Source organism: Apilactobacillus zhangqiuensis (genome assembly GCF_019656215.1).
Classification (GTDB): domain Bacteria; phylum Bacillota; class Bacilli; order Lactobacillales; family Lactobacillaceae; genus Apilactobacillus; species Apilactobacillus zhangqiuensis.
Window position 1 is genome coordinate 1 of sequence record NZ_BPLK01000003.1, and the last position, 230,686, is coordinate 230,686.

Below are 230,686 nucleotides of genomic sequence, written 5' to 3' on the forward strand. Positions count from 1 at the left end.
TATGACCCGTTGGTCAAGTGGTTTAAGACACTGCCCTTTCACGGCAGTAACATGGGTTCGAATCCCGTACGGGTCATTATATTTGGAGGATTAGCTCAGTTGGGAGAGCATCTGCCTTACAAGCAGGAGGTCACAGGTTCGAGCCCTGTATCCTCCATTCCAAATATATTGGACTGGTTCGTTGGTCTAGTTGGTTTAGGACGCCTGCCTGTCACGCAGGAGGTCACGAGTTCGAGTCTCGTACGAACCGTTGTTGTCATTGACAACATAATTGAATATTTATCTATAGCAAAACATAAATGGTATGGCTCGGTAGCTCAGTTGGTAGAGCAACGGATTGAAGCTCCGTGTGTCGGCAGTTCGATTCTGTCCCGCGCCATTTATGGAGGGGTAGCGAAGTCTGGCTAAACGCGGCGGACTGTAAATCCGCTCCTTCGGGTTCGGTGGTTCGAATCCACTCCCCTCCACCATAGGGATATAGTATAATGGTAGTACAACGGTCTCCAAAACCGTTGGTGCGGGTTCAACTCCTGCTATCCCTGTTAATGTTGCTATGGCGGTAGTGGTGAAGTGGTTAACACATCGGATTGTGGTTCCGACACGCGTGGGTTCGATTCCCACCTACCGCCCTTTTTAATTGGGCTATAGCCAAGTGGTAAGGCACTGGACTTTGACTCCATTATGCGCTGGTTCGAATCCAGCTAGCCCAGTTGAATTCGAACTAAAATGGCGGTATAGCCAAGTGGTAAGGCAGAGGTCTGCAAAACCTTTATCATCGGTTCAAATCCGATTACCGCCTTTGGCTTCATTTTAATATTATGCCGGAGTGGCGGAATTGGCAGACGCGCTGGACTCAAAATCCAGTGATCGCAAGATCGTGTGGGTTCGAACCCCACCTCCGGTACTAATCAAAAAAGACTATCCGAAAGGGTAGTCTTTTTTGTATTTGTGATTACTTTAAAAAATATTAAAGTTATGATATTATTTTAAGAGTTATAAGCGTATTCCCGATAGGATTCACCTTGATAGTGAAGATGCCTTGTAACCAAATTAATAGGGGGAATCATTAAAATGCAAGAAAGACATTTATTTACATCAGAATCTGTTTCAGAAGGACATCCAGATAAAATTGCTGATCAAATCAGTGATGCTATCTTGGACGAAATGCTAAAGCAAGATCCCGATTCCAGAGTTGCTTGTGAATGTTCAGTAACTACTGGTTTGGTATTAGTTTTTGGTGAAATTACCACCAAAGCATACGTTAACATTCAAAAAATTGTTAGAGAAACTATCAAAGAAATTGGTTATGACAATGACCAATATGGCTTCGATGGTAATACTTGTGCAGTATTAGTCGCCATTGATGAACAATCACCTGATATTGCTCAAGGTGTTGATGATTCTCTAGAAACTCGTGACAGTAGTGAAGATGATCTAGATAAGATTGGGGCAGGTGACCAAGGTCTAATGTTTGGTTATGCGGTGGATGAAACACCTGAACTTATGCCACTACCAATTTCTCTAAGTCATAAACTAATGAGAAAAATTGCCGATCTAAGAAAAGATGGCACAATTCCATACTTAAGACCTGATGCTAAGGCCGAAGTAACTGTTGAATATGATGACAACAACAAGCCAGTTGCTGTTGAAACTGTTGTTTTAAGTACTCAACATGATCCAGATATTACTTTAGAACAAATTAGAAAAGATGTTATCGAACAAGTAATTAAGGCTGTTATTCCAGCTGAATTACTAAATGACAACACTAAATTCTTCATTAATCCTACTGGACGTTTCGTAATTGGTGGACCACAAGGGGACGCTGGTTTAACTGGTAGAAAGATTATTGTTGATACTTATGGTGGAGCTGCTCACCACGGTGGTGGTGCATTCTCTGGTAAGGATGCTACTAAGGTAGATAGATCAGCTAGTTATGCTGCAAGATACATTGCTAAGAATATCGTTGCTGCTAAGTTGGCTACTCGTATCGAAGTCCAAGTTGCATATGCTATTGGTGTTGCAAAACCTGTTTCAATTTCTGTAAATACTTTTGGTACTGCTACTGTTTCAGAAAATGACCTAATTAAAGCAATTAGAGAAATTTTTGATTTAAGACCAGCTGGTATCATTAAGATGCTTGACCTAAAACGTCCTATTTACAAAAAAACAGCCGCTTATGGTCACTTCGGTAGAACTGATATTGATTTACCTTGGGAACACACTGATAAGGTTGAAGAACTACAAAATTTCTTTAAATAATATATCTTAAAACGATAAAGACGATTTATTTGTAGAAAAGTACTTATAAATCGTTTTTATTTTGATGGAGGAACAATGAGTATTAATACGCAAAAGAACAATGTTTTATTAGTTACCATATCATTGTTTATCGCTACATTTATGAGTGCTGTTGAAGGAACAATTGTATCAACTGCGATGCCCACAATTGTAGGGGATTTACATGGTGTTTCAATTATGAACTGGGTGTTTTCAGTTTATTTACTTACCAATGCGATATCGACACCAATCTATGGGAAATTATCAGATCAATTTGGTAGAAAGAAGATTTTTATTTTTGGAATTGGGATTTTCCTAATTGGATCCATTTTTTCTGGAATGTCTAATTCAATGACTACACTAATCATTTGGCGCGCAATTCAAGGGGTTGGTGCTGGTGTGATTATGCCACTATCCTATACGATTGTTGCGGATATTTATTCAGATGAGAACAGGGGTAAAATTTTAGGATTAAATGGTGCTATTTGGGGAATTGCATCAATCCTTGCACCATTAATTGGTGGATTCATAGTTGATAGACTTAGTTGGCATTGGATTTTCTTCTTAAACGTACCATTGGGAATTCTTGCCATGATTATTTTTATGGTTAGTTTCCATGAAAAACACGTGTTTGTTAAACAATCTATCGATTACCTTGGAATGGTATATCTATCATTATTGTTATTATCATTGATGTACATCATTCAATTGATTAGTGATCTATCTGATAATTTACAACCAATTTCATACTGTATTTTCTTCTCAATATTATTATTGATATTATTTGTAAGAAAAGAACATTGTGCTGAAAACCCAATTATTCCGATGAAGTTATTGAAGAACAGAACCTTCGTTATTCAAAACATCATTGCATTTCTAATCAGTGGATTTTTGATGGGATTAGAAGTTTATCTTCCAGTTTGGACACAAGGTATCTTTGGATATCCCGCAACGCTTTCTGGATTAGCAATTACACCAACCTCAATTCTTTGGATCTTTGGTGCATTCGTTTCAGGATGGTTGTTATCTAGAATGAAGGCATTTTACGCTACAATTTTTGGTTTGTTCTTCATTTTAATTGCTGCTATTTGGGTGTTCTTACTTCCATTTACAGTTTCATTTGGCTGGTTCTTCGTAATTGCGGCAATTTGTGGAATTGGTTTTGGAATTACCATTACCAATGGAACAGTGATTTCACAAAATAGTGTTGAAAAATCAGATGTTGGTGTTGCTACTTCATTTAATACACTTTGTAGAATTTTTGGTCAAACATTGATTGTGGCCGTTTTAGGTATCGTGATGAATAGACAATTAACAATTGGAATTCTCCATACCGATGGCGCTAAAATGGATATGATTAATAAAATTGTTAATGTCAAAACTGCTCATTTAGTTCCTGATAAGTTAATGGAACCATTAAGACATGTAATTTACGATTCATTACATCAAGTATTTTGGATCTGCCTACTTATCGTTATTTTTGCGATAATTGTAAATTTATATGATCGTATTTTAGCTAAAAAGTAAAATAAAAAATTCCAACTATAATTAGTTGGAATTTTTTTGTATTGCCAATAGGATTGGTGGGCAATGAACTTGATTAATAAATTGATATTGCATAACAGAAAATGTTTTTTGATTTAAGCTTTGAGCATATTCAATGACGGCATCCTTTTCTTGTGGACCACCGGTGTGTCCGTAATATAGAACTAAGACGACAATTCCATTAATTTCAAGTTTATCTAGACATGCCTTAATTGCTACAAGGGTGGTATCTGGTCTGGTGATAATGCTTTTATCGCTACCAGGTAAATATCCTAGGTTAAAGATAGCGGCATTAATTGATTCGTCTACTAATTGATTAATGTTTTCGTGACCGGTATTAAATAGGGTGACGTTACTACTTAAATTTTTTTCATCTAATCTTTGTTTTGTGTATTCAATTGCTTCTTTCTGAACATCGAAGCCATAGACTTTTCCGTTTTCACCAACTAATTGTGATAAAAACGCAGTATCATTTCCTTTTCCAACAGTGGCATCAATGACTGTATCGCCATTTTGCACCAGTTGAGATAATAGGGTATGGCTATATCTAACGGATGGTTGAATTTTCATTATTGAACGCTCCTTAACTAATAACTATCAATAATTCTAACACATTTATTAATTGTCCTTGATTTTAATTCTTTAGACTGGTATATTTAAAATAATTAAATTACCGAATAGAAATTGTTGATACGAGGTAGTAGATTGACATTGCTTTTCAGAAACTAAATGGCTGCTGTGAATTTAGACCAATGTTAATTGAACTAGTCGTAGAGATCTTGACTGAATCTAAGTAGGTTAAGACGTTTTCCGCGTTAAGGACTTGAGATGTATCTATATTTTTATAGATAAACTTAGGTGGTACCGCGGAATTTTCGTCCTATAGGCTTTATAGCTTATAGGACTTTTTTTATTCGATAACTGATTAAAGGAGGAATTTTTATGGCTTATAATCACAAAGATGTTGAAAAGAAATGGCAAAAATATTGGGAAACTAATGAAACTTTTAAAACAACAAATGATGAAAACAAAGAAAATTACTATGCTCTAGATATGTTCCCATATCCTTCTGGTCAAGGACTTCACGTAGGACATCCTGAAGGATACACTGCAACAGATATCATGGCTAGATTTAAGAGAATGCAAGGAAAGAACGTATTACATCCAATTGGATTTGATGCATTCGGTTTACCTGCAGAACAATACGCATTAAAGACAGGTAACCATCCTGGTTCATTCACTCAAAAGAACATCGAACACTTTAGAGAACAAATTAAGTCATTAGGTTTCTCATATGACTGGGACAGAGAAGTTGATACTACTGATCCTAAGTACTACAAGTGGACTCAATGGATTTTCGAACAATTATACAAAAAAGGTTTAGCTTACGAAGATGAAATCGAAGTTAACTGGGCTCCAGACTTTATGGGTGGAACCGTTGTTGCTAACGAAGAAGTTATCGATGGTAAGACTGAACGTGGTGGATACCCTGTATACCGTGTTCCAATGAAGCAATGGGTATTGAAGATTACAGCATATGCCGATCGTTTAATTGATGACTTAGACGACTTGGACTGGCCAGAAAGCATTAAAGAAATGCAAAGAAACTGGATTGGTCGTTCAAAGGGTGCAAGTGTATTCTTTGGTGTTAAGGACCATGATGAAAAGATTGAAGTTTTCACAACTAGACCAGATACATTATTCGGTGCTGGCTACATTGTTTTAGCACCTGATCATGATTTAGTGGACAAGATTGCTACTGATGACAAAAAAGAAGCAATTGAAGCATACCGTAAGGAAGTTGCTACTAAGTCTGATTTAGAACGTACTGATTTAAACAAAGATAAGTCTGGTGTATTCACTGGTGCTTATGGAATTAACCCAGTTAATGGTGAACAAATTCCAATTTGGATTGGTGACTACGTTCTTTCATCATACGGAACTGGTGCTATTATGGCTGTTCCAGCACATGATGACCGTGATTATGAATTTGCCAAGAAATTTGATCTTCCTATCAAACCAGTTATCGAAGGTGGCGACATCAAAAAAGAAGCATACACTGGTGATGGTGTTCACATTAACTCAGACTTCTTAGATGGTATGAACAAGAAAGATGCCATTGATGCTATCGTTAAGTGGTTAGAAGATAACAATGCTGGTCATGCAAAGACTAACTACCGTTTGAGAGACTGGATCTTCTCACGTCAAAGATACTGGGGTGAACCAATTCCAGTTATTCATTGGGAAGACGGTGAAACTGGTTTAGTACCAGAAGACGAACTTCCATTGGTATTACCTGAAACTGATAACATCGAACCATCAGGTACTGGTGAATCACCATTAGCTAACATTGACGAATGGGTAAATGTTGTTGATGAAAATGGTCGTAAGGGTAAACGTGAAACTAACACTATGCCACAATGGGCAGGTAGTTCATGGTACTACTTAAGATACATCGATCCACACAATGATAAGATGATTGCTGATCCTGAACTATTAAAGAAATGGCTACCAGTTGACCTATACATTGGTGGTGCAGAACATGCTGTTCTTCACTTACTATATGCTCGTTTCTGGCACAAAGTTCTTTACGATTTAGGTGTTGTTCCAACTAAGGAACCATTCCACAAGCTAGTTAACCAAGGAATGATTTTAGGAACTAACCACGAAAAGATGTCAAAATCAAAGGGTAACGTTGTTAACCCTGATGATATCGTTGAAGAATACGGTGCTGATACATTGAGACTATACGAAATGTTTATGGGACCATTGACTGAATCAAAACCATGGAGTACTGAAGGTATTAATGGTGCGAACAGATGGGTCAACCGTGTTTGGAGATTAATGATTGATGACGAAGATAAACTTCGTGACAGAATCACTACTGTAAACGATCATAAATTAGATAAAATTTACAACCAAACTGTTAAGAAAGTAACTGATGATTACGAAAACCTTCGTTTCAACGTTGCTATTTCAAGCATGATGGTATTTGTAAACGAATGCTACAAGCAAGATAGTTTATTCCTAGATTACATGGAAGGATTCGTGAAGTTAGTCTCACCAATCATTCCACATATGGCTGAAGAACTATGGAGTAAGTTTGGTCATGATGAAAGCATTACTTATGCTAAATGGCCAGAATACGATGAAAGCAAGCTAGTTGATGACGAAGTACAAATCGTAGTTCAAGTTAACGGTAAGGTAAGAGCTCACATTAAGGTTGCCGCTGATGCATCTAAGGATGCTACTCAAGAAGCAGCTATGAGTGACGACAAGATTAAGGCAGATATTGAAGGAAAGACAGTTAGAAAGGTAATTGTTGTTCCTGGTAAGATTGTAAATATCGTTGCTAACTAAATAAAAAGAGTGATAATTTAACGATTATCACTCTTTTTTTGTGCCTTAAAGTGTTATGATATTGATTACGAGTAAAATATTGATTAAAATGAACAAGTTAGAGAAATTTGAAAGTGGGAATGCGATATGCATGAACAAGATAAAAATATGAAAGATAATTTAGCTCAAGATAAGATGATAGAGGGATCCGCATGGATGACTGCGGGAAGCATCTTATCAAGAATATTAGGAGCAGTATACATAATTCCTTGGAGTATAATGCTTGGGACATTGTATTTACAAGCAAACGCGTTATACGTTCAAGGATATAACGTTTATAGTTTAATATTAATTATTTCTATTGCGGGAATTCCATCTGCGATTGCAAAACAGGTTGCTCATTATAATGCCTTAAATGAGTATGGAGTCAGCGTCAGGTTATACAAACGAGGATTATTATTATCATTAATCACTGGAATTGTCTGTGCGTTGATTTTATATATCGGTGCTCCAGCATTCGATAATGGAAATCCTGATTTAATACCAGTTATGAGATCATTGTCATGGGCAGTATTAATTATTCCAACAATGAGTTTGACACGTGGATACTTCCAAGGATTCCAAGATATGGCACCTTCAGCTATTTCACAATTTGCTGAACAATTATTCCGTGTTATTTATATGCTGGTAGCCGTATTCTTCATCATCAAGATAATGAAGGGTAATTGGGTTACTGCGGTTTCTCAATCAACATTTGCCGCCTTCATTGGTTCAGTCGCTGGATTATTGGTTTTGGGATGGTACTACTTAAAGCGTCGTCGTTACTACCGTTCATTGGTTAAGAACAGTAATAATAAAATTCACGTGAATGCCAATAAATTATATGTGGAAATTATTCAACAAGCTGTTCCATTTGTTATTTTAGGTGCTGGAATTTCAATCTTCCAATTAATTGACCAATTTACATTCTTCAAGATTATGCATGTTGCAACTAATGACTCTAATCAAGTTCTAAATCAGTTATATGCAATCTTTGCTGGTAATGCTAACAAACTAATTATGATTACCATCTCGCTTGCTTCAGCAATGGCAATCACAGTTGTTCCATTATTATCAGAAGCTTACACCAAGGGTGATAAGAAAGAAATCAGCCACCAAATATCAAGTGGTTTTGTACTATTTTCATTCGTAATGATTCCAGCAGCACTAGGGATGACTGCAGTGGCAGGTCCATTAAACCGTCTATTCTATGGTACTGGAAATGGTGATTTATCAGCTAATGTTTTAGCATTTTCATCAATTATTTCAATCTTCTTCGGACTATTTACGGTAGTTACTGCAATGATGCAAGGAATTTCTCAAAACAAGGTTGCTGTTAGATTTTTTGTTTATGGAATTATTGCTAAAGTTGTATCACAATTCCCAATGGTATTCTTCTTCAAGGAATTCGGTCCGCTAATTTCTTCTGCAATTGGATTTATGGTCGTAAATGGATTGATTATTAGTTCATTGGATCGTCAATTCAAGATTAGAAGTGATAAGATGCTAACTCAAATTAATAGTATTGTACTTTTCTCACTTGTGACATATTTGGTTGCATTGGCAGCTGTATATGCCGGTAATATGTTTGTTGGTCTTGTTGGCAATCCATTCACCCGTGTTGGCAGCTTTATCGTAGTTTCAATTGCAACAGTATTGGGTGGAGTAGTATACGTTTACCTAGCACTAAAGAGTAGAATTGCTGATACCGTCATTGGTAGCAAGGCTGCTTCAATTAGAAACAAGTTGAATATTAAATAATAACTGAAAGCATGGGTAGTGATGATGAAAAATAAGGATATATTTACGCAGCCATTAGTAGCGATGCTATTAGCGATTACTAGTGGTGGTATTGATGCTTATACTTTTATCGAACAAGGCGGGGTGTTTGCTGGATTACAAACTGGAAATTCTATCTTGTTCGGAATTAGCTTAGCCGACCATGATTTTGCTCAATCTTTAAAGTACATCTTTTCAATTGCTTTTTTCGTATTAGGTATCTTAATCATAAAGGTAATGCAAAGAAAGATGAATTCAATCAATACTAGAAAAGTGACAATTATGTTTTACGAAATTGCAATCGTCTTGATTGTTGTTTTGTTAGTAAAGAGTGGGGCACATGTTTTAATCGTTGGATTACTATCCTTAGTATCAGCGGCTCAATTGCAAGAATTTAAGTTGTTAAAGGGAAATCCCTTTAATCCACTAATGATGACCGGAAACATTAGTAAAATAGCTAATAATGCCTATCTAGCATTAGTTGACCATGATAAAAAAGCGAAATCGTTATTGATTGATACAATCATGGTGATTACAAGCTTTATTCTAGGAACTTTTATCATGGGGTTCATTGATCATTATCTACATGCTTATGCGGTATTAGTAATCATTATGCCGTTATTAATGGTAATAATAATTAATTTTTTAAATCGTAAATAAAAAGACAGAATCAATTATGATTCTGTCTTTTTTTCATTTTCTTTCATGAATTCAGGAATATGTTCAATAATTTGAGTAGGAAGGACTACGTATTGTTTTTCGGCTAATTTATCTGCAATAGCACTATGAGCATACACGGCAGATAAAACAGCATCAGTAGTATTTTCGAACTGAGATACAAATCCAGTAATCATTCCAGCAAGAGTATCACCCATTCCCCCGGTCGCTTGGGCAGGAGTACCACCCGGGTTAACCCAAATGTCATCGTTATGATATACCTTGGTGTGATGTGATTTAACAACTACAGTCGCATTTAAATCTTTTACGGCTTTTTGATTATTTTCATCGGATTGGTCACTAATTTTAATCCCAGAAAGTCTTTGCCATTCCATTTGATGTGGCGTGAAAATGAGCTCTGCATCAGGAAGTGAAAGGTTGTGATTAGCAATCAATGTAATTGCCGATCCATCAATAATTAATTTTTGAGATGAATCAATGTTATTAAAGACAGTTTTTAAAATGGTAAGGCTATTTTCATCGGTGCCTAGGCCAGGACCAATTAGGACAACATCGAAACCATTAAGCATGGACTTAACACTGTCTAGGTCATTAAAGTCTACAAACATTGCTTCTGGAATATGGGTGTGAAGACTAGAAAGATTGACTGAATCAGTAAAAGTAGTTGTTAATCCCGCTCCAGAATAGACGCAGGCCTTAGAAGCCATAATAATAGCACCGCCAAAGTTATTAGTACCACCAATGATACCAACACGACCAAAGGTGCCTTTATGGCTATTATTTGGGCGTTTTATGATTGTGTTGTTAACGATGTCAGTTGAAATATATGTCATTTTAATTCCTCCCAAAGCTTTTGTCTTCAGTATAGCACTAAAAAATTAGGACTTCATTGATGTGTTTTAATTAGATTATGCTAAAATATATGGAAAGGTAAAGGAGGATTTCAAAATGATTAATTGGGATGAATTAGCTCAAGACTACAAAGAAGATTACCTAAAGGATTTAGCTGACTTAATTTCTATCGATAGTGAAAGAAATGATAACGAGGCTACTGATGAATTTCCTTTAGGACCTGGTCCAGCTAAAGCATTAGTAAAGTACTTAGAAATTGGTAAACGAGACGGTTTCACTGTTAAAAACCTAGATAACCTAGTTGGTTACATAGAATACGGTAGTGGAGATAAGACATTTGCTATTTTAGCCCATGCTGATGTTATGCCTGCCGGTGAAGGATGGGACAGCAATCCATTTGAAATGATGATCAAAGACGGTAAAGTAATTGGTCGTGGTGCCTCCGACGATAAGGGACCTGGTTTGGCTGCATACTATGGTCTAAAGATGATGAAGGATCAAGGAATTGAACCTAACTGTAAGATTCGATTCATTATTGGTACAGATGAAGAAAGTAATTGGACTGGAATGAAGCATTACTTCAAGTTAGAACCAGAACCAGATTTTGGTTTCTCTCCAGATGCTCAATTCCCAGTCATTAATGGTGAAAAAGGAAACACAACATTTGAAACTACATTTGGTACTAACCAAGAAGATTCAGCTGATTACTACCTAGCAAACTTCGATGCAGGACTAAGAGAAAACATGGTTCCAAGAGATGCGTTTGCTGAAATTAAGACTGCATTTAAAGATCAAATGGCAGAAGAATTTTCAACATTTATGCAAGATCGTAAATTAGATGGTGGTTCTGAAATTACCGAAGATGGAATTAAATTACATCTAATTGGTAAATCAGCTCACGGAATGGAACCAAGAAATGGTGTTAACGGTGGAACATTCTTAGCAAACTTCTTGCGTGGATATGATTTCTCTGGTGATGCAAAGAACTTTATTAAATTTGTTGCTGAATTCCTACATGGTGACTCACGTGCGAACAGAATTGGTGCTAACTACACTGACGAAATCATGGGTGATTTAACAATGAACATTGGTATTTTAAAGTTCAATCCAACTGATGGTGGTTTTGTAAATACTAACTTTAGATATCCTAAGGGGATTAGTGTTGAAACAATTGGTGATCACTTAAGCCAAGCTGCAAAAGTAATGGATGGAAATGTTAAGAATACAGACGACATGGTTCCACATTATGTTGATCCAAAAGACCCAATCGTAAACAAACTAATCAATGTTTACCGTGAACGTACCGGTAAGACTGAAGCTCAACCTCAAGTAGTTGGTGGAGGAACTTACGGTCGTATGATGAAGAGAGGGGTAGCATTTGGTGCTGAATTCCCTTGGACTGTAAACACAATGCACCAAGCTAACGAATATCAAGTCGTTGATGACTTATTATTAGCAATGGCGATTTATGGTCAATCAATTTTCGAATTAGGTACATTAGAAGATAACTAAATACAAAAAATCCCAAATCAAAATGATTTGGGATTTTTATTATCTGATTTTTTTAAGTTCTTCATCAATCATGTTTAAGACAATGTCGACGTTAGTGTCTTCTGATAGGTCGTATTTTTGAAGGTCAATCTTCATTTTTGGACTCTTATCGTATTCTTCATACCATTGTTTGTATGCTGACCACATGTGATAGTAGTATTCTTTTAACTTAGGATCGTTATCGAATTGTTCATAGTCACGGCCGCGCATCTTAATTCTGTGTAGAATGGTTTCAAAATCGGTTTCAGCATATACCATTAGGTCTGGAGCTTTTTTAGGAAGTTGATCTAATTCGCCCATCATCTTGTCCAATAATTCTAGGTAAATTTTCAATTCCATGTCTGAAATATTACCTTCAGCATTATTTTGTTTTGTGAAAAGGGCATCTTCATAGATTGATCTATCTAAAATGTTGTTGTCATCTGATAGAGCTTTCTTAATCATTGAAAAACGCTTGTTTAAAAAGTAAATTTGTAATAAGAATCCATATTGTTCCGGATTGTTATAGTACAAAGGCAAAACAGGATTTTCGCCAACTGGTTCATAGAAGGCTTTAGTGCCTAAATGTTTTGCAATTTTACCGGTCAAGGTTGTTTTACCAACACCAATCATCCCTGCTGTAATTATCACCATATTAACTCCTCATTTTTTGAAATAGTAATAATATTTTATCATATTTTAAAACCGAACTTAATATCAAAAAGAAAAACCCAGGTGTAAAAATACCTGGGTTTGTTGTTATTTGTTATTTTTTTGTTCTGAAAGTAAGTCACGGATTTCACCCAATAGGATGTCGGTCTTGGTATCCTTAGGAGTAGTATCGCGTTTTGAAACTTTGTTGTAAGTTCTTACAATCAAGAATACAACGAAGGCAACAATCAAGAAGTTAATAACATCGTTGATGAAACTACCGACTCTGAAGTGAGCTGAACCCACTGAGAAGACGATTGATGATAGGTTCATTTGACCCATGAAAATACCGATTAAAGGATTAATCAAGTTTGAAGTAAATGACTTAACAATGGTTGTGAATGCTGAACCAATGATTACACCAACAGCTAGATCTAAGACATTACCTTTAGAGATAAATGCTTTGAATTCTTTAAACAAATTGCAAACCTCCTTTCACTATGTAACTGTATTTAATACTAACATAAAAATTTATAAAGAATTGCTTAAATCAGTATACTTAAGATATTTTTAGTAATATTATGAAACTGAGTAAGGGGTGATACGAATGAATTATAGAAAAACAATTATTGCAACGCTAAGTGCATCTGTTTTATTGGGGACTGCGTTTAGTTTTAACGTGGATAGTCAAGCTAAGAAAACAGTACATAAGGTTAAAATTCATAAGAAGGCAAAAGCAAAGTCTAGTTCAGCTACCTCTAATTTTGCGATTGTTCTTAAAACAAGAAGTAATAGTAAGTTAGAAAGTTATGTTTTGACTAAGCACAAGAAGTTTTTATCTACCAAGCAGTTTGCCAATCGATATGGGCAAACTAACAAAACTGTTGCTGCAATTCAAAAGTATTTTAAAAAGTATCATATTAAGACTATCAAGTATGCCGGCAACCTGGTATTAAGAGGTTATGGTAGCAAGGCCAACATTCAAAAAGCCCTAAAATATAAACAACTTAGGGTTAAAGTGAATGGAAAGTTTGTCTACCGTCCAAATCATGAACCAAAGATGAGAGGTAAGCTTCAAAAGCACGTCAACGGCTACTTAGGTTTAAGTAATTATGATCACGTAAATAGTAATTCTGCTAAGAAAACCAGAAGTAAGGCAATGAAACGTAGTCCTAAGGATTTCGTTAAGCGTTACGGAGTATCTTCATTAAAGCAAGCCAAACGTGGTAACAAGCATAGTATTGGTATCATCTCATTTGGTGGATTTAAGAATTCCGATATCACTAGATTTTGGAAGAAGGTAGATGTTCCTTCAAGTATTAAACGTGTTCACGTTTACAAGGATGACTATGCATCAATTAAGTCACAAAGTGATGAAACTACGATGGATATCCAACAAGCTGGTGCGATTGCACCAAAATCCAACATTAACGTTTATATTTCTCAACCAACTATCTCTGGAATGGTAGAAAGTTTTGCTAGAGCCATCAGTGCTAATAAGTCTGACAGTTTATCACTAAGTTGGGGAATTAGCGAAGCTGAATTACAACAAATGATGAACGAAGGATTCATTCCAAAGAGCTATAACTCAATTATGAATAGCTTGTTATTACAAGGTGCGGCTCAAGGAATTAGTATCTTTAATTCAACTGGTGACAATGGTGCTTATGATGGTATTGAAGGTGGGGTAACTGGATTAACTGTTGAATCTCCAGCATCTTCACCATTCATTACAGCAGTTGGAGCCACCAGTGTGCCAATCAACTATACTGTCAACGGTCATAATGTAAAAATTGATAAGGAACGTGCATGGTCCAATGATTTCTTATATCCATACTTTAACAAGTTGAAACTATACAACAGTGATCAAAACAGCTTCTTAAGCACTTATTTTGTTGGAACTGGTGGAGGATTCAGTAAGTTTAACCAAACGCCTGCTTATCAACAAAATGTAAGTGGCGTAAATAGCTATAACGCTGTTCAATATTGGGATATGGATAGTGGCTACGCTAAACAATACGCAAAGCCATCCAAAACGTCTGGTACTGCAACAGGTAGAAACTTACCTGACATCGTAGCTAATGGTGATCCACAGACAGGATACACTGTTTTGTATAACAACCATTGGTTTACAGATGGTGGAACAAGTATTGTTGCTCCGCAAGTAGCAGCCGTAAATGCTTTGTTTGCTACTAGAGCAAATCATCGTTTCGGTCTATGGAATCCACAACTATATGCGTTCGCAAATAGTGTTAATTCGCCATTTAATACGCTAGATGCAGATAAAGATAACAGCAACTTATACTACACTGGCCAACCTGGTAAAAAGTATAACCAAGCAACCGGTTTAGGAACTGTTAACTACAAAAAGTTATATCAATTAATGAAATAAAAAAATCCATCCTAATTTGATTAGGATGGATTTTTTATTTGTTAGTCTAGTGGTTCGTTGATTCGTTCAAGCATTTCCTTAGCAATTAGGGCGTGCTTTGAATATTTCTTTAGTTGATGGGTAGTAATCTTGGAAGCGGTCATTTTTTCAAACGCTGCACTGTAATCGATTGCGACAGTATCAGCTGGAATCTTAATTGGATCTAAGATGCGCTTTTTGAAAGAATCACAAGAATCTTGATAAGCTTTTTGTAATCTTTCAACAGTTTCATCATAGCTGTGGGAGATTAAAGACTTTGCGAAACGAAAATCTTTACGACTGTATTTGTTGCAAATGAACATTACTAAACCAATCATTTTATCTTTTTTTTCTTCTGCCATAATTTCATCTTCTTTCGATTAGATATCGTGCCTATACTCTCATTATAGTATTAAAAAAATATTTTTCTCAAGAAAACAGATTAACTTTATAAATTCTTAATTATTAAACAAGATACATGCATTCAATACTTATAACCACTATAATTGTTACTATAAAGTGAATTCAGGAGGATTGAAATGCCAAATCAAGATTATATCGAGGTTCATAATGCTTTTCAAAACAACTTAAAGCACTTAGATATTAATATCAAGAAACACGCGATTACTGTCTTTACAGGACTATCTGGTGCTGGGAAATCATCGCTTGTTTTTGATACTATCGCCGCAAACTCTAGAAGAGAGCTGAACGAAACATTTCCTAGTTTCACACAACAATACTTACCTAAGTATGGAGCGCCACACGTTGGTAGAATCGATAATCTACCTGTGGCAATTGTGATTCAACAAAAGAAAGTTGGAAAGAACCCAAGATCAACACTTGCTACATACACTGGAATTTATTCATTGTTAAGACTACTATTCTCTAGAATTGGTAAGCCTTGGGTTGGATATTCTGATACATTTTCATTTAACCTACCACAAGGGATGTGTGATAAATGTCAGGGATTAGGATATATTGATCACATTAATCCGGATAAGGTAATTGATTATGATAAGTCATTAAATGAAGGGGCAATTACATTCGTAAGTTTTGGTCCTGGTACATGGCGCTGGAAGCGTTATGCATACACAGGATTATTTGATAACGATAAAAAGATTAAGGACTACTCCGAAAAAGAATTAAATGATTTACTATACGCTCCACAACATCATTTAACTGATGCACCAAAGGAATGGAAGAAGTCCATCTTATATGAAGGTGTGATTCCAAGAATTAAGCGTTCCATTATTGAAAGTAAGGAAGGAGAACACCACAAGGAAGCCATTCAAGAAATCGTTACTAGAACAGCTTGTGATAAGTGTCATGGTACTAAGTTAAGACCAGAAGTACTTACTTGTAAGATTAATGGTTATAACATTGCCGATGTCTTACAAATGGATTTAAACCACGTCATTGAGTTTTTAGATTCAATTGATGAAAAGTTAACCGTTGATTTATTGAGAGAACTAACTACCAAGATTCAATCATTAATCGATTTAGGGTTAGGATACTTAACATTAGATAGAAGTACTGACACATTGTCTGGTGGGGAAACACAAAGAATTAAGATTGCTAAGTACATGAACAGTTCACTATCAGATATGGTTTATATTCTAGATGAACCAAGTGTGGGATTGCATCCGGCTGATATCAAACTAATTAGTCATGCTTTGAAAAAATTAAAGGATAAGGGCAATACGGTTCTAGTTGTTGAACACAACCCAGAATTAATTCCAATCGCTGACTACGTCGTTGAAATCGGTCCTAAACCGGGTAAAGATGGTGGAAAGATTATGTTTAACGGAAAGTATTCCGATTTACTTAAGAGTGACACCATCACCGGCAAATTATTGCAAGAACCTTTATTATTTAAGCAAGCTAAGAAGTTTAGTGACACATTAGATTTGAAAGATGTTAACATTCATAATCTAAAACACGCTAACGTATCAATTCCACTTAATGCTCAAACCGTTATTTCAGGGGTTGCCGGTTCTGGTAAAAGTTCATTAATCCAAGCAGTTAAGGATAAACTAAAGACTGGATACATTGATTTAACCCAAGATGCCGTTGGTGTCAACATTAGATCAACACCTGCCACTTACCTAAATATTTTGGACGATATTAGAAAGTTGTTTGGGGATGCTAACAGGGTTTCAAGACAATTATTCAGTTATAACGGTAAGGGTAAATGTCCACTATGTAAAGGTCGTGGGGTTCAAATCACCAATATGGCCTTCATGGATCCAGTTGTTCAAACCTGTGAAAAATGTCATGGTAAGAGATATAGCGATGAAGCTTTACAATACAAACTAAATGGTTTGGATATTGCTGAAGTCTTGAACCTATCAATCAAAGAAGCAATTAAGTTCTTTGCTGAAGTTGCCGAAATTCACGATAAGTTGGTTAACATGCAAAGGGTTGGTTTAGATTACCTTTCATTAGGTCAATCACTTGATACTCTTTCAGGTGGGGAAGTTCAAAGACTAAAACTTGCACTACAACTTAATAAGACTGGAACAGTATACTTACTAGATGAACCAACCGCTGGTTTACACATGAAAGATGTATCAATAATGACTAATTTATTCGATGAATTAGTTGAAAAGGGTAATACCTTAATCATTGTTGAACATAATCTTTCAGTAATTAGTAAATCAGATTGGATGATCGACGTGGGTCCTAAGGCTGGTCGTTACGGTGGTGAAATCCTTTATTCAGGAACACCAAACGATTCTTTAGATGATGCTAAATCAGTTACCGGAAAAGCAATGAAAGAATACAATAATGCTCGAAAATAAAAGACGCGCTTAAGCGTCTTTTTGTTTTATATAAATTTATAGCGCTTTTTAGACGATTTCACTGGACAGAATAGTAGATATGATTATACTTAATAATATTAGTTTGTGTACTATATAAATTTGTATCGATGATTAAATTGCTATTTTTATGGCCTAAAATCTAAATATTTTGTTACAATAAAATAAGTACGATTAAAAAGTAACTAAAAATTATTAATACATTAAAAAAACAAAGGGGAATAAAACTTATGTGTGGATTTTGTGGATATGTAAATCATAAAGATGTGCCTAACGACACCATTGAAAAGATGGCTAATCGAATTAAGCATCGTGGCCCTGACGATGAAAAGTATTTCCAAGACGATAAGGTATCAATGGGATTCCGTCGTCTATCAATTATTGACTTAGCTCACGGTGGCCAACCACTATACAGTAAAGATAAGAAGAAAGTATTAACCTTTAACGGTGAAATTTACAACTACCAAGAAATTAGAGATGAATTAATTTCAGAAGGTTGGGAATTTGAAACTGACGTTGACTCAGAAGTTCTAATTCGTGGTTACGAAGCATGGGGTCCAAAACTATTGGACAAACTTCGTGGTATGTACGCATTTGTTATTTACGACAGTGCTAACAACGAAATCTTTGGTGCTCGTGATCATTTCGGAATCAAGCCTCTATACTACTACGACGATGGCGATGCATTTATGTACGGTTCTGAATTAAAAGCATTCTTATCAAACCCTGCATTCAAGAAGGAATTAAACCTAAAGCTTCTACCAATTCACTTAAGTTTTGAATTTATTCCATCAGCAGAAACAATGTTCAAGAACGTTTACAAAGTAATGCCTGGTACTTACTTCATTCACCACATCGATGAAAAGAAGACTGAAACACACAGATATTACAAGTTCAACTACGATCACATTGACGAATCACAAACTGTTGAAGAAGACGCTAAGAAGATTGAAGCAATTGTTAAGGACTCAGTTAAGGCCCACATGATTGCCGACGTTGAAGTTGGTAGTTTCTTATCAAGTGGTGTTGACTCAAGTTATGTTTTAAATGAAGCTTCAAAATTAAAGCCTATCAAGTCATTCTCACTTGGATTCAACGATTCTAAGTTCAGTGAATTGTCATGGTCAACTGACTTTGCTCAACAAATCGGTCAAAAGAACACACCAATTAAGATTACTGGTGATGACTACTTTGATTTCTTACCAACTATGATGTACTACATGGATGAACCACTATCAAATCCATCAGCTATCCAATTATTCTACTTAGCTCAAGGTACTAGTAAAGAAGTTAAGGTTGCTTTATCTGGTGAAGGTGCCGATGAATTCTTCGGTGGTTACAATACTTACCTAGAAGCAATTCCTTTTGAAAGATACCAAAAATACGTTCCTGGCTTCATCCGTAGCGCACTAGCTAAGATTGCTACTAAGATGCCTCGTTTCCACGGACGTCGTTTCCTAATTCGTGGTGCTCAACCATTGAGTGAAAGATACTACCGTGTTAACTACGTATACAACTACGATGACAGAAACAAGTTATTAAAAGATCCATCATTGAACGTTGATTCAGGTGCATACTCAAAATACATTTTTGACGAAGTGGCTGACAAAGACGAAATGACTCAAATGCAATACTTTGATATCAATGCATGGTTACCATTTGATATTCTACAAAAGGCTGACCGTATGAGTATGGCTAACTCTCTTGAAGTTAGAACTCCATTGGTTGATAAGAAGGTTGCTGAATTTGCTGCAACTATGCCAATTAAGACTCGTATCAACAAAGAAGGAACTAAGATTTCACTTCGTAAAGCAGCTGAACGTGCATTACCTGATAAGGTTGCTATGAAGGAAAAACTTGGTTTCCCATCACCAATTGCATCATGGATCAGAGAACCTAAGTTCCATGAAAGAATTGTGAGAGCATTTACTTCTGATGTTGCTGAAAAATTCTTTAACACTGATGAATTGTTAAGAATTCTAAAGGAACATGATGAAGGTAAATCAAGCATGCAAAAGATTATGACACCATACCTATTCATTCTATGGTATGAAGTATACTTCCCAGAAGATACTAATGCTGATACTATTAACAAGGTACAACTACAAGCATAATTTTTAAATCTTGATATAAGGAAGTAAAAACAATGGCTCTTGGAATTGATGAAATAAAAACAATATTAACTGAACATGGACTAATACAAGAAATTGTATCAGGTGAGGATGTTTCATTTGATGAAGTAACTTACGATTCCAGAAATGTTAAACCAAATACATTATTCTTTTGTAAGGGTAACTTCAAACCAGAATACTTAGCTATGGCTAAGAAGATGGGTGCGACCGGTTACGTTTCAGAACAAAAGTATGATGAAGGTAATGGCTTAACTCAAATCATTGTGAATAACGTGCAAAAGGCAATGTCTCTAGTAGGCGCTGCCTTTTACTGCTATCCTCAAAATGATTTGTTTGTTATTGCTTATACCGGGACTAAGGGGAAGACCACTTCTTCTTATTTTGCTAAAAGTATTTTAGATAATACCAATAACAACAAAACAGCATTAATTTCTACAATTGATACTGTTGTTGGAAACGAACCATCACAACGTTTCAAGTCACACTTAACAACTCCTGAATCATTGGATATCTTTAACTACATGAGACAAGCGGTTGATAACGGAATGACTAGTTTAGTAATGGAAGTTTCATCACAAGCATACAAAAAGTTAAGAGTCTACGGACTTCATTTTGATGTGGGAATTTTCTTAAATATTTCGCCGGATCATATTGGTCCAAACGAGCATCCAACATTTGCTGATTACTTACATTGCAAAGAACAACTAATGGTTAATTCCACACATTGTATTATTGATGCAGATACTGACTACATGTTAGATGTTTTTGAAGCAGCAAAGGCAACTACTGATCCAGATAAGATTTATTTATTCAGTAGAGATAAAAAAGAATTTAACGATGTTCAAATTGATTTCAATTTCTCAAGCATTTCTGACACAATTGATAGCAATGAAATTAGGGTAGTCGCTAATAGTAATAAGGCCAAAGCCATGAATGTCGAAGATGACTATAAGATTGGCGTTGTTGGTGATTACAACGAAGCCAATGCGATGTCTGCAATTATCTCCTCAGCATTGGATAATGCTAGTGCTTCTGATGCTAAAAAGGGATTGAAGGATGTATTTGTTCCAGGAAGAATGGAATCATACAAATCTAAGAACAACGGAACAATTTACGTTGATTATGCTCACAACTATGCCAGCATGCATGCACTATTAGGATTCTTAAAGAGTAATAATCCGGATGGAAAAGTAATCGTGGTGGTTGGAAGTCCTGGTAATAAGGGGTTAGATCGTAGAGAAGGTTTTGGAAAAGCACTAACTGAAAGTGCAGATATTGCTTTCTTAACATCTGATGACCCTGCATTTGAAGATCCAAAGGACATTATTAATGAAATAGATTCCTATATTAATCATGATAAAGTTGATGTTCATATTGAACTAGATAGAAAAATGGCTATCAAAAAGGCTATTCATGCCGGTGATAATAATGCTATGATAGTAGTTGCTGGTAAGGGAAGAGATCCTTACCAAAAAATCAACGGCGTAGATACTCCATACGAAACAGATCCCGTCGTGGTACAAAATGTTTTGAGAGGGATAGATAATGAGTAATTTAGAATCTAATTTTACAGTTGTTCTATTAGGTAGTGATTTCAATGCTTATGGAATGGCTCGTTCATTATATGAAAAATACAGAAAACCCGTGAAGGCATACGCTGAACAAGCACTTGCACCTACACGTTTTACAAAAATTGTCGATTTAACTTTGATTGATGGATTCAGTGAAGATCCAAAATGGATTGAAGCTATGAAGGAATTAAAGAAGGAATATGCATCACATAAAGAACCAGTTATTTTAGTTGGTTGTGGTGATGGCTATGCTGAATTAATTTCAAAACATAAGGATGAACTAGAAGACGTATTCGTTTGTCCATACGTTGACTATGACCTAATCAAAAAGTTAAACAGTAAGGAAAATTTCTATAACTTATGTGAAGAATATGATTTGCCATATCCAAAGACAAAGATTATTTCTAAGAGTGACTTTGAAAGTGACGAAAAGATTGAACAACCATTTGGTTATCCAGTCGCATTGAAACCAACCAACAGTGTTGAATGGTTAGATGTTCACTTCGAAGGAAGAAAGAAAGCATTTATTATCGAATCACAAGATGAATTCGAAGATGTAATTGAAAAGATTTATACCAACGGATATACTTCTGACTTAATTCTTCAAGACTTTATCCCAGGTGACGACAGCAATATGCGTACTTTAAATGCATACGTTGACAAGAACCACAAGGTCAAGATGATGTGTCTAGGCCATCCACTATTGGAGGATCCATCACCAGCAGCCATTGGTAACTACGTAGCAATTCTTCCTGAATACAACGAAAAACTATATTCAATGGTTCAAGGTTTCTTAGAAAAAATTAACTATGTTGGTTACGCTAACTTTGATATGAAATATGATACTCGAGACAACACTTTCAAATTATTTGAAATTAATTTGAGACAAGGTAGAAGTAGTTTCTTCGTTAGTTTAAACGGCTACAACTTAGCTGATTGGGTAGTTAGAGATTATGCTTTTGATGATTTAGCAGATAAGGAAACTGTTTATGCTAATGAAAACAAAGATAATCGCTACCTATGGTTAGGTGTTGGCGAAAGAGTCTTCAAGAAATATGCTAAAGACAACGCAGACAAAGAATTTGCACTTCAATTAATTAAGAAGGGTCAATACGGTACTACTTTCTGGTATAACCGTGACAAGAGCTTTAAGCGTTGGTTATTAGACGTTTGGATTAAGCATAACTACGCTAAGAACTTTAAACGTTACTTTAGTGAAAAATAGGGATGATAAAATGAGACATTTCTTTTCAATTATTGGTGGAATGGGAACAGAAGCTACCGAGAGTTATATTCATTTATTGAATAAACGTACACCAGCTAGTAATGATCAGGAATATTTAAATTATATCCTTGTAAATCATGCAACTGTTCCAGATAGAACCAATTACATTTTAGACAATACTAAACCAAACCCATTGATTCCGTTAAAGGAAGATATCAAGCAACAATCACAATTGAATCCTGAGTTCTTTGTGATTCCATGTAATACGGCTCATTTCTTCTTTGATGAATTACAATCAGCAACTAACGTGCCAATTTTGCATATGCCAAAAGAAGCAGTTGCTGAAATTAGTAATGTGTATCCTAATGCTAAAAGAATTGGTTTAATTGCTACCAAGGGAACCATCTTTGATGGTATTTACGATACTGAAGTGCAAAATGCTGGTTATGAAATCATTAAACCAACTGAGCATATTCAAGAAGAAACAATGGATTTGATATATAAATATGTCAAAGAACAAAATAAAGTTAATAAAGAACTATATCATCATATATTGGATGAAATGAAAAAAGAGATGAATTGTGATGTCATCATTTTGGGTTGCACAGAATTATCTGTGGCTGAAGAACGTGCTTCAGATCATAATTACCCAGTGATTGATGCTCAATCAGTCTTAGTTGATCGTTCTATTGAATTAGCTTTAAAGAACAGAGAAAAAGACATCGAATAATTCGATGTCTTTTTTATATTACATTATATATAGTGATGACAATCAAAGTAATGATAACTACAATTAGACCGATCACATTGAAATTAATAAGGTGATTTTGTTGTTTGTTTGTATAGTTTAATTCTGTTAGTCCACCAAGTAGGATGGCTAATACATCAGCAAATATTGCGGTGTAGAAACGATGATCCGAAACTCGAATGGTGATAACGATTTGTGTAATCAGTATTAATATATATATTATTCGACTGGCAATTAACCACTGGATAACTCTTTTAACTGATACCCTGGTGATACCAATGATGGTAACTGCTATATAAATAAATAACATTATTAGTGTTAAGCTAGCCCACATAATATCTCCTCCTAGAAAGTATTTTATCATAAATAACCATAATAAAACTTGAATTAAATTATTAGAGTGATAGAATAACTACAATGCTAAAGGAGGTATGTTTTATGACAAGAAAAATTGGTATTATCGGAGACGGTAGTGTGGGTGCCGCAGTCGCACACCATATTGTTGTTTCTGGAATTGCAGATGATTTAGTAATAATTGATCACAATGAAGCAAAAGTAGAAGCTGATGCTTTAGACTTTAGGGATGCAATGTCTAACATTAAGAACCATACAAATATTGAAGTTAATAACTATGACAGCTTAGCTGATGCAGATGTTATTATTTCAGCAGTGGGCCACATTGAATTAATTAGAGAAAATAAGGATAAAAATGACCGTTTTGCCGAATTAAATGCTAACGTTAAGGAAGTTAAAGAGGTGGCAAAACACATTAAAGATTCTGGTTTTCATGGAATCATTATCGTAATTACTAATCCAAATGATGTCATTACTTCCTTATATCAACGTGAAACTGGCTTTGCAAAAGAACGAGTTATCGGAACTGGTACATTACTTGATTCAGCAAGAATGAAGAGAGCAGTTGCAGCAAAGCTTAACATTGATCCACGTTCAGTAATTGGATATAACCTTGGTGAACATGGTAATTCTCAATTTACTGCATGGTCAACAGTCCAAGTATTTGATAAGAGTATTTTTGATTACGCAAAAAAGTATAATATTGACTTAGATGAAATCGATAACGATGCTCGTGTCGGTGGATTTACAGTCTTCAAAGGAAAGGGATACACTAATTTCGCTATTTCAGCTTCAGCTGTTAAGTTAGCTGAAATTGTTTTACAAGATGCTAAAACAGAATTAGCAGTGTCCAACTACCGCGAAGAATACGGTACATACCTATCTTATCCAGCCATTATTGGACGAAATGGAATTGAAAAACAAATCGATTTAGATCTTCCTGAAAAGGAACAAAAACAACTTCAAGCTTCAGCAGATTATATTAATCAAAAAACTCGCGAAATCAGCGATTAATCAGTAATTAGGAGAGATTAATATTTTCTAAAAAAATACCTTGATATTAATAACGCGTTTTGATATTATCAATACCGCGTTATTTTTTATTAAGGAGGCAAAAAGATGGCTGAACCAAAAGAATTACAAATTGGCGACCACGTTTCTGCACCTAGATTCGGTTATTTAAAACATGACTTTGCTGGAACAATTGAAAAAGTATACGAAAATTCAGTAATGGTCTTTATCGACGAACACCATGAAGAAGATGGCATCGTCGTTAATGAATATAATAAGCGTGCGGTTGTTAGCAAGAAAGTTGCTAAACCATCAAAGAAAAAAACAGCTTAACAAACTTACCAAAAATTGTAACGTGTGATATAATATTTTTGTATCTGCGGGTATAGTTTAGTGGTAAAATATGAGCTTCCCAAGCTCAGGTCGCGGGTCCGATTCCCGTTACCCGCTTTGTCGCATAAACCGACAGATACTGTTCTATAATAAAAGACTAGTAGACATATTCCAATAACAAGCGACATCGGATTTGGTGAGAGCCGATGATTAGGGTATGTTGAATTCGCACTTTTTAGAATTATGATTAATTAAATAATAAAGCGGATATTTTATATCAAATAGAGTGGTACCGCGGGTTATTCCGTCTCTTACAATTATTAATATTGTAAGAGACTTTTTATATATTTATGGAGGTTTTGGATAATGGAAAACAAAGAATTAGTTGCTAATGCTCTTTCAAAAGCATTAGATAACGAACTATCTGTAGAAGACATTCTACCAAAAATTGAAAGACCTAAAGATTCAAAAATGGGTGATTTAGCTTTCCCTACATTTATTTTAGCTAAAAAGTTTAGAAAGGCACCTCAACAAATTGCTGCTGATGTAGTAGAAAAGGTTGATCAAAGTTCATTTGACCATGTTGAAGCTGCTGGACCATACGTTAACTTCTTCCTAGATAAGTCTAACTTCAGTGAAGATGTATTATCTGCTGTTTTAGGCCAAAAGGAAAACTACGGTCAAAACGAAGATGGTAAGGGTGGTAACGTAACCATCGATATGTCTTCACCAAACATTGCAAAGCCAATTTCAATGGGTCACTTAAGATCTACTGTTATTGGTAATTCTGTTGCCGAAATCTTGCGTAAAAATGGATACAACCCTATTAAGGATAACCACTTGGGTGACTGGGGAACTCAATTTGGTAAATTAATCACAGCATACTTAATGTGGGGTAATGAAGAAGATGTTAAAAAAGATCCTATCAATAACTTAGTTAAATACTATGTTAAGTTCCACAAGATTGATAAGGAACAACCTGAACTAGATGATGTTGCTAGAGATTGGTTCAGAAAGCTAGAAAATGGTGATGAACAAGCAACTAAACTATGGAAATGGTTCAGAGAAGTATCACTTGAAGCCTTTGGGGAAATCTATGACAAGTTAGGTATTACTTTTGATACTTACAATGGTGAAGCATTCTACAACGATAAGCTACAAGACGTTGTTGACTCACTACAAGAAAAAGGATTATTAAGCAAGTCACAAGGTGCTACAATCGTTGATCTTCAAAAATACGATTTAAACCCTGCTTTAATCTTAAAGAGTGATGGTGCTTCACTATACATCACTAGAGATATTGCTACTGCAATCTACCGTGACCAAACTTACCATCCAGCTATGAACCTATACGTTGTTGGTTCAGAACAAACTTACTACTTCAAACAATTGAAGGCTGTATTAATGGAAATGGGTGTTCCTTCAGCTAAGAATCTACACCACATTCCATTCGGTTTAATTACTGTAAATGGTAAGAAACTATCAACTCGTTCAGGTCGTATCATCCTATTGGACGAAGTGTTGAACGAATCAATTGCAATTGCTAAGAAACAAATTGCAGAAAAGAACCCAGATCTTCCTAACAAGGAAGAAGTTGCAAAAGAAGTCGGTGTTGGTGCCATCGTCTTTGGTGACTTGAAGAATGAAAAGATTAACAACATTGACTTTAACCTAGAAGATCAATTACGTTTTGAAGGGGAAACTGGACCATACGTACAATACGCTCGTGCACGTGCTGAAAGTATCCTACGTAAAGCCGGTGACATTGACTTCTCAAACGTTGACAAGAAGCTTAATGATGCAGAATCATGGAATGTTATTAAGTTACTAAATGACTTCCCAGCAAGAGTTAAGATGGCTTGTGATGAATTTGAACCTTCAGTTATTGCCAAATACTCATTAAGACTTGCTAAGTCATTTAACAAGTACTACGCTCACACTAAGATTTTAGATGATGATGAACAAAAAGATGCTCGTTTAGCATTAGTTAAATCAGTATCAATCGTTCTAAAGGAATCACTAAGACTACTTGGTGTTAAGGCTCCAGACGCAATGTAATTAAAGAAAACAGATTTAACAATTAGTTAAATCTGTTTTTATTTTACCAATTAGAGTTGATTTGGGTTAAAATAGTATTAATATCATCTCAGTGAAGGAGTAATCATACTAGATGAAAAATGATAAAAAACCAAAAAGTGCTTTTAAAAAGATTTGGCACCGATATCAACTAACTCGTTGGATTATCGTGACGTTTTTATTACTGTTTTTTGTAATGAGTGCTTATTGCACATTTGTTGCTAAGACTACGCATGTTCAAGACTTGCAGTCATCTTTGGAACAATCTACCGTTATTTACGATGGCAATAATAAAAAGGCCGGTAAAATCTATTCTCAAAAAGGAACATACGTCGGATTTAAGGATATATCATCAAATATTCCCAATGCGATTTTGTCAACTGAAGATAGAAACTTCTACAAAGAACACGGTTTTTCCGTTAAAGGATTTGGTCGTGCCATGCTATTAATGGTCAAGAACAAGATCATGCATCGTGACTATATTAGTGGTGGTGGGAGTACACTAACTCAACAATTGGTGAAGAATGCTTATTTGACTCAACAACAAACGTTTAGTCGTAAATTGAAAGAATTATTCTTATCCATTCAGGTTGAAAATGTATATAGCAAAAACGAAATTTTAACCATGTACATGAACAATTCTTATTTTGGTAATGGGGTTTATGGTGTTGAAGATGCATCAAGACGTTACTTTGGAATGAATGCTAAGGATTTACCTGTTCAAGATGCTGCTGTACTTGCAGGAATGTTGACGAATCCAAGTGCATACAATCCTGTAGATCATCCTAAATTAGCATTGGATAGAAGAAATGTCGTTCTACAATTGATGGCTGACAACAATAAGATTAGTCAATCAGAAGCAAATAAGCTAAAGAAGACATCAATCCAAGTAAAGAATACCTACCAGTACAAAAGTGGTTATAAATACCCATATTATTTTGATGCAGTAATTGATGAAGCGATTAATAAATATGGATTATCCGAATCAGATATTATGAATAGAGGATACAAGATTTATACAACGTTAAATCAAGATCAACAAAATAGTATGCAAGATGATTTTGCTAATGATAGCAACTTCCCAAGTAACGCTTCTGATGGTACTAAGGTTCAAGCCGCATCGATTGCGTTAAACCCAGCAACTGGTGGAGTAACAGCTGTGGTTGGTGGACGTGGTCAACACGTTTTCCGTGGGTACAACCGTGCTACACAGATTAAACGTCAACCAGGTTCAACCATTAAGCCATTAGCCGTTTATACTCCAGCATTGGAAAGCGGTTATAACTATAATGACACGCTTCAAAATAAGAAAACGTCATATGGTTCTAATAAGTACACACCAGAAAACTATAACAATGTATATACAGGAACAGTTCCTATGTACACTGCATTAGCACAAAGTATGAACGCACCAGCAGTTTGGTTGCTTCATAAGATTGGTGTGGACAAGGGATATGAATCTGTTAAATCGTTTGGGCTACCCGTGCAAAAGAAGGATAAGAACTTGGCTTTAGCTTTAGGTGGTTTGTCATCAGGTGTATCACCTCAACAAATGGCAGGTGCTTACACCGCATTTGCAAATGAAGGTAACATGACAACACCTCATTACATTAGAAAGATTGTTGATTCCTCTGGAAATGTAATTGTTAACAATGAATCAGTAACTTCTAAGAAGGTAATGTCAAAGGATGTTGCTAACCAAATGACTAGCATGATGTTAGGTGTCTTTGATAACGGTACTGGAGCCTCCGCTAAACCAAGTGGATATTCAATCGCCGGAAAAACTGGTAGTACTGAAGCCGATAATACAGGTGATTCAGATGCTACGAGAGATAAATGGATTATTGGTTACACCCCTAAAGTTGTTGTTGCAACCTGGGAAGGTTTTGATAATACCAATGCTGGTCATCACTTGGAAAACCTAAGTGGTACTGGAGTAGGTCCATTATTCAAGACAGAACTTCAACAAATCCTACCAACTACAGGAAATAATGACTTTAGTGTTAAGGATGCTGCATATATGGATTCCCAAGAAAAGAAGTCTTCAAGTAGTTCTTCTGATTCTGGTTTATGGGATAGCCTTTCTGATGGAGCCCACAAGGTATCTAAGAGCCTTGGTAAGGGTTGGGACAATTTAAAGAAAAACGCAAGTAATTGGTGGAATGATGCCAAGAAATTTGTTGGAGACTAAATTGACCAATTAATATAAAACGTCGTATCATTGTTATTAAGTGATACGACGTTTTTTAGTTAAAGGAGTAGTTAAATTGAAATTTATTCATGCCGCTGATTTACATTTGGAAAGCCCGTTCAAAGGGTTGAAAAATGACGAAACTCCAAATGGATTATGGAAACAAATATATGAATCTACCTTTAAATCATTTGAAAGAATTGTAAATGATGCCATTGAATATGATGTTGATTTCGTATTATTGGCCGGTGACTTGTTTGATCGAGATAATCAAACACCCAAAACCTATGATTTTTTTCAATCACAAATGCAAAAACTAGATGAAAACAATATTGATGTATATATGATTTATGGAAATCATGACTACTTTGATATGCAAAAGGAATCCGTATCTTTTCCGAAGAACGTTCATGTTTTTGGTAATGATGTTGAAACTAAAACATTTACTTTAGATGGTAAAAAAATTGCTATTACCGGTTTTAGTTACGCTAATAAATGGATTACCGATAAGAAGATAGACGAATATCCTGTTAAAAGTGATGTAGATGTGCAAATAGGGATGCTACACGGTGGTTTGGAGCAAACGGGGGATCATTATGCTCCATTTTCATTAGAAGACCTTATAGGTAAGAAATATGACTACTGGGCATTAGGCCATATTCACAAACGCCAACAATTAAATGAAAATCCATTAGTTTTTTACTCAGGTAATATTCAAGGAAGACATAAGAATGAACCAGGTGATAAAGGATACTTATTGGTTGATGATTCTACTGGAAAGTTGGAAGCAACTTTTCATGCGACATCTTCAATTGATTGGTTAACAATTGATATGAATATGGACTTCGTCGACGTTGAAAGTGCTAAAAATCATATTTTACAAGTTCTTATCGGGAATAAGTATGAAAATATGCAATTGATTAGTCTAAATATCATTTTGAATAGTCCAATTTCTGACGGACAAAGACAAGATTTAGAATATCGAGTTACAAATGCATTGAGTAAGGACTATGAACAGTTAAATGCCTGGATTTATGAAATTAACGTTCGATTAAGTGATAATCAAAAAATGTCATCAATTGACCAAGATATTTGGGATGAGGCACAAGCTAAAGTGTTCTCAGAAGGTGAAATTATTTCAGTTTCTAAGTCATTACGTAAGTATGATTTTATTGCGCAACATTTGGATGATTCTAAAGATGCATTAATGGAACAAACCAAAATGAAATTATTAGGTGGAAAGGAGGATTCTGATGAAGATTAATAAGTTAGAAGTACTGGGCTATGGAAAGTGGCATGATGTAACCTTTGACTTTAATGACGACAATCTCCAAATTATTTTTGGTAATAATGAAGCTGGAAAAACAACTTTACTTAGTTTGATTGAAGGCATTTTATTCGGATACGTTGATGGGCGTGGTAGTTCTTATGAACAATATATTCCAAGAGATACCAAGTCTTATGGTGGAAAACTAACAATTACCACTGATGATAATCGTCATTTTATTCTAACCAGGATTGCAGGAACACACGGTGGGGAACTTTCCATTTATGATGTTGATAATGATATGCAAACCGCAAATGATATTTTGGATAAGATTGTGGGACCAATCGATCGTGATACATTTGAACAATTATTTTATTTTGGTGATTTAGATATCAAGCAAATCTCTAAGTTAAGTAAGAATGAATTAGTGAGTCGAATTCAAAAGGTTGGTTTTGTCGGTAGTGATCAATGGTTAGAGTTACGCGATAAGTTTGATAAGGAAGCCAAAGACTTATACGCGCCAACCGGACGTAAGCCACCTTTGAACAAAAAACTTAAAGAGTACGACGTTTTATTAGATCGAATCGCCGAAAGCAAGAATAGTTTAAAAGATTATAATCAATTGATTAGTCAAAAGAATGCTTTAGAAGCAGCCATTAATCAATCTAAACAAAAGGCAAACGATTTAGAAAAGAAAGTTACAGAGCTAAATCACTTCAAACAGCTTTGGCCAGTTTACCAGCAGTTATCATCATTAAAACAAAATAACTTTGAATTTAAAGACGGTTTTTCCGATAACGACGTTAAAGAGTTTAACGAATTAACTAACCAGTTATTCCTAATCAATCAACAAATTGATAGTATTGAAAAATCAATTAATCAATTAAATGATTCCATGAATGATGACGCTGATTTGCAAAGTTTTAATAATCATAAAAATGAAATTGATAAATTGGTTCAATCATTCTCTAAAGTTAACGAACAAATTAATCAATTAAGCGTTAACCAATCAATGATTAATGAAATCAATCGTCAGGATAGACAGCAAGTAATTGCTAATAGGGATGATATTTCCGCCGTTGGAGACATTAGACAACAAATTGAGATGCTTCAATCCACTAAGACAAAATCATCTAGTGGTATTTCCATTATTGGTATTATTGGTCTAATTGTGGGAATTGCATTACTTACAGTACTACCGGGTGTAATGAAGGTATTAGGAATTATTGTATTACTGCTCAGTGGAATTTATACCGGATCCGTTAAGTTTAAGAAAAACGAAGATAGTAATTCTAATCAAAAACGGGACGAATTAAATAACCAATTATTATATTATGGTAATAAATACTCCTTTAATGCTGAAAACGTGGATGATTGGCTATCTGAACAAAAGTACTTAGCTCGTAAGACTCAGGATAATAATCAAAAGGCCAAGTATGAAGATGAAATGAATCAATTAAACGAAGGTCTAAAATCATACTTTGCTGAATGGCAACGAGTATTTAGCGGCCTTAACGTTAATGATTCGTTTGATAATCAACTTTCCCAAATTCGTACTCATTTAAATAAAATGAATGAGGAAAATGCAATTAACTTACGTAACAACAATCAATTACAAAATTACTTGCAACAAAAGTCAGCATTAATTGATAAACAAATTCAGTATAAGAAGGAATACGCTGAATTCTTGGAAACAAGAAAAGTTGATAATGGTGATGAATTCAAAGAGGTTGTTGAAGAACAAAGAAAGCACTCAATCAAAGAGGCACAATTACAAAACGTTAAGAATCAAATCACAGAAGATGACGTTAAAGCTCTGAGTGCATTTAAAGACCTTGAAGAACTAAGTAGCAAGTTAAACGATTTTAATGCAGAAATGACTACTGAAAAGCAATCATTGCTAAATAATTCTCAACACCTAGAGAGTTTAAATATTCAGTTAAAACATGTAATTGCGGACGGGACTTATAATGAATTAGTTCAAAAGCAAAGAAATCTAGAAGCAGAAATCAATGACATGGTTGATCAATGGATGAGTATGAAATTAGCTAATTCATGGATTGATGAATCGTTGAATATTGCAACTGCAGATAGAATTCCATTGTTTGAATCAAAAGCAAAAGAATTCTTTGCTATTTTGACTGATAACAGATACACAGGAATTACATACTATAAAAGTAAGCTAAAGGTGACGAGGGATGATAAGGTTCAATTTGATGCTGGGGAATTATCCAGAGGAACAATTGAACAACTATACCTTGCACTAATCTTGTCATTATCTGTTGTTTTTGGTAGAGACTACCGTTTACCTTTAATTATTGATGATGGATTAACAGAGTTTGACCAACAAAGAACTGGCAATGCAATTAAACTATTAGAACGTATTAGTGAAACAATGCAGGTGATTTACGTTACTTGTGATTCTGATATTTTGAAATTAGTTGAAGATAAAGCGATATTAAATTTAAACGAGCAATAAAAAAAGACTCCGGAAAAATCCGGAGTCTTTTTTTAATTATTATTTACTGCTTGATGAGTCAGTTAAGTATGATGATAGGATGTTTTGTAAGTCCTTATCCTTAATTTCAACTCCACCATTCTTAAGAACCTTAGTTACAACGCTCTTTAGAGTAGTGCTATCGCTCATCTTAGAAGTAGCGATTTGATCCTTTAAATCATTGATGTGGTCACTGTATGAACCCTTCTTAGGGTGGTTAACCATTTGGATGATTTGGTATCCGTATTGAGTCTTAACAGGTGTCTTAGTGTATTCACCGTTTGATAGCTTGTAAGCGGCTTTTCTAAATGCTGAATCGATGCTTGAATCAGTGTTATCAAATGGAGTTAAACGTCCTGAATTGTTCTTGTTTGAAGTGTCTTTTGAGTACTTCTTAGCAAGATCTGAGAAGTTCTTACCATCCTTAAGTTCTGAAATAACCTTTTCAGCAGTCTTCTTGTCAGATACTAAAATTTCGTTAACAGTAACCTTTGGTTCGTAAGTCTTAAATTGTTTCTTTAGGTCAGCATTTGAGTATGAAATGTTTGCTCTAACAGCTGCCTTTAGAAGTAGGTTAGATTTTAGTTGGTTCTTGAAACTGGTAGTAGTTAAACCTTGTTGTTCAAGTAAAGTTTCAAATTCTGAACCATATTGACTCTTGTATTGGTTGTATTGAGCGTTAACTTCTGATGAAGAAACCTTGTTACCATATTCCTTGTTCAATACCTTGTCTAAAATCATTTGTTGTAGAACTTGTTTACCGTTTGAAGTGTTCTTCATGCTACTGTAGTATTCGCTTTGGGTAATCTTACCACCATTAGTAACGGCAACAGTCTTATCACCACAGGCAACTAATGAAACACTTAGTAGTGCACCGGCAAGTCCAACTAGAACTTTTTTATTCATAATGTAATACACATCCATTTCTTTATTTTGTCTATCATTTACTGATAGTTTTACGTTAACACATAGTAAATTTTATCACAAAAAAACTTAAGAAATTTTTAAATTTATTTAGTGATGTTATTAATTCTTTGGTTAATTAAGTCTACGTGTGGATTAATTTTAAATTGATATTCATCAATGTCTCTTTGCATAGCTTCAATGGTAGGCTGTGACTTGCTAACTTCGTCTTGCAATTTGGAGATGTTAGCAGTTAATTTTTTCTTTTGATCTAAAACGTTAGAAACACCGTTAACTTTATCCTTAGTAGATGAATAAACGCTATTGGCAAATTCCTTTGGATCACGTTTAGTCACGTACAAGTAAGTAGCCAAACCAGCTGCAGACAATCCTAGTAGCTTTAGCATTGATTTAATCATGCTTATTCCTCCAATGAATTAATAATATTTGCTTTAATTTGTTCAAAAGCTTCTTCATTGTACTTATCTGAGTTGTCTTGAAAGCTCATAGAAAAGCCATCGTTTTCACTATATCTTGGAATAAGGTGGAAATGTGAATGGAACACAGATTGGTAAGCCAATTCACCGTTGTTGTTTACGATATTCATTCCTAGAATGTCAGGGGCTGATTTCTGAATAGCTCTTGCAATCTTTGGAATTCTTGAAAATACTTGTTCAGCAAGTTTTTCGTCATATTCGTAGATATTGGCAACATGTTTCTTTGGGACAACCAAAGTGTGACCAGGTGTAGCTTGTGAAATATCTAAGAAAGCTTTCACATATTCATCTTCGTAAATAGTGTAGCTTGGGATTTCACCATTAATTATTTTGCAGAATACACAATCACTCATATTATTCTTCCTTTCTTTGATATTACTGTGATTATATACATATTAACATAAATTAAGCTTAAAGGAACTTGTGATATAATTGAGTTTAATAAATTTCATAGGGGTGATATTCCGTGTCATTACAAGTGGATAATTTAGTGGGTGGATACTCACGAATTCCAGTCCTAAAGGATGTATCATTTGATGTAAAAGACGGTGAACTAGTCGGTTTAATCGGTTTAAATGGTGCAGGGAAGTCAACCACAATCAATCATATCATTGGATTGTTAAAACCTTTTTCAGGATCAATTAAGATTAATGAAATCGCAATGCAAGATGATATTGAAAAATATAAGAAACAAATTGCCTACATTCCGGAATTTCCGGTTTTATACAAAGAATTAACGTTGAGAGAACACATTGAAACTACCATTAAGGCTTATGATTTAGATGAACAAGCTGCTTGGGAAGATGCCAATAGAATGTTAAAGATGTTTAGATTAGAAAACAAACTAGAATGGTTCCCGGTTAATTTTTCAAAGGGAATGCGTCAAAAAGTAATGATTTTGTGTGCATTTATCACAAATGCCAAGCTATTCGTTATTGATGAACCTTTCTTAGGGTTAGATCCTGTTGCGGTAAACGATTTGCTTAATTTAATTGAAGAGCAAAAGAAAAAGGGTAGCAGTATTTTAATGTCTACTCACGTTTTGGATACAGCAGAAAGATTTTGTGATCGCTTTGTTTTGATTCACAATGGGCAAATCAGAACAGAAGGAAACATTCAAAAACTACAAGAAGAATTTGGTAGTAAAGATAGTTCTTTAAATGATATTTATTTGACTCTTGCAAAGGAAGAAAATAATGAATAGCCTATTTAATCAGCGTTTGCAATCCCATTTTACGCAAATGTCTAAGTATTTAAGATATGTATTTAATGATTTCTTTGTGATAGCATTAATGTTTATCATCGGTGGAATTGGATATCAATACGCGATGTTTATTAAACATCTTAGAGCAGGCCAATGGTGGGAAAAAATCGTTTTAGTCCTACTGTTATTAGTAATCATTCAATTGAATAGTCTAGTCACCTTTGTTAAAAGAGCTGATTTCGTCTTTTGGTTACCGAAAGAAAAAGAATTTTTTGCTTTTCAACGAAGTGGATTAAGATATTCAACATCTTTAGCGGTGATTGTTCAAATTGTTTCTTGGTTTGTGATGATTCCATTTATTGAAAAAGCGATGATTACTACTAGTCTCGCTTTAGTTGTGATGTTTTTATTAGTCATGATAATTTTAAAGATGGTGGTTTTGAACTTTCAAATGGTTGATAATTACCATCATGAAGATAATCTCTTTAGCGCCAAACTATGCTATCGATTGATCATGCCACTAATTGCCATCTTAATAACAATCTATGCTAACGCCTATATTGGTGTTGCTATTAGCATATTACTGTTAGTTCTATCACATGTGATGGTTGCGAAATTGCAAAAACAAAGCATTAATTGGCAAATAGTTATCGAAAAGACGGAAAGCCATGAAAACAGTTTGAATCGTTTCTTCAATATGTTTACCGATGTTGAGAACATGCAAGGGGCAGTTAAGAGACGTAGCTATCTTGATTCATTATTCAAGATATTTAACAATGATGTTTACTCGGTTTTATATTCAAGAGGAATCGTTAGAGATAAAGAAATTAGCGGGCTATTAACGCGAGTTTCTATTCTAGGAGCAATTATTATTGGAGCAGTCAAACTTGAATGGATGGTCATTTTAATTGCAGTCCTATTTATGTATTTAATTGTTTTTCAACTTATTCCATACTTCACTAATTTTGAAGACAATGTATTTACTTCTTTATATCCAATTAGTTTTGAACAACAAATAAAATCATTCACCAATGTAATTGGCAAGATAATGATTTTAGTGATTATCGTCTTGATGATTGGATCAATTTTTATGTTTAATTTAATAGCATCTCTAATACTATTTTTGATTTTAGTGATTGAATGGATATTATTGATTAAAATTTATGTACCAAAGAAAATAAGAAAAGCCAGTTCAAATTATTGATGTTGCTTGACGTAGCTATTAAAAAGCCAGTAAAATAGGTTACAGAATAAAATTAGAACATTTGGCAGATTTAATTAGTCAAAACCTTGGTTTTGGCTATTTTTTATGAGGAGGATAATTCGTGAGAGTTAGAAATAAGCCATGGGCAGACGGTTACATCAAGGATAACCAAAAATACATTGTTACTGATCCTGAAAATTGGATTGGTAAATGGTCACAACGTTTCGAAAAGAAACAACCAATTCATATTGAAATTGGAACAGGGAAGGGTCAATTCATTGTTGAAATGGCTAAGAAACATCCTGAAGTTAACTTTTTAGGAATTGAAATTCAAAAAACAGTTATTGCGATTGCTTTGAAAAAGGTAGTTGAAGCTGATTTACCAAACTTACAATTGGTTCATACCGATGGTGCAGGTGTCGATACTTTCTTCGGTAAGCATGAAATTGACACTGTTTATTTAAACTTTTCAGATCCATGGCCAAAGAAGCGTCATGCAAAGAGAAGACTTACATCACCAACTTTCTTAGACAGTTACAAGGCAATCCTAAAAGAAGATGCACCTGTTGTTTTCAAGACAGACAATCGTGGCTTATTTGAATATTCAGTAGTTACTTTCAATAATTACGGAATGTACTTCGACTTATTATCACTTGATTTACACAATAGTGAATACATTGAAGATAATGTTGAAACTGAATATGAACACAAGTTTAGTAGTAAGGGTCCAATCTACAAGATTGTTGCTTACTTCAATAAAAAAGAAGACTAAATTAATAGTCTTCTCGTAGGTCGTTAATCCATTTGAATTGATAGTTAGAATTAATTTCAAAGTATCGTTCAATTATTTCATCGTTTTCTAAGACGTTGATAGCGCCAACGTAATCTTTATTGTTATTCTTTTTCATAACCCAGCTACCGTAAACTTTGCTCTTGTTTAGAGTATTTTTTGCATGAGTTATTTGTAGGTTAATTTTTTTAATATGTTTTTCTTGCTTAATCTTCTTAGCAACTAAAACACTAGTGCCGATAACTCCAATGGCAAGGGTTGAAACGATTGCATTTCTAGACTTAATGATATATCACATCCTTTTTGTATAGGATACATTATATTACATTCAAATTTATAATCAAACTGCATCGAAAATAACAAGAAATAAGTTATAATAAAGAAAAAATAATTGGAGTGAATAAACATGGAACAATTACCAACAATGAACTTAGATGAATTAAAGAAGACCGTTAGCGATGGCAAGTACATGCTATTCTTCTCAGCTGACTGGTGTCCTGATTGCTCATTTATTAAGCCAGCAATGCCAGAAATTGAAGCAGAATACCCTGATTACAAATTTATTGCAGTTGATCGTGACCAAAACATTGATTTAGCTGCTGATTTAGCAATCTTTGGTATTCCAAGCTTCGTTGCATTTGAAAACGGTGAAGAAATTGGCCGTTATGTAAATAAAGATAGAAAAACAAAGAAACAAGTAGAAGAATTTATCGATTCTCTATAATAATTAATATGTGGAAGGTAAGATTTAATGTTAATTGCAAGTTATAACCCAAAACAAACTGGTGACATCTTAGTTGTCATCTTGGATGAAGACGCGAAAGAACAAAAGGTAGAACAAATTGGTAATATTGTAAGAATTTCTGATTCAGAAAATGATCACGTTACTGGTTTTAACTTCACTGATGCTTCTGAAGTACTACCTCGTCTAAAGGACGTAAACGGTGAAGTTACCTTAACTCAAGAAGATTTAGATGCCCTAAACAAGTCATTATCTGATAATGAAATTAAGGACACTATTGAATTGGATACTGATCCAAAGTTTGTTGTGGGATATGTAAAATCTGTTAAAGAACATCCTAAGTCTGACCACCTAAAGATTACTGAAACTGAAATTAATGATGGAAAGACTCTACAAATCGTTAGTGGTTCTCCAAACATGCAAGAAGACATTAAGGTTGTTGTTGCTAAAGTTGGTGCAATGATGCCTGATGGTCTAATTATTTGGCCTGGTGAGTTAAAGGGTGAAGAAAGTAACGGAATGATTTGTTCAGGTCGTGAACTATTGATTCCAAACGCACCACAAAGACCAGGTGCTTTGATTTTACCTAATGATTATCAAGAAGTTGGGGAAGCTTTTGATTTTGATAAGGCTGACACATTATTTTCAAAATAAGCAAAAATAGGAGATTTATCTCCTTTATACATAAATTTTTAGATTAAGGATGACGCTTGAATGGAACACTATGACGGACCTGCTTTTTACCGTAAATATAACGTTTTAGGTAAAAACAACGAATTAAAACATAATAATAAGTCTAATAAAAGTGAATCCCGAACTAATAGAGATACAACTGTAAGACAAAATAATAATTCTGATGATTATCTTTTACTTAATAGAGATAATCCAATTGCTAAGAGGGCTGCCGCTTTTAAACCTAGTCATAATTCAACCAGCGGCTCAAAGGTTCAATTCTACCAAAACGAAACTTCAAGTAAATTCAGAAAGATTATGAATCAACTTGATCGACATGATGAAGAATTGATTGGAATGACTAGCGATGTTACTGGTGCTATTGATTTGGATAGAGAAGATTTTGCTACTTCTGACGACGAATCAATTGCTACTAGCCAAGCTGATGCAGTTGATAAGCAATCAATCAAAGAATTTAACGACATAGAGTCAGAGCCATATTCAACTCCTTACATTGATAGAAGTAAGGCAGCTGAAAGTGAGGCTGATGCACAAGGTCCAACCGTATCTGACAGTGAAACAGTTTCTGTAGAGGATACCGTTGCTGATTCGATTCAAAGTTCAAGTGATGAAGTACAACAAAGCGCTGAACAAAGTAGTTCATCTAACCAGTCTTCATTTGATAAGTTTATGGGGATGGTGAATCACGACGTTGATAAACAATCAGAACCAGAAGATGAAGATGATGACTATGTTGGTGAAGAATCGAATGAAGACAGTTACTCAACCTTAGATAATGGTGAATTGTCCTCACAAGCTGATTTGAAAGATTCTTCATCAGTAGATGATAATTACGGTCAATACACTACTTCTGAAAATATAGAAGATAGTTTAGATTCAGATGATGCGGAAGAAACCGCAACAGAAACAGAATCTGATGTAGACAATAAGGATGAAGAAAATGTTGACGAACCAAATCATGAAAAGAGAAATATTGAAAATCATGGTTTAGGACATTCATTAGCATCCATTTTGAACCAAGAACAAAATGTGCAAAAGGATTTGTCTATCTTTAACAATCGTCCATCTGTACAATCTGATAACGATGATGATTCAACTGATTCCGACGATTATGAAGAGGTATATCATCATGACGAAAGCGTTTCAGCTGACTATGACGATAAGGAATACCAATTTCCCTCTATGGATTTATTGGAACCATCTGATGAATTTGAAGATGGTTCAATGGATGACTGGATTGAAAATCAAGCTGAAATTTTGGATGAAACACTTAGTGCATTTAACGTCGATGCTAATGTTGTTGATTGGACAAATGGTCCTACTGTTACACAGTTCCAAATCAAACTTCAACTAGGTGTTAAAGTAAGTAAAATTACTAATTTAACCGATGACTTGAAGTTAGCATTAGCTGCTAAGGACATTAGAATTGAAGCACCAATTCCTGGAAAAACAACAGTGGGAATTGAAATTCCTAATCCAAAACCACGACCAGTTAGACTATCTGAAGTCTTAGATACACCACAGTTTGAAAAGACAGATAAACCACTTACTGTGGCTTTAGGTGTTGATTTGACAGGTAAGCCACAAATGACTGATTTGAGTAAGATGCCTCATGGTTTAATCGCTGGGGCGACTGGTTCTGGGAAGAGTGTCTTCTTAAACAGTTTATTAATTTCACTTCTATACAAAGCAACACCAGCTCAATTGAAGATGATTTTAATTGATCCTAAGGCCGTTGAAATGGCTCCTTATGATAAGTTGCCACATTTACTTTCACCGGTTATTTCAGATCCGAAGCAAGCATCAGCTGCTTTGAAGTGGTCTGTTAAGGAAATGGATGAAAGATATGAAAAGCTTGCTGCTGCGGGAGCAAGAAACATTGAGCAATTCAATCAAATGGCTGAAAAAACTGGTGAATACACCAAGAAGATGCCATACATCTTGATTGTAATTGATGAGTTGGCTGACTTGATGATGGTAGCTTCTAACGAAGTGCAAGATTATATCGTTAGAATCACCCAAAAGGCCAGAGCTGCAGGGATTCATTTGATTGTTGCAACTCAAAGACCTAGTGTGGATATTATTACTGGTACAATCAAAAATAATATTCCAACCCGTGTTGCCTTCATGGTATCCAGTCAAGTCGATTCAAGAACAATCATTGATACAGCCGGTGCCGAACGATTACTTGGAAAAGGTGATATGTTGTACTTAGGAAATGGGGCAAGTCAATCCGCTCGTTTACAAGGTACATTTGTCACTAACGATGAAATCGAAAGAGTAACCGGTGAAGTAAGAAAACAAGGCGAACCTAAGTACGCTTTCCAACCAGATTCATTATTGAAGAGTGTTAACCAGGTTGAACAACAAGATGAATTGATGCCAGATGTTTTGGAATATATTTCCAATGAAGAGACTGTATCTACATCAAAACTACAAAGAGTCTTCTCAATTGGATATAATCGAGCTGCTAGTTTGATCGACGAATTGGAGAAGCATAATTATGTATCAGGTCAACATGGCTCCAAACCAAGAGATGTATATTTGACTGAAAGTGATTACAAAAAGTTAAATATTTAAAAAAAGGGCGCCATATCAGCTCAAATCTGATATTATAAGATTAATGAGAGATAAAAGGAGCATTTAATTATGGATGCAAAGAAGATATATCACTTTGTCGGTGTTAAAGGTACAGGAATGTCGGCAATGGCAAGAATCCTTAAAGATAGAGGATACGAAGTACAAGGTTCAGACATTGATAAATACACATTTACTCAAGTTGGTCTAGAACAAGCGGGAATCAAAGTACTCCCTTTTAACGTAGATAATATTAAAGAAGGTTTGACTGTAATTGCAGGAAATTCATTTACAGATGATCAACCCGAAATTAGAAAAGCAAGAGAAATGGGACTACCAGTATTTAGATACCATGAATTCTTAGGTGAAATGATTAAAGGTCACACTAGTATTGGTGTTTGTGGTGCCCATGGTAAGACAAGTACAACTGGTTTACTAGCTCACGTATTATCAGGAATTGCACCCACTGATTATTTAATCGGTGATGGTACTGGTAAAGGTGTGCCAAATGCTAGATTTTTCGCTTACGAAGCTGATGAATACCGTCGTCACTTCTTAGCAACTAGTCCAGATTACGCAATTATGACTAACATTGATTTTGATCACCCTGATTACTACACAGGTATCGAAGATGTTAAGAGTGCATTCCAAACTTTCGCTAACCAAACAAAGAAAGGTATCTTTGCTTGGGGAGATGACGAAAACTTAAGAGACATTAAAGCTGATGTTCCAATCTACTACTACGGTACTAGAGAAGACGATGACTTTAGAGCTGTTAACGTAGTTAAGAGTACTTCAGGTTCGGAATTTGATGTTGAATACAAGGGTGAAAAACTTGGTCATTTCCAAATTCACTTATATGGTGAACACAACGTGTTAAACGCATTAGCAGTTATTGCTGTTTCATACTTCGAACACGACAACTTGGATGAAGTTCAACGCGAACTTGAGACTTTCAAGGGAGTTAAGAGACGTTTTGCTCAAAGAAAAGTTGCTGATATGACAATTATTGATGACTATGCTCACCACCCATCTGAAATCGATGCAACTATTGATGCTGCAAGACAAGAATATCCAAATAAGAAGATTATTGCGGTATTCCAACCACACACATTTAGTCGTACAATCGCCTACTTAGATGATTTTGCTAAGAGTCTAAACAAGGCTGACGACGTATACATTACTAAGATTTACAGTTCACCACGCGAAAAGTCTGGTAAGATTTCAAGTGCTGATTTAGCCAATAAAATCACCAAAAATGGTGGTTTAATTGAGGCTGAAAACATGTCTCCATTATTGGAATATCATGATGCTGTTGTCGTATTCATGGGTGCTGGAGATATTCAAAAGTACGAAAGAATTTACGAAAACTTGTTGAATGATGTAACAAATAACATGAATTAAAGACTTGTAGTTTCTTGCGATTCTGGTAGAATACTTCTAACACATCGTAAACAAGGAGGTTTATGGATAATATGAATAACTATGATCAAGCTGGACGTCGTTTAGTAAACGATGCTTTCGGTATGAATAAATTTTTAACCAAAACATATGGATGGATGACCCTTTCAGTATTAATTTCTGGAATTGTTGCTTACCTAATGGGTGGAATGTACCATGTTAGTTTTAGTTACGGTGCAACTATCGTAGGTTTCATTCTATGGTTTGTGTTAGCTTTTGCTACTCAATCTGTGGCAATGCGTAGTGCGTTTGCTGGATTTATTATGTTGGTAATCTTCTCAGCGTTAACTGGGGGACTATTCTCATACATCTTTATGGCATACAGCTCAACTGCGATTGCTGAAGCATTCTTCACAACTACCATTGATTTTGCTCTTATGGCATTCATTGGTCTTACTACAAAGAAGAGCTTAGATAGAATTGGTACTCAAGCAATGGCTGCGCTTATTGCGTTGATTATTGTAAGTATCATCAACATCTTCCTACACAACCCATTATTTGACCTATTCATTTCATTTATTGCTGTTATTATCTTTACAGCATTTACTGCTTATGACAGTCAAAAGATTAAGGAAGCATATAACGAATATGGTTCAGAAGTATCAGAAAATGGTTTAGCCATTAATGGTGCAATGATTTTATACATGGACTTTATTAACCTATTCCTAAGCTTATTAAGTATTTTTGGGATTGGCGATAACAACAGATAATAAAAAAGATGGTGTTTATACAACACCATCTTTTTTATTTTTTATATAATATACTATGCGTGCATGTTAAAATTAAATTATCGAAGAAAACGGTAAGGAGAATTATATGTCTGATAAGAGATTATTATTAATCGATGGAAATAGTATTACTTATAAAGCCTTCTTTGCTTTAATTAAATTAGTAGATCGTTTTACTAATAACGAAGGGGTACATACTAACGCAATTTATGGTTTCAATAACATGTTAAATATCATGTTAGACAAAGTGAAACCAACTCACGTTCTGGTAGCCTTTGATGCTGGAAAAACTACATTTAGAACAGAAATGTACGCTGATTATAAGGCTGGTAGAGACAAGACTCCTGAAGAATTAGTTGAACAATTCGACTATGTAAAAGAACTACTAAAAAATCGCGGAATTAAATATTACCAATTAAACAATTACGAAGCAGATGACATTATTGGTACGCTTTCAAAACAAGCAGATGGTTTAGGATTCGATACAACGATTGTTACTGGAGATAATGATTTAACTCAATTATGTTCAGACAAGACAACTGTATCAATCTCTAACCGTGGGGTATCTGGTGTTGTCAGATATGACACAGATTACGTTAAGGAAACGATGGGAATTACTCCTGAACAAATCATTGATTGGAAGGCTTTAAAAGGTGATTCATCCGATAATTATTCTGGGGTTACTGGTGTCGGTGATAAGACATCCCTAAAGTTGGTTAAACAATTCGGTAGCATTGAAAATCTATATGATCACATCGATGAAGTTTCAGGTAAGAAACTAAAGGAACACTTAGTTGAGGATAAAGATGAAGCCTTCTTAGCTAAGAAGTTAGCTAGAATTAATCGTGAAGCCCCAATTGAAATTTCTGTTGATGATACGAAATACCAAGGAGATCATATTGATGATTTAATTGCTTTCTATCGTCAAATGAATTTTAGAAAGTTTCTTAGCGAAATGAACACTACTCAAAATGCTAATATGAAGGATATTGAGTATGTTGAAATTAACGATGATACTTTGTCTGAAATTGCTAAACAAGATAGCGATAAGGTCACATTTTACCTTGGTATGGATGGCGATAACTATCATGATGCGCCATTCATTGGTTTCGCTTTAAAAGCAGGCGACAAGATTTATGTATCAAGTGATGTTGACTACCTAAAGAATGATCAAATTAAACAAATTATTGAAAGTAATGATATTAAAAAAGACGTTTTTGATGCGAAGAGAACTTACGTAGGTTTAAATCGTTTGGGCATTACATTGAATAACGTTGATTTTGATTTATTACTATCGTCATACCTATTGGATACTAATGACAATAGCAACGATTTGGGTAAGGTTGCTAATCGACATGATTATTTTGATGTTCAATCAAATGATGACGTTTATGGTAAGGGTGCTAAACGTGAAATCCCTGAAGGCGATAAGCTATTTAACCATTTCGCTAGAAAGTTAAATGCCATCGATGCTTTAAGAGACAAATTATTTGATGGGCTAAAAGAAAATAACCAATGGGACCTATATACCGATGTTGAATTACCATTAACTTTTGTGTTAGCCAGAATGGAAATTGCTGGTGTGGTAGTGGATAAGGATGTTCTAAACGAAATGCAAAGTAAACTTTCAGAACGTTTAGAAGAAATTAAACAAACTATTTATAACGATGCTGGCGAAGAATTCAATATTGCATCCCCTAAACAACTGGGTGTAATTCTATTTGAGAAATTACAACTACCTGTTATTAAGAAGACTAAGACTGGTTACTCAACTGCTGTGGGTGTATTAGAACAACTAGCACCTGATTATCCAATCGTTGAAGCTATTCTTGAATATCGTCAATTATCAAAGATTCTATCGACTTACGTTGAAGGATTATTATCCGATATTCATGGCGATGGGAAGGTTCATACTAGATACCTTCAAACACTTACTCAAACAGGAAGACTATCTTCTGTAGATCCTAATCTACAAAACATTCCTGTTAGAACTGAAGAAGGAAGAAAAATCAGACAGGCCTTCGTGCCAAGTCATGACAACTACCAAATCTTCTCATCCGATTATTCTCAAATTGAACTAAGAGTGCTTGCTTCAATCTCTGGTGATAAGAATATGCAAGATGAATTCATTCACAACGATGATATTCATGCTTCAACCGCCAGAAGAATATTCGGTTTGAAGGATAATAGTGAAGTTACCCCTGAACTTCGTCGTCAAGCAAAGGCGGTTAACTTTGGAATTGTCTATGGAATTTCCGATTTCGGTTTGGCTAAGAATACCGGAATTAGTCGTAAGGATGCTAAAGAATTTATTGAAAAGTACTTTGCTGAATATCCTGGCGTAAAAAAATACATGGATGATAGCGTTAAAAGTGCTAAGGAAAACGGCTATGTTGAAACCATTCTTCACCGTAGACGTTACCTACCAGACATTAATTCCAAGAACTTTAACCTAAGATCATTTGCAGAAAGAACAGCAATGAATTCCCCAATTCAAGGAAGTGCAGCTGACATCATTAAGATTGCAATGATTAAGATGGAAAATGAATTAAACAAACGTGGCATGAAAACCAAGATGTTACTACAAGTGCATGATGAATTGATTTTTGAAGCACCTGATGAAGAAATTGATGTATTAAGCGAATTAGTACCAAAGGTAATGGACTCAGCAGTTGAATTAAACGTTCCTCTAAATGTTAAGAGTCATTATGGAAAGAATTGGTACAGTTTGAAATAAATTAAGTGAGGTTTAATGATATGCCTGAATTACCTGAAGTAGAAACTGTTAGAAGAGGTCTTACTAACTTAGTGGAAAGTGCTAAGGTTAAGACAATTGATGTATTATATCCAAAAATGATTAATGTTAGTGCAAAGGAATTCAAGGATACTCTAGAAGGCCACACTATTAATCGTATTGATCGTCGAGGTAAATACCTATTATTCAGATTTGATAACAATATGACCTTGGTATCACATCTAAGAATGGAAGGTAAGTATGATGTGGAACCTGATGGAACTGAACCAACTAAGCATACTCATATTATTTTCCATATGGATGACGACCGTGAACTAAGATACAAAGATAGTCGTAAGTTCGGTCGAATGTATTTAGTTAAAAATGGTGATGAAAAGACTCTTTCCGGTTTAGGTACAATTGGTCCTGAACCGACAGACGAAACTCTAACTTTTGATTACATGAAATCAATCATGAACAAGGCTAGAGGAAAGATTAAGCCATTTTTACTAAACCAAAGTAATATTGCTGGATTAGGTAATATTTACTGTGATGAAGTTTTATGGTTGACCAAGATTCACCCTGAAACTCAAACTAACTTAATTACCGATGAAGAAATTGAAGAATTAAGAAAGAACATTATTGCAGAAATAAAAATGGCAATTAAGGGACATGGAACTACTGTTCACTCTTATTCAAATGCATATGGAGAAGCTGGATCATTCCAAAACCATCTACATGTATACGGTCGAAAAGGTGAACCTTGTGAACGTTGCGATACCTTATTAGAAAAGATTAAGGTTGCTCAACGCGGAACAACTTTCTGTCCTAACTGCCAAAGAAAAGTGGTTGAATAACATGACGAGAGTAATCGGATTGACTGGTGGCATTGCTACTGGAAAATCAACTGTATCAGAATATTTAACGAGCGTTGGATATGAAATCATTGATGCCGATAAAATTACTCACCAAGTTCAATCAAAGGGCAGCAAGGGTCTAGAGGCTATTGCTGCCTTTTTTGGTAAAGATATTATCAAAGAAGATGGTGAGTTGAATCGACAAAAGTTAGGTTCAATTGTCTTTAATGACAAATCTAAATTAATTGAACTAACCAGAATTATTGATCCATTCATTCGAAATGAAGTGATTAGAAGAATCAATGAGACTAAAAATGATGTAGTTATCCTAGATGCACCAACTCTATTCGAAAATGGATATCACTTCATGTGTGATGACATCATCAGTGTTGTTTGTGATTTTGACGAACAGGAGAAGCGTTTGATAGAACGTGATTCTTTATCGAAAGAAGATGCCGATGCCAGAATTAATAGCCAATGGCCATTGAAAATCAAGGCAGAATTGTCTACTTATGTCATTGATAGTAATGGAAGCATTATGCAAACACGCAATCAAGTGGTAAAATTGTTTAATAACATAGATTAATTGAGGTGAAACATATGCAATGTCCTCATTGCCATAAAAACTCTTCGAGAGTAGTCGATAGTCGTCCTGCCGAAAATGGCCAAGTAATTAGACGTCGTCGTGAATGTGAAAATTGTAATTACAGATATACAACATTTGAAAGAATTGAACAAACACCATTATTAGTTATTAAGAACAACGGAAATCGTGAAGAATTTGATCACGAAAAAATACTTCGTGGAATTATTCGTTCTGCTGAAAAGCGTCCAGTGCCAATGGATGCAATGACATCTATTGCAGATAAGGTTGAAAATCGTATTCGTTCTTTGGGCGAAAACGAAGTATCAAGTCAACTAATTGGTGAATATGTGATGAAAGAACTAGTGAATGTGGATGAAATTGCTTATATTCGATTCGCTAGTGTTTATCGTCAATTTAAAGATATGACGGTCTTTTATAATGAATTAAAAGAGGTATTAGATAAGGACCAAAAAAATAAGAATTAGTGGGGAATTAATATGACAGATCAATGGCGAGAGGTAAATCCTCTATCCAAGTTTATATTGTTAGCAGATGATGATTTATCCGACTTACAAAGAACTTCTTTGGATGTTTTATATCAACCAATCATTGGTGTCTTGCCATATGCTTTGATTAACAATTTTTGGCGTATGAGTCATGAAAAAAAGACACATCAAGCACATAGTCATTTTGAAACCTTGTCTTATTTAAGTGTCGATATGAAGTCATTTTATGAGGCCCGCTTGAGATTAGAAGCGGCCGGATTGATGAAAACGTACATCAAGACCAATTCAAACGATGAAAAACAATACGTCTATCGTTTAGTTAGTCCACTATCTGTTAATGATTTTTTTATGGATGATTTACTAAGTGTCTCACTATTACAAGTCATTGGTGAGGATAGATATGTTGACTTATACAATGAATTTATCAGACCAGGATTTGATTTATCTGAATATAAAGATGTATCTAAGAACTTCCTTCAAGTGTTTAATATTCGTGATAGTGAAGTTACAAATACGCCTAAGGCGGTTGCAAAAGTTAAGGATAGTATTAAGGAAAATCATGACGATGTTTCCTCCGGTCCGGTTATTGAAAAAAGCAATGACTTCGACTTTAATTTGCTATTGGATATGTTGAACCAGTCATATGTAAATACTACTGATGTTAAAAAGAACATTAATCTGATTAATTCTGAACATCAGCTATATGGTATTGATGAAATAGAAATGGCCAAATTGATTGAAAAGGCAACAAACGTTACCAACAACGTTTTTGATCCAAACAACTTCAAGATTTTGGTATCTAGACAGTTCCAATCTAATACCGCAAATGTATCCCATCAGACTAAACAGGTGAATAATTCTACTGAAGCTAATGTTAATGATTTGAATGCGCAAGAAAGGCAATTGATTAAATCTGCAAGTGAATATGCGCCAATTGAATTTTTGAACTATTTAAAGACTGCCAAAGGTGGATACGTTCACAGTAACGAGGAACGCATGATTTCTGATTTAGTAGCTAGACAAATATTAAAGCCAGAAGTAATCAACATGATTGTTTATCATATCTTAATTGATCAAGAAAAGTCCGGTTTAAACAAGAACCTCTTTGAAGCAATTGCAGACAATTGGTCACAAAATAATGTTACCGATGCAAGTAGGGCAGTTACCTTTATTAAGGACAGACAAAAAGAGCTAAATAAACCTAGAAAACCTCGTTTCAATAATAATCGTAAGATGACGGTTAAAGAAACACTTCCTGATTGGGCAAAAGACAACGAAAAACCAAAGGAATATGGTAAGGTTAACGAAGATAAGAAAAAAGAATTAGAAGCTAGAATTCAAAAGCTTCGTAACAGTAGAAAAGAGGGTAGAGAATGAAAAACTTAAGTGATGAATTTGCAAAAACTTTGAGTAAACCTAAGTACAACGAACGCTACCAACAATCAGTCAATGCCGTTTTAAATAATGATGATGTTAAGTCATTTTTGAACAAGCACAAGGATGAACTAGAAGATGACGTTGTTAAACGTTCTATGTCTAAGTTATATGAATTCGTACAAGAAAATAACAAGCTAAAAAATAATCAACCAACAACGATTCCTGGATATACGCCAGTATTAGTCGTTAATAAGGGGTTGATTGATATTTCATATGTTCCTACACAAAAAACAAAGGATAATATGAAAAAGGCTAAAGTACTTAAACGAATTCATGCGGTTGCAATGCCTAAGAACATTAAGAACGTTACATTGGATCAATTTGATTTAAGCGAAAATGACTATCGTATGAATGCGATGGGATTAGTTACCGATTTTATTGAGGAATACACAAATGCTCCAAAAAAGTGGCATCAAGGAATGTATTTATACGGTGAATTCGGTGTCGGAAAAACATTTCTAATGGCTGCAATGGCCAATGAACTAGCCAAGAATGGATTTGAAGTAACATTAGTTCATTTCCCAAGTTTCGCAGTTGAAATGAAGAGTGCCATCTCAAGTAATTTAGTTGCTGATAAGCTAGATGCAATTAAGAAGACACCAATTCTAATCTTGGATGATATCGGTGCTGATTCAATGTCATCTTGGGTAAGGGATGACATTTTGGGAGTTATTCTTGAATACAGAATGCAAAACTCACTAAGCACATTCTTTACTTCAAACTTCTCAATGCAACAATTTGAAGAAGAACACTTAGCTGTTAACAATAAGGGTGACCTAGAACCACTAAAAGCTAAACGAATTATGCAACGCGTTCACTACTTAGCAAAAGAAGTAGGGATGTTTGGTCAAAATCGTCGTCCACAATAATTAATGCTTGACAATTTTAGCGTGACTGTCGATAATAAAGACAGTTGATAAAAGACATGATTTTAAATCTCGACTTACAGGGAGAGGATACGTTTGCTGGAAGTATCTTCATGTTCAGATTTGAAGTTACCACTTTTATTTTAAATCAGAGGAAAATTCTGAATCGGGTTGTTTCGTTATAGACTATTATGAGGCCTATTTGTTAGTGCAAATAGGTAGAATTCGGGTGGAACCACGTTATTAACGTCCCTAGTGTCTATTTATTTAGATGCTAGGGACTTTTTTGTTTCTATTCGAAAATTACACAAGGGAGTGCTCTATTATGGCAAAGATTTCATTTGAATTTCCTGACGGTAGCGTAAAAGAATTCGATCAGGGAGTAACTACTGAAGATATCGCTAAATCAATTTCTATTAGTTTGGCTAAGAAATCAGTAGCTGGTAAGATTGACGGAAAAATGGTTGAAATCGATTTACCACTTGAAAAAGGTGGCAAGATTGAAATCGTTACAAAAGATACAGAAGATGGTCTAAAGGTATTACGCCAAACAGCTTCACAATTACTAAAAGCTGCCCTTGCTGACCAATTTAACAACATTCAATTTGGTGAAAGTACTTCTGACGAAGATGGTTTCTTCGTTGATACTGACAAGCGTGATTCACAAGTTAGTGCTGATGAACTACCACAAGTTGAAGAACGCATTAACAAAATGGTTTCAGACAACGTAAAAATTGAAAGAAAAGTATTATCTCTAGAAGATGCTTTAAAGCAAGTTGATGGAGATCCATACCAAGCTAAGCTAGTTAATGAATTAGCTGAAGATGGTAAAGTTGTGTTCTACCAAATCGGTGACTACTTAGGTTTAGGTGAAGGTGTTGTATTACCAGAAGCTAAGGCTGTTAAGGAATACAAATTACTTTCAGTTGCCGGTGCATACTGGGAAGGTAAATCATCAAACCCAATGCTACAAAGAATCTTCGCCACAGCATTCTTCAAGAAAGCTGATTTAGAAGACGACTTAAAGAGAAGACAAGAAGCTAAAGAAAGAGACCACAGAGTTATCGGAAACAAGCTAGACTTATTCTTCGTTGACCCTAAGGTTGGTGCTGGTTTAGCTTACTGGATGCCAAATGGTGCTACTATCCGTCGTGTTGTTGAAAGATACATCATTGATAAGGAATTAGCTAACGGTTACCAACACGTTATCACGCCAGTTCTAATGAACTTAGATGCATACAAGACATCTGGTCATTGGCAACACTACCGTGAAGACATGTTCCCACCAATGGACATGGGTGATGGTGAAGAACTAGAATTACGTCCTATGAACTGTCCTAGCCACATCCAAATCTTTAAGCACCACATCCGTTCATACCGTGAACTACCAATGAGAATTGCTGAACTAGGTATGATGCACAGATACGAAAAATCAGGTGCTTTATCAGGTCTACAACGTGTTCGTGAAATGACTCTAAATGATGGTCACACATTCTTAAGATTAGACCAAATCCAAGACGAATTTAAGAAGGTTCTTGGTTTGATGGTTGAAGTATACAAAGACTTCGATATTAAGAATTACCACTTCAGATTAAGTTACAGAGATCCTAAGAACACTGAAAAGTACTTCGATGATGAAGAAATGTGGAGCAAGTCACAATCAATGCTTAAGGGTGCCATGGATGATCTTGGCCTAGACTACGTTGAAGCCGAAGGTGAAGCAGCGTTCTATGGTCCTAAGCTTGATGTTCAAACTTACACTGCAATGGGTAATGAAGAAACACTATCAACTATTCAATTAGACTTCATGCTACCTGAAAGATTTGATCTACACTACGTTGGTGAAGATGGTGAAGAACACCGTCCAGTTATGATGCACCGTGGTTTAGTTTCAACTATGGAAAGATTTATTGCTTACCTAATTGAAGTATACAAGGGTGCATTCCCAACTTGGTTAGCTCCAAAGCAAGTTAAAGTTATTCCTGTAAGTATGGAAAAATACGGTGACTACGCTAAGGAAGTTAACAGCAAGTTAGCTGCGTTAGGTATCCGTACAAGTGTTGATGACAGAAACGAAAAGATGGGTTACTTAATTCGTGATGCTCAAACTAACAAGATTCCATACACAATCGTTGTTGGTGAAAGCGAAATGAACTCTAACCAAGTTTCTGTACGTAAGTACGGTGAACAAGATAGTGAAAGTCTAAGTCTTGATGACTTCATAAAAGAAATTCAAGAAGACATTAGTAACTACTCAAGAGAAAAATAATAAATGTTGTTGACAAGTATCACTCATGTGGTATTATATAAGTAACGAAAAAGCAGAAGCATCCCGCTTCTCGCCTGAGTGATCGAAAAAGATGGCTAGGCATGATATCGGATTAACCTTTGATTTAATGTTCAAAGGACCAAAAGCGGGTGCTCGATTGTGGGTATCCGCTTTTTTCTGCTTTTTAATATACTTGGAGGTGAATTACCATAGCAAACGATATGATGGTTAATGATGGAATTCGAGCTCGCGAAGTTCGTTTAATTGGTGCTGATGGTGATCAATTAGGTATTAAGTCAAAGGACGAAGCAATGCAAATTGCTGAAGCTGCTGGATTAGATCTTGTAGTTGTTGCTCCTAAGGCTAAGCCAATGGTTGCTAAAGTTATTGATTACGGAAAATACCGTTTCGAACAACAAAAGAAAGCTCGTCTATCTCGTAAGAAGCAAAAGGTAGTTAGTGTTAAGGAAATTAGATTAAGTCCAACTATTGATACTAATGATTTTAATACTAAGTTGAAGAGAGCTAAGACATTCATCTCAAAAGGTGAAAAAGTTCGAGTTTCAATTCGCTTTAAGGGACGTGCCATCACACATAAGGAAATTGGTCGTGATGTTTTAAACAGAATGGCAGATTCTACATCAGATGTTGCTAGCGTTACTCAACGAGCAAAAATGGATGGAAGAAGTATGTTCCTAATGCTCGCACCTAAGTCAAGCGATAAAAAATAGATAGTATTGTTATAATACTTAAGTTAAATTAAGGGAGGATTTTTTCAATGCCAAAGACTAAATCAAATCGTGCAATTGCAAAGCGTTTCAAGAAAACTGCTAAAGGTGGTTTAAAGAGTGCTAACGCATTCACAAGTCACCGTTTCCACGGTAAGACAAAGAAACAACGTCGTAACCTACGTGGTACAAGCATGGTAAACGATACATTAGCAAACAAATACACAAAGATGTTTTAATTAATACTTTTAAGTAAGACATAATTTAGGAGGAGTTAAATATGCCAAGAGTTAAGGGTGGAACAGTTACTCATGCACGTCGTAAGCGTGTTTTAAAAGAAGCTAAAGGTTACCGTGAAGGTAAGCACAGTCTATTCAAGACTGCTAAAGATCAAGTTATGAAGTCACGCGAATACGCATTCCGTGATCGTCGAGCAAACAAAGGAAACTTCAGAAGATTATGGATTGCTCGTATCAATGCTGCTGCTCGTATGAACGGCTTAAGCTACAGCAAGTTAATGCACGGTTTGAAACTTTCAAACATTGAAATGAACCGTAAGATGCTAGCTGACTTAGCAGTTAACGATGAAAAAGCATTTGCTTCATTAGCAGAAACTGCAAAGAAAGCTATTAAATAGTCTATAAAAACTTTCACCACTTAAGGTAAGTAGGTGGGAGTTTTTTTCTTATTATGGGCACTGGTATTTCTGGTGCTCATATAATACATAATATTATTGAGGAGAATTAAAATGATTTCTAAGTTTAAACCAACATGGATGATTCCAGTCGTATATAATATTTCACCATCAAAACTAAAAGACATGGGGATTAAAGCTGTTTTTAGTGATCTAGACAACACTTTGATTCCTTGGAATAATCCTGATGGGACTCCTCAATTAAGAGAATGGATATCTGAACTCAAGAAAAGCAATATTGAATTGATTGTTATTTCAAATAATAAACATAGCCGAGTTCAAAGAGCTCTTAGAAGTTTAAAATTAAACTTTATTCCACGCTCCTTAAAGCCACTTCCAAGAGGAATTAATAAGGCTTTAAGAGATTACCATTTGAATAATAAAGAAGTAATTATGTGTGGAGATCAATTATTAACCGATGTTTGGGCTTCTAATAATGCCAAAGTTAGAAGTGTGTTGGTTAAACCATTAATTGAATCCGATGCTTGGAATACCAAACCTAATCGCTTCTTAGAAAAATTAATATGGAAAAAATTAAGAAAGAAATATGATGATTTAAATTGGCAGGAGGATATAAATGACAGAAATTAATCAATTACAAGACGAAGAAATCAGATGTATTGGTTGTGGTGCTTTAATTCAAACCACAGATCCTGATGAACTAGGATACACTCCTAATTCTGCACTTGAAAAGGGAAAAGAAAGTGGCGAAATTTATTGCCAACGTTGTTTTAGACTACGTCACTACAATGAAATTTCACCGGTTAGTTTAACTGATGACGATTTCTTAAAACTATTGAACCAAATCAGAGATGCTAACGCGCTAATCGTATACTTGGTTGATGTTTTTGACTTTAATGGAAGCTTAATTCCTGGATTACACCGTTTCGTTGGTGATAACCCAATTATGTTAGTTGGTAACAAGTCTGACTTACTACCAAACTCACTAAAGCGTTCTAAGCTAAAGGATTGGATCAGACAACGAGCAAATGAAGCTGGAATTAGACCAATTGATGTTGAACTGGTTTCTGCTAGAACCAATGAATCAGTTGATGACTTATTGAAGAATATTGATAAGTACAGAAATGACCGCGATGTTTACGTTGTAGGTGTTACTAACGTTGGTAAATCCACATTGATTAACCAAATCATCAGACAAAACACTGGAATTAAGGAATTAATTACTACTTCAAGATTCCCAGGTACAACTTTGGATAGAATCTCTATCGACTTAGAAGACGGTCATGAATTAGTAGATACTCCAGGGATTATTCATAAGGAACAAATGGCTCATTACTTAAACGGTAAGGACCTAAAGATTGTTCAACCACAAAAACCAATCAAACCAAAGGTATATCAATTGAACCCAGAACAAACACTATTCTTCGGTGGTGTAGCACGTTTTGATTATGTTCAAGGCGATAAGAAACATGGTTTTACTGTTTATGTTGAAAACAACTTACTAATTCACCGTACTAAGTTAGCAAATGCTGACAGCTTCTATGACAAGCATTTTGGTGAATTATTAACTCCACCAAGCAGTGAATCAATTGATGATTTTCCTGAATTGGTTCGTTTCGAATTCAAGACTGATCAAAAGAGCGATTTAGTATTCGAAGGACTTGGATGGATCACCGTTCCAGCAGGTGTGGTAGTAGCCGGATGGGCCCCTAAGGGTGTTGACGTATTAGTTAGAAGAGCAATGATATAAAAAGCGAGGTACAAAATTGAAATTACGTGGAAAACAAAAAAGATATTTAAGATCACAAGCTAACAGAATGAAACCTTTATTTTCAGTTGGAAAGAATGGTTTAAATGAAACTTGGCTAGAACAAGTATTGGATGCATTACACAGACGCGAATTAATTAAGGTAAACATTCAACAAAATTCTGATTTAGAAGTAAGTGATGTTCAAGAATACATTGAAGCAAACAGTGATATCAATGTTGTTCAAACAATCGGGAAAACATTACTATTATTCTTACCTGCAAGTAAGGAAAAATTCCAAATTTACTCTGTAGAAGTTAGAAATATTTAGAGGAGTTCTTATCGATGCATAGTGAAAAGGTGCAAACTTTACCCAAGTTAAAATCTTTAAACAAACGCAAAAAAATCGGAATTATTGGTGGAACCTTTAATCCGATTCATAATGGTCATTTATTCATTGCAGACCAAGTAAGGAGTCAGTTAGGACTAGAGAAGGTTTACTTTATGCCTGACTGCATTCCTCCTCACGTTGATCACAAGGATGCAATTGACGCTGATGACCGCGTTAACATGGTTAATTTAGCAATTAATGACAATGATAAGTTTGACATTGAAATGTTGGAAATCATCAATCGTGGTAAAAGTTACACTTATAACACTATGGTAGAATTAAAGAGAAGACATCCCGACTATGAATACTACTTTATTATTGGTGGTGACATGGTTGAATACCTCCCTAAATGGTATCGAGTAGATGATTTATTCAAATTGACCCATTTTGTTGGTGTTAGAAGGGAAAATTATCCAATGTCGACAAATTATCCTGTGATATGGGTAGATGTTGCTAAGCTGGATATATCTTCAACTTTAATTCGCAAACTAGTGTCTAACCATCAATCAATTCGATACTTGGTTCCAGACGCAGTTTTAAAATATATAAAGGAGCATAATCTTTATGAATAATGTTGAATTAACATATACAAATAAGTACATCCCTTTATCTAGAGAAGAACTAATCGAAAAATTAAAGAAGGCTTTAACCCAATCAAGATTTGAACACGTTTTACGCGTTGAACAAATGGCGATTGAACTAGCAAAGAAAAACGATGTAGATGTTGAAAAAGCAAGCGTTGCCGGACTTTGCCATGACTATGCTAAGCAAAGACCAGATGACAATTTCATTGAATTAATCAAGAAATATCGTTTGGATGATATTTTATTGCAATACGGTAATGCTATTTGGCATGGTGAAGTTGGTTACTTGCTGGTTCAAAATGAACTAGGTGTTACTGACATCGACATTTTAAATTCAATTAAGCATCACACTACTGGTGCAAAGTACATGTCAAAGTTAGAACAAATTGTATACATGGCTGACTATATCGAAATGGGACGTGATTTCCCAGGTGTAGAAGAAGCACGAGATATCACATTTAACAATCTAGCTGACGGGGTGGCATATCAAACTAAGCACACGCTACAATTTTTAATTAGCTCAAATAAACCCGTTTATCCTAAGACCATTGATACCTATAACGAATGGGTAAATGGATCAAACATCAAATAACGAGGAGATTTCAAATGAATAGTAAAGAAAAATTAGAAGTAATTGTTAAAGCAGCGGACAGCAAGAGAGCTCACAACATTGTTGCTTTAAACGTACACGAAGTTAGTTTAATGGCTGACTACTTCGTAATTATGGATGCTGCATCAAACAGACAAGTTAAGTCTATTGCTGACGAAGTAGCTGACCAAGCTGAAGAGGCTGGTATCAGTGTTAAAGAAGTAGAAGGTAAAGATACTGCTAAGTGGATTCTATTGGACTTAGGTGACGTTATTGTTCACGTATTCCAAGAAGATGAAAGAGAATACTACAACCTAGAAAAACTATGGTCAGATGCTGATTCAGTAGACGTTTCAGAATGGGTTAAGGACTAGTCAAATGATTTATCAAGAATTCGCAAAATTCTATGATGAATTGTTTGATGAAACAATGTATGATCAATGGCTTTCTTTTGTGAAAGCGAATGTATCAAAAAATGATTCAATTATGGACATGGCTTGTGGAACCGGACGCTTATTAGCGCTTCTTGCCTCGCAAAACTATAATGCTTGTGGTATGGATTTGTCTGAAGATATGCTTACATTAGCCGAAGAACATTTAAGAGATATCAAACCAGACATGCCGCTAATACAAGGTGACATGACTGAAATGGAAGGAATTCCTAACTTTGATGTGATTACCTGTTTCGATGATTCATTATGTTATTTACCAGATCAAAACCTATTACAAACTGCTTTTGAAAAAGTACATGAACATTTAAATGATAATGGACAATTCTTATTTGATGTAATTACGCCATATCAAACAGATGTAGTATATCCGGGATACATGTATAATTACCATGATGATAGTAACGCCTTTATGTGGCAGTCATACTTAGGTGATGAAGATCACTCGGTAGAACATGACTTAGTATTTTTCAGGTATAATGAGTCAATCAATGCATACGATCAGTTTAGTGAAATTCATTTGGAAAGAACTTATAAAGTTGATACGTACATTGATTTATTAAAGAATGCAGGATTCAAAGATATCAAGGTTAGTGCTAACTTTGGTAAAGACGAGATCACTGATACTACAACCAGATGGTTCTTTGTATGTAAGAAGGGATGATTCGATGAAGGCTGTTGGTATAATTGCTGAATATAATCCGTTTCATAATGGGCATAAGTACCAAATTGAGCAGGCAAGACAAGCAACTAATGCCGATATAGTCATCGTTATCATGTCTGGAAATTGGGTACAAAGAGGGCAACCCGCAATAGTAGATAAATGGACTAGGGCACAAATGGCACTGGCAAATGGTGCGGATATGGTAATTGAGTTACCTGTACAATGTGTTGTCCAGCCGGCTGACATCTTCGCTAAACACGCAGTGAATATTTTAGCTAGTCTTAAGTGTGAGTGGTTATCATTTGGTAGTGAACATCCAGATATTAATTTTAATCAGTTAGCAAATCTAGATTTAAAGCAAATTAAAATAGATCAGAATTACACTAAGAGCTATGCTGAGTTAATTAGGGATGCTTTAATTGATTCAACCGGTGAAGATGTCAGTGCCCCAAACGACGTATTGGCATTAAACTATGCAATCGCAAACCTAAAAAACAGTCATCAAATGAAATTAGTCCCTATCAAGAGAAATGGAGCTAACCATCACGACCATGATTTAAACAATAATGGGACGATTGCAAGTGCATCATCAATTAGAGCTGCTATTATGGATGAAAGTAATCAACTATCTCAGTATCTTCCTAATAACACTGATGTTGATGTTTTAAAGAATCATGTTAATTGGGAAGATTTCTGGCCATTATTAAGATATAAGATTGAAACATCAAGTATTGATGAGTTAAATCACATCTATCAAATGACAGAAGGTCTAGAATACCGATTAAAGAAGTATATCTATGATGCACGGTCATTTGATGAATTCATACGTTTAGTTAAGTCTAAGCGCTACACATACGCGAGACTTCAACGTTTATTCGTATATACGCTTCTAAATTGGCGTAAAAGCGATGATCTAAGCCAAGAATACGTAAGAATATTAGGCTTTAATAAAAGCGGTAGAGCGTATTTGAATGACATTAAGAAGAAAATAGAAATACCCGTAATTACTAAGATTAATAAGGAGTTATCTGAAGCTCAATTAAATTTTGATGTAGTATCTGGAAGGGTTTATGAAAATATAAATCATTTTCCACAAGATGCCGGAAAAATTCCATTAATTTATTAATTTTTAGGCCAGGTATCAAGGATATGACCTTGACAAAATAACTTCTTAATATGTATAATTAACGCTGTTGCATTAGGAGGAATAGACATGAAATGGTTCTTAAAGGAACTATCCGAATACAAAAACAAGCCACTTTCAGTATCAGAAGATATGAACTTATCTGATGATATTATGAGCAGGTATAGCAAATATGTTATTTCTGCTGATGACGATATTCACGTTGATGCTAACGTTTTCTCTGAAAACGGTGATGCAATCGTGACTGCTCGTGTAACAGGTAAGATTGTGGTTCCTTCATCAAGATCATTAACTCCAGTTGAGTTACCATTGGATTTCTCAATTAATGAAGTTTATGTTGAAACTAACTTACGTTTGAAAGAACGTGAAGATGAAGGTGAAATTGCTTTCCTAGTAGATGACGAAGGCGAAATTGATTTTGATAAGTCAGTTGCCGATAACATCATCTTACAAATTCCAATGCACATTTTGTCTCCTGAAGAAATCGAAACTGGTAAGATGCCAGAAGGAAATGACTGGGAAGTTATTTCTGAAGATGATTTAGCTGAACAAGAGGCAAATGATAAAAAAGTAGATCCACGTCTTGCTAAGTTAAAGGATTTCTTTAACGATAGTGATAATTAAGCAAGACTTAAAATTTTTCACTAGTGGATATTTTAATATAAAGGGGGTTTTTGCATTGGCTGTACCAGCAAGAAGAACTTCAAAAGCTAAGAAGGGTATGCGTCGTGGTCACATTAAGTTGGCTAACCCAGGTTTGAGTGCTTGCCCAAACTGTGGTGAATTACGTAAACCTCACATTGTATGTCCTAGTTGTGGATACTATGATGGTAAACAAGTTGTTAATGAAAACAACTAATTAATTAAAAAAGCTACCAGAACACCATGGGTTCTGGTAGCTTTTTTTATCTAAGTATAATTATTTTATTTATTAAGCCATTTATATTAAACTGAAGAAGAGCTAATGGTTCGTTTTCTAATTTAAAATAGTAAATTAGTGAAAAAATTTAAGATTTTAATAATAATATTCGGATTAAGCTCTTCTATTATGAGAAAAAACGTGATAAAATGTACAAAGTAAGTTAAGATTTTCTAAAATAAATGGAGAGGTGTAATTTAATGAGCCGTATTTTGATAATTGAAGATGAAAAAAGCTTAGCTAGATTTGTAGAGTTAGAGTTGAAGCATGAAGGTTACGAAACCGAAGTAGCCTTAGATGGTCGTGAAGGACTAGAAGAAGCACTTAACAATGACTATGATGTTATTCTTTTAGATCTTATGTTACCAAAGCTTAATGGTATGGAAGTTGCTAGAAGACTTCGTGAAAAGAAGACAACTCCAATCATTATGATGACTGCAAGAGACTCTGTTATTGATAGAGTTTCAGGATTCGATCATGGTGCAGATGACTACATCGTTAAGCCATTTGCTATTGAAGAACTATTAGCTCGTGTTAGAGCATTACTTCGCCGTATTGATATCGAAGGTGACGAAAACGCTGAAGATCAAAAGGTTGTTTACTTTAAGGACATTACTGTCGAAAAAGAAAGCAGAATCGTAAAACGTGGAGACGATATTATCGACTTAACTAAGCGTGAATACGAATTACTACTTACTTTAATGGAAAACGTAAACGTTGTATTAGCCAGAGACGTTCTTTTAACTAAGGTTTGGGGATATGATTCAAGTGCTGAAACAAACGTTGTAGATGTTTACATCCGTTACCTAAGAAACAAAATTGATAGACCTGATCAAAAGAGCTACATCCAAACTGTTAGAGGAACCGGTTACGTGATGAGATCATGATTTCCAACCATGATGATAAAGTTTCAAAGACAGTAAGCAGCAATAGAAGATGGTTTTCTCTTAAATGGAAATGGTCAATTGGATCAGCAATTATAATTTTTGTAATCCTATCAATTTTTTCTTTTTTGATTTACAATCGTTTTTCTGATGTGCTATTACACCAGGAGAACTCACGTACTATTGAATCGGATGTAACAATATCAAATCGATTAAGAACAATTAATCGATCATTGGATGAAAAGTCAGTTAGTACTGCTTTAAATCCAAACAGTGGTTTTAGGGACGGCAACCCTAATAATGGAATGTCAACAGACGTTTATTCTGATTCTATTTATACTAACTTATTTAGTAAAGATATCGTGGTTAGTGTATACAATAAGAATTCAGACCAAATCTTCTCATCGAAGAAGTCGCCAAAAAAGATTTACAATTTCAAACCGGTAGATAGCCGTAAAACGGTTATTACCAAGAACTCAGGTAAGACAATCTTAGTTTTAGATTCACCAATTTATTCTGCCAAAACGCATGAATTAATCGGATATCTAAGAGTAGTTGATTCAATGTCTGACTATAATTTGTATATAAACAAATTAGCCGGAATTTTATTTGTAATTTTAATTATTGGTATCTTCTTCTCTGCTGCATTGTCGTACTTTCTATCATCATACATGCTTCGTCCGATTAAGATTATCTCTAACACCATTCATAGTGTTAAAGAATCACCTGAAACGGACAGTCGTGTGCCTAAGTTAACTCAAAACGATGAGTTGACTGACCTAGGGGACTTATTTAACGACATGATTGATACAATGCAAAGATACATTGATCAACAACAACAATTCGTTGAAGATGTTTCCCATGAATTAAGAACTCCAGTCGCTGTAATTCAGGGACACCTAGATATGCTTTCTCGTTGGGGAAAGGATGACCCTGAAGTCCTAGATGAATCAATTAAATCTTCAATCTACGAGATTAATCGTATGAAGAGTTTGGTTCAAGAAATGTTAGATCTTTCTCGTGCTGAACAAGTTGAAATAAACTATGGAAACAAGACTACGGACGTTCAAGATGTTGTTCATCAACAATATAATGATTTCCAAATGATTCACCCTGATTACAAGTTCATTTTAGATGATGATATTGGGGAAGAAACAATCATTCAAATCTACCGTAATCACTTAGAACAAATCTTGATTATCTTGTTAGATAATGCTGTTAAGTATTCTAAACAAAGAAAGGAAATTCATATTTCACTTTCTCGCAAATATCGTTACGTTGATATTGCGGTTCAAGATTTTGGTGAAGGGCTAAGTCAAGAAAGCATTGATAAAATCTTTAACCGATTCTATCGTGTTGATAAGGCAAGAAGCCGTAACCAAGGTGGTAATGGTTTAGGACTATCAATCGCCAAGCGTTTGGTAGAAGCCTACAACGGTAAGATTAATGTTGAAAGTTCATCGGGATATGGATCAATCTTTACGATTTCCTTCCCAATCCTTTCAAAGGATAAGATTGAACACTTAAAACAATTGGATATGAATGCTAAGCAATAATGCTAAAAAAAGAGATGCCGTTAAGCATCTCTTTTTTTATGTCTATTTATTGTTTTGATGTTTGTATACCAAACCAAATGGAACTAAGTTTTCGTTGCCTTCTTTTATACGCTTAATGTTACTTCTGTGTTTAATAAAAATAAAGATTGTAAGAATAATACCAATAACACCAAGTACATAATCATGATCCAATAAAATCAAAATTGTGATTAAAGGAAATGAAATCATACTTGCTACACTAACCATACTAGTTAGGTAAGTAAATGAAATTTCAAAGATAAAAGCACATAAGAATAAGATTGGATGAATTGCTAATAGCATTCCTGCACTAGTAGCAACGGCCTTACCACCCTTAAATTTAGCAAAGATTGATAATGTATGTCCCAATACAGCGAATAAACCAAATACGATTGGTGATACGTTAGAGATATGGAAGAATGTTGGTAGCAATGTTGCAATGGTACCTTTTAGAATATCTAAAACCATAACAACAGCACCGGCAGTCTTACCTAGTTCTCTAAATGTATTGGTGGTTCCCATATTTCCAGAACCTAGTTTAGTAATATCTTTATTGAAAAAGACCTTACCAATCCAGATTCCATTAGGAATTGCCCCTAGTAAGTAGGCGACAATTAATAAAATTGTGATTTTCAAAAATGGTTCCTCCCCAAAATTAACTATCTATTAATTTTACCATTTTTAAGCATTATGACAACATCTTCTCAATATGGGAGCGCCAATATTCCCTTTTAAAAGCGTTTTAAATAAGGTAATATATTATATTGTATGAAAGGGAGTGCGTTACGATGGCTAAGAAGTCAGAAAATTATAATGATGACTCCATCCAGGTCCTAAAGGGTCTGGAGGCAGTTAGAAAGCGCCCTGGTATGTATATCGGTTCTACTGATAGCAAGGGTCTTCATCATTTGGTATACGAAATTGTAGATAATGCAGTCGATGAAGCATTAGCAGGATATGGTGATGAAATTGACGTCACTATCCATAACGATAATAGTATAACTGTGGTGGATCACGGACGTGGGATGCCAGTGGGAATGCATTCATCAGGTAAGCCAACTCCCGAAGTTATCTTAACAGTGCTACATGCCGGTGGTAAGTTCACCGAAAATGGTGGCTACAAGACTTCAGGGGGACTACACGGGGTTGGATCAAGTGTTGTTAATGCACTTTCAACTCACTTAAGCGTGACAATTGTCAGAGATGGCTACAAATATGAAGAAGATTTTGAAAATGGTGGTCAACCAATTGGAACTTTGAAAAAAATTGGTAAGACAAGTGAACACAGTGGAACAACTGTAACATTTAAACCAGATTCAGCAATCTTTACTACCACAATTTATAATTATGAAATACTAAAACAACGTTTAAGAGAATCCGCCTTCTTGTTAAACGGAATTAAAATTACTTTAACTGACGAACGTGAAGGTCAAGAACGAAGCGATGAGTTCTATTTCAAAGATGGAATTAAGGAATTCGTTCAATACTTAAACGAAGACAAACACACATTGGGTAACATTATGTACTTTGACGGATCAAAGGATGGCGTTGAAGTAGAAGTGGCAGCACAATACAACGATGGTTATACAGAAAATACATTATCATTCGTTAATAACGTTCGTACCAAAGATGGTGGTACTCATGAATCAGGATTTAGAAGTGCATGGACTAAATCATTTAATGACTTTGCTAGAAGAGTGAAGTTACTTAAGGATAAAGAAAAAAACTTAGATGGTAGCGATGTTCGTGAAGGACTATCAGCAATCATCTCTATTAAAGTGCCAGAAGAAATGCTTCAATTCGAAGGGCAAACTAAGGAAAAGTTAGGAAGCCCAGAAGTGCGTTCTATCGTCGATAACATCGTTTCTGAACAATTGGGTTACTACCTAATGGAAAACGGTGAATTCGCCCATGAATTGGTTCATAAGTCTCTTCGTGCGCGTAAGGCAAGAGAAGCAGCACGTAAGGCAAGGGATGAAAGTAGAAACGGTAAGAAAAAACATAAGAAGGAACGTCTATTATCTGGTAAGTTAACACCAGCTCAATCTAAAGATGTTTCAAAGAATGAATTGTTCCTAGTCGAAGGGGATTCTGCCGGTGGTTCTGCTAAGCAAGGTCGTGATAGAAAACACCAAGCAATCTTGCCACTTAGAGGTAAGGTATTGAATACCGAAAGAGCTAAGCTAGCCGATATTCTTAAAAATGAAGAAATTAGTACCATGATCTACACAATTGGTGCCGGAGTGGGTCCAGAATTTAGCATTTCTGACGCAAACTACGATAAGGTTATTATCATGACCGATGCCGATGATGATGGTGCTCACATTCAAATTCTACTATTAACATTCTTCTATAAATACATGCGTCCAATGGTTGAACAAGGTCGTGTCTACATTGCACTACCTCCTTTATACAAGATTCAACAAAAGGCCGGTAAGAAGAATCATGTTGATTATGCATGGACTAATGACGAATTAACCGAAAAATTAAAAGAATTTGGTCAACACCCAGCTCTACAAAGATTTAAGGGTCTAGGTGAAATGAATGCTGATCAATTATGGGAAACTACTATGGATCCTGAAAATAGAACATTAATTCAAGTTCAAATCGATGATGCTGCTTTAGCTGAAAAGCGTGTTACTACATTAATGGGTGACAAGGTTGAACCAAGACGTGAATGGATTGAAGAAAACGTTAAATTCACACTTGAAGAAGACGGCAGTATCTTAGATACCACCAAAGAAACAGAAAACGAGTAGATAGGAGGAACTATAGTGGTTAATCATTCAGTTATTGAAAAACTAACGCTTGAACAAATCATGAGTGAAAGATTTAGTCGTTATTCTAAGTCAATCATTCAAGAAAGAGCGTTACCAGACGTTCGTGACGGATTAAAGCCAGTTCAACGTCGTATTCTATACGCCATGAATAAAGACGGAAATACTTATGACAAGGGATTTAGAAAGTCAGCTAAGTCCGTTGGTAATGTTATGGGTAACTTCCATCCCCATGGAGATAGTTCAATCTATGAAGCATTAGTACGTATGAGTCAAGAATGGAAGATTAGAGAACCATTAATCGAAATGCACGGTAACAATGGTTCAATGGATGGAGATCCAGCTGCGGCTATGCGTTATACAGAAGCACGTCTAAGTAAGATTGCTTCTGAAATGCTAAGAGATATTGATAAGGATACTGTTGATTGGGTGCCTAATTTTGATGACACTGAAAATGAACCAACAGTATTACCATCACGTTTCCCTAATCTATTAGTTAATGGTGCGACAGGGATTTCATCTGGTTATGCTACCGAAATTCCTCCTCACAACCTATCTGAAGTATTAGATGCTTTGATTTACCTACAAAAGCATGCGGATGCTACTTTGGATGACTTAATGCAATTCATTAAGGGACCAGATTTCCCAACTGGTGGAATTGTGCAAGGACTAGATGGTATTAAGAAGGCTTACGAAACTGGTCGTGGTAAGATTGTTATCCGTTCTAAGACAGACGTTGAAGAACTACGTGGTAACAAGACACTTATTCGTGTTAGTGAATTACCATACGAAGTTAATAAGCTACAACTAGTTAAGCAAATCGATGAAATCAGAATTAACAAGAAGATTGATGGAATTGCTGAAGTAAGGGATGAAAGTGATAGAAACGGTTTATCAATTGCCATCGAATTAAAACGTGACGTTGATGCTACCGGTATTCTTAATTACCTATTTAAGAATACTGATTTACAAATCAACTATCACTTTAACGTCGTAGCAATTAATAAGATGCGTCCTGAACGTTTATCATTAAAAGAAATTCTAGAATCATACTTAGATTACCAACGATTGATTGTTGCTAAACGTACTAAGTACGACTTAGATAAGGCAATGGCTAGACAACACATTGTAGATGGTCTAATCAAAGCCTTATCAATTCTTGACCAAGTTATTAAGACTATTCGAGCAAGTGATAATAGAAAAGATGCATGTAATAATTTAATCTCTGAATTCGACTTTTCTGAAAAACAAGCAGATGCGATTGTTAAGTTACAACTATACCGTTTAACTAATACCGATGTGGTTGAACTACAAGCTGAAAAAGATAAGTTAAGTGCAGATATCCTAGAATACAACACCATCTTAAATGACAAGAATGAACTAAATAAGGTATTAACCAAAGAGTTCAAAGACATCAAGAAAGCTTATGGTAATGATCGTCTTACTAAGATTGAAGCAGAAGTTGAAGAACTTAAGATTAGTAAGACCATTACAGTTCCAGAAGAAGACGTTGTTGTCCTAGTCAGTCATGATGGATACCTAAAGCGTAGTAGTGTTCGTTCATATAAAGCTTCTGAAGTTGAAGAAAATGGTCTAAAGGAAGACGATTATCCAATATTCCTAGAACAAATGACCACACTACAACATCTATTCATGTTTACTAATAAAGGTAATCTAATTTATCGTCCAGTACACGAAATTACAGATGCTCGTTGGAAGGAAACCGGTGAACATATTTCTCAAACAATTGGTTTAGCCGATGACGAAGAAATTATGAAGGTAATGTCATTTAAGACATTGAAGGAAACCGGTAAGTTTGTTATCTCTACTAGCGACGGATACATTAAGCAAACCGAGTTTGATAAGTTAACTCCTGGTAGAAACTACCGTTCAAGACCTGCTGTATTTGAAAAATTAAAAGATGATAGTGCGAATGTAGTTAATGTTGATTACCTATCAGATGCGAATGCTAATCCAAATGTCTTTATTGCATCTAATGTTGGACTAGCTACTTGTTTTGAATTAGATGAAGTGTCATATTCTGGTGCAAGATCTACCGGTGTTCGTTCTATGGACATTAGGGATGACGAACATGTTGTTGATGTTCAATTAGTAGAACAAGACGATAAGGTAGGGATGATTACTCAACGTGGATTCTACAAGAATATGAAGGTAGACGAAGTACCGCTTGCTAGTCGTGCAAGGAGAGGAGTACAAGTTCTAAAATCATTGAAGAAGAATCCTCATGAATTGGTTGATTTTGTTAAACTAGAAAAGGCAACTGACAGCTTTAACCCAATTAGAGTATTTACTAATAGACGTCGTGTCCATGATATTATGCCAAGCGACCATCCTGTAAATGATCGTCAATCAAACGGTTCAGCTGTGATGGATGTGGATGCTGAAGGTACGCCAACCAGTATGGCTGTGTTACATCCAGAGGTTGTGGCAAATATCAAATAATTTATACTTCAATAGAAATTTATTATTATTATCATAAAATATATTGTTATTTTATGATGAATAGGTTATTATATTTTAATGAACTATTAATAGATAATAATATGTAATAAATGTATAGGGGTATAAGCATGAAAAAGACTAAACAAGAAAACATTTTCTCATCTAAAACACTTTCATACTTTTTGCAATTAGCAGAAACTATGAACTACACTCAGGCTGCGCAAATTTTGGGAATTACGCAACCTGCTTTAACCCAACAAATTAAAAAACTAGAAAAGACAGTTGGCGCACCGTTATTTTACTCAATTGGTAAAAAGCTAAAGTTATCATCTGCCGGTAACATTATGCTTAAGTCAACTAAGGACATTTATGAGATTCTAAACCAAACTGCTGATGAAATTGAACAATCAAACAGCGCATCAACTGGTGACATTAACATTGGTGTTCTATCATCAATCCAAGTTAAGGTTTTTGAAAAATTCATTTCCCAACTTTACCAAAAGAATCCTGAACTAAAAGTTAACCTAAGAATGTTAACTCGTAAGGAAATCTGGGAAAGTTTGGAAAACAACCGTATTGATTTAGCAATTATGTACTTACCAGATTCATCAATTAAGAACTGGAAGCCATATGAAGCTCAAAAGATTATGAGCGATGACTTAATGTACATTCACCACAACGAAAAATTAGCTGGTAAGGATAAGATTAAGTTTAAGGACACATTGGATCGTCCATGGGTTACTTACCCAGAAGACTACTTCTTAGATTCAATCCTAAAGACTGAATACAAGGATCAACTTCTAGACAATCCTAAGAGTGGTGCTTGCTTCTCAACTCCAGACCAAATTTTACGTTTTGCTGTTAATACAGGATTAAATACTGCTCTTCCAAGCTCATTTATGATTGACAAAGATACCAAAACATTGGAAGATAATAATACATGGGTTGCCCGCTTAAATCCAAATATCAATTTTGATTTAGCATTCGTTTACAGATCTAACAAGAAGATGATTCCTCGTGTTGGTTCATTCTTAGACGAATTCGATGCCTTCTTAGATGAAGAAGATTATCTATCAAGATTAAAGGACAACTACTAAAAATACGAAGGAAGTTTTATTATGGCTAAAGAATTAGTTTTCGGACATCAAAGTCCAGATACTGATGCAATTTGTGCAGCTATCGAATATGCATATTTACAAAATAAACTAGGATACGACGTTGAAGCCGTTGCCCTAGGTACTCCAAACGAAGAAACTAAATTTGTTTTAGATTACTTCGGTCAAGAAGCACCTCGTGTAATTACTGAAGCTTCATCAGAAGTAGACTCAGTTATGCTAGTCGATCATAATGAACCTCAACAAAGTGTTTCAGATATTGATAAATTAACAGTTACTCACGTAGTTGATCACCACAGAATTGCAGATTTCAACACTGAAAAGCCTGTGTTCTACCGTGCTGAACCAGTTGGTTGTGTAAGTACTGTATTATTTGAAATGTTCAATGAAAAGAACGTTGAAATTCCTGAAAAATTAGCTGGTCTAATGCTTTCAGCAATCATTTCAGATACTTTATTACTAAAATCACCAACAACTACTGATGTTGATAAAAATGCTGTTGCAGAATTAGCTAAGATTGCTAAGGTTGATGCTGAAGAATACGGTATCAAGATGCTAAAAGCTGGTACTAACGTTGATGCTAGATCTGACAAAGATTTAATCGACGGTGACGCTAAGTCATTCACTATGGGTGGTAAGGCTGTACGTATCGACCAAATCAACACTGTTGATTTAAACGACGTTTTAAAACGTAAAGAAGACTTATTAAAGGCAATGGAAGAAGAAGCTAAGGCTGAAGGCTACGACTTATTCTTAGTAATTGCTACTAACGTATTAGACAGTAATTCTGAAGCCATCATTTATGGTGAACCAAAGGATGCTGTAGAAAAAGCATTTAACCAAAAAGTTTCAGAAGATACAATTGCACTTCCTGGTGTGGTATCAAGAAAGAAACAAGTTGTTCCTCAATTAACTGATGTTTTAGTCTAATACTAGGACGTATTTAAAGGACACATCCTAATGGGTGTGTTCTTTCTTTATATAAAATATAAAAATCTGACAGCGTTGCTTCCGGAATACGGCTGTCTCAAATAAAAACAATAGGAGATCTTCAAAATGGTAAAGGTATTTAGAAATTTAGCTACTTCAAAGACAATGGATTTATTAGGAATCGCAATTATTTTCTTATCTGCGTTTCTTTCCGGTTATTTATTCGAAACATTAAACGATGTGACTCACTGGGGTCATTGGGCAATTTTTATTCCATTTGGATTAATTAGTGCTTTTGATGCCTGCATGTCAATTATGTCTACTAGACTAGTGGGTCGTTTTAGTAATCTGGGTAATTGGATTGGTGTTCCAGAAATTATCTTAGGATGTGCAATTGATTACTTATTGGGAAATCATGGTGCAATCCTAACTTATCCAATTAGTTTCATTATCCAAATTTGGGCAATTAGAACGTGGACTAATTCCGATAAGTTTAAGAAGTCCGATTTCATGAATACCAGAAAGGGACTATTGGTATTTGTATTATTGTCACTACTATCATTAGCATTTAGCTTTGGTATTAATTACATTGGATATGGTAGTTTAAATTCATCAGATGCCGTTTTATATATATTAACCAGTTTTGTTTTCGGAATTTCATTGATTGCAAATATCATGAATGCAATGAAGATATCTACACAATGGAAATTCTGGCTACTATACGACTTTATTCAGTTAGCAAAGGCAATTAGTCAATTCAACTTTGCAAACGTTGGTAAGTACATCTATTACATTTTAATGGCGCTTGCTGGTAATGCATATTGGAAGGATTAATTAATATATTTTTCTGTGCTAATAATTTGCATTATTTTTTATAATCGTTATCATTATAGTTATATCGTGTACGATATATCTCCGCCAGATATATCACATCAAGCAAAAGGAGCTGTTACTATTATGAAAAAATACAGTGAAGAAGAATTAAGAAGTAGATTAACTGACGAACAATACGAAGTTACTCAAAATGCCGGTACAGAAATGCCATTCTCCAATGAATATGATAATTTCTTTGAAGATGGTTTATATGTTGATATCGTATCAGGTGAACCTTTATTCACTTCAAAAGATAAATACAACTCTGGATGTGGTTGGCCTGCATTTACAAAGCCAATTGAACAAAGTAGCATTAAGAGTAATTTAGATACATCACATGGTATGGTTAGAAACGAAGTAAGAAGTAGCGAAGCTAACTCACATTTAGGTCACGTCTTCCCAGATGGTCCTAAAGACAAGGGTGGATTAAGATATTGCATTAACTCAGCATCATTAAGATTTATCCCAGTTGATAAGTTAGAAGAAGAAGGCTACGGCCAATACGCTGCAGAATTTAAATAGGAAGGGAGATTTGTTTTTATGAGTAAAGATACAGCTATTTTCGCAGGAGGTTGTTTCTGGTGTATGGTAGAACCATTTGATCAACAACCAGGAATTGAAAGTGTTATTTCCGGTTACACAGGAGGACACGTTGCAAATCCAACATACGAACAAGTATGTAGCCACACTACCGGTCATACTGAAGCTGTTGAAATTACATTTGATCCTGAAGTAATTTCATACAAGGACTTAGTCGAAATTTACTGGAGACAAACCGACCCAACTGATGCTTCTGGTCAATTCCAAGACAGAGGTGACAGCTATCGTCCTGTTATCTTCGTTAACAGTGAAGAACAAAGAAAAATTGCTGAAGAATCAAAGAAGCAATTAGCTGAAAGTGGCATGTTTGATGAACCAATCGTTACATCAATTGAAGATGCCAAACCATTCTATCCAGCTGAAGATTACCATCAAGATTTCTACAAGAAGAACCCATTAAGAGCTCAAATTGAAGAATTAGGTGGCCGTCAACAATTTAAGGATACAAAGTGGGCTAAGTAATTAAACAAACTAAAAAGGTTCCTAGCTAATGCTAGGAACCTTTTTTTAGTATCTATGTCTGAAATAATGACGTTTAGAATGATATTGTCTATCTTGATATGTCTTTTTGTATTCTTTTCGATATTTTCTTTCGTAATGTTTCTTAACTGCGTGATGAACAACTCCAGCAGCAACAGCATCACGTACATAGTGGTGCTTTTTATAATTACTGTGACGATTGTTATTAAAAGTTGGTGCATTTTCCGGAGTTGGAACTTTGATATCATTATTTATCTTGGATCTACCGGTGGAATAATCGAACTCTACGCCAGGTTGAACATTGAAAATGTAGACATTAAAGTTTAGCTTTCCGTCTGTTGAAATAGCTTGCATGTGAACACCACGAGCCATTAATTCATTTCCTCTAAAGATAGGGGTAACTTGGAAGATAACCTTCTTGTCTTTTCTAAGAGCTTCTCTTACTTGTGATTCGTAAATTGTTTGTAGTTTTTGATTGCTGAATGCAGTTTGGGTAAATAAGTTCTTTAAGTTATTTTGATCACCAGATTGTACTGATGGTTCGTATTTACCATTAACGCTGATTCCTTTGGATAAACTGTACGCAATTTCATGGCCACGATTAATGATGGCGTCATTGTTAATAAATTTCTGGTGCCATCCGGTTGGTTGAACCACTTGTCTTGTTCTTAAACTATCATTTGCAATATTACGTTTTTCTAAATATGCTGTATTTCCTTCGGAAGTTCTATTTAATGAATCAAGGTTTGTATATTCAACATGATTATATTTCCAATCAGATGCTTTTAGGTTTGAAGCATCATTATTTACCGTCATAATTGCAGATGTATTATTTTGGTAATTAAGTGACGCTAAATCACTTGTATCTGTATTTGGTAAGTTTGTAGTAACATCAGATGATTTACTGCTTTTGGCAGAATTATTATCGTTACTATTATTCGCACAGCCACTCAAGACTAATGAAAGTCCAATTGTTAAAGTGGCCATTAGTTTAGTATATTTCAATGAATTTTCCTCCTAATAAATCTATGTATGATAAAATAGTTGTCTAATGTTAAATACGTAAGGAATGTTACTTTTGGCGCTAAGAAAAACGCATATTGCTTCAGCAGAAGCAATTATGATGGGATATGCCATTTCTACAAATCAACCATTACCAATTATTGTAGCAGAGGCAATTGGAGTATGGATTGGTAGCCAACTTCCTGATATTGATCAAAGACAAACTAGAGTTAATAGGAAAACCGGGGTAGAAACAACGATGCTGACTTTATGGGGCCATAGGACATGGTCTCACAGCATTTGGGTACCAGCTTTCTTATTTATTTTAGCACGCTATAGCGCAAATAGCCCAATCCTTAACGGAATAAGTGTCAATGGATATAAAATAATGGGATACTTTTATTTCACGTTGGTATTGGGATACTTTTTGCATGAGTTATTAGACTCTTTTTCAATTGAGGGAATAAGATGGTTATACCCATTAGGAAATCATAAAATCATTCGTAAGAAGGGCATGTTTAGATATAAAGTTCATAGTATGAAAGAAATCATGATTAGATATGTCTCTGTTATTTTGATAATAATTGAATTGATTTTTTACTTGTATAAAAACATAAAATAAAGGGGTGCATCTTGGATGCATCCCTTTATTTGTTTTCTCTTAATTGATCAACGAATTCTTTACTTGGGGTCACAAAGATGGTCTTTTGACCTTCGTAAATAACGAAACCAGGTTTAGATCCGTTGGGCTTTCTAATTTTTTTAACTTGAACATAGTCAACTGGAACAGTTGCTGAATCCCTTGCCTTAGAGAAGTAAGCAGTAAGCATCGCAGCAGTTTCAATTGTTTCGTCATCTGGATTAAAGTCCTTAATGATAACATGAGAACCATGAATTTTTTGTGTATGCAACCATGTATCTCTTTTATCGGCATCTTTCATTGTTAACTTATCATTTTGAAGGTTGTTTTTACCTACAAGAATATGAACACCTTTGTCAGTTACAAACTCTTCTGGTTTGCTAATTTTAGTATTCTTGTTTTTATTCTTGGTATTACGGTTATTGTGGTGCTTTAAATAGCCTTCATTTTTTAGTTCAACTTTGATGTCATCTAAATCAGATGGATTAGCGATTTCAATCTGTGAAAGAATGTTTTCAAAGTAATCAATTTCATCATTTGTTTTCTTTAGTTGTTCAGTTACAAACGAAACGGCATTCTTTTCCTTTTGATAGCGTTTGAAGTACTTTTGTGCATTCTCAGAAGGAGTTAATTGATTGGAAATAGTAATATCAATTTCATTTCCATTGTCATAGAAATTAGGAAGGGCAATCTTAGTCATTCCTTTTTGAATTTTGTATAAGTACGTGGTTAGGATTTCACCCTTAATACGATATTCATCTGCATACTTAGTGTTCTCTAAAGTCTTTTCTAGTTTTTTCTTTTTGTTTTTATTCTTTTTTAGTTCACTTTTAGCAACTTTTATTAATTGGCCACCTTGTTCGCGAACACGATCCAATCTAGCTTTTGTTTCATAAAAGTTATCCAGTAATTCGCCCAATGTATCGTATTGAACGTTATTATCTTCAAATGGATAGACGTTAAAGCTATTACTCTTACCATGTTCGATCATAGTAGGAACAGGTTCGGTAAAGTGATTAAAGAAGTTATTAAACTTGTCCCTAGTGGTTCCATCTTGATGTAATGCTTGAGCAAGATATAAGGAGGTATCTTTGCCCAATCCTTGAATTCTCTTGCGTAGTTCAGAAGATAGCACTTCTTGGTTTGGAAACTTCTTGATTAAATCTTCAATCTCTTGATAGTTGATCCCCTCATCGAATGGATTTACCATATCCTGGTTTGGTGGGGTGATGTAAGTATCACCAGGTAAGATAGTTCTATATCTATTCTTATCTGCACCAATTCTTTTAATTGCATCGATAATTCTCATATCATCTTGTGTATCTACTAAGATGATATTACTGTGTCTAGCCATAATTTCTACGACCAAACGCATTTCCTTTAAATCACCAATTTCGTTTCTAGTTGTGAAATGAAAAATCATCACACGGTCGTTATCGATTTGTGATACTTTCTTTAAAACTGATCCACTAAGATGTTTTCTTAATGTCATCGTGAAAGTAGTAGGAGTGTGCGGATTAACGTATGGGATTCTTGAAACTTGCACACGCGCATAGTTAGGGTTGGCTGAAATTAAAATCGGATAGTTTTCATGATTTGAACGAACTGTTAAAACAATTTCGTTATCGTATGGTTGATTAATTTTGGATACTCGACCACCTGAAACTAATTGATTCAATTCACCAGTCATTGCATGAGTAAATGATCCATCAAATGACATTATCTCATCTCTCTTTCGTACAAAGTATTATATTCTAGTATAACTGATATACAAGCAAATTAGCAAAAATAACAGAGTTCTCATGATATAAATGTGTTTTAATGTTATAATTTTATTTATAAATAATCGTATGCATTATGTAAAAAGGATGAAAGATAATGAAAATTGCAATCGTAACAGATAGTACTTCTTATTTATCAAAAGAAGAACAAGAAAAATATGGAATTCATATTGTTCATATGCCTGTAATGATTGATGGTAAAAGCTATGAAGAAGGCAGCAACATCTCAACAGATGAATTCTATGAAAAACTAAAAAACTCACAATCATTCCCAAGTACATCACAACCACCAATGGGTGAATTGATTAACATGTATGATTCATTAGCAGATGAAGGTTACGACACTGTAATCAGTATTCATTTAGCAAGCACTATTTCAGGTTTTTACAATTCATTGTCAGCACTTGCACCAACAATTGAAAACATTAAGGTGATTCCTTACAATTCAAAGATTACCGTGAAATTAATGGGTAACTTAGCAATTGAAGCTGCAAAGAAGGTGCAATTGGGGGCTAACGTTGACGAAATTATTGAACATTTAGATCGCGTTAGAGAAACAATTGATGAAGTATTCGTTGTTGACGATTTACAAAACCTTGTTAGAGGTGGAAGATTATCAAATGCTTCAGCATTTCTTGGAAGCTTACTTAAGATAAAGCCATTACTAACTTTTGATAAAAAGACTAATGAAATCGTTGCTTTTGAAAAGGTTAGATCACGCAAAAAGGCACTTAAACGTACTGAAGAAATTTTTAAAGAAGCTGCATCTAAGGTTGATTATCCATTAAAAGCAATTGTTATTAATGGTAATGATTCAGAAGCAGGACATGAATGGAAAGAAAATATTCAACAATTATATCCAGATATGAGCATTGAAGAAAGTTACTTTGGACCAGTTATTGGAACTCATCTAGGTAACAAATCTCTTGCTTTAGCTTGGATGATTGATACAGACAAAAAGGACTAGTTTTTTCTAGTTCTTTTTTATTATTAAAAAACAATTAGAAAATACATTGCTTTTTCTAATTTTTAGTTTTATACTCATAACAACTTATAAAGATATGAGGTGTTGTTTATGAAATACGGAATTATAGGAGCTGGAGCAATGGGATACAGGTATGGTGTTTTGTTGCAAGAAAATGCTGGAGTGGAAGTAGACTTCATCGAAACCTGGGAACCTAATGTTGAAAAGGTAAAAGAGCAAGGTGGGGTTTACGTTTCACGTGACCACGAGAATAAACATTTAGTGCCGATTAATATCTATTATCCTGAAGATTATAAAGAACATCCTGATGTTTGGATTTTCTTCAAGAAACAAATGCAATTGGAAGAAGAACTAAAAAGAGATAGTGCCGCTGGAATCTTCCATGACGATCAATATGCCTTTGCAGCAATGAATGGTATGGGGCATTTTGAGAAAATTGAAAAGTACTTCGAAAAAGATAAAATTGTTTGTGGTACCGCAATGATTGCAACTGTTTTGAATGGACCTGGTGATGTTGACTTCATGGGACCTGTAAACGGTGAATCAATGCATTTAGCACCATACAATGATAAAGAACCTGACGAAACAGTTAAGGCTCTATATAATGACTTGAAAGACGCGAAATTAGGACCAATCATGGCTAATAATTGGATTAACATGTGTATGACAAAAGTTGTATTTAACGCTGTTGTTAATACCCTTTGTACAATGTTTGAAGTTCAAATGGGTCAATTTATTCAATATCCAAAAGCTCCTGAAATGGCCAGACAATTATTTAATGAATCATTTGATGCTTGTGAAAGAGCTGGAATCTATATGGATCAAAACAGAGATGAACAAGTTCAAACAGTTATCGATAACTGTCATCAACTAAAATTCCATTATCCATCAATGTATCAAGACTTCTCAAAAGGTAGGGAAACAGAAGTTGATTACATCAACGGATATATTGCTAAACTAGGGAGGGAAAATGACTATGTTTGTCGCACCCACGAATTTGTTGTAAATCAAGTTCACTTAGTTGAACAAATGAGGCAATTCAAATAATTAAGCTCTGGATATAATTGTTTTGTAATCATAAAAATGATAGTATAAAGTTGTAACAAAAAATTTGGGAGTAGGTAGTTATGCGTAAAGTGCAGATGGAACGGAATGTGAACATCTGACGAAAACTTAGGTTGCGATGTAACTACCGCATTCGCCACAACTTTTTTATAATATCAACTTTTTATAATTATATGAGTGGCAGCTCCAATAGGAGATGTCTTTTGATGAATGTTTCAACTATATTCAGGGTTCCACGTATTAGCGTTAGGGACGCCGCTACAATTGCCATTTTAATGGCAATGACTTATGTGTTAGGAAGAGTCGGTATACATACACCAATCGTTGTATTTACTTTCTCATTTTTAGCTACTGCTGTATTGGCTTCAATGTATGGACCAATTATTGCAGGGATCGTAGGTGGGGTATATGACGTAGTCGTTACTATCCTTAGCGGTCAAATGTATTTGCCTGGATTTACTGTATCAGCTGTTCTATCAGCTTTCATTTTTGGTGTATTCTTATACAAAAATGAAAAGTTCAGCCCATGGAAAGTTATTTTAGCTCAATTAATCATTACTTTATTAGTAAATACTTTCTTGAATACTTTATGGTTATCAATGTCTACATTGACAGCTGGATACAGTTTCAAAGCCTTTTTAATTACTAGATTGGTTAAACAAGTTATAGTAACACCAATTCAAATGGTATTATTAGTAATTGTATTAGGTAATCCAATTATGCAAAAGTTGATAAAATCTCGTTGGCAATAATTTAGATTTGGAGTGTAATTATGAGTAGTATCTATGATTACCAGTTAACTGAAATGAATGGTCAAACAATTAATTTCAGTGATTTAAAGGGTAAGGTTATCTTAATAGTTAATACAGCTAGCAAGTGTGGTATTGCTGGACAATTAAAAGATTTACAATACTTATATGATAAGTACAAAGATCAAGGATTTGTCTTAGTTGGTGTTCCATCTAATCAATTCCATATGGAATTAAAGAATGATGAAAAAACCAGCGAATACTGTCAATTACATTATGGGGTTACATTCCCAATGGCTAAACAAGCAAAGGTAAATGGTAAAGATGAATTACCATTATTTACATACTTGAAGTCAGCTTCTGGTAAGGGTCGTATTAAATTTAATTACACAAAATTTTTAATTAATAAAAATGGTGAATTTGTAAAACGATACTCACCATTAAAGAATCCACGTAAGTTTGAACAAGATATTATCAATGAATTAGATCAATAATAAAAAGCATCCGTTGCGGATGCTTTTTATTTTATAAAGGGGGTTAAGAAGTGTTTTCTGCATTAAAGACGATTGAGTCACTAAAGAATTTATATGGATTTTTAGTGGCATCGGCAATAGCTTGGTTATTATCATTAATCGCGAAAGCATTATATTTATGGGTTATAACAACAGCTGCAGTAATGATTATAGTTATAGCAATTTTATTCATTAGGAATTATATCCGCGTATTAAAAAATAAATACTAAACATGCTACGAGCATCCTAGATTGGATGCTTTTTTTGTTATAACTAAATATATTATTGGTGGGGAAATGCAGAGAACACTTCTCGATTTACTTAAAATTATCTACTTTACATAATATATATTATGCGAAGTAGACTATAAAAGAAGAAGTAACAATGATTTTCATTTTTGCATTTATTATTAAACTTAATTTTATTTATATATTCTCGTAATATGTTTATGATATGATTTGTATAAATTATTTGGAGGTTTTTTATATGATTACCTTTAGTGATCTTTCTAGTAATGATGATTTAAATTATTGGTCAGATCTATATTCAAGTTCTTTTCCAGCTAATCAGCAAATTAACGTTAATGATTTAACTAATATTGCTGATTCTAACAAATCCGTTAAAATGCTGCTAATTCAGTTAGACTCTAAAAATGTTGGTATCATTTATCTTGTTGATTTTGACGAGCAAGCATTCATATTATATCTTGCTATTGATTCTAATATGCGTGGTAACGGTTTAGGAAAATTAACCATAAATGCCTTGAAATCAAGATTTATGGATGGTTTTATTCTTGAATCCGAGTCGATCTTGATTGATTCTGATAATCCTAAACAAAGAAATGCTAGATATCGTTTCTATACCAATAACGGTATGATTGATACTGATTTGGCAAGCAAGGATTCTGATGACGAATTCCACCTACTTACTTCAAATAAGGATGCTGGTGTTGATTTATACAAGAAAGCCAATAAAATCCTTGGATTAGATGTAGATGTAATTAAATACAATAAATAGTAAAAAATAGGACGCTCTCTGCTGCACGTTTAAACGTTTATATGTATAGTTATACATTTGCGTGCAATGTGAGACGTCCTAAATACATAGGATATTTTTTGCTAAGACTTATAAAGTTGGTTTTTAAGTTTCATGTGATAGAATGCATTCATACTTAAAATTAAGGAGAAGCAAAATGAATGTTTTAAAGTTAAAAAGATCTGCATATTTAATTATTGGGATAATAGTTATATTAATTGCTCTAGGAATTAGAAATACCATTGATAACGGAAAATTCTATCAATTTACAAATAACAATGCTGGATTACTTGTGAAAGCTGATGAACATAAAAAAGTAATTTGGAAAATGGTAAATCAAGATTCTGACGTTACATATCTTTACTTTAATAAAAATAATCAAGTTTTAATTGCTGAAGATAAATCTGATCTAAATGGAATCTATAAGAATCCAAACAATTACAGTGATGACATTGGAACATTTAAAAATAACGGTGGCGAAATTACTTTTAATATTAAATACGATGAAGAACAAGTTAACATTAAAATCTATAACTTGAAGAAGGTCAACGATAGTAAATTTGTTGCTGTTAGTGAAACTAATTCAGGAAGTACTTCATTTAAAAAGAATATTACAATTACAAAAAATGGATTTATTAAATAAAAAGAAGGGGATAGATATCCCCTTCTTTTTTGTATATTCCCCCTATTTCACTAAGAGAAATAAAAAAGCATTCCATTGGAATTGGAATGCTTTTTCTTTAATCGTTATCAGAAGAAAGTTTACCAACTTGTTTGAAGGTAACTTTTCCCTTTCCGTTATCTTTACCAGAAATGTTGTTTCCATCCACTTGTAAATCAGTAAATTTCTTGTCGTCTTCTGAATGTTGTTCCATTGTTACAGTATTGCCATCTGCCTTGTAGTCCTCAGTATCATCAGTACTGAATTCTTCTGGATCGTTGGATGCGTAGTATGTACCATCTGTCTTAAATACGACATAAGTAACATCAAAATCATCATCGGCAGAATCTGATACTTTCCAAACTGTATTCTTTGAAGCATCCTTTTTAATTACGCTTTCAGCACTTGGACCAGAACTAAATGGATTACCACTAGACATAGTGTTTTTAATGCCCAAAATAACGATAATTGCAATTACTACAATTGCTGCCCAAAAAACTTTGGGACGATCTTGTTTAAACTGTTTAATTTTATTCATGATAACCTTCCCATTTTAGTTTAGTCAGTTACTTTTCTAGTTGTTTCCTTTAATGTTATTGCATAACCTGATTTGGTTTGGCCTTGCTCGCTTACACTTAGATTTGCTTGAATGTTGTTATTGTCATCAAGTTTTAAATCTGAGAATGTAGCACTGAAGTCATTACCATCTTCATCAGTTAAATGCATTACAAGTCTATCATTACTTAAACTATATTCGGCGATATTATCACTATATTTAGATGAATCACGATAGGCATAAATATCACTAATAGGATCGTTATCCCCTTTTTCAGTAGTGTAAATCACCTTGTCTTTACTCAAGAAATAAAAGTATTCAGTTTGATCATTTAGTGTGGCTTTCCATACTCTTTTGTCTTGTGTAGATTGGTTAATAACTGAAACTGGAGTTGGACCAGTAAGACTACCTGTAAAAATAACATTTTTAACACCAATAATTACTGTAACAGAAACTACCGCAACGATTACCCAAAAAATATTGCGATGAGCCTGCTTAAAAGCGCTAATTGCTGACATTAAATATCCCCCTTGAATTAAAAATATATTTCATATGAAACTAATAAAATTATAACATAGAATTAAGAATTATTAAGAAAATATAAAGTTTTTAGTAATTTGTTATACTTATCCTAAATAAAAAGAAGATATTTACACATTTCTGTTTATACCGTATGTATAAATTTATACTATTCATTACTTTAACTTATGCTATACTAAAATAAGATTAATTTTATTTTTTAGGGAGATTTTTTATGAATTCTATTAAAAATTTTAAAGCCAAGAATCCTAAGGCTTTTTGGGCAATTATAGTTGTTGTTGTCGGACTTGTTGTAGTTGGTTTCGTTAACAATAACAATAACGGTACACCTTTTAGTTTCAGTAAAACACCACAAAAGATGATTCAAGACGCCGGAACTGACAAAGTTTGGAAAATGTCTTTTGCTGGACATGCCGAATATCTAAAATTTGGTGACAATAACAAGGCTTATGCAGGAGAAGATAAGGATGACGTATCAAGCATAAGTAATGATAACTACAAATATTTGAGCAATAATGAAGTAAAGATTACTGGATTTAGCGCAGATGACGGTTACGTTATTGATCTTAAAGATTTAAAAGTTGAAAACAACGAAATTAAAGGATCAATGGACTATTCATACAATGGTGATCATAAAGGTATGGACGTTACATTAACACAAGAAGACTAGAAAAATATTATTAAGAAGAAAGCATACGCAGATGCTTTCTTTTTTGTACTTTATGTATAAATACATTTAATCTATGATATACTAATAAGTGAATAATTTTAATTTTAAGGAGTTTCTTATGAATTTTATCAAGAATTTTAAAGCCAAAAGCCCTAAAGCATTTTGGACAATTATCGTTGTCGTTGTAGCACTTGTGGTAGTTGGATTCGCTAACAATAACAACAATGGTTCACCTATTAGTTTTAGTAAAACACCACAAAAAATGATTGAAGATGGTGGAACAGATAAGGTATGGAAACTTACTGCTAATAGTGCACCTAATGACCCATTGTATATTCAATTTGGTGCAGACAATAAACTATACGGTGGCGATTCTAAAGATAACATTTCTACTAGTGATCCTGCTAAATACACATTTAAAGATAATGACAATTTAGATATTGATGCACCTGGTGCATTCAATATGGATTTAAAAAATTTAAAAATTGAGAATAATAAAATTAAGGGAATTGCTACAGATAAGAAAGAAAGTATTGAAATGACCTTAACACCTGTAAATTAATAAATAAGATTAAATAAAAAAGCATTCCAGATGGAATGCTTTTTTATTTGTCATCAACTAATCTAAATTTGATTTTAGCCCCTACTTCTTGGGAACTATTAGCATGATCAACTTTGACATTTAATTGTTTGAATGGGAATGTTGCTTGCATATGAGTAACTCTATTAGACATATCAGGCATATTCTTCATTAGTTCATTAATATCCAATCTCTTGGTGTAGAAACGAACAAGTGCCCTCACCCAATTAATTCCAGTTGCTCTGCTTAGGAAAATAGTTTCAGTCAAACGTAATGGTCTGATACCGACATATTCAGATTCACCCTTTTTGTTTTGATTGAACAAGATTTGAACTAATCCAATCCAATTAGAGCTTTGAATATGTTCTTTAGATTCATTAATATCTCTTTGTAATGCTTCGTCGTCTAGAACATAAGGAGTTTCGTATGCCGTTACATAGTCTAAATCACTCTTATTATTACTAATTAGCTTTTCTGTTGAGATAAAGTAACTTTCATCTTGGGTAACAAAGAAGTTTAATGCATAAGTAACGTCCTTAGGTAAGACAACCCCTGTTTCTTGATCAGGTGGCAATACTTGAACGTTCAAATCAGTATATTTCTTTAATTGTTTTAATAAGAAATGTCTGTTTCCTGGAATGAATACTCTAACTGGTTTTTCTAATTCAATGATATTTAAAATGGCACCTAGCTGAATTGGTTCGATGTATTGCTTATCACTAATTTGTGGACTAAGTGATAATGCATTAGGATTATTATTCATAACAATCGTCTTGTAACCAATTCTGTGTAACTGAATTAACATTTCAGCAGTGTAATAATCAGCACCTGTATTAGGACCTAGTTTATTACCACCACGACCAATAACTAACGCTGTCTTTTCTGATTCTTGAGTAGATTCATTTTCAATTTCATAACTACTGTAAAATGAACGAATGTTTTGATCAAATTCACCAGCTGATGGTTCAATTGCTTTATAGGTTGGATATTCTCCTGCGGCATGATATAACTCACGCACCTTTTCAATTGGTTGATGCCAAGTTTCAGCCATCATTCCATCACCGAAACCATGATCATGAGCAACCTCAATGGTGCTTAATTTCATTGGTTCCTTGATAATTAATTCTTCGACGTCCAGTAGTTCCTTTAATTTGTAGAAATAGAATTGATTAATTTTTGTTAATTCTTCTAATTCATCAACTTGATAGCCACGTCTTAGCGCTTCAATTAGTACTAGTAAACGGTCAGACTTAGGATGAATCAATTGACTAATTAATTCATCACTACTGATTTCATACATACTTGGCAAGACATCGCGTGGTGAGAACTGTGAACTACGCAAAGCCTTTAGCATTGCTTCTTCAACGGTTCTCCCAACACCAATAGTTGAACCAACGGATTTCATAGTTGTATTTAGATGTTGGTTAGCTTCTGGAACATTATCAAATGGCCAAACCGGCATCTTTATTACAACGTGATCCAGTGTAGGTTCCATAATTGGTGTTAAACGATGATAGTTAGCATGTAATTGAATTTCGGGTAAAGAATTACCAAGTAAAAGATTGGTACATACGTAAACCAATGGGTATCCAGTGGATCTAGCAGCTAGTGCGGAACTACTGTTAATCATTGGGTTAATTTTAGTAATGTAGTAGTTACTACCGTCATCAGGATCTAAAGCGAATTGGATATGACATAGACCAACAATGTTTAGTAAATCCATCATTTTAAATGTGGCAGTTCTCAAACTTTGATATTCAATATCATTAAGTGTTTGAACTGGTGAAATTACGATTGAATCTCCGGAATGGACACCGACAGCATCGATATTCTCCAAGCCACTAATTAAAATTTTAGTGTTAGTTTGATCTCTAACGGCAACTGTTTCAATTTGCTTGTATCCAACGATGCTCTTTTCAATGATACATACGCTATCGTCCTCAAATTCGTCTTCTAACATGTCTGAAAGTTCTTCTGCATTATTACAGATGATTCTTTCAGTGCTTTCCCTACGATTAACTTTTTTAATGTTAACTGGGAAACCAATTTCTCTAACAACTTCAAAGGCTTCAGATTCACTTCTAACGATTTTAGAAGGAACGGCTGGTTCATCAATGCTGTTAATAGCAATCTTCATCTTGTCAGGATTATTGATAACCTTTAAAGACTCTTTAGAGATTCCTAAAACACGAACTCCTAAATCTGCTAGAATTCCTTGGTTTAATAGTTCCTGTGTAACGTGGATTGCTCTTAATCCCCCTGCAATTGGAAGAATTGCGTCAGGAGACTCTTTCTTAATTACATCAAGAACATTTTTTAAATTAATTTCTTTAATAAAGACATTAGCCGGTTGGACTTCCGAAAGAGTAAGTGAAAAAGGATTATTATCAATCACTAAAACTTGAACGCCATTTTTCTTTAGAGCTGTCATCATTTGAAATGCAGCGGCATCAAGCTCAGTTTCACTTCCAATTTTAGAAGGTCCACCACCTAAAATTAATACCTTCTTGATTTTATTATCTATCATTAGTTATCTCCTTTGTGAGCTAACGTTTTCTAGAAATTCTTCGAACAAGTCAGCACTATCCTGTGGACCAGGTCCACCATCAGGTGAGAATTGAACGGAAAAAGCAGGATAATCACGGTGTCTGATACCCTGAACAGTTCCATTAACCAAATCAACATATGTAATCAATAGTTGATCATGGATGATTGATTTAGGATCAACAGCATATCCTTCGCTTTGTGATGCATAGATGATTTGGTTGGTAATAATTTGTCTGATGGGATGATTACTACCATGGTGTTCACCATCTAATTTGTAAACGTTAGCGTCATTAGCCAAGGCAAACAATTCGTGACCTAGTCCCATCGCAAACATAGGAATTTCTTTTTGTACTTCTCTAATCATTTGTAGCACGGAATCGGGTAAATCCCTTGGAGAACCAGGTCCGGTTGATAGAACAACTCCATCCGGATCTAAATCAAAGATTTCCTGACTACTTGTATCAAATGGCATCACAATAACATTGCAATCAAGGTCAGCTAGCTTACGTAAAATACCATACTTAAGGCCGAAATCGATTAGAACGATATTATATCCATCACCAGTGTTTGGAAATGGAGCTTTAGTTGAAACTTGATTTACCTGTTGATTAGTAAGCACAGTCGCATGAAGTTGATCAAAAGCATGTTCATCATCAACATCGACGATACTTGCTTTCATGGTTTGCTTGCGATTTAATCGACGAGTTAATTCTCTGGTATCAATGCCTGCAATACCGGGGATGTTGTGTTGCTTTAAAAATAGATCTAAGTTTAAGTTTCCTAATCTATTGGTAGAAATGTTGGAGTATTCCTTAACGACTACTCCTTTAGAATTCGTCACGATGGCTTCAAAACTTTTATGATTAATCCCTGTATTACCAATAGATGGTTGTGTAAACACAATGATTTGATTATGGTAAATTTGATTTGTTATAACTTCTTGATAGCCTAACATATTAGAATTTACAATAATTTCTCCAGTTGTGGTTGCTTTAGCCCCGAAGGCCTTACCTTTATATGAAGTTCCATCTTCTAATATTAAATATCTAGTGGTCATAACAACAATCTCCTTAAATATTTTATTTAAGAGTTACTTTTCATCAATTTCAACAGAATCTTGATCATCGATTTCGTCAACTTGAACGTTGATGATTTCTTGTTTTGATGTTGGAATGTTCTTACCAACAAAGTCGGCTCTAATAGGTAATTCACGATGTCCACGGTCAACTAAAACCGCTAATCTGATGTTCTTGGGACGACCTAATTCAGCGATTGCTGATAAGGCAGCGTTAATGGTTCTACCTGTAAATAGGACATCATCAACTAAGATAATGTTCTTGTCTTTCAATGAAACAGCTTCGTCAGAAAGAACGGCAGGTTCATTGTCTGTATGTTTAATGTCATCACGATATTTTGTAACGTCGATTCCAACTACTGGAACTTCTTTATTTTCAAGTTTTTGTAAACGGTTAGCAATACGTTTAGCAAGGTAAATACCACGAGTCTTAATACCGACTAATACTAAGTTATTTACCCCTTTGTTCTTTTCAATAATTTCGTAAGTAATACGAGTTAACGCTCTTTGCATGGCCATTTTATCAACAACGACTTTGCTCATGATAAATCCTCCTATTTTTGATTGTACTTATTTCTTAATTTAGTAATTGTTTGTTCAAAAATTTCTGGTAATGGTGTTTCAAAAATCATCTCTTCATTCGTCTTTGGATGAACAAATCCTAATTTCTCAGCATGTAAGAATTGGCCATTACCCTTTAATGTATTCTTTGGTCCATATAGAGGATCTCCAGCAAGTGGATGTCCAATGTACTTCATATGCACTCTAATTTGATGAGTACGACCGGTTTCTAATACACATGATACAAGTGTATATTCACCGCCAAATCGTTCTAACACCTTGAAATGAGTAACGGCATTTTTACCATCATCTACAATCGCCTGTTTTTTACGATCTTTTTTAGACCTACCAATTGGTGCATTAATAACACCGCTATTTTCCTTAATATTTCCGTGTACCAAAGCAATATATTCACGAATGTTTGACTTATCTTTTAATTGTTTAGATAAAGATTCGTGAGCGTAATTGTTTTTAGCAACCATCAATAAACCGGATGTATCCTTATCAATTCTGTGTACGATTCCTGGTCGATAGGTACCATTAATTGTTGAAAGTGGAGAATGATAAAGTAATGCATTCACTAATGTATGATCAGGATGTCCTGGAGATGGATGGACGACCATTCCTTGTGGTTTATTTACGACAATTACGTCATCATCCTCGTACACAATGTCTAAATCGATGTTTTCAGGTTCGACATTCATGGTCTCTGGTTCAGGAATGGATACCTGAATTACTTCACCATCTTTAACATCATATTTTGCCTTTTTCTTTTGCCCATCTACTAGGACTAATCCATCTTCAATCAAACTCTTGGCTCTAGAACGACTCAAGTCATCAACGTTTTCAGTTAATGACTTATCAAGACGAACATTACCTTTTGTGACTGTGTAAGTTACTGTATCTTTAATCTAAATCACCATCTCTTAAAATTGCAAAAAATAACAAGATGATTCCTAATGTAATGCAGATATCTGCAAAATTAAACACTGGGAAATTAATAAAATCAACTTGGAACATATCAACTACATATCCTTGTAAGAAACGGTTAATGAAGTTTCCTAAAATTCCAGCTAATAAGATTGTTGTACTTGTTAAATAAAGCTTTCTACCCTTTAATTTTATCATAAAATAGACAATCGCTACGACTGCTACAAGCGTAATGATAGAGAACAACCATTGTTGTCCTTCTAAGATGCTCCATGCAGCACCACTGTTATGCAAATTAGTAATTGATAATACTCCAGGGATGATTGTTGTACTAGTTGTTTCTGAAATGTTCGCAGAAATCCAAATCTTTATTACTTGATCAATTCCAACAAGAGCACAAAGGCTAATTAATATATATACAATTGGCATTGAAAAACTCCTTTAGAATAGTCCTGTAATCTTACCATCATTATCAATATCCATGTCTAAAGCTGCAGGATGTGATGGTAAACCAGGCATTGTTAGAATCTTACCAGTTAAGACAACAATGAAACCAGCACCTAATTTAGGTTGGATGTCAGAAACGTTAATTGAAAAGTCAGTTGGTGCACCAAGTTCTTTTGCATTGTCAGTAAATGAGTATTGAGTCTTGGCAACACAGATTGGTAATTTGTCCCAACCATTTTTAACTAGTTTCTTTAATTGTGTCTTAGCTTTATTACTTAAAATAACACCATTTCCACCATAGATTTTTGTAACGATGGCATTTAATTTATCCATAAATTCATCATCGTTACTGTATAGTGGCTTGAATTCTTGGTCATTGTCGCAAGCGTCTACTAATTCTTCTGCTAAATCAATTGCACCTGCTCCACCATTTTCCCAAACAGTTGTGTTGAAAGGCTTTACACCTTGCTCTTTGATGTAATCGTTTAGTGCGTCAATTTCTTTTTCAGTATCACTAGTAAATTCGTTTACAGCAACGACAACCGGCTTATTGTATTGCTTCATGTTAGCAATATGTCTACCTAAGTTTTTAGCACCCTTTAATAATGCATCAACATTTTCTTGATTTAAATCATTCTTGTTGACCCCACCGTTAAGTTTCAATGCCCTAACTGTAGCCACGATTACGATTGCATCTGGGCGTTTGCCTAACTTGTCAGATGTGATATCTAGGAACTTTTCTCCACCTAAATCCGCACCAAAACCAGCTTCGGTGATTGCGTAATCAGCGTGTTGAATTGCTGCCTTAGTGGCTAAAATACTGTTACATCCGTGAGCAATGTTAGCGAAAGGTCCACCATGAATGAATGCGGGAGTGTGTTCTAGGGTTTGCACTAGGTTTGGTTTAATTGCATCCTTTAATAGTAAAGCCAATGCACCAGTAACTCCTAAGTCACTTACAGTAATTGGTTGTCTGTCATAGTTGTAGCCAATTAGGATTTTACCCAATTTTTCTTTTAAGTCGTTTAGGTCTTCACTTAAACACAATACTGCCATGATTTCACTTGCGACAGTAATATCAAAACCGTCTTCACGAGGTACGCCTGATGTGCGTCCTCCCAATCCGACGATGACGTTTCTTAATTCTCGGTCGTTGATGTCAACGACTCTCTTCCATGTGATTGTTCTAGGATCAATGTTTAATTTGTTACCATGATGAATGTGGTTATCAATTAATGCTGATAATGTATCATGTGCTTCTGTAATAGCTGGAAAATCACCAGTGAAGAATAGGTTAATATCTTCCATTGGTGCTACTTGAGCATATCCACCACCAGTAGCTCCACCTTTAATTCCCATAACAGGTCCAAGTGATGGTTCTCTTAAAGCAATAGCTACTGATTTATTAATTCTGTGGAATGCATCACCCAAACCAATTGTTAGAGTGGTCTTTCCTTCTCCAGCAGCAGTTGGATTAATAGATGTAACTAAAATCAGTTTACCGTTTTTTGAACCAGCGAATGGTAAGTTGATTTTTGCTTTGTATTTACCATAAGGATCCATTTGATCATCACTTATATTTAAACTTGAAGCAATTTCGCTAATGTTTTTTAAAGCAGCTGATTGTGAAATTTCAATATCTGTTTTCATGGTAAGAACATCTCCTAGATTTATGTAATTTATTTTTTAAGCAAGTTGCTTAGCTCAATTATTGAATTGACAGGTAATAGCATGCGATAGTGCTTGTTGTTAATTTCAATATCAGCTGTACGCTTAGTGAAACTAACGTTATCAATATCTTTAATATCTGCTTCCAACCATTTTGGATTCATTAGCTTACTTACTGTTATTTTATCATCTTCGATAGTAATTCTTCTAAAAAGAATTTGAAAAATAGTAAATAAGAAGAATACTAAAAAGAAAAAGATTGTAATCCATTGAATCACTGTTACTTCAAGCCAGAAAATAATACCAATAAATAGAAGTGCAAAAGTCCATGCCCAAGTAATTACGGTATATAAAGGCTCTGGCTGGTATAAAAATGTTCGTTTTTGGGTTATCATTAAGTAAAACCTTCCTTTGGAGAATTAGATTATGTTTAAATTATACACTGATGCGGCTACTATGCACAATTCTGGTGACAGTTCTTGTGGAATTTTAATTGTGCATGATAGTGAACAATACCAACAAAAACTTAAATTAACTTCAAAAAACAATCATGAAGCGGAGTTTGAAGCATGTTTACTCGGTTTTAAGGCCATTTCGTCATTAACTAATAAAGACTCAATTATTGTTTATTATACGGATAGTAAAATTGTTCGTGAGAGCTTAGAAAAACAATACGCAAAACACTATCAAGAATATGTTGATCAAATTATCGAAGAACAAGCTAAATACAGCATGGTAATCAATAATTGGATTCCAGATACAAAAAATGAAGGTGCCCATAATCTTGCGACACAGGCCCTTCACTTATTTTACTAATTTAATATAATTTTCAATTGGTTTGCGATATTCATCAATATCATAATCGACTTTATCAGCAATCATTTCTGCTAAAATTTTACCTACTAAAGGTCCGGTTGTTAAACCAGATGATCCTAGTCCACTTCCGACTAGGATTTTTTCATATCCGGGGATGCGACCAAAGAATGGAGCAAAATCGGATGTGTATGCTCTGGTTCCAATCTTAACTCTAATTAGGTTTTCCGCATTTATCTGACTAGACATGCTGTGAGCACTGTTTAAAAGATCATCGATAACATCTGCATCAGCTGACAAATCAAAACCCTTATCATCTTCATGACTAGCTCCCACAATTAAACGTCCATTGCCTAATGGGATGAAATCAGATTCTCCCTCAGGCATTACAACCGGCATATCCACGTTAGCACCAAGAATTTGAGTGGTAGATAATTCGATTAATTGTCCCTTTTGTGGTCTAACATCAACATCCAAAGGAAGTTCTTTTAAAATATCCTTTGTCCAGGCACCAGTCGCTAGGATAATGTCATCAAATTGCATTTCTTGACCATCAAATTCAATATTACCTTCTTTATTGATAGATATTGTTTGATTAATTACCGTCAAATTTTTGCGTTTTGCTATTTTAGTTAAGTGACTAGAGTATTTATCACCATTTAATCTAGCACCACCCGAAACGAATACACCAGGATATGAGCTATCGATAATTGGAACGAATCTCATTACCTCATCAACGGTCAGTTCTTTGATTTCTCCGATAGTATCGGTTTCTTCTTTGCGTTCTTCAGCTAATTGATAAAGTTCCTTTAGCTTTGTGGCATCATCTCTAGTAATGATGGTTCCACATTGATTATAAATGCTTTCAGGCATCTCAGATTGCTTTGAAATTTGTTTTAACAATGTTGCTCCGTCACGAGCTAAGTTATACCATTTCTTGTTTCTTCTTTTTGATAACCATGGAGAAATAATTCCGGCAGCAGCTTTAGTTGCCTGACCATTACCATCATCAAACATGGTTACATCGAAATCATTACCAGAATCTAGTTGGCTTAGGAAGTAAGCAGCTGTTGATCCAACGATTCCACCACCGATAATTGCTATTTTCTTGGTCAATATATACACCCTTTATTTTCTAATCTTTTTACCCCAGAACTGGAAATAATCGGTTCTCAAGTAACCGTTATATAGTTTACGAGTCTTAGTTGGGGCTTGTCCGTAGAACTTATCAAATTCTAAATCAGAAGTTAGGAAGTACTTAGACCAACTAGTCATTGGCTTAAATACTCGGCCTAAACCTTTATATAACTTACGAACTTCTTTTTTGTAGCTTAGACGTTCACCATATGGTGGGTTAGATACAACTACACCATTGATTTTATCAGTCTTAAAGTCTAGCACAGATAATTGTTTAAACTTGATGTCATGTAGTAATCCCACTTCTTGAGCGTTAACTTTAGCAATATCAATCATGTTTCCATCAACATCAGATGCCATGATGTCTAATTCTTTATCGTAGTCTGCTTTTTCATCAGCTTTATTTCTAACGTCTTCGACAATTTTTTCATCAACCCAATCCCACTTCTCGCATGAGAATTCACGGTTGAATCCAGGTGCAATATTTCTAGCAATCATTGCAGCTTCGATTGGAATAGTTCCTGAACCACACATTGGATCTAAGAAAGGCATGTCTGGGTACCAACTAGTAAGCATAATTAAGGCAGCAGCCATGTTTTCCTTGATTGGTGCAGGACCTTTTGCAACACGATATCCACGTTTAAATAAACTTTCACCCGTTGTGTCTAAAGTTACCATAACATGATCTTTGTTAATTCTAGTTTCTAGCTTGTAAAGTTGACCAGTTTCTGGAAGTCTTGTACGACGATGGTATGTTTCATTTAACTTGTTAACTACAGCTTTTTTAGCGATTGCTTGAACGTCCGGAACACTGTGTAAAGCAGAGTTGTGTGAACGACCATTCATCGGAAATTGGGCATCCATTGGTAACAATTCGTCCCAAGGAAGTGCTTTAACATTTTGGAACAAGTCTTCGAATGTTTTGGCTTCAAATTCACCTACGATGATTTCAACACGGTCGGCAGTTCTTAACCAAAGGTTAGTATTGATGATATCTTCAATTGTTCCTTCAAATCTAACTCTTCCGTTTTCAACTTGTGCTTCATAACCTAAGTCACGAAGTTCTCTACCAACTAAAGCTTCAATTCCGGCGGCACATGTGGCCATTAATTTAAAAGTTTTCATTTAATTCATCCTTTTTATGAATTATTTATTTTCAATAAAAAAAGGGAGGAAGAAAACTTCCACCCTTTTCCTGAATGGTGTACATTCCTGTAAGCCATGTTTTGTGCTTTATATTTAAGTCAGGCCTTTAAATATAAAGTAGTAATCATCTATCTGAGAAATAAATTTCTCCCCCACACTTGGTTCAATTTCCGTGTGTGAAGCTCCCCTACCAAAGTTTGGGTTTCCCGCTCGCGGGGTTTACCGCGTTCCACCAGTATCGTTTCCGATCCTGTATCGTCACTGTGGCACTTTCAGAAGTACTAGAGCATAGCAGAACCTTAGCTCGTTTCTTCGCCATTACTACAAATTGTAGTCCCCCGGCTTATTTTTTCACCGAGCACGAACACTACAAGCATCGCAGCTTGTGCGAGAGTGGACTTTCCTCAGCCAACATAAGTTGACCGCGATTACTCAGAACATACACCAGTTATTAACGATTAATATCTGTCGATGCTACTTGGTCCTTCAGTAGAACCAAATACACGTTGTTCTAGGTTAGATACACGCTTTAAAAGTTCATTTTCAATGCGTGATCCGCCTAAATTGTCATGATTTGATGGTGCTGAATTTGAATCATTGAAATAACCAGATGGAGAAACGCTTGGTCCTGGTGTAACAGTACCAGCAGATTGCTTCAATCTTTGTACTTCCATTCTTAATTGATTGTTTTCATTTTCTAGACTATTGATTCGGTTATCGAATGCTTGGTAGTCTTTAATTATACCGTCCAAGAAAGTATCAACTTCATTTGGATCGTACCCTCTCATCTTTTGAGAAAAACTCTTTTCCAAGATGTCCTTAGGGGTAAATTGTATATTGTTCATTATTCACACCTCATATCATAAATAATCACGAACAAGTACTATTATACCAAAAACTTAAACATTTTCAATTTATTCATCAAAATTATTTAAATTATTTTGGTATTCGTTCGCGGCTTCTTGTAACTCTTCAAAATCAATTAAATGATAATCATAGTCATGTAATTCTGAAAATCTTTTAATCTGCTCATAATCATATTGTGTTTTACCAGGATTGTCAACATCATAGATTAGTAGAGCTCGATCGGTGTGGTTAAGCATAAAATCTTGGTATGCTCTTAATTGCATTGGCGATTTATATGGATCATTAGAAACGCTAGCAGAGAAGTCCACTTTATTAATGCTTTGTGATAATTTTATTTGATTTTGCTCGTTCCATTGATTACCAAACTCCTTAAATGGTAGCATCATAGAAATTTGAAATTCATCTGGATATTCCTCTTTTATCTGATCAGCAACTTCAACAGTCCACTGCTCAACACCCATCTGACCACCAGTTATTATCCAATCAACCCCATCTTCGATTGATTGTTTCAAGTTATTTTCGATTACGTTTTTAATTACTAGTTCTTTTGGATCCTTATCACCAAATACACCTAGTTCATAACTTCTGTATCCAGTCACCCAAAGTCTTGAGATATTAACACCTCCTACCTTATTATTAACTTTTCAATACTAATGGTATAATATCATTAATAAACTTACAGTAATAATTTATTATTTTTGAAAGGTGGTACACATGGCTATACGTTATCCAAATGGTAAAGCTTATAATACCGGCTTGGATAAAAAACATTCGTCCCCCAAGAGTAAATACGTAAAACCAACATTATATGGTGGTCGTGGAATGACTCTTGAAGAAGAATTAAATCGAAGCAATGAGTATTATTTAAGTAAAGATATTGCCGTAATACACAAAAAACCAACCCCTATTCAAATCGTTAAAGTTGATTACCCCAAAAGAAGTGCTGCTACAATCAAAGAAGCATATTTCCGTAAAGCATCTACTACCGATTATAATGGTGTATATAAGGGAAGATACATAGACTTTGATGCAAAGGAAACGAAAAATAAGACTTCGTTTCCCCTATCAAACTTCCATGAACATCAAGTAGAACACATGCGAAAATGCGTTAATAATGGTGGAATTTGTTTCGCAATTATCAAGTTTGTAGTACTAGATGAAGTTTATTTATTCAAAGCATCTGACCTCTTTTATTTCTGGGATAAACAAAATAATGGTGGAAAAAAATCCATAAAAAAGGATATAATTGAGGAACTTGGTTATAAAATTAATTATTCATTAAATCCCACGATACCTTATTTGGATGCCGTGGATGAATTAATATAGACCGTAAAGGAGAATAATAATGTCTCAAAATAATCCTAATTTGGGCAGTCGTGTCCAAAGAAACCAAAAGCAACATAAATCATCTAAGCACGCTACATGGATTAAAAAAGTCATTGTAGGTGGTTTAGGATTTATTTCATTGCTAATCGTACTTGGAAGCATCGTTTTTGCAATTTATGCTTCAAGCGCACCTGAAATTAGTTATCAATCCTTATCTAGTGATAACTCAACCAAGATTTATGATAAGTCTGGTCATGTTATTTCACGTTTAGGTGTCCAAGATCGAGATTATATTAAATCTGATAAGATTCCTAGCCAATTAAAGAATGCGATTGTTTCTATCGAAGATCGTCGTTTCTACAAGCATCATGGTGTTGACCCAATCAGAATCCTAGGAGCTTCATTATCCAATGTAACTTCTGGTTCTTTAAACCTTCAAGGTGGTTCTACTCTAACTCAACAATTAGTTAAGTTGTCAGTATTCTCAACTGCCGCTTCTGATAGAACCTTCAAACGAAAGGCTCAAGAAGCTTGGTTAGCACTAAAGATTGAACGCACATATTCAAAACAACAAATTCTAGAATTCTACATTAATAAGGTATACATGGGTAACAATGTATACGGTATGCAAACAGCTTCAGAATATTACTACGGTAAATCATTAAGTAAACTTTCAATTGGTCAAACTGCTTTATTAGCTGGTATGCCACAATCACCAAGTTACTACAACCCATATGTATATCCTCAATATGCAAAAGATAGAAGAAACGAAGTATTGAATGCGATGGCTTCTTACGGTGCAATCACCAAGAAACAAGCTGAAGAAGCTAAGAAGACAAGTATCAAGACTGGTTTAGTTAAGAGTCACAAGGATAATTCATTGGATTCTGTTAAAGAAAAATATGTTGATGCATATCTAAAACAAGTTATTCAAGAACTTAAGGCCAAGGGTTACAACACTCAATCCGGTTTGAAGGTTTACACTAACTTAGATTTATCAGCACAAAAGAAGCTTTACAATTTAGCAAACAATGATGCCTCCGTTGGATTCCCTAACAACACCATGCAAGTTGGTGCCACATTAGTTGATCCTAAGACTGGTGCTGTAAATGCCATGATTGGTAATAGAAAGACTGATATCCAATTAGGTTTAAATAGAGCCGTTCAAACTGATAGATCAAGTGGTTCTACTGCTAAGCCACTAATGGATTACGGCCCTGCAATTGAATATCTAAACTACCCTACTTATCAATTAGTTCACGATACTCCTTACACTTATGCTGGAACAAGCACAACACTAAAGGACTTTGATGGTAGATACGAAGGAACAATTTCAATGCATAAGGCATTGGTTGAATCAAGAAATATCCCAGCTATCAGAACTCTTGAAAACGTTGGTGTAAGTAAAGCAACAGACTTCTTAAATTCATTAGGAATGTCATTTAGCGACCCATTATCACTACAAAATGGTATTGGTTTATACATCTCAACAGAACAAGAAGCCGCAGCCTACTCAGCATTTGCTAATAATGGTGTTTACCACAAACCATATTTAATCAGTAAGGTTGTAACACCTGATGGTGAATCACACGACTTCAGTTCTGAAGGTTCACAAGTAATGAGCCCTGCTACTGCATTTATGATGACATCAATGCTAAAAGGTGTTATGAACCAATCAAACGGTTCTGGTACTGCAGCTTACATTCCTGGTTTATACCAAGCTGGTAAGACTGGTACTACTCAATACCCTGATAACACTTATAAGGGTTACCTACCTTCATATGCAGCAATGGATTCCTGGTTTACCGGATACACACAAAACTATGCCCTATCTGTTTGGACCGGATATGATCACCCGTATGAAACTGGAAATTATCTAACGGCTGAACAAACAGATATTGCACAAAGAATTTACAAGTATGAAATGCAATATATCTCTCAAAACCAAACTAACAACGATTGGGTAAAACCAAGTAATGTAACTGCTGTTAAGTCTGGTGGCCAAACTGAGTACTACAAGGATGGTTACTCATCTATCCAAGGTGATAGGACAACTGGTTACTCAGGTGGATCACTTTCATCAGTACTTGATAGTACTAAGAAGCAAACCAAGGATACTAAGTCAAACAAATCATCTGACGATGATGACGATAAGGATTCTCAAAAGGATAAGAACGAAGCTAAGAAGAGTTCTGGTTCAAATGGTAACAACAATGATTCAAACAAGAATCAACAAAACAACCAGAACCAAAACAATGATGGTAATAATTCAAACAATGCCAATAACAATAAGCAAAACAATAACGGCAATAACAACAACAAACATTAATTTATAGCTATAAAAAAGCACCTAGAATTTTCTAGGTGCTTTTTTATTTTGAACTTATTTATCAATTTTGAATAAAGGAATATCAGGCTTATTTTGTGTCCCCTTATCACTAAATTTAGCGTTCTTACTAAACTTTTGTTCATGTTGTCGACGATTACGTTCAACGTCAGCAGGCGTCTTTATATTGGCTTTTTCCCAGTTAACCAAAATTCTGTCCATATACTTCAAACTGTATACTTGATTTAGCACAGATTCTCTAAGGGCTAATTTAATCATTTGAGGGTCATATTGATCATCATTAATCCATTGATTAATGGTTTCAATTTCAATTGGAGATAAAGGACGACCGAATTCCGATTCAATTGAATTAAATACCTTCTTACGTTCAGATTCTGTGATTTCATTAGAACCAATGGTACCTTCAAAAGCATTATCTTCGATATCTTTTTCAGGTGTGTCTGAATCCAACTCAGATAATTTCTCATACATTAAAGAGAAGTCATAGACATCAAAAGATTGACCCTTTGAATTTGATAGTGTTTTAATTCGCATTAACTTTTTCTCTACTAGTTCATGCAAGACCTGATAAGCCTTCGCAGTTGAAAAACCGGTTGAGTTAGTAATGTCATTAATATCAGGGAAATAATTACCTATATCGATGTTCCTTTTAATTTGAAGATAAATCACCAGCTGATCACTAGTCATTCCTAATTTAGGATAATTCTTTAATAGATAATTAGAAATGGTGGTTTGACCGGATTGAAGTATCGTCTTTGCAAATTTATCCATTAAAACATACCTCTTTTTGTCTATACATTAGCGATAAATCTTAATACTTTACCCGTCTTGAAATCAATCACTGCATAGTTTAACTCGTTTTTAGAATTAAAGTAGCTAACTGTCCACGCAGGTTTTTCGTTAAAGATTGTTGGAGCAACACTAATTAATTTTGTAATTCTTTGCTTTTGATTAGCGATACTTTTAGCTTTGTTTGAAGAAATACCGTCCTTTACATTAGCGACATTAATGTTACCAGTCTTCTTTTCAATTATTACGTATTGCTTTTGATTGTCTTTGTTAGGACCTTCAATAGTGTAATAAGTTCGATTTAAATCAGACATGTAGAAGTGATCTACTGATTTAATACCAACCTTCTTTTCTGCCAATGTAGTAGCTTGATGCTTCGCAGATGAAAGTGGTTGTCTAGCCCATAGGAATAATCCTACGATTATTAAAAATAAAACCATAATGATTCCAATTAACCATTTAATAATTCTAAAGTAGTTAATCTTTTTAAAAAACGAAACACTCATTTTCTGACTCCCTTACACCTTTTTAAATTTTTCGATAATCTTTCTTTTATCAAGTAACTGTGGCTTGATATGACTTGGGATTAAGTCAATAAGATTACTGCCATATGGTCCTTCAATAACTTCTTTATCCCTTAGATAAATCAAACCATTTGATCCAGATAATTCTATCACATCTTTGATTGCATCCTTTATATTTAAGATACTTAATGGGATGGATAATCCATCATTAGGATTACCATGCTCATTATTAATTAAGTCATACTGTGCCTGTAGATATATATCATCAAATGAATCAATAGCCATTGAATCAATAATTAATGTATGGACAGGTTTATTTCTATTACGTAAAGACTTTAATAGATTGTTATCTCCAACAATTATGTTTTGAGAATCAACCACAATCTTCTTTACAATCTTGTCATCATTACCACTAAAGTCCTGACTTAAAATAACGTTATGTTCATTTACGTCAGATTCATATAATGTTTTAGCGATTTCTTTTACCCTTTGTTTTGAACGTGTAAGAATAAAGGAATTCCCCTCATTATACTTCATGATTTTTTCAATTGGCATAGGAATTTGAAGAGCTTCATCCAAAATAAGGCTCACTTGACCATTCAAGTCATTCTCATCTTCAAACTTAATCATTCTAGTATTTTGACGTTTTAATTCCAACTTATCATAGAAGTATTGAGAACGTTTTGATGAATAGATGGCACTGTCTAAGAAAATAATGCCATTAAAGTATTTATACAGTTCATTTGGCAGAATATTTTCATTTCTGACTAAACCACCGTATAATAAGCCATTTTCAACGTCCTTATCTTCATTAACATTAAATGCAAATATAAGTCGTTTACCTAACTTGGTTAGTTTAAATAAACGAACTATATTCTCATCTAGGAATGAGCAGTACTCCTCTAGTTTATCAAAGAATGCATACAAGATAGCTTTATCATGACCGTTAAAATGATTAATAGATCTTTTCATATCGTCTACTATATCTAAAATTGTTTGTTGATTTCTAGAGATAGAGTTAAATAATGATTTCTTGTTTAACACAAACGTCTTAAATCTCTCAATGTCAGGTTTAACGATATAGCCATCTACAGTTCGATTAAGCTTGCTCTTCGAATAAAAGGCATTAAGAAAATCATCCTTAATTGTTTCGAATTGATCGGTATTTTTAGCTAATAGGTTTTCAATTTTTTTCGCCATCACAGCTTGCTTCTTCGCCTTGCTAAAGATATCAAAAATATTTCGATTATGGGTTTGATACATTAAGTTGGTAACATGATTACAAATAATTTTGTTAGCACTTAGTTTAAATTGAATTCTGTAGTTATCTAGTGCATTATCACTTAACTTTCTAGAATCCTTAATTACCAAGTAAGGATTATTTTGATGCAATCTTTGAACATTTTGAAGTAAGTAATCATGAGATACCAATATAACGTTAGCATTTTGATAATCATGAGCTAACTTTTTAATGTAGTAACCTCGATTTTGTTCATCGCTAACCACATTTAAGAAATAGTTTTGATTATTATCCTTATCAAGTTTTAATTCGTTAATATCACCTGTTTTGGTGAATGTTAGCCAGATTAAAATCTTACATTTTAAGAACTCAGTATTTTTAGAGTTACTTACGACGTTTAAACTATCTGAAAACTTATCTAAATCAATGTAATCCGTTACCGGTCTTACAATCAGGCTTCGAAGACGATTAGATGTAATTTTGTTTATATTTTTTACCTGTGTAATTATTGAAGATTCAGCGTTAAAATCATCATCTCCAGCAATAACAATCTTTTGATCTTTCCTAATTAGATAGCTAAGCGGGAATAGATAACTAAAATCGTAATTGAATTCATTATTTTCCTCAATCAATAGATTATTACTTTCTGATTCTGAATGATAATTTCCATAAATGGAATTCATTAATTTATTCTCGGTATTATTAAATTGAGTTACCCCTTTAAACATCTTTGCTTTCTTACGTTTATTATTGGGATACTTCAATTCAACAAAATCACTATCAGTGTGATATTTAATCTTACGCACCTTTAAATTTTTAATATTCATAATCTTTGGGTTGTTGTCATTGCTTTTAAGATGATAAGCACGTTTGAACATGATTAAGGTATCCATTGGAAGGGATGGACTAATATTTAAAATCTGTTTAATTGTCTTTTTAGGCAGATTGTCTAATTGATGTAGTAAAATAATCAAAATTTTAGCGGTTGCTAAAGCATCACTACTTGATGAATGCGGATGATCATGAACTATGTTTAAGTTTCTGCTTAAATCAGTTAGTTTATAACTAGGTTCAGTCGGTAATAACAATTGACTTAACGTAACGGTATCAATTGCTTTGTTTGTTAATTCTTTATGATTTACCCTTTTTAATTCGAAATTTAAAAACGGGAAATCAAAATTGACGTTATGAGCAACAAAGACTGTTTTATCAAGCAGCTGATAAATCTTATCCGCTACTTCAGCAAAAGTTGGTGCATTAACGACTGTTTGGTTTGATATTCCAGTTAATTTTGTGATTTCAGTTGGAATACTAATTTCAGGATTAATAAATGAATTAAATGATCCAATGATTTTATTGTTTTGTACAAAAGTACAACTAAATTGGATTATTCGATTAGTATAGTTGGATTGACTACTACCAGTAGTTTCAATATCCACCACTGAAAAAATGGTATTACTCATGATTTCGTTCACCAATCTTTCAAAAAATACTTACCTTAATAATACTACATTTATGCTGTGTTTATCTATTGTTTACGAACACAAATATAAATATTTAAGTTATTTTTATTATGATGATTTTATGATAATATTAACATTAAGAGAAAGTGAGCGATAACATTGACAAATCAAGCAATTGGACATAGTCATGCCAAAATAATACTTATGGGAGAACACAGTGTAGTGTACGGTCAACCGGCCATTGCACTACCCGTTCCCAAAATTGACTTAAACGTTAGAATAATGGAAAAGCAAAATGGTATTTACATCAATAGTAAATACTTTATTGGTAACTTAAATAATGTCCCAAATGATCTTTTAGGAATTAAGAATTTAATTGATAGCACCCTTTCGAAACTTCATCATGAGGATGCTTCTTTTGAGATGATTATTGATAGTTCGATTCCTTCTGAGCGTGGGATGGGTTCTTCAGCTGCAACTTCTGTTGCAATCGTCAAAGCTTTGTTTCATTACTTTAACGCTAGTTATGATAAGGATTTATTGCTTGATTTAAGCAATGTTGAAGAAACAATCACGCATGGTAACCCTTCTGGATTAGATACAGCTACGGCTGGATCAGACAATCCAATCTGGTTTATCAGAAATGAAACACTAAACGAAATTAACTTTAATCTAAATGCAGTCCTAGTAATTGCTGATTCAGGAATTAAAGGAAGAACTGATATCGCAATTAACTATGTTAAACAACAGATAAATAACAATAAAGAAGACACCATGAAATCAATAAAACACATAGGTGACTTAGTTACTCGTGCCAAGTTTGATATCGAAAATGACAACCCTATCGAATTAGGTAAATTAATGACTAAAAATCAAAAAGAATTAAAGAAATTAAAAGTAAGTAACGATAAGATTGATGAATTAGTTGAAATCGCAAACAGAAACGGTTCCCTTGGTACTAAACTAACTGGTAGCGGACTTGGTGGATGCATTATCGCTTTAGCTAGAAACATCAATGAAGCACAAAGCATTGAAAATGCGTTACTAAAAGCTGGTGCGTTAGACACTTGGATTCAACCTTTTAAATAAACTCGGAGGAATATATAAGATGTTGGGTGAAAAAATTACCGCAAGAGCACACACAAATATCGCTTTAGTTAAGTACTGGGGTAAAGAAAATGAGCAATTAATTATTCCCGCAAATAGTAGCCTATCACTAACACTTGATGAATTTTATACCGACACGAGTGTGCAATTTGATGAATCTCTTAATTCTGATGAGGTAACACTTAATGGAAACCATGTTGAAGATAATAAAATTACTGATTTTATGGACGTGATTAGAGAAAAAGCAAACATTCATACATTTGCGAGAATTGAATCGACAAATCATGTCCCTACTTCAGCTGGATTAGCATCTTCTGCTTCCGCATATGCTGCACTAGCAGCTGCTGGTAGCAAAGCTGCTGGTATTGATTTAAATAAAAAAGAATTATCTCGATTAGCAAGACGTGGTTCTGGTTCAGCAACTCGATCAATATTTGGTGGATTTGCAGCATGGAATAAGGGAACTAATGATGAAACATCTTACGGATACAGTATTGAAGATCCTGTAAAAATGGATGTTAACATGATTGCAATTATTTTAAATAATCAACCCAAGAAAATTAGTAGCCGCAAAGGTATGAAAATTTCGATTGAAACCTCCCCTTATTACCAAAGTTGGATTGAACAAACAAAGTCAGATTTTAAAACCATTAAAAAAGCGATTGAAAACAAAGATTTTACCACTCTTGGTAAAACTGCAGAACTAAATGCTATGAGAATGCATTCATTAACATTAAGCTCTGACCCATCATATTTATACATAAATGCAGATAGTCTCGAAGTGATTAATATGGTCAAGGAACTTAGAAAAAATGGCGTTGAATGCTATTACACTATGGATGCTGGTCCAAACGTTAAAATCATTTGTCAAAGCGATAATATTAAATCAATTACCGATAAATTATCTGATAAATTCGATAATGATCGAATCAAAGTATCTGGACCTGGTGAAGGAATAAAGTATCTATAAAATCGAAAGGACTAATTTAAAATGATTTCTGTAAAAGCACCCGGAAAACTATATATTGCTGGTGAATACGCTGTTGTCGAGAATGGATATCCAGCTATCATTGTTGCAATTGATCAATATATTACAGCCAATATTAGTGAATCCGAAAGTAATGTTGGTGTTATCCATTCAAAGCAATACGAAGATGAAAGAATTGAATGGATTTACGAAAATAATCAAATCAAAATCCTAAACGATAGTAGTTCTTTCAACTATGTCATTTCAGCAATGAAAACATTTGAAAAATATATCGAAGAATTAAACATAAGTCATAGAGTATATAACATTGATATCGATAGCAATTTAAATAGTGAAGACGGTAAGAAATATGGATTGGGCTCATCTGCTGCTGTCACCGTCGCCACAATCAAGGCACTAAATGAGTTGTATGATTTAAGATTAAGTAAAATCAAGATATTCAAATTAGCTTCTATCGCCCATTTAAGTATTCAAGGTAATGGTTCATTGGGTGATGTCGCTGCAAGTAGTTTTGGTGGTTGGATTGCCTATAGTTCATTTGATAAACGATGGTTAGATAATCAAACCAATCTAAAAGATGTAATGGAACAAAGCTGGCCTCACTTAATGATTGAACCACTTACCCCTCCTTCTGATTTGGAATTACTAATCGGTTGGACAGGAACTCCTGCCTCAACTTCTAACTTACTTAAAAGTGTTCAATCATCATCAAATGTCGATCGATATAAACAATTCTTGAGTAAGAGTAAACGATGCATTAATAAAATGATTAGTGGATTTAAAGACAAAGATATCAGTGTAATTAAAAACCAAATCAAAGAAAATAGAAATATCATTATAGAATTAGCTAGTTTTACTGGCATCGACATAGAAACACACAAGTTAAAACGACTATGTGAAATTGCTGAAGAATATGATGGTTCCGGAAAATCTTCAGGTGCTGGTGGTGGAGATTGTGGGATTGCCATCGTAGAAAAACAGTCTCCCATTAAAGATATCGAATCCAAATGGACTCAAAACGGTATCGTCCCACTTCACTTAAACATCTACTCAGAACAGGAGGCATAATCCAATGGTCAGTATCCAATCTCATCGAAAAGATGAACATGTTTCATTAGCTATTAAGTTTTATGACAAAAACAGCCATGCTGGTTTTGATCAACTACGATTTGTACATCAAGGAATTCCTGAAATTAGTCTAGATGACATTGATACATCAACTAATATTGAAGACATAAAGATGGATTTCCCTATTTATATTGAAGCCATGACTGGTGGAAGCGAATATACAAAGAAACTAAATAAAAAACTTGCAAGAATCGCAAAGAATACCGGGATTGCCATGGCCACAGGTTCTCAAAGTGTTGCATTAAAAGATAGTAGTGTATCTTCTTCTTTTGGAGTGGTTAGAAAAACAAATCCTAAAGGAATTATATTCTCCAATTTAGGAGCATCTGCAAACGCTTCTAAAGCAAAAGAAGCTATTAAAATGATGAATTCAGATGCAATTGAAATTCACATTAATACACCACAAGAAATGATTATGCCTGAAGGAGATCGTTCATTTAAATGGATTGATAACATCAAGTCAGTTCAAAAGGAGTTAGATTGCCCTGTAATCGTTAAAGAAGTCGGTTTTGGTATGTCTAAGGAAACTATTCAACAATTAGTCGATGCTGGCGTTAAGAATATTAATATCAGTGGTAAAGGCGGAACTAGTTTTAGTAAGATTGAAAATTATCGCAGAAAGAAACAAGAGATGGATTATCTTGAAGGTTGGGGTCAAACCACTGTTGAATCCCTTTTAGAAGCACAAGAATTTAAAGACCAAGTTAATATCATTGCTTCCGGTGGTATTAGAACACCATTAGATGCGATAAAAGCTATTACTCTTGGTGCTAATTCAGTTGGAATTGCTGCCCCTATTCTATATTCATTAATCAAAAATGGTGAAGAAGACACTATTGAATTTATCAACGATTTTATTTACGGAATCAAGTCAATAATGACCATGCTAGGCGCTAAAAATTTATCGGATTTACAAAGTAAAAAGTTGATATTGAGTCCAGATCTTTTATCCTATGTAAAACAACGAGGGCTCTCCTATTAATTAAGCAAGCGGTTTTTGCTTGCTTTTTTCTTTTATTGTTATAAGTTAAAGTAACTTTATACTTTTAACTAAGGTAATAAAAATTAAGCATAAAAAAAGATTCCTGTATTTATTGCAGGAATCTTAATTTAATCTAACGACTAATCGTCGTCATCATCGTTTTTGTCATAATCTTTTACTTTGTCACCAATCTTAAAGGTTTGCATCATCAATCCATCTTTAGTCTTCTTCATATTTGAAGTAAACTTGAAGATTTGAATATGATCATGACTACCACCATCGTCATCTGGAACATCAAAGTCGTACTTAAATGTACCTGATACAATTGAATGGTCACCTGCTGGGACTGTTGAATTAACAGTTGGTTCAATACTTACACTGTCAAATTTATTATCATTAATTTGAGCAATTTCGCCCTTGATCCAGTTTTGGGTTTCTTGGGCATCTGAATTGCTTGAACCGTTAACAAAATATTGACTTGCGTCAAAATCAGAATTGTCATTAACTGCTGAACCTAAATCACTAACAAAGTCATTGAACTTATCAGATGCATCGTCCTTATCAACAGATCCAGGATAATTTAGATCAACTTCTTGACCATCGTCACCCTCGCTTAGATGATACTTATCTGATTTAGTTGTATTTCCATCAGTGTGTAATACACCATAAACGTATAGAGTTGATGAATATGCTCTTTCTGATACTTTTAGGCTTCCACTATTGTCAGTAGTACCAATTTTTTCATCATTAATGTAGACATCCGCATTTGGACCTGCATTAACAGTGAACTTAATAGTCTTTAATGGCATGTAAATGTCATCACTACTATCAATGTATGAACTTTGATTGTTAGGAACATTTTTACCTGATAATTTCTTTGAAACACTGATGTCGTAATCACCTGGTAAGATGTGTCCTAAACTAAATTCTGATTGACTATCACCAGTTTTACCTAATGATTTGCCATTTAAGGTAACGTCTGCAGAATCTACACTTGTAGTTATTGAAGGAACAACTGGCTTAACCTTAACTTTGTAGTTAGGGAAAATGAACCATTTTTTACCATCTTGAGTGTATTCAAAATTACCATCTTTAGATTCACCAGAAGAACTTAATTGGCTCTTCAATGATTCTAAATCATCATTGTTTTTGTTCATGTGCTTTGATAGTGGTGCCATTGTGCTATCACTAACAGTTACATTACTGTCAGTTGATTCAAAATAAGAATCAGTGTTTTTATCATCAGTCAAAGAAGTCATTGCACGATCAAGTACAGCGCTCTTTGAGTAATAATGATTACCGAAAAGATAACCAGCAAAACCAACTACAACTAGAATCGCAACTAAGATTCCGATAACTCTGTTTCTGATTTTGTGTTTCTTATTTTTCTTAACGCTGTTTCTTGTTGCTGTAACATTTCCATTATTTGATGGTTGTTGAGAAACACCGCTATTGTTGTCAAACTGTGTTTGTTCGGGAACAACATTATCATTATTTTGAGGTTGTTGATAATCACTGACCGTATTATCAATGTTTGGTTGATCTGTTTTATCAGCTACATCATTTTCCAACCTTTGACCACAATTGTGACAAAATTGTTCGTCTGAAGGAACCTTAGTACCACAATTTGGACAAAATCTTGAATTTTCCATTGAGGATCACTCCTATACTAATACCTTGAATAGTACGTATAAAACAACGTAAACTGCAAGAATTGCTAAACCTGCAACATGTAGTTTATCAAATTTGGAATTTTCATTACCTGAAACAATTGAATAAGTAAGTCCATTAAAACTGTTAATCCAAGTAATAATTAATACGATAAAAATAAATCCAACAGCGTAAGCTCCTTGTACAAATAATGCAATTAATGATACAAGTAATAAAATGTTTGAAATATTTGTAAAAGCAGCTAATTTGTTCATGTATTGGAAGAAATCAACCTTTTTATTTTCGCTCTTTGAAATGATTTGCTTACCAATAAATCCAGCTAGTACGAATGCTACAACCATAAGAAAAACTAGTAAGTCAACTTTTCCAGCAGTACTACTAATTGTGTTAAGAATATCAGTTTTTGAATAAGCATTACCCAATCGTTCTAATTGAACTATAATTGCACCATTAATGTAATTAGCAATTCCTTTAAAATCAGGGCTACTTGGATTGTTAGCAACATCATATAACTTACCAAAGAAAGTTACAGACATAAGAACTGAAATAACCGCACTAATGATAAATGAAACTAGACCAAAGTACTTGTTTTCAGCCTTAACAGCCTTTGATGGTGCTTTAATTGTGTCTAAGAACCAAGTAAAGTAACTGCTTGACATTTGCTTAGCCTTTTCAACATTTTCGTTTGTAGCAGCTTGAGCTTGTCCGTTGTTTGATGCAGTGTTTGCTTGTGCGTTTTGGGCAATTTGTGCACCACATTTTGGACAGAACTTAGCTCCTTCCTTTAATTGATTACCACATTTAGGGCAAAATTTTGTACTCATAAAAAATACCTCCAGAAAATATGTAATTAAAATAATATTATACCAGCATTAATCATAACATACTTTGAGTTAATATTCTTATAATAATCTTATATTTAGATAATTTGATAAATAAACAAATGTACAAAAAAGAACTGTTATACTAAACAGTTCTTTTCAAAATATATTAATCTGCGTTGAAACGTAATCCCTTAGGGAAGAAATTTTTAATAGTACCATTTACTACTTTCCCAAATCCAACTGGTTGGTCTTTGCAAATTAGTTGATACCATCCCTTCTTAATATCCTTATCACAATTGATAACATCCCCATGGACATATTGCTTCCAATCATCTTCGGAAATATCCAAACGATTAACTACTTCATCACTATGCAATGCTAATGCTAATGCATAACTTGGTTCGAAACGTTTCTTCTTAATTGTTCCTAAATGAAGTCCTGGACGCATTACCTTTAATCCTTTTAAGTCAGGAAGTGAATTATCAAAGGTATACAATTGATCTCCGAACAGAATTAAATGCTTTGGATCAAATTTATTTAAATTACTGTCTTTGAATTCGTTCCATAGTTTCTTATCATCAATTGATAAGTTACTTTGTAAACGATGCTTAATTTTTTTAGCATTGCCTTCTTCATTACTAGATAGTTTAGAAACAAAGTGGCCCTCACCTTTGAAGTGATTAGGAAATAGTCTAACGGTATTAGTTAATTCTTCATTACCATCTGCCCATTGTGGCTTACCACTAAGCATCCCTTCATACTTCTTAATTGGATCAATTGAAAAATCATATGTGTCTTTCATCCATTCAACAATTTGTTCGTCTTCTTCTGGTGCAAACGTACATGTTGAATAAATAATCTTACCACCTGGTTTTAACATCTTAACCGCTTGTTCAATGATTTCCTTTTGACGAGTGGCACATTGACTTGGATAATCTGCATTCCAATATTGGATAGCATCATTATTCTTTCTAAACATCCCTTCACCAGAACATGGTGCATCGATTAGTATCTTATCGAAAAAACGTGGGAAATGTTTAGCTAAGTTATTTGGATTTTCATTTAGAATTAACGCATTTCTGATTCCAAATCTTTCGACATTCTCTACTAGTACCTTAGCACGTTTATGATCAATCTCGTTAGTTACTAGTAATCCCTGATTATTCATATAACTGGCCACGTGAGTAGTCTTTCCACCTGGAGCAGCACATAAGTCTAATACATAGTCCCCTGGTTTAATATCAGCTACCTCACCTACATACATCGCACTTGGTTCCTGTGAATAAATCGCACCACTTTGATGTTCAACACTCTTACCGTTTACATCACCATAGTATCCGTACTGACAGTATTCAATTGATTCATTATTTGGTTCTTCTGGCATGTGTTCCTTTAATGGATTAATTCTAAATCCTGGATTGGTCTCTTTATCTAAACTGGCAAAGAATGACTCTGCATCATCCCCCAGTAATTTTTTATATTTAGTTTTAAAATCGTTTGGTAATTGCACGAGATTACTCCTTTTGCATTGACTTACATTTTTGAATTGGTTAACATATTACTATTATATTTTTTTAAAAGAGGTGAAACAACTACATGGATAAGAAACTTATCGCAATTGACCTTGATGGAACTACTCTAAATAGTGAGTCAAAGGTTTCACAAAAAACTATTAATACTTTAAATAAAGTAATTGATTTAGGTCATGTTGTCAATATTGTATCAGGCCGTCCACCACGTTTGATTACAGACATCTATAACCAAATTGGTTTAGACAATCCATTAATCAGTTTTAATGGTAGTCTTGGATACAATCCATTAACCGAATGGAACAAGGCATATGAATATAACATTAATCGCGATATTGTGTTTGATGTCTTAAAACAAGACAAAGAACTAGGGATTAATCTAATGGCCGTTGAAGGTAAAGAACTATTCTTGGCTAACCGTGAAGCAAATGATGAAGTTGGCTTCTTCCCAACTAGTCTTGAACCTTCTGAATTCATTACTAAAGAAAACTTAAAAGAAAACCCAATTTGCTTAACCTTACAAATTCAACACAATAAGATGGATAAATTCATTAACTATGTAGATCGTAACTATGGTGACACATTAGAAATCTCACCATGGGGAGGTCCTGACTCAATCGTTGAATTAGCATCTAAGGATATTAGTAAGGAAACTGGTCTAGAGGTCCTATCTGACTACTACAATATTGACCAATCTAATATCATTGCTTTTGGTGATGAATTTAATGATGAAACCATGTTAAAGTATGCTGGCTTGGGTGTCGCTATGAAGAATGGTCAACCTAAGATTAAAGAACTAGCCGATGATGTTACTAAATACGATAACGATAATGACGGTTTAGCTCGCTACCTAGATAACTACTTTGAACTATAAAAAGACTTGAGATAATCTCAAGTCTTTTTTATTTTGCTTATTTATTTGGATGAAACATTTGAGTACTCTTAACCGCTAATTGCCAACCTTCATAGTAGTGGTTACGTTTATCTTCATCCATCTTAGGATAAAACTCACCTTGTTTTGGTTTGATTTGTTTAATTTCGTCAATATCACGCCAAAAGCCTACAGCTAATCCTGCTAGGTATGCAGCACCTAATGCAGTTGTTTCTGATATCGATGATCTTTCAATTGGTGTATTTAATATATCTGATTGGAATTGCATCAAATAATCGTTTTGAGCAGCTCCACCATCAACTTTTAAATGTTTTAAATCTAATTTGGTATCATCTACCATCGTGTTAACAACATCCTTGGTTTGATATGCTAGAGAGTCCAAAGTAGCTTTAACAAAATCTTCCTTAGAAGTAGCTCTAGTTAGGCCAAAGATAGCACCACGACTATCTTGGTCCCAATATGGGGCACCTAGACCGGTAAATGCTGGTACTACATACACGTCATGATCATTTTGAGAGTTCAATGCTAATTCCTGGGTTTCCTTAGCATCGTTAATCATTCTAAGACCATCTCTCAACCATTGAATAGCAGACCCTGCAACGAAGACACTTCCTTCGAGTGCATAGTTAACCTTGCCGTCAATTCCATATGCAATAGTGGTCAGCAAACCTCGATTAGACAATACTGGCTTATTACCTGTATTCATGACGATAAATGAACCGGTACCATAAGTATTCTTAATACTTCCCGCTTCTAAACCTAATTGACCAAATAATGCCGCTTGTTGATCACCGGCAATTCCAGACACTGGAATTTGAACGCCATAAAAGGCATATCCGGCGGTATACCCATAGATTTCAGATGATGATCTAACATTTGGCAATATTTCTTTTGGAATATCTAAAGCAGCTAGAATTTCATCGTCCCAACTTAATGTGTGAATGTTATACAACATCGTTCTACTTGCATTTGAGTAGTCGGTTGCATGAACGTGTCCACCAGTTAGTTTCCATAAAATCCAGGTATCGATGGTTCCAAATAAAATATCCCCATTTTCAGCCTTTTCTCTAATACCTTCAACATTATCTAATAGCCACTTAATCTTAGTAGCTGAAAAGTATGAGTCAATCACTAACCCCGTCTTTTCATGGATCATGTCAGTATAACCAGCCGCTTTTAAATCATTTGCAATATCACTGGTTTGCTTAGATTGCCATACAATTGCATTATGAACTGGTTCACCGGTAATTCTGTCCCACATGACTGTGGTTTCTCTTTGGTTGGTAATCCCAATTCCACGAACCTTATAAGGCGGTATCTTGGAGTGAATCAATGCTTCTGATATAACGGTCTGTACTGCGTCCCATATCTCATTAGCATCATGTTCAACCCATCCTGATTGAGGGAAAAATTGCGTAATTTCCTTTTGTGACTTGCTAACCACTTCCCCGCTATGGTTAAAAATCATTGCGCGGACACTGGTGGTTCCCTCATCAATTGACATTATATACTGTTCGTTTTGCATGTTATTTCCTCAGTTGTTATTTTTCGTCGCTCTTTAGTTTACCTGCAACACTGTAGTTACTCTTCTTCATTTCGTTTAAAACGATGTGAACGTGTTCTGCTGGAGCACCGGTGTTCTTTACAATTGCACTGGTAACATCTGCAACTAATCCTTTTAATTGTTCTTCGTTTCTTCCTTCGATTAAATCAATATGTACTAATGGCATAATCATTCTCCTAACCTATAATTTTAATCTGATTATACTTTAGATACTTATATATTTCAATTTTTTAAAAGTTTAATGTACAATTATAGAAATGAAACTAACGAAGGAGGGGTTAGCATGCCAAAGTTTCCAGAATACGATGCATGTACTAGTATTTTAGTCGGTAAAAAAGCTTCTGTTGATGGTTCTACCATGATTGGTCGTAACGAAGATTGCAAAGCAACCTGGCCAAAACATTTTGTGGTTCATCCTCATAAGGAGTACAAGGAAAAACCTGTCTTTAAAGCGCAAGAAAATGCTTTTACCATGGAATTACCTACTGTTAGGGGTAAATACACTGCTACTCCAGAATGGACCAATAAAGAGGGATTATTTGAAGAAGAAGGCATCAATGAATACGGTGTTGCGATGAGTGCTACTGAAAGTGCTTATTCAAATAGTTATGTATTGGGATTTGATCCATTAGTTGAAGATGGTATCAGTGAAGCCTCTATCGTTACTGTTGTTCTACCATACGTTAAAACTGCCCGTGATGGCGTTAAACGCCTTGGTGATATTGTTTCCAATTACGGTTCCAGTGAAAGTAACGGAATTCTATTCTCAGATCAAGACGAAGTGTGGTACTTCGAAATTGGTTCCGGTCATCATTGGGTAGCAATGCGTATTCCAGATGATTGCTATGCGGTCGTATCAAACCGCCTAGCTATTCAAAATATTGATTTTGACGACCCAGGTAACTTTATGTGGTCGGATGACATCATTGAGTTTGTTAGGAAAAACCATTTAAACAACTCCAATAATGGTAGTTTTAACTTCAGAGAAATCTTCGGAACTAGAAACGAATCAGACCTATACTACAACAATCCACGTGTTTGGTATGGCCAACGCATGTTCAATCCGGAAATTAAACAAGATCCAGAATCATATGATCTACCTTTTGTTAGAAAACCAAGTCGATTAATTTCAGTCCAAGATGCAAAGGACTTCCTTGCATCTCACTATCAAGGAACTCAATTTGACCCAGTTGGTAAAGGTAGTCACGAAGATAAGACCAGATATCGTCCAATTAGTTTGGCAAAAGCACAAGAATCACACGTTCTACAAATTAGACCAAACTTACCAATTGAAGTTGGTGGTATTCACTGGTTATCAATGGGTGTTGCAGCCCAAAGCATATTTGTCCCATTCTTTGCCGGAATCAAAGATACTCCACTAGAATACAAGATTGGTAAGTTAACCTACGAACCAAAATCGGCATACTGGATTTTCAAACTTGCTGGAGTGTTATTGGATCCACATTACAATACCTTCATTGACGTTGTCGGTGATGTTCAAGAAAAACTAAACATCTATTTCCAACAAAAAATTAATGAAGCTGATATTAAGGCAAGCAATTTAGCACCTCAAGAAGTTGCTGATTTTGTTACCAAGATTAGTAATGAATGTGCTGAATATGCAATGGATAGCTATAGACACTTATCATACGAATTAATCTCAAAATTAACCAATTTTTCAAAGTTAAACTATAATACAGACGAAAACCTATAATTAAAAAGATGGCCTAATCGCCATCTTTTTTTGTACAAAAAAAGAGCAACGCATAAGCGTTACTCTTCATTTTAGATACAAATTTTATCTTAACGACGAAGTGCTTCTTTAATACGAGCAGCCTTACCATGACGTTCGCGTAAGTAGTATAGCTTAGCACGACGTACGGCACCACGACGAGTTACTTCTAACTTAGCAACACGTGGTGAGTGTAGTGGGAAGATACGTTCAACACCTACACCTGAAGTAATCTTACGAACAGTGTAAGTAGCTTGGATACCTGTACCGTGGCGTTTGATAACAACACCTTCGAATACTTGGATACGTTCGTTGCTACCTTCAACAACCTTAACAGATACCTTAACAGTATCTCCGGCTCTAAATTCTGGAACATCACTCTTTAGTTGTTCCGCGTTAATCTTTGAGATTAATTCGTTTTGACGCATAATATAACATCCTCCAACTAGCATTCTTGTCTTTACTTGTTGCAACAGCGGAATACCGTTTTTATTTAACTATAAAAATAGTCAATTAGAATACTAACATAACCACAATTACTTGTAAAGATTATTTTATTCTTCTTCTATTTTTACTTCTGCTAATAATTTCTTTTGTAAATCGGTTAATTGACTGTAATCAATTAAGTCTGGGCGTCTAAGATATGTCTTTCTTAGCGCCTCTTTTTCTCGCCATTCTTCAATCTTTTGGTGGTTACCACTAGTCAACACATCAGGAACTGTCATACCTCTAAAATCTGCCGGTCTAGTGTATTGAGGATACTCTAATAATCCACTTGAGAAGGAATCACCTGGTGCGGATTCATCATTACCTAAGACATCTGATAATAATCTAGCTGTCGCATCAATCATCACCATTGCTGGTAACTCTCCTCCGGTTAAGACGAAGTCACCCAATGAATATTCATCGGTAACTAAGGTCTTAATTCTTTCATCATATCCCTCATAATGACCACAAATGAATGTTAAATGGTCTTCTTTAGATAACTTTTCAGCCTCTTTTTGATCAAACTTCTTTCCCGCTGGATCCAATAATATTACGCGGCCCTTAGAAATACCTTCTTTGGCAGCTTCTTCTTGAGTGTGAGCCAAAGCATCAAAAATGGGTTGAGCTTGTAGTAACATTCCTGCACCACCACCAAATGGGTAGTCATCAACGTTACCATGCTTGTTAGTAGAAAAGTCCCTAAAGTTTGTAATATTAATATCTAGTAACCCCTTATCCTTTGCTTTTCCAAGGATGGAATCGCCCAATGGTCCATCAAACATGTCTGGAAACAAGCTTAAGATATCAATCTTCATCGTCGAGCCCCCTAGGAACATCCACAGTAATTACTTCATCATCCAAATTAACGTCTAAGATAACTGAATCAATCTTAGGCAATAATAAATCGGACTTATTATCACGTGAGACAACCCAAACATCATTGGCACCTGGTGAAAGAATTTCCTTAACTGAACCAATCTTTTGACCGTCAGTATCTTTAACATCTAGACCAATGATTTGGTGATAATAGTATTCGCCAGGTTGTAAGTCATCACTATCAAGTTGATCTTCAGCAATCTTTAATTCTGAAGGTTTTAAGTATTCAACATCATTGATAGTTGGCTTGTCTTTAAAGTGTAGCAAAATAAAGTTCTTATGAGTTCTAACACCATCGATCACTAACTTTTCGCTCTTAGTATCATTTAAAAACGCATAAACTTCATTACCAACTTTAAAACGTTTTTCAGGGAAATCGGTAATAGACATTACACGAACTTCACCACGAAGTCCCTGAGTATTTACAATCTTTCCAATATTATAAAAGTTCATTATTCATTTCCCCTTTTATGTTAAAAAACTCTTAAACAAAACACCAAGGTTTCATTTAAGAGTTTTTATTCTTACTATCATCAATAATCAGTCTTACGCGCTTATCACCTGAAACACGAGCACTATAAACAATCGTACGAATTGTTTGCGCTACATGACCCTTTTTACCAATAATTCTACCAACATCGGCAGGATTGGTAACAAGATGATATTCATAGAAACGATCCGATTCACTATGATCGATAGCAACATCCTCTGGGTATTCCACCAGTGGTTTTACGATTTTTTTAATCAGCTCATCAAAATTAGTCATAACTCGATATCACTTATTTCTTAGAGTATTTAGCTTCATGATATTTCTTCATGATACCAGCATCAGATAGTAAGTTACGTACAGTATCTGAAGGTTGTGCACCCTTGTTTAACCATTCGAAGATATCTTCTTCTTCTAGTTTAACAGTACTTGGTTGAGTTAATGGGTTGTAAGTACCAACAGTTTGGATGAAACGACCATCACGAGGGCTACGTGAATCAGCAACTACAACACGGTAGAAAGGACGCTTCTTTGAACCCATTCTCTTCAAACGAATTTTAACAGACATTAATAAACACCTCCTGTATTTCTTTTAACGATATTAAATATAACAGTTATTTTAATGCTTGTAAAGGTTTTTTTCTTTACACCATGATTTTTTTATTGAAAATCAGTTAAAAGCGCACTTTTTGCCAGTTGATCCATGTATTTTTCATTGTTAATGACAAAATTGTGGACACTTTGATAGTCAGAAAAATTAATTTTCACGTTTTTAAAAATCTGATTTTCAGCTAATTCTTTGGCTAAATTAACATCATTAACTGACATTTTTGCCACAAACGGCGAATCTTCATAAATCTCATCCCAAGAATTAGATAGTAGTGCCTTTGCTCTTTTGATATTAACGTTATTATTAATTGCCATTCTTAAGACATCTGGTTTTAACATTTTATCACACCCTAATCTGGTCTAAATATAAGACGTTATCTTGTTCATTCATTATCGATAGTTTATTGGCATAATCTAGTAAGATCCATGTCATTTTAAAGTTAAGTTGGTTTAAATACTCTTCACCTTTACCATCAGTGAAAACAATGCATCCCTGCTTGATTAATTTGTGTTCATGCACATAGTCAACAATGCTTTGATACTTGGTACCCCCCTGCAATAAACGCTTCTTAAATCCATGATTATATTCAATTGCATGCACCTTTGCATCAAATACAAAGCAATTTACTTCAATATTTCGCATCGACTGAATTGAATCAACTACATTGACCATCTTTGCATACTGATCATCACTGATTGAACCTGAGCTATCAATAAAAATATTAATATAGTCGCTGTGATTTCTTATCCTGCCAGCAATATCCATTCGATAAGGTTGTCTTCGGTTAAAGCGGTTATAAGTTCTAGATGGTCGGTTACTTTTACTTTTCGCGATAGATTTAATTATTTTGCCTAGGTTTACCTTAGGCGTCACAGTCGACTTAATTTGTTTATCAACTGGCATTGACAGTTCACCACGATAATGACTATAAGCATCCCTTAGTAACTTATCAATTGTTTCTTTTCTTTGGTTAAAGTCTTGATCACTGATATTACTATCATCGTCAAAGTATCGATGATCATCGACAATTCGTAAATTATCTTTATTAAGTTTGCCGACACCATCTTGTTTGTCTTCCCTAAAGATTTCATATAGCTGTTTAGCATACTGACTAGAATCCAAATTTGGTCTCATATCGAGATTATATTGATAGTTAATTTTATCTAGTGTCCATCCATTGTCGTAAATATCTGAAACGTATTGATTAACGGCAACATCAGCAGCCACGTCATTTAGTTGATTGTGATTGGTGTATCTAAGGGGATGCAACCACACGATATGCATCGCTAAATGCTCCAAGATTGCAATTAAATCATTATCACTGGAGACATCATCCTTTAAATGTGCAGGATTAAATACTAATTCCAATTGATTATCAAACCACTTCAATGCAAGAAATGACTTTATCGTATCATCTGATTGTCGGTTCAAATTAAGCAAAATTTCGCCGTATAAGCTCTTGTTACGAATTAATGATAAAATCCCTTTGGCAATTATACCGTCAATTGATTGAGGACTATTTTGGCGATTATCCGCATTGATTAGTTCGTAAATATCACTATTAAGTGTCATATTAATCACCTGTATGCATTAAAACTAATTTGCGTTAATTTGTCGTATAACTGGTTAGCTATTTGATTGTCTTGAGCCGTCTTGTATAAATCATCAATCAATCCGGAATCATTAATCACCATTCTAGCAATCGCATATTGACCATCCTGACTCAATAAATCGATATATTTGTTTAAACGAAAACAATAATCATCACTTATGACTGATATGGATTTAACGTAATCACTAACCAGTGATTGTTTGGTTACCTCGTCTTGCTTAGTTAACTTAGCCACTACAGTTTCTAACTCATCAGTTAAATCAATTTCATTATCACTTGATTGGCTAATATTTTTAACAAATACTTCCGCAATTGACAAACCCACATTTCCAGAAATCACTTCGGTTAAAATAGCTAAATCATAATTATTAATATCTTGATTCAAAATATTTGAAACACGGTGCCATGCTCTAGGAGTCGGTTTAATATAATCATTGCTATGATCTAAAAATGATGGATTATCAGCGATAAAATCAATAACTTGTTGATTAACCCCATTATCTTTTGCCCAATTCAACCAATCGTTGACATCCGTTTGCATGTTAATACGCACGGTTCTATCGGTAATGGCGTCATCACTTGCATATACGTCGTAATTATTCATATCATCTGGGTTTTCAGCAATAATAATATGGACTTGTTCTGGTAATACCACAGAATTAATACGGCGTTGTAATACTAGATTCATTAATTCACTTTGTACATCAGTGGTGCCACGATTAAATTCATCTAAAAACCAATATATTGGCGTCTCTGGATGTTCTTCAGCATATTTAATAATTTCAATGATGGTGTGAGAATAACCAAATTTAACATCTGCTAATGTGCCATACTTATCAGTCTCAATAAACGAATTATCAGTTAATGGTGGAACAGGAATTGCCAAATCACCTTTTTCTGACAAACTAACCACCGTAGTGAATAATTTGGCATGATTTTGCTGTGCTAATTGATTTACTAATGCAGATTTTCCAATTCCGGCAGGTCCGACAATATTTGCGACTGAACCACTTTTCTCAATTAAATCTACTGCTTTCATTGTTTTAGTAAAACCTAATGCCATACAAATCCCTCCTAAAAAAGACACAACTACCCAGGGTAATTATGCCTTTTCCGTTATTTACGCTTTTTGTTACGTTTGCGCTTGTTTTTATTCATTTTCTTACTAATTTTTCTACTCATGCGTTTCATTGCCATTTGAGATAGCTTGCCACCAAGGCCGCCACCCATTCCTGGCATTGAAGGCATTCCATCCATGCCCATGTTACCCATCATTTGTTCCATACCAGACATGTTACCGTTAGACATCTTATTCATCATGTCTTTCATTTGATTAAATTGCTTAATCATACGGTTAACTTCTTGGATTGGGCGTCCACATCCACGTGAGATACGACGTCTTCTTGATGGATTTAATAAATCAGGGTTATTACGTTCTTCATATGTCATTGAGTAAATAATTGCCTTAATGTGTTCTAAATCCTTAGGATCCATATTAACGTTCTTCAAGGCAGGATTGTTAGCCATCCCTGGAATCATCTTCATGATTTCATCCAAAGGTCCCATCTTTTGAATTTGTTCTAATTGATCCAAGAAATCTTCAAATCCAAAAGTATTGTTTTGCATTTTTTCAGCTAATTCTTTGGCTTGCTTTTCATCATAATCGTTTTGAGTCTTTTCGATTAATGATAGGATATCACCCATTCCAAGGATACGAGATGCCATACGGTCTGGATGGAAGACATCAAGTGCTTCCATCTTTTCACCTTGTCCGACAAACTTGATTGGCTTTTGAGTTACTTCACGAATTGAAAGAGCAGCACCACCACGGGTGTCACCATCTAACTTAGTTAAAACAACACCGGTAATGTCTAATGCATCGTTAAAACCTTCAGCAGTGTTAACGGCATTTTGACCAGTCATTGCATCAACAACCAATAGAATTTCATCGGGATGAGTTAATTCCTTAATGTTCTTTAGTTCATCCATTAAGGTTTCATCAATTTGTAGACGACCAGCAGTATCGATTAATACATAGTCATTATGGTCTTCTTTGGCTTTAGCCATCCCATTTCTAACAATTTCAACTGGATCTACATCAGTACCTTGTTGGAAAACAGGAGCATCAATTTGTTTACCAACTGTTTCCAATTGGTCAATGGCAGCTGGACGGTAAACGTCGGCTGCGATTAGTAATGGACGAGCATTTTCTTCTTTTTTAAGTTTTAATGCTAATTTACCAACAGTGGTAGTTTTACCTGCCCCTTGTAAACCAGCCATCATAATTACAGTTGGAATCTTTTCAGATTTGTTCAATGGGACTGCTTCTTCACCCATTGTCTTAGTTAATTCTTCATTAACAATCTTTACGATTTGTTGAGCAGGATTTAATCCTTCCAATACTTCCGCTCCACGAGAACGTTCTTGGACACGCTTAACAAAATTTCTTACAACTGTGAAGTTAACATCGGCTTCAAGTAAAGCAAGTCTAATTTCACGCATAGTTTCTCTTAAGTCAGCTTCAGAAACTTTTCCTTTTCCACGTAAATTACGCATTGCTTTTTGAAGACGTTCTGTTAATCCTTCAAATGCCATTTATTTCACCACTTTCATTTTTCTTCAGTTATTTCTAAATCATCAACTAATTGATTTAGTTTATCGTCATTTGGATAGTTATCCTTAACATAATTTCTAATTGCATCAGTTTGATCATTTCGTTTTACAAAATCTGCATACAAGTGAAGCTGTTCTTCATATTTTTCCAGAATTACTTCTGTCCTTCTTATATTATCATACACAGCCTGCCTACTTACATTAAACTCCTCAGAAATTTCTCCTAATGAGTAATCATCGGCATAGTAAAGTTGAATATAACTGTCTTGCTTATTTGTTAATAATGGACGATAAAATTCGAATAATGAATTAATTCGATAATTTTTTTCCATTTCCAATTAAATCAAGTCCTTTCAGTTCGAACTATTTAATTAGACCCTTAAATAATCCATATACAAAATCATTTGCGTTAAATTCTCTTAAATCTTCTACCTTTTCACCCAAACCAACATACTTAACCGGAACGTGTAGTTCGTTTCTAATTGCTAAGACAATTCCACCCTTGGCAGTACCGTCTAACTTAGTCAGCACAATTCCAGAAACATTAGTTGTTTCTTTAAACAACTTGGCTTGGTTTAAAGCATTTTGACCTGTGGTTGAATCTAGGACCAATAGTACTTCATGAGGAGCATCTGGAATTTCTCTGGTTAAGACTTTCTTCATCTTGGCAAGTTCGTTCATCAAGTTAACCTTGTTTTGTAGTCTACCAGCAGTATCTACGAATAAAATATCATAATTTTCATCCTTAGCCTTATGAACTGCTTCATAAACCACTGCAGATGGATCACTTTGTTCAGGTTTCTTAACAATATCGACTCCATCACGTTTTGCCCATTCGTCTAGTTGTTGAATGGCACCAGCTCTAAAGGTATCGGCTGCGGCTAATAATACTTTCTTGCCTTGTTGTTTATACATATTAGCCATTTTACCAATGGTAGTGGTCTTACCAACACCATTAACACCAACAAATAAAATGACAGTTGGACCTTGATCAGCAAAATGAATTTCAGTGTTTTCATCATTGCCACTTTGGTCATAGATATCAATCATCTTTTGAATGATAACGTTTTGGACATCGTCTTTGCTTTTGGCATTTTGTAATTTAACTTCATCCCTTAATTGGTCAGTTAAATTAACGGCCATATCAAAACCAACGTCTGATTCAATCAACGTATCTTCTAAATCTTCGAAGAAGTCTTCATCAACACTTCTAAAATTAGCAAACAAACGATTTAGTCGTTCACCAAATGTACTTCTTGATTTTTCTAGTCCTTCAGTAAACTTAGTTTGATCGTCTTCGACTGGCTTTTCATCAGAAGTTTGGTCTTCAACTGATTGTTTTTCAACTTTTTCATCATCAGCATTGTCTGATTCTTTTGAACTTTCCTCTTGATTAGATGATTGTTGTTCTTCACTAGTTACGGTTTCTTGTTCACTAGTTTGTTTAACATCGTCATCTGTTTTTTGTTCATCATCAACAGGAGCATCAGTTTCAGTATTCTTTACTCCTTCAGCTTTACTATTGTTGTTTTCTTCTTCGTTGTTACGCTTTTTAAAAATATCAAATAATCCCATAGTTTATTCCTCCGCGGCATTAAATTTGTTCAGGTTAGCTGTAACCACTTTAGAAACTCCGGAATTTTGCATGGTAACTCCATACAAGGTGTCGGCATAAACCATCGTTTCTTTTCTATGTGTAATAACAATAAATTGAGTTCCATCATCTAGTTTAGTCATGTATCTAGCATATCTATCAACGTTTTCTGCATCCAAAGCAGATTCAGCTTCATCTAAGATACTGAAAGGTACCGGCTTAACTTTTAACACAGCAAAAAGCAATGCAATAGCGGTTAATGCCTTTTCTCCTCCTGATAATAGGGACATATGACGATACTTCTTACCAGGGGGTTGAGCCATAATTTCAATTCCAGTAGTTAACAAGTCATTTGGATCAGTTAGTAATAACTTCGCTTTTCCACCACCAAAAATTTCGTTATAAACCTTTGAAAATTGGGTCGCAATCGCGTCAAAAGTATCTTTAAATTTCTTTTCAACGGTAACATCAATCTTGTTCATGGTATCAGTTAATTGTTGACTAGAATTTTTCAAATCGTCTGATTGTTGCACTAGGAATTCGTATCGTTTAGATACTTCCTTGTATTCATCAATAGCTGATACATTGACAACTCCTAAATGGTCAATTGAACGACTTAAATCATCAATATGAGCCTTAATATTATCAATAGTATCGTCAACTACAATATCATCAATCTCATTTAGATTAACTTCGTATTTACCAATCAATTGTTGTTTTAGACTAGCAAGTTGCTTTTCCAATTGTTCAAACTTATTGGTTTGTTTATTTAGATAATTTTGTTGGTTAACTGAATCCATTGTCTGCTTATCAATTTGGTCTTCGACCTGCTTAATTTCAGATTGATGTTTTTCAATAGATTCTTTGCATTCTTGCAAATTACTTTGGATAACCTGAATTTGTTGGTTAACTAGCATAATTTCATCATCTTGATTTACTGAAAGCATGTTGTTACTAATTGCTTCGTTTAATTCATCGATGCTTTCTTTTTCATCATCAATATCGGCATCTAATCTGTCAAAATCTTCAATTAGATTTGCTTTTTGATCACGGAAATTAGATAGTTTTTCCTTCAACACAATTAACTTTTCACGAGTTGATTGTATCTTTGAAGAGTTATTATCCTTCATTGATTCCAAAGTTTCAATCTTTTCTTGAATATCTTTAAATTTAGTTTGATTATTTACCAAATCAATATTCAATTGTTCTTTTAGCTTCTTGTTTTGACGTTGTTTTTCATCAATGTCATCATCAAACAATCCACCGTTAGACATTCTAATTGCCTTTAGTTCACGTTGTTTTCTGACGAGAGATTCTTTGGCAAACGTCAATTTGTTATGAATTGAATCTAGTTGACCATCATATTGACGCTTATTGTCATAGAAAACATCAGACTTGGCATTTAGTTCCTTTAATTCATCCTGTAGTTCAACTAGTTTAGCTTCAGTTTGCTTAGCAACTTCTTGACTGTCCTTAAATTGCTTTTCTAACTCAGCTAACTTGTTCTTTTGAGTCAATACACCATCATATTGACGCTTATTAGAACCACCGGTAATAGAACCACCAGCGTTAACGATTTCACCGCTTAAAGTCACGATTCGGTTAGAATGTCTGATCTTATTACTAATTTCGGTTGCAGTATGTAAATCCTTAACGATTAAAACATTACCTAACAAGTGGCTAGTAACAGAACGTAGTTTGTCGTCAATTTGCACTAATTTATTTGCCACACCAATAAAACCATCACTATTTTGACAAGTGCTTAAAACGTTATTGTTAACACTGCGTTGCGAAATTTCGTTTACGGGTAAGAAAGTTGCTCTTCCTAAACGGTTATCATTTAAGAACTTAACAGCTTGTCTGGCTGAAGCATTGTTAGCAACCACGATTTGTTGTAATTGATTACCCAATGCAGTCTCAATTGCGGTCGTATATTCTGATGGAACTTTAATGAAATCAGATACTGATCCTAAAACACCATTTAACTGGTTCTTATTATTTAAGACACTTTGTGCACCACGATAGAAGTTACTGTGATCGTTTTGCAAATTATTCAAACTATTGTATTTGATTTTTAGATTTTGCGTATCTTCTAATTGTTTGTACCAAATAGATTGTTGTTCATCTACTTGTTTCTTAAGATTGTTAACTTGAGCTTGATAATCATTGAAATCACTTTGAACTTTTTGAACCTCTTCGTTCTTTTTGTCATATTCATGATTCAACTCTTCAACTGATTGCTCTAATTGGTTGATTTCGTCGTTAACACCAGAAATCTTTTGACGATTAGAATCATTTTGAACATCAGCTTGTTTTTGTGTCTTTTCTAAATAAGTAGATTCATTGTTAACGTTAGCAATCTTTTGCATAATTGCTAGATATTCACCACGAGCATCTTCGTATTCTGATTTCTTATCAGCGATCATTTGATTAATCTTATCTTCATCGATTTCTTCAAGGTATTGTTTATGCTTAGCAATTTCTTGATTTAATTTATCGATTTTAGTATTGATTTCTTTTTCTTTAGATTGTAAATCAGCAACTTGAGAGTTTAATTTTTCTAAGTTAGATTTATGTTCTTTTAAGCTAGTCTTTTTAAACTCAATTTCTTGTTTTGAAAGATTTTGTTGGCCGGATAACTGTTCAATCTTCTTGGAATAGTTTAAAAGATTATCTTGTTGTTCTTCTTTCTTAGTTAAAAGCACTTCAAGTTGTTCATTTAATGACTTCTTTTGACTAGTAAGTTCATTTAAATGTTGATTAATATCTTCAGCATTTTGCTTTTCTTCCGCAATAATCGCCTTGGTATTATTCCAATCAGCACCGACTTGATTTAATTCAAGCGCAATTCTTGAAACATCGTATTTTTTTAATTCCTTCTTTAAATCCAAATACTTAATTGCTGTTTCACTCTGCTCTTTTAACTGATCATTTCGATCTTTAAGCTCAAAAATGATATCTTCAACTCTATCCAAATTTTCATGAGTTTGTTGAAGTTTTAAATTAGCATCATGTTTTTGTTGCTTGTACTTGTATACTCCAGCAGCAGTTTCAATAATTGAACGACGGTCTTCAGGCTTACTGTTAAAAATGTCTTCAACACTACCTTGGGAAATGATTGAAAATGAACCAATTCCCATCCCTGTATCCATAAATAAATTATTGATATCCTTCAAGCGACATTCAGAATTATTAATTAAGTATTGGCTTTCACCACTTCGATACAAACGTCTTGTAATGATAATTTCTGAATATGGACTATTAATGTATTGATCGGAATTATCTAAAGTTAATTTAACTTCAGCACGATTAACCGGTTTATGAGTACTAGAACCAGAAAAAATAACGTCGGACATCTTTGAACCACGTAAAGTCTTAGAAGATTGTTCCCCGAGTACCCATCTGATAGCTTCAATAACGTTACTTTTACCGCTACCATTAGGACCAACAATCGCAGTCAAACCATCTGTAAAGTTAATGGTTGTTTTGTTTGCAAAGGATTTAAATCCAGCAATCTCTAATGATTTTAACTTCAAAGTGATTTCCCCATCCTGTTTTTATTCTGTAAGGTTTTTAATTGCCTTCTTAGCAGCACCTTGTTCTGCATTCTTCTTAGAGTGGCCTAAGCCAACACCTTTTTCGATACCGTCGATGGTAACAGATACCTTAAAGCGACGGTCATTTTCTGGACCATTTTCGTCTAACAAGTGATATTCAATATCAACTGGCCCATTTGATTGTGCCAATTCTTGTAATTCAGTTTTGTGATCAAAGAATTCGTCGAACCATCCCTCGTCTAATTTAGGGAAAATTACTTGATGACAAAACTTAACTACAGGTTCCATTCCTTGGTCTAGGTATACAGCCCCGATAAATGATTCAAAAATATCACATAATAGAGAATCACGGGTTCTGGCTTGCGCCTTTTCTTCACCTTTACCTAAACGAATATATTTATCAAATTCACATTCTCTAGCGAAACTACTAAAGCTGTGTTCATTTACCATTGCGGCTCTAAGTCTAGTTAGACGGCCTTGTGGTAAATTAGGATAACGCTTGTAAATGTATTCAGATACTACTAGTTCGTATACAGCATCACCTAAAAATTCAATTCGTTCGTAAAATTTTAAATTCTTACCTGGATGTTCATTAACGTATGAAGCTTGAGTAAATGCTTCATCTAACAATGATTCATCCTTGAACTTAATGTTAAATCGTTTTTCTAATAAATCATCAAATTCTTTTTCCAAGTTTTTCCCTCCAGTGAATAATACAACAAAAGACGATTACTATTGAGTAATCGCCTTTTTAATTATTTGTTATCAGCGTTAGACATAACATAGTCCACAGCTTCATCAATAGTCTTAATGTTTTCTGCATCTTCATCTGAGATATCAGTACCAAAAGTACTTTCTAGAGATAATACAAACTCAACAAAATCAATTGAATCAGCGTCTAAATCGTTTTGAAAGTTTAAATCACCTTTAATGGTATCTCTATCAATACTGAATTGATCAGCAACCATATCAGCAATTTTATTAAATACTTCTTCTTTTGTCATAATCTATCTCCTTAAAATCGTAATTGATAATTCTAATTATAACAGATTTTTAGTTATTTTTGGCGTTTTGTTTGATTTGTTGCATATCTTCGGCATGCTTATCAAAGTATTCGACAACGTCGTCGATAGTCTTGTTATCAATCATTGTCTTGATTTGGAAAATAGTGTTCTTGATTGTTACAGCTTCACTACTACCATGAGCTTTAACAACAGGAGCCTTAGCACCCATTAATACGGCACCACCGTATTGTGAGTAGTCCATTTCCTTAGCAATCTTCTTAAACGTTGGCTTAAGCATTAAAGCACCAACTTTTGACTTAGCACCACCGGACATGATTTCACCCTTAATTAATGTAAGTAATGAAAGAGCAGTTCCTTCGATTGCCTTCAATGCAGCGTTACCAGTGAAGCCATCAGTAACAACAACATCAGCAGCACCATTCAATAGTTCACGTGATTCAACGTTTCCAATGAAGTTTAGGTTTTCATCCTTAGATAGCATTTCATTAGCTGCCTTATGTAATGAGTCACCTTTATCTGCTTCAGTACCGTTGTTTAATAGACCGATGCGTGGGTTTTCAATATGTCTAACAGTTTCAGCATAGTACTTACCCATGAATGCGTATTGGTATAGGTTGAATAGTTTTGATTCAGCATTAGCACCAACATCTAGCATAACAAAGTTATCATGTTCTTCATCATTTACGATTGGTAGTGTAGTTGCTAAACCAGGACGATCAATTCCCTTAATCCTTCCAATAATGAATAGACCAGCGGCTAAAATAGCACCAGTGTTACCAGCTGAGAAGAAAGCATCTGCTTCTTTGTCTTTAACAGCTTGAGCAGCCATGTCTAGACTTGAGTTTTTCTTCTTCATAACAGCTTTAACAGGTTCTTCACCCATTTCAATAATTTCGTCAGATTGAATTAGTTCAATTCTTTCTTCATTTTTAATTAATGGTTTAACTTTATCGATTTGACCAAATAACTTGAATTCAATATCAGGATATTGGTCTCTTGCCATTTCTACCCCTTTAACAACTTCTAATGGGGCGTTGTCTCCACCCATGGCATCAATTGCGATTTTCATTTATAAAACTCCTTTAATCAAACATTTTCTTATTATTTTTTTGGTGAACGTAACTATATAATTTACTATACATTGGATTGTTTTGCCAATCATTTGTACTTACAATCTGAATTGCCTCTTGCTGAGCAACGCTTAGCATTGTTAAATCTGCAACCGGATCTCCAACCTTGAAATCTGGAAGACCAGACTGTGCTTTCCCCATGATATCACCAGGTCCCCTTAGTTCCAGGTCCTTTTGAGAAATAACAAAGCCATCATTACTTTCAACCATGACATTCATTCGTTTAACACCCGTCTCAGTTTTGGGATCAGATACTAGTAAACAGTATGACTGACTACTACCTCTTCCAACTCGACCTCGTAATTGATGTAACTGAGCTAAACCAAAATGATCAGCATTAAATACTATCATCATTGTGGCATTGCTAACGTCCACACCTACTTCAATAACTGTCGTAGAGACCAAAATTTGAAACTCATTGTTTTTAAATTCTGTCATCACCAAATTTTTATCTTCGTCTTTCATTCTACCATGAAGTAGACCAACTTTGAATTCGGGTTCAAACATATTCTTAAAATTATCGTAGATGTTAATAGCATTCTTCATGTCGACAGCTTCAGATTCTTCCACCAATGGTGTAACAACATAGATTTGTTCTCCGGCCTGCAATCTTTCCTTAATAAATCCAACAGAATTCTTGAATTGGCCTTCCTTAATCCATGCTGTTTTAACCGGTTGGCGACCATTTGGCAATTCATCAATAACTGAAACATCCATTTCACCGTATGATGTAATGGCCAGTGTTCTAGGGATTGGGGTTGCCGTCATTGCTAATACATTGGTCCCTTCATTTTTCTGCCTTAATTTAGCACGTTGATTAACACCAAAACGGTGTTGTTCATCAATGATGGCTAGACCTAAATTTTTGTATTCGACACTATCCTGAATTAAAGCGTGGGTTCCAATAACCAAATTGATTTCGCCAGACTTAATTCTGGGTAAAAGTTCATTTCGTGCTGCTGGTTTTGTATCACCAGTAAGCAGTGCAACATTAACCTTTGTATCTTTAAAGAGTGTCGCTAATTTATTGGCATGTTGTTCAGCCAAGATTTCGGTAGGTGCCATTAAAGCAGCTTGATACCCACCATCAATACATGCCAAGATTGCTAACGCTGCCACAATCGTTTTTCCAGAACCTACATCCCCTTGAAGGAGGCGATTCATCTGTCTAGTCGATGATAAGTCATTTTGAATTTCATTTACCACACGCTGCTGGGCATTTGTTAATGAGAAAGGAAGATGATCAATAAAATCGTCCATATCGGTTTGATTAAACTTAATTGCCAAGCCAGCATCCTTTTGTTCCTCACTCTTCAATGCTTGCAGACGCATTTGAAATAAGAAAAATTCGTTAAACTTAGCGGTTCTTCGAGCTAAATACGCATCTTTGGTATCTTTAGGAAAATGCATATCCTGGATTACTTGTTTTTGTGACTCTAACTTATACTTTTCAATAATATCTTCTGGAATCACATCATCGATAACATCCTTATACTCGTTAAAGGCCAACTTTACCAAATCACTAATTGTCTTTTGGCGAATGTGCTTATTGGCGGGATAAATCGGGTTCATTTCATTGCCATCGATGGAAGATAAAATCTTAATTCCAGACAATGATGCTTTAGCCTTATCAAACCGACCATATATAAGAACTTCCTTTCCAACCGGAAGTTGTTTCTTTAACCATGGTTGATTAAAAAACGTTACTTTGACGACATCATTATCAACTAATAGCCTTATGTTCAATAGATTTCTTTTCCTGCCAAAGTGAGCAACTACTGGATCAGCTGCAATCTTACCTTTGATTGTTACCTTTTCTTGGTCCACGGTTTGAGACAGGTCTTTGACTTGAAAATCATCATATCTAAATGGGTAATATGTTAATAAATCGTATATAGTATCGATACCCAATTCATCCAAAGCTTCGACCTTTTTAGGACCAACACCCTTTAAAATGGAAACACTATCGTTTAAATTTTTCAACATATCACCTCATTTTACTTATGTAATAAAAAAATCGGAGAAACCTCCGACATTTTATTCAACAGAAATTAAGTATGGATAGACTGGTTGTCCTCCAGGATGAACTTCGACTTCTAAGTCGTCATCAATTGATTCAACTTGTTCAGCTAGTTCATCAGCTTGATCTTGTGTAATGCCTTCACCATAAATAATAGTTACGACTTCACTATCCTCATCAAGCATTTGCTTAATCATATCAACGGTAGTTTCATTTAAGTCATCTTTAACAACCTTAATCTTACCATCGATAATTCCCATGTAGTCATCTTTGTTGATTTTAACACCATCGATTTCAGTGTCTCTTACAGCATTAGTAACATCTCCACTAACAACTGTATCTAACATATCTTCCATTTCAGATACGTTATCATCTAGACTAGCATCGGGATTGAAAGAAAGCATTGTAGTCAAACCTTGTTGAATTGTCTTGGCATGAACAATTTCAACAGGAATTTCAGCAACATCAGCAGCTTGTTGAGCAGCCATGAAGATATTACCGTTATTGGGAAGAATAATTGCTTTCTTAGCGTTGCTATTGTTAATAGCATCTAGAATGTCTTGAGTACTTGGGTTCATTGTTTGACCACCCTTGATAACATCGGTAACACCTAGACTTGTAAATAATTCACCAATTCCATCACCAGAGGCAACTGCAATGATTGCAGTTTCTTTCGGTTCTGACTTAGTTTCTTTCTTAGATTCATCGTCTTTTTCAATAATTGTTTCTTGTTGTAGACGCATATTATCAATCTTAACGTTGGCTAAATCACCAAATTTTTGTCCCCATGAAATAACTTCACCGGGTTGTTCAGTATGAACATGGACCTTAACAATTTCATCATCATTAACAACTAATAATGAATCACCTAAACCAGCTAAGTGCTTATAGAATTTATCGTAGTCAAAGTTGTATTCAACTTCCTTACCACGACCAATTCTAACCATGATTTGTGTACAGTAACCAAACTTGATATCATCTGGGTTCAACTTACCTTGCGCACTTTCATGGCTTTGTTCATGACTAGCATCAATCATTTGATCCATTTCACCAGTATTTGGTTGATGACTTGCTTCAATTTCACGGCCATTTAAAACATCACTAAATGCCTTAATTACGAACACTAAGCCTTGTCCACCTGAATCAACTACACCAACTTGTTTTAATACTGGTAACAAATCAGGTGTTGATTGAAGAGCCTGTTCAGCAGCATCTGCTAAAATATCAAATAATTCAGCTAAGTCGTTAGTGGTTTCACTTTGACCCGCTTCAGAAATCCCTCTAATAACTGTTAGAATTGTTCCTTCGGTTGGCTTCATTACTGAACCATATGCTGTTTTTTCACTATTTTTAAAGGCTTCTACGATGTCTTGTGCAGAAAGACTATCCTTTTCAGCAACGGACTTTGAAAATCCTCTAAAAATCTGTGACAAGATAACTCCAGAGTTACCTCTTGCACCCATCAATAGTCCTTTTGCTAAAGATTGGGATAATTCTCCAACAGATTCGCTAGTATCACGACTAACGTAATCTGCCCCACTTTGGAAAGACATACTCATATTTGTCCCAGTATCACCATCTGGAACTGGGAAAACATTAAGTGAGTTTATAAATTCTGCATTATTATTAAGGGTAGTAGCAGCGGCTTGCACCATTTGATCAAATTTTGATCTATCTATATTTGAAATAGACACAAAAATGAACCTCCTTTTAGTCTAGAACTCTTACACCTTGAACGACGACATTGACAGAACTAGCACTAATGCCAAGCATAGATTCTAAATTATACTTAACCTTGCTTTGAACATTTTTACATACTTCTGAAATTTTAGTACCGTAGCTAACAATGATATTTACTTCAATTGAAACATCATTATCTTGTTGTGTTACCACAACTCCACGGGAATAGTTATCTTTTTTCAAAATATCGTTTATATTGTCTCGAATTTGATTTTTACTTGCCATACCAACAACCCCATAGTTATCAGTAGCAGCTCCACCAACTACGGTGGCAATCACATTGTTATCAATATCAATTAATCCATAATCAGTTCTCATTTTTACGGCCATCACAATAGCCTCCTTAAAAGATAGATTTCTTAATATATTCGTAATATAATCTTACCACATGTTTAAAAAAAGCTAAAGTATTGATATAATGAATATCGAAGGCTGTCAAGTATATTCACTTGAAAGAAAAGCATTGCAAAACAGCCTTCGATATGCTAAATTATTAGAGTGAGATGTAATAAAAGCAACGCTTTTGACTAGAAATCAATTAAAGGAGGAATTTACCAATGGCTAAAGATTTTATTAATGGTAAAAGAACTCATTATGGTAACAAACGTTCCCATGCTTTGAATTCTTCACGTCGTAGCTGGAAGCCAAATCTACAAAAGGTTCGTATCCTTGTAGATGGAAAGCCTAAGAAAGTTTGGGTTAGTGCCCGTACTCTAAAATCAGGTAAAGTTACTCGTGCCTAACAATATTAAAGTCTGACTCTTAATGTCAGACTTTTTTTATACCCTTTAATAATCAATAACAAAAAAGAGAACTGATAATATCAGTTCTCTTTTTTATGCATCTTTACTTTGGATCACACATAATACCCCGTCATCAAAAGCAAAATGGCAATTATCACCATCAAACTGATTACTGGAATAAGCAAACGGTCTTTCTACATAGTGATTATCCAACGTATAAACCGCGTCATAAATTGATAAATGCATCGCATTCATTGGAATAAATGCAAGGTAGTGCATCATATCAATCTTTTTGATTTCGTGATTTCCTGGAGTAAAGTATTGAATTATATTTTGTTTATCGATAATTCTAATTTTATCGACAATATCCCGGAACTTAGGTTCCGTCGCCAACAAATAGTTAGAAATAAAATGATCAATTCTACCACCGGTTGCTCCAAATATATTAATGACATCAGCTTTTAACTCATCTGATGCAATCTTTAGTGCTAGCTGGGTATCAGTATAGTCTTTATCAGGATTATAAGTTCGAATGTCAGAAACATTATTTGAAATAATTTCAAATTCTGATTGATCCATTGAATCAAAATCACCAATTGAAATTAGTGGTTTGATTCCCATTTGAACTAACCACACATTTCCTCGATCGACCCCAATCCAATCGCCATCGATTTCGCCTTGCCTTAAACTATCAGGCCATAAATCAGTTGGCCCACCGACTAATAAATTGATCGTTTTCATAATTATTTAGTAGCGTCCTTAATTGCTTGAATTCTTTCAGCAGGATTTTCAGCACCGAATACGTATGAACCAGCAACTGCAACAGTTGCACCAGCTTTGGCAGCTGCCTTAACAGTTTCGTTGTTAACTCCACCATCAATTTCGATGTCAAAGTCGTATCCTTCAGCCTTCTTGATGTCATCTAATTGCTTAATCTTCTTAACAGTTTCGTCTAGGAACTTTTGACCACCGAAACCAGGGTTAACAGTCATTACTAATACTTGGTCAACCATGTATAGTACTGGTTTGATTGCTTCAACGGGAGTACCTGGGTTGATTACTACTTCAGCCTTAACACCCTTGTTCTTGATCATTTGTAATGCACGGTGAATGTGTGGAGTTGCTTCAACGTGTACACCAATAATATCGGCACCCTTATCAGCAAATTCATCAACAAATCTTTCAGGGTTAACAACCATTAGGTGAACATCTAATACTAAGTTAGAAATCTTTCTAATTTGTGGAACCCAGTTAGGACCGTATGAAATTGCTGGAACAAATGAACCATCCATTACATCAATATGTAATAGTTCTGCGTCCTTTTCAACTTTTTCAATATCTTTTTGTAAATTTAAGTAATCTGCACTTAAAATTGATGGTGCTACCTTAATCATTATTTATTCCTCATTTCTTTTTATTATAAATTGGTTTTTTATTTTTCAATAAATCATATAGCTGAACATAATCATGATAACGTTCATGGGATAGTTCATCCTCATCTAGCATTGCCTTAATTGCACAACCAGGTTCATTGATGTGAACGCATCCCCTAAACTTACATCTATCAGCATTTGCTCTGAATTCAGGGAAATAATCTCTCAATTCTTCAGGTCTAATATCAAAGGCTTCATATGATGAGAAACCAGGTGTATCAGCTACTAATCCATTATTAATTTGAATAAAGCTAACTTTTCTGGTTGTATGTTTCCCACGGTTTAACGCCATAGAAATTTCACCAGTTGCTAAATTTAAATTTGGGGAGATTTGGTTCAATAACGTTGATTTTCCTGCCCCTGTTTGTCCCATAAAGACTGTTTCCTTATTTTCAAACAATGATTTAATTTCGTTAACTGATTCAGATTTATCATCACTATTGCTAGGAAGGATAACCTTGTATCCTGCTTGTTCATATACCTTCTTTACACCCTTAAAATACTCGAACTGTTTATCGTCCAATAAATCAGTCTTGGTAAAGTAGATAATCGGTGTGATTTTATTAATTTCAACCGCAACCAATTGACGGTCCAACAAGTTATATGAAAAATCTGGCTGAACAGCAGAAGTAACAACTACAGCTTGATCAATATTTGCAATTGGAGGACGAACTAAAGAGTTTTTACGATCAAAAATCTTTAGTAAATAACCTTCTTTTTGTGAACTTGATTCAAACTCGACGTCATCACCAACTAAAGGAGTTATTTTTCTTTTTCTAAAGTTACCTCTAGCTCGTGTTCGGTATATCTTTCCGTCACTAATAATATCATAGAATCCACTAAGGGATTGGAAAATTTTCCCTTCAGCCAATGTATCACCTCGTTAATTTATTTACTATTTTTATTATACCTTTCATTACTTCATTATCAAATCACCATTTCGATAAATTCGATATTGTGGTTTTTGATTTTTCTTCAAACTGTATGGAATACTGATTGTAGTGTCCTTATTGATAAAGATAGTCCGGTAGAACTTTTCGTTACCACCGTCTTTGTTCGAATAAATGGTAATTTTATTTAATCCGCTATTATCAACCTTTTTATATGGAAGTCTAACGGAAACGTTGACACTTCTTCTTAAATCATGGTTATCAGAAGCACCCTTAGAAACCCAAAGTTCGACGTTATCACCATAACTTAGTAATAATCCAGTTGATGGACTTTGTTGGTAAACTTTTCCAGCAGATTGACTGTTAGAGTTTTCATAAAAAACTTTGACGTTCAAATGATTTTGTTTCAGATAACTTCGTGCTTGTTCTTCTGTCTTACCCACTAAATTTGCTACTTTAAAATTTTTGGTATTAACCGCCACTTCCAAAGTAATGGTCTTATTATGTGCTTCAACCAGCGTTCCTGGACGAATACTTTGACTAAGGACTGTATCTGACTTAAACGAAGTTTCATAACTATAAGTCTTTTTGACAATGAAGCCCATATTGGTTAATGAGTGTTCAGCTGAATCAACTGAATCACCAAGGTAATTATCCATCTTCACTTTCTTATAACCACCAGAAACCTTCAAAACAATTCCTGAGTGGTTAATCATCTTAGTTCCTTTAGCAGGATTTGTGCCGATGACTTTATTAACGGCAACGTCAGTGTTATATGTGTACTTAACCCGACTCACAATTAAATGCGATTTTTTCAACACCTTAGTGGCCTTGCTTATTGACATGTTAGAAACGTTGGGTACTGTCACACGAGTAAAAAATGTGAAGTTAAAGAATAAAAAGATTCCAGAAATAAAGGCAAACAAAATCACGATTAAAGTTAAAAGTTTAAAAATGCGGTACTTATCTTTGTATTCGCGTTCATCTTCGGATTTACGATCATGAAACTTATTTAAGTCCTTTAAATCTAAGACCTTAGTTTCACCATCATCAATTTCCTTCTTTGGAATCATGAAATGTAATTTGGCTTCGTCCATTCTTTCCTCACTCATTGAAGTGAGTAAATCTTCCTTCATGTCTAAAACCGACTTGTAACGATCGGATAATTGTTTAGCAGTTGCTTTAATAACCACGTTTTCAAGTGCTTGTGTCACTAGACTATTTTGCTCAATTATTGAAGGTAAGTTTTCATTTGTATGCTTCATTGCAATATTTACAGGTGAATCTCCGTCAAAAGGAACCTTACCAGTAAGTAATTCATAAAGGATAATTCCTAATGAATAAACATCTGATTGAGTGGTTACCTTCTTACCTAACGCCTGTTCAGGTGAAATGTAGTGGATTGAACCGACTACCGCATTGGTCTGTGTGAATGCATTTTGACTCTCAATTAACGCAATTCCAAAGTCGGTAACCTTAACGACACCCTTTTTATCAATTAACACGTTTTGTGGCTTTAAATCACGATGAATAATTCCGTGACTATGAGCCTCGTAGACCGCATCAATTAATTGCGTCATGATTGCAATCACCTTACCGATGCCAATTGGATAATTCTTTTGAATATAATTCTTTAAGTCCTGTCCATCGACGTATTCGGTTACTAAATATTGCAAATCACCAGATTGATTCAAATCATAAACTTGAACAATGTGCTTACTTTTTAGTTTATTAATAGCTAATTTTTCATATTTAAAATGACGTTTTGCCTTTTGACTACCTTGAAAATCAATTCTAATAATCTTAATTGTAACAAGACGGTTTTCCTTCATATCATATGAAAGATAAACGTTAACCATCCCACCTTCACCAATCTTATCGATGATTTTGTAGCGGTCATTTAAAACGTATCCTTTTTCCATAAACGATCACTCCTAACCTAAATCATCGATTAAAATCGCGGAGATATTGTCTTTCCCACCATTTTCGTTGGCAGCATCGATTAAATGATTAACCTTGTCCTGTCCGCTTAATCGCATGTTTAAAATTTTGGCGATTACCTCATCACTAACCATTTTAGTTAGGCCATCACTACATAATAATAATTGATCGCCTGCTCTAAACTGGATATTTGAGATGTTAACATCAGCATCTGAAGAAACGCCCAATCCCTTTACAATGACATTTTGTAAGTTGGAATCGACACTTTCTCCATCTTTTACTTCGCCTTTTTCAATTAAAAAGTTGATGTATGAATGATCAACGGTAAGTTGCTTAAGTTGACTACTTCTTAATAAATAGCAGCGACTATCTCCCAAATGGGTTAATAGGTATTGATTTCCAAAGAACAATGCGACAACCACAGTGGTTGCCATTTTACTTAAACTTTCATCTTTAATGCCCATTTCAACAATCTTATTATTTACATCGCCAATCGTCTTAGATAGCCATGCTTTAGTATCGGTAATTGAACTAATATGATGATTTTGAAAAGCTTGTCCAATAAAATCAACCGCTGTCGATGCAGCGATTTCACCACCATTGCTACCTCCAACCCCATCGGCTAGAATTGCAATTAGAGCACCCTGTTGATTTCTAAAATAGCCAACATAATCTTCATTACTAATTCTTTGTTTACCAATAACAGAATTAGCAGCAACTTCCATTTTTATTCACCACCATTTTTTATTAAATTACATACAAAGAATCCATCTGAATCATAATCATCTGGGTAAATTCGAATGTAACCATCATTTAGCGGAATACTCATTTGAGAAACTGGATCAACACGTTTAAAATCAGGATTTTGTTTTAAAAATTCAGCAATAACGTCAGAATTTTCTTGATTTAAGATAGTACAAGTACTGTAGACTAGCTTACCACCTTTTTTAAGTTTCTTGGCAGCAGAAGTTAAGATATCAAGTTGAATCGATGCTAATTTTTTCACATCTTCGATTCTCTTTTCGTATCTAATTTCTGGTTTTCTTCTAATCAATCCAATTCCTGAACATGGTGCATCAATTAAAATTTGGTTGAATGTTTCATCATCATATAAATCATCAAGTTTTCTTGCATCACATGCTTGCGTTGATAAAACATCACTAACACCAAGTCGTTTGGCATTCTTTTTCACTTGTTTCAAACGATTATTGTGCAAGTCTAGTGCGTAAACGTGTCCACCAGCATCTTTAGATAAATGTTCAGCAATTTGTGTAGTCTTTCCACCCGGTGCAGAACAAGCATCTAAGATAACGTCAGATTCCTTAATATCCATTGACTCGACCGGTAACATTGCACTTTCATCTTGAATTGTCATTTGGCCATTCTTGAAAGTATCACTGTAACTTGCTGATTTCTTGGTCAATATTAATCCAGATTCGACAAGTTTACTATTTTCAACTCCATATCCGTCAGCCTTTAGTTTATCCGATAATGATTGTTTACTAATTAGTTTGGAATTAAAACGAACTGATTGTTTAGATGGTTGGTTAATACTCTTTAGAATAGAAAGGGTCTTTTCTTCCCCCACCTGTCTGTTTAGTTCTTCAATCATCCATTCAGAAATACTGTATTGAATTGATAATTTCTTAATTGGATTTTTAATGTCAGAAAAATCAGGTAATCCTTTTCTTTCAATTTGATGAAGAACACCGGTTACTAATCTTCTGATTCCGTCATGTCCCATCTTTTTAGCAATTTTAATGGTTTCATTGAAAACAGCTCTGGTCGGAATTTTATCCAAATATTCCATTTGATAAATTGCTGAGTATAGCAATTCCTTTACCCAATCATCAACCTTGTTATCATTCTTTAAGAAATGATTTAATTGATATTCTAAAGTTAAACGATGTTGGATAACACCATAAACAATATTGGTAAGCAACGCGATATCACGACTGCTTAGGTCACTATTTTCGATGACTTGGTTTAGTTGTAGGTTGGAATATGCTCCATTTGAAATTTTACTAAGCGTCTTTACAGCCAGTAATCTAGGGTTACTTGACATCTTCTATCACCATATCTCCTTGTTTAATTGATTGGCCAGCTCCGTTTAGGAAGGCATTGATTGGTTGCTTTGGCTTACCTGATGGTTGGATTTCCAAAAGTTGTAGAACTGTTCCGTCTCCACAAGCTACTTTTAAAACTTTCTTTGTCTTTTCAATAACTTGACCTGGTTTTAATTCAGTTGTTTCATCTAAGGGCTTAGCGCTCCAAAACTTTGTACGTTTGCCTAACATCATAGCAAATGCATTAGGTGACGGACGTAGCGCTCTAATCTTGCGATCAACTAAAAATGCGGTCTTAGTAAAATCTAACTCTTCTTGTTCTCTAGTAATGTTTGGTGAAAATACTACTTTATCTTCATCTTGAGGAGTTGGATTAACATCCCCTGAAGCCACCTTTGGCAAGGTTTCTAGTAATAAGTCTCGTCCAATGATACTTAACTTATCAAATAATGATTGAGTATCATCGTCTGGTTGAATGTCTAACGCAGCTTGAGATAATACATCCCCAGCATCCATTTTCTTAACCATGTACATAATTGAAATTCCTGTTTGTTTATCACCATTAATCAATGAATATTGAACTGGCGCACCACCACGGTACTTTGGTAACAATGAACCATGAACATTAACTGCTGCAATCTTGGCAGCATTCAATAGTTTTTCTGGTAAGAATTGACCAAAAGCAGCAGTAATAATGAAATCTGGATTAATTTCGATAATCTTGTCCATTTCTTTGCTACCGCTAATCTTTTCCGGTTGAAGCACTGGAATAGATAATTCCAACGCAGCTTCTTTTACCGGTGATGGCTTTAATACTCTTTTTCTACCAAAAGGTCGATCTGGTTGAGTGACAACTGATTGTACATCGTAGTCATCACTATCGACTAAACCTTTTAATACGGGAACGGCAAATGATGGTGTTCCCATGAATACAACTTTTTTCATTCTATCTACATCCTTACATAAAGTTCAAAGGATCAGGGTCTATATTCACGTATAGTCCCTTTTGGGCATCCTTTTGATAATGATTTAATATATATTCCAAACATGGTTTCATATTTGGCTCATTTTTATACTTAATAATAATTTGATAATAATACTTATTCTTTAATTTCAAAATTGAGCTAGGCGAAGGTCCTAACATAATCGCCTGATCACTTAGCTTGGCCTTTAAAATTTTAGCAATTTCAAACATCTTTGCTGCCGCCTTGGCCTCATTAAAATCTGAAGCAGATATCTTAACCGTGAAATAATATGGCGGATAGTTGGTTTGATGTCTGACATTCATTTCTTTACGATAGAACAATTCATAATCCTGTCTTTGAGCTAGTCTAATCGCATAGTGATCAGGATTAAAGGTTTGAATATAAACCAATCCTTTTTTCTCAGCTCGACCAGCACGTCCACTAACTTGTGTTAATAGATTAAATGTCCGTTCACTGGAACGAAAATCTGGCAAATCAAGCGAGGTGTCGGCATTTAAGACTCCAACAAGCGTAACGTTTGGAAAGTCCAATCCCTTCGCAATCATTTGTGTTCCAAGTAAAATATCGGCCTCACCGTTACCAAACTTTTGTAAAATTCGTTCGTGAGCACCTTTTCTCCTTGTCGTGTCGACATCCATTCGTAGAATTCGCGCATTTGGTACTAGTGATTGAAGCTTTTCTTGTACCTTTTGCGTTCCAGTTCCATAATATCTAATCTTCTTACTACCACAATTCTTACACTTATTAGGAATTGGTTCTTCGTGTCCACAATAGTGACACTTCATCGTTCTTGAATCCATGTGTAATGTTAGTGATATATCACAGTTTGGGCAGTGTAAAACAAAGCCACAACTACGACACATCACGAAAGAGGAATATCCCCTACGGTTTAACATCAATACAATCTGTTCATGCTTTTGTAAACGATTGTTAATTGCTGATAGCAATTCTGATGAAAAGTCTTCCTGACCGCTGTTTTTAACCTCTTCCTTCATATCAATAACCCTGACTTCTGGTAATGCTTGGTTATTAATCCTATGTGGAAGTTTAATCAATTGATAAACGCCTTTGGTAGCTCTGGCTCTTGATTCCAATGAAGGAGTCGCACTACCTAAAACTAACGGACAGTTGTGAAAATTCGCCCGCCATTTTGCAACATCTCTAGTATGGTATCTAGGTGAATCATCTTGCTTATAACTTGCTTCGTGTTCCTCATCCATGATAATGATACCGATATTATCCAGTGGTGCAAAAATGGCAGAACGTGCGCCGACGACCACGTCAGCTTCACCGTTATTAACACGGCGCCATTCATCATATTTTTCACCACTTGATAAGCCACTATGTAACATTGCAACACGATTGCCAAAGCGCCCTTTAACTCTTTTAACCATTTGAGGTGTTAATGAAATTTCAGGAACTAGCATTAAAGCAGTCTTCCCTAATTCAAGTACTTTTTGAATTGATTGAAGATATACTTCTGTCTTACCAGATCCAGTAACACCTTCAAGTAAAAAGACAGTGTCTTGATTTCTTTTAGTTGCTGCACTAATTCTATCAACAGCGCTTTGTTGGTCATCGTTTAATTTTAACGGCTTGTTAGTGTCAACTTTGCCTTGATATGGATTACGATATTCCTCTTGTAAGAATCTATTAAACCATCCCTTATCCACCGCACTTTTAATTGCAGCTTCTGGAATATCAAATTCATGCACTAGCTTACGTTGCGGAATTTCCTTATCGTTGTGATTGATAATAAAATCAAGAATTTTAATTAAGTTCTTGGAGTTCTTACGAATCTTGGTTAATTCTTCATCGGCTTGTTCAATCGTTAAATTAGCTTTAATCGCATATATCTTTTTAGCTTTGGCTCCGTCTGAAACCTTATATTCAACAGACAGCTTATTAGCCTTACGGTATTGAATAATCTTTTTCAAAACACTCGCTGGATATTCATCCACGTCAAAATCAACGACATTATCATTGCCAAATATGGCCAAAATATCGGCGTCGACTTCAGTAGAATCCTTTAAAACTAATTGCTTTTGATACTTAGCTCTCATGACACTTGGCAGCATCGTTAAAATACAGCTGATTTGGAAGGAATAGGTCTTTTCTGCCATCCATTTGGACATATCTAATAATTCGGCATTCAAAACTGGATCTAAATCCAATAGTCCTGAAATTTCCTTTAATTCACCATCAAAAGTTCCGTTTTTTTCGATATCCCAAACGATTCCCTGAATTTTACGTCCACCATTTCCAAACGGAACAACGACACGCATTCCTTTTTGCAATTTGCCATTTAATTCATCAGGCACTAAGTAAGTATATGGTTCGTTAGTTTGCATTGTTGGTACATCAACAATTATTTTTGCTAAATTCAATCTAACTCCCCCTTTATTTTAGTCGATTCGTTCGCTAATGATATCAATTAATTCACTAGCAATTTTATCCTTACTTTCTACATCACTTTTCTTAAATACACCTGTTTCATCAATAAATGAAACTTGATTATTGTCACTGTTAAATCCGATTGCCTTGTTGCTAACATCGTTAGCTAACAATAGGTTTAATTTCTTCTTGGCTAATTTTTGTTTAGCATTATCCAATAAGTTTTGCGTTTCAGCTGCGAAACCAACAACAAATTGATGATTCTTTATTTTTGATAGCTCTTTTAGAATATCCGGTGTCTTCACCAGATGAATGTCCAATTCGTCATCGTTTTTCTTAATTTTTTGTTCAGAATATTCAGCAGGAGTGTAATCAGAAACGGCTGCAGCCATTACTAAAACATCTGCATCATTAAATTGATCTTCTATTGCATTCTTCATTTCGCTAGATGAACTAACGTTTATAACTGACACGTTGCCATTGATATGTTGAGTTTCTGAAGATGAAATTAATGTCACTTCAGCACCTGCATTCATCGCCGCTTTCGCAATTGCATATCCCATCTTTCCAGAGGAGTTATTGCTAATGTATCTAACTGGATCAATGGCTTCTCTAGTTCCACCGGCAGTAACAATCATCTTTTTGCCAGATAGCTTATTACTTTGATGATCAATTAATTCAAGTCTTTCAATAATCTCTTCTGGTTCAATCATTCTGCCTTTTGCTTCGTACCCTTCGGCAAGGAATCCAGAAGTTGGATACATTATCTTATATCCGTCTGACTCGATTTGCTTAATGTTTCTTTGAGTTGCTGGATTGTCCCACATATTATTATTCATTGCTGGAACAAGTACCTTTTTAGATGGCGTTGCAAGCAGTGTCGTAGTAACTGCATTGTCACCAATCCCATTTACCAATTTAGCAATTGTGTTAGCGGTTGCTGGAGCAACAATTGAAATGTCAGCCCAAGTTGCAATATCTATATGGGTGATTTCATTAGCATCCTTTTCGTCAAAAGTATCTGTGAAAACAAAATTTTTGGTCAATGTTTGAAATGCCAATGGAGTAACAAACTGTTGCGCTCCACCGCTCATAACAACTCTTACTTCATTTCCATTTTTAATTAATAATCGCGCTAAGGTTAATGACTTATATGCTGCAATGCTACCGGTAACATATAGTGCTATTTTTTTATTATTCACTAATCAAACCTCCCATATCATAAGAACTTATTAACTATATTGTATCAAAAAATCAAAATAAAAACCCTTGCATTGCTGCAAAGGGTTAATTTATTTATTTGTTATCTCTAGTTAGTTCAACCTTGCCGGCAACGATTTCTTCGAAAGCCTTACCAACAGATTTTCTAGATTTGTATGAGTCTAATAATAATGGTGATCCAGCATCAATATCATGTGCTCTTTTACTTGCTAACATGATTAATGAGTATCTTGAATCAACTCTTTCAAGTAGTTTGTCAACAGATGGATATAATAGCATTAGTCTTCTTCTCCTAACATTGATAGATAATCCGGCATTACGCGGTTTACTTTAAGTCTTTCACTGTTAACGATAGTCTTAATTCTATCTACAGCATTTTCAACTTTGTCGTTTAACACAGCATAGTCATAGTTTCTCATCATCTTGATTTCTGAAACTGCTGTCTTGATACGCTTGTCGATGACGTCCATGTCATCAGTTCCACGACCAATTAAACGATTCTTTAGTACAACTAAATCAGGTGGGGTTAGAAATACAAATACTGCTTCTGGGCAATTAGCTCTAACCTGCATTGCACCATTAACTTCGATTTCTAAGAATACGTCATGACCTTCATCCAAAGTCTTATTAACATAGTTCAATGGAGTTCCATAGTAATTGTCAACGTACTTTGCATATTCTAGCATTTCACCATTTTTGATATGGTCTTCGAATTCTTCTTTACTAACAAAGAAATAGTCTTTACCGTTTACTTCACCTTCACGAGGACTTCTAGTAGTCATTGAAATTGAGTACTTGAAATCAACGTCTGGTTCGTTAAACAATGCTTTTCTAACAGTACCTTTACCAACACCAGAAGGTCCTGAAAGAACAATTAGCATTCCTCTTTTTGCCATTTTAAAACCCCTCAAAATTTTATAATACTACCATTATGGCCTATTTTACTGATTTTTTCAAATTTATTTTTTGGTTTCATCAGCTAACTTTAATAATTCATTAGCATGTTGAAGTGTTAAATCAGTAACCGTTGTTCCAGACAACATTCTGGCAAGTTCATCGACACGCTTTTGAACAGATAACTTGATGATACTTGTCTTGGTACGATTCTTATCAATCTTCTTTTCGATAAAGTAGTGATGATCAGACATTGCCGCAACCTGTGGTAAATGCGTGATACATAGTACCTGAGATTTTTGGGCAATTTTACTGATTTTTTCAGCAATTGCTTGAGCTACTCGACCAGAAACACCGGTATCGACTTCATCAAAGATGATTGAAGTAACACCTTGCATATTAGTAAATAGTGTTTTTAGTGCTAGCATGATTCTTGACAATTCACCACCAGAAGCAATCTTTGATAGTGGTAACATTGCTTCTCCGGGGTTAGTTCTCATGTAAAATTCAACACGCTCTGTGCCATATCGATGGAATTCACCGATTGGTAACTTTTCAAAATTAACCTTGAACTCAGTTTTAGCCATGTATAAATCAGATAATTGGTCGTGAACCGCTTCTTCTAATTTAGTTGCTACTGCATGACGTTCTGTGTTCAGCTTATCAGCTAATTCACTTAACTTATTGACGGTTGATTCGTATTGTTCATTCAAATCCTCACCAGTGGTCTGGTCGGCTTGCATGGTTGAAAGTTCCTTAACAACGTTATCATAGTGCTTTAAGATTTGTTCAATCGAATCTCCATACTTACGTTTTAAACCATAAATAACATTCAATCTTTCTTCGATTTCTTCTAATCGGCCTTGATCAAATTCCTGTAAATCCATTTGATCTGAAATATTATCAGAAGCATCTTGCAACAAGTAAAAGGCATTCTTAATGTTGTCAGAAATTTCTCTAAATTGTGGATCAACTTCTTCAATTGATTCCATTGAATTCTTGGCTTCACCAATAACATCTAATGGATTAAAGGTTTCATCCCCATTAATAGCACTAAAACTCATATTCAATGCATCAACAATTTTTTGATAATTAAGCAAATGGTCTCTTTGGCTGACTAATTCTTCTTCTTCACCAACCTCTAGATGAGCATTGCTAATTTCATTTTCTTGAAATTCCAACATATCAAGTCTTTGTGACCATTCTTTTTCATTACCGCGTTTTTCCTTGATTGAAGCTTTCAGTTGTTGGTAATGATCGAATGTTTCTTGGTATTTAGCTAATGTATCACCTATTTGTTTATGACCGAACTCATCAAGTAAGTGAACGTGTCTTTCGGGTTGCATTAGTTCTTGATGTTCATTTTGACCATGTATATCGACGATTGTTTCACCGATTCTCTTTAACATGGTCGTATTAACAAGCATCCCATTGACACGACAAATATTACGCCCATTTCTGTAGATTTCTCTTTGTAAAATGACGCTATTGTCACTATGATCAATTCCCATGTCATCTAACACTTTGTAAGTTAGTCCGTCTTCAGGAAATACAAATAAACCTTGAATTAGTAACTTATTACTACCTGTTCTAATAAAGTTTTGTGAACCTCTGCCACCGGCCAATAAACCGACGGCATCGATAATAATTGATTTACCTGCACCAGTTTCACCGGTTAAAACAGTCATCCCATTGGAGAAATCAATTTCCAAATGATCGATAATCGCAAAATCGTTAATTGATAGATTTTCAAGCAATCAAAAGACTCCCTTTCATTACTTTAGTTCGTCAGCTCGTTTGATTATGTCTTCAATCGAAATATCTGGATTAATTGAAGGATTGTCCACAGATTTTAAATCTACTAGGAATTCAATGTTTCCTTCGCCACCCTTAATTGGTGAAAAATCTAATCCTTCAACTGAGTATCCAGCGCTAACGGCAAATTTTATAATGTCTTCTAAAACTTCGGCATGAACAGCGTGGTCTCTAACGATACCATGTTTACCGATTTTATCTCTTCCGGCTTCAAATTGTGGCTTAATTAGTGCCGCAACGTGGCCATTTTTAACAAGAATATCTTTTAGTGGTGGCAAAATCAAGTGAAGTGAAATGAAAGAAACGTCAATTGAGGCAAACTCTGGTTGACCCTCTGTGAAATCATCTAATTTAGAGTATCTAAAGTTGGTATGTTCCATAACAACAACTCTTGGATCTTCACGTAATTTCCATACCAATTGATTACTACCAACATCTAAGGCATAACTTCTTTTGGCACCATTTTGCAACATAACGTCAGTAAATCCACCAGTGGATGAACCGATATCTAATACAGTCTTGTCTTTAACATCAAGATTAAATACCTTTAGCGCTTTTTCAAGCTTTAGGCCACCTCTACTAACGTATGGCATTGGCTTCCCTTTTAAATGCAACTTTGTGTCTTCAGGAATCTTAACACCTGGTTTATCCAAACGTTCTTCGTTTTTACCTAAAACTTCACCGGCCATTACAGCTCTCTTGGCTTTTTCTCTTGTATCAAAAATACCTTGTTGAACAAGTAGCACGTCTACTCTTTCCTTTTTCATGCGAACTACTCCTATTTTTCTATTTTAAAATAATCTAAAAATGATGATAATAGCTCAATGTCTACATCATTTTCTTCTTTTAATTCGTCTAAAATTTGACGACTGTGGTTGATTGTTTCTTCTAGATAAGAATATGCCTTATCTAATCCCAAATGATTAGTATACGTATTTTTTACGTCATCTTGGTGAACTGGTTTACCAAGCTCTTCTGAACTTGAAGTGACGTCTAAAATATCATCATAAATTTGAAAGGCCAGACCGTAGTCGGCACCGAATTGATTTAATTTATCAATGACGCCTTGGTCCGCATCAGCCAAGATACCACCAGAAATCATAGCATATCTAATTAAGGCCCCAGTCTTTCCTTCGTGTAGCTTCTTAATTTCATCCAATGATAACTGCTTGTTTTCATTCAAAATATCCATTGATTGACCAGCAACCATCCCGGATGGTCCAGCTAATTTAGATAAATAATAAGTCAATTGAGCTTTTTTATGATCATCCAAATGATTATCTGTTAACCATTGAAAAGAAAGCGTCAATAAACCATCACCTGCTAATGTTGCTAATCCGGCACCATAAATAACATGGTTAGTCTTTTTTCCACGTCTCAAATCATCATTATCCATTGCTGGCAAATCATCGTGAATTAATGAGTAAGTATGAAGTAATTCAAGAGCACTAATTGCCTTTAAATCATCCTCTGTCATGTCATGATTCAACGTCTTTAGAGTTGCGATACTCATAAGTGGTCTTAATCTTTTTCCACCAGCCATTAATGAATAACTCATTGATTCAGCAAGTTGATCATTACTAACGTCTTTTTTAACCTGACTGGCTAATTGTTGTTCAATTTTTGGCTTATATTCATCGATAAAATCAGTCAAAAGTACAGATTGATTCATTACTTATCTTCACTTTCTTTTTCGAATGCAACTTCGGAATCATCATCTGTCATTTCCTTAGCTAATGTCTTTTCGGCATTCTTCAAGGTACTTTGTAGTTCACCACTTAGCTTAACTCCTTTTTGGAATTCGCTTAGTGCCTTTTCCAAAGGAATATCACCTTGCTCTAATTCGGAAACGATTTGTTCTAGTTTGTTCATGTTATCTTCAAAGCTTGCTTTTTCAGCCATTATTTACTCTCCTTTTTTACCTCGTTAACGGTTGCTTTTGCATATCCATCAATTAGTTTTAATTCAATATCATCGTTTTTCTTAATGTCATCAACCTTTTTAATGACCTTGCCTTCGCTGTTAGTTGTAAAACTAAATCCACGAGACATAACTTTTAGTGGGCTTAGATGATCTAGTGCATCCACTCTTTGTGTTAGTTGGTTTTGCTTATTCTGAATTAACAACATAATATTTCTTTTTAATTGATTATCTTGCACTTGCAAAACTTGTTGTTGTTCTTTAATTAAGTTCTTTGGTGAATTAATTTTTAAATTGTAAACCAAATCATTTAATTTTCTATCTGATTGATTAATTGTTTCTTTTAGTGAATTCATCAATCTTTCGTTTAACATATCAATTTTTTGAACATATGAGTCGTACAATCGTTCTGGTTGCTTGAAAATATATGATTGTTGAATCTTAGCCAATCGTTGCTGTAATTGATTTAATTTATTTCTGAACGCATTAAAAATTCGAACCTGATCATTTTTAATGTCAGTCATAACGTCAGTCAACACCGGAACAGCAAGTTCAGCAGCTGCAGTAGGTGTTGCTGCTCTAACGTCAGCAACTAAGTCCGCAATTGTCGTGTCAGTTTCGTGTCCCACTGAAGAAATTACAGGAATCTTACTGTCAAAGATTGCTCTAGCTACGATTTCTTCATTGAATGGCCAAAGATCTTCGATGGAACCTCCACCACGTCCGATGATCAATGTATCAAAATCGTCTCGTTCGTTAACACGGTTAATTTGACGAACAATATCGGCAGCAGCTGCATCCCCTTGCACTACGGCAGGATATAAAACGATTTGAGCAATTGGATACCTTCTTCTAGTAGTTGTAATAATATCTCTAATAACAGCTCCACTAGGTGAAGTAACTACCGCAATTCTCTTTGGATACTTTTCCAAGGCCTTTTTAGGAGCGTTGAATAATCCTTCAGCAGATAGCTTTTTCTTTAACTGTTCATATGCTTGATACAAGGCACCAACACCATCTGGTTCCATGTGATCAATATAAATTTGATAGTTACCGGTTGCTTCATAGACTGAAATTCTACCAGTAACTAATACTTTCATTCCTTCTTCGGGTTTAAACTTAACCTTACCGAAAGCGGATTTAAACATGATAGCACTTATCTTGGCGTTATCATCCTTCAAGCTAAAGTATTGATGTGCTGGTCTCAATCTAAAGTTAGAAATTTCACCTGTTAAATAAACCTTATCTAAATAGGGATCACGATCAAATTTTTTCTTAATATAGCTTGTTAAATCGCTAACACTTAGGTAATCATTACCCATTAATATCACTCCACTTTGATAGTTCTACGGTTTGTCTCATCAATGTAGCGATGGTCATTGGACCAACACCACCAGGTACAGGAGTTATGTATGAGGCTTTTTTAGCAATTCCATCATAATCAACGTCCCCAACTAATTTACCTTCATCATTCACGTTTTGACCAACGTCAATTACAACGACGCCATCTTTTACATCGCTTTCCGTCACTGTATTAACCTTACCAGTAGCAGATACAATAATATCGGCGTCTAATGTGTATTCTTTAATATTTGCATAGTGGTTTAACACTGTTACTTCTGCACCAGCATTGATTAATAAAGCTGCCATTGGTCTACCAACGATGGTACTTCTACCAATTACAACTGCTTTTTTACCCTTTAAATCAATACCGTATTCTTCAAACATTGTCATAACACCCTTAGGTGTACATGCGACAGGATAGTTACTTTGTTCGTTTAAGAATAACTTACCAGAATTAATCACTTGGAATCCATCCACGTCTTTATCTGGGTTAATTTGGCTCATAACGTATTTTTCATTAATGTGCTTTGGTAATGGTGATTGAATCAAAATTGCATCAATGTCATCGTCATGATTATAGTCGTTCAAAATGTTCAATAATTCATCTTCAGTGGTTTCTGCAGGAAGAGCCTTAACGATTGACTTAATTCCTAATTGTTGAGCTTTCTTATGCTTGCTTCTCACATAGCGGTGGCTAGCTTGATCATCCCCGACGATAATCACAGCTAGACAAGGATTTTTACCTTGTTCGTTTAATTCTGAAACCATATCTGCAGTTTCTTGATTAACTTTCTTTGCTAAAGATCTTCCATCAATAATATTGCTCATCGTAAAACCTCCAAAGGATTATTTAATTCTCTTTTATTTTAGCATATAAAAAAATGTTTATGTAATAAAAAAAGACTCGCTTTTACGCGAATCAATTTTCTTAATCAATTGTGTTTTGTAAAACAGCATTAACAAATTTTCTTGAGTGATCATCACTGTATTTCTTTGTTAATTCAATCGCTTCGTTGATTGCCACCTTTGTAGGGACATCATCGACGTATTTAATTTCAAAAAACGCAAGTCTTAGAATTGCAAGATCAGTCTTGGCAATTCTGTTAATGGACCAACCGGAAACAAGATATGAGATTATACTATCGTCTAAGCTATCCTTATTTTCGATAACTCCATCTACTAAAGTATTATAGTATGATGGAATTTCTGTTTCTTCATCGGTTCTTGAGATAGCATGAAAAAATAGTTCTTTATCGGTTGTATCATTTGCATTGATTGCAAACAATGTTTGAAATGCATACTCTCTTATTTTATGTCTAGTAAATTCCACTATTTTTCACCCTTATCGCTACTATTGCCGTTTAATAAACTTTTTGAATTAGCTCTTTTACTTTGCTTTTCATGAACGACACCTTCTACATGGACGTTAACTTCACCCAAGTCAAGTTCAGTCATGAATAGAAGTTGTTGTTTTACTTGTTCTTGAATTTCTAGAGCAACTTTAGGAACAGAAACCCCGTAATTTAGATATACGTAAACATCAACAATTAATTTTTCATCTTTAAAATTAAGTCTAATGCCTTTACCCATTTCTTTACGTCCGAATAGTTCATTAACACTTGTTGCCAATGACCCACGCATGCGTTTTACGCCTTTAACTTGGACAGAGGCAATACTTGCGATTACTTCCAATACATTTGGTGAAATCTGAATATCACCAAGCTTTGAACTAGCCTTTGGTAAAGAAATATTTGTTTGTTCTGCCATAAAAATTACCCTCCAATCAAAATAAAAGCATCAATTGTTTATTAATTAAGCTCTTGAGATGTATGTTGCATCATTGGTGTTAATAACTAGCTTGTCACCAGCGTTAACAAAGAATGGTACTTGTACAATTAAACCAGTAGTCATAGTAGCTGGCTTGCTACCACCTGAGGCAGTGTTACCTTTGATACTTGGTTCAGTTTCTGCAACTTCTAGAGTAACAGTGTTTGGTACTTCGATACCGATAACTTCATTTTCGTATTGAACGATACTTACATCCATGTTTTCTTGTAAGTAGTTTAAAGCATCCTTGATCTTGTCACCAGGTACAGTAATTTGATCGTATGATTCCATATCCATGAATACGTAACCTGCACCATCTTCGTATAGGTATTGCATGTTTCTAGTATCAATTTGTGCTTGTTCCATCTTAGCACCGGAACGGAAAGTCTTGTCTTGAACAGCACCTGTTCTTAGGTTCTTAAGTTTAGTACGTACGAACGCACCACCCTTACCTGGCTTTACGTGTTGGAAGTTAATGATACGCCAAATTGCGTTATCTACTTCAATAGTTAATCCCGTTTTAAATTGGGCAGTTGAAATTGTTGCCATGATTAAAACTCCTCCTAGTATTACTAATATGTTTTATATGATAGCAATGTTAGTGCAGCGATTGCAATCGTAATCGTTACTACCATTGTATCATGTTAGCTTTATTTAAATAAGTCTTTGGTAATAAAAAAAGCCTGAAAATAAATCAGGCTTTTTCTACATTATTCACTAATTACTTAGCAACTGCTTCAGATACTGGGTATACTGAAACTTGGCGCTTGCTGCGGCCCATACGTTCAAAACGTACAACACCATCAACTAAAGCAAATAAAGTATCATCACCGGCACGCTTAACGTTTTTACCTGGGTAAATGTGAGTACCACGTTGACGGTAAATGATTGAACCAGTAGTAACTTTTGATCCATCAGCAGCCTTTGTACCTAGACGACGACCAGCAGAGTCACGACCGTTGGCTGTTGAACCTCCCCCTTTATGGTGAGAGAAGAATTGTAAATTCATTTCTAACATTGGATTACACCTCCGTACAATTTAATCTATTGTAATATCTAATTTAATATAATCAGCATAACTTTGAGAAATATCCCGCATTCCATTTTGGAATGTCGATAAGATTGCTTGAGCAGCAATTTCATCTTCGGAAGAATTAGCTTGAGGAATTGTAACTTCCATAAAACCACCTTCGATGTCATCACTGACAACTTTAGGTTCTAAGTTTGCAACTTCTGTTAATCCATTTACTGTAGAAATAGATAAAACAGAAACTGCAGCGCATACAATATCCTTACCATACTCACCTGAATCAGCATGACCGGATAAACTAAAACTAGTAATACGATCACTTTGCTTATCATGAATAATATTTGCTAATATCATTTTTTATCCTCTAATTAAGCCTTGATTGAGTCAATCATAACCTTAGTGTATGGTTGTCTATGACCCTTCTTAGAACGAGAACCCTTCTTAGGCTTGTAACGAAGAATAGTAATCTTCTTACCACGGCCTTGCTTTTCAACAGTACCTTCAACTGAAGCACCGTCTACAAGTGGAGTACCAACCTTAGCTGAGTCACCACCAACGAAAACTACTTGATCAAAAGTAACCTTTTCACCTTCGTTTGCGTTTAGCTTTTCAACGTAGATTGCTTCACCTTCAGCAACTTTGTATTGCTTTCCGCCTGTTACGATAATTGCGTACATAATGTGCACCTCCTTGAATAATATGCTTAGACTCGCCGAAAATAAGCGCTCCTTAGAGAAGACTTAATACTCATTTCGTGCGGTTGTAGCTGTGAAAGTCCACAAATACAACAAAGTAAGTATACATATTTTGAATAATTTAGTCAAGAAAAAAAGCATATCATAAGTGATATGCTTCAACAATTTATTCAAATGTCGCGAGAGAGATTCGAACTCTCGACCTACGGTTTAGAAGACCGTTGCTCTATCCAGCTGAGCTATCGCGACATCAAAACTCAACAAAAAACATTATATCGGATAATCGACATCGTGTCAATATCATTTTTAAATCAATTAAAATTTTTATAATGAATTAGTTTCACTAAATTGAGTTGACAATGACTTATCATCAACGCCAAGGTCTACTATACCAAATTTTAGGAACATTTTCCAGGAAAATTGGAAATCTTTTTTAGAATGATTATAAAATCCATTAAACATCATTCGTTTGATTGATAAATATACTTGATTGAAGTCTCGATCAGCATCGATGCTTGTAATTTTATTGAAATCATCTTCATCAATAACAATTACATCTAACCAATTATGAACACTGGCAAACAACAAATAATAGTTTGTTACATTCACTACATCTTTAGTAATCATATCCTTGTAATTTTTAACATCAATGTTTTCTTGATCTTTTTTATATACAGAGAATCGCTTTGAATCCTCTGCAAGTTTAGCTAACGCTAAATCCAATTGGATAAATAGTTTTTGTTGCTTATTATTGCCATTTAAGAGCAATTGTTGCTTTTGCCCCATGCTATTAAACTTGGCAACCGCTTGTTGAATCATTTCGTCAAATTTTAGCAATCTAAACACCTCGTATTTATTTTATCATTATGATCATCATTTGAAAAATAAAAAAGAGTCGGCATAAACCGACTCTTTTTCAGATGTTTATTAGTATTTTTCCATGTATTGGTTACGTTCCCAATCAGAAACTTGAGCACGGTAAGCATCGTATTCTAAATGCTTAGCAGCTAAGTAACTGTTGAAAATCTTTGAACCTAATGCATGCTTCATTGTTTCATCAGCAGATAACTCTTCTAGAGCATCTAGTAAGTCATCTGGTAAGTTAACAATTTCGTTTTCTTTTCTTTCTTGAGCATCCATTCTGTAGATGTTACGGTCAATACTCTTAGGAGGCACGATACCGTTCTTCAAACCATCTAGACCAGCTTCTAGAACTGAAGCAATTGCTAGGTATGGATTTGCTGAAGCATCAGCACTTCTTAATTCAAGACGTGTAGCTTGTCCACGAGCATTTGGTACTCGGATAAGTGGAGATCTATTTGAACCAGACCAAGCAACATAAACTGGTGCTTCGTATCCAGGAACAAGACGTTTATATGAATTTACCAAAGGGTTACAAATTGCAGTGTAACTCTTAGCATGTTTGATTAAACCACCTAAGAAATGGTAAGCAGTTTCAGATAACTTCAAGTCACCATTTTCATCGTAGAATACATCACCACTATCGTCAAATAATGACATGTTTAAATGCATTCCAGAACCATTGATACCACTTAGTGGTTTTGGCATAAATGTAGCGTATAAGCCGTATTTTCTTGCGATTGTTTTAACAACTAATTTAAATGTTTGAATATTATCAGCAGCGTTTAAAGCATCTGCATATTCGAAATCAATTTCATGTTGACCAGGAGCAACTTCGTGGTGAGCTGCTTCAACGTCAAAGCCCATTTCTTCCAATGTTAGAACGATTTCACGACGACAGTTACCACCTAAGTCAAGTGGTGCCATATCAAAGTAGCTACCTTCATCATTCAATTTAACAGTTGGCTTGCCATCTTCATCCATCTTGAATAGGAAGAATTCAGGTTCAGGTCCAATATTAAATGATGTAAATCCAGCATCCTTCATGTCTTTTAGAACACGGATTAAGTTATTTCTTGGATCACCTTCAAATGGTGTTCCATCAGTTTTGTAAACTTCACAAATAACTCGAGCAATCTTACCGCGTTCTGAACTCCATGGGAAAATCATCCAAGTTGATAAATCAGGATGTAAATACATGTCACTTTCTTCGATTCTTACGAATCCTTCGATTGATGATCCATCAAACATAATTTTGTCATTTAATAAATCATCTAATTGACTGATTGGAACTTCAACGTTTTTTAAAGTCCCTAAAACATCAGTAAACATTAAACGTAAGAATTTTACGTCCTCTTCTTTAACAATACGACGAATGTCGTCTTTTGAATAATCATGCTTTGTAGCCATATACATCTACTCCTAACGTATTCAACATTAAATTAGTTAAAAAGAATTATTTGCAGCATCATGTGAATTTAATCCACCGATGTTCAAAAGTTCATCAGATAAAATTTTACGTGCTTCTTGATCAGTTAATTCCTTCGCATCGTTATTCTTGTTATTTTCTTTACGTTTCTTGTAGATTTCTTGAATTTTGGCAATATTTAAACCTTCGTCTAAATAATCCTTAATTTCTAAAATCACGTCGATATCGTTCAAAGAATACATACGGCGGTTACCATCATTTCTTTCAGGTAAAACCAAACCCTGTTCTTCGTAATATCTAATTTGTCTTGCGGTCAAGCTAGTTAACTTCATAACAGTTCCGATTGGAAGTACTGAAAGCGAACGTCTTAAATCCTTTTCTTTCATATCTAACTCCTTCTAACAACATTATAATAACATTATATTTTAATATGTCAATATTCAATGTAATAACTTCTCACATATTATGGCACTTTTTTGTCATTTAGCCAATTAAATACATCTTTTTCGATGCTTTTTACAACTTCTATGTTAGATATTATGTCATACCAGTTAACTTTCATCTTATTTCTAAACCAAGTTAGCTGCCTTTTGGCATAATGTCTAGAATCTTTTTTAATTAATTCAGAAACATCATTTAAATCTAAGTCACCGTGGAAATAATTGATAAATTCGCGATAACCAATCCCCTTATATGCTGGTAAGGATACGTCACCTTTTTGATCTAACCATTTTGCTTCATCAATCAATCCTTGCTTAAACATAATATCAACACGTTTATTGATGCGATCATACAATACTTTTCTATCAGTATTAAGTGCAATAATATATGGATCTATTGATACATCATTATTTGTTTGTTCAGAAAACTTAACCCCAGTATTGTGATAAACTTCTAGCGCTCTAATTACCCTGCGTTCGTTTTCTTCACCAATTTTTCGAGCAGATACTTCATCAATGCTATTTAACTTAAGCCATAAGGCGTGTTTACCGTTTTCTTCAGCAAACGAATGCATTTGATTTCTGTAATCCTCACTATCGTAATGGTCACCACCAAGATTTAATCCATCAACGAGGGATTGAATGTAGAATCCTGTTCCACCCACAATAATAGGGAGTTTTCCTCTTTTATGAATATCATCAATTAAACGATTAGCTGAATCAATAAAATCAGCTGCTGAATATCTTTGATCAACATCAATAATGTCTATTAAATGATGAACAATTCCCTGTGATTCTTCTTTAGTCACTTTAGCCGTTCCAATGTCTAAGTGTTTGTAAACTTGCATCGAATCACCAGAAATAACTTCACCATTTAACTTTTTAGCCAACTTAATTGATAAACTTGTTTTACCAACTGCTGTTGGTCCAACAATTATTAGCACTTTTTGCATATTATCCCACCATTTCTGCCTATATAAGTTTAGCATATAAAATATCGAATTAAAATATACTTAAGACTGGATAAATAAATAAAAAAACATCATAATAGGAGGTGTAAAGCAAATTATTATATAGGAGGACTTAAAATGAAAAAATTCGCTAAAGGATTCTTTGTTGGTGCATTAGCAACTTCAAGCGCAGTTGCTGGAGCATTATTCTCTTTCAAGAAAAAAGTTGTGGACCCTGTTGAAGATCAAGCTGACAAACTAGAAGAAAACAGAAAAAGAGTTGTTCGCAAACAACGTTCTGCTCACTTAAACTAATATGAAACAATAAAAAAGCACTTTACATATTGTAAAGTGCTTTTTTATTTACTTCTTAGTCTTTCCATTCCAGTTTCTAAAACCTGATTTTAGAATATAGATATCTTTGTATCCATTCTTACCAAGTAGAATAGCCGTCTTAATACTCAAAGTTTTACCTTGATCGTATAAGTACACTGGCATGTCTTTTCGAATGTTCTTATAAAACATCTTAATTGTTGAGTAAGGAATACTTCTGGCACCTAAAATGTGACCGGATTCAAAATCTCTGTTTTCTCTTAAGTCAACAATTTGTCCCTTGTGACTACCTTGTTTGAATTCTTCTTCATCAACAAAAGTAGCAACACGGTTTGCTCTCATTCTTGTAATGCTGTTATAGATTAGGATTGCTAATAAAATAACAACAATTAAAAGCATGGATGGAATCATGTGTTATTACACCCCTAATGTTATTTGTTAATGTTTCTTAAAGCTAATGAACCGGCACCAATAACCCCAGCATCGTTACCTAATTGAGCTAGACGAATCTTGGTAGAATCTCTAACGGGTCTAAATGCATTTTCTTGGAAGTACTTAGTTGTTGGTTGTAATAATGTGTTTCCGGCGTTTGAAACACCACCACCGATAACAATGTTGCCAGGGTTCAATGTGTTACCAACGTTAGCTAATGCAAGACCTAAGTAGTAACATACGTAATCTACAACTTGGTTTGCAAAAATATCACCGTTGTCAGCTAGGAAGAAGACAACCTTTGAAGTTACTTCTTCACCTGAGTTAATCATTTCCTTTAGTCTTGATTGACCAGTGAATTCGCTTGAAAGGTTCTTAGCAACCTTAACAACACCAGTAGCTGAAGCGTATTGTTCTAGACAACCACGCTTACCACAAGTACATTCGAATCCACCTGGTTCAACAGTAATGTGACCAATTTCACCGGCACCGCCGTTAACACCGTGAGCTAATTCACCGTTAACGATAACACCTCCACCAACACCAGTTCCTAGTGTTACGAATACAACGTCTGAGTCCTTACTTCCGGCACCCTTCCAGTATTCACCTAGTGAAGCAACGTTAGCATCATTATCTAAAGCGAATGGTAGGCCTAATGCTTTTTCGATTTGATCCTTAATGTGTTGGGTAGTCTTCCAGTTTAGATTGTAAGCCCCAATTACAGTACCTTCCTCACGGTTTACTGAACCTGGAGTTCCCATTCCAATTCCAATAAAGTCGTCAATTTTATGATCAGAGTCCTCCATCTTTTTTGAGATAGAGTTAATGATATTTGGAACAATATTTTCTCCGTTAGCGCTTACATCGGTGGTAATAGCCCACTTATCTAAGATTTCACCGCTATCAGTTAGGAATGCCAACTTAGTTGTTGTACCTCCTAAATCGATTCCAATTAACTTACGTACCATTTTAGTTTCCTCCTAAAAATTGTATTATTTCTTTTCTTCGATTCCATGTTCATGTTTTAATACAAGCTTTGCCTGTATGAACTCTTCTTTAGTTACAAGTCCGGCATCATGTAGATGATCAAGCTCTAATGCCATGACCTCTATATCCCACAATCTTTTGCCAACGTAAACATAGATTCCAAATTTTTTTAAAAGTTGTTGAACATCGTACAACGTCTTCATTTTCCCACATCCTAACGAAAAATGCACTAATTAATTTGCAAAATAACCAGTTTTTAAGCAAAAATATGCAAATACAATCAACACAATTAATGCCAATATTTTCTTCACCATTGGAATTTTAAATTCTGATGGTAGTCCGACTACGTAGGGTAACAAGAACCCTGCAATTAGACCACCCATATGTCCGACAATGTCAATGTCTGGTGACATAAAATCAAATCCAATGTTTAAGACAATCAGTAATAGAAAACTTTGTGACATCCTTCTAACGTACATATTATCATGAAAAGTTTCACCTAACATCAAGAATACACCGAACAATCCAAAGATAGCGGTACTTGCACCAGCACTGGCACCATTTGAGAAAGCAAAACTAGCAATGTTTCCAAATATTCCTGACAACATGAAGATTACAAGGAATCTAATATGTCCAAAAATTTTTTCAAGCTGAATCCCTACATAATATAAACTAATTCCATTCATTAAAATATGTAGAAATGATAGATGAATAAATATCGGTGTTATAAATCTCCACCATTGGCCAAATTCAACCAATGGACGATACATAGCGCCATAATTGATAATCGTATCAGTCGAGTTAGTTGCTAAACCAAATAAATATACAAATACGATAATTGCAATAATTCCTTCTGTCATAAAAGGAGTATCATCTATGTTTCGATATAAACGATTATTTGAAATCTGGGTGAATAATTGTTTCAACTTGTTGATCAAAATCATCTACTTTCCATATTGATTTTTCATACATTCTAATTCTATCAGCAAGTGCAATAGTATTTCCAGGATAATCAACCAAAACACGGTCGTAGTATCCGCCACCATATCCTAGTCGATTATTATTAGCCATATCAAATGCCATCCCTGGAACAATCAATAAATCAATATCATTAATGTCGACCTTTGGGCCATCAAGTGGTTCTGATATACCCATTTTATTAACGAACAGCTCGGTTTCCTCATTGTACTCAATAAAATCCATATCGCTTTTACTAATCACTTTAGGCACGTAAACCTTTTTATTTTGGCTAAGGGCCATTTCAATAATTGGATTTGTATCAATCTCAATATCAGTACTTAAGGTGACACCAACAGAAGACGCATTTATCCACTCATCAGTCTCAAACAACTGATTATATAAATATTGTACATCTTCTATATTATCTAAATTTTTAAGCTTGTTTAAAATTTCTTTTCTAGCGGCTGATTTATCCATCTATTCACTTCCCAGAATATAAAAAAAGGATTTGGGCCTTTAAACCCGAATCCTTATTTTGTTTCACGATGTAATGTAACTTTTCTTTCACGTGGACAGTATTTCTTTAATTCCAAACGATCAGGGTTGTTACGACGACTCTTAGTTGATAAGTAATTACGTTCGTGACATTCTGTACATTCTAAAGTAATGTGTACTCTCATCTTAGTTACACCTCCAAGTTAGTTGTATTTTTAATTTTTATATAAACAACTTTCAACTCTTAATATATTATCATTTTTTATCCGATTTGACCAGAGTTTATATAAATATTGTTAAGGAAAATTACTTAACAGCAATTATTTCAAGCCACTGTCGGATTGAACGTACTTCCAGTAAGCTTGATAAATCTTTTGAGCTAAGTCAATATTATTGCTTTCTGCGTTACTTGGCAAGTTTGGAATTGCAACTACCACTACCACTTGTGGGTTATCTGAAGGAGCAAATGATCCTAAACTCAAAGTAACGGTTTCAACTGGCTTAGAACCCTTCTTTCCACTTGAGTAGAATGTTTGGGCAGTACCAGTCTTGGCTGAAATTGATGGTTTAACAGTATTTAAGGTAATACCAGTTCTGTATTGGTTGGTACCATGAACAACCTTGTAGAAACCATCTGTAACAACCTTTCTTTGGGAAGCAGTCATATCAATCTTGTTTAATACAGTTGGTGTAACGGTGTACTTAACTCGACCTAACTTACCACTCTTGTTTGAAGCACGAATACTTTGAACAACGTGAGGTTGAATTCTGTATCCACCATTAGCGATAGTAGAAATGTATTGAGCAATTTGCATTGGAGTGTATGCATCGTAGTTACCGTAAGATAAATCAAGTGCTTTACCAATGTTTGCTGAACCACTTGGACCTTGAATACCCTTTGTTTCACCAGGTAAATCAATTCCAGTGTACACACCTAAACCAAATTGGTTGAAGTAACCTCTCATGATGTTGAATACGTCTGGATTCATTGTTAATGCTCCACCTTCAACATAATTAAACTTAGCTTCCTTCATCGCTAATTGCATCATGTATGAGTTAGATGAAACTTCAAGAGCAGTTGATGCATCAAGAGCAATATCATGGTTACCATCTTGGTTAAACCATGATGCCTTTCTAATTCCACCGGTTAAGATTGGTTTATCAGTTAAAGTAGAATTAGTTGGTGTAATGACCTTATCCATTAAGGCACCGGAAATCATTGCCCCCTTAACAACAGAACCCATAACGATTGAACTATTGATGGTTCCTAGGGCATTTGGAGTTTCCTTACCTGTTTGCGGATCTCGGTTCACACCGGCCAATCCGATAATTCCACCAGTGTTAGGATTCATAACAACTGCATAAGCACCAGTTGAATTACCAGTTCCTTGATCAGCTTCTTCAACTAATGATTGAATTTTCTTTTCAAATTCTGAATTGATGGTTAATTGAAGGTTGTCACCCTTTTGACCACCATATTGTTTAACGGCTTTATCTAAGCTACCACCCTTAATAAGAGTTTGTGACTTTGAACCACGTAAAGTAGATTCGTATTTTTCTTCTAGGTAACTTTGACCAACACTATCGTTTCTAGAATAACCTTCTGCCAACAAAGTATTAATTCTGTCACTTGGTAGCCCAACTTTTTCAGAAGAAACAGTCCCTACAATACTTTGAATGGCGTTTCCGTTTGGATATTCTCTTGTCCAACTATCACCAATTTGTACACCAGGCATTTCATCTAAATGTTCACCAATTTCGGCAATTTCCTTATTAGTAACGTTCGTTGTCTTAATGTATGTAGTTGATAATTGATAAGAACCACTCATTTTTTGGAAGATTTCAGCTGCATTCTTGGTAGCTTTGTCGGAACTGTAAAGCTTATCATCCATAACCTTTTTAAGTTCTAAAACATATTGTTCGCTAGTGCTTGAACCCTTAGGGAAAGTAAGACTGTTCGTTACCTTCTTAAGGTTATCAGCATTAGATAAGTAGAAATCCGCTTCTTGACGAGGCGTTAATGATGAGGTGTCGACAGTTAGATACTTACCTAATGTGTTTGCAATCTTATATAGGTCGGCACTAGTTACAGATAATCCCTTAGTGTATTGAATAGCTTGGTGCGCTTTGTTTCCAACAAGGACACGACCGGTAGAATCGTAAATCATCCCTCTTTGGACATTTCCATACTTAACAGAATTATCGGATCTGCTAACTTCGGCTTTATATTGGTTTCCGTTAACAATCTGTAGGTAACCCAATTGGATTAATAGGATTGCAAACAGTGCTCCAACAACTGTCAGAATAATGTTTAATCTAAATGGTACCTTTGAATTTTCTCCACGATTGCCGTGGTGAAATATTTTTTGCAAAAAACTATTCAAAACAATCTAACTCCTTAATTATTATATGTTAATCAGTCATTTACTCTGGTTTATTGTATACTATAGTAGGTTACTTTATAAGTAATAATTAAAATACATAGGAAGTATTTACTATGATTAATTCAATTAAAAGAATCATAAAAAAACACAGCTTATATTTATTAAGCTTTTTCATCCCTTTTATTATTATGGCATGTTACTTTGCTTACCGCAATATGTTTCCATTTGGAAATAGTAGTATTTTAACTGTTGACTTAGGTCAACAATATGTCGATTTGTTCGCTTATTTTAGACGAACGGTTCTGTCTTTAGACCTACATAGCTTATTATACTCATTTTCAAATGGATATGGTGGAGAAATGATTGGAATTTGGGCATATTACCTATTAAGTCCTCTAAACATCATTCTGTTAATCATCCCCGCTAAGTTCATCAACTTTTCTATTCTATTAATAATTTTATTTAAATATGGTTTATCTGGATTAACCTTTAGCGTTTTCCTTAAACATAAAGGTGTCAAAAAAGATTTAATCATTTTATCAATGGCGGTTGCCTATGCCCTTAATGGCTGGATGATTGCTAACCAATTAAACGTAATGTGGTTGGATGGTGTTGTCTTGCTTCCCATTATTATCTTGGGAATCGATCAAATACTGAAGAATAATAAATATTACCTTTTTATCATTAGTTATACTGCAATGCTAATCATTAACTACTACATTGCATACATGATTACACTATTTTCAATTATTTATGTAATTGGTAACTTACTAGTCAATGATTCCATTCATCGACGTTTCCGCAAGCTTATCGCAGTTGGCGGAAGCCACATTGTATCATTGTTACTAGCAGCATTTATTTTCTTGCCAAACTTACTTGAATTAAAAAACGGAAAAGCCGCTTACACTTTATCAACTGTTAAATGGAAGGTCGAATATAATCCATTGAAGATGATTAGTAAACTATTTGATGGTAGCTTTAACTTTTCTCAAATGCCGAGTGGTTATCCCAACATTTTTGTTGGATCAATTGTTATCATCGGTTTTCTAATCTTCTTTTGCAACAACCAAATTCAGTTAAAACGTCGAATTATGACTTTATTAATTACATTAATACTAGTCGTTTCAATGTTCTTTGAACCACTGGACCTAGTCTGGCATGCAATGCAATTTCCAATTTGGTATCCTTATCGTTTTTCATTTATCTTCTGTTTTTGGGTTATATATGTCGCTGCAATCGGTTTGGACAAACAAGTTGAACACATTAAGCTAAAAGAAATTCTTATTTCTGGTGTTATCTTATTAGCTGGATTAAGTTACGCAGCTTTAAACATTAATAGTTTTAACTACATGTCGTTAACCAAATATCTGATTTCTCTTGCATTCATCGCAATTAGTTTTGTAGTTATTCATGTTTCCAATAAAGATAATAAATACTATCTACTTTGCCTACTAGTTATTACAGTCGGCGATACTGGATTAAATGCGTTTAACTCATTAAACTCAATTAGTTATGTATCAAACGATGATTACATGAAGTACACTGCTACTTTGAACCGACATGTTAATGATATTAGGCAAAAGGATAATAGTTTTTATCGTATCAGTAAGGACTTCTATCGAACCAGAGATGATCCGATTGGGTCAAATTTCTATGGTGGTTCAACATTTTCATCAACGCTAAGAAAATCTACTCCTGACTTCAACCAGAAAGTCGGGAATGCTTATACCACCGGATCAATTGACTATTCAAATGGAACAATTGTAACTGACTCATTGCTTTCATTTAAATACTTTATCAATACGATTAACTACAACAAAGCCTATCCAATGATTCAAAAGAGCAGCAATCGTTATGACATCGTCAATAACGACGTTCAAAAAATTGATATTTTCCAAACATTTAAGTCAAACAACTCATTCCCACTTGTTTACACCGCATCCGACAATGCATTTTCAAAAATCATTGCTTCGGATCCAATTAAGTATCAAAACTCAATGGTAAAACAGGTAACCGGAAATAATAGCGATGTGTTTAGCGAAAACATGCATTACACTATTCTTTCTCAAAATACAAACGCAATAACCGGTTTAAACAACCAAGTAATTGCTAAAAACAATCTATTAAAAGATGGTCAAATCACCATTAAGTATCAACACAAAAAAGGCATGGTTCCATACTTAATTGTTCCCGCATCAATGAATCAGCAAAAATGTATCATTAAGGTAAATGGTGAAGAATTAAATCTACCAAGTGAATTTCAAAGCACTTTCGTAGTAAGCTTACCAAATAATAAGGATAATCAAATTACCATTAAATTATTAAACGACAAAGTATACACTAACGAGTTTAATATTGCATCCTTAAACTTACCTAAATTTTTAAATGAAACTAAGGCCATTAGAAAACAAAACAATTACATCAAACTAAACAACAATACTGTTTCAGCTAATATTAACGTATCTACAAGGCGTCAAGCAGTAGCGACATCAATTCCATACTCAAACGGTTGGACATTGACCATCGATGGAAAAAAACACCCTATCAAGATAATTAACGATGAATTCATTGGATTTGATAATCTTCCTATTGGTAAACATAAAATCAAGTTATCTTTCTATCCAGCTGGATTAAATGCGGGTATATTAATATCATCAATCACATTACTATTAATGATTGGATTTTATCTATATACGAAAAAAGATAATAAAAAAGGACTCGTTTAATCGAGTCCTTTTTTATTATCAAATTATTCAACACTGATAATCTTAACTTTCATATCACCAGCAGGAATTTCGATAACTACTTCATCATTTACCTTGTGACCTAATAGGCCTTTAGCAATTGGTGAATCGTTTGAAATTTTACCTTCCAATGGATCTGCTTCAGCAGCACCAACGATTTGGTAAGTTTCAGGATCTTCATCTGGTAGTTCTTTAAAAGTAACCTTCTTACCAACGTTGACCATATCACTTTCAACGTCGTCATTATCAACAACGTCAGCGTATTGTAGCATGTGCTCTACAGTAGTGATGCGGCTTTCTAGCATACTTTGTTCATTCTTAGCTGATTCATATTCAGAGTTTTCTGATAAATCACCATAACTTCTGGCAATCTTAATTCTTTCAATGATTTGTGGACGTTGATTTAATCTTAAATCTTCCAATTCAGCTTCAAGTTTTTGTTTACCTTCGACGGTCATTGGATAGCTTTCATCTTTAGCCATTATAAACTCTCCTTTAAATTAATTAGATTGTTGTATCAATATTATTGAATACCTTGTTGTTACCGTGTTTTACCAAGATTGATTGAATCTTAGTTGTTAATAAATCAATCGCAACTTGGTTCTTACCACCTTCTGGGACGATGATATCAGCATAACGCTTACTTGGTTCAACAAATTGATTGTACATTGGTCTAACAGTTTCCAAGTATTGTTGGATAACTTCGTCCAATGTTCTACCACGTTCCTTGGTATCTCTTTGAATTCTTCTTAAAATACGGATGTCATCGTCTGTATCAACAAACACTTTGATGTCCATTAGATCTCTTAGACGCTTGTCATCTAGGATTAAGATTCCTTCAAGAATGATAACGTCACGTGGTTCTTGAGTAACTGTTTCAGTACTACGATTTAATTTAGTGTAGTCATAAACCGGTTTTTCAATTGCTTCATAGTTTAGAAGCTTATTTAAATGTTCTAGTAATAAGTCACTATCAAAAGCTAATGGATGATCGTAGTTAGTTTCTTCTCTTTCAGCCATTGTCTTATGTGATTGATCCTTGTAGTAAGAATCTTGTTGCAAAATCATAATTGAATGACCCAATAGTTGGTTAAAAATGGCACGACTAACAGTAGTTTTACCACTACCTGAACCACCAGTAACACCAATAACAACGGGACGCTTTTTCTTTTCTACCATAATAATCTCTCCATAACCGATTTATCTCATAACACTATCATTGCCGATTAAGTCATCGACATCTTTATCATCATTATAATACTTAACCTTCTTATCATTCATATTAACACTATATGCTAAATAAAAAGTAGTCATATCCTTAGGATTCAAAATTGAATCTAGCGATTTAACCGTTGGGTTATTAATTGGGCTAGGTGGGAATCCTGTATTTTTATACAAATTGTAAGGAGTTGAAGCATTATAATCTTTCTTTGAAAGTTTTTGTCCAGAAACTTTACCATTAGCATACCTAATAGAAGATTGTACTTCAAGAGGTAAATTGCTATTTAGACGATTATATAATATTCCCGCAATCTTTTCTTGCTCTTTTTTATCAACATGATTGTGTTCGATAAATGAAGCCAAAGTAATTGCTTCATCGACTGTTAGGTTTTGTTTCTTTATTTCCTTGAAATATGGACTAAATTCATAATTGGTTTTAGCAACCATTTGGCTAACAATTTGTTTTAAACTCACATTTTTTTGTGAATTGTATGTTGCTGGATATAGGTATCCTTCCAACACATACTTTCTATTCTTAGCCTTAAATGCAGAATCTAAAAGCTTAGGATATTTTTCCTTCAACTGATTCAAGAAGTCCTTATCTTTCATTAAATTCTTGAAGTCATCACTGGAATATTGACTGCTTTGTTCTACCGATTGGGCAATTTCATCGATGTTATCACCCTCGCGAACAAGTAATCGGCCATATTTACCTTGTAGTGGTTGAGCTGACCCACCTTTTTTCAATTTATCGGCAATCTTTTGCAAACTCATTGAAGGTGAAAGTTCATAGTAACCCGCCTTTAGACCTGAATAGTTGTGACTATTTACAAAATAGTCGAATACTAGACCACTTTTAACAATTTTATTGTCTTGTAAGATTGATCCAATTTTCTTATCGGAAGCACCCATTGGGATTCGAACTTGGATTAATTCTTTATCCTTAGGATTCAATGGTTTTAGTGATTCTTTAACATATTGATGTCCAAGAATAAATATGAAAACCCCTAAAACTATTAAGATGGCGATAATACTTAGTGAAATCTTTTTGCCTAGATTAGTGTGCTTCTTTTCGAAATCATTGGAGTTCTTTTCTTCATTCAAATCAGTTTCCTCCATTTAAAAATTAACGTATTTCTACATTGAATTCTTTTTCTAGATTTCTTTGCACTTTTTCCATTGCATTATTTACATCATCATCAACCAAAGTATCATGCTTGTTTTGGAATGTTAATGAGTATGCTAATGATTTTTTGTCTTCAGGAACGTGTTCACCCTCGTATAAGTCAAACAACTTAACATCTACCAAGTATGCTCCACCACGTTTTTCAATGACCTTAACGATTGAATCATTTTCAACGTCCTTGTCAATTAACATTGCGATATCACGCTTAATTGAAGGGTATTTTGAAACTAGTTCGTAGCTTTGTTCCTTCTTAGGTAGGTCGATAATGGTTTGTAGGTTTAAATCAAAGACATAAGTTTCATTAATCTTAAATTGCTTTGCAATCTTTGGATGAACTTGTCCAACAAAACCAACGTAGTGACCATGAACAAAGATGTCAGCTGTTCTACCTGGATGCATTTCTGGATAAGTTGCATTAGCAACGTAACTAATTTCACCATTTAGGCCAATTGTTTCCAAGTATTCGTTAACGATTCCCTTAATTTGGTAGAAATCAACGTTTTTAGCAGGTTGATTCCATGAATTATCAACTAATGAACCAGTCATTGCACCTGCTAAATGTTCAATTTCATCTGGTTTAACGACATCTTCGTTTTCCTTGTAGAATACACGACCTTGTTCATATAGAGACACGTTATCCACTTTTCTAGCCTTGTTGTAAGCAATATCGTCTAATAATCCTGAAACCAGGTTCATTCTCAAGGTAGTATGATCACTACTCATTGGGTAGCTTAAATCAGTTTGAGCTGATTGTCCCATCATAAACATTTTAGCCTTTTCTTCGGTGGTCAATGCATATGAAATCGCATGAGTTAAACCAAGACCTTCTAGAATGTGACGACTGTCTCTGATTAATTGTTGTTGTTCATTTAGTCCACCAGTTGTCATCGTAGTAGTTGGTAAAGTACTTGGTAAGTTATCGTATCCATAAATTCTAGCAACTTCTTCAATTAAGTCAGCTTGGATATGGATATCACCACGTCTAGTTGGAACAGTTACAACTAAATCGTCACCAGTTGCTTTAACACCAAAGCCAAGTCTTTCAAAGATATCAGTTACTTCTTGAACACTTAGTTTCATACCAAGAACATGGTTAATACGTGCAACTGAGATTTCGATAACAGCAGGCTTTGCTTCATACTTACTACCAACTAGAACATCGTTAGTTACTGAGCCATTAGCAATTTCTCTTGCCATTTCACTAGCTGAAGATAATACATCTTCAACAGCCATTGGGTCTACACCACGTTCAAAACGTTGTGAAGCTTCAGTATGGATAACGTGTTTTCTAGCCATTTTTCTAACTTTAATTGGATCAAAGATTGCGCATTCAAATAATACATTTTTGGTATCAGCGGTAATTGAACTATCCATACCACCAATTACACCAGCCATTGCGATTGGACCATTATCATCAGCAACTACTAAATCATTTGAATCTAATTCAACTTCATTTTCATCTAAAGTAGTAATTTTTTCACCGTCATTAGCGTATCTAACTGATACTTTGCCAGAAAGTTTGTCTAAATCGTATGCGTGCATTGGTTGACCAAACTTAAGCATTGAATAGTTTGTAATATCAACAATGTTGTTTACTGGTTTAATACCCGCATTCCAAAGTCTAACTTGCATCCATAGTGGACTTGGTTTTACTTCAACATCGTTAACAACACGGTTTAAGTAAGTCCAAGCAATTTCTTCATTAACATCGCTTTGAATTTGATCTGAGGTCAACTTTTCTGAAGTTTCACTAACCTTGTCTAAATCAAATTTAGCAGGTTTGTTGTAAATAGCAGATAAATCATGAACTGTTCCGTAAATGCTAAGCATGTCACCACGGTTAGGAGTTACATCTAAATCAATTAGTGCGTCATCCATACCAAGATACTTGTAAACATCGTCACCTAAAGTAGCATCTTCAGGTAAGAAGTAGATTCCATCGGCCCATTCCTTAGGAACAACATCCTTAGGGTAACCAATTTCATCTAATGCACAAAGCATCCCATTGGATTGAATTCCACGCATCTTTGATTTTTTGATTTTCATGTTATCAGCAACTCTGGCACCAGATAATGCAGTGATAACATTTTTGCCTACTTGAGCATTAGGAGCTCCACAGACAATTTGTACTGGTTCATCTTCTCCAACATCAACTTGGCAAATGTGTAAGTGATCTGAATCTGGATGGTCTTCCATTTCCACAATCTTACCTACAACGATTTTTTTAAGTCCATCGCTAGGTTTGATAACAGAGTCAACTTCGACTGATGAACGTTCAATTTTTTCGGCTAATTCGTCAGCAGGAATATCTAGGTCAATGTATTCCTTTAGCCAATTGTATGAAATTTTCATTAGTATCTCTCCTTAATTAAATTGCGATAAAAATCTAACATCGTTTAGGTAGAAATCACGAATATCTTCTACACCGTATTTCAACATTGCAAAACGATCTGGACCAAGTCCGAATGCAAAACCACCGTAAACATCAGCATCAACGCCGGCCATCTTCAACACGTTTGGATGTACCATCCCGGCACCTAGAACTTCAATCCAGCCAGAATGCTTGCATACGTCACAACCCTTACCATCACACTTGAAACAAGTAACGTCTGCTTCAACTGATGGTTCAGTGAATGGAAAGTAACTTGGTCTTAAACGAATATCATATTTGTTACCAAACAATTGGTGTAATAGATATTCAAGGGTTCCTTTTAAATCAGCCATTGTAATGTTCTTATCAATCACAATTCCTTCTACTTGGTGGAATTGGTGTGAATGAGTAGGATCGTCGGTATCACGTCTGTATACCACACCTGGTGAAATCATCTTTAAAGGACCCTTACTGAAGTCATGTTTTTCAAGAGTTCGTGCCTGCATAGGAGAGGTTTGAGTTCTCATCAAGATTTCTTTTGTAATGTAGAAAGTATCTTGCATATCTCTGGCAGGGTGATCCTTTGGTAGGTTCATCATTTCAAAGTTATACTTATCTTCTTCTACTTCTGGACCGCTTTTAACTTCGTAGCCCATACCAATGAACATGTCACAAATTTCGTCAATGATTGATTGAATAACATGTGGATGTCCCTTAGCAACTGGAGTGCTTGGAAGAGTAACATCAATTTTTTCAGCAACTAATTGTGCTTCCAATGCTTTGTTTTCTAATTCTGTTAGTTTTGAATCTAAAGCATTTTGGATTTCATCCCTGATTTCGTTGGCATAACTACCAACTTCAGGTCTTTTTTCAACTGGTAAGTCCTTAATACCTCTTAGTGCTTGGGTAATTGGACCTTTTTTACCAAGTAAATTAACTTTAATTTCTTTAGTAATTTCGTTAACGTCGGTTGCTTGATTGATTTGAGCAATTCCATCATCACGCAACTTGGTTAAATCATCTTTTAATGACATAGTCTTCTCCTCTCATTTCAACAAAAAAAGCCCCATCCCAAAAGGGACGAAGCTTCGCGGTACCACCCTAGTTTATGAACTACAATTTGTAGTTCATACACTCTAAATCCATAACGGTGGAATACCGGATTATTTTTCGTTAATTGTAACTCCCAATATCAGTTCAGAAAATGAATTCAGCTGACTTGTGACTATTCTCATCAAATATAGTCTTTCTGTATTGTTTGCCGCCTACTAATTTTTCTTCAACACATTTAACTAAATAATATCTTAAAAACATTAGTCGGTCAAGGTTAATCGTTAATATCACACCATTGATCTGACCAGTCATGAATTTGTTTCATAATTGGTTCCAATGCTTCTCCTTTTTCAGTTAATTCATATTGAATTAACGAAGAATCACAAAATGTTTTACGAGTAATGACACCGTCTTCTTCAAGTTCTTTTAGTCTTTCAACTAACACACGATCACTACACTTAGAAACAACGTTTGCTATACATTTGAAACGTTGTGGGCCATTTACCAATAGTGTTTCAATAATTAAGCCATTCCATTTCTTTCCTAGCATTTGAAAAGTTTGTTCAAACTTAGGACACAAACGAAAATCGATTGTGGTATTCATTTGACTTTCTTTTGCCATGAATTAACCTCCTTTTTATCATGTCTATTTTTAATTTTGTTTTTTAAATTTTGGTATTTAGGTGCGAAATATTCTCGAATAGCATCGTAGTCATCGATAAGAGAAACTATCACACTTTCCGCATACTTGGGCTTTGTTAAAGTTAATCCCCACATGTGTTTAGTGATGATGTCTCGTTCCTTATCATTTAGATTAGTTATTTTTTCAGCATTTCTAAGCGCTACTCTTGGGTGCATATAAGCATGTGAACCCAATCTAAATTTACTTTCTCGCCAATCATAGAAGAATAAATCATGAAGTAATCCGCCTCGTGCAGTAGATTTGGCATCTAAGCCAAACTTCTTGGCAATTAAATAACTTTCGTATGACACATGAATACAATGTTGTAAACGAGTTGATGAATGATGTTGGATATAGTTATCTAGTCTCAATACTTCTGGACTGTTTAGTAAATCAGAAACATAGCTAACATATTCTTTATCATTTCGCCATGCATCTTCTTTCAATATACTATCTCCTAACTAAATAATTTATTTTTTAAGATGGAACATTGCGATTCCAGCAGCAATCGCTACGTTTAGTGATTCTGCTCTTCCCTTGATAGGAATATATAGATTTTTAGTGGTCTGGTCAAGTATTTTATCTTGCATTCCATTACCTTCATTTCCCATAACTAAGGCGAATGCATCCTGTTTTTCTATTTGATCATAACTCACTGCTTGAGGGTTTAATTCAGTCCCATAAACAGGAACATTGTTGTCTTTAAACTTACTAATCCAATCAAGTAAGTCACCTTCCAGTAACTTCAAGTGGAATTGACTGCCTTGCATTGAACGTAATACCTTAGGATTAAATTGACTTGAAGTCCCTTCACCAAAGATAACGCCATCAAATCCTGCTGCATCAGCAGTTCTGACCATGGTTCCGATGTTTCCAGGATCTTGAATTTGATCTAGTAAAAGCCATGAACCTTTCATATCTAATGAATCAAAATGGTCCTCTTTTGGTAATTCGACAATTCCAAAAATGCCTTGAGGAGTTGAAGTTGAACCCAATGCTTTTGAAACATCATCGGTGATTTCAATCACTTCTCCGTTAAAAACATCAATTTCATTTTGGTGTAATTCATATTGTTTGTTAGTTGTTAATATTACTTCAACGTTTTGATTAGCATTAATTGCTTCAGATACTAAATGCCAACTTTCCAATATATATTGGTTACTATTTACACGACCCTTTTTGGTTTTTAGCTTAGACCATTTTTTTACTCGTTCGTTTTTTGCAGAAACAATTTTTTCCATTACTGGATATGACCCCTTTAAATTAATTATCTTTCCTATTATTTTAGCATAATAATGGAATAAAACATATATGTTACTATTGTTTAGTAAGGAGGAACCAATATGACCAATAAAAATATTGAAATAATCGTTTTAGGAAGAGTTCAAGGGGTTGGCTTTCGCTACAGCACTAAAAAAGTTGCCGATCGATTGAATCTAAACGGTTTTGTGCAAAATCTAATGGATGGCACAGTGTTGATTCATGTTAGTGGTGAATCATCAATAGTCGATGAATTTGTCTCTGAAATCAAAGCTTCACCTACCCCTTACGGACGTGTAGACAACATTAAGATTAATAATATTAATGAAATTTACGGTAAAGGGTTTATAATAAAATAATTCGGACTTTTGTCTGATATAATTCCATTTTTCTGGTATTATTGTAAATGAAATTTACATGAAAGGTTTTTTGTAATGAAAAAATTGAAAAGATTCAGTGCCCTATCCTTGATTGGAGTAATGGCTTTAGTCCTTTCAGGATGTGTGCGTGTGGATTCTAACGGTAAACCATATGGTCTTACATATGAATACCTTGCTCTACCGGGTCAACACATTCTAGACTTTATTGCCAGATTCTGTGGTGGATACGGCTGGGCAATTATCATTTTAACTATTATCGTTAGAATGATCTTACTTCCTGCAATGATTAGTCAAACTAAGAAGTCTACTATCATGCAAGAAAAAATGAGTTTCATCAAGCCTAAGATGAAAGAAATCCAAGAAAGACAAAAAAATGCTTCTTCAAAAGAAGAACAAATGAAGATTCAACAAGAAATGATGCAACTATACAGGGATAACAACATTAGCATGGCCGGTGGTATTGGTTGTCTACCATTAATCATTCAAATGCCAATTTACCTTGCCCTATATAACGGAATTCGTTTCTCACCTGAAGTTTCACACACTATGTTCTTAGGTGTAAAACTTGGTGATAAGAGTCTAATCTTGGTTGCTTTATCATTCTTAGCATACGTTCTTCAAGGATACCTAATGACATTAGGCCTTCCAGAAGATCAAAAGAAACAAATGAAGATGATGTCTTACTTCACACCAATCATGATTGTGTTAGTTACTTTCAGTGCACCTGCTGGACTAGGTATTTACTTCTTCATTAGCGGATTATTTGCTTGTTTACAAACATTAATCATCAACATGTACCGTCCAAAGATTAGAGCAGAAGTTGCAGCACAAGCGGCTGCTCAAGCTCAAAGTGATGAAAAGGTAATTCTACACGACGTGGAAGAAGAAGATTCATCAAATCAACCTGAACAAATCGACGTTCAAGAACATGATACTCATGAAGATTTAAGAAAACGTAATTCAGGAAAACAAAATAGATAAACAAAAAAACACCTTTTAAAAGGTGTTTTTTTGTTTATCTATTTTTAGAAGAATAATAAATCATACTTTGCAGCAAATTCTTTATCAGGACTAATCTTATTAATTCCGACTTTATGTTCAATTTTTCCGTCTGTATGAACATCATCAGCAATTCCCCACCATGGTTCAAGACAAACGAATGGTGCATCCTTTGCTGACCATAATCCACCATATTCAATGTCATATGCTGTCATTGAAACTCCGTGATCAGATACGTCATTGGATAAAATCGTGGTAAATTCTTTATTCTTTATCTCAACTACTTTAGCATCATCATAAAATAACTCATGAGATAACTGAATTGGTTGGTCTAAATCAATTTTTTCAACCTTTTCAAGGTTAGCATATGGAACGTCAAATTGAATTTGATCGTATGTGCCTTTATTAGCGAATCGAACGGAATAATCATCATATTGCTCACTTCCATCCTTTACCAATGGAACATTGAATGCTGGATGGGCACCAACTGAGAAATACATTTCTTTTGTATCAGTATTATAAACGTTGATGTTAGTGGTCAACTTATGATCATTCAATTCATAGTGAATAATTAATTTAAAAGCAAAAGGATACATCTTTTTAGTTTCTTCATTACTAGCGAGTTGTAAGTCAATCCAATCATTTCCTTGGTCTAATGCTTCGAATTCCATATCCCTTGCAAAACCGTGTTGACCCATTTCATAAGCCTTTCCGTCGTAGGTATATTGATTATCCTTTAGTCGACCGACAATTGGAAATAAAATTGGCGCGTGACGGGCCCAATATTTTTTGTCCCCTGACCAAATGTATTCTAATCCATCGGAATTTTGAACGCTATTAATTTCAGCACCATGTGTGTTGATTTTTACTTTTAAGTATTCATTACTAATTGTTTTAATCATAGTCTCCCCCCTAACAAATTTGTACTTTCATTTTACAATAAAGCGCTTTCATTATGCAATTATTATATTAAGATCGTGGAAAAAACTTGTTGTAATCACGTAATAAATGTTCGTTAGATACATGGGTGTAAATTTGTGTGGTTGATAAACTACTATGGCCAAGTAATTCTTGAACCGTCCGCAAATCAGCCCCATTATTCAACATTTCAGTGGCAAAAGTATGTCTTAACATATGTGGATGAATATTGGTCGTCAATGATGTTTGTTTAACAATCTCATCCAAGATGTATTCTACTCCACGACTCGTTAATTCGTCACCATATTGGTTTACGAAAACGTAATCGTGATGCTTATGATATTTGTTTACCAGTAAGTCTCGACACTTTGTTCGATAGCTCTTTAAAGCATTAATCAAGTAATTACCAAATGGTAAGAACCTTTGCTTATTTCCTTTACCAATGACCTTAATAATTCGATTATCAAAATCAATATCGCTGAATTGTAGATTAACACATTCACTTACACGCATCCCCGTATCATATAGAATCTCAATAATCGCGTAATTTCTGTAACTAAGCATTTCATTTTTGCCATGCTTTGCTGCTTCAAACAATTCATACAATTCTTTTTGATAAAAGAAACGTGGCAAATGATTCGGATGTTTCTTTAGATTTACTTGATCAAACGGATTCTGTGAAACTACATCATTTCTTTCCAAGAAGTGAAAGAAAGAACGTAGTGATGAAATCTTTCTGATAACCGTATTTCTACTCTCATCGCGTTTCTTTAAAATCGTTAGATAGTTACTAACGTCTAAATCATCAGTTTGCTGTAAATTACGATCTTCTTCCTCTAGCGTTTTTACGAATTCATTGATATCAGATTGATAAGCAACTGATGTATTTTCAGAATATTGACGCTCATTGATTAAATACTCCATGTACCATTCGATTAATTCTTCATCTTGATATTTTTTCATTGTCTATCTCTCTTATCTTATTAAACTAATAGCCCCTAAGAGTTTTAAATCTTTAGGGGCTATTAACTATTTTTGCACGGATTCTTCGTAATCACCGTTAGGACATACCACTTGGGTACCACCTTTAATCTTCTTTTCTACCAAGAAGTTACCGTCCTTTGGGCAGTCTCTTCCGATTGGCTTATCCCATGTAACAAAATCACATTCAGGATATCTTGAACAACCATAGAAGATACGATTCTTCTTTGATTTACGTTCAATGACGTCACCTTTCTTACATTTTGGACATGTAACGCCAATCTTTTTAACAATAGCTTGTGTGTTTCGACAATCTGGGAATCTAGAACAAGCATAGAACTTACCATATCTGCCCATCTTGATAACCATTGGAGCACCACAGACTTCACAGTTGTATCCAGCTGGTTCATCTTTGATTTGAACATCTTCCATGTTCTTTTCAGCATTTTTAACTTCTTTTTCAAATGGTCTGAAGTACTTGTCGACAACTTCAACCCAGTTTTGCTTAGCTTCTTCAATTTCATCTAAGTTATTTTCTAAATCAGCAGTAAATTCGATATTAACAATATCTGGGAAGTATTCTTCAATGATATTATTAACAATTTCACCTAGTTCAGTAGGTTCAAATCTTCTACCAACTAACTTAACGTAGTACCTCTTTTGAATAGTACTTAAAGTTGGTGCGAAGGTAGATGGTCTACCCACACCGTTTTCTTCAAGTGTTCTGATTAGCTTAGCTTCACTGTATCTAGCAGGTGGTTGAGTAAAGTGTTGATCTGGATTATTCTTAGCCATCTTCACTTCGTCACCCTTAGCTAAGTCAGGTAAGATATTATCTTTTTCTTTTCCCTTGTTATAAACCTTTAGGAAACCTTCAAACTTAAGCTTTGAACCATTTGCTCTGAAATCAACACCGTTTTGTTCCATGTCTACTGTCATAGTATCCATGATTGCAGGAGTCATTTGACTAGCCATAAATCTTGACCAAATTAAGTTATATAACTTGTATTGATCGTTAGTTAGGTATTGTTTCAAACTAGCAGGTGTTCTCTTAACAGAAGTTGGACGAATTGCTTCATGGGCATCTTGAGCACCTTCTGGTAATTTACCCTTCACTGGTTTAGTAGCAGCGAATTCTTCACCGTACTTATCATGAATAAATTCAGATGCTTCGTGCTTAGCTAAAGCAGAAATTCTAGTTGAATCAGTTCTCATGTAGGTAATTAAACCTTGGTTACCATCTTTACCAATATTAATACCTTCATATAATTGTTGAGCAGCCATCATTGTCTTACCAGTCTTAAAGTTCAACTTAACGTTGGCGTCTTGTTGCATTGTACTGGTTGTGAATGGTGGTTGAGGTTGTCTCTTACGTTCCTTTTTAACAACGTTTTGAACCTCAAATGGTTTATTCTTATCAAATTTAGCTAGAACCGCTTGAACTTCATCATTGCTGTTTAGTTCAGCCTTCTTAGCGTTCACTCCATAAAAACTGGCCTTGAATGCTTCTCTTCCCTTCTTCATGTCAGCATCAATAGTCCAATATTCCTTTGGAACGAATTCTTTAATTTCGCGTTCTCTTTGAATGATTAGCCATAGTGCAATTGATTGAACACGTCCAGCACTTAAACCCTTTTTAACCTTTTTCCATAATAGTGGAGAAATTGAATAACCTACTAAACGGTCCAAAACACGACGAGCTTGTTGAGCATCAACTAAGTTCATGTCAATTTCTCGAGGATTCTTAAACGCTTCTTTAACAGCATCCTTAGTAATTTCATGGAAAGCAACACGATTCTTATCGTCTTCCTTTAAACCAAGTAAGTGGGATAGATGCCATGCAATTGATTCACCTTCTCTATCCGGGTCAGATGCAAGGTAAACATTTTTTGCTTTTTTCGCTTCAGCCTTTAGTTCCTTGATTGTTTCACCTTTACCACGAATAGAAATGTAATGAGGTTCAAAATCATTATCAACATCTACACCCATCTTACTCTTTGGCAAATCTCTAACGTGACCCTTACTAGCAATCACACGGTAGGTTCTACCTAGGTATTTTTGAATGGTCTTAGCCTTGGTTGGAGATTCGACAATAACTAACTTCTTTTTTGCCGACTGTCTTTTTTTCTTTGTTGTTGATTTTGTAGTAGTCGCCATTTACATCCCTCGTCATTTATTTCTTTATTTAATATCACCCAAAGGCCAATTATTAATATTTATATTCTTCTAATATGTCTTTGGCAGTAATTACTGGCTTGGCACCAGCTTGAATTAAATCATTACAACCAACCGACAATTCACTATCAATTCTTCCTGGAATCGATAGAACATTTCGGTTATTTTGTAGTGCTAAATTAGCGGTGATTAAACTACCAGATCTATACTTGGCTTCCGTTACCAATATAGAACGTACCAATCCAGCTATAATTCGATTTCTTTCCGGAAAATGATATCTCGCTGGTCGACAACCAACTGGATACTCGCTTAGCAACAAATGATTTTTGGCAATCGTTCGTTGTAGCGACTCATTTTCTCTTGGATAATATTGATCTAAACCGGTTCCAATCACGGCAATTGTTTTCCCATGATTGGCAATTGCTGCCAAGTGAGCTAGTCGATCCACTCCCTTGGCTAATCCAGAAACAATTGTAATCTGATTTTGAATAATTTCAGGCATCAAGCGTCTAATTACTTCTACAGAATATTCCGTATTGTTTCTAGAACCAACAATTGCTAATGCTTCATTTGTTAAAAGCCCTAAATCACCAAAATAAAATAACACAATTGGTGGCAAGTATGCTTCTTTTAAATTCTCCGGATATAAGTCATCTATAATGGAAATCCATTTAACATGATTTATATGATGATCAAGTTCACTATTTAATTTATCACTATTAAAGGAATTAATAAATGTTTTTGATTTATTTTTAGATAACATTAATGTTTCTGCAATCTCATCAGCAGTCATATCCAACTGCTCTGGAATTACGTTAAAATTACTTTTTAACCACTCATAAAACTTATATTCCGACTTAATTCCAATGCCTCTGGTTAATTTAAGTTTTAATAATAATACTCTTGTTTTCATATATACCTCCAGTTTTATAAGGTATATACGAAAAAAGTTAATTCAATAAATCAGATACGGGTTTAAAACTTCTTCGATGAATTGGTGTCGCACCATATTTATTTAAAGCGTCTAGATGTTTTTTAGTCCCATATCCAGCATTGTTGGCTAAATCGTATTCTGGATATTGATTATCGTATTGTTTCATTAAGTCATCACGATAGGTCTTAGCCAGGATGCTTGCAGAAGATACACTGGCACTCTTTGCATCACCCTTAATCAATTTAAGTTGGTGAATATCAACATCGATTTGCATTGCATCAACGATGATTTCTTGTGGTAATTCTTTTAGTCCCATTACCGCTTCTTTCATCGCTACTCTAGTTGCCTCATAGATATTAATATCATCAATTAATTTGTTGTCAGCAATTCCATAAGAAAAATCAATTGCTTTAGCTTTAATTTGCTCAGATAGTTCATATCTTTTCTTTTCAGAAAGTTGTTTGGAATCATTTACTTCATAGACATCAAAATCGTGAGGTAAAACAACAGCGCAAGCAACAACAGGCCCCGCTAGTGGTCCTCTTCCTACCTCATCGACTCCAGCAATGACATTAATTCCCTTCTTCCAGAAATCATGTTCATACTTTAGTCGTTGTTGAAATTCCTCTTTTTCTAGATTTATCTTCTCAATCTGTTTAACACGTTGCGTGATTAATTTTTGCACGCCAACCCTACTATCATCCTTGTACTTTGCAAACAATTCTGAGTTTAAATCATCAACAGACTTTAAAATTTCTTTGATATCTTTGATTGATTCAGCCATTTTATTCTTCCTCTTCTGAAGATAAATCGTTAACATCGTCTAGAGTAAAACGACCTATCTTACCTTTTCTGGAGTCTAAGATAATTCTCATTGAGGCTCTTTCGTAATCATCTTGCATGCCGACTTTTTGAGTAATTTTTAGCAGCAAGTCAACATCAGATAGTTCCATGTCATCTTCTGATAAGTGGTATCTATCGATTAACTCTTTTGGATTAGTGGTTCTAAAGAAATGAAGAGCAAACAAACCAACATCGTCACTATGGTAGATGCTGTCCTTGATTGCACCGGTCATCGCTAATTTATTGGCAATGTCATCATTTTGAAATTTAGGCCATAAAATACCTGGTGTATCTAATAGTTCTAGTTCATCACTTGATTTTAGCCATTGTTGACCCTTAGTAACTCCGGCACGGTTACCAACTTGAGCAGCACGTCGCTTAACAATTTGGTTCAATAGAGTTGACTTCCCAACGTTTGGAACACCGACACAAATTGCTCGAATGACTTTCTTATCGAATCCTTTTTCCTTGGCATCAACGATCTTGTCTGCTAATAAATCCTTAACGACTTTGGTGATGTATTTACCAGTAGTATTTTTCTTTGAATCAATTGCAATTGCAGCATATCCTTGATTCTTAAAGTATGACAACCATTGGTTGGTAATATTTGGATTTGCCAAATCTGCCTTAGTAAGAATCATTAGTCTGGGCTTACCTTGACTAATTCTTGCTACTTCAGGATTAATGGAACTAAATGGGCATCTTGCATCCACCAGTTCAAATACAATATCTACTAAATGAATATTTTCTTCAAATTGACGAATTGCTTTCGCCATATGTCCTGGAAACCATTGAATCATATTTTATCCGCTCCTAACTTATATATATTAATTGTACTATATTAAGCACTAAAAATTAATCACCAAAAAATGAACCTAAATAATTAGGTTCATTTTTTAGTGTTTACTATTTTGAAAATTCATCCAAGCATCATCAAAAATTGTCATACTTGGTAAATAACTAGCATTTTCTTCCAAGTACTCTGAAATTTCATCATAATCAATAGATTGCTTGGGAAATGATTGATCGTAAAATGCATTATTCGCAAATTGAGCAACCGCTTCGGTACTCTTAGGGTTACGTTCAGTCATTAAATACTGGTAAAAACTTTTCATAGTTACTCCTTTATTGATTAGGGATTAGGACTTTAAATTCGAAATCACCATCGCCATTCATATCAATCTTATTAGCTTGGTAAGAAAGTTCTTTCTTGCCACCTAATTTATTAACATGTAAGATAATGCGACTGTTCTTACTATCTAGTTCAACCCACTTTGGAACGTTATAATGCTTACCAACATAACCAATGACAAAGCGAGGTGGAACGTTTAGCTTACCAATTTCCAATTTGCTAGCGGTTAATTCAACATCACCGTTGCTTAACAAATGTGGATCTAAGCTTAATAGATAGCCAACTTTTGAACCTAGAAGTGTAATCTTACCATAAACATAGGCCTGTTTGTCCACCCAGAATTTATAATCCATGTTACTTGATTTCTTTTCAAACTTCTCTAGATAGTAACTGGATAAAGCGTTAATCTGCTTCTTTTTTAGACTAACACTAATTGGTGTGTTGTTCTTTGATGCTGTTCCCATTTGAGGGTTTACCGGTTCACTATTCATTTGCTTCCAAGCATAAAATGCACCACCAAGTAATACAATTACCAATAAAATGAATAGATACTTAAATAATTTTTTCTCTTTTCTTTTTTCCATTACAATTGCCTCTAATTCCAGTCATTATATTTAAATAGTTGAGATACTAGTCTGTCAGTCATGTAATTATAACCCCTGTTATTTGGATGGAAATGATCATCCGGAGAAATATAATTGTTTAACTCACCCTTTGTATCATCTAATTTTAAAATATCCAATGGATTAAAACTTACTTCATCACTTGATTCAATTAACTTTTCTTTTTGAACTTTACTCTTATATTGTCCATATGAAAGTGGTGTGATGTCAACAAAATGAGCTTTTTTATCTCTTAGCACAACACCAGATGTTATTTGATTATACTTGTCGACGTATTGATTAATAACATTAACGTTAGCAAAGTACACATAAATTGGGTTGTAGATACCAAATACATAAATTGGTGCTTTTTTATTTTCCTTACGAATATCATTCATTAACTTATTGACCTTAGCTTGGTAAGTAATAGAAGCCTGTTTCATTCTACTATTAAATTTAGCTTTACCATCGACTAATGCATTACTTTGTAAACTCTGTAGTAAGTCATTACCACCAACGGTCAAAACAATGATGTTAGCTTTTTTCAAACTACTTGAGAGTCCCTTAACATTGTTTTGTACTCGTTTATCGATTTGATCACTGCGTTGACCCGCAATCCCATAATTAAAGGTAGTAACATTTTTATATCCTTTTTTATTCAAGGCTTGTTTAGTTCTTGATACATATCCGCCAGCTTTTTTAGGATCACCAACCCCCTGTGTTAATGAATCTCCTAAAGCAACGATTGAAACCTTTTTGTTCTTGTTTACATTAGTAATCTTAGCGTTATGGCTAACGTTAGAATAAACTTGATAGCTTATTCCTGCTACACCAAATACTAAAATCAAAAATAGTAAAAACTTCAATATTTTTTTCATAATAATCACCCCATAAAAAAAGGTTATGTAGCAATCCATAACCTTCCTTTATTATTTTATTTACGTTTAAATATTTCAAAACGGTATGGATAAATATTCTTATCATCAATGATTCCTTGTTTAGTTGATACCAAATCAAATTGACTGTAATCAATGTTTGGCATCTTAGTATCCCCATCAAATTCGTGGTCGATGACCGTCTTGTATAAACGATCCACATATGGAAGTAATTCGGCAAATATTTTAGCGCCACCAACAACGAAGATTTCTTTATCACTAAATTTCTTCGCAAAAGCTAGAAATTCTTCCAGAGTATTAAAAACAACAACATCATCTGGATATTCACTCTTGTCGTGACTAGTCAAAACAGTGTTTAAACGATTTGGTAATGGTCGTTTAAAACTTTCATATGTTGTTCTTCCAGCCATAATGATTTGATGTGTAGTTGTCTCCTTAAAGTACTTCATATCTGCTGGTAAATGCCATGGTAGTCCGCCATTTAAACCAATAATATGATTATCTGATTCAGCCCATAAAAATGAAATCATTAGTAATAGTCCCCTTTATTATTTATACCGCTACCGGTGCCTTAATTGGATCGTGATGTTTATAATCAATTACTTTAATGTCATCCATATCATAATCAAAAATACTTTCCTTGTCAGGATTTAACCATAATTTTGGCGCTTCATAAGGTTCTCTGCTTAATTGTTCTTCAACTTGAGAAACATGGTTGGAGTAAATGTGAGCATCCCCTAAAGTATGGATAAATTCACCAAGTTCTAGTCCACATTCCTTAGCAATTAGTGAAGTTAGTAATGCGTAACTTGCGATATTAAAAGGTACTCCTAAGAAAATATCACCAGAACGTTGATATAATTGGCAGCTTAATTTCCCGTCATTTACATAAAATTGGAACATTGTGTGACAAGGTGGCAATGCTACAAAAGGAATGTCTTCTGGATTCCAAGCAGAAACAATTAATCTTCTTGAATCAGGATTCTTTTTAATTTGGTCAATTACGTTTTGAATTTGATCAATAGTGCCACCAGTAGTCGTCTTCCATTTACGCCATTGACTCCCATAAACAAGTCCTAAGTCACCATACTTCTTAGCAAAGTCGTCATCTTCGACGATTCTTTGGCAGAACTTTTTCTTTTCGGCTAAGTATTGCTTCTTAAATTCTGCATCCTTTTCAGCTCTCAAACCAAAATCAGTCATGTCAGGGCCTTCGTATTCGTCTGATTCAACCCAGTTCTTAAATGCCCATTCATCCCAGATGTGGTTCTTGTGCTTTAGTAAGAATTGAATATTAGTGTCCCCACGTAAGAACCATAATAATTCACTCTTAATTAATCCAAAAGGAACCTTTTTAGTAGTTAACAATGGAAAACCTTTAGATAAATCAAAGCGCATTTGGTATCCAAATGTACTAATTGTTCCTGTTCCTGTTCTGTCTTCTTTACGATGGCCATTTTCTAAAACGTATTTGGCAAGATTTAAATAAGCATCTTCTAACATGTCATTACCCCTATTCAACGTATTCGCTTAAATATTCCCAGCGACTAATTTTTTCGTCGGACTGTTTATTTAAGTCGTCAATCTTTAATTGTGTTTCAGCCAGTTTATCATAATCATTTCCCAAATGGGTCATTTCTTCTTTTAATTGATTGATTTGTTGATCCAAATCATCAATTTCTTTTTCTAACTGATCGTATTCCATTTGTTCAGCATAAGTTAATTTCTTTTTGGTAGTTTTTTCCTCTGCTGGTTGTTCTTCTTTTTTCTTTGCAGCATGTTCAACATGTGCTTGTTTTTTCTCTGTCTTGTTTTGTTCAGCTGCTTGTTTTAAGTAGTCAGTGAACAAGCCAACATGACTTTCGATATCGCCATCACCGTTAAAGATTAATAGACGGTTGGCAACCTTATCTAGGAAGTAACGGTCATGGGAAACGGTAATTACGGTTCCACTGAAGTGTGAGATGTAATCTTCTAGCACCGTTAAAGTCGAGATATCTAAGTCATTTGTTGGTTCATCAAGTAGTAAAACGTTTGGTTGTTGCATCAATAATTTCAATAAATACAAACGACGCTTTTCACCACCAGATAATTTACGGATTAGTGTCCCATGCATGAACTTTGGAAATAGAAATTGCTCCAATAAGTCGGTAACACTAATCTTGTTTCCAGTATTATCGGTAACATGTTCACCAACATCGGTTAAGTAGTTGATTACACGCTTATCTTCTGGAATTGGTTCAGTTTGTTGTGTGTAATATGCCATCTTAACGGTTTCACCAATCTCAATTGTTCCACTGTCCAATGGTAATTTACCCGTAATCACGTTTAATAGTGATGACTTTCCGGCTCCATTTTCACCAGAAATCCCGATTCTTTCGTTTCGTTGAACTAAATCACTAAAGTTCTTCAAAATCGTTTTATTGTTTAAGGTTAGGTTCGCATCCTTAATTTCGATAACCTTTTTTCCTAGTCTTTGTTGACCTAAGTTAATATCAATATCTTCTTCAGTTTGTAAGTTACCGACATTTTCCTTTAAGTCGTTAAAACGATTAATTCTGGCTTGTTGCTTGGTCGTTCTGGCCTTAGCACCCTTCTTCATCCAAGCTAATTCTTGCTTGTATAATTTTTGCTTTTTATGTTCAGCAGCAACTTCTAAATCAACTCGTTCAGCCTTTTGTTCCAAGTAATCTTGATAATTACCGGTATATTCATAAAGGCTTCCGAATGATAATTCCCAAATCTTGTTAGCAATTTGATCCAAGAAGTATCGATCGTGGGTAACAAATAGTAACGCGCCCTTGTACTTTGCAAGATATTCTTGTAACCATTCAATTGAATCAAAATCCAAGTGGTTAGTAGGTTCGTCTAGGATTAATAAATCAGGTGATTGGATTAGGACTTGAGCTAGACCAACACGTCTTTTTTGTCCCCCCGATAGTGTGCTAACTACTTGATTAACATCATCAATCTTTAATTGGGTCAAAATAGTTTTAACATCATTTTCAGCATTCCATGCATCTTCCTCATTCATCTTAGCTTCAGCATCAAGATATTGTCTTTCTGCTTTAGGATCATCTGGATGATTGGAGTAGTTTTGCAATGTTTGTTCATATCTTCTGATTGTATTAAATATATCCTGACTACCGGCAAACACAGCTTCTAAGATGGTTAATGATTCATCCAATTCAGGTTGTTGTTTTAAATAACCGATTGTATAGGTCTTTGAGGTAATAATTTCACCAGTAGAATCAATATCTTCCTGTGATAAAACATTTAAAAGTGATGACTTACCACTACCGTTGGTTCCAATTAAACCAATTCGATCATGTTCGTTGATGATAAAGTCAAGATCCTTGAATAGCGTCTTTTCACCATATGTTTTAGTTAAAGCTTCCGCTCTTAACGTTTGCATTTAATCACTCTTTCACAATTTTTTTGCAGTCTCAATTAATTCAGCTTTTTCGTTTTGGAATTTACCATTAACAATTCCATTTTCAATTGCATATAATATTTTACCCAATGTTGGACCTGGTTTAACAACACCGTTTTTAATCAGGTCTCCACCATTGACCGCAATTTCTTTCTTATTTTTGATTGGTAAAGCATCATATTGAGCAGTCAACTCTTCTTCAGGCATGTCGAAACCATACATTTTAGCGATGTGGTTGGCCAATACCAAAAGTTCTTTACCAGTTTCATACATAGCCCATTTGTCTAAGGTGTCATCCCTTAGTTTTTCAATTGCTTTTGTACAAATTTCAGTATTCTTAATGACATCATTTGAAGCCTTCCACGCCTTTAGGAAGTGAGTAATTTCACTTCGATTAAGGCCAAATTCGAAGGATAATAACGACCAAACAGAAACTTCATTACTTAGACTTAAGTTATCAATTTTAGCGATAGCTTCCAAATTGTCTTTATGACCCGCAAATTCCGGAACATATTTGTACATGTCCGTATTCACCATATCTAAAATCCCTTGTTTAGGTCTTTTAGCCATCATCATCTTTACAAACTCGGTATAAGTTCTTTCAACCGCGATTTTTTCCAACAATTCACTGTTAGCCTTGATGGCGGATAAGGTATCTGATTCAATGTCAAAATCCAATTTACTAGCAAATCTGACTGCACGCATCATTCTTAATGCATCTTCGTGGAAACGTTCATTAGGATTACCAACAGCTCGAATAAGATGATTTTTTAGGTCTGTCAAACCATCGAACAAGTCAGTAACATCCCCATTTTCTCTCATCGCAAATGCGTTAATTGTAAAGTCACGACGCTTTAAGTCTTCCGCTAATGATCTTACAAATTCAACTTTGTCTGGTCTTCTAAAGTCTTGGTATCCAGATTCAGTTCTAAATGTGGTAATTTCATATCCCTTTTTATTATGAATTACCATTACCGTTCCGTGTTCAATTCCGGTATCTACTGTTTTCTTAAATATCTTTTTAATTTCTTCGGGATAAGCACTCGTTGCAATATCAACATCATGAATATCTAACCCTAATATTGTGTCACGAACACTTCCACCAACAAAATAAGCTTCGAATCCAGCATCTTCAATTTTTTGCATCACTGGACGAGCTTTTTCAAATTCGTTCGGTAAGTTTTCTATCTTCATTTTTATACCTACTCTCAATACAATCTATATTAAATATTAACAGATTAAGATTATAATTTACAGATTGAAGTTTGCTAACTTTAGTGCTGTAATAGGAATAAATAACAATTAGGAGTTGAACCAACGAATGTCCAATGATTATCCATATCAAGATACTTTTGAAATCAATTTGCAGAATAAGGGTTTGGCCCAGATAACAATCAATGAATACACCAAAATCCTATCTGACATGTTTGACTACCTATCCGACTTTAATAAGGGATATCAAGAAAATCATCAGGTTAGTAACTTATTTAATCGTGATATCGAAGAGTATCTCCAAATGTTATTAAATGAACGTCAAATCAATCATAATACTTACAACAAGGTCTTATCTCATATCAACGTTTACTTTAATTATCTATTCACACATCAACTCAACAACAATTTACCCACAATTGATATTAAAGGGCTAAAGCACGAGTCTAAGAATGAATTAAACACTGAATGGTTAGATAAACTAAACGACATCTTAAATGATGCCAACGTTCATTTTTACGCCAGAATGGTTGTTCTATTAATTAGTAAAGGTTTTAAATCAGAAGAATTTTTACAACCTGGTTTTTATGGATTGTTTAATCAAATTACTTTTTCTGATGAAGAGAGAGCTTTCTTGAATTTATTCGATAAATTCATTGAACCAATTCAATTGAAACAAAATAGCCAAGACATTTTCTTGAAGCAACGTCTTGCCAAAGATCCGCACATTACTTCTGCCGGTTTACACAAGTACTTAACTCCCAGCGAACAATATTTAGGATTTTCACTTAGCCCTTCTGAACTGTTTAAGGGGTACGTCATTAATTTCATCAAAAAAAATCCAGATTTAACTGACTCAAAATTATCAAGTCAATTAAATCTGGATCTATCATCGATTAATTATTATAAAGGATTAATCAAAAAAGATTAATCGTCCATATATTCATCAAGCATAAATGCAGCTTCATCATCATTTGGTTGAAGTTGAACATACTTTTTAAGAAGTTCGTATGAATTATCGCGATCACCGTATTCTCTGAAGAATAATACTGCTTGTTTCAAGAAGCTAGCGTTGTCCGAGAAATATGGCTTGGCTGCTAAGTAATTCTTATGAGCTTCTTTTAGTTTATCTAATTTGTCATATGAAATGGCTAGGTTCCAATAGAATTGTGGATCTAATTCATGATTTTCAATGTAACTATTCAATAACTTAATATTTTCTTCATAGTCTTCCTTGGCAACCAATAAATTAGACATTTCCAAAACAATTTCAATGTCGTCTGGATCAATTTCGTTACCTTGTTGTAAATAACCCAGCGCTTCATCGTTTTCAGAAAGCTTAAGAGCTTCTCTAGCGGTCGCTAGGAATAGTTTTTCGTTGTATTGATCAACACTCAATCCTTCTTGCAATACACGGTATGCTTCTTCTTGCTTATTCACGGCATCCAATGCTTGTCCCAAGTATGGGTAAAGAGTTGCATATTGAGGATCTGAATCACGAAGTTCTTCAAACAAATCAATTGCTTCATCGTATTCCTTTAACTGTAGGTAAGTGAATGCTGTTTCAAATTTAACGTCTGATGACATATCGATTGTTTTAATTTGTTTTAGATAACCAATTGCATTTTCAAAATTACTGTCATTAGCATATGAAATCCCGATTCTTTCAACAATGTTAACGGATGAAAGATTGGTAATCCCCTGTTTAATTAAGCTCAAATACAAGGGAATTGCTTTATTGTATTCACCCATTGTGTAATACAATTCTGCTAAAGCAAACGTGATTACTTCTTCGTCAGGAGCCAATTTTTTAGCTTCTAAGAGCTTTTCTCGGCTCACTTCGAATAGTTCTTGTGTTTGATATAAATCGGCCTGAACCATCAAAGATTGAAGATAAGCAGGTGAATCTTTACTGATCTTGCTTAATTGTTCCAAGGCTTCGTCAGTATTGCCTTCACTAATTAAAATGTCAGCGATATCGGTTCTTAATTCGTCTTCATCAGGGAACTTCTTCAATAATTTTTCATATAGTTCCTTAGCTTGGTTAGTGAAACCATATGAGTATAGTTCTTCAGCAAGTGAGTACACCATTTCATCACTGTCATGGTGTAACGCTAGATTATATTGTTTATTAAATTCATCGATTTTTCCTTCTTCAAGGAATTCTAGTGCTTTTTGTGAGTAGCTCAAACATCTCGCTCCTATCGTTTAAAACATATAAAAAAGGCCAGCCCCTAAATGGACTAGCCTAATTATAGCATACTGTTATTATTTAACAGCATCCTTTAAAGCCTTACCTGGTTTGAATGCAGGTACTTTGCTTGCAGGAATTTGAATTTCTGCACCAGTTTGAGGGTTACGACCCTTACGAGCAGCACGTTCACGTACTTCGAAGTTACCGAAGCCGATTAATTGTACCTTTTCGCCCTTAGCCAAACTACCTTGAATTGAATCAAATACAGCATCAACTGCTGCAGTTGCATCCTTCTTAGTTAAACCAGTTTTAGTAGCAACGCTGCTTACTAATTCTGCCTTGTTAGCCATGTGTGTTTCACCTCCCACAATGTTCGGAAAACAATCTATGCTTTTCGACTTATGTAATCACAACAAATTAATGTCATTACATTTATTCAAGATATCACATAAACGCCCGCAATTCAACGATTTTTAATATTTTTTAGCATAAAATATTAAAATTTTTCTTCAAATAACCTTTATTACTTACGTTTTCTGGAAATGATTTTAATCGGGGTCCCAGAAAAGTCAAAGTGTTCTCTAATTTGATTTTCGATATATCTTCTATATGAGAAATGCATTAGTTCTTCATCATTGACGAAGATAACAATGGTAGGTGGTTCACTTGTAACTTGAGTTGCGTAGTAAATACGTAACTTACGACCATTGATACTTGGAGTTGGTGTCATGGCAATTGCATCCATTAAAACATCATTTAACATTGATGAAGAAATACGTTTAGCATGGTTGTCGTAAACACGTTTGATCAAGTCAGGGATTTGACTTAAGCGTTGTTTAGTCTTCGCAGAAACAAACAAGATTGGTGCATATGATAGATATTGGAATTGACTTCTAATCCCTGCTTCAAATTCTTGTTGTGTCTTACTAGTCTTCTTTAAAGTATCCCATTTGTTAACGATAATGATGACACCTTTTCCACCTTCGTGGGCATATCCAGCGATACGCTTATCTTGTTCACGAATACCTTCTTCAGCGTTTAAAACAATCAATGCCACATCACTATTATCAATGGCTCTCATCGCTCTCATTACTGAGTATCTTTCGGTATTTTCGTAAACCTTACCACGTTTTCTCAAACCAGCAGTATCCACCATGGTGAATTCTTGACCATCTTGCTCAAATTGGGTATTAATCGCGTCTCTAGTAGTTCCAGCAACGTTAGATACAATTACTCTATCTTCACCTAAAATAGCGTTAACAAGTGAAGATTTACCTACATTAGGACGTCCAATCAAACTAAATTTGATGTTATCGTCATTTTCTTCTTCTGTTTTTTCATCGAAGTTCTTAATAACTTCGTCCAATAAGTCACCCAATCCTAAACCATGGGCACCAGAAATTGGATATGGATCTCCAAATCCTAAGGAATAGAAATCATAAATGTTAGCACGACTTTCAAAATTATCAACTTTGTTAACCGCTAACACGATTGGCTTATTGGTTCTATATAAAATTCTGGCAATATTATCGTCGGCGTTAGTAATTCCTTCTTTTCCATTAACCATGAAAATAATTACGTCCGCTTCATCGATTGCAATTTCTGCTTGTGCAGTGATTTGTTTTACGAATGGTTGATCACCCATTTCAATACCACCCGTATCAATCATACTAAATTCGTGTCCTAACCATTCACCATGAGAATAAATTCTATCTCTAGTAACACCAGGGGTGTCTTCAACGATAGAGATTCGTTCACCAGCAATACGGTTAAAAATTGTTGACTTACCAACGTTTGGTTTTCCAACGATTGCAACTGTAGGTAAACTCATTTAATATTCACCCTTTCTTTCATAATGAAAAAAATATCCTTCACCAAAAATGAAGGATATTTTTAAAGATTATAATATATTATTGATTATCTTTGTCTAATCCTTTACCAACAATGTCACCTAAAGTGAATCCATTTTCTTCTTCAGGAGCATTTTCAGTAGCATTATCAGTAGCTTCGACATGTTCACTTGAATCTTGAGCATTTTCTGGTTCAGGTTCAAGAGCACGTAATGATAAAGCTAAACGATGTTCACTTGGGTTAACATCTAGAACTTTAGCATCAACAGTTTGACCAACCTTTAATACATCAGAAGGTGTATTAACATGTTTATGTGAAATTTGAGAAATGTGAATTAAACCTTCAACACCAGGAATAACTTCAGCAAAAGCACCAAAATCAACTAATCTCTTGATAGTTGCCTTTACAGTACTACCTTGAGGAGCTTTTTCTTCGATTTCATCCCATGGTTGTGGCTTAGTTTGCTTGATTGAAAGTGAAATTCTACCACGTTCTTCGTCCATACCGATAACCTTAACTTTAACGTCTTGGCCATTTTCTAGAACGTCAGCAGGTTTGTTTACACGTTCGTATGAAATTTCTGAAACATGAACTAGTCCGTCAATACCACCAAGGTCAACGAAAGCACCGAAGTCAGTCATACGTGCAACTTTACCTTCAACAATATCACCAACATTTAGCTTGTCCATAACTTCTGAACGAGCTTCTTCTTGGTTCTTAGCTACAACGTCGCTGTGTGAAAGAACTAAACGGTTCTTTTCAGGAACGATTTCAACAATCTTACATTCGAATTGTTGACCGTTGTATTGGTTTAAGTTTCTTACAAAGTGGTTAGTGATCATTGATGCAGGGATAAATCCACGAACACCAGCGTCTACTACTAAACCACCACGTACTGCGTTTTGAACAGTAACAGTAATAGTTTCATTGTTTTCAGCTTTTGCCTTTAATTCATCCCAAACCTTACGTTCTTCTAAACGACGAATTGATAGAAGGAAGCTTCCACCTTCTTTATCATCACCGATACGTGAAATTACAACAAATTTACCTTTGTCCCCAACTTTAAATTTGCTTTCAACGTCATCAACAGGTTGTGAGGATAGTTCACGACGAGGAACAACTCCTTCAACCCCGGTGTTATCAATACCAATAATTAATTGATGATCCTTGTCAAAGGCCAAAATTTCACCACTGACAACATCGTTAATATTAACTTGGTCCACACTATCCAAGGCTTCTAATAAATCTTTGTTTGTTTGTTCATCTGATTCACTCATCTGATATTTCCTCCTTGAGACTACTATAAGTTACATTCTAGACTATGTTATAAATAAAATCTAGTTTAATGATTAAATTATAGTGTTTGTTTTTTTGTTATTTCATCAGAGATGGCATCCACCACTTGATCAATTGACATTGAAGTAGTGTCAATTTCCTTTGCATCAGCAGCTTTTGTCAATGGAGACACAGCTCTATGAGAGTCTTTGTAGTCCCTTTCTTCAATTTCTTTTTTCAATTGTTCTAGTGGTACGTGGATACCCTTTTCGGCATTATCTTTAAAACGACGATCAGCACGTTCATCAACACTAGCAATCAAGAAAATTTTAACCTCAGCGTTTGGTAATACTGTTGTCCCGATATCTCTACCGTCCATAACAATACCACCCTTAGCTGCGATATCTTGTTGTCTTTGAACAAGTTCTTTTCGAACTGCACCAAGACTTGCAACTGTAGAAACGTTATTTGTAACGTCTTCTTGTCTGATATCGGTGGTAACTTCTTGTCCATCAAGGAAAACTTTTTGTTGTTTTTCCCCCGGTTCAAAAGTAATCTTAGTATCATTTAACATGTCCAAAATCACTTTTTCATCATCTAAAGGATAACCTAAACGTAAAGCCTTTAGTGTAGTTGATCTATACATCGCACCAGTATCACAGTAAATGTATGAGAATCTTGCTGCAACTAATTTTGCAACTGTACTTTTTCCAGCTGATGCTGGTCCGTCAATTGCTACTTGTAACTTACTATTATTCATAAACTTAAACACCACTTAATTTTATTTTACTAGAATTTTTTGACCATTTCTAACAGTGTTAGAATCAGTAATTCCGTTAAGTTTCATTAGATTTTGAACACTTGTACCATACTTCTTAGCAACACGATATAAATCCTTCATACCATCTTGACCAATTACAGCATATCCACTGTTATTATTAACTGTTGATTGGTTAGTAGTTGTTCCTTGGTTTTGAGTATTGCTGTCACTAGTTTGACCTTGTGTACTGTTGGTTGAGTTATTCATTGTGTTGTTGTTCATACTTGATGAATTGCTCATTGATGAAGAGCTGCTCATTGAACTTGAGCTAGACTTCATTGAACTTGATTTTTCTGCATCTTTATTCTTCTTTGAAGACATTGAAGAGGATGTAGATGTAGAAGTAGTTGTTGTAGAGTCATTGTTGTCACTGCCACTTGGACTACTAATCATTCCGTATACCAGTGCAAATAATCCAATTACTACTAGGATAGTAATTAAAACGATTGCGACTGTCTTATGTCCCCTGTGTTTTCTTCTACTTTCTACTCTTGAAAAATTACTGTAATCGTCGTTATTATTCAAAATAATGACCTCCTAATAATATCTTATGTCTTAATTATACATGAATTTTACTATTTATAAAAAAGAGTTTGAATAATACTTTGCCATTTTAATGTTTGTGACTGTGAATTCAAGCTTTTACTTTTCTGTACTAAATCCATCTCTTCTAATTGTAATCGGGTATTTTCCCCATTACAACAATTTCCATCATGGTTAGTAAAGTTTTCGTTAAAGTATCTAAGCAAAAATGCTCTTTTGCAGCCATTGGTTTTCACAAAGCCAAGCATTCTGTTCAATGAAGCGATTAATTCATTTTTTCTTTGCTCAAACATATTTATCACTTGAGTTTTCGTAAAACCATTTTGAAAGTAGTAATTAATTAAATCTGCTTTCTCATCTAAATCGTTATTCTTCAATTGTTCATAGTGATCATAAAAGAAACTGATCATGTCTTCACTCGGAATTGTGTCATCGATAAATCGATATTGTAAGATTTCATCTTTTTCTTTGTATAAGACTATAGAGATGCTTTGCTTACCATCCCTTCCAGCTCGACCCATTTCTTGAACATATGATTCTAAGTTAGCGGGCATATGGTAATGAATCACAAATCTAATGTTGACTTTATCAATTCCCATTCCAAAAGCACTGGTAGCACAAATAATGTCTATCTTATCACTAATGAATTGGTGTTGAATTCGATAACGACTGTCGGCATCCAAATCAGCGTGGTAAACCTCTACACTCAATTTGGTCTTTTCTTTTAGCCACTCACAAACGGCATTTGCAACTTTTTTACTGGAGAAATAAATAATCCCGGGTTTTTTTAACTTATTTGCCATATACAAAAGCTGCTCGTTCTTATCTTCATTGCTGGTAAAAGTATCGACAGCCAGTGCGATATTAGGTCTATTTGTTGAATACTTAATAGTTTCGATGTTTGGTAAACCAATTTTTGCTTTAATATCGTTTACGACATCGTTTGATGCTGTGGCTGTCAACATTAAGGTAGTGGGATATCCGAGACTTGAAATGATGTCTTTTAGGTTCAGATATTCCGGTCTAAAATCAGGTCCCCATTGATTAATACAATGAGCCTCATCAACAACAAACAATGATATTTGATGCTTTTTAAATGCACTTAAAACGTCCGGATTGGATAACATTTCTGGTGACACATAAACATACTTATAACTGTTTAAATGTTTAATGACTCTTTGTCGATCTGGCCATGATAGGTTGGATGTAATTGCCACTGTTTGCTTTTCACCCAAGTATCTCATTCTATCGACTTGGTCTTGCATCAATGATATCAGCGGGGAGACGACAATTACCATCCCGTCAACCATCTTACCAACGTATTGGTAAATCAATGTCTTCCCAGTTCCGGTTGGCAGTACACCAAGAGTATTTTGACCGCTTAAAATTGATTTAATAACTTCTTTTTGTCCAGAACGAAAATCATCGAAGCCAAACCATTTCTTTAGATGTTTTCTTAACTCTTCATCACTTAACATCTTGTTTACTCCTTAATATTTGATAGATTCTAAACGTAAAGAAATCAATATTTGTACTTTCGCTAATTTGGCGAAACTGCCAATCATCAATCGGTTGATCAGAAAAAGCCTTAGATAAGATTGTTTTTCTCTCAAAAGTGATGATTTTATCGTATGGAAATTTATCCCTTGGTAACCAAATCGCCATTTCCAATAAGTGTTCTCTCACCGTCGATATCTTTACCTTTAAATTATTCGCAATCTGATTCAATGTATTACCACTAACAAATTGTTTGTACGTCAAAATGGCGTGATGATTCATCTTTAAAGTTCTAATGTCAGATATTAACGAGAATAATAGCTTATCATCATCGTTAATAATATAGTTGATAAAATCAACCCATCCATCGTATTCCATGAAGTAAGCTTCCACGTTTGAAATACTCATATTATCGGCCATTTGGCGATTAGTCATGCCAAAAACGTCATGGCCAATCATTTGTTGAGCGATGATGTTAGCTTCTTGCTCATCAATTTGTGACAGATACTTAGTTAGATAGTCTTCCAATCGCTTTATGATTTCAGATTTATATTGAATAAACCACCTTTTAACAATCATTGAACTCTTCATATTAGTCTTCACTGGATAATAGTTTTTATTTTGGTAACTATATTCAGATACCGATTGAATTGCTAATAAGAGTCGCGATTTAAATTCATTAACATCGTAGTCGTATTGATACGATGTATTCTTTAATATGTAAAAGGATTCTTTTAAAGAATCCTTTTTAATTTGACCTTTGTTCGTCAATTGATACTGATATTCATCAACTGGCTCAGCCAATCCGTTATTGATTAACTTTTTGATATCATTGTTAATGGAATTCAGATCATATGTTTTAAGAATTGCTGAATATTGCAACAAATCATAACGCATTGCCCAAAAAAGTGTTGAAACGGTTCTTTTGCCGTTTAGCAAGTTTTGAATCAATTTAATTCTTCGCGGTTGCGTTGATGATAAAAGCAATAGCAGCAAATCTTTATTCATTGTTTATCTCTTTTCTTTATATTTTTCCCAAGCGTTGCTTCTGTTATATATAATCACAAACACAATACCAATGAATAAGCCTTTGATAAGGTTAAATGGTGCGACTGTATATAAGACAGAATCCAATAGGCTAAAGCTCAATTTAAATCCTGTTAAATTGATGTATAGTGGTGTAATTACAAAATAGTTCAATACACTTAATACTAACGTTAACATGAATGTTTCAAAAAGAATCATAATCACGTACTTAGCTTTATTCTGAACTAATTTATCAACCAATGTAACTGATAAAACAATTGTTAAACTGGCAATCAATAGTGCTGAAATGCCAATTAAGTTAATCAAAGAAACACCGGTAAAGACAAAGTATAGTACCGCCCTTAGCAATGCTACAATCAAACCACTACGAGTTGATAATAACACAGTTGCCAATAGGATTGGAATATCACCAAAATCTAACTTCATGTATGGTGCCATTGGTAAAATCGGCACAGAAAGATAGGTCAATAGATATGCCAATCCTCCCAAAATTGAAACCTGAACCAGGTTCTTCAAACTAAAATGACTACTTGTACTACTTAACATAATAAATCCTCCATATGAGGAATATCTTCAAAAAAAGCTCATTGATCCATCGAAGACCAATGAGCTTTTTGCGTACTCAAAAAGAGATCTTCTTTATACCAGACTATACTGTCGGCTCTGGAATTTCACCAAATCAACTATCAAACGATAGGTAGCGGGCTGTAACCGCCGGTCGGGAATCTAACCCTGCCCTGAAGATAAACCAATTTTTATTTTTTCAAGAAAAATTATAGCAAAAAATGCCTGTTCAAAACAAGCCCTTTTATCTCTTTTCAGTCATTTCGTATAACTTTTCAACTTCGAATTTCTTTAATGGGCGGTAATCACCTGGTTGTAATCCCTTTAGGTTTAGGAAAGCAAATGATTCACGTTTCAACTTTTTAACTGGATGACCTATTGCCTTGAACATGTTCTTAACCTCGTGGTTTTTACCTTCATGAATGGTTAATTGTACAACAGCAGTTTTTTTACCGTTATCGGTTTCCAAGACATTTGTCTTAGCAGGTGCTGTCTTCTTGCCGTTAATCTTAACACCCAGTCTTAGTTGCTTTAATTCATCATTAGTTGGAATTCCTTCAACCTTAGCAACATAAGTCTTTTCAACTTCGTACTTTGGATGAGTTAGGCGATTATCTAAATCACCATCATTGGTCATCAATAAAAGACCAGATGTATCATAATCTAATCTACCAACTGGGTAAATTCTTTGTTCCACATCTTCAAAAAAGTCTAAAACGGTTTTACGATCTTTTTCATCTGACACTGAAGTAATAATTCTTCTTGGTTTGTATAGTAGGTAATATACAGGTGCTTCTTTGTTGATTGGTAAACCATCAACTTGAACTTCATCAGAAACCTTAACCTTTGTTCCTAATTCAGTAACCACTTGACCGTTTACCTTTACGCGACCGGCTAAAATAATTTCTTCTGATTTACGTCTTGAGGCTACCCCGGCTTTAGCCATTATCTTCTGTAGTCGTTCCGCCATTTTCTTCCTCCTGAAGTAAAATTTCATTATCAATTTTTGGTAATTCGTTTAAACTCTTAATTCCAAACAACTTCAAAAAATTATCAGTTGTTGTATAAAGTTTTGGATGACCTGGCACCTTCTTGTACCCTGAAGTTGCAATTAGACTTTGTCTCAATAATCGTTGAACAGTCTTACTACTGTTTACACCTCTAATATCATCCACTTCAACCCTAGTAATTGGTTGATTATAAGCAATAATTGTAAGTGTTTCTAGCGCTGTTTGAGTTAAGGAGATACTTTCATCGCTTTGTAAATACCCTTTGATTAGGTCATTTAGCTCCTCTTTTGTTGCCAATTGAACCTTATCAGAATATTCCATCAACGTAAAAGGTGAATCATCCTTTTCAAATGAATCCTTCAATTGATTCATTAATGTCTCTAACTCACTAGTACTTAATTCCATTAATGAGCTTAAACTATCATATGTTATGCCATCTTCACCAGATATATATATTAGGCTTTCTAGCTGCGCTAACTTACTAACCAATTACTCTTCACCTTGCTTTGCAATTTTTTCTAAATATAGTTTATTGTCGACTTGGCCAACCTTTACCTTTTGTTCCTTAACTAACTCTAATAGTGATAAGAACGTAGTGACAACAAATTCAACATTACTGGTCTCATCAAATAAAGAATCAAACTCAACGGATTGTTGTTTGGATAATCTATCCATAACGTAAGTTGATTGTTCTTTTACTGTGTATTCCCATTCAATTACCGAATGTACGTATGGTTCATTTGATTTAATCTTTTCAATAATTCGGTCAAAAGCTTGTTGAATTAAATCGATACTGAATTTCTCGTTGTCATTAAAATCAATCATCTCGTCGACACTAGGTAAAACGGGATCAACACTGTGATATTGACTGGTCTTAGTTTCCATCTTTTTCAACACTTTGGATACTTCTTTATATTCCTGATAGATCAGTAATTGATTTACCAATTCATCTCTTGGATCTTCATAGTCGTCATCTTCATTAATTTCATCATTTCTAGGTAACAATAGTTTCGACTTGATAGCCATTAAATTTGATGCCATTACGAAGTATTCACCCGCGATATTAACGTTTAAATTTTCCATCTCGGTTAAGTATTCAACATATTGTCGTGTAATTTCTTCAATTTGGATGTCATAAATATCCATTTCAGATTGCTTGATTAGGTGCAATAGCAACTCTAAGGGGCCATCAAAATCATCAATATGAATATTTATATTGTTAGAGTTATTGAACTCTGGTTCCATTACGTTTCTCCCAAATTTCACAGATTGAAGTTGTATCCATTGTTCCCACAATCTTTTTACCCATATATAGGTCATTTAGATCATCAATCATCGAACAACAGTTATTAATATTCCAAGAATCTGGCGTTAAAACTACTCTTCTTAGAACCAACAAATCATTTTTTTGTTCAATTGAGACTAGTCCAGCCCAATTATCATCTTGATTTTTCCATAAGTAAATAACACGGTTATTGCTATCTTCGTACCAGTTCATTTCATCTTCCAGGTGGTTACCTTTATTCATGTCCGGTAATAAAGAAAGCATATCCATAGCGATTTTTTTATATTCTGTTCTATATTTTAGTAGCATCCCAAATTCCTCCAATCTGTGCTTTAAGCGTGTGGATGAAAATCATCAAACGCCTTATTTAGATGTTCATGGGAAACATGCGTATAAATTTGAGTAGTCGATATATCAGAGTGCCCCAATAGCTCTTGTACCACTCTCAAGTCAGCTCCGTTTTCTAGTATATGAGTAGCAAATGAATGGCGTAAAGTATGTGGAGTAACTTTCTTCTTAATTCCAGCTAAACCAACATAACGTTTTAATTTTTGCCAAATACTTTGTCTACTCAAACCAGATCCATGAGCGTTCAAGAATAGATAATCACAATGTCTTCTCTTTAGCAAAAGATTGCGACTATTTTCCATGTAAGTGTTTATCCATTTAATGGCTTGCGATCCAATCGGAATGATTCTTTCCTTGTCACCCTTACCAATTGTTTGAATAATTCCCATATCTAAATGTAAATTATCCATCTTCAAATTAACGACTTCGCTAACACGTAATCCTGTTGCATACATCACTTCTAATATGGCCCTATCTCTAATACCATATTTATCGTTTGTATCAGGAACATCAAGCAATTTATCAATTTCCTTCATCGTTAATACATCGGGAAGATGATTAGCTGATTTAGGTGTATCTACGTTTACCATCGGATCCTCAATGATAAAGTGATATCTTTGCAGGTATTTAAAAAACTTTTTCATAGTTGAAACAAAACGGATTATGGAATTTCTCGCTTTTCCACAATCCTTCATGTATTTCATATAATCTAAAATGGTTTTTGAATCGACCTTTTTAAATTCATCAATATGATTATCCTTTAAATAATTCATAAATCCTTTAATATCTTGATGATAGCTCTTAATCGTATTATCTGACAATCCTCGTTCAATTACCAAATAATGTAGATAGTCCTTAACTTCGGAGTCCATAATATCACCCGATTTTATTCAATATCAGTTTCTTTACCCTTTTCAGTTAACAACATTTCGCCATCTTTTTGTTCAATTAGACGGTTCTTCAAAAGATTACCGACAGCACGTTTGAATTGACCCTTACTAATACCAAAGAAAGCTTTGATGTCTTCAGGTGTACTCTTATCGGTATATTCAATCTTGCCTTCTTCTGATCTCTTTAAAACAGCGAAAATCATCTTAGAATCATCACTGATTGCTTCGTATGCTCGAGGTTTCATTGAAAGGTTTAAAGTGCCATCTCTTAGAATTCCAATCACTCTTACATTAACTTGTTGACCTAAACGTGGTTCCATTTCGCGTTCACTTGGGTGAATGAATCCTATGCGATAGTCATCAGTAATAACACGAGTTCCAGCTAATTTTAATCTATAGGTTGTCGCCTTCATGTTACGGTTCTTTAGCTTGGGATTAGCTGGAATTGAAATACTCTTGAAGATTTCTTCATCAGCTAATTCACCCCAAATTCGATCTTTTTTATCGATTTTTAAGGCAATCATGACTTTATCGCCATGTTGAGGCCATAACTTTGTTAATTCAGGAAGATCATCGATTGATACGACGATATCCTTATTTGGTAATCCGATATCCACAAAGATTCCCAATCCATATTTACTTTGGACAACCGTCCCAAATGCGTAGTGATCTACTTGAACATCAGGAATGTTTCTTGTTATTTGCATCTTGTGATTTTCATTTTCATATGCAAAACCCTTAAAGTTACTACCAATCTTTAGTGGCTTTAATATTTCGTCCTTATCCAATAGGAATGTTGTTCCTTCAATTTGAACAAAATAGTTTTTGTCATTTTCGTCAGTTACTTTACCAGAAACAACACGGCCTAAAAAGTTATTCATTAATATTCCTCATTTCGAATCGTTATATGTCAATTCTACACTAATTTACATAATATTTCGATAAAAAAAGAGGATGCATTTAAAATGCATCCTCTTTTCGAATAATTATTATAGTGAGTTAGCAGCGCCTGCGTAAACAATTCCGCGACGTGCATCTACTGTAATAGTTTGACCGTCTGAGATGTTTTCAGTAGCACCCTTAGCACTAACAATAACAGGAATTCCTAATGAAATACCTAGTACTGCAGCATGTGATGTCATACCACCATCTTCAACGATAATTGCGCTTGCCTTCTTAATAGCTGGCAAGAAGTCTTTGTTGGTATTCTTAGCTACCAACACGCCACCGTCAACAGCCTTGCTGTTTGCATCGGCAGCGTTACTTGCTAAAAAAGCTTTACCGATAACAGTCTTGTCGCCAACACCTTGTCCTTGAGCAAGTTCTGAACCGATCAACTTAACGCTCATTACGTTAGTTGTACCCTTTTCGCCAACAGGTAGACCTGCAACTACAAGGATTAAGTCGCCTTCCTTAGCTAAGCCAGTTTCAACTGCCTTCTTAGCTGCGAAGTCGAACATACCATCGCTGTTTTCTGGCTTGTCAACAACGATTGGTTGAACACCCCAGTTAACCATTAGGCCACGACGTACACGGTCATCAAAAGTTAATGCTAAGATATCAGCATTTGGATGGTACTTAGAAATCATACGAGCTGAGTAACCAGTTGAAGTAGTGGTTACGATAGTCTTGATGTCAAGATCCTTAACCATTTCAGCAACTTGCTTACCGAATGCTTCAGTAACGTCACCGTTGTTGAATGCAGGACGTGCGTCACCGTATTCATCGTAGTGGTTTTCAGCCTTAACGTCTAACTTAGCCATAGTAGAAACTGCTTCTGCTGGGTAGTCACCGTTAGCACTTTCACCTGAAAGCATAGTAGCGTCAGTACCGCTTAATACAGCGTATTCAACGTCTGAAGCTTCAGCACGTGTAGGACGTGGGTTTTCAATCATTGAGTCCAACATTTGAGTTGCAGTAATAACTGGTTTACCCATTTCGTTACATCTGTGGATTAAGTGTTTTTGAACGATTGGAACATTTTCTGCTGGAATTTCAACAGCCATGTCACCACGAGCGATCATCAAACCATCAGAAACCTTCATGATTTCTTCAAAGTTGTCGATACCTTCTTGTGATTCAATCTTAGGGAAGATTTGAACGTCTTCTTTGTGTTCGTCTTCAAGTAATTTACGGATGTCTAAAACATCTTCTGGTTTTCTTACAAATGAAGCGGCGATGAAGTTAATGTGCATTTCTGAAAGACCAAAACGAATGTCGCTTGAATCCTTTTCAGTAATACCTGGTAAGTTAATTGAAACACCAGGTGCAGTAACAGTTTTACGTGAACCTAGAGTAGCGTTGTTTTGAGCAACAACAACTAGTTCCTTGTTAGCTTCATCGATTTCTTTGATAACTGAGTCTAGGATACCGTCATCAAATAAGATGTGGCCACCAACGTGAACGTCGGATAATAAGCCAGGGTAAGTAACGGCGATCTTTTCTTTAGTACCTTCAATAGAATCGTCCATTGAAATTCTAAATTCGTCGTTAGTGTGGAATTCGATCTTACCATCTTTTTGGATAGTAGTACGGATTTCAGCACCCTTAGTATCAAGCATAAGACCAACAGTCTTACCAGTTCTCTTTTCGGCTTCATGAACTTTGTTCAAACGATCAAAGTGTTCTTCATGGTCACCATGTGAGAAGTTAAATCTGAAAACATTAGCGCCAGATTCGATTAATTTGACAATAGTGTCAACATCGGTACTAGCAGGTCCTAATGTACTTACGATTTTTGTTTTCTTCATAAGTAAAAATCTCTCCTTTTATTTTGTATGATAAATCATCCTTAAAGATGACTATCATGCATAACTAGGTTTCATCTAAAATTGTATCACTTTTTAAAATTTATGTCTTTTATTTTTACGCAATTTTTTAATAATTCAAGATTATTTATAAACTACATTGCCTGGGCCTAATAATTGAATAAGTTTATCGTGTAAAACCTTGCTATTATTCAGGTTATTGTCAGCATTAAGTAGTTTTTTAGTCTTATTTTGTGAATTATATATAACGACTTGGTGAGTTCCATGATTTTGTTTCATCAATGCGTAAACATTTCTCAATACCTGATTGGAATTATGGTCTTCATCAATCTTCAAATACCATTTTTCACTAGGCATTTGCTTTTTGATCTTGCTTAAAACGTTGGCCGCTGGATAAATCTTATCAGCAATCAGTTGATATTGACCATTTCGCTTTTCTGGTTTCCCATTTACCAAGATAACCATTGAAGTCCTAATCCAATTAGCCACCAGCTTATATGTTGATGGAAAAACCGTTACGTTAATATCTCCAGCAACATCGGTTCCGTCAACGAAAGCCATGTTATCACCCTTCTTGGTTCGAATGGTTTTGACACGTTGAACAAACAACAAGCAATTAATTGGTTCGTCATAACTACCCAACTCGTCTGAAGATACAATCTTCATTGCACTTCCTAGTTGTTGATATTGCTCTACCGGATGTCCTGATAAATAAACACCAACGTATTTATTTTCTAATTCCAATTTATCAATCAAACTAAGTTCTTCGGCCGCTATCTTCTTAGGCTTTAAAGTCTTAAACAAGTCTTGTAATCCACCACTTAGGTTAACTGATTCGACGTACTCATCTATTGAATTAGCTAACTCGGATCGGTTATCGCTAAAACTATCAAATGCGCCTACATAAATAAGTGGTTTCAATAAATCGTTTTTTCTAAACTGTGGTGAAATTCGTGATATGAATTCCTCTAATCCTTTGTATGGACCATCTTGTTTTCGTCCTTCAACAATTTCATGAATAAAATCACTACGAATTCCCTTGATGCATCTTAGACCAAAGACGATATTTTGACCATCATCGATAAATCCTTCGAATGATTTATTGATATCAGGTGCCAATACTTTAATATTGCGTTTTTTGGCTTCAACAACGTAAGTATTAATCTTATCGTGATTACCCATTACGGAGTTAAGTAAGCCTGTAAAGAATTGACGACTAAAGTGTGCCTTTAGGTACGCCAATTCAAAAGCCATTTTACTGTATGCCACGGCGTGAGACTTGTTAAAACCATAACTTGCAAATCGTTCAATATATTCAAATGTTTGTTGAGCAGACTGCTTGGAATAGCCCTTTTTTTCGGCTCCTACGATAAACTTATCTCGCATTGATTCCATTACGCCTTGTTTCTTCTTACTCATTGCACGACGTAATAAATCGGCTTCACCAAGTGTAAAACCACCCATGATAGAAGCCACCTGCATTACCTGTTCTTGGTACACAATAATTCCATATGTTGGTCCCAAAACATCGGTAAGTGTTGCATCAATGCCTTCAACTTTTTGTTTGCCCTTCTTCCTGGCAATAAAAGTATCAATGTTTTCCATTGGACCTGGACGATACAACGCATCAACCGCTGCAACTTCATTAAAGTTATCAGGATGTAGTGATTTCAAAACTCGTTTAATACCATCAGATTCAAATTGGAAAATTCCGTTAGTATCACCTTGTTGGAATAATTCAAGCGTCTTTTCATCATTTAAATTAATCTTTCGAATATCAAAATTACCGTTTACGTCTTTTCTAACTAATTGAATAATGTCATTTAGAATTGAAAGGTTCTTCAAACCTAAGAAATCGATTTTCAACAAACCGATTTCTTCAACATAATTTTTAGAATATTGTGTAATCAATAATTCTTCATTTCCTGCTTGAAGTGGTGATGTTTCAACAATTTTATTTTGACTTAGTACTAGACCAGCCGCGTGGGTAGATGAATGTCTTGGATTACCTTCCAATTTAGTAGCAGTCTCAAACATTAACTTATTTAAGGCGTTGTCATGAACCAAGTTCCTCAATTTTTGTGAATTATCATAAGATTCCTTAAGTGTAATCTTTAACTTATTTGGAATTGCCTTACTCCACTCATCTTGTTCAAACTTTGATAGGCCAAAAGTTCTACCAACATCCCTCAATACTTGTTTTGTCGACATCGTATCAAAGGTAACGATTTGAGCAACATTTTGATGACCGTACTTATCGTGAACATATTTCAAGATTACATCACGTTTGTCGTCTGGAATATCCAAATCAATGTCCGGCATTTGAGCACGTTGATCGTTTAGGAAACGTTCAAACAATAGGTCGTATTCGATTGGATCAACGTCTGTAATGTACAAGCAAAATGAAACAAGTGAACCGGCTGCTGAACCACGTCCGGGACCCGTCATGATATTTTGTTGGTGAGCATAGTTAATTACATCCCAAACAATTAAGAAATAGTCATTAAAGCCCATTCCACCAATCACTTGTAATTCATGTTTTAGACGATCACGATAGATTAACCACTTATCCTTAGGAATGGATAGTTCAACTAATCGGTGTTTCAAACCAGTTATACATAATTCTGCCAGATAGTCTTTTGATGACATGTTTCTGCCATTATCATAGTGTGGCAACACCGGTTGCTTCTTACTAATCTCAACATGGCATTGACTAGCAACACGTTCATTGTTAATTAAGCATTCTTCCAGACCCTTTAATTGATAGTCATTAATAACATCGTTACTTGGTTTTAGCCAGTTTTGTGTTTCTTCATGACTTTCACCCAGTGGATTAGTCAATCGTCGATTATCATCTCGAATGCATTGCATTACCTTAAGTGCAAACGCATCATCGCTATTTAGGTTTTGAACTCTAGAGGATGCAATCAAATCGATTTCAGATTGTTTTGATATTGACTGTACTTGATTGATATAGTCATCATCTTCTAGTTTTTCTTCACTAATTGCTAGGAAGATATCATTATCTTGTTTACCGTGCTTAATCCCACTTAGAAAATCAGTTACCAGATCAGTTTGGTGTTGTTTAATTAACGCTGCAACCTCACCGTAATCGGGAACAATTATAAATGTATCTTTAGTGAAATTAATTAAATCATCGATTGAAAGCATTTCGCCTTCTTTGGTTTTAGCTAAAGTCGATAACTTCATGATATTTCTATATCCATCATTATTCTTTGCTAAAAAAATTAATTGATTCGACTCTTCATCCGCTGAAATATTTTCAATGGACAAAGTAAGCCCGATGATCGGATGAATATTATTTTTTATACACTTATCATAGAATTCAATTGCACCATACATAACTTTGTCATCAGTCAACGCCAGGTTAGTATACCCACGTTGAATTGCTGTTGAAATTAATTCATCTATTGAGATTGTACTATTCAACAAACTATATGAACTCATTACGTTTAACGGTGTATAATCCATAAAATCATCCCTTTCCTCAAATAATTATAACAAAAATATCAATTCGTTGGATTATTTATAACTGTTTTTTGCACCATAACTGTGGTAAAATTTCTATGAAATGTGAGGTGGATATGATGAAATTCATTACTTCAAATCTATTAGTTATTTTCTGGGCTGTTATCTTTGGTGAAATCATCGGATACATTGCCAGTCAATTAACTGGATTAACCTATAATTTAACTGAAATTGGTGTCGTATCAGCCGTAGTTGTATTACTTGCTGTTAACGCTTTATCACTTATTTCAAAACACTCAGTAAAATAATAAAAGCTCAAGTTAAATAACTTGAGCTTTTTTGTTTATTCAAATGTTAATTCGTTATTAGCTAAACCAATCTTAACAGTAGACTTAGCTTTAACCTTGTTGGCAATAATTAACTTCGCCAATGGGGTTTCAACTTTTCTAGTTACAAAACGTTGTAACGGTCTTCCACCATATTGTGGATCATATCCATTATCAGTAATCCAGTCTAGTGCTTCATCACTAATTTCAATCTTAATTTGTTGGTCGCTTAAGCGTTGACCTAATTGGTCAATTAGATGCTTAACAATTTCTCTTACATCCTTCTTGGATAGTGGCTTGAATGTGATAATATCATCAATTCTGTTTAAGAATTCTGGCTTAAAGCTCTTCTTTAACAAGTCATTTACTTGTTTCTTGGCTTTATCAGAAATATTACCATCCTTGTCCAAACCATTCAATAAGATATCAGAACCTAGGTTTGATGTCATAATCAATAGCGTATTCTTGAAATCAACTGTGTGGCCTTGCCCATCAGTTAGTCTTCCATCGTCTAAAACTTGTAGTAAGACGTTAAAGACATCAGGATGCGCTTTTTCAATTTCATCAAATAAAACAATAGTATAAGGATCTCTTCTAACGGCTTCAGTTAGTTGGCCACCTTCTTCATAACCTACATATCCTGGAGCAGCACCGACTAGTCTAGAAACTGATTCTTTTTGCATGTATTCAGACATGTCGATTCTTACCATGTGTTCTTCTGAATCAAATAGGTTTTCGGCTAATGACTTGGCAAGTTCTGTCTTACCAACACCGGTAGGTCCTAAGAATAGGAAAGAACCTAAAGGTTTGCTAGGATCTTGTAGTCCGGCTCTAGAACGTAAAACAGCATCGGACACAGCTTCTACCGCCTCATCTTGTCCAACCACACGCTTATGCAAATTGTCATCTAAATGAAGTAGTTTTTCTCTTTCTCCTTGCATCAAACGAGCAACCGGAATCTTAGTTTCTCGACTTAATACTTCTGCGATGCCATCTTCAGTAACAGATTCACTAACTAACCAATCTGCTTCGTGATCTTGACTTTCCATCTTGGCTAATTCTTCTTCTAACTTTGGAATGGTACCGTGTTTTAAGACGGCAGCCTTGTTTAAGTCATATGAGCTTTCAGCTTGTTGCAAGTCATTCTTGGCTTGATCTAATTCAGCCTTTTTATCACCAAGTGTCTTAATTGACGACTTTTCTTGTTGCCATCTAGCATTTAACTTATTAACGGTTTCCTTTAAGTTTGCTAATTCCGGTTCTAACTTAGCTAAGCGAGCCTTAGATTCGTCATCTTCTTCGTTCTTTAATGCAGCTTCTTCTACTTCTGCACGCATCAACTTACGGTTTGCTTGATCCAATTCTGTTGGATTGGAGTTCATTTCAACTTCGATTGTAGAAGATGCTTCATCAACTAAATCGATTGCCTTATCTGGCAAGAATCTATCTGGAATGTAACGATCAGCTAACTTAGCAGCAGCAACCAATGCGTTATCATGAATTCTTACACCATGGTGAATTTCTAGTCGTTCCTTGATTCCACGAAGAATGGTAATGGTGTCATCAACACTTGGTTCATCGACGCTAACCTTTTGGAAACGTCTTTCTAACGCCTTATCTTTTTGCATGTACTTTCTGTATTCATCAACAGTAGTTGCACCAATCAAATGTAGTTCACCACGAGCTAACATTGGTTTTAAGATATTTCCGGCATCCATACTGCCTTCAGACTTACCAGCGCCAACGATATTATGAATTTCATCGATGAACATGATAATTTGGCCTTCGGACTTTTTAACAGCCTTTAGGACCGCCTTCAAGCGTTCTTCAAACTCACCACGGTACTTAGCGCCGGCAATCAACGAACTCATATCTAGTTCAAATAATGATTTGTCCTTTAAGTTTTCAGGAACATCATTGACGGCAATTCTCTTTGCTAAACCTTCAACAATAGCTGTCTTACCAACACCGGGGTCACCAATCAAGACAGGGTTGTTCTTGGTCATTCTAGATAGAATTCTAATTACGTCTAGAATTTCTTCGTCTCGACCAATGATAGGGCCTAGCTTACCTGCTCTAGCTTCGGCAACCAAGTCCACACCGTATTTCTTAAGTGCTTGATAATTATCTTCTTGATTCTTTGAAGTCACCTTTTCGCCTCCCCTAATATTTTCTACTACTTCTTCAATCTTTTTCTTTGTAATTCCTTGGTCTTTAACATAATCAACGACCTTGTTACCATTTGTATCCATTAATGCAATTACTAATGTATCAACAGCAACATAGCCGTCACCCAAGTTCGTTTTTTCTTTTTCAGCATTTTGTAATAGTTCTAACATACTGGATGAAATATTTTGTCCATAGGTCACGCCTTGGCCATCTACCGTTGCAATTTCATCTAGTTGTTGATCTAATTGCTTTTCGAAATCATCTACGTCCATCCCGGATTCAGCAAAAATTTGTCTTGCTAATTCACCTGGTTGAACTAATACCTTGAATAAATGGGTAATTGTGATTTCTTGATGTTTGCGATTAGCAGCTACCTTTTGTGCTTCTGCTAGCGCTTGTGATACTGCTTCTGTTAATTCATCTGGATTCAATTATTTCACCTACTTAATAAAAAAATACCTATGAGAAATTCATCTCATAGGTAAATTTTACCAAAAGGTCACATTAAATCAAATTATTTTGACCTTTTTTGACTAATTATTTTTCTGCGTTCAACTTAGCGATTTCAATGATGACGTCACATGCTTTTTCCATTGTTTGAACGGATACGTATTCAAAACGACCGTGCATGTTTTCACCACCAGCAAACAAGTTTGGCGTTGGTAATCCCTTAAATGAGATTGTTGAACCGTCAGTTCCCCCACGAACTGGGAAAATGTCTGGCTTAACGTCAACATTGGTCATTGCTTCCTTGGCTAAATCAACAACTTCCATGTTCTTTTCGATCACCTCTGCCATGTTGTAGTATTGATCTTTTACTTCAACATGGACACGATCATAATCGAAGCGTTGGTTCATTTCATCAGCGATTTTCTTGAAGTATTGTTTTCTTTCTTCAAAACGATTTCTGTCGTGATCTCTGATAATGTATGACATCTTAGTTTCGTCTGGAGTACCGTTAATTTCAAGTAAGAAGTAGAATCCTTCTTTACCATCAGTGTATTCTGGTCTTTCGTATGCAGGTAGTTTAGCATTGAATTCCATTGCTAATAGAGCTGCGTTAACCATAACATCCTTGGCTTCGCCAGGATGGACATCGGTTCCTTTAATTTCAACAGTTGCACCAGCTGCGTTAAAGGTTTCGTATTGTAATTGACCCTTAGCCCCACCGTCAACAGTGTATGCCATATCAGCACCAAAATCTTCAACATTAAAATTCAATGAACCAGTTCCAATTTCTTCGTCTGGACCGAAACCAACTTCGATTTCACCGTGCTTAATTTCTGGATGGTCAATTAAGTACTTCATTGATGAAATGATTTCTGAAACTCCTGACTTGTCGTCCGCTCCTAATAAAGTGGTTCCATCAGTTGTGATAAGAGTATCACCAGAATACTTATGTAGACTTTCAAATACGTTTGGATCTAAGTTGTATTCACCATTACCTAATTTGATATTTGATTTTCCATCATAATTTTCTACAAATTGTGGGTTCACATTTTCTGAATTAAAATCAGCAGTATCAATATGTGAAATGAAACCAATCTTCTTTACATCTTTATCGATGTTTGAAGGTAAGGTCGCAAATACATATGCACTTTCTTCATTTGTTCTTACGTTAGATAAACCAATTTCTTTTAATTCTTCCTTTAATTGGTTTAAAAATACTGTTTCACGGTCTGCTGATGGAATGTTAGTACTGCTTTCATCAGAGCGTGTGTTAATCTTAACGTATCTCAAAAAACGAGGTACTAAGTCTTCATACTTACTCATGGTGTTTCCCCCTAAATAAATTGATATGGATCAGTGTTTATAGAAGATTCTATCACATCTATTGGCCATTCATAATCTTTTGCCCACTCTTTAAACATTTCTGCTAGATATGGTTTGCAAATACTTTCGATATGGTGGCCAGGATCGACAACTGACATATGGTCTGCAATCATGTCATGACCAACATGATAATAAACATCACCGGTAACATAAATGTCTGCTTCTTTATCTTTGGCAATGTTATAGAACTTACCACCGTCACCACCTAGTACAGCAACCTTTTTGACTGGTTTATTCAATTCATGACTGATTAGTCTAAGACCGGAAACATTGAAGTATTCCTTACAATTACGAGCAAATTGTTCAACTGTGGTTGTTTCCTTTAGTTCACCAATTCGACCCATAAAGTATTCAACACCTTCGTATTCACCTTGGCTAACTAGTCCTTCAACGTTTCTTAGGTCCATCGCTTCAGCTAACCAGTCGTTCATCCCGCCATCGGCATTGTCCAAATTGGTGTGGGCTGAATAAACAACGATGTTGTGCTTAATGATATCGGCATACATCTTGTTTTGTGGGACATCTAAATCCATATTCTTAACGGGTCTAAACATTGCTGGATGATGTGAAAAAATCATATCGCAATTATTGTCAATCGCTTCTTGTACGACTTCTGGTCTAACGTCTAAGGTAACCAATACCTTGTGAATTTCTTGATTAATCGATCCGATTTGCAAACCGATCGGGTCGTTTTCAACCGCGATGTCCTTTGGTGCAAATTTTTCAAACTGGTTAATTAAGTCGAATGCTTTCATTTATAACACCTCTTTAATTTCCTCAATTTCCTTCTTCATTGAATTAATCTTGTCGACTGGTTTATCATGCTTTGCCAAGTTCATTTGTTGAATGACCATTTCAATTCTTTCAATTTCATTTTCCCATTTTTCAACAAATACATCTGAATGTTGTTTCAATAAATATGGGCCAAACTTAATTTCTTGTTGTGAGTATTTAACAGGTTCATCAGTTTTCTTCGCCACAATAATTTCATAAGTGTGACCATCTTCTCTTAAGATAGTTTCATCACTGATTTCATATTGGTTATTCATTAACCATGTTCTTAGACGGTCTTCACCAACGTTTGGTTGAAGTATCAACAATTCGTCACCTGATAAGTGTGACTTACCATTTTCTAGAATGTTTTTGATTAGAGTTCCACCCATTCCGGCAATGGTAACACAATCAATTTTATCCTCAGGTTGTACTGATAATAGACCATCAGCTAATCTTGTATCAATTCGATCACTTAGGCCCTCAGCCTTAATTTCTTGAATTGCGTTGTCTAGAGGTCCTTTAGCAACCTCACTGGCAATTCCAAATTCAATTTGTTTTTGTTTCATCAAATAAACTGGCAAGTAGGCATGATCTGAACCAATGTCTGCAACTCGACTATTTTGCGGAACAAAATCTGCAACTACTTTCAATCTTTGAGATAACTTATTTGCGTCCATAAAAACACCTTTTTCTACTTTGTTATTATTTATATTATAACCGCTATAGAAAATAAAAAACAGATAGCAAATGCTATCTGTTTTAATATTATTCAAGGAAATCCTTTAGTTGTTTACTTCTGGATGGGTGGCGTAGCTTTCTCAAAGCCTTAGCTTCAATTTGTCTAATTCTTTCACGAGTAACACCAAACACCTTACCAACTTCTTCAAGAGTTCTAGTACGACCATCGTCTAATCCAAAACGTAATCTTAGAACGTTTTCTTCACGGTCAGTTAAAGTATCTAGGACACCTTCAAGTTGTTCCTTTAGTAATTCATATGCAGCGTGGTCAGCAGGACTAGTTGCATCTTGGTCTTCGATAAAGTCACCTAAGTGAGAGTCATCTTCTTCACCAATTGGTGTTTCTAGAGAAACAGGTTCTTGAGAAATCTTTAGAATGCTTCTAACTTTTTGAGTTGGCATATCCATTTCGGCACCAATTTCTTCAGGTGTAGGTTCACGACCTAAATCTTGAAGTAATTGTCTTTGAATACGGATTAATTTGTTGATTGTTTCAACCATGTGAACTGGAATTCTAATAGTTCTAGCTTGGTCAGCAATCGCACGTGTAATTGCTTGTCTAATCCACCAAGTAGCGTAAGTTGAGAACTTGAAACCTTTTCTGTAATCAAACTTTTCTACGGCTTTCATTAGACCCATGTTACCTTCTTGAATCAAGTCCAAGAATTGCATACCACGACCAACATAACGCTTAGCAATTGAAACAACCAAACGAAGGTTAGCTTCAGCTAATTCTTGCTTAGCCTCTTCGTCGCCTTCTTCAATACGAAGAGCTAAATTAACTTCTTGGTCAGCTGTTAGAAGAGGTACGCGTCCAATTTCTTTTAGGTACATTCTAACTGGATCATTAATCTTAACACCAGTTGGAGCAGAACCTGAATTCTTTAATTCAGCTTGAGTAACCTTTTTAGCTGCTTCTAAGGCACGTGGATCTGGTTCACCATTTTTATCAACAACACTGATACCAGCATCTTCGATTTTTTCTAGTAATTCGTACATTTCATTCTTAGTTAGCTTGAATGGCACAGCGATAGTGTCATTAACATCGTCATAAGTGACGTGTCCAACTTTCTTTTGCTTCTTAATTAAAGCATTGGTTGATTCTTTTAGTTCTTTCTTGTTTAACTTCTTTTCAGCCATTAAAGTGCCTCCTAAATTACAATCTGTCGTTCAACTGCTTTTGTCTTTGTAACTCGATGATTTCCATCGCTAGTTCAGTTTGTTTATCAACATCCCCTAGCTTCTTGGCATCATTCAATTCAGCTTGTTTGTTCTTAAGCTGAACATCGATTGGCGCCTCATTCATTATTATATTAACATAATCGTCAACCTCTTCTTTATTTGGTGCATCGCTCAACGGTAACATCTCAATATTAATCAACATATTTTGTAACTTTTCTTCTTTGATGAAGTCTTGAAACTCAGCTGATTTATATTCGTCATGCGTTGACATATATCCTTGTGCCAATGTGTACAGAAGTTGAAAATCATCATCCACAAAAGCAAAACCATCTTTACTCATCAAATGTTGCCACATTTCTCGTGACATTAAAATCCGATTGAATAGATAGAGTTCTGCCAACTCAACCTTACTGTGTGATCTAACATTATCAATTGGTTGAATGACTGGATGACCTTGTTGAGGTTCGTCCCTCGATTTTTGAATCGACTTGTTAATATTATTCTTCTGAATATAGGTATTCATTCGATTGGTTAAATCTAACTTGTTCAAGTTAAACTGGTCAGATAATTGATTAACATAAATGTCTCTTTCCAAAGGATCGGAAATCTTAGCAACTTCCTGTAAGACATCATTAATATAACTAATTTGGTCAGTTTCGTTGTCCAAGTTACGGTTTAACTTGAAGTATCGCATCTTAAACGATAGTGGTGATTCATAAGCGGAATGCATGTAACTAGCAAACTTTTCTTCACCATACTGTTTACGATATTCATCGGGATCAATTCCCTCAGGCATTTGAATAACACCTAGTGATAAATCTGTATTAGCAAGTAATGACAATGCTCGATTAATCGCGTTTTGTCCCGGTGCATCACCATCATAACAAACACTGACGCTCGGTGTTAAACGTTTAAGTGTAGCAATTTGTTCACTGGTAAGACTTGTTCCCATTGAAGCAATTCCGTTGGTTACACCTGATTGATAAGCGGATATCACATCCATAAATCCTTCAAACAAAATAACATTCTTTTGTTTTTGAATGGTAGTCTTGGCATCCGAAAGGTTGAATAAGACTTTTCGTTTATTGAAAATGTCAGTTTCGGGACTGTTTAGATACTTTGCTGTTGAAGCGTTTTTATCCATCACACGCCCTGAAAAACCAATTAAATTGCCAAACTCATTTTTGATTGGAAACATAATTCGGTCAAAGAAACGATCACGAAGTTTACCATCATCTGTCTCAATAAATAATCCAGACTTTCTCATGTCATCATATTGAAACTGCTTATTTTCCAAAAACTTATTTAAGATTTGTTCCTTAGGGGCAAATCCCAAACGGAAGAATTTAATGGTCTCATCAGTTAATCCACGCTCATGTAAATAATCTAATGCAGGTTGACCAACCTCAGTATTCATCAAAATATGACTATACAATTCAGTGGCTTGTTCATGCATGTCGATTAATTTTTTCTCAAGTGGATTAACGTTTGTCTTTGACTTCTTGGAATGCTTGTATTGATCAGGAATTTCAATTCCCTGCATATCAGCAACTCTCATCACCGCTTCTGGGTATGAAAGATTTTCCATTTCCATCATAAACTTAAAGACATTTCCACCTCTTCCACAACTAAAACAGTGAAAAATTTGTTTTTGTTCATTAACAGAAAATGATGCCGTGTTTTCACTATGAAATGGACATATACCAAAAAGATTGCTACCAGACTTTTTCAATGAAACAAATTGGCCAACCACATCAGCAATGTTTGTCTCATTTCTAATCTGATCAATTACTTCTTCAGGAATCATTATCAGCATATCTCCTTTCACTGATAAAAGTCGCACCAATTTTAGTGCGACTTTTGTTCAAAATACGAGTAAATATTATACAGTATTTTATCAACCCATCATAGGTTTGTCTATCAATTCTATTTTACGATTAGTTGGTTTAAGTCAGCAAACCAGTTAATCATGTTAGATAACTTAGTTAGTTCACGCAAGTGATTGTTCTTAACGTTTTCATCTTTAGCCATAACCATTGTTTGGTCAAAGTAATCGTTAATTGAATCCTTCAAGTCAAATAACTTGTTGTATTCATCGTTTGCACTTAAACCAAAGAAGTCAATTGAGATTGCTTCAACATTTGAATGAAGGTTCTTTTCAGAATCATTTTCGAATAATGATTCATCAACATTTAAGTCATCAGAAGCAAAATCTTGTTTTTCTGAAATTCTTAGAACACGAGTTAGCGCTTCAACTGATTCCTTGAAGTTATCGTCTTCCTTGTGTTCGTTTAGAATGTCAGCAACGCTAAAGATAAATTCAATGTTATCGTTTCTTGAGTGACCAGCGGCATCAATAATATCATGTCTAATCTTATCGGCCTTTAATTGCTTAACAATTCTGTCCTTGATAAATGAAACGATTTCACCAATTTCCTTGTTTTGGTCCAAGTCAGGAGCAACATTGGCATCCTTTTCAGCCTTGATGAATGCTTCCATCATTTCAGTTAGGTTGAAGTTTAGTTCTTCATTCTTAACAATTCTAACGATACCGTTAGCTTGTCTTCTCAATGCGTATGGGTCATTTGATCCACTTGGAATCATACCAGCAGCAAAGAATGTTAGGATACTGTCAAACTTATCAGCTAGAGAAAGAACTGAACCAACCTTGGTTGCTGGTAGTTCACCTGTAGCTGAAATTGGCATGTAGTGTTCACGAATTGCAGTTGCAACGGCTTCATTTTCACCCTTCAATAGAGCGTATTTTTCACCCATTACACCTTGTAGTTCAGAGAACTCACCAACCATACCAGTTACTAAGTCAAACTTGTAAATTTGAGCAGCACGTTTAACATCTTTTAGTTCTTGGTTGCTTAGTTTAGCATGTTCACCAATTACTTCGGCAATCTTTTCAACACGTTGCATTTTTTCATACATAGTTGAAATCTTATCGTGGAAGCTGACCTTCTTTAGCTTGTTAACGTAGAAGTCAATGTCTTTAGCTTGATCTTCTTGGTAGAAGAACATTGCATCTTCAAGACGTGCAGTAAGTACTTTTTCGTTACCAGCGATAACGTTTTCGATGTATTCATTGTTTCCGTTCCTAACGGAAATAAAGAATGGTAAGATGTTACCATTTTGATCGTTAACATAGAAGAATCTTTGGTTATCCTTCATTGAAGTAATTAGTACTTCTGAAGGTAGTTGTAAGTATTTTTCATCAAACTTACCAAAGAAAGCAGTTGGCCATTCAACTAAGTTGTTAACTTCTTCAAGTAGGCCTGGGTTAATGTTAATTACCCAGTTATTTTCATCTTGAATTTCTTTGATTTGCTTAACGATTAAGTCTTTACGCTTTTGCGCATCAACCATAACGAATTGTTCTTTTAACTTTTCTTCGTATTCGTCAGCTGAATTAATAGTTGTGTCTTGACCTAAGAATCTATGACCACGACTTACGTTTGAAGCAGTTACGTCTAGAATTTGAATTGGTAGTACTTCATCATCTAATAGAGCTACCATCCATCTAATTGGACGGATAAAGTCTAAACGGTAAACGTTCCACTTCATTAATGTTGGGAAAGTCATACTTGTGATGACGTCCTTTAGTCCCATTAGAACTTCTTTAACTGGTTTTCCAGCAATATGTTTTTCGACGAAAACATATTCAGTACCTTTAACTTCTTTAAATGTAATGTCGTCTGTGCTTAGTCCTTGTCCCTTAGTGAAACCGATGGCAGCTTTTGACCAGTTACCTTCGTCATCTAAAGCAATTTTCTTAGCGGGACCCTTTACAGTTTCGTTTACATCTGGTTGTTTGTCAGCCAAACCTTCAATTTGAATAGTTAAACGACGAGGAGTTGAGAATGGCTTAACAGCATCAAAATCAATTCTTTGATCTTTTAAGTAATCTTCAGTCTTCTTAACTAATTGTTTGATACTAGGAGTTACCACATGAGCTGGCATTTCTTCTAGTCCAATTTCAAGTAAAAATGTGTGAGCCATTATTTTTCCTCCTTGTTTTCATCATCTTTTAGAAGAGATTGTCTTAATTTTTCATCTTTAATAAGTGGGAAGCCACGTTTCTTTCTTTCAGCAATGAATGCCTTAGCAATTTCTCTGGCCATTCTTCTGATTCTTGAAAGATATCCGGCACGTTCAGTAACTGAAACGGCACCTCTGGCATCCAATAGGTTAAATGTATGGCTACATTTTAGAACGTAGTCGTATGCAGGGTGAACTAGACCATTTGCGATTTGTTTTTTAGCTTCTGTTTCGAAGTCATCAAACATCTTTAGTAACATTTCTTGGTTGCTTTCTTCGAAACTGTATTTTGAGTGTTCGTATTCAGGTTCCTTGAAGATATCACCGTACTTCACGCCATCACTCCATTCTAGTTCAAAAACGTTGTTAACGTCTTGAACATATGAAGCAAGTCTTTCTAGACCGTATGTGATTTCTGAAGCAACAGGGTTCATTTCTTGACCACCTACAATTTGGAAGTAAGTAAATTGAGTAACTTCCATTCCATCTAGCCAAATTTCCCAACCAACACCGGCACAACCCATTGATGGGTTTTCCCAGTTATCTTCAACGAAACGAATATCGTGTTCTTCTGGGTTAATGCCAAGTTCTTTTAAACTATCCAAGTATAGTTCTTGAATGTTTTCAGGAGATGGTTTCATGATTACTTGGAATTGGTGATGTTGGTATAAACGGTTAGGGTTTTCACCATATCTACCATCAGCAGGTCTTCTAGAAGGTTCAACGTATGCTGCGTTCCATGGTTCAGGTCCAATTGCACGTAAGAATGTGTATGGACTCATAGTTCCGGCACCTTTTTCAGTATCGTATGCTTGCATTAACATACAACCTTGTGATGACCAGTATTGTTGTAATTTTAAAATGATGTCTTGCATTGACAACTTTTCTGTCATGTTACTTCCTCCTAATAAACGAATGGCATAAAAAAAACCTATGCAAAAAGTATACTTAAATACAGTTTACATAGGGACGATTATTCGCGGTTCCACCCTACTTCTGACTTTCGTCAGCAGCTTGATTTCTTTGGTTCAAAAAGTGCCAATCATCGAAAAATGCAAGTAGCTCACACTGTCCTACTATCGCTGAATATCATTTTATTCAATGACCCTCTTTTGTCATTACCATTCGTATTTATTTAATTCAATTATAGTTTACAATTGCTAAAAAATCAATTCTATAATCTTAGGTCATTCATTTGATCTAAGAAACTTTTACTCTTCAAATGAATCCCAACGGAATCAGAGTAAATCTTATCGAGAAGCATTCTTAAATTTTGCTTTGTATTATCATTTACATTAACATTTCCCAATTTGTTTAAATCAATAATTGAAAAACGACGTAAATAATAAATAGTCTTTTGATCTAGGTGCAAACGGTTAGCATCTAATTGGAAATGATTTTGACAAATCAATCCACCATAGGCTTCAGAATAGTCAAAGTTAAGATCAGTCCGACCACAAATGGCACATCCCCTTAATTCTGGTTGAACACCAAACTCACCTAATAGTTGAATTTCACATATATTGGTAATCACCTCTGGATCAACACCGTTATCAATTAATCGTAATGCTGCGAATAACTGGTTAAACCAGTGTGGAATTGGTGTTGAATCGGGAAAAGCAACGTCGACTAAAGACATAATGTACGTAGCATAAGCGTTTAAGAAAATATCCTCGCTAATATTTTCATAATGGTCAGTATCTAATCCACTATAAATATAAGATAAGTTTTCAGCATTTATCTTTCCAGAATACGTACCATAGGTAAAAGGCAAGATATCCGCCATCATCTTAAATCCTCTTTTACGAGCACCTCGGATGAAAAACATCTTCTTGCCTGCCTCGGCCGTTAAAAACTTAACTAACATATCATTTTCTTTGAAATTCTTTCGATATAGTAAAATACCGTGAAAATTCATATATGTTTGTGAATCCATCTTTATTCACCGACCATTTTTAAAATTTTAGTAATTATCTTTCTTGTATCCTAATGACTTAAGAACAGATGATTCATTACGCCATCCTGGATGAACCTTAACCCAAAGTTTTAAGTAGACCTTGCTACCTAATAAATCTTCGATGTCTTGTCTAGCAAGTGTTCCAATCTTCTTAAGCATTGAGCCTTGCTTACCAATTAAGATTCCCTTTTGACCCGGACGATCCACTAAGATGTCAGCTTGGATATCAACATTACCGTTTTCCTTAGTCTTCATGCTTAAGATATCAATTGCAATTGAGTAAGGAATTTCGTCTCTTGCTAACATTAAGATTTTTTCTCTGATTAGTTCAGCAACGATAAAACGTTCTGGGTGATCAGTTACTTCATCTTCTGGGTAGTATTGTGGACCAGCTGGCAATAATTGCTTCAAGTTGTCCATTAGTTCATCAACGTTGTTACCTTGTAGTGCAGAGATTGGGAAAACTTCTTTCCAATCAAGTGCCTTCTTGTAAATATCCATGATACTCAACAACTTGTTTGGATTGATTTCATCAATCTTATTAATGATTAGATATACTGGCTTATCAATTTCTTTTAAACGATTGATAATAAAGTTATCACCGGCACCTCTAGTTTCGGTGGCACTTACCATGAATAAAACAGCATCGACTTCTTTTAAAGCTGAGAAAGCTGATTTTTCCATGAAATCATCTAATTTATTATTTGGTTTGTGAATTCCTGGTGTATCTAAGAAAACAATTTGTGATTCATCATCAGTGTATACACCTTGAATCTTATTTCTAGTTGTTTGTGCTTTATCACTCATAATCGCAATCTTTTGACCGATAATACGGTTTAAAAATGTTGATTTACCAACGTTTGGTCTACCAACGATTGCTACAAATCCTGAATGAAAGTTTGGATCAAATTCCATAATAATTCCTCCGTGTTGTTAAAGTCCAAATATAATTGGAACATATACCAATAATCCGATGATTGCTGCAAAGATTGACGCAATAACCACACCTGCTGCAGCTACGTCTTTTGCCTTCTTGGCAATCTCATCATACTTATTACCAACAATTAAATTAACAATTGATTCACATAACGTATTTACAACTTCAGCGATTAAGACAATAAATATTGCTAACAAAATCCAAACCCATTGGCTCAAATCAATCTTAAGAATAAACGAAATAATCACTACGATTAAAGATGCAATTAGATGAAATCTAAAGTTACGTTCTGTCTTGCATAATATCACCAAACCATCAAAAGCGTGCTTAAATGATTCAGCGAAACTACGATTTTTTCTGACTACTTTTTTATCTTTTAAGCCCATAGTCATCCATGATCTTTCTTTGCAATGGGAACATAACGTCTTCATCTTCTTGCTTCATGTGATCATAACCGTTTAAGTGTAGGAATCCATGAACAACAAGGAAACCTAATTCACGTTCGTATGAGTGGTCTAAAAATTCTGCTTGTTCAGCAACCTTATCGATTGAAACAAAGATGTCACCAATGTTTTCTGGGATTTCTGCGGCCATTTCATCATCCATAATTAATGGAAAATCATCATCACCGTCTTCAATCGCAAAACTAATAACATCAGTTGCGCGGTCAACACCACGATACTTACTGTTAATTTCCTTAATTTCGTCATTATTAACGAAAGTTACTGACATTTCAGTATTATCCTTAAGGTCTAATGCTTTGCTAGCAAATTGCAATACATCTTCCACTAAATCGATGTGCTTTTGGTCTACACCGTCTTTTGTCTTATCGTAAATTTCTAAATCCATTCTGGTACTCCTGTTATAAAATTTCTATTTTTGTTGATATTCTTCGTATGCATCGATGATTCTAGCGACTACCGGATGTCTAACAACGTCTTTAGAATCAAACTTAACAAAGCGAATTTTTTCAACATTTTGTAAGATTGATTGAGCTTGAACCAAACCACTACTTGCATGTTTTGGTAAATCAATTTGAGAGATATCACCATTAACAATCATCTTAGAACCAAATCCTAGACGAGTTAGGAACATCTTCATTTGAGCTGTTGTTGTATTTTGTGCTTCATCTAAGATAACAAATGCTGAGTCCAATGTTCTACCACGCATATAGGCTAACGGTGCAATTTCAATAACTCCTCTTTCCATCAACCTAGCAGTGTGTTCTCTTCCTAGAATTGAATGAAGAGCATCGTAAATTGGTCTTAAATATGGATCGACCTTTTCTTTTAAGTCACCGGGTAGAAAACCTAAGCTTTCACCGGCTTCTACGGCAGGTCTAGTCAAAATAATCTTTTCGACGTCACCGTGTTTTAATGCTGCAATTGCCATAACCACAGCTAAGTATGTTTTACCAGTACCGGCAGGTCCAATTCCAAAGGTAATATCATTACGCTTTACGGACTGAACATATTGTCGTTGACCAAAGTTCTTTACACGAACTGGTTTACCTTTAAAGTCCTTAATTAATATTTGATTGTATAGCTCTTTAAAATAACTTAACGTATCATTTTTAGCCATATTCATAGCAGATACAAAGTCACTGCTATTCAATGTAACACCATTTTGAATTAAGTCCATTAAGTTCTTAAAAATTGAAATAACTTTATTAACATTATCTTCACTTCCGGATACCTTTACATTTGTTCCAAAAGCATTAATTGATACTTCCATACCCTCTTCAAGAATTGTAACGTATTTATTTTGTGCCCCTAATAGCTTAGGTTCAAAATCTAAATTATGAATAATAAATTCTTTGGTTACTTCAGTTTGTTCTGTCAATATAGCGACCCCTTTTTTATTGATAATCAAATATTAGCACAGATTTTGACTTTAAAAAAGTTATTAATATGTACTAACAAAGCGTGATTGCGACCTAACACAACCACACTTTATAAATAATTAGCTTAAGTGAGCTTTTACAGATTGGTTAACTTCGTTTCCGTCAGCTTTACCCTTAACCTTTGGCATGATAGCACCCATTACTTTACCAAAATCAGACATTGCTGAAGCGCCAACTTCACTGATAGTTTCTTCAACTACCTTGTCAATTTCTTCTTTTGACATTTGTTTTGGAGCGTACTTGCTTAGCACAGCTAATTGTTCTTCTTGTTCGGCAACTAAATCATCTCTACCACCATCTTTGAATTCAGCAATAGATTCCTTAACTTGCTTAACTTCACGACTGATAACAGTTAGTTCTTCGTCATCACTTAAATCATGACCTAAAGCAACTTTTTCGTTAGTTAGGGCTGATTTTAGAGAACGAATAACGTTCAAAGCAGTTTTGTTGTGTTCCTTCATTGCATTTTTAAGATCTTCATTAAGATTCGTAGCGATACTCATTATAGTTTCCCTCTTTCAAAATATTCTGCTTAGTTTTAGCAAAAAAAACGTCCCTGAAATAACAGGAACGTTTTTAGTAATTAAAAGCGACGGCTTTTTTTCTTGTTGTTGCGCTTTCTTGCTGCTTCAGATTTTAATTTACGTTTAACACTTGGTTTTTCGTAGAATTCTCGTTTACGGTATTCACGTAAAGTACCGTTCTTGGAAACTGTACGTTTGAAACGACGAAGAGCATCATCAAGAGATTCGTTTTTACGAACGACTGTTTTTGACATATGAAAATTCCCTCCCTCCGAGCTCGAAATACAACAGTTAATCTTTTATTTATTAAAACTGTTCTTAATAATTATACAAAACAATATTTATAACGTCAATATTACTTTTCAATTTAAAACTACTTTTATGACAGTTTTTTAGATATAATATAGTCGTAAAAAAGGAGTGATTTTATTGAAACATATTAATATCTTTGCCATCTCAGATTCTAGTGGTGAAACAGCGATGCAAGTGGCCAAAACCGCAGGTGCACAATTCGAAAGTGCTGATATTTCATACGAACGATACCCATTTATCACTACCGAATCAATGCTAAGTGGTATCTTAAAAATTGCTAAGCAAAAAGAAGCCGTTATCTTTCATACCCTAGTTAACGCTGATCTAAGTAAATCAATCGAAGACTTTTCAATGGCTAATCAATTACAAAACGTCGATTGTGTTCAAAAACCAATGAAGGCCATTAGTAATCAGTTAGGTTTCAACCCTGAACGGGTTAGTGGTTTGGTCCACGATTTAAATGATGATTATTTCAAAAGAATTGAAGCAATGGAATTCTCCGTTGAAAACGATGATGGCAGTAATCCACAAAACCTTACAAAAGCTGACGTTGTCATTTTGGGAATTTCTAGAACTTCTAAGACCCCTTTATCACTATACCTAGCTAATAAGCAATTAAAGGTATCAAACGTTCCAATTGGCCCTACCATCCAATTACCTAAAGAAGTCTTTGATGTAGATCCAAAGAAAATCATCGGACTTACTAGCGTTACTAAAGATATTCAAAAAATCCGCAAAGCTAGAATGGCTTCTTACGGTATCGATGAGGATACACCATATTCCAACTCTAAAAACATTGATGAAGAATTAGAATATGCCAACAATTTATACCACAAACTAGGTTGCTTAATCATTGATGTTCATGATAAATCAATCGAAGAAACTGCTACCGTCATTATGGAAAGCTTAGACCTAGATTCATATAAATAAAAAAAGAGCTGTTAAGCTCTTTTTTTATTGGTTTAAAATATCATCCATTAAATTGTTATTGAATTTTTGTTCTTTTAACATTTTAACTTCGAAATAATGTGGTGAAACTTTCTTTTTAGTGCCTTCAATAGCAACAGCAGGTGTTTCCATGATCTTTGGAACATCAACTAATGCTTCATGATGAGCAACATAGTTCAAAGCATCGAAACCAATCGTTCCTAATCCAATAATTTCGTGTCTATCCTTATGGCTACCAAAATCATTCTTTGAATCATTTAAATGAACAACCTTTAATCGATCTAAACCGATTACGTGATCGAATTCGTTTAATACACCATCAAAGTCTTCTTTAACATTGTAACCAGCATCGTTAGTATGACAAGTGTCGAAAGTAACGGATACTTTATCGTTATCCTTAACACCATCAATAATTTGTGCAATCTCCTCAAAGGTACGGCCAACTTCAGTTCCCTTACCCGCCATAGTTTCTAAAGCAATTTGCACCTTTTGATCAGGTTCAATTACTTCGTTTAATCCTTTGGCAATTTGAGCAATTGCTTTATCTGCACCTTCACCAACATGAGAACCTGGATGTAACACAATTTGTGTTGCACCAATGGCCTCAGCACGCTTAACTTCTTCGTGTAAGAAATCAACGCCAAACTTAAAGTTTTGTGGTTTGGTAACATTACCTAAATTAATGATGTATGGAGCATGAACAACGGTTTCTAAAATACCATGTTCTTTCATGTATTCTTTACCGTCTTCGGCTCTTAATTCATCTATTGGTTTTCTTCTAGTGTTTTGAGGGGCACCAGTGTAAACCATAAATGCATTTTCACCATAGCTGTCAGCTTCTTTAGCAGAACCTAAAAACATAGTTGAGCCATTCATGCTAACGTGAGATCCGATTAAAAACTTACTTGTCATTACTAATCATCCTCATTTCATCAACAAATTTTTCTGAAGAATCTGCAGATTCCCATCCACAGTATTTTTCGTAGAATTCTTCATACTTCTTATCGTATTCAGAATACTTCTTTTCCTTGTTAAATGCATCAATTTGCTTGTAAAAATCATCTTCGTCTTCAACAACAGGTCCAGGTAATTCGGTTCTGTAGTCGAAGTAGAATCCTCGAATGTCATCTTCGTAATGCTTCAAATCATATGCGTAGAATAACATTGGTCGTTTTAAGTTAGCATAGTCAAACATTACTGATGAATAATCTGTAATCAATAAATCTGACATTAAGTATAAATCACTGATGTCTTCTTCGACCATGATATAAACACGATCTTCAAAGCCCTTAATATCAATGAAATCTTTTACAAGATAATGTGGTCTGATAATTAATACAGTATTTTGATCAACTTGTTCGAAGAAAGTCTTCAAACTAAATGGTAGTTCAAAGTTGTAAACACCCTTACGTTTGTAATTATCATCACGCCAAGTTGGTGCATAGGTAATTACGTTTAAATCATCTCTACCAAGGTATTTTTTCTTAAGTTTACTAATGTTGTCTTGATTGTCACCATAATATAAAACGTCATTTCTTGGGTATCCAATATCCAAGAATTTGTTATTAAAATCAAAAGCTCTAGCAAAAATATCTTTAGAGTATTGATTAGGTGCAATCAAGTAATCCCAACGATGAGCTTCATTAGTAAAGTTTAACTTGTACTTTTCAGTATTAGTACCAGGCATCATAACATTTTCAATATCGGTACCTAATTTCTTTAAAGGAGTACCATGCCAAGTTTGCATGTAAACAGTACCCTTATTCTTATTCCACCATTTTGGTGTTCTAGAATTAAATACCCAGAAGTTAGCTCTGGCCATTACCCATACCCATTTAGGCATGAACTTTTTAACCATTTTAATATCAGGATATAATCCCTTAAAAGTTTTGTAATTAGCTTTTCTCACAACAAAGTAAGCCTTAGATTTGTCTTCCGGATACTTTTTAATCCATTTTTCATAGATAGCTGCGGGGTTATCGTTAATATCTTTTCCTTGGAAACTTTCAAAAACAACTAAATTCTTCTTTACTGGTAAAGCAATTAATACATTATTAATTAAAATCAATACTCGACGAATTGACTTCTTAATAAATCTAACCACTTTTTTCTTAATTTTCATCATACAACAATTTCAATCCTTTTAACTTTAACTAAATGTAATCCACGAAACGAGCTCTGAACTTGTAGTGTAGATGTGATCCAACCAATAGGAAGAATAATACGGTTAGCCAGAAGATTAACATCAACATTGGCTTTTGCCAGAACCATGCTTCACCTAGCATTGATTCTCTAAATCCAGAAACAATGTAGAAGAATGGGTTTAATTGTAAGAATCTTACAAAGAATGCTGGGAATGCGTTTGTTTCAAAGTTAAATAGCACTCCTGACATGTAGAACAATACTCTCATGATTGATTGTAAGAAGATACGGTAATCACGAACAAGAATAGTTACAGTTGAGTTAAAGATACCAAATGCTAATAGCCAGCAAATCATTGCAAAGAAGTAGTATAGCCATTGAATCCAGTACAAGTTAGGTAGTACTCCACCCTTTAGGTAACCTAAGATAATTGAACATGCAAGCATTGCCCAGAATGAACTTAAGTTAGTTAAAATCTTGATTGATGGTAATACACTAACTGGGAACTTCATTTTTGAAACCATACCAACTTGTTGGTAGATACTCTTTGAAGCGTCCAAAGTAACACTGTTCATGTAGAACCATGGAGTAATACCGATAACCATCCAAGTTAGGTAATCAACACTACCAGATGTACCCTTCTTCAAACCAACACCGAATACTAACCAGTAGATTAAGATTTGAATAATTGGGTATAGGTATGCCCAAACAATACCTAGATAATGACTTTGGTAATCAGACTTATCTTGATACTTTGAGACTCTAAACATTATTGGTAAATTTTGAATTTGCTCTTTAATTAATGTAATGACTTCCTTCAAGTCGATCACACTTCCTTTACTTTAAAGTTTTAATATATCTGTCGATTACTCGACTTGTTGCAAAACCATCATTGTATTTATTCCAATGGTGATTGAAATTGGTAAAATCTGTTTGTTCATCTTCACTAATTGCTGTTCTTAGGTCATCCAAGGATGTAATTGGTTTCGTAGGTAGCCAATTCAACAAGTCATCTTGAATCCCTGGATTTTGTTTATATTGATCTAAATCAAACATAAAGAACAATAGAGAATGTGCATTAGGCAATAGTGAATAATCAAAAGCAACTGATGAATAGTCAGTTACCAAGGTATCAGTTACAGCCAACAAATCAGTTGTAGATAATTGATTTGAAAACATCACATTTGGATTTTTTGATTCTTTTTGCAACTTCTCTTCTAAGTCCTTTAGAAGTGGATGTAGCTTTACAACTACCATTGCATTTGGATCATTTGATAAAGCCTTAATAACACCCTTAGGTGGATTAAATGACTTTCCTTCATCACGATATGTTGGTGCGTATAGAATTACTCGTTTGTCCTTTAATTGGGGAGCAATACTATAAACACGTCTTCTAGCAATCTTTTGCCATTTTTCCTTAAATAATCTGTCAGATCTTGGATAACCAATCATCTTCATTTTATCGAAGGAAACATGGTAACTGTTCTCAAACACATGGCCCATTGTTTCAGAAGCAACCACGTATTCGTCAAAGCTGTTATAAACTTTTTGGAAACGACGTTTATCAGAAGCACTTCTATCTTTAGTTGAAGCATCTTCCCAACCAAACTTCTTAATTGCCCCGTTGGCATGCCATAATTGAACGACTTTTAAGTCCTTAGGATGGGCAATTCCACCCATGAAAGGAAAGTAGTTGTCACAAAAAACAACATTACTTGCCATTATCTTTGGAATTAAATCAAATATTAATTTGAAACCATCTTTAAACAAAACAGTCTTAATTCCGTAAGCAGCCAAATCAGTGGCTGCTGCTTCACTTGACGATTCATAATATACATATAGCCTTTTATTTTTTGGCAATCGACGAGCCATTGATTTAATTAATCCAAGATTATTATCAAAGCTCATTATGTAAATTACATTCTCTTTTTTTCTGAAATAAAATAGTAAAGATACTACTTTAATTAAAAATATATACATAACCTTCAAAACAGATCCCACCATATTTAAAAACTATCACACAATCCAGTATTATATCACACTTAATGTAGAAAAATTATTACATTTGACTATTCAACCTTGTGTTCATAGAAATGTCCCAAAATAGTAGATGCTTCAGTCACACTGGCAAATGCGTGTTCATCTGATTCATCTAAAGCTTCTTGTAACTCAGATAGTTCATATCTTGAAATGGTTGTAAATAGAATTGTCTTTTCATCATGCTTGTAAGCACCTTCAGCACCATGAATAATTGTAATTCCTCTAGGAATATGGTTTTGGATACTGTCAATCACCGTCTTTGGATGATCGGTTACAACCAATACCTGCATTCTTTGTTGACGGGTGTATGCAAAGTCAATTGCCTTTGCATTTACCACGATACCAATTGCTGAGTAGAATGCATATGGCCATCCGTACGTGAATCCAGCTGCGGTAATAATAAATATATTGAAAGCAATGTTAATTGTTCCAATACTTCTCCCCGTCTTTCTTCGAATGACGATTCCTAAAATGTCTAATCCACCCGTAGAAATCTCATTCTTTAAACTCATCCCTGTTCCAAATCCGTTCACTACCCCACCAAAAATTGCACAAATCATTGGATCATTAGTTAGGTATACCGGATGTAATGACTTAATCATAAAGCTGGCTAAGAAGACAGTTAAGATGGTAAAGCATGTAAATTGATGACCGATTTGTTTCCAGGCCAATATAAAAAATGGAATATTTAATACAAATAAACCAATCGAAGGAGAAATGGAGAATGGTAAAAATCTCCCTGATAAAGTGTTAATCAACTGTGATAAACCAGTAAAACCTGATGAGTAGATTTTACCTGGTGTCCAGAAAAAATTCATGGCAATTGATACCATGATTCCATACATAAACGCAGTCGATGCTTTCGCTAAGTATTGATGTCGTCTTAAAATCCTTTGAACATCGTCCATAAGTTTCATAACCTCTCATTTAATATGAAAATAGTATAACATAAATACGGATTAAAAAAAGACTTCCATAATGGAAGTCTTTTTTTATTATTAAGCTTCTGGTTCGTCT

General features: G+C 34.7%; 227 protein-coding genes, 12 tRNA genes, 1 other RNA gene, 3 riboswitches and 4 other annotated features (1 of these 247 cut by a window edge). Of the genes, 92 read left to right on the forward strand and 148 right to left on the reverse strand.

Annotation, left to right across the window (positions count from 1 at the left end; all coding sequences use genetic code 11):
• Positions 1-3 precede the first annotated feature (3 nt).
• From K5Q07_RS02640 to K5Q07_RS02695, 12 genes are all read left to right on the forward strand, one after another.
• A tRNA-Glu gene (locus K5Q07_RS02640) sits at positions 4-76 on the forward strand.
• 8 nt (positions 77-84) lie between these two features.
• Positions 85-157, forward strand: a tRNA-Val gene (locus K5Q07_RS02645).
• Between the two features lie 18 nt (positions 158-175).
• Positions 176-250, forward strand: a tRNA-Asp gene (locus tag K5Q07_RS02650).
• Between the two features lie 56 nt (positions 251-306).
• A tRNA-Phe gene (locus K5Q07_RS02655) sits at positions 307-379 on the forward strand.
• A 5-nt stretch (positions 380-384) separates the two neighbouring features.
• Positions 385-470 (forward strand) — tRNA-Tyr (locus K5Q07_RS02660).
• 1 nt (position 471) lies between these two features.
• Positions 472-542: transfer RNA gene (locus K5Q07_RS02665), tRNA-Trp, on the forward strand.
• A gap of 14 nt (positions 543-556) precedes the next feature.
• Positions 557-629, forward strand: a tRNA-His gene (locus K5Q07_RS02670).
• A 9-nt stretch (positions 630-638) separates the two neighbouring features.
• Positions 639-710: transfer RNA gene (locus K5Q07_RS02675), tRNA-Gln, on the forward strand.
• An 18-nt stretch (positions 711-728) separates the two neighbouring features.
• A tRNA-Cys gene (locus K5Q07_RS02680) sits at positions 729-799 on the forward strand.
• A gap of 21 nt (positions 800-820) precedes the next feature.
• Positions 821-904: transfer RNA gene (locus K5Q07_RS02685), tRNA-Leu, on the forward strand.
• A gap of 84 nt (positions 905-988) precedes the next feature.
• A riboswitch (SMK box riboswitch) is annotated at positions 989-1,074 on the forward strand.
• Complete coding sequence (gene metK, locus K5Q07_RS02690; RefSeq protein ID WP_220729440.1) at positions 1,072-2,259, forward strand: methionine adenosyltransferase; 1,188 nt, start codon at positions 1,072-1,074, stop codon at positions 2,257-2,259. It overlaps the preceding riboswitch by 3 nt.
• A gap of 75 nt (positions 2,260-2,334) precedes the next feature.
• Entirely contained in the window at positions 2,335-3,804 is a 1,470-nt protein-coding gene (locus K5Q07_RS02695; RefSeq protein WP_220729441.1) for an MDR family MFS transporter, read from the forward strand.
• 21 nt (positions 3,805-3,825) lie between these two features.
• Here the strand turns inward: K5Q07_RS02695 and mnmM are convergent, their stop codons facing one another.
• The gene (mnmM, locus tag K5Q07_RS02700; protein ID WP_220729442.1) at positions 3,826-4,392 is read right to left on the reverse strand and encodes a tRNA 5-(aminomethyl)-2-thiouridylate-methyltransferase MnmM; all 567 of its coding nucleotides are present in this window, start codon (positions 4,390-4,392) and stop codon (positions 3,826-3,828) included.
• 108 nt (positions 4,393-4,500) lie between these two features.
• Positions 4,501-4,708 (forward strand) — a binding site (T-box leader).
• 56 nt (positions 4,709-4,764) lie between these two features.
• Here mnmM and leuS point away from each other — a divergent pair.
• The 3 genes from leuS (at position 4,765) to K5Q07_RS02715 (ending at position 9,639) form a co-directional block, all read left to right on the forward strand.
• Positions 4,765-7,182 (forward strand): leucine--tRNA ligase, encoded by a 2,418-nt coding sequence (gene leuS / locus K5Q07_RS02705; RefSeq protein WP_220729443.1) that lies wholly within the window; start codon positions 4,765-4,767, stop codon positions 7,180-7,182.
• A gap of 126 nt (positions 7,183-7,308) precedes the next feature.
• Entirely contained in the window at positions 7,309-8,961 is a 1,653-nt protein-coding gene (locus K5Q07_RS02710; protein ID WP_220729444.1) for a putative polysaccharide biosynthesis protein, read from the forward strand.
• Between the two features lie 24 nt (positions 8,962-8,985).
• Positions 8,986-9,639 (forward strand): YoaK family protein, encoded by a 654-nt coding sequence (locus K5Q07_RS02715; protein WP_220729445.1) that lies wholly within the window; start codon positions 8,986-8,988, stop codon positions 9,637-9,639.
• Between the two features lie 14 nt (positions 9,640-9,653).
• On the opposite strand, the gene K5Q07_RS02720 is transcribed toward K5Q07_RS02715, so the two are convergent.
• Entirely contained in the window at positions 9,654-10,490 is an 837-nt protein-coding gene (locus tag K5Q07_RS02720; protein WP_220729446.1) for an NAD(P)H-hydrate dehydratase, read from the reverse strand.
• 115 nt (positions 10,491-10,605) lie between these two features.
• Between K5Q07_RS02720 and pepV the strand changes: the two genes are divergently transcribed.
• Positions 10,606-12,021, forward strand: a complete 1,416-nt coding sequence (pepV, locus tag K5Q07_RS02725; RefSeq protein WP_220729447.1) for a dipeptidase PepV — start codon at positions 10,606-10,608, stop codon at positions 12,019-12,021.
• A 39-nt stretch (positions 12,022-12,060) separates the two neighbouring features.
• Here the strand turns inward: pepV and K5Q07_RS02730 are convergent, their stop codons facing one another.
• Together K5Q07_RS02730 and mscL are read right to left on the reverse strand one after the other, a co-directional pair.
• Positions 12,061-12,693 (reverse strand): deoxynucleoside kinase, encoded by a 633-nt coding sequence (locus tag K5Q07_RS02730; RefSeq protein ID WP_220729448.1) that lies wholly within the window; start codon positions 12,691-12,693, stop codon positions 12,061-12,063.
• 105 nt (positions 12,694-12,798) lie between these two features.
• Positions 12,799-13,170, reverse strand: a complete 372-nt coding sequence (gene mscL / locus K5Q07_RS02735; RefSeq protein WP_034531247.1) for a large-conductance mechanosensitive channel protein MscL — start codon at positions 13,168-13,170, stop codon at positions 12,799-12,801.
• Between the two features lie 127 nt (positions 13,171-13,297).
• Between mscL and K5Q07_RS02740 the strand changes: the two genes are divergently transcribed.
• Positions 13,298-15,082, forward strand: coding sequence for a S53 family peptidase (locus tag K5Q07_RS02740; protein ID WP_220729449.1), 1,785 nt, complete (start codon positions 13,298-13,300; stop codon positions 15,080-15,082).
• A gap of 41 nt (positions 15,083-15,123) precedes the next feature.
• On the opposite strand, the gene K5Q07_RS02745 is transcribed toward K5Q07_RS02740, so the two are convergent.
• The gene (locus K5Q07_RS02745; RefSeq protein WP_220729451.1) at positions 15,124-15,462 is read right to left on the reverse strand and encodes a hypothetical protein; all 339 of its coding nucleotides are present in this window, start codon (positions 15,460-15,462) and stop codon (positions 15,124-15,126) included.
• Between the two features lie 177 nt (positions 15,463-15,639).
• Here K5Q07_RS02745 and K5Q07_RS02750 point away from each other — a divergent pair, with 177 nt between their 5' ends.
• From K5Q07_RS02750 to K5Q07_RS02770, 5 genes are all read left to right on the forward strand, one after another.
• Positions 15,640-17,901, forward strand: coding sequence for an ATP-binding cassette domain-containing protein (locus K5Q07_RS02750; RefSeq protein ID WP_220729453.1), 2,262 nt, complete (start codon positions 15,640-15,642; stop codon positions 17,899-17,901).
• A gap of 248 nt (positions 17,902-18,149) precedes the next feature.
• Positions 18,150-20,033: an asparagine synthase (glutamine-hydrolyzing) gene (gene asnB, locus K5Q07_RS02755; RefSeq protein WP_217303931.1), complete on the forward strand. Its 1,884-nt coding sequence runs from the start codon at positions 18,150-18,152 to the stop codon at positions 20,031-20,033.
• A 32-nt stretch (positions 20,034-20,065) separates the two neighbouring features.
• Positions 20,066-21,604: a UDP-N-acetylmuramoyl-L-alanyl-D-glutamate--2,6-diaminopimelate ligase gene (locus tag K5Q07_RS02760; RefSeq protein ID WP_220729455.1), complete on the forward strand. Its 1,539-nt coding sequence runs from the start codon at positions 20,066-20,068 to the stop codon at positions 21,602-21,604.
• On the forward strand, positions 21,597-22,847 hold the full coding sequence (locus K5Q07_RS02765; protein WP_285289178.1) for a carboxylate--amine ligase: 1,251 nt from the start codon (positions 21,597-21,599) through the stop codon (positions 22,845-22,847). Before K5Q07_RS02760 ends, K5Q07_RS02765 begins: the two co-directional genes overlap by 8 nt.
• Before the next feature lie 10 nt (positions 22,848-22,857).
• A complete protein-coding gene (locus K5Q07_RS02770; protein ID WP_220729457.1) occupies positions 22,858-23,577 on the forward strand; it encodes an aspartate/glutamate racemase family protein in 720 nt (239 codons plus the stop codon).
• 13 nt (positions 23,578-23,590) lie between these two features.
• Here the strand turns inward: K5Q07_RS02770 and K5Q07_RS02775 are convergent, their stop codons facing one another.
• Positions 23,591-23,929, reverse strand: a complete 339-nt coding sequence (locus tag K5Q07_RS02775) for a DUF1516 family protein (protein ID WP_220729459.1) — start codon at positions 23,927-23,929, stop codon at positions 23,591-23,593.
• A 104-nt stretch (positions 23,930-24,033) separates the two neighbouring features.
• Between K5Q07_RS02775 and K5Q07_RS02780 the strand changes: the two genes are divergently transcribed.
• From K5Q07_RS02780 to K5Q07_RS02810, 7 genes are all read left to right on the forward strand, one after another.
• Positions 24,034-24,963 (forward strand): L-lactate dehydrogenase, encoded by a 930-nt coding sequence (locus tag K5Q07_RS02780; RefSeq protein WP_220729460.1) that lies wholly within the window; start codon positions 24,034-24,036, stop codon positions 24,961-24,963.
• A 105-nt stretch (positions 24,964-25,068) separates the two neighbouring features.
• Positions 25,069-25,293 (forward strand): hypothetical protein, encoded by a 225-nt coding sequence (locus tag K5Q07_RS02785; protein WP_034531232.1) that lies wholly within the window; start codon positions 25,069-25,071, stop codon positions 25,291-25,293.
• A gap of 46 nt (positions 25,294-25,339) precedes the next feature.
• Positions 25,340-25,410, forward strand: a tRNA-Gly gene (locus tag K5Q07_RS02790).
• Between the two features lie 249 nt (positions 25,411-25,659).
• Entirely contained in the window at positions 25,660-27,351 is a 1,692-nt protein-coding gene (argS, locus tag K5Q07_RS02795) for an arginine--tRNA ligase (protein WP_220729462.1), read from the forward strand.
• 112 nt (positions 27,352-27,463) lie between these two features.
• Complete coding sequence (locus K5Q07_RS02800) at positions 27,464-29,560, forward strand: transglycosylase domain-containing protein (protein WP_220729464.1); 2,097 nt, start codon at positions 27,464-27,466, stop codon at positions 29,558-29,560.
• A 76-nt stretch (positions 29,561-29,636) separates the two neighbouring features.
• Positions 29,637-30,824 carry a metallophosphoesterase family protein gene (locus tag K5Q07_RS02805; protein WP_220729466.1) on the forward strand — a complete coding sequence of 396 codons (1,188 nt, stop codon included), beginning with the start codon at positions 29,637-29,639 and terminating at the stop codon, positions 30,822-30,824.
• Positions 30,814-33,306: an ATP-binding protein gene (locus K5Q07_RS02810; RefSeq protein WP_220729468.1), complete on the forward strand. Its 2,493-nt coding sequence runs from the start codon at positions 30,814-30,816 to the stop codon at positions 33,304-33,306. Before K5Q07_RS02805 ends, K5Q07_RS02810 begins: the two co-directional genes overlap by 11 nt.
• A 39-nt stretch (positions 33,307-33,345) precedes the next feature.
• Here the strand turns inward: K5Q07_RS02810 and K5Q07_RS02815 are convergent, their stop codons facing one another.
• The 3 genes from K5Q07_RS02815 to K5Q07_RS02825 form a co-directional block, all read right to left on the reverse strand.
• Entirely contained in the window at positions 33,346-34,230 is an 885-nt protein-coding gene (locus tag K5Q07_RS02815) for a peptidylprolyl isomerase (protein ID WP_220729470.1), read from the reverse strand.
• 104 nt (positions 34,231-34,334) lie between these two features.
• Positions 34,335-34,646 carry a hypothetical protein gene (locus K5Q07_RS02820; RefSeq protein WP_220729472.1) on the reverse strand — a complete coding sequence of 104 codons (312 nt, stop codon included), beginning with the start codon at positions 34,644-34,646 and terminating at the stop codon, positions 34,335-34,337.
• Positions 34,647-34,648: 2 nt separating this feature from the next.
• The gene (locus K5Q07_RS02825; protein ID WP_220729474.1) at positions 34,649-35,077 is read right to left on the reverse strand and encodes an HIT family protein; all 429 of its coding nucleotides are present in this window, start codon (positions 35,075-35,077) and stop codon (positions 34,649-34,651) included.
• A gap of 113 nt (positions 35,078-35,190) precedes the next feature.
• On the opposite strand from K5Q07_RS02825, the gene K5Q07_RS02830 reads away from it, so the two are divergent.
• The 3 genes from K5Q07_RS02830 to trmB all read left to right on the forward strand — a co-directional run bounded on the left by K5Q07_RS02830 (position 35,191) and on the right by trmB (position 37,904).
• Positions 35,191-35,928 (forward strand): ABC transporter ATP-binding protein, encoded by a 738-nt coding sequence (locus K5Q07_RS02830; RefSeq protein WP_220729476.1) that lies wholly within the window; start codon positions 35,191-35,193, stop codon positions 35,926-35,928.
• Positions 35,921-37,132, forward strand: coding sequence for an ABC transporter permease (locus K5Q07_RS02835; RefSeq protein WP_220729478.1), 1,212 nt, complete (start codon positions 35,921-35,923; stop codon positions 37,130-37,132). Before K5Q07_RS02830 ends, K5Q07_RS02835 begins: the two co-directional genes overlap by 8 nt.
• A gap of 121 nt (positions 37,133-37,253) precedes the next feature.
• Positions 37,254-37,904, forward strand: a complete 651-nt coding sequence (gene trmB / locus K5Q07_RS02840; RefSeq protein ID WP_220729480.1) for a tRNA (guanosine(46)-N7)-methyltransferase TrmB — start codon at positions 37,254-37,256, stop codon at positions 37,902-37,904.
• A 1-nt stretch (position 37,905) separates the two neighbouring features.
• Here the strand turns inward: trmB and K5Q07_RS06845 are convergent, their stop codons facing one another.
• Positions 37,906-38,040 (reverse strand): hypothetical protein, encoded by a 135-nt coding sequence (locus tag K5Q07_RS06845; RefSeq protein WP_285289179.1) that lies wholly within the window; start codon positions 38,038-38,040, stop codon positions 37,906-37,908.
• A gap of 288 nt (positions 38,041-38,328) precedes the next feature.
• Between K5Q07_RS06845 and K5Q07_RS02845 the strand changes: the two genes are divergently transcribed.
• The 27 genes from K5Q07_RS02845 to K5Q07_RS02975 all read left to right on the forward strand — a co-directional run bounded on the left by K5Q07_RS02845 (position 38,329) and on the right by K5Q07_RS02975 (position 63,688).
• A complete protein-coding gene (locus tag K5Q07_RS02845) occupies positions 38,329-38,646 on the forward strand; it encodes a thioredoxin family protein (RefSeq protein ID WP_034531217.1) in 318 nt (105 codons plus the stop codon).
• A gap of 27 nt (positions 38,647-38,673) precedes the next feature.
• Positions 38,674-39,318: a YtpR family tRNA-binding protein gene (gene ytpR, locus K5Q07_RS02850; protein ID WP_220729482.1), complete on the forward strand. Its 645-nt coding sequence runs from the start codon at positions 38,674-38,676 to the stop codon at positions 39,316-39,318.
• A gap of 60 nt (positions 39,319-39,378) precedes the next feature.
• Positions 39,379-41,937: a DNA translocase FtsK gene (locus tag K5Q07_RS02855; protein WP_220729483.1), complete on the forward strand. Its 2,559-nt coding sequence runs from the start codon at positions 39,379-39,381 to the stop codon at positions 41,935-41,937.
• Between the two features lie 69 nt (positions 41,938-42,006).
• A complete protein-coding gene (gene murC / locus K5Q07_RS02860; protein ID WP_220729485.1) occupies positions 42,007-43,338 on the forward strand; it encodes a UDP-N-acetylmuramate--L-alanine ligase in 1,332 nt (443 codons plus the stop codon).
• A 71-nt stretch (positions 43,339-43,409) separates the two neighbouring features.
• Complete coding sequence (locus K5Q07_RS02865; RefSeq protein ID WP_251067624.1) at positions 43,410-44,105, forward strand: Bax inhibitor-1/YccA family protein; 696 nt, start codon at positions 43,410-43,412, stop codon at positions 44,103-44,105.
• Positions 44,106-44,211: 106 nt separating this feature from the next.
• Positions 44,212-46,860 (forward strand): DNA polymerase I, encoded by a 2,649-nt coding sequence (gene polA, locus K5Q07_RS02870; protein WP_220729487.1) that lies wholly within the window; start codon positions 44,212-44,214, stop codon positions 46,858-46,860.
• 20 nt (positions 46,861-46,880) lie between these two features.
• Positions 46,881-47,714, forward strand: a complete 834-nt coding sequence (gene mutM, locus K5Q07_RS02875) for a bifunctional DNA-formamidopyrimidine glycosylase/DNA-(apurinic or apyrimidinic site) lyase (protein WP_054606491.1) — start codon at positions 46,881-46,883, stop codon at positions 47,712-47,714.
• 1 nt (position 47,715) lies between these two features.
• Positions 47,716-48,300, forward strand: coding sequence for a dephospho-CoA kinase (gene coaE, locus K5Q07_RS02880; protein ID WP_220729488.1), 585 nt, complete (start codon positions 47,716-47,718; stop codon positions 48,298-48,300).
• A 14-nt stretch (positions 48,301-48,314) separates the two neighbouring features.
• A complete protein-coding gene (gene nrdR / locus K5Q07_RS02885) occupies positions 48,315-48,785 on the forward strand; it encodes a transcriptional regulator NrdR (RefSeq protein WP_220729490.1) in 471 nt (156 codons plus the stop codon).
• A 12-nt stretch (positions 48,786-48,797) separates the two neighbouring features.
• On the forward strand, positions 48,798-50,183 hold the full coding sequence (locus tag K5Q07_RS02890; protein ID WP_220729492.1) for a replication initiation and membrane attachment family protein: 1,386 nt from the start codon (positions 48,798-48,800) through the stop codon (positions 50,181-50,183).
• The gene (dnaI, locus tag K5Q07_RS02895) at positions 50,180-51,112 is read left to right on the forward strand and encodes a primosomal protein DnaI (protein ID WP_220729494.1); all 933 of its coding nucleotides are present in this window, start codon (positions 50,180-50,182) and stop codon (positions 51,110-51,112) included. Before K5Q07_RS02890 ends, dnaI begins: the two co-directional genes overlap by 4 nt.
• A gap of 322 nt (positions 51,113-51,434) precedes the next feature.
• The gene (gene thrS / locus K5Q07_RS02900; RefSeq protein WP_054606495.1) at positions 51,435-53,378 is read left to right on the forward strand and encodes a threonine--tRNA ligase; all 1,944 of its coding nucleotides are present in this window, start codon (positions 51,435-51,437) and stop codon (positions 53,376-53,378) included.
• A gap of 44 nt (positions 53,379-53,422) precedes the next feature.
• Positions 53,423-53,563: a sequence feature (ribosomal protein L20 leader region), on the forward strand.
• Between the two features lie 36 nt (positions 53,564-53,599).
• Positions 53,600-54,109 (forward strand): translation initiation factor IF-3, encoded by a 510-nt coding sequence (infC, locus tag K5Q07_RS02905; RefSeq protein WP_220729496.1) that lies wholly within the window; start codon positions 53,600-53,602, stop codon positions 54,107-54,109.
• A gap of 47 nt (positions 54,110-54,156) precedes the next feature.
• Positions 54,157-54,345, forward strand: a complete 189-nt coding sequence (rpmI, locus tag K5Q07_RS02910) for a 50S ribosomal protein L35 (protein WP_054606497.1) — start codon at positions 54,157-54,159, stop codon at positions 54,343-54,345.
• A gap of 41 nt (positions 54,346-54,386) precedes the next feature.
• Positions 54,387-54,743 (forward strand): 50S ribosomal protein L20, encoded by a 357-nt coding sequence (gene rplT, locus K5Q07_RS02915; protein WP_034531196.1) that lies wholly within the window; start codon positions 54,387-54,389, stop codon positions 54,741-54,743.
• 111 nt (positions 54,744-54,854) lie between these two features.
• Entirely contained in the window at positions 54,855-55,391 is a 537-nt protein-coding gene (locus tag K5Q07_RS02920) for a YqeG family HAD IIIA-type phosphatase (protein ID WP_220729498.1), read from the forward strand.
• Positions 55,378-56,511 (forward strand): ribosome biogenesis GTPase YqeH, encoded by a 1,134-nt coding sequence (gene yqeH / locus K5Q07_RS02925; protein WP_220729500.1) that lies wholly within the window; start codon positions 55,378-55,380, stop codon positions 56,509-56,511. Before K5Q07_RS02920 ends, yqeH begins: the two co-directional genes overlap by 14 nt.
• Positions 56,512-56,527: 16 nt before the next feature.
• Positions 56,528-56,839 (forward strand): ribosome assembly RNA-binding protein YhbY, encoded by a 312-nt coding sequence (gene yhbY / locus K5Q07_RS02930; RefSeq protein WP_034533636.1) that lies wholly within the window; start codon positions 56,528-56,530, stop codon positions 56,837-56,839.
• A gap of 14 nt (positions 56,840-56,853) precedes the next feature.
• Positions 56,854-57,471 carry a nicotinate-nucleotide adenylyltransferase gene (locus K5Q07_RS02935; protein ID WP_220729501.1) on the forward strand — a complete coding sequence of 206 codons (618 nt, stop codon included), beginning with the start codon at positions 56,854-56,856 and terminating at the stop codon, positions 57,469-57,471.
• Positions 57,464-58,075 carry a bis(5'-nucleosyl)-tetraphosphatase (symmetrical) YqeK gene (gene yqeK / locus K5Q07_RS02940; protein ID WP_220729503.1) on the forward strand — a complete coding sequence of 204 codons (612 nt, stop codon included), beginning with the start codon at positions 57,464-57,466 and terminating at the stop codon, positions 58,073-58,075. Before K5Q07_RS02935 ends, yqeK begins: the two co-directional genes overlap by 8 nt.
• Before the next feature lie 14 nt (positions 58,076-58,089).
• Complete coding sequence (rsfS, locus tag K5Q07_RS02945) at positions 58,090-58,446, forward strand: ribosome silencing factor (RefSeq protein ID WP_034531185.1); 357 nt, start codon at positions 58,090-58,092, stop codon at positions 58,444-58,446.
• Positions 58,447-58,450: 4 nt separating this feature from the next.
• Positions 58,451-59,185, forward strand: a complete 735-nt coding sequence (locus tag K5Q07_RS02950; RefSeq protein WP_220729505.1) for a class I SAM-dependent DNA methyltransferase — start codon at positions 58,451-58,453, stop codon at positions 59,183-59,185.
• Positions 59,124-60,311 (forward strand): nucleotidyltransferase, encoded by a 1,188-nt coding sequence (locus K5Q07_RS02955; protein WP_220729507.1) that lies wholly within the window; start codon positions 59,124-59,126, stop codon positions 60,309-60,311. Before K5Q07_RS02950 ends, K5Q07_RS02955 begins: the two co-directional genes overlap by 62 nt.
• 87 nt (positions 60,312-60,398) lie before the next feature.
• A complete protein-coding gene (locus K5Q07_RS02960; RefSeq protein WP_053791715.1) occupies positions 60,399-60,953 on the forward strand; it encodes a DUF177 domain-containing protein in 555 nt (184 codons plus the stop codon).
• A gap of 55 nt (positions 60,954-61,008) precedes the next feature.
• Complete coding sequence (gene rpmF / locus K5Q07_RS02965) at positions 61,009-61,188, forward strand: 50S ribosomal protein L32 (protein ID WP_041152237.1); 180 nt, start codon at positions 61,009-61,011, stop codon at positions 61,186-61,188.
• A gap of 260 nt (positions 61,189-61,448) precedes the next feature.
• Positions 61,449-62,135, forward strand: a complete 687-nt coding sequence (locus K5Q07_RS02970) for a response regulator transcription factor (protein WP_053791716.1) — start codon at positions 61,449-61,451, stop codon at positions 62,133-62,135.
• Positions 62,136-62,260: 125 nt separating this feature from the next.
• The gene (locus K5Q07_RS02975) at positions 62,261-63,688 is read left to right on the forward strand and encodes a HAMP domain-containing sensor histidine kinase (protein WP_251067625.1); all 1,428 of its coding nucleotides are present in this window, start codon (positions 62,261-62,263) and stop codon (positions 63,686-63,688) included.
• A 42-nt stretch (positions 63,689-63,730) separates the two neighbouring features.
• On the opposite strand, the gene plsY is transcribed toward K5Q07_RS02975, so the two are convergent.
• The gene (plsY, locus tag K5Q07_RS02980) at positions 63,731-64,342 is read right to left on the reverse strand and encodes a glycerol-3-phosphate 1-O-acyltransferase PlsY (RefSeq protein ID WP_220729511.1); all 612 of its coding nucleotides are present in this window, start codon (positions 64,340-64,342) and stop codon (positions 63,731-63,733) included.
• 152 nt (positions 64,343-64,494) lie between these two features.
• On the opposite strand from plsY, the gene parE reads away from it, so the two are divergent.
• The 7 genes from parE to msrA all read left to right on the forward strand — a co-directional run bounded on the left by parE (position 64,495) and on the right by msrA (position 72,926).
• Complete coding sequence (parE, locus tag K5Q07_RS02985; protein ID WP_220729512.1) at positions 64,495-66,465, forward strand: DNA topoisomerase IV subunit B; 1,971 nt, start codon at positions 64,495-64,497, stop codon at positions 66,463-66,465.
• Positions 66,466-66,477: 12 nt separating this feature from the next.
• Positions 66,478-68,946: a DNA topoisomerase IV subunit A gene (gene parC / locus K5Q07_RS02990; protein WP_373310034.1), complete on the forward strand. Its 2,469-nt coding sequence runs from the start codon at positions 66,478-66,480 to the stop codon at positions 68,944-68,946.
• Between the two features lie 128 nt (positions 68,947-69,074).
• Positions 69,075-70,043, forward strand: a complete 969-nt coding sequence (locus K5Q07_RS02995) for a LysR family transcriptional regulator (protein ID WP_054606508.1) — start codon at positions 69,075-69,077, stop codon at positions 70,041-70,043.
• 21 nt (positions 70,044-70,064) lie between these two features.
• Positions 70,065-70,991 carry a manganese-dependent inorganic pyrophosphatase gene (locus tag K5Q07_RS03000; RefSeq protein ID WP_220729515.1) on the forward strand — a complete coding sequence of 309 codons (927 nt, stop codon included), beginning with the start codon at positions 70,065-70,067 and terminating at the stop codon, positions 70,989-70,991.
• Positions 70,992-71,117: 126 nt separating this feature from the next.
• Positions 71,118-71,825 carry a nicotinamide mononucleotide transporter gene (locus tag K5Q07_RS03005; protein WP_220729516.1) on the forward strand — a complete coding sequence of 236 codons (708 nt, stop codon included), beginning with the start codon at positions 71,118-71,120 and terminating at the stop codon, positions 71,823-71,825.
• 123 nt (positions 71,826-71,948) lie between these two features.
• Positions 71,949-72,386 carry a peptide-methionine (R)-S-oxide reductase MsrB gene (msrB, locus tag K5Q07_RS03010; RefSeq protein ID WP_220729517.1) on the forward strand — a complete coding sequence of 146 codons (438 nt, stop codon included), beginning with the start codon at positions 71,949-71,951 and terminating at the stop codon, positions 72,384-72,386.
• A gap of 18 nt (positions 72,387-72,404) precedes the next feature.
• A complete protein-coding gene (gene msrA / locus K5Q07_RS03015) occupies positions 72,405-72,926 on the forward strand; it encodes a peptide-methionine (S)-S-oxide reductase MsrA (protein ID WP_034533624.1) in 522 nt (173 codons plus the stop codon).
• A gap of 45 nt (positions 72,927-72,971) precedes the next feature.
• Here msrA and K5Q07_RS06870 read toward each other — a convergent pair whose 3' ends face one another.
• Positions 72,972-73,949, reverse strand: a complete 978-nt coding sequence (locus K5Q07_RS06870) for a DNA/RNA non-specific endonuclease (protein ID WP_373310027.1) — start codon at positions 73,947-73,949, stop codon at positions 72,972-72,974.
• Between the two features lie 73 nt (positions 73,950-74,022).
• On the opposite strand from K5Q07_RS06870, the gene K5Q07_RS03025 reads away from it, so the two are divergent.
• The gene (locus K5Q07_RS03025; protein WP_220729520.1) at positions 74,023-74,568 is read left to right on the forward strand and encodes a metal-dependent hydrolase; all 546 of its coding nucleotides are present in this window, start codon (positions 74,023-74,025) and stop codon (positions 74,566-74,568) included.
• Between the two features lie 25 nt (positions 74,569-74,593).
• Here the strand turns inward: K5Q07_RS03025 and K5Q07_RS03030 are convergent, their stop codons facing one another.
• On the reverse strand, positions 74,594-76,306 hold the full coding sequence (locus K5Q07_RS03030; RefSeq protein WP_220729522.1) for an NFACT RNA binding domain-containing protein: 1,713 nt from the start codon (positions 76,304-76,306) through the stop codon (positions 74,594-74,596).
• A 158-nt stretch (positions 76,307-76,464) separates the two neighbouring features.
• Here K5Q07_RS03030 and fakB point away from each other — a divergent pair, with 158 nt between their 5' ends.
• The 4 genes from fakB (at position 76,465) to K5Q07_RS03050 (ending at position 79,660) form a co-directional block, all read left to right on the forward strand.
• On the forward strand, positions 76,465-77,334 hold the full coding sequence (gene fakB / locus K5Q07_RS03035) for a DegV family protein (protein ID WP_220729524.1): 870 nt from the start codon (positions 76,465-76,467) through the stop codon (positions 77,332-77,334).
• A gap of 108 nt (positions 77,335-77,442) precedes the next feature.
• Positions 77,443-78,399, forward strand: coding sequence for a ketopantoate reductase family protein (locus K5Q07_RS03040; RefSeq protein ID WP_220729526.1), 957 nt, complete (start codon positions 77,443-77,445; stop codon positions 78,397-78,399).
• Positions 78,400-78,463: 64 nt separating this feature from the next.
• Positions 78,464-78,558: riboswitch (THF riboswitch) on the forward strand.
• A 65-nt stretch (positions 78,559-78,623) separates the two neighbouring features.
• Positions 78,624-79,169 carry a folate family ECF transporter S component gene (locus K5Q07_RS03045; protein WP_220729528.1) on the forward strand — a complete coding sequence of 182 codons (546 nt, stop codon included), beginning with the start codon at positions 78,624-78,626 and terminating at the stop codon, positions 79,167-79,169.
• A gap of 20 nt (positions 79,170-79,189) precedes the next feature.
• Entirely contained in the window at positions 79,190-79,660 is a 471-nt protein-coding gene (locus K5Q07_RS03050) for a glutathione peroxidase (RefSeq protein WP_220729530.1), read from the forward strand.
• 43 nt (positions 79,661-79,703) lie between these two features.
• Here the strand turns inward: K5Q07_RS03050 and K5Q07_RS03055 are convergent, their stop codons facing one another.
• Positions 79,704-79,871, reverse strand: coding sequence for a hypothetical protein (locus K5Q07_RS03055; protein WP_220729532.1), 168 nt, complete (start codon positions 79,869-79,871; stop codon positions 79,704-79,706).
• A gap of 293 nt (positions 79,872-80,164) precedes the next feature.
• On the opposite strand from K5Q07_RS03055, the gene K5Q07_RS03060 reads away from it, so the two are divergent.
• Both K5Q07_RS03060 and K5Q07_RS03065 read left to right on the forward strand, forming a co-directional pair.
• Positions 80,165-80,695 carry a GNAT family N-acetyltransferase gene (locus tag K5Q07_RS03060; RefSeq protein WP_220729534.1) on the forward strand — a complete coding sequence of 177 codons (531 nt, stop codon included), beginning with the start codon at positions 80,165-80,167 and terminating at the stop codon, positions 80,693-80,695.
• Between the two features lie 175 nt (positions 80,696-80,870).
• On the forward strand, positions 80,871-81,356 hold the full coding sequence (locus K5Q07_RS03065; RefSeq protein ID WP_220729536.1) for a hypothetical protein: 486 nt from the start codon (positions 80,871-80,873) through the stop codon (positions 81,354-81,356).
• Between the two features lie 97 nt (positions 81,357-81,453).
• On the opposite strand, the gene K5Q07_RS03070 is transcribed toward K5Q07_RS03065, so the two are convergent.
• Entirely contained in the window at positions 81,454-81,912 is a 459-nt protein-coding gene (locus tag K5Q07_RS03070; RefSeq protein WP_220729538.1) for a hypothetical protein, read from the reverse strand.
• Between the two features lie 20 nt (positions 81,913-81,932).
• Positions 81,933-82,448, reverse strand: coding sequence for a hypothetical protein (locus K5Q07_RS03075; RefSeq protein ID WP_220729540.1), 516 nt, complete (start codon positions 82,446-82,448; stop codon positions 81,933-81,935).
• A 236-nt stretch (positions 82,449-82,684) separates the two neighbouring features.
• On the opposite strand from K5Q07_RS03075, the gene K5Q07_RS03080 reads away from it, so the two are divergent.
• The gene (locus K5Q07_RS03080) at positions 82,685-83,140 is read left to right on the forward strand and encodes a hypothetical protein (RefSeq protein WP_220729542.1); all 456 of its coding nucleotides are present in this window, start codon (positions 82,685-82,687) and stop codon (positions 83,138-83,140) included.
• Between the two features lie 118 nt (positions 83,141-83,258).
• Positions 83,259-83,702 (forward strand): hypothetical protein, encoded by a 444-nt coding sequence (locus K5Q07_RS03085; RefSeq protein ID WP_220729544.1) that lies wholly within the window; start codon positions 83,259-83,261, stop codon positions 83,700-83,702.
• Positions 83,703-83,745: 43 nt separating this feature from the next.
• Here the strand turns inward: K5Q07_RS03085 and K5Q07_RS03090 are convergent, their stop codons facing one another.
• Genes K5Q07_RS03090 through K5Q07_RS03120 form a run of 7 tightly spaced genes read right to left on the reverse strand, consistent with a single transcriptional unit; the run spans position 83,746 to position 91,343 of the window.
• Positions 83,746-86,247 carry a carbamoyl phosphate synthase preATP-grasp domain-containing protein gene (locus tag K5Q07_RS03090; protein ID WP_251067626.1) on the reverse strand — a complete coding sequence of 834 codons (2,502 nt, stop codon included), beginning with the start codon at positions 86,245-86,247 and terminating at the stop codon, positions 83,746-83,748.
• A 3-nt stretch (positions 86,248-86,250) separates the two neighbouring features.
• The gene (locus K5Q07_RS03095) at positions 86,251-87,324 is read right to left on the reverse strand and encodes a carbamoyl phosphate synthase small subunit (protein WP_054606526.1); all 1,074 of its coding nucleotides are present in this window, start codon (positions 87,322-87,324) and stop codon (positions 86,251-86,253) included.
• 33 nt (positions 87,325-87,357) lie between these two features.
• Positions 87,358-87,885: a bifunctional pyr operon transcriptional regulator/uracil phosphoribosyltransferase PyrR gene (gene pyrR, locus K5Q07_RS03100; protein ID WP_054606527.1), complete on the reverse strand. Its 528-nt coding sequence runs from the start codon at positions 87,883-87,885 to the stop codon at positions 87,358-87,360.
• 11 nt (positions 87,886-87,896) lie between these two features.
• The gene (locus tag K5Q07_RS03105; protein ID WP_220729879.1) at positions 87,897-88,814 is read right to left on the reverse strand and encodes an RluA family pseudouridine synthase; all 918 of its coding nucleotides are present in this window, start codon (positions 88,812-88,814) and stop codon (positions 87,897-87,899) included.
• Positions 88,810-89,262 carry a signal peptidase II gene (gene lspA / locus K5Q07_RS03110; RefSeq protein ID WP_373310028.1) on the reverse strand — a complete coding sequence of 151 codons (453 nt, stop codon included), beginning with the start codon at positions 89,260-89,262 and terminating at the stop codon, positions 88,810-88,812. The genes K5Q07_RS03105 and lspA overlap by 5 nt, the downstream gene beginning before the upstream one ends.
• 12 nt (positions 89,263-89,274) lie before the next feature.
• Entirely contained in the window at positions 89,275-90,930 is a 1,656-nt protein-coding gene (locus K5Q07_RS03115) for a formate--tetrahydrofolate ligase (protein ID WP_220729545.1), read from the reverse strand.
• A 29-nt stretch (positions 90,931-90,959) separates the two neighbouring features.
• Positions 90,960-91,343 (reverse strand): EbsA family protein, encoded by a 384-nt coding sequence (locus tag K5Q07_RS03120; protein WP_054606531.1) that lies wholly within the window; start codon positions 91,341-91,343, stop codon positions 90,960-90,962.
• A 31-nt stretch (positions 91,344-91,374) separates the two neighbouring features.
• Here K5Q07_RS03120 and K5Q07_RS03125 point away from each other — a divergent pair, with 31 nt between their 5' ends.
• The gene (locus K5Q07_RS03125; protein WP_220729546.1) at positions 91,375-91,764 is read left to right on the forward strand and encodes a ribonuclease HI family protein; all 390 of its coding nucleotides are present in this window, start codon (positions 91,375-91,377) and stop codon (positions 91,762-91,764) included.
• On the opposite strand, the gene K5Q07_RS03130 is transcribed toward K5Q07_RS03125, so the two are convergent.
• From K5Q07_RS03130 to K5Q07_RS03150, 5 genes are all read right to left on the reverse strand, one after another.
• A complete protein-coding gene (locus K5Q07_RS03130; RefSeq protein WP_220729547.1) occupies positions 91,753-92,877 on the reverse strand; it encodes an NAD(P)/FAD-dependent oxidoreductase in 1,125 nt (374 codons plus the stop codon). The two genes, K5Q07_RS03125 and K5Q07_RS03130, sit on opposite strands and share 12 nt — an antisense overlap.
• A gap of 12 nt (positions 92,878-92,889) precedes the next feature.
• Positions 92,890-94,023 (reverse strand): THUMP domain-containing class I SAM-dependent RNA methyltransferase, encoded by a 1,134-nt coding sequence (locus tag K5Q07_RS03135; RefSeq protein ID WP_220729549.1) that lies wholly within the window; start codon positions 94,021-94,023, stop codon positions 92,890-92,892.
• 85 nt (positions 94,024-94,108) lie between these two features.
• An RNA gene (rnpB, locus tag K5Q07_RS03140) (RNase P RNA component class B) lies at positions 94,109-94,484 on the reverse strand.
• An 18-nt stretch (positions 94,485-94,502) separates the two neighbouring features.
• The gene (gene gpsB / locus K5Q07_RS03145; RefSeq protein WP_054606535.1) at positions 94,503-94,889 is read right to left on the reverse strand and encodes a cell division regulator GpsB; all 387 of its coding nucleotides are present in this window, start codon (positions 94,887-94,889) and stop codon (positions 94,503-94,505) included.
• Between the two features lie 69 nt (positions 94,890-94,958).
• Positions 94,959-95,525, reverse strand: a complete 567-nt coding sequence (locus tag K5Q07_RS03150; protein ID WP_220729882.1) for an SLOG family protein — start codon at positions 95,523-95,525, stop codon at positions 94,959-94,961.
• Positions 95,526-95,625: 100 nt separating this feature from the next.
• Here K5Q07_RS03150 and recU point away from each other — a divergent pair, with 100 nt between their 5' ends.
• Both recU and K5Q07_RS03160 read left to right on the forward strand, forming a co-directional pair.
• A complete protein-coding gene (recU, locus tag K5Q07_RS03155) occupies positions 95,626-96,237 on the forward strand; it encodes a Holliday junction resolvase RecU (protein WP_220729551.1) in 612 nt (203 codons plus the stop codon).
• 19 nt (positions 96,238-96,256) lie between these two features.
• Positions 96,257-98,566: a PBP1A family penicillin-binding protein gene (locus K5Q07_RS03160; RefSeq protein WP_220729553.1), complete on the forward strand. Its 2,310-nt coding sequence runs from the start codon at positions 96,257-96,259 to the stop codon at positions 98,564-98,566.
• Between the two features lie 54 nt (positions 98,567-98,620).
• Here K5Q07_RS03160 and K5Q07_RS03165 read toward each other — a convergent pair whose 3' ends face one another.
• Genes K5Q07_RS03165 through K5Q07_RS03175 form a run of 3 tightly spaced genes read right to left on the reverse strand, consistent with a single transcriptional unit; the run spans position 98,621 to position 102,600 of the window.
• Complete coding sequence (locus K5Q07_RS03165) at positions 98,621-99,355, reverse strand: DnaD domain-containing protein (RefSeq protein WP_220729555.1); 735 nt, start codon at positions 99,353-99,355, stop codon at positions 98,621-98,623.
• A 20-nt stretch (positions 99,356-99,375) separates the two neighbouring features.
• Complete coding sequence (locus K5Q07_RS03170; protein WP_220729557.1) at positions 99,376-99,879, reverse strand: cell wall elongation regulator TseB-like domain-containing protein; 504 nt, start codon at positions 99,877-99,879, stop codon at positions 99,376-99,378.
• A 12-nt stretch (positions 99,880-99,891) separates the two neighbouring features.
• On the reverse strand, positions 99,892-102,600 hold the full coding sequence (locus K5Q07_RS03175) for an exonuclease domain-containing protein (RefSeq protein ID WP_220729559.1): 2,709 nt from the start codon (positions 102,598-102,600) through the stop codon (positions 99,892-99,894).
• 159 nt (positions 102,601-102,759) lie between these two features.
• On the opposite strand from K5Q07_RS03175, the gene mvk reads away from it, so the two are divergent.
• From mvk to fni, 4 genes are read left to right on the forward strand one after another with little or no spacing between them, the layout of a single operon-like run.
• A complete protein-coding gene (mvk, locus tag K5Q07_RS03180; protein WP_285289180.1) occupies positions 102,760-103,689 on the forward strand; it encodes a mevalonate kinase in 930 nt (309 codons plus the stop codon).
• A 19-nt stretch (positions 103,690-103,708) separates the two neighbouring features.
• The gene (gene mvaD / locus K5Q07_RS03185; protein ID WP_220729563.1) at positions 103,709-104,677 is read left to right on the forward strand and encodes a diphosphomevalonate decarboxylase; all 969 of its coding nucleotides are present in this window, start codon (positions 103,709-103,711) and stop codon (positions 104,675-104,677) included.
• A gap of 21 nt (positions 104,678-104,698) precedes the next feature.
• Positions 104,699-105,763 carry a phosphomevalonate kinase gene (locus tag K5Q07_RS03190; protein WP_220729565.1) on the forward strand — a complete coding sequence of 355 codons (1,065 nt, stop codon included), beginning with the start codon at positions 104,699-104,701 and terminating at the stop codon, positions 105,761-105,763.
• 4 nt (positions 105,764-105,767) lie between these two features.
• Positions 105,768-106,805, forward strand: a complete 1,038-nt coding sequence (fni, locus tag K5Q07_RS03195; protein WP_220729567.1) for a type 2 isopentenyl-diphosphate Delta-isomerase — start codon at positions 105,768-105,770, stop codon at positions 106,803-106,805.
• Between the two features lie 140 nt (positions 106,806-106,945).
• Here fni and K5Q07_RS03200 read toward each other — a convergent pair whose 3' ends face one another.
• The 3 genes from K5Q07_RS03200 to K5Q07_RS03210 all read right to left on the reverse strand — a co-directional run bounded on the left by K5Q07_RS03200 (position 106,946) and on the right by K5Q07_RS03210 (position 110,810).
• A complete protein-coding gene (locus tag K5Q07_RS03200; RefSeq protein WP_220729569.1) occupies positions 106,946-108,457 on the reverse strand; it encodes a zinc ribbon domain-containing protein in 1,512 nt (503 codons plus the stop codon).
• 12 nt (positions 108,458-108,469) lie between these two features.
• A complete protein-coding gene (locus K5Q07_RS03205; RefSeq protein WP_220729571.1) occupies positions 108,470-109,300 on the reverse strand; it encodes a zinc ribbon domain-containing protein in 831 nt (276 codons plus the stop codon).
• A gap of 166 nt (positions 109,301-109,466) precedes the next feature.
• A complete protein-coding gene (locus K5Q07_RS03210) occupies positions 109,467-110,810 on the reverse strand; it encodes an RsmF rRNA methyltransferase first C-terminal domain-containing protein (RefSeq protein ID WP_220729573.1) in 1,344 nt (447 codons plus the stop codon).
• 86 nt (positions 110,811-110,896) lie between these two features.
• On the opposite strand from K5Q07_RS03210, the gene K5Q07_RS03215 reads away from it, so the two are divergent.
• Entirely contained in the window at positions 110,897-111,703 is an 807-nt protein-coding gene (locus K5Q07_RS03215; RefSeq protein WP_220729575.1) for a Cof-type HAD-IIB family hydrolase, read from the forward strand.
• 37 nt (positions 111,704-111,740) lie between these two features.
• On the opposite strand, the gene glpK is transcribed toward K5Q07_RS03215, so the two are convergent.
• Together glpK and thmT are read right to left on the reverse strand one after the other, a co-directional pair.
• Positions 111,741-113,246 carry a glycerol kinase GlpK gene (gene glpK / locus K5Q07_RS03220; protein ID WP_220729577.1) on the reverse strand — a complete coding sequence of 502 codons (1,506 nt, stop codon included), beginning with the start codon at positions 113,244-113,246 and terminating at the stop codon, positions 111,741-111,743.
• Positions 113,247-113,262: 16 nt separating this feature from the next.
• Positions 113,263-113,451, reverse strand: a complete 189-nt coding sequence (gene thmT, locus K5Q07_RS03225) for a 2-hydroxymuconate tautomerase (protein WP_034531102.1) — start codon at positions 113,449-113,451, stop codon at positions 113,263-113,265.
• A 117-nt stretch (positions 113,452-113,568) separates the two neighbouring features.
• Here thmT and K5Q07_RS03230 point away from each other — a divergent pair, with 117 nt between their 5' ends.
• Positions 113,569-114,999, forward strand: coding sequence for a C69 family dipeptidase (locus tag K5Q07_RS03230; protein WP_220729579.1), 1,431 nt, complete (start codon positions 113,569-113,571; stop codon positions 114,997-114,999).
• An 89-nt stretch (positions 115,000-115,088) separates the two neighbouring features.
• Here the strand turns inward: K5Q07_RS03230 and rplS are convergent, their stop codons facing one another.
• The 18 genes from rplS to K5Q07_RS03320 all read right to left on the reverse strand — a co-directional run bounded on the left by rplS (position 115,089) and on the right by K5Q07_RS03320 (position 133,097).
• Positions 115,089-115,445, reverse strand: a complete 357-nt coding sequence (rplS, locus tag K5Q07_RS03235) for a 50S ribosomal protein L19 (protein ID WP_220729581.1) — start codon at positions 115,443-115,445, stop codon at positions 115,089-115,091.
• Between the two features lie 126 nt (positions 115,446-115,571).
• Positions 115,572-116,318 (reverse strand): tRNA (guanosine(37)-N1)-methyltransferase TrmD, encoded by a 747-nt coding sequence (trmD, locus tag K5Q07_RS03240; RefSeq protein WP_034533545.1) that lies wholly within the window; start codon positions 116,316-116,318, stop codon positions 115,572-115,574.
• On the reverse strand, positions 116,308-116,832 hold the full coding sequence (rimM, locus tag K5Q07_RS03245; protein ID WP_220729582.1) for a ribosome maturation factor RimM: 525 nt from the start codon (positions 116,830-116,832) through the stop codon (positions 116,308-116,310). Before rimM ends, trmD begins: the two co-directional genes overlap by 11 nt.
• A gap of 55 nt (positions 116,833-116,887) precedes the next feature.
• Positions 116,888-117,145 (reverse strand): KH domain-containing protein, encoded by a 258-nt coding sequence (locus tag K5Q07_RS03250; RefSeq protein ID WP_034531095.1) that lies wholly within the window; start codon positions 117,143-117,145, stop codon positions 116,888-116,890.
• Positions 117,146-117,158: 13 nt separating this feature from the next.
• A complete protein-coding gene (gene rpsP, locus K5Q07_RS03255) occupies positions 117,159-117,434 on the reverse strand; it encodes a 30S ribosomal protein S16 (protein WP_034531094.1) in 276 nt (91 codons plus the stop codon).
• A 92-nt stretch (positions 117,435-117,526) separates the two neighbouring features.
• Entirely contained in the window at positions 117,527-117,814 is a 288-nt protein-coding gene (locus K5Q07_RS03260; RefSeq protein WP_220729583.1) for a hypothetical protein, read from the reverse strand.
• A 4-nt stretch (positions 117,815-117,818) separates the two neighbouring features.
• The gene (locus tag K5Q07_RS03265; protein WP_220729584.1) at positions 117,819-119,048 is read right to left on the reverse strand and encodes a vWA domain-containing protein; all 1,230 of its coding nucleotides are present in this window, start codon (positions 119,046-119,048) and stop codon (positions 117,819-117,821) included.
• A gap of 5 nt (positions 119,049-119,053) precedes the next feature.
• The gene (locus K5Q07_RS03270; protein ID WP_220729586.1) at positions 119,054-120,151 is read right to left on the reverse strand and encodes a P-loop NTPase family protein; all 1,098 of its coding nucleotides are present in this window, start codon (positions 120,149-120,151) and stop codon (positions 119,054-119,056) included.
• 53 nt (positions 120,152-120,204) lie between these two features.
• On the reverse strand, positions 120,205-121,683 hold the full coding sequence (ffh, locus tag K5Q07_RS03275; RefSeq protein ID WP_220729588.1) for a signal recognition particle protein: 1,479 nt from the start codon (positions 121,681-121,683) through the stop codon (positions 120,205-120,207).
• A gap of 14 nt (positions 121,684-121,697) precedes the next feature.
• Positions 121,698-122,039 carry a putative DNA-binding protein gene (locus tag K5Q07_RS03280; RefSeq protein WP_034531089.1) on the reverse strand — a complete coding sequence of 114 codons (342 nt, stop codon included), beginning with the start codon at positions 122,037-122,039 and terminating at the stop codon, positions 121,698-121,700.
• Between the two features lie 25 nt (positions 122,040-122,064).
• The gene (ftsY, locus tag K5Q07_RS03285; protein WP_220729591.1) at positions 122,065-123,276 is read right to left on the reverse strand and encodes a signal recognition particle-docking protein FtsY; all 1,212 of its coding nucleotides are present in this window, start codon (positions 123,274-123,276) and stop codon (positions 122,065-122,067) included.
• A 3-nt stretch (positions 123,277-123,279) separates the two neighbouring features.
• Positions 123,280-126,831, reverse strand: coding sequence for a chromosome segregation protein SMC (gene smc / locus K5Q07_RS03290; protein ID WP_220729592.1), 3,552 nt, complete (start codon positions 126,829-126,831; stop codon positions 123,280-123,282).
• A 21-nt stretch (positions 126,832-126,852) separates the two neighbouring features.
• Positions 126,853-127,545: a ribonuclease III gene (rnc, locus tag K5Q07_RS03295; RefSeq protein WP_054606559.1), complete on the reverse strand. Its 693-nt coding sequence runs from the start codon at positions 127,543-127,545 to the stop codon at positions 126,853-126,855.
• A gap of 62 nt (positions 127,546-127,607) precedes the next feature.
• Positions 127,608-127,856, reverse strand: coding sequence for an acyl carrier protein (gene acpP / locus K5Q07_RS03300; RefSeq protein WP_034531085.1), 249 nt, complete (start codon positions 127,854-127,856; stop codon positions 127,608-127,610).
• Positions 127,857-127,905: 49 nt separating this feature from the next.
• Positions 127,906-128,946, reverse strand: a complete 1,041-nt coding sequence (plsX, locus tag K5Q07_RS03305; protein ID WP_220729594.1) for a phosphate acyltransferase PlsX — start codon at positions 128,944-128,946, stop codon at positions 127,906-127,908.
• Between the two features lie 13 nt (positions 128,947-128,959).
• Positions 128,960-130,993, reverse strand: a complete 2,034-nt coding sequence (recG, locus tag K5Q07_RS03310; RefSeq protein ID WP_373310029.1) for an ATP-dependent DNA helicase RecG — start codon at positions 130,991-130,993, stop codon at positions 128,960-128,962.
• 51 nt (positions 130,994-131,044) lie between these two features.
• Positions 131,045-132,721 carry a DAK2 domain-containing protein gene (gene fakA / locus K5Q07_RS03315; protein WP_373310030.1) on the reverse strand — a complete coding sequence of 559 codons (1,677 nt, stop codon included), beginning with the start codon at positions 132,719-132,721 and terminating at the stop codon, positions 131,045-131,047.
• Positions 132,722-132,737: 16 nt separating this feature from the next.
• A complete protein-coding gene (locus K5Q07_RS03320; protein ID WP_220729598.1) occupies positions 132,738-133,097 on the reverse strand; it encodes an Asp23/Gls24 family envelope stress response protein in 360 nt (119 codons plus the stop codon).
• Positions 133,098-133,324: 227 nt separating this feature from the next.
• Between K5Q07_RS03320 and rpmB the strand changes: the two genes are divergently transcribed.
• Complete coding sequence (gene rpmB, locus K5Q07_RS03325; protein ID WP_034531080.1) at positions 133,325-133,510, forward strand: 50S ribosomal protein L28; 186 nt, start codon at positions 133,325-133,327, stop codon at positions 133,508-133,510.
• 93 nt (positions 133,511-133,603) lie between these two features.
• Here rpmB and K5Q07_RS03330 read toward each other — a convergent pair whose 3' ends face one another.
• From K5Q07_RS03330 to miaA, 28 genes are all read right to left on the reverse strand, one after another.
• Positions 133,604-134,251 (reverse strand): thiamine diphosphokinase, encoded by a 648-nt coding sequence (locus K5Q07_RS03330; RefSeq protein ID WP_220729600.1) that lies wholly within the window; start codon positions 134,249-134,251, stop codon positions 133,604-133,606.
• Positions 134,252-134,253: 2 nt separating this feature from the next.
• The gene (gene rpe / locus K5Q07_RS03335) at positions 134,254-134,904 is read right to left on the reverse strand and encodes a ribulose-phosphate 3-epimerase (protein ID WP_220729602.1); all 651 of its coding nucleotides are present in this window, start codon (positions 134,902-134,904) and stop codon (positions 134,254-134,256) included.
• A 10-nt stretch (positions 134,905-134,914) separates the two neighbouring features.
• Positions 134,915-135,814, reverse strand: a complete 900-nt coding sequence (rsgA, locus tag K5Q07_RS03340) for a ribosome small subunit-dependent GTPase A (RefSeq protein ID WP_220729604.1) — start codon at positions 135,812-135,814, stop codon at positions 134,915-134,917.
• A 45-nt stretch (positions 135,815-135,859) separates the two neighbouring features.
• Positions 135,860-137,755 carry a Stk1 family PASTA domain-containing Ser/Thr kinase gene (gene pknB / locus K5Q07_RS03345; RefSeq protein WP_220729606.1) on the reverse strand — a complete coding sequence of 632 codons (1,896 nt, stop codon included), beginning with the start codon at positions 137,753-137,755 and terminating at the stop codon, positions 135,860-135,862.
• Between the two features lie 12 nt (positions 137,756-137,767).
• On the reverse strand, positions 137,768-138,499 hold the full coding sequence (locus K5Q07_RS03350; RefSeq protein WP_220729608.1) for a Stp1/IreP family PP2C-type Ser/Thr phosphatase: 732 nt from the start codon (positions 138,497-138,499) through the stop codon (positions 137,768-137,770).
• 2 nt (positions 138,500-138,501) lie between these two features.
• Positions 138,502-139,839: a 16S rRNA (cytosine(967)-C(5))-methyltransferase RsmB gene (rsmB, locus tag K5Q07_RS03355; RefSeq protein ID WP_220729610.1), complete on the reverse strand. Its 1,338-nt coding sequence runs from the start codon at positions 139,837-139,839 to the stop codon at positions 138,502-138,504.
• The gene (gene fmt, locus K5Q07_RS03360) at positions 139,829-140,785 is read right to left on the reverse strand and encodes a methionyl-tRNA formyltransferase (protein ID WP_220729612.1); all 957 of its coding nucleotides are present in this window, start codon (positions 140,783-140,785) and stop codon (positions 139,829-139,831) included. Before fmt ends, rsmB begins: the two co-directional genes overlap by 11 nt.
• A gap of 13 nt (positions 140,786-140,798) precedes the next feature.
• Positions 140,799-143,213, reverse strand: a complete 2,415-nt coding sequence (priA, locus tag K5Q07_RS03365; protein ID WP_220729613.1) for a primosomal protein N' — start codon at positions 143,211-143,213, stop codon at positions 140,799-140,801.
• An 18-nt stretch (positions 143,214-143,231) separates the two neighbouring features.
• Positions 143,232-144,422, reverse strand: coding sequence for a bifunctional phosphopantothenoylcysteine decarboxylase/phosphopantothenate--cysteine ligase CoaBC (coaBC, locus tag K5Q07_RS03370; RefSeq protein WP_220729615.1), 1,191 nt, complete (start codon positions 144,420-144,422; stop codon positions 143,232-143,234).
• A 94-nt stretch (positions 144,423-144,516) separates the two neighbouring features.
• Positions 144,517-144,720, reverse strand: a complete 204-nt coding sequence (rpoZ, locus tag K5Q07_RS03375; RefSeq protein WP_041152297.1) for a DNA-directed RNA polymerase subunit omega — start codon at positions 144,718-144,720, stop codon at positions 144,517-144,519.
• Entirely contained in the window at positions 144,720-145,337 is a 618-nt protein-coding gene (gmk, locus tag K5Q07_RS03380; RefSeq protein WP_034531069.1) for a guanylate kinase, read from the reverse strand. Before gmk ends, rpoZ begins: the two co-directional genes overlap by 1 nt.
• Positions 145,338-145,400: 63 nt before the next feature.
• Complete coding sequence (recN, locus tag K5Q07_RS03385; RefSeq protein ID WP_054606572.1) at positions 145,401-147,092, reverse strand: DNA repair protein RecN; 1,692 nt, start codon at positions 147,090-147,092, stop codon at positions 145,401-145,403.
• 18 nt (positions 147,093-147,110) lie between these two features.
• On the reverse strand, positions 147,111-147,917 hold the full coding sequence (locus K5Q07_RS03390) for a TlyA family RNA methyltransferase (RefSeq protein ID WP_220729616.1): 807 nt from the start codon (positions 147,915-147,917) through the stop codon (positions 147,111-147,113).
• 11 nt (positions 147,918-147,928) lie between these two features.
• Positions 147,929-148,822, reverse strand: a complete 894-nt coding sequence (locus K5Q07_RS03395; protein WP_220729618.1) for a polyprenyl synthetase family protein — start codon at positions 148,820-148,822, stop codon at positions 147,929-147,931.
• Complete coding sequence (locus K5Q07_RS03400; RefSeq protein ID WP_034531065.1) at positions 148,822-149,052, reverse strand: exodeoxyribonuclease VII small subunit; 231 nt, start codon at positions 149,050-149,052, stop codon at positions 148,822-148,824. The genes K5Q07_RS03395 and K5Q07_RS03400 overlap by 1 nt, the downstream gene beginning before the upstream one ends.
• Positions 149,052-150,392, reverse strand: a complete 1,341-nt coding sequence (xseA, locus tag K5Q07_RS03405) for an exodeoxyribonuclease VII large subunit (RefSeq protein ID WP_220729620.1) — start codon at positions 150,390-150,392, stop codon at positions 149,052-149,054. Before xseA ends, K5Q07_RS03400 begins: the two co-directional genes overlap by 1 nt.
• A complete protein-coding gene (locus tag K5Q07_RS03410; RefSeq protein WP_053791772.1) occupies positions 150,385-151,242 on the reverse strand; it encodes a bifunctional 5,10-methylenetetrahydrofolate dehydrogenase/5,10-methenyltetrahydrofolate cyclohydrolase in 858 nt (285 codons plus the stop codon). The genes xseA and K5Q07_RS03410 overlap by 8 nt, the downstream gene beginning before the upstream one ends.
• Positions 151,243-151,342: 100 nt before the next feature.
• Positions 151,343-151,744, reverse strand: a complete 402-nt coding sequence (gene nusB, locus K5Q07_RS03415) for a transcription antitermination factor NusB (protein WP_220729621.1) — start codon at positions 151,742-151,744, stop codon at positions 151,343-151,345.
• Positions 151,744-152,181, reverse strand: coding sequence for an Asp23/Gls24 family envelope stress response protein (locus K5Q07_RS03420; RefSeq protein WP_220729622.1), 438 nt, complete (start codon positions 152,179-152,181; stop codon positions 151,744-151,746). Before K5Q07_RS03420 ends, nusB begins: the two co-directional genes overlap by 1 nt.
• Before the next feature lie 45 nt (positions 152,182-152,226).
• The gene (gene efp, locus K5Q07_RS03425) at positions 152,227-152,790 is read right to left on the reverse strand and encodes an elongation factor P (protein ID WP_220729623.1); all 564 of its coding nucleotides are present in this window, start codon (positions 152,788-152,790) and stop codon (positions 152,227-152,229) included.
• A 172-nt stretch (positions 152,791-152,962) separates the two neighbouring features.
• Positions 152,963-153,259, reverse strand: a complete 297-nt coding sequence (gene rpmA / locus K5Q07_RS03430; RefSeq protein WP_034531059.1) for a 50S ribosomal protein L27 — start codon at positions 153,257-153,259, stop codon at positions 152,963-152,965.
• 21 nt (positions 153,260-153,280) lie between these two features.
• Positions 153,281-153,625 carry a ribosomal-processing cysteine protease Prp gene (locus tag K5Q07_RS03435; protein ID WP_054606581.1) on the reverse strand — a complete coding sequence of 115 codons (345 nt, stop codon included), beginning with the start codon at positions 153,623-153,625 and terminating at the stop codon, positions 153,281-153,283.
• 14 nt (positions 153,626-153,639) lie between these two features.
• On the reverse strand, positions 153,640-153,948 hold the full coding sequence (gene rplU / locus K5Q07_RS03440; RefSeq protein ID WP_034531057.1) for a 50S ribosomal protein L21: 309 nt from the start codon (positions 153,946-153,948) through the stop codon (positions 153,640-153,642).
• 18 nt (positions 153,949-153,966) lie between these two features.
• Positions 153,967-154,043: a sequence feature (ribosomal protein L21 leader region), on the reverse strand.
• A 98-nt stretch (positions 154,044-154,141) separates the two neighbouring features.
• A tRNA-Arg gene (locus tag K5Q07_RS03445) sits at positions 154,142-154,215 on the reverse strand.
• A gap of 75 nt (positions 154,216-154,290) precedes the next feature.
• A complete protein-coding gene (locus tag K5Q07_RS03450; RefSeq protein ID WP_220729624.1) occupies positions 154,291-154,803 on the reverse strand; it encodes a hypothetical protein in 513 nt (170 codons plus the stop codon).
• Between the two features lie 90 nt (positions 154,804-154,893).
• The gene (glnA, locus tag K5Q07_RS03455; protein ID WP_220729626.1) at positions 154,894-156,237 is read right to left on the reverse strand and encodes a type I glutamate--ammonia ligase; all 1,344 of its coding nucleotides are present in this window, start codon (positions 156,235-156,237) and stop codon (positions 154,894-154,896) included.
• A 36-nt stretch (positions 156,238-156,273) separates the two neighbouring features.
• On the reverse strand, positions 156,274-156,642 hold the full coding sequence (locus K5Q07_RS03460; RefSeq protein WP_220729628.1) for a MerR family transcriptional regulator: 369 nt from the start codon (positions 156,640-156,642) through the stop codon (positions 156,274-156,276).
• A 77-nt stretch (positions 156,643-156,719) separates the two neighbouring features.
• Positions 156,720-157,649, reverse strand: coding sequence for a tRNA (adenosine(37)-N6)-dimethylallyltransferase MiaA (gene miaA, locus K5Q07_RS03465; RefSeq protein WP_220729630.1), 930 nt, complete (start codon positions 157,647-157,649; stop codon positions 156,720-156,722).
• Positions 157,650-157,784: 135 nt separating this feature from the next.
• Here miaA and K5Q07_RS03470 point away from each other — a divergent pair, with 135 nt between their 5' ends.
• Positions 157,785-157,961, forward strand: coding sequence for a DUF3042 family protein (locus K5Q07_RS03470; protein WP_220729631.1), 177 nt, complete (start codon positions 157,785-157,787; stop codon positions 157,959-157,961).
• A gap of 48 nt (positions 157,962-158,009) precedes the next feature.
• Here the strand turns inward: K5Q07_RS03470 and K5Q07_RS03475 are convergent, their stop codons facing one another.
• The 7 genes from K5Q07_RS03475 to K5Q07_RS03505 all read right to left on the reverse strand — a co-directional run bounded on the left by K5Q07_RS03475 (position 158,010) and on the right by K5Q07_RS03505 (position 163,237).
• The gene (locus K5Q07_RS03475; protein WP_220729633.1) at positions 158,010-158,390 is read right to left on the reverse strand and encodes a rhodanese-like domain-containing protein; all 381 of its coding nucleotides are present in this window, start codon (positions 158,388-158,390) and stop codon (positions 158,010-158,012) included.
• Between the two features lie 20 nt (positions 158,391-158,410).
• Positions 158,411-159,379, reverse strand: coding sequence for an ROK family glucokinase (locus K5Q07_RS03480; RefSeq protein WP_220729635.1), 969 nt, complete (start codon positions 159,377-159,379; stop codon positions 158,411-158,413).
• 24 nt (positions 159,380-159,403) lie between these two features.
• Positions 159,404-159,601, reverse strand: a complete 198-nt coding sequence (locus K5Q07_RS03485; RefSeq protein ID WP_034530853.1) for a YqgQ family protein — start codon at positions 159,599-159,601, stop codon at positions 159,404-159,406.
• Between the two features lie 30 nt (positions 159,602-159,631).
• On the reverse strand, positions 159,632-160,258 hold the full coding sequence (locus K5Q07_RS03490) for a rhomboid family intramembrane serine protease (protein WP_220729636.1): 627 nt from the start codon (positions 160,256-160,258) through the stop codon (positions 159,632-159,634).
• A 34-nt stretch (positions 160,259-160,292) separates the two neighbouring features.
• The gene (locus tag K5Q07_RS03495; protein WP_220729637.1) at positions 160,293-160,835 is read right to left on the reverse strand and encodes a 5-formyltetrahydrofolate cyclo-ligase; all 543 of its coding nucleotides are present in this window, start codon (positions 160,833-160,835) and stop codon (positions 160,293-160,295) included.
• 53 nt (positions 160,836-160,888) lie between these two features.
• The gene (gene rpmG / locus K5Q07_RS03500) at positions 160,889-161,038 is read right to left on the reverse strand and encodes a 50S ribosomal protein L33 (RefSeq protein WP_034530852.1); all 150 of its coding nucleotides are present in this window, start codon (positions 161,036-161,038) and stop codon (positions 160,889-160,891) included.
• A gap of 135 nt (positions 161,039-161,173) precedes the next feature.
• A complete protein-coding gene (locus K5Q07_RS03505) occupies positions 161,174-163,237 on the reverse strand; it encodes a peptidoglycan D,D-transpeptidase FtsI family protein (protein WP_373310033.1) in 2,064 nt (687 codons plus the stop codon).
• Positions 163,238-163,350: 113 nt separating this feature from the next.
• On the opposite strand from K5Q07_RS03505, the gene K5Q07_RS03510 reads away from it, so the two are divergent.
• Entirely contained in the window at positions 163,351-165,963 is a 2,613-nt protein-coding gene (locus tag K5Q07_RS03510; protein ID WP_285289181.1) for a YfhO family protein, read from the forward strand.
• 23 nt (positions 165,964-165,986) lie between these two features.
• Here K5Q07_RS03510 and greA read toward each other — a convergent pair whose 3' ends face one another.
• From greA to K5Q07_RS03550, 8 genes are all read right to left on the reverse strand, one after another.
• A complete protein-coding gene (gene greA, locus K5Q07_RS03515) occupies positions 165,987-166,463 on the reverse strand; it encodes a transcription elongation factor GreA (RefSeq protein WP_034530847.1) in 477 nt (158 codons plus the stop codon).
• 22 nt (positions 166,464-166,485) lie between these two features.
• Positions 166,486-167,160 carry a uridine kinase gene (gene udk / locus K5Q07_RS03520; RefSeq protein WP_034530846.1) on the reverse strand — a complete coding sequence of 225 codons (675 nt, stop codon included), beginning with the start codon at positions 167,158-167,160 and terminating at the stop codon, positions 166,486-166,488.
• Between the two features lie 21 nt (positions 167,161-167,181).
• On the reverse strand, positions 167,182-168,306 hold the full coding sequence (gene mltG / locus K5Q07_RS03525; protein WP_220729643.1) for an endolytic transglycosylase MltG: 1,125 nt from the start codon (positions 168,304-168,306) through the stop codon (positions 167,182-167,184).
• Positions 168,307-168,328: 22 nt separating this feature from the next.
• Positions 168,329-170,740: a phenylalanine--tRNA ligase subunit beta gene (gene pheT / locus K5Q07_RS03530; protein ID WP_220729645.1), complete on the reverse strand. Its 2,412-nt coding sequence runs from the start codon at positions 170,738-170,740 to the stop codon at positions 168,329-168,331.
• A gap of 12 nt (positions 170,741-170,752) precedes the next feature.
• On the reverse strand, positions 170,753-171,793 hold the full coding sequence (gene pheS, locus K5Q07_RS03535; protein ID WP_220729646.1) for a phenylalanine--tRNA ligase subunit alpha: 1,041 nt from the start codon (positions 171,791-171,793) through the stop codon (positions 170,753-170,755).
• A gap of 39 nt (positions 171,794-171,832) precedes the next feature.
• Positions 171,833-172,051 (reverse strand) — a binding site (T-box leader).
• Positions 172,052-172,086: 35 nt separating this feature from the next.
• Entirely contained in the window at positions 172,087-172,434 is a 348-nt protein-coding gene (locus K5Q07_RS03540; RefSeq protein ID WP_220729648.1) for a winged helix-turn-helix transcriptional regulator, read from the reverse strand.
• Positions 172,413-172,940 carry an HD domain-containing protein gene (locus tag K5Q07_RS03545; protein ID WP_220729650.1) on the reverse strand — a complete coding sequence of 176 codons (528 nt, stop codon included), beginning with the start codon at positions 172,938-172,940 and terminating at the stop codon, positions 172,413-172,415. Before K5Q07_RS03545 ends, K5Q07_RS03540 begins: the two co-directional genes overlap by 22 nt.
• A gap of 24 nt (positions 172,941-172,964) precedes the next feature.
• Positions 172,965-173,735, reverse strand: a complete 771-nt coding sequence (locus K5Q07_RS03550) for a TrmH family RNA methyltransferase (RefSeq protein WP_220729651.1) — start codon at positions 173,733-173,735, stop codon at positions 172,965-172,967.
• Between the two features lie 102 nt (positions 173,736-173,837).
• On the opposite strand from K5Q07_RS03550, the gene K5Q07_RS03555 reads away from it, so the two are divergent.
• On the forward strand, positions 173,838-174,113 hold the full coding sequence (locus K5Q07_RS03555) for an acylphosphatase (protein WP_220729652.1): 276 nt from the start codon (positions 173,838-173,840) through the stop codon (positions 174,111-174,113).
• 75 nt (positions 174,114-174,188) lie between these two features.
• Positions 174,189-175,115, forward strand: coding sequence for a membrane protein insertase YidC (gene yidC, locus K5Q07_RS03560; RefSeq protein WP_220729653.1), 927 nt, complete (start codon positions 174,189-174,191; stop codon positions 175,113-175,115).
• Between the two features lie 44 nt (positions 175,116-175,159).
• Here yidC and K5Q07_RS03565 read toward each other — a convergent pair whose 3' ends face one another.
• From K5Q07_RS03565 to K5Q07_RS03625, 13 genes are all read right to left on the reverse strand, one after another.
• Positions 175,160-176,035, reverse strand: a complete 876-nt coding sequence (locus K5Q07_RS03565; RefSeq protein ID WP_251067628.1) for an aldose 1-epimerase family protein — start codon at positions 176,033-176,035, stop codon at positions 175,160-175,162.
• 67 nt (positions 176,036-176,102) lie between these two features.
• Positions 176,103-177,014 (reverse strand): tyrosine recombinase XerC, encoded by a 912-nt coding sequence (xerC, locus tag K5Q07_RS03570; RefSeq protein WP_220729655.1) that lies wholly within the window; start codon positions 177,012-177,014, stop codon positions 176,103-176,105.
• Positions 177,015-177,080: 66 nt separating this feature from the next.
• Positions 177,081-179,189, reverse strand: coding sequence for a type I DNA topoisomerase (gene topA, locus K5Q07_RS03575; RefSeq protein WP_220729657.1), 2,109 nt, complete (start codon positions 179,187-179,189; stop codon positions 177,081-177,083).
• A gap of 52 nt (positions 179,190-179,241) precedes the next feature.
• Complete coding sequence (dprA, locus tag K5Q07_RS03580; RefSeq protein WP_220729659.1) at positions 179,242-180,120, reverse strand: DNA-processing protein DprA; 879 nt, start codon at positions 180,118-180,120, stop codon at positions 179,242-179,244.
• Positions 180,121-180,157: 37 nt separating this feature from the next.
• On the reverse strand, positions 180,158-180,925 hold the full coding sequence (rnhB, locus tag K5Q07_RS03585) for a ribonuclease HII (RefSeq protein ID WP_220729661.1): 768 nt from the start codon (positions 180,923-180,925) through the stop codon (positions 180,158-180,160).
• Position 180,926: 1 nt separating this feature from the next.
• The gene (ylqF, locus tag K5Q07_RS03590; protein ID WP_220729663.1) at positions 180,927-181,784 is read right to left on the reverse strand and encodes a ribosome biogenesis GTPase YlqF; all 858 of its coding nucleotides are present in this window, start codon (positions 181,782-181,784) and stop codon (positions 180,927-180,929) included.
• Between the two features lie 96 nt (positions 181,785-181,880).
• On the reverse strand, positions 181,881-182,099 hold the full coding sequence (locus tag K5Q07_RS03595; RefSeq protein WP_054606603.1) for a YozE family protein: 219 nt from the start codon (positions 182,097-182,099) through the stop codon (positions 181,881-181,883).
• Positions 182,100-182,109: 10 nt separating this feature from the next.
• A complete protein-coding gene (locus K5Q07_RS03600) occupies positions 182,110-182,700 on the reverse strand; it encodes a YpmS family protein (protein WP_220729665.1) in 591 nt (196 codons plus the stop codon).
• Between the two features lie 11 nt (positions 182,701-182,711).
• Complete coding sequence (locus K5Q07_RS03605; RefSeq protein ID WP_220729667.1) at positions 182,712-183,596, reverse strand: GDSL-type esterase/lipase family protein; 885 nt, start codon at positions 183,594-183,596, stop codon at positions 182,712-182,714.
• A gap of 56 nt (positions 183,597-183,652) precedes the next feature.
• Complete coding sequence (locus tag K5Q07_RS03610) at positions 183,653-184,144, reverse strand: dihydrofolate reductase (RefSeq protein WP_220729669.1); 492 nt, start codon at positions 184,142-184,144, stop codon at positions 183,653-183,655.
• Between the two features lie 22 nt (positions 184,145-184,166).
• Positions 184,167-185,117 (reverse strand): thymidylate synthase, encoded by a 951-nt coding sequence (locus tag K5Q07_RS03615; RefSeq protein WP_220729671.1) that lies wholly within the window; start codon positions 185,115-185,117, stop codon positions 184,167-184,169.
• Between the two features lie 10 nt (positions 185,118-185,127).
• Positions 185,128-187,029 (reverse strand): ABC-F family ATP-binding cassette domain-containing protein, encoded by a 1,902-nt coding sequence (locus tag K5Q07_RS03620; RefSeq protein ID WP_220729673.1) that lies wholly within the window; start codon positions 187,027-187,029, stop codon positions 185,128-185,130.
• A gap of 12 nt (positions 187,030-187,041) precedes the next feature.
• Entirely contained in the window at positions 187,042-188,241 is a 1,200-nt protein-coding gene (locus tag K5Q07_RS03625) for a CCA tRNA nucleotidyltransferase (protein WP_220729675.1), read from the reverse strand.
• Between the two features lie 127 nt (positions 188,242-188,368).
• On the opposite strand from K5Q07_RS03625, the gene K5Q07_RS03630 reads away from it, so the two are divergent.
• Positions 188,369-189,190, forward strand: a complete 822-nt coding sequence (locus K5Q07_RS03630) for a phage integrase N-terminal SAM-like domain-containing protein (RefSeq protein WP_220729677.1) — start codon at positions 188,369-188,371, stop codon at positions 189,188-189,190.
• Here the strand turns inward: K5Q07_RS03630 and K5Q07_RS03635 are convergent.
• The 17 genes from K5Q07_RS03635 to dnaE form a co-directional block, all read right to left on the reverse strand.
• Positions 189,187-190,449 (reverse strand): tetratricopeptide repeat protein, encoded by a 1,263-nt coding sequence (locus K5Q07_RS03635; RefSeq protein WP_220729678.1) that lies wholly within the window; start codon positions 190,447-190,449, stop codon positions 189,187-189,189. The genes K5Q07_RS03630 and K5Q07_RS03635 overlap by 4 nt on opposite strands.
• A 78-nt stretch (positions 190,450-190,527) precedes the next feature.
• Positions 190,528-190,803, reverse strand: coding sequence for a non-specific DNA-binding protein Hbs (gene hbs / locus K5Q07_RS03640; protein WP_034530808.1), 276 nt, complete (start codon positions 190,801-190,803; stop codon positions 190,528-190,530).
• Positions 190,804-190,976: 173 nt separating this feature from the next.
• Positions 190,977-192,284 carry a ribosome biogenesis GTPase Der gene (der, locus tag K5Q07_RS03645; RefSeq protein ID WP_220729679.1) on the reverse strand — a complete coding sequence of 436 codons (1,308 nt, stop codon included), beginning with the start codon at positions 192,282-192,284 and terminating at the stop codon, positions 190,977-190,979.
• A 79-nt stretch (positions 192,285-192,363) separates the two neighbouring features.
• Positions 192,364-193,581 carry a 30S ribosomal protein S1 gene (gene rpsA, locus K5Q07_RS03650; protein WP_220729681.1) on the reverse strand — a complete coding sequence of 406 codons (1,218 nt, stop codon included), beginning with the start codon at positions 193,579-193,581 and terminating at the stop codon, positions 192,364-192,366.
• Positions 193,582-193,658: 77 nt separating this feature from the next.
• Positions 193,659-194,339 carry a (d)CMP kinase gene (gene cmk, locus K5Q07_RS03655; protein ID WP_220729683.1) on the reverse strand — a complete coding sequence of 227 codons (681 nt, stop codon included), beginning with the start codon at positions 194,337-194,339 and terminating at the stop codon, positions 193,659-193,661.
• A gap of 21 nt (positions 194,340-194,360) precedes the next feature.
• Positions 194,361-194,924: a LysM peptidoglycan-binding domain-containing protein gene (locus K5Q07_RS03660; RefSeq protein WP_220729685.1), complete on the reverse strand. Its 564-nt coding sequence runs from the start codon at positions 194,922-194,924 to the stop codon at positions 194,361-194,363.
• 50 nt (positions 194,925-194,974) lie between these two features.
• Positions 194,975-196,420: a RecQ family ATP-dependent DNA helicase gene (locus tag K5Q07_RS03665; RefSeq protein ID WP_220729686.1), complete on the reverse strand. Its 1,446-nt coding sequence runs from the start codon at positions 196,418-196,420 to the stop codon at positions 194,975-194,977.
• Positions 196,410-197,378, reverse strand: a complete 969-nt coding sequence (locus K5Q07_RS03670; RefSeq protein ID WP_220729688.1) for a helix-turn-helix domain-containing protein — start codon at positions 197,376-197,378, stop codon at positions 196,410-196,412. Before K5Q07_RS03670 ends, K5Q07_RS03665 begins: the two co-directional genes overlap by 11 nt.
• A gap of 72 nt (positions 197,379-197,450) precedes the next feature.
• A complete protein-coding gene (locus tag K5Q07_RS03675) occupies positions 197,451-198,032 on the reverse strand; it encodes an ECF transporter S component (protein ID WP_220729690.1) in 582 nt (193 codons plus the stop codon).
• Between the two features lie 82 nt (positions 198,033-198,114).
• Positions 198,115-198,235: riboswitch (FMN riboswitch) on the reverse strand.
• Positions 198,236-198,294: 59 nt separating this feature from the next.
• Positions 198,295-199,020 carry a pseudouridine synthase gene (locus K5Q07_RS03680; RefSeq protein ID WP_034530795.1) on the reverse strand — a complete coding sequence of 242 codons (726 nt, stop codon included), beginning with the start codon at positions 199,018-199,020 and terminating at the stop codon, positions 198,295-198,297.
• Positions 198,989-199,549, reverse strand: a complete 561-nt coding sequence (scpB, locus tag K5Q07_RS03685) for an SMC-Scp complex subunit ScpB (RefSeq protein ID WP_220729692.1) — start codon at positions 199,547-199,549, stop codon at positions 198,989-198,991. The genes K5Q07_RS03680 and scpB overlap by 32 nt, the downstream gene beginning before the upstream one ends.
• Positions 199,550-200,305 (reverse strand): segregation and condensation protein A, encoded by a 756-nt coding sequence (locus K5Q07_RS03690; RefSeq protein ID WP_220729695.1) that lies wholly within the window; start codon positions 200,303-200,305, stop codon positions 199,550-199,552.
• Complete coding sequence (locus K5Q07_RS03695; protein ID WP_220729697.1) at positions 200,286-200,588, reverse strand: hypothetical protein; 303 nt, start codon at positions 200,586-200,588, stop codon at positions 200,286-200,288. The genes K5Q07_RS03690 and K5Q07_RS03695 overlap by 20 nt, the downstream gene beginning before the upstream one ends.
• Before the next feature lie 89 nt (positions 200,589-200,677).
• Positions 200,678-201,565 (reverse strand): site-specific tyrosine recombinase XerD, encoded by an 888-nt coding sequence (xerD, locus tag K5Q07_RS03700; RefSeq protein WP_220729699.1) that lies wholly within the window; start codon positions 201,563-201,565, stop codon positions 200,678-200,680.
• A 14-nt stretch (positions 201,566-201,579) separates the two neighbouring features.
• Positions 201,580-202,464: a CvfB family protein gene (locus K5Q07_RS03705; protein ID WP_220729700.1), complete on the reverse strand. Its 885-nt coding sequence runs from the start codon at positions 202,462-202,464 to the stop codon at positions 201,580-201,582.
• A 108-nt stretch (positions 202,465-202,572) separates the two neighbouring features.
• On the reverse strand, positions 202,573-204,333 hold the full coding sequence (gene pyk, locus K5Q07_RS03710; RefSeq protein WP_220729702.1) for a pyruvate kinase: 1,761 nt from the start codon (positions 204,331-204,333) through the stop codon (positions 202,573-202,575).
• A 141-nt stretch (positions 204,334-204,474) separates the two neighbouring features.
• Positions 204,475-207,843, reverse strand: a complete 3,369-nt coding sequence (dnaE, locus tag K5Q07_RS03715; RefSeq protein WP_285289182.1) for a DNA polymerase III subunit alpha — start codon at positions 207,841-207,843, stop codon at positions 204,475-204,477.
• A 116-nt stretch (positions 207,844-207,959) separates the two neighbouring features.
• Here dnaE and K5Q07_RS03720 point away from each other — a divergent pair, with 116 nt between their 5' ends.
• Positions 207,960-208,148 carry a DUF2929 family protein gene (locus K5Q07_RS03720; protein WP_220729705.1) on the forward strand — a complete coding sequence of 63 codons (189 nt, stop codon included), beginning with the start codon at positions 207,960-207,962 and terminating at the stop codon, positions 208,146-208,148.
• Positions 208,149-208,183: 35 nt separating this feature from the next.
• Here the strand turns inward: K5Q07_RS03720 and clpB are convergent, their stop codons facing one another.
• From clpB to rpsU, 15 genes are all read right to left on the reverse strand, one after another.
• The gene (gene clpB, locus K5Q07_RS03725) at positions 208,184-210,766 is read right to left on the reverse strand and encodes an ATP-dependent chaperone ClpB (RefSeq protein ID WP_220729707.1); all 2,583 of its coding nucleotides are present in this window, start codon (positions 210,764-210,766) and stop codon (positions 208,184-208,186) included.
• Positions 210,767-210,872: 106 nt separating this feature from the next.
• Entirely contained in the window at positions 210,873-212,108 is a 1,236-nt protein-coding gene (gene pepT / locus K5Q07_RS03730) for a peptidase T (protein ID WP_220729709.1), read from the reverse strand.
• Positions 212,109-212,119: 11 nt separating this feature from the next.
• A complete protein-coding gene (locus K5Q07_RS03735; protein ID WP_220729711.1) occupies positions 212,120-212,923 on the reverse strand; it encodes a Nif3-like dinuclear metal center hexameric protein in 804 nt (267 codons plus the stop codon).
• Positions 212,924-213,619 (reverse strand): tRNA (adenine(22)-N(1))-methyltransferase, encoded by a 696-nt coding sequence (locus K5Q07_RS03740; RefSeq protein ID WP_220729713.1) that lies wholly within the window; start codon positions 213,617-213,619, stop codon positions 212,924-212,926.
• Between the two features lie 88 nt (positions 213,620-213,707).
• Positions 213,708-214,820, reverse strand: coding sequence for an RNA polymerase sigma factor RpoD (gene rpoD / locus K5Q07_RS03745; RefSeq protein WP_220729715.1), 1,113 nt, complete (start codon positions 214,818-214,820; stop codon positions 213,708-213,710).
• Positions 214,821-214,836: 16 nt separating this feature from the next.
• A complete protein-coding gene (gene dnaG, locus K5Q07_RS03750) occupies positions 214,837-216,669 on the reverse strand; it encodes a DNA primase (protein WP_251067629.1) in 1,833 nt (610 codons plus the stop codon).
• A gap of 119 nt (positions 216,670-216,788) precedes the next feature.
• Positions 216,789-218,867, reverse strand: coding sequence for a glycine--tRNA ligase subunit beta (glyS, locus tag K5Q07_RS03755; protein ID WP_220729717.1), 2,079 nt, complete (start codon positions 218,865-218,867; stop codon positions 216,789-216,791).
• Positions 218,867-219,799 (reverse strand): glycine--tRNA ligase subunit alpha, encoded by a 933-nt coding sequence (gene glyQ, locus K5Q07_RS03760; protein ID WP_034530772.1) that lies wholly within the window; start codon positions 219,797-219,799, stop codon positions 218,867-218,869. The genes glyS and glyQ overlap by 1 nt, the downstream gene beginning before the upstream one ends.
• A 281-nt stretch (positions 219,800-220,080) precedes the next feature.
• Positions 220,081-220,842, reverse strand: a complete 762-nt coding sequence (gene recO / locus K5Q07_RS03765) for a DNA repair protein RecO (protein WP_220729719.1) — start codon at positions 220,840-220,842, stop codon at positions 220,081-220,083.
• Between the two features lie 27 nt (positions 220,843-220,869).
• On the reverse strand, positions 220,870-221,781 hold the full coding sequence (era, locus tag K5Q07_RS03770; protein ID WP_373310035.1) for a GTPase Era: 912 nt from the start codon (positions 221,779-221,781) through the stop codon (positions 220,870-220,872).
• Between the two features lie 15 nt (positions 221,782-221,796).
• Positions 221,797-222,192 carry a diacylglycerol kinase family protein gene (locus tag K5Q07_RS03775; protein ID WP_053791814.1) on the reverse strand — a complete coding sequence of 132 codons (396 nt, stop codon included), beginning with the start codon at positions 222,190-222,192 and terminating at the stop codon, positions 221,797-221,799.
• Entirely contained in the window at positions 222,170-222,649 is a 480-nt protein-coding gene (ybeY, locus tag K5Q07_RS03780) for an rRNA maturation RNase YbeY (RefSeq protein ID WP_053791815.1), read from the reverse strand. The genes K5Q07_RS03775 and ybeY overlap by 23 nt, the downstream gene beginning before the upstream one ends.
• A gap of 24 nt (positions 222,650-222,673) precedes the next feature.
• On the reverse strand, positions 222,674-223,642 hold the full coding sequence (locus K5Q07_RS03785) for a PhoH family protein (RefSeq protein ID WP_034533953.1): 969 nt from the start codon (positions 223,640-223,642) through the stop codon (positions 222,674-222,676).
• Between the two features lie 120 nt (positions 223,643-223,762).
• Positions 223,763-224,206 carry a GatB/YqeY domain-containing protein gene (locus K5Q07_RS03790; protein ID WP_054483492.1) on the reverse strand — a complete coding sequence of 148 codons (444 nt, stop codon included), beginning with the start codon at positions 224,204-224,206 and terminating at the stop codon, positions 223,763-223,765.
• An 80-nt stretch (positions 224,207-224,286) separates the two neighbouring features.
• Positions 224,287-224,481, reverse strand: coding sequence for a 30S ribosomal protein S21 (gene rpsU / locus K5Q07_RS03795; RefSeq protein WP_034530758.1), 195 nt, complete (start codon positions 224,479-224,481; stop codon positions 224,287-224,289).
• Between the two features lie 175 nt (positions 224,482-224,656).
• Here rpsU and K5Q07_RS03800 point away from each other — a divergent pair, with 175 nt between their 5' ends.
• Positions 224,657-225,469, forward strand: coding sequence for a pyruvate, water dikinase regulatory protein (locus K5Q07_RS03800; RefSeq protein WP_220729723.1), 813 nt, complete (start codon positions 224,657-224,659; stop codon positions 225,467-225,469).
• A gap of 24 nt (positions 225,470-225,493) precedes the next feature.
• On the opposite strand, the gene K5Q07_RS03805 is transcribed toward K5Q07_RS03800, so the two are convergent.
• The 6 genes from K5Q07_RS03805 to aspS all read right to left on the reverse strand — a co-directional run.
• Positions 225,494-226,399 carry a deoxyribonuclease IV gene (locus tag K5Q07_RS03805; protein WP_220729725.1) on the reverse strand — a complete coding sequence of 302 codons (906 nt, stop codon included), beginning with the start codon at positions 226,397-226,399 and terminating at the stop codon, positions 225,494-225,496.
• Entirely contained in the window at positions 226,389-227,603 is a 1,215-nt protein-coding gene (locus tag K5Q07_RS03810; protein ID WP_373310036.1) for a CDP-glycerol glycerophosphotransferase family protein, read from the reverse strand. The genes K5Q07_RS03805 and K5Q07_RS03810 overlap by 11 nt, the downstream gene beginning before the upstream one ends.
• Before the next feature lie 37 nt (positions 227,604-227,640).
• The gene (locus K5Q07_RS03815; protein ID WP_034530755.1) at positions 227,641-228,450 is read right to left on the reverse strand and encodes an ABC transporter permease; all 810 of its coding nucleotides are present in this window, start codon (positions 228,448-228,450) and stop codon (positions 227,641-227,643) included.
• Between the two features lie 16 nt (positions 228,451-228,466).
• The gene (locus tag K5Q07_RS03820; RefSeq protein WP_220729726.1) at positions 228,467-229,633 is read right to left on the reverse strand and encodes a CDP-glycerol glycerophosphotransferase family protein; all 1,167 of its coding nucleotides are present in this window, start codon (positions 229,631-229,633) and stop codon (positions 228,467-228,469) included.
• 65 nt (positions 229,634-229,698) lie between these two features.
• Entirely contained in the window at positions 229,699-230,577 is an 879-nt protein-coding gene (locus K5Q07_RS03825) for a YitT family protein (RefSeq protein ID WP_054606637.1), read from the reverse strand.
• Positions 230,578-230,667: 90 nt separating this feature from the next.
• Positions 230,668-230,686, reverse strand: partial view of an aspartate--tRNA ligase gene (aspS, locus tag K5Q07_RS03830; protein ID WP_220729728.1) — the 3' portion only. The gene runs 1,763 nt beyond the window's last position; 19 of the gene's 1,782 nt are visible here — the last part of the coding sequence; its start codon lies beyond the right edge, outside the window; it ends in the stop codon at positions 230,668-230,670.

Coding starts and splice junctions, on each gene's coding strand:
- K5Q07_RS03510 (WP_285289181.1), top strand. CDS start 163,351: ATGATTAATTCAATTAAAAGAATCATAAAAAAACACAGCTTATATTTA.
- fni (WP_220729567.1), top strand. CDS start 105,768: ATGGTCAGTATCCAATCTCATCGAAAAGATGAACATGTTTCATTAGCT.
- K5Q07_RS02970 (WP_053791716.1), top strand. CDS start 61,449: ATGAGCCGTATTTTGATAATTGAAGATGAAAAAAGCTTAGCTAGATTT.
- thmT (WP_034531102.1), bottom strand. CDS start 113,451: ATGCCATTAGTACATATTGATTTAATCGAAGGAAGAAACGAAGAACAA.
- K5Q07_RS03395 (WP_220729618.1), bottom strand. CDS start 148,822: ATGAATCAATCTGTACTTTTGACTGATTTTATCGATGAATATAAGCCA.
- thrS (WP_054606495.1), top strand. CDS start 51,435: ATGGCAAAGATTTCATTTGAATTTCCTGACGGTAGCGTAAAAGAATTC.
- pepV (WP_220729447.1), top strand. CDS start 10,606: ATGATTAATTGGGATGAATTAGCTCAAGACTACAAAGAAGATTACCTA.
- K5Q07_RS03390 (WP_220729616.1), bottom strand. CDS start 147,917: ATGAAAAAGGAAAGAGTAGACGTGCTACTTGTTCAACAAGGTATTTTT.
- K5Q07_RS03735 (WP_220729711.1), bottom strand. CDS start 212,923: ATGAAAGCATTCGACTTAATTAACCAGTTTGAAAAATTTGCACCAAAG.
- K5Q07_RS03705 (WP_220729700.1), bottom strand. CDS start 202,464: ATGAATAACTTTTTAGGCCGTGTTGTTTCTGGTAAAGTAACTGACGAA.
- xseA (WP_220729620.1), bottom strand. CDS start 150,392: ATGGGTAATGATTACCTAAGTGTTAGCGATTTAACAAGCTATATTAAG.
- K5Q07_RS02865 (WP_251067624.1), top strand. CDS start 43,410: ATGAATAACTATGATCAAGCTGGACGTCGTTTAGTAAACGATGCTTTC.
- K5Q07_RS06845 (WP_285289179.1), bottom strand. CDS start 38,040: ATGAAAAAGAATAACAATAAAGATTACGTTGGCGCTATCAACGTCTTA.
- rpmA (WP_034531059.1), bottom strand. CDS start 153,259: ATGTTAGAAATGAATTTACAATTCTTCTCTCACCATAAAGGGGGAGGT.
- K5Q07_RS02835 (WP_220729478.1), top strand. CDS start 35,921: ATGAATAGCCTATTTAATCAGCGTTTGCAATCCCATTTTACGCAAATG.
- rplT (WP_034531196.1), top strand. CDS start 54,387: ATGCCAAGAGTTAAGGGTGGAACAGTTACTCATGCACGTCGTAAGCGT.
- K5Q07_RS03090 (WP_251067626.1), bottom strand. CDS start 86,247: ATGATAGATAATAAAATCAAGAAGGTATTAATTTTAGGTGGTGGACCT.
- K5Q07_RS02745 (WP_220729451.1), bottom strand. CDS start 15,462: ATGGCAGAAGAAAAAAAAGATAAAATGATTGGTTTAGTAATGTTCATT.
- K5Q07_RS03085 (WP_220729544.1), top strand. CDS start 83,259: ATGAATTTTATCAAGAATTTTAAAGCCAAAAGCCCTAAAGCATTTTGG.
- fmt (WP_220729612.1), bottom strand. CDS start 140,785: ATGAAAAAAGTTGTATTCATGGGAACACCATCATTTGCCGTTCCCGTA.
- coaE (WP_220729488.1), top strand. CDS start 47,716: ATGACGAGAGTAATCGGATTGACTGGTGGCATTGCTACTGGAAAATCA.
- yidC (WP_220729653.1), top strand. CDS start 174,189: ATGAAAAAATTGAAAAGATTCAGTGCCCTATCCTTGATTGGAGTAATG.
- K5Q07_RS03675 (WP_220729690.1), bottom strand. CDS start 198,032: ATGTTAAGTAGTACAAGTAGTCATTTTAGTTTGAAGAACCTGGTTCAG.
- recU (WP_220729551.1), top strand. CDS start 95,626: ATGGCTATACGTTATCCAAATGGTAAAGCTTATAATACCGGCTTGGAT.
- K5Q07_RS03740 (WP_220729713.1), bottom strand. CDS start 213,619: ATGGACGCAAATAAGTTATCTCAAAGATTGAAAGTAGTTGCAGATTTT.
- K5Q07_RS02855 (WP_220729483.1), top strand. CDS start 39,379: ATGGAACACTATGACGGACCTGCTTTTTACCGTAAATATAACGTTTTA.
- K5Q07_RS02950 (WP_220729505.1), top strand. CDS start 58,451: ATGATTTATCAAGAATTCGCAAAATTCTATGATGAATTGTTTGATGAA.
- K5Q07_RS03690 (WP_220729695.1), bottom strand. CDS start 200,305: ATGGAACCAGAGTTCAATAACTCTAACAATATAAATATTCATATTGAT.
- K5Q07_RS03495 (WP_220729637.1), bottom strand. CDS start 160,835: ATGGATAAATCAGCCGCTAGAAAAGAAATTTTAAACAAGCTTAAAAAT.
- K5Q07_RS03555 (WP_220729652.1), top strand. CDS start 173,838: ATGACCAATAAAAATATTGAAATAATCGTTTTAGGAAGAGTTCAAGGG.
- K5Q07_RS03665 (WP_220729686.1), bottom strand. CDS start 196,420: ATGTTAAGTGATGAAGAGTTAAGAAAACATCTAAAGAAATGGTTTGGC.
- K5Q07_RS03160 (WP_220729553.1), top strand. CDS start 96,257: ATGTCTCAAAATAATCCTAATTTGGGCAGTCGTGTCCAAAGAAACCAA.
- K5Q07_RS03420 (WP_220729622.1), bottom strand. CDS start 152,181: ATGGCAGAACAAACAAATATTTCTTTACCAAAGGCTAGTTCAAAGCTT.
- K5Q07_RS03200 (WP_220729569.1), bottom strand. CDS start 108,457: ATGGAAAATTCAAGATTTTGTCCAAATTGTGGTACTAAGGTTCCTTCA.
- recG (WP_373310029.1), bottom strand. CDS start 130,993: ATGTTGAAAAATTTAAACGATAGTGTTTCCATTTTAAAGGGTGTTGGT.
- K5Q07_RS03775 (WP_053791814.1), bottom strand. CDS start 222,192: ATGACTATGGGCTTAAAAGATAAAAAAGTAGTCAGAAAAAATCGTAGT.
- K5Q07_RS03040 (WP_220729526.1), top strand. CDS start 77,443: ATGAAATACGGAATTATAGGAGCTGGAGCAATGGGATACAGGTATGGT.
- K5Q07_RS03050 (WP_220729530.1), top strand. CDS start 79,190: ATGAGTAGTATCTATGATTACCAGTTAACTGAAATGAATGGTCAAACA.
- glyS (WP_220729717.1), bottom strand. CDS start 218,867: ATGGCTCACACATTTTTACTTGAAATTGGACTAGAAGAAATGCCAGCT.
- K5Q07_RS02960 (WP_053791715.1), top strand. CDS start 60,399: ATGAAATGGTTCTTAAAGGAACTATCCGAATACAAAAACAAGCCACTT.
- pheT (WP_220729645.1), bottom strand. CDS start 170,740: ATGAAAATTTCATACAATTGGCTAAAGGAATACATTGACCTAGATATT.
- ylqF (WP_220729663.1), bottom strand. CDS start 181,784: ATGATTCAATGGTTTCCAGGACATATGGCGAAAGCAATTCGTCAATTT.
- K5Q07_RS02760 (WP_220729455.1), top strand. CDS start 20,066: ATGGCTCTTGGAATTGATGAAATAAAAACAATATTAACTGAACATGGA.
- K5Q07_RS02890 (WP_220729492.1), top strand. CDS start 48,798: ATGACAGATCAATGGCGAGAGGTAAATCCTCTATCCAAGTTTATATTG.
- trmD (WP_034533545.1), bottom strand. CDS start 116,318: ATGAAGATTGATATCTTAAGCTTGTTTCCAGACATGTTTGATGGACCA.
- mutM (WP_054606491.1), top strand. CDS start 46,881: ATGCCTGAATTACCTGAAGTAGAAACTGTTAGAAGAGGTCTTACTAAC.
- K5Q07_RS03215 (WP_220729575.1), top strand. CDS start 110,897: ATGGATAAGAAACTTATCGCAATTGACCTTGATGGAACTACTCTAAAT.
- K5Q07_RS02750 (WP_220729453.1), top strand. CDS start 15,640: ATGCCAAATCAAGATTATATCGAGGTTCATAATGCTTTTCAAAACAAC.
- rpoZ (WP_041152297.1), bottom strand. CDS start 144,720: ATGCTATTATATCCATCTGTTGACAAACTACTTGAAAGAGTTGATTCA.
- ybeY (WP_053791815.1), bottom strand. CDS start 222,649: ATGGATTTAGAAATTTACGATAAGACAAAAGACGGTGTAGACCAAAAG.
- rpmI (WP_054606497.1), top strand. CDS start 54,157: ATGCCAAAGACTAAATCAAATCGTGCAATTGCAAAGCGTTTCAAGAAA.
- pknB (WP_220729606.1), bottom strand. CDS start 137,755: ATGGAAAAAGGATACGTTTTAAATGACCGCTACAAAATCATCGATAAG.
- K5Q07_RS03540 (WP_220729648.1), bottom strand. CDS start 172,434: ATGGCAAAAGAAAGTCAAATGAATACCACAATCGATTTTCGTTTGTGT.
- K5Q07_RS03695 (WP_220729697.1), bottom strand. CDS start 200,588: ATGAATAAAGGTAACCACCTGGAAGATGAAATGAACTGGTACGAAGAT.
- lspA (WP_373310028.1), bottom strand. CDS start 89,262: ATGCCAATTGTATATATATTAATTAGCCTTTGTGCTCTTGTTGGAATT.
- K5Q07_RS02765 (WP_285289178.1), top strand. CDS start 21,597: ATGAGTAATTTAGAATCTAATTTTACAGTTGTTCTATTAGGTAGTGAT.
- infC (WP_220729496.1), top strand. CDS start 53,600: ATGATGGTTAATGATGGAATTCGAGCTCGCGAAGTTCGTTTAATTGGT.
- K5Q07_RS02935 (WP_220729501.1), top strand. CDS start 56,854: ATGCATAGTGAAAAGGTGCAAACTTTACCCAAGTTAAAATCTTTAAAC.
- udk (WP_034530846.1), bottom strand. CDS start 167,160: ATGGTAGAAAAGAAAAAGCGTCCCGTTGTTATTGGTGTTACTGGTGGT.
- K5Q07_RS03165 (WP_220729555.1), bottom strand. CDS start 99,355: ATGGATAAATTTGCAAAGACGATACTTCAATCCGGTCAAACCACCATT.
- K5Q07_RS03075 (WP_220729540.1), bottom strand. CDS start 82,448: ATGTCAGCAATTAGCGCTTTTAAGCAGGCTCATCGCAATATTTTTTGG.
- nrdR (WP_220729490.1), top strand. CDS start 48,315: ATGCAATGTCCTCATTGCCATAAAAACTCTTCGAGAGTAGTCGATAGT.
- K5Q07_RS02810 (WP_220729468.1), top strand. CDS start 30,814: ATGAAGATTAATAAGTTAGAAGTACTGGGCTATGGAAAGTGGCATGAT.
- K5Q07_RS03230 (WP_220729579.1), top strand. CDS start 113,569: ATGCCAAAGTTTCCAGAATACGATGCATGTACTAGTATTTTAGTCGGT.
- recO (WP_220729719.1), bottom strand. CDS start 220,842: ATGGATTCACAAACATATATGAATTTTCACGGTATTTTACTATATCGA.
- glpK (WP_220729577.1), bottom strand. CDS start 113,246: ATGCAAAACGAACAGTATATAATGTCAATTGATGAGGGAACCACCAGT.
- K5Q07_RS03565 (WP_251067628.1), bottom strand. CDS start 176,035: ATGATTAAAACAATTAGTAATGAATACTTAAAAGTAAAAATCAACACA.
- xerC (WP_220729655.1), bottom strand. CDS start 177,014: ATGAAAAAATATCAAGATGAAGAATTAATCGAATGGTACATGGAGTAT.
- rpoD (WP_220729715.1), bottom strand. CDS start 214,820: ATGGCTGAAAAGAAGTTAAACAAGAAAGAACTAAAAGAATCAACCAAT.
- argS (WP_220729462.1), top strand. CDS start 25,660: ATGGAAAACAAAGAATTAGTTGCTAATGCTCTTTCAAAAGCATTAGAT.
- xerD (WP_220729699.1), bottom strand. CDS start 201,565: ATGGACTCCGAAGTTAAGGACTATCTACATTATTTGGTAATTGAACGA.
- K5Q07_RS03400 (WP_034531065.1), bottom strand. CDS start 149,052: ATGGCTGAAAAAGCAAGCTTTGAAGATAACATGAACAAACTAGAACAA.
- K5Q07_RS03135 (WP_220729549.1), bottom strand. CDS start 94,023: ATGAAAACTTTTAAATTAATGGCCACATGTGCCGCCGGAATTGAAGCT.
- K5Q07_RS02995 (WP_054606508.1), top strand. CDS start 69,075: ATGAAAAAGACTAAACAAGAAAACATTTTCTCATCTAAAACACTTTCA.
- K5Q07_RS03125 (WP_220729546.1), top strand. CDS start 91,375: ATGTTTAAATTATACACTGATGCGGCTACTATGCACAATTCTGGTGAC.
- K5Q07_RS02815 (WP_220729470.1), bottom strand. CDS start 34,230: ATGAATAAAAAAGTTCTAGTTGGACTTGCCGGTGCACTACTAAGTGTT.
- K5Q07_RS03825 (WP_054606637.1), bottom strand. CDS start 230,577: ATGGACGATGTTCAAAGGATTTTAAGACGACATCAATACTTAGCGAAA.
- K5Q07_RS02720 (WP_220729446.1), bottom strand. CDS start 10,490: ATGACATATATTTCAACTGACATCGTTAACAACACAATCATAAAACGC.
- K5Q07_RS03265 (WP_220729584.1), bottom strand. CDS start 119,048: ATGACACTTAATAGTGATATTTACGAACTAATCAATGCGGATAATCGC.
- K5Q07_RS02920 (WP_220729498.1), top strand. CDS start 54,855: ATGATTTCTAAGTTTAAACCAACATGGATGATTCCAGTCGTATATAAT.
- K5Q07_RS03605 (WP_220729667.1), bottom strand. CDS start 183,596: ATGAAAAAAATATTGAAGTTTTTACTATTTTTGATTTTAGTATTTGGT.
- K5Q07_RS03045 (WP_220729528.1), top strand. CDS start 78,624: ATGAATGTTTCAACTATATTCAGGGTTCCACGTATTAGCGTTAGGGAC.
- dprA (WP_220729659.1), bottom strand. CDS start 180,120: ATGAAAACAAGAGTATTATTATTAAAACTTAAATTAACCAGAGGCATT.
- K5Q07_RS03435 (WP_054606581.1), bottom strand. CDS start 153,625: ATGATATTAGCAAATATTATTCATGATAAGCAAAGTGATCGTATTACT.
- K5Q07_RS03175 (WP_220729559.1), bottom strand. CDS start 102,600: ATGAGTAATACCATTTTTTCAGTGGTGGATATTGAAACTACTGGTAGT.
- K5Q07_RS03190 (WP_220729565.1), top strand. CDS start 104,699: ATGATTTCTGTAAAAGCACCCGGAAAACTATATATTGCTGGTGAATAC.
- K5Q07_RS02695 (WP_220729441.1), top strand. CDS start 2,335: ATGAGTATTAATACGCAAAAGAACAATGTTTTATTAGTTACCATATCA.
- K5Q07_RS03065 (WP_220729536.1), top strand. CDS start 80,871: ATGAATGTTTTAAAGTTAAAAAGATCTGCATATTTAATTATTGGGATA.
- pyk (WP_220729702.1), bottom strand. CDS start 204,333: ATGAAGAAAACAAAAATCGTAAGTACATTAGGACCTGCTAGTACCGAT.
- K5Q07_RS03485 (WP_034530853.1), bottom strand. CDS start 159,601: ATGAAGACGTTGTACGATGTTCAACAACTTTTAAAAAAATTTGGAATC.
- K5Q07_RS02770 (WP_220729457.1), top strand. CDS start 22,858: ATGAGACATTTCTTTTCAATTATTGGTGGAATGGGAACAGAAGCTACC.
- K5Q07_RS02845 (WP_034531217.1), top strand. CDS start 38,329: ATGGAACAATTACCAACAATGAACTTAGATGAATTAAAGAAGACCGTT.
- miaA (WP_220729630.1), bottom strand. CDS start 157,649: ATGCAAAAAGTGCTAATAATTGTTGGACCAACAGCAGTTGGTAAAACA.
- K5Q07_RS03000 (WP_220729515.1), top strand. CDS start 70,065: ATGGCTAAAGAATTAGTTTTCGGACATCAAAGTCCAGATACTGATGCA.
- rpsU (WP_034530758.1), bottom strand. CDS start 224,481: ATGTCAAAAACAGTCGTTCGTAAAAACGAATCTCTTGATGATGCTCTT.
- msrA (WP_034533624.1), top strand. CDS start 72,405: ATGAGTAAAGATACAGCTATTTTCGCAGGAGGTTGTTTCTGGTGTATG.
- dnaG (WP_251067629.1), bottom strand. CDS start 216,669: ATGATTCCTGAAGAAGTAATTGATCAGATTAGAAATGAGACAAACATT.
- metK (WP_220729440.1), top strand. CDS start 1,072: ATGCAAGAAAGACATTTATTTACATCAGAATCTGTTTCAGAAGGACAT.
- K5Q07_RS03095 (WP_054606526.1), bottom strand. CDS start 87,324: ATGACCACTAGATATTTAATATTAGAAGATGGAACTTCATATAAAGGT.
- K5Q07_RS03480 (WP_220729635.1), bottom strand. CDS start 159,379: ATGGTACGTAAGTTAATTGGAATCGATTTAGGAGGTACAACAACTAAG.
- K5Q07_RS03080 (WP_220729542.1), top strand. CDS start 82,685: ATGAATTCTATTAAAAATTTTAAAGCCAAGAATCCTAAGGCTTTTTGG.
- acpP (WP_034531085.1), bottom strand. CDS start 127,856: ATGACAAAAGAAGAAGTATTTAATAAAATTGCTGATATGGTTGCTGAT.
- rpmB (WP_034531080.1), top strand. CDS start 133,325: ATGGCTAAAGATTTTATTAATGGTAAAAGAACTCATTATGGTAACAAA.
- msrB (WP_220729517.1), top strand. CDS start 71,949: ATGAAAAAATACAGTGAAGAAGAATTAAGAAGTAGATTAACTGACGAA.
- topA (WP_220729657.1), bottom strand. CDS start 179,189: ATGGCGACTACTACAAAATCAACAACAAAGAAAAAAAGACAGTCGGCA.
- rplU (WP_034531057.1), bottom strand. CDS start 153,948: ATGTACGCAATTATCGTAACAGGCGGAAAGCAATACAAAGTTGCTGAA.
- K5Q07_RS03625 (WP_220729675.1), bottom strand. CDS start 188,241: ATGAAGATAGAAAACTTACCGAACGAATTTGAAAAAGCTCGTCCAGTG.
- pyrR (WP_054606527.1), bottom strand. CDS start 87,885: ATGAGCAAAGTCGTTGTTGATAAAATGGCCATGCAAAGAGCGTTAACT.
- K5Q07_RS03055 (WP_220729532.1), bottom strand. CDS start 79,871: ATGAATAAAATTGCTATAACTATAATCATTACTGCAGCTGTTGTTATA.
- K5Q07_RS03115 (WP_220729545.1), bottom strand. CDS start 90,930: ATGAAAACAGATATTGAAATTTCACAATCAGCTGCTTTAAAAAACATT.
- K5Q07_RS02730 (WP_220729448.1), bottom strand. CDS start 12,693: ATGGTGATAATTACAGCAGGGATGATTGGTGTTGGTAAAACAACCTTG.
- hbs (WP_034530808.1), bottom strand. CDS start 190,803: ATGGCTAACAAGGCAGAATTAGTAAGCAGCGTTGCTACTAAAACTGGT.
- der (WP_220729679.1), bottom strand. CDS start 192,284: ATGAGTTTACCTACAGTTGCAATCGTTGGAAAACCAAACGTTGGTAAG.
- K5Q07_RS03005 (WP_220729516.1), top strand. CDS start 71,118: ATGGTAAAGGTATTTAGAAATTTAGCTACTTCAAAGACAATGGATTTA.
- asnB (WP_217303931.1), top strand. CDS start 18,150: ATGTGTGGATTTTGTGGATATGTAAATCATAAAGATGTGCCTAACGAC.
- yqeH (WP_220729500.1), top strand. CDS start 55,378: ATGACAGAAATTAATCAATTACAAGACGAAGAAATCAGATGTATTGGT.
- glyQ (WP_034530772.1), bottom strand. CDS start 219,799: ATGACAGAAAAGTTGTCAATGCAAGACATCATTTTAAAATTACAACAA.
- K5Q07_RS03410 (WP_053791772.1), bottom strand. CDS start 151,242: ATGAGCAATATTATTGATGGAAGATCTTTAGCAAAGAAAGTTAATCAA.
- leuS (WP_220729443.1), top strand. CDS start 4,765: ATGGCTTATAATCACAAAGATGTTGAAAAGAAATGGCAAAAATATTGG.
- mvaD (WP_220729563.1), top strand. CDS start 103,709: ATGTTGGGTGAAAAAATTACCGCAAGAGCACACACAAATATCGCTTTA.
- rpsP (WP_034531094.1), bottom strand. CDS start 117,434: ATGTCTGTTAAAATTCGTTTGAAGAGAATGGGTTCAAAGAAGCGTCCT.
- rpmG (WP_034530852.1), bottom strand. CDS start 161,038: ATGAGAGTACACATTACTTTAGAATGTACAGAATGTCACGAACGTAAT.
- pepT (WP_220729709.1), bottom strand. CDS start 212,108: ATGAGTAAGTATGAAGACTTAGTACCTCGTTTTTTGAGATACGTTAAG.
- murC (WP_220729485.1), top strand. CDS start 42,007: ATGGATGCAAAGAAGATATATCACTTTGTCGGTGTTAAAGGTACAGGA.
- K5Q07_RS03490 (WP_220729636.1), bottom strand. CDS start 160,258: ATGACAGAAGGAATTATTGCAATTATCGTATTTGTATATTTATTTGGT.
- glnA (WP_220729626.1), bottom strand. CDS start 156,237: ATGGCTACAAAGCATGATTATTCAAAAGACGACATTCGTCGTATTGTT.
- K5Q07_RS03680 (WP_034530795.1), bottom strand. CDS start 199,020: ATGGCGGAACGACTACAGAAGATAATGGCTAAAGCCGGGGTAGCCTCA.
- rimM (WP_220729582.1), bottom strand. CDS start 116,832: ATGAACTTTTATAATATTGGAAAGATTGTAAATACTCAGGGACTTCGT.
- K5Q07_RS03460 (WP_220729628.1), bottom strand. CDS start 156,642: ATGAAAGAAAAGGATTTAAGACGTTCGCTTTCAGTACTTCCAATCGGA.
- K5Q07_RS03615 (WP_220729671.1), bottom strand. CDS start 185,117: ATGTTAGAAGATGCTTATTTAAATCTTGCCAAATACGTTTTAGAAAAT.
- ftsY (WP_220729591.1), bottom strand. CDS start 123,276: ATGGGATTATTTGATATTTTTAAAAAGCGTAACAACGAAGAAGAAAAC.
- K5Q07_RS02800 (WP_220729464.1), top strand. CDS start 27,464: ATGAAAAATGATAAAAAACCAAAAAGTGCTTTTAAAAAGATTTGGCAC.
- K5Q07_RS02820 (WP_220729472.1), bottom strand. CDS start 34,646: ATGATTAAATCAATGCTAAAGCTACTAGGATTGTCTGCAGCTGGTTTG.
- rplS (WP_220729581.1), bottom strand. CDS start 115,445: ATGCGTCAAAACGAATTAATCTCAAAGATTAACGCGGAACAACTAAAG.
- K5Q07_RS03260 (WP_220729583.1), bottom strand. CDS start 117,814: ATGTTAAAACCAGATGTCTTAAGAATGGCAATTAATAATAACGTTAAT.
- K5Q07_RS03600 (WP_220729665.1), bottom strand. CDS start 182,700: ATGGAAAAAAGAAAAGAGAAAAAATTATTTAAGTATCTATTCATTTTA.
- K5Q07_RS03170 (WP_220729557.1), bottom strand. CDS start 99,879: ATGAGTGTTTCGTTTTTTAAAAAGATTAACTACTTTAGAATTATTAAA.
- K5Q07_RS03720 (WP_220729705.1), top strand. CDS start 207,960: ATGAAATTCATTACTTCAAATCTATTAGTTATTTTCTGGGCTGTTATC.
- ytpR (WP_220729482.1), top strand. CDS start 38,674: ATGTTAATTGCAAGTTATAACCCAAAACAAACTGGTGACATCTTAGTT.
- K5Q07_RS03790 (WP_054483492.1), bottom strand. CDS start 224,206: ATGAGTATCGCTACGAATCTTAATGAAGATCTTAAAAATGCAATGAAG.
- plsX (WP_220729594.1), bottom strand. CDS start 128,946: ATGAAAATCGCAATTGATGCCATGGGTGGAGACAACGCCCCATTAGAA.
- rnhB (WP_220729661.1), bottom strand. CDS start 180,925: ATGGCTGAATCAATCAAAGATATCAAAGAAATTTTAAAGTCTGTTGAT.
- pheS (WP_220729646.1), bottom strand. CDS start 171,793: ATGTCATTAAAAGATGATTTAACCAAGTTGCGTGATGATGGAATTGCT.
- rsfS (WP_034531185.1), top strand. CDS start 58,090: ATGAATAGTAAAGAAAAATTAGAAGTAATTGTTAAAGCAGCGGACAGC.
- mnmM (WP_220729442.1), bottom strand. CDS start 4,392: ATGAAAATTCAACCATCCGTTAGATATAGCCATACCCTATTATCTCAA.
- fakB (WP_220729524.1), top strand. CDS start 76,465: ATGAAAATTGCAATCGTAACAGATAGTACTTCTTATTTATCAAAAGAA.
- K5Q07_RS02825 (WP_220729474.1), bottom strand. CDS start 35,077: ATGAGTGATTGTGTATTCTGCAAAATAATTAATGGTGAAATCCCAAGC.
- K5Q07_RS03030 (WP_220729522.1), bottom strand. CDS start 76,306: ATGTCATTTGATGGATCATTTACTCATGCAATGACTGGTGAATTGAAT.
- K5Q07_RS03550 (WP_220729651.1), bottom strand. CDS start 173,735: ATGGAAAAAATTGTTTCTGCAAAAAACGAACGAGTAAAAAAATGGTCT.
- ffh (WP_220729588.1), bottom strand. CDS start 121,683: ATGGCATTTGAAGGATTAACAGAACGTCTTCAAAAAGCAATGCGTAAT.
- K5Q07_RS03475 (WP_220729633.1), bottom strand. CDS start 158,390: ATGATTCCATCCATGCTTTTAATTGTTGTTATTTTATTAGCAATCCTA.
- rpe (WP_220729602.1), bottom strand. CDS start 134,904: ATGATTAAGGTAGCACCATCAATTTTAAGTGCAGATTACTTAAATTTA.
- K5Q07_RS03620 (WP_220729673.1), bottom strand. CDS start 187,029: ATGCAAACGTTAAGAGCGGAAGCTTTAACTAAAACATATGGTGAAAAG.
- yqeK (WP_220729503.1), top strand. CDS start 57,464: ATGAATAATGTTGAATTAACATATACAAATAAGTACATCCCTTTATCT.
- dnaE (WP_285289182.1), bottom strand. CDS start 207,843: ATGGATTATACACCGTTAAACGTAATGAGTTCATATAGTTTGTTGAAT.
- K5Q07_RS03595 (WP_054606603.1), bottom strand. CDS start 182,099: ATGAAAAGTTTTTACCAGTATTTAATGACTGAACGTAACCCTAAGAGT.
- K5Q07_RS03320 (WP_220729598.1), bottom strand. CDS start 133,097: ATGGCCGTAAAAATGAGAACTGATTATGGATTAATTGATATTGATAAC.
- K5Q07_RS03070 (WP_220729538.1), bottom strand. CDS start 81,912: ATGAATAAAATTAAACAGTTTAAACAAGATCGTCCCAAAGTTTTTTGG.
- K5Q07_RS02740 (WP_220729449.1), top strand. CDS start 13,298: ATGAATTATAGAAAAACAATTATTGCAACGCTAAGTGCATCTGTTTTA.
- K5Q07_RS02715 (WP_220729445.1), top strand. CDS start 8,986: ATGAAAAATAAGGATATATTTACGCAGCCATTAGTAGCGATGCTATTA.
- K5Q07_RS02775 (WP_220729459.1), bottom strand. CDS start 23,929: ATGTGGGCTAGCTTAACACTAATAATGTTATTTATTTATATAGCAGTT.
- gmk (WP_034531069.1), bottom strand. CDS start 145,337: ATGGCAAAAAGAGGAATGCTAATTGTTCTTTCAGGACCTTCTGGTGTT.
- K5Q07_RS03060 (WP_220729534.1), top strand. CDS start 80,165: ATGATTACCTTTAGTGATCTTTCTAGTAATGATGATTTAAATTATTGG.
- K5Q07_RS03120 (WP_054606531.1), bottom strand. CDS start 91,343: ATGATAACCCAAAAACGAACATTTTTATACCAGCCAGAGCCTTTATAT.
- K5Q07_RS03630 (WP_220729677.1), top strand. CDS start 188,369: ATGTCCAATGATTATCCATATCAAGATACTTTTGAAATCAATTTGCAG.
- cmk (WP_220729683.1), bottom strand. CDS start 194,339: ATGAATAATAGTAAGTTACAAGTAGCAATTGACGGACCAGCATCAGCT.
- parE (WP_220729512.1), top strand. CDS start 64,495: ATGGCTAAGAAGTCAGAAAATTATAATGATGACTCCATCCAGGTCCTA.
- K5Q07_RS03470 (WP_220729631.1), top strand. CDS start 157,785: ATGAAAAAATTCGCTAAAGGATTCTTTGTTGGTGCATTAGCAACTTCA.
- K5Q07_RS03610 (WP_220729669.1), bottom strand. CDS start 184,144: ATGATTTCATTTTTATGGGCTGAATCAGATAATCATATTATTGGTTTA.
- K5Q07_RS03350 (WP_220729608.1), bottom strand. CDS start 138,499: ATGGAAGTTGCTGCTAATTCTGTTATTGGTAAACAAAGAATTAGTAAT.
- K5Q07_RS03270 (WP_220729586.1), bottom strand. CDS start 120,151: ATGGCATTAGGTTTTACTAAAACAATGAAAGCAGTAGATTTAATTGAG.
- efp (WP_220729623.1), bottom strand. CDS start 152,790: ATGGCAACAATTTCAACTGCCCAATTTAAAACGGGATTAACTATTGAA.
- K5Q07_RS03205 (WP_220729571.1), bottom strand. CDS start 109,300: ATGAGTACAAAATTTTGCCCTAAATGTGGTAATCAATTAAAGGAAGGA.
- greA (WP_034530847.1), bottom strand. CDS start 166,463: ATGGCTAAAGATGAAAGCTATCCAATGACCGTCGAAGGTAAACAAAAA.
- K5Q07_RS02785 (WP_034531232.1), top strand. CDS start 25,069: ATGGCTGAACCAAAAGAATTACAAATTGGCGACCACGTTTCTGCACCT.
- K5Q07_RS03250 (WP_034531095.1), bottom strand. CDS start 117,145: ATGACTAATTTTGATGAGCTGATTAAAAAAATCGTAAAACCACTGGTG.
- K5Q07_RS03330 (WP_220729600.1), bottom strand. CDS start 134,251: ATGAAAACGATCAATTTATTAGTCGGTGGGCCAACTGATTTATGGCCT.
- K5Q07_RS03805 (WP_220729725.1), bottom strand. CDS start 226,399: ATGACAAGTAAGTTTTTAATCGGATCTCACGTTAGCATGAATGGCTCA.
- K5Q07_RS02780 (WP_220729460.1), top strand. CDS start 24,034: ATGACAAGAAAAATTGGTATTATCGGAGACGGTAGTGTGGGTGCCGCA.
- polA (WP_220729487.1), top strand. CDS start 44,212: ATGTCTGATAAGAGATTATTATTAATCGATGGAAATAGTATTACTTAT.
- dnaI (WP_220729494.1), top strand. CDS start 50,180: ATGAAAAACTTAAGTGATGAATTTGCAAAAACTTTGAGTAAACCTAAG.
- gpsB (WP_054606535.1), bottom strand. CDS start 94,889: ATGAACAATATACAATTTACCCCTAAGGACATCTTGGAAAAGAGTTTT.
- rsmB (WP_220729610.1), bottom strand. CDS start 139,839: ATGTCAAGTAACCCTAGATTACTGGCTGTAAAGACGCTTAGTAAAATT.
- K5Q07_RS03820 (WP_220729726.1), bottom strand. CDS start 229,633: ATGGTGGGATCTGTTTTGAAGGTTATGTATATATTTTTAATTAAAGTA.
- K5Q07_RS02710 (WP_220729444.1), top strand. CDS start 7,309: ATGCATGAACAAGATAAAAATATGAAAGATAATTTAGCTCAAGATAAG.
- rpsA (WP_220729681.1), bottom strand. CDS start 193,581: ATGAGTGAATCAGATGAACAAACAAACAAAGATTTATTAGAAGCCTTG.